The following is a 223,330-nucleotide window of genomic DNA, read 5'->3' on the forward strand; positions in this document are numbered from 1 at the left end:
AGGACGTTCTCCTTCGGGTGGTGGCCCATGAGGTCGAAGCGGAAGCCGTCGACCTTGTACTCCTTGGCCCAGGTGACGATCGAGTCCACGACGAGCCTGCCCATCATGGCGTTCTCGGGCGCGGTGTTGGCGCAGCAGGTGGAGGTGGTGACGGCGCCGTCGGCGTCGAGCCGCTGGTAGTAGCCGGGCACGATCCGGTCGAGGACGGACTTGTCGGACTGTCCGGCGGCGACGGTGTGGTTGTAGACGACGTCCATGACGGTGCGCAGTCCGTCGCCGTTGAGGGCCTGGACCATCCGCCGGAACTCGACGGTGCGGCGGGTGCCCTCGGGGTCGGTGGCGTAGGAGCCCTCGGGGACGGTGTAGTGCAGCGGGTCGTAGCCCCAGTTGAAGCCGTCCTTCGCCGCGGCGGCGGCGACGCAGGCCTGCTGCTCCTCGGAGTCGGGGGCGTACGCCTTCAGGTCGCAGGCCGGGGCGGTCTGGTCGCCCTTCTTCTCGGGGATGGTGCCGATGTCGAAGGCCGGGAGGAGGTGGACGTAGGAGGTGCCGGAGTCCGCGAGGTCGCGCAGGTGCTTCGAGCCCTTGCTGTCCTTGTCGGTGAAGGCCAGGTAGGTGCCCCGGTGGTCCGCGCGGGCCGTGGGGTCGGCGATCGAGAAGTCCCGGATGTGGAGTTCCTGGATCTGGGCGTCCCGCAGCGGTACGGCGGCGGGCTTCTTCAGCGTCTTCCAGCCGGTGGGGGCGAGCTTCGGGTCGGTGAGGTCGACGGCGAGGCTGCGGGCGGAGTCGGTGGTGAGGGCGGTGGAGTAGGGGTCGGTGACCTTGTTGGTGACGAGCTTCTGGACGGTGGGGGCCCAGACCTCCACCGCGTAGCGGTACGGCTTGCCGGTCCAGGACTTCGGGCCGGTGGCGGACCAGACGCCGGTGGTGTCGTCGCGGCGCATGGCGACGGTCCGGCCGTCGAGTTCGAGGTCGACGGACCGGGCGGTGGGGGCCCAGACGGAGAGGGTGACGCCGTGGCGGCCGAAGACCGGGCCGAGGGCGGTCTTCGCGGCCTTCTTCGCGTACAGGTCGTCGAGGACTCCGGCGGTCTGGACGCCGGTGGCGGCGAGCAGGGCGCCGTTGGCGGCGCGCTGGGTGGCGATCAGCTGGCCGCGCAGGGACTCGCGGGTCCGGTCGGCGTCGCGCGGGTCGACGGTGAAGGCCGGGTAGTCCTTGAGGTGCGGGTACTTCGCCTTCTGGGCGTCGGTGAGCGTCGCCCGGTCGAGCCGGAGCCACTGGCCCTCGGTGTTCAGGGCGCCGCCGGTGACGGCGATCCCGCCGTCCTTCGCGTACACCAGCTGCTGGCTGGTGGCGTCGGTGGCCTTCACCTTCCAGACGACGGTGTTCCGGTCGATCCACTGGGCCGAGGCCTTGGTGAGGTCGAGGTCGGGGGTGCCGCCGACGGTCGGCAGGAGGTACTTGGGCTTCCCGCCGAGCAGCCAGACCTCGTGGCCGTAGGTGGCGAGGTCGAGGGACTGGTCGGTGGGCAGGTCCTTCTGGTCGCCCTTGTGGAGGATGTACGAGAGGGAGGTCGCACCCTCGGCGAGCGGCACCTCGTAGACGGCGCCGTACGCGTCGACGCGGACGGGCATCAGGGGCTTGGACCAGTCGGTGGGCTGGGCGGCGCCGGTCCAGGTGTGCAGGCCCCAGCCGTCGTAGTCGCCGTCGGCGCGCTGGTAGTGCAGGACGGCCTTGGTCTTGTCCGGGGTGACGGGGGCGGGATTGGTGTCGGACTGGCCGTCCTGGCCCTGGGTGATCCAGACCTCGCCGGTGCGGCCGAGGTCGACGGTCCTCTGCGGGCCGTCGGCGGCGCCGTCCTTCTCGACGGTGTACGGGATCGTGGCGGCGCCCTCGGGGACCTCTACCCAGGCGAAGGCGCCGTGGGCGTCGCGGCCGGTGAACGCGGCCTCCTGGCCGGCGGCCTTCAGCTTCCAGCCGTCGTAGTTCCCGTCCGCGCGCCGGTAGTGGACGATCGCGTGGGTGCGCTCGACGGCGACCGGCTTCTCGGGGGCCGGGGGCGCGCCCGCCGTGGTGGCGGCGGTGGCGCTCGCGGTGCGGCCGGAGCCGTCGACGGCGACGGCCTTGTAGCGCAGGGGGGTGCCGGCGGGGGCGGTGACGTGCTGGGTGACCTTGTAGGGGGCGTGGTCGGCGGTGCCGAGGGTCTGCCAGCGGCCGTTGCCGACCTGGGCGGCGAAGACGACCCGGTTGAGGCCGCCGCCGGTGACGTCGGCGGAGAGCTCGACGGTGCCGGTGGCTCCGGCGGCGGGGGCCCTGAGGTGCACGGAGGGCTTCACGGCCGGGGCCGGGAGGGCCCGGTCGGCCTTGAGGACCAGGGAGGAGAGGGCCGGGACGGTGACGGTGACCTCGCCGCCCTCCGCCGCGACGGCGCCCCGGCCGCCGTACAGGGTGTGGAAGGCCGCCGAGTCGACGGGGATGGTGACGGTCTTGTCGGCGGTGGAGCCGTTGCTGGCGACGAGGTACTCGGTGCGCGCCTTCGCGTCCGTGCGGGAGAAGGCGTAGACGGAGCCCTCGGCGTACCGCTCCTGCTGGATCCCGTCGCGCAGGGCCGGGTGTTCGCGGGTGAGCTTCGAGAGGGCGGCGACGGAGCGGTAGACCGGGTGGCCGGTGTCGTACGCGTCGGTGGCGTGGGTGCGGTCGGTGCCGAGCTGGTCGTCGTCCAGGTAGTCGGCGGCCTTCGAGGCGAAGAGGGGCTGGCGGGCGTCCTTGTCGCCGCCGGCGCCGGTGAAGCCCTGCTCGTCGCCGGAGTAGATCACCGGGTTGCCCCGGGAGAGGAACATCAGCTCGTTGGCGAGCCGGGCCCTCTTGAGGAGTTCGGCGTCGGTGGCGTTCGGGTTGTCCTGCTTGAGGAAGGTGCCGATGCGGCCCATGTCGTGGTTGCCGAGGAAGGTCACCTGCTCGTAGGCGTTGGCCTTGTCGGTGGTGTACCGGTAGTCCTCGGCGAAGACCTTGGCGAGGCGGTCGGCCCCGGCGCCCTGGGAGGCGAAGGCGCGGGCCGCGTCCTGGAAGGGGAAGTCGAGGGTGGCGTCGAGCCGGCCCCGGGTGACGTAGGGGGCGGTGACGGCCGTGTCGGCGGAGTACACCTCGCCGAACATGAAGAAGTCCTCGCGTCCGCGCTTCTTCGCGTAGGCGTCGAGGGCGGTGGCCCACTGGGTCCAGAAGTCCAGGTCGACGTGTTTGACGGTGTCGATGCGGAAGCCGTCGATCTTGAAGTCGCGGACCCACTTCTCGTAGATCCGCTTCATGCCCTCGACGACCTCGGGCCGCTCGGTCCAGAGGTCGTCCAGGCCGACGAAGTCGCCGTACTCGGCGGACTCGCCGACCCAGGTGGAGTCGCCCCGGTTGTGGTACATCGTGGGGTCGTTGAGCCAGGACGGGACCTTGACGCCCTTCTCCGCCACCGGGGTGTAGGGGAAGGAGTCCGCGTCCACCCGGCCGACGGCGTTCCGGTCGTCGAAGGGGCGGCCGTCCTCGTCGAGGTAGGGGTAGGCGCCCTTGGGGCGGTAGCCGTACTTCTTCTCGGCGTAGTCGACGGTGTCGGCGGTGTGGTTGGTGATGACGTCGAAGAAGACCTTCATGCCCTTGGCGTGGGCGGCGGCGATCAGCCGCTCCAGGTCGGCGTTGGTGCCGAAGTGGGGGTCGACCTGGGTGAAGTCGGTGATCCAGTAGCCGTGGTAGCCGGCGGAGGCGTTCTCGCCCTCGCCCTGCACGGGCCGGTTCTTGAAGATCGGCGCCATCCAGATGGCGGTGGTGCCGAGGCCCTTGATGTAGTCGAGCCGCTGGGTCAGGCCCTTGAGGTCGCCGCCCTGGTAGAAGCCCTTGTCGGCGGGGTCGAAGCCGGTGCGGGTGCGGCTGCCGGTGAGGCCGCCGCGGTCGTTGGACGGGTCGCCGTTGGCGAAGCGGTCGGGCAGGACGAAGTAGAACTGCTCGCGGGTGAGGTCCTGGCGGGCGGGCTCGGCCGCGAGCGCCCGGTCGGACGGCGGGGCCGGGGGCTTCGGCGCGGCGGTCGCGGGCACGGCGGGCACGAGGGCCGCGCACAGGGCGGCGGCCAGTGCGACCGCCGTTCTCTTGCGTATCACGGGGAGTCTCCCTGGAGGTACGGGAAGAGGGGGCCGCCCCGGACGGGGCGGCCCTTGCGGTGCGGGATCAGCGGGTGGAGTACGGCTGGTGGGGGGTCAGCCGTGTTTCAGCTGCGGTTCAGCTGCGGAACGTGTCGTTCAGGACGAGCTGCCCGGAGGCGGGGACGGTCGCGGTGCGGTCGGCGCCGGACTCCCAGGTGACGTTCCCGGCGGCGTCCTTGCGGACGTACTTGTACGCGAAGGTCGTCCCGGCGGGCAGGGAGAGCGTCAGCTTCCAGACCGGGTAGGCGGCCGGGTCGAGCTTGGGGGCCGAGGCCGGGGACCAGTTGCCGAGTGCGGCGAGGTTCCCGGTGACGTGGATGTTCTGGCCGACGACGGTGGTCGCGGTGGCCTGGAAGGAGGTGCCGGTGGAGGCGGGCGGCGGGGTGGTGGTGCCGCAGCTCTTGGCGTTGACGTGCAGGGCGAGCGCGGTGTTGGCGCCCAGGGTGGCCGTGAACCGTCCCGAACCGTCGACCGTGACGGGGTTGTTCGACTGCACGTCGCAGTAGGTGCCGGCGGGCAGGGAGGTCTGGTAGGTGCGGGTGAGCGCCGAGGACTCGTGGTTGAGGGCCACGTACGCCTTGGAGCCGCGGCCGAACGCGATCGCGTTGTTGCCGTTGTCCCACCAGTTCGTGACGGCCTGGCCGCGCGCGGTGTTGCGGAAGGCGACCATGGAGGAGATCTCGCGCCAGGCGTGCTGGCACTTCCAGCCGTCGCTGTAACAGGCGTTCACCTGGCCGCCGTTGGGCGGGCCCGCGTCCTTGTCGGTCCACTCGTAGCCGGAGTGGACGTCCGGGGAGCCGTAGGGCCAGGCGAGCATGAAGACGGAGGCGAGGGTGTAGTTCGCGCCGTCCTTGTAGGACAGGGTGTCGCCGACGCGCTCGGTGTCGTGGTTGTCGACGAAGACGCCGGACTGGCCGGAGGGCATGTGACCCCAGGCCTCGCCGAAGTTCTTGAGGTACGCGAGCTTCTCGTTCTGCAGGACGCGCTTGAGGTCGCGGGCGTAGCGGAACTCCTGCACGTCGCCGCTGCCGAGGTACTCGCTCGGGGAGACGGCCTCGCCGGCGCCGTGGATGGCCTCGTGCTTCCAGTACGCGCCGGGGTTGGTGAGCCGCGACTTGATGTTCGCGAGGTCGGCGGCCGGCATGTGCTTGGCGGCGTCGATGCGGAAGCCGTCGACGCCGAGGGAGAGCAGGTCGTTGAGGTAGCCGGCTATCTTCCCGCGGACGTAGTCCTCGCCGGTGTCCAGGTCGGGGAGCTTGACCAGCTCGCAGTTCTGGACGTTGGCCCGGTCCTGGTAGTTCGTGATCTCGGCCCGGCAGTCGTCCATGTCGGCGCCGGAGTAGAGGCCCGGGTAGTCGTACTTGGAGAACGGGGTCCCGCCCGTTCCCGTGCCCGACCCGTTCGCCATGTGGTTGATGACGGAGTCCACGACGACCTTCACGCCCGCCGCGTGACAGGTGTCGATCATGTTCTTGAAGGCGGTGCGGTCCCCGAGGCGGCCGGCGATCTTGTAGCTGACCGGCTGGTACGAGGTCCACCACTGGCCGCCCTGCACGTGCTCCTGGGGCGGGGAGACCTGGACGTAGCCGTATCCGGCGGGTCCGAGGCGGTCGGTGCACTCCCGGGCGACCGAGGAGAACTTCCACTCGAACATCACCGCGGTGACGTCCTTCTCGCCGGGCGGTGCGGCCTGGACGGGACTGTTCCCCGTGACGGCCACAGCGGCTCCCGCCACGAGGGCGAGTGCAGCGGCCACGGTCTTTCTGGCCATGTTTCCTCCTGCTGACTTCACTGTCGCAAGAAGTTGCCGAAAAAATCAGCAACTGTTTTCAGCCGTGACCGTATGAGCGCCCCGACGCCCGGTCAACCCTCCGGACACCGCAACGCAATTTGTTACGAAAGGACTTGCGGTCCCGCGGCGTCCGAGGCGTCCCGCGCGGGCGCCTGCGCGGTCGAGCCGCGCACCACCAGCTCCGGCTGGAACACGAACTCGGTGCGCTGGACGGGGTTGCCCTCGATCTCCTCCAGGAGCGCGCCCACGGCGGCCGTCGCCATGGCCTGCACGGGCTGGCGGACGGTGGAGAGCGGCGGGCTGGTGAAGGCGATGAGGGGCGAGTCGTCGAAGCCGACGACGGAGACGTCCCCGGGCACGTCGAGGCCCCGGGCGCGGACCGCGCGGATCACGCCGAGCGCCATCAGGTCGGAGCCGCAGACGATGCCGGTGCAGCCCTCGCGGAGCAGGATGTCGGCGGCCGCGTGGCCGCCCTCGACGCCGAAGAGCGTGGGCCTGATGAACCGTTCGGCGTCCGCGCGCTCGACGCCGAGCAGCTCGTACAGCTCGGCGGTGAAGCCCTCGGCCTTGCGGCGGGAGGGGACGTAGCGGGTGGGGCCGATGGCAAGGCCGATGCGCTCGTGGCCCAGCTCGACCAGGTGCCGCACGGCCATGCGGGCGGCGGCCCGGTCGTCCGGGGAGACGAAGTTGGCGTCGACGTGCTCGTTGTAGCCGTTGATGAGGACGAACGGCACGCCCCGGGCGGCGAGCCGGGCGTAGCGGGCCGGGTCGGCGGTGGCGTCCGCGTGGAGCCCGGAGAGGAAGACGATGCCGGAGACCCCGCGCTCCACGAGCTGTTCGACCAGCTCGTCCTCGGTGGCGCCGCCGGGCATCTGGGTGCAGAGCACCGGGGTGTAGCCGTGCCCGGCGAGGACCTGCTCGACGACCTGCGCGAACGCCGGGAAGATCGGGTTGGTCAGCTCGGGCACGACGAGCCCGACGAGGCCCGCGCTGCGCCGTTTGAGGCGTACGGGGCGCTCGTAGCCGAGCACGTCGAGCGCCGCGAGCACCTTGTGCCGGGTCGCGCCGGCCACCCCCGCCTTGCCGTTGAGGACGCGGCTGACGGTGGCCTCGCTCACCCCGGACTGGGCGGCGATGTCCGCGAGCCGCGGGGCGCCCGTTCCGGCGCCCCGCGGCAGGGGGATCGTCACACCGCCCACCAGACGGTGGTGTCGGCGGGCAGCTCCACCGTGTCCGCGCCGGGGGCGACGGGCTCGTTGGAGAGGAGGAACCGGCCGGGCAGCGGGACGGAGATGGCCCGGCCGGTGGTGTTGGCGGTGCAGACGAAGCCGTCGCGGCGGAAGGCGAGGACGCCCTCGGGGGCCTCCAGCCAGGCGACGTCCTCGCCCGCGCCGAGCCCGGTCTGTGTCCGGCGCACGGCGAGCGCGCTGCGGTACAGCTCCAGGGTGGAGCCGGGGTCGCCGGTCTGCGCCTCGACGCTGAGCGCGCCCCAGGTCGCGGGCTGCGGCAGCCAGGAGCCGCCCGCGCCGAAGCCGTACGAGGTGCCCCCGGCGGTCCACGGGATCGGGACGCGGCAGCCGTCGCGGAAGCCGTCCTGGCCGCTGGCCCGCCAGAAGGACGGGTCCTGGCGGACCTCGTCGGGCAGGTCGGTGACGTCGGGCAGGCCGAGCTCCTCGCCCTGGTAGACGTAGGCCGAGCCGGGCAGGGCCAGCATCAGGAGGGTGGCGGCGCGGGCCCGGCGCAGGCCGAGTTCGCGGTCGCCGGCCTCGCGGAGCTGGGTGCCGAGGCCCGCCGGGTTGGCGAAGCGGGTGGCGTGCCGGGTGACGTCGTGGTTGGAGAGCACCCAGGTGGTGGGGGCGCCGACCGGGCGCATCGCGTCGAGCGAGGCGTCGATGACGGTGCGGAGCTCGGTGGCGTCCCAGTGGGTGCCCAGGTACTGGAAGTTGAAGGCCTGGTGCATCTCGTCGGGGCGCACGTAGTTCGCGGTGCGGTCGACGGTGGGGGTCCAGGCCTCGGCGACGAGGACGCGCTCGCCGTCGTACTCGGCGAGGACCTTGCGCCAGGAGCGGTAGATCTCGTGGACGCCGTCCTGGTCGAAGAAGGGCATGACGTCGTTGCCGAGCAGCTTCAGCTGGTCGTGGGCGCCGATGTCGGGCAGGCCCGCGGCCTTGACGAGGCCGTGGGCGACGTCGACGCGGAAGCCGTCGACGCCCATGTCGAGCCAGAAGCGCAGGATGGAGCGGAACTCGTCGCGGACGGCCGGGTGCTCCCAGTTGAAGTCGGGCTGCTCCGGGGCGAAGAGGTGCAGGTACCAGTCGCCGGGGGTGCCGTCCGGGTTCTCGGTGCGGGTCCAGGCCGGGCCGCCGAAGATGGACTCCCAGTCGTTGGGCGGCAGCGCGCCGTCCGCGCCCTTGCCGGGGCGGAAGTGGTAGCGCTCGCGCAGCGGCGAGCCGGGGCCCTCGCGCAGGGCCCGCTGGAACCACTCGTGCTGGTCGGAGGAGTGGTTGGGGACGAGGTCGACGATGATCCGCAGGCCCAGGGCGTGGGCCTCGCGGATCACCGCGTCGGCGTCGTGCAGGGAGCCGAACATCGGGTCGATGGCCCGGTAGTCGGCGACGTCGTAGCCGGCGTCGGCCTGCGGGGAGGCGTAGAACGGCGAGAGCCAGACGGCGTCGACGCCCAGGTCCTTGAGGTACGGCAGCCGGCTGCGGACGCCCTCCAGGTCACCCATGCCGTCGCCGTTTCCGTCGGCGAAGCTGCGCGGGTAGACCTGGTAGATCACGGCGTCTCTCCACCAGCCCGTGTGCGTTCCGGTGGTGGGGACGTCGGCCGGGGCGGCGAGATGCTGGGTCATGTCTTCCCTGGGAGGTAAGGAGGGGCGTGCGAAGGCGGTGGTCGGGCTCAGCCCTTGACGGCTCCGGCGGACATGCCGGTGACCAGGTGCCGCTGGGCGAAGAGGAACACCAGCGCCGCGGGGATGGCGATGAGCACGGAGGCCGCGGACATCGGGCCCCACTGGGCGCCGTACTGGTTGACGAACTTCTGCAGTCCGCCCGCGAGGGTGAGGTTCTCGTCGCCGACCATGAAGGCGGAGGCGTAGGCGACCTCGCCCCACGCGGTGATGAAGGAGTAGAACGCGGTGACGGCGATGCCCGGCTTGGCGAGCGGCAGGATCAGCCGCCAGAAGGTGCCGAAGGGGGTGAGGCCGTCGACGTAGCCGGACTCGTCTATCTCGCGCGGGATGGTGTCGAAGAAGCCCTTCATCATCCAGGCGCAGAACGGGACGGCGATGGTCAGGTACGTGATGACCAGGCCGGCCGGCTGGTTGAGCAGGCCCATCGACGACATGATGTTGTAGATCGGCACGATCAGGACGGCGACCGGGAACATCTGGGTGATGAGCAGCGTCCACATCAGGCCGCGCTTGCCGGGGAAGCGGAAGCGGCTGACGGCGTAGCCGGTGGTGGCGGAGATGAAGACGCCGACGACGGTGGTGAGTCCGGCGATGAGCAGCGAGTTGCCGAACCAGGTGAGGAACGGGGTGTCCCTCAGGAGGTTCGTGTAGTTCTCGAACGTCGTCTCTTTGAAGAAGTCCGTGGTGATGGCGTACTTCGCGGGCTTCAGCGAGGTCAGCAGCACCCAGAGGACCGGGAAGACGGCGATCACGGAGGCCGCGATCAGCGTCAGGTGCAGCGCGGCCGAGGACAGCGGCGAACGGCGTCCGCGGATCGGCGCGTTGGTCGCGGCCCGGGGGGTGGGGGTCGTGGTGGTCACCAGACTTCTCCCTGCTTGCGGAGGACTCGGCGGTAGACCGCGGCGAAGAGCATCAGGAGGATCAGGATGAGCACGCCCCAGGTCGACGACTGGGCGAAGTCGCGCGGACTGACCTCGAAGGAGAACTTGTAGGCCTGGGTGACGAGGATCTGGGTGGCCTCGCCGGGCCCGCCCCGGGTGAGCAGGAAGATCACCGGGAACATGTTGAAGGTCCAGATGGTGGAGAGCAGGATCACCGTCGTGGAGACCGAGCTGAGGCCGGGCATGGTGATGTTGCGGAACCGCTGCCAGGCGTTGGCGCCGTCCATCTCGGCGGCCTCGTACAGCTCGCCGGGGATGGACTGGAGGCCGCCGAGGAGGGCGACCATCATGAACGGGACGCCGAGCCAGACGTTGGTCGCGATGACCGAGAGCTTGGCCCAGGTGGGGTCGTTCAGCCACGGCACGGCGTCGATGCCGCCGCCCGCGAGGATCTTGTTGAGGAGGCCGTTGTCCTGGTTGTAGAGGAAGCGCCAGGCGAAGACGGAGACGAAGCCGGGCACGGCCCAGGGCAGGATGAGCAGCAGCCGGTAGAAGGAGCGGCCGGCGATCTTCCGGTTCAGGATGTTGGCGAGGGCCAGGCCGAGGGCGAAGGTCAGCGAGACGCAGGCCACCGTCCAGACCAGGGTCCAGCCGAGGGTGGAGAGGAACTGGCTGCCGGTGAGGGCGTCGGCGTAGTTGTCCAGGCCGACGAACTCGTAGGTGGCCGGGATCTCGTTGACGCCGATCGACCGCGCGACGTTGCGCTCGTTGGCGTCCGTCAGCGACAGGTAGATGCCGCGGACCAGCGGATAGCCGATGATCACGGCGATCACGACGATCACCGGGGCGACCATCGCCCAGGCGTACCAGTGGGTGGAGAGGGAGCGCTTCTCGGCTCTCCTGCGCTTGCCAGTTCCGCGGCTCCGGCCGCGGGCGACGCTGTCGCCCGCGGCCTTCGCCACCGACTGGCTGGGAGTGTCCACAGCCATCAGCCGGTCTGCCTTCCTGTTACTTCCAGTCCTTGAGGAGCTTGCGGTAGGCGTCGCCGGACGCCTTGGCTCCCGCTTCCGGGGTGGTCTGGCCGGTCAGGACCTTGGTGTACTCGGTGACGAGCGGCGCGAAGAGGCTGCCGGTCTCCGGGATCCAGGGGCGCTCGACGGCCTTCTGGACGACCGGCTTGAAGAAGGAGATCATCTCGTTGGTCGCCACGTCCGGCTTGATGTAGACGGACTCGCGGGTCGGCAGGAGGCTGAGCTCCTTCGCGATCGTGGTCTGCGTCTCGACCGAGGTCATGTACTCGGCGAAGGCGTAGGAGGCGTCCAGGTTCTTGGAGCCCGCGTAGACGGCGAGGTTGTGGCCGCCCTGCGGGGCACCCTGGCCGCCGGAGCCGGCCGGGACCGGGGCGATGCCCAGGTTGGCCTTGTCCGTGAACTCCTTGCCGGCGTAGGTGTCGGCGACGGCCCACGGGCCGTTGATCATCATGGCGACCTTGCCTTCCTTGAAGGCGGTCTGCATGTTGTTCCAGCCGTCGGTCGCGTCGGTCTTGGCCGCGCCGGAGTCCACCAGGTCCTTGACGACCTTGAAGGCCTTCACGCCGGCCGGGTTGTCGACGGTGACGGTCTTCTTCTCGGCGTCGACCAGGTCGCCGCCCTCGCCGTAGAGGAAGGAGAGGAACCAGTAGGCGTCGTCGCCGCGCAGGTAGAGGCCGGGCTTGCCGGTCTTCTGCTTGATCTTGGCGGAGGCGGTCTTCAGCTCGTCGATGGTCTTGGGGACCTCGACGCCGGCCTCCTTGAAGATCTTCTTGTTGTAGAAGATGCCCATGGAGTCGATGACCTGGGGGACGGCGTAGGTCTTGCCCTTGTACTTGGTGGAGGCGGCGGCCTGCTCCAGGAAGTCGTCGGCGTCCTTGAGGGCCGGGGTGCCGTCCAGCGGCGCCAGGTAGCCGAGGTCCGCGAACTCGGGGGTCCAGGCGACCTCGGAGCGGATGACGTCGGGCGCGCCGGAGCCGGACTGCGCGGCGTTCTTGAACTTGTTCTGCGCCTCGCCGAACGGCACGTTCACGTACTTGACGGTGACCTTGGGGTGCTTCTTCTTGAAGTCCTCGGCGGCCTTCTTGAAGACCTTGTCCTCGGAGCCGACCGTGGAGGTGTCCCACCAGGTCACGGTGCCGGAGAGCTCGCCCGAGCCCTTCGAGCCGCCGTTGTCGGAACCGCTGTCGCTCCCGCACGCCGCCAGGGTCACGCCCAGGGCCGCGACCAGCGCGGTGGCCGCTATGCCACGCCGCATGTGAACTCCTTCAACTGATCCCGGGGGGACGAGGGGCTGGAACCTTCCTCATGCGACCGCTCCCTCGCGGCGCTCCGGGTTGGCAGGAACGTAACAGGGATGAAAACGAGCCGAAAGACCTTGCGGGATTTTTCTGCAAGAGCCGGGGATCGTTACATCCGCGTGTCCCTAAGGTTGCCGACGGGTCGCTTGACAGGGCCGGGAGTGCGCCCTTTCGCACCTCGCGCGCCCGTGACGCGCCCCCGGCACGCCCCGCAAGAACTGCAAGACCTTGCAGAAGGACGCCTCCCGGCCACGGCGGACGGGGTGCGCCGGGGCGGTGGGCAATACGCCCCGTGACCGGTACAGTCCACTCCCATGACCGCGCGGCTCTCCGACATCGCAGCCCAGGCGGGGGTCAGTGAGGCCACAGTCAGCCGCGTGCTCAACGGAAAGCCCGGCGTGGCCACCGCCACCCGCGAATCCGTCCTCGCCGCGCTCGACGTGCTCGGCTACGAGCGGCCCGTGCGCCTGCGGCAGCGCAGCGCGGGACTCGTCGGCCTCATCACCCCCGAGCTGGACAACCCGATCTTCCCCGCCCTGGCGCAGGTCATCGGACAGGCCCTGACCCGGCAGGGGTACACGCCGGTCCTCGCCACCCAGACCCCCGGCGGGTCCACCGAGGACGAGCTCACCGACATGCTGGTGGAGCGCGGCGTCGCCGGCATCATCTTCGTCTCGGGGCTGCACGCCGACACCACGGCCGACATGACCCGCTACGACCAGCTGCGCGGCAAGGGCGTCCCGTACGTCCTCCTCAACGGCTTCTCGCCCAAGGTGCGGGCGCCCTTCGTGTCGCCCGACGACCGGGCGGCGATGCGGCTCGCGGTGACGCACCTGGCCGCGCTCGGGCACACCCGGATCGGGCTCGCCGTCGGGCCGAAGCGGTTCGTGCCGGTGCTGCGCAAGATAGAGGGCTTCCAGAAGGGCATGGAGGAGCGGCTCGGCCTCGCCCCGGAGGAGTCCGAGGAGCTGATCCAGCACTCCCTCTACACCCTGGAGGGCGGCCAGGCGGCGGCGGGCGCGCTGATCTCCCGGGGCTGCACGGCGGTCGTCTGCGCGAGCGACATGATGGCGCTCGGCGCGATCCGGGCGGCCCGGCAGCAGGGGCTCGACGTGCCGAGGGACGTCTCCGTCGTCGGCTTCGACGACTCCCCCCTCATAGCGTTCACCGATCCGCCGCTGACCACCATCCGGCAGCCGGTGCAGGCGATGGGGCAGGCCGCGGTCCGCGCGCTCCTCGAAGAGGTGGGGGGCACCCCGGCCCCGCACTCCGAATTCGTCTTCATGCCCGAGCTGGTGGTCCGGGGCTCGACCGCCTCCGCGCCGTCGGCCGTGAGGCCTCCTTCCTGAGGCTGACCGGGTGCGCACCGGACCCGACCTTGGGATGATCGGTCGGGGGCGGCCATCTGGCAGACTCTCTCCCCATGGGTGAAACGACCGTGAAGAGTTTGGACGACCGGACGACCCCGTCGTCACCCATCGCGGCCGGCGGCAGGTTGTCGCGGCTGCGCACGCACGTGCCCCGGCGGCCCACGATCTGGTTCGAGATCCTGCTGATCGCGGTGAGCTACTGGACGTACTCGCTCATCCGCAACGCGGTGCCGGAGCAGAAGGCCCAGGCGCTCAGGAACGCGGACTGGATCTGGCGGGCCGAGGAGTCCGTCGGGCTCGCCTTCGAGCACACCGTCAACCACGCCGTGAACTCGGTGACGTGGCTGATCGTGGCGATGAACTACTACTACGCGACGCTGCACTTCGTCGTGACCATCGGTGTGCTCGTGTGGCTGTACCGGTGGCAGCCGGGCCGTTACGCGGCGTTCCGCACGGTCCTGTTCGCCACCACCGGCGTCGCCCTGGTCGGCTACTACCTGTATCCGCTCGCGCCGCCCCGGCTGATGAACGGACAGGACTTCATCGACACGGTCCTGGTCCACCACACCTGGGGCTCGATGGCCTCGGGCAACCTCAAGCACGTGTCGAACCAGTACGCGGCGATGCCCTCGATGCACATCGGCTGGTCGCTCTGGTGCGGGATCACGATCTTCCTGCTGGCGAAGGCGCCCTGGGCGCGGATCCTGGGCCTGCTCTACCCGACGGCGACCCTCGTCGTCATCGTGGCCACCGCGAACCACTTCTGGCTGGACGCGGTCGGCGGCATGATCTGCCTGGCCTTCGGCTTCGCCGTCTCGTACTTCTGGTACGGCTCCCGGCCGCACCGGCTGCCGAAGCTGGTCGAGCCGGTGGAGCCGGCGGGCGTGGTCGCGCACGGCGGCCCGGCCCCGGAGACGGGACCGGACCGCGAGAGCGACGCGGAACGGCCGGTCGACTCCCGCCGGTAGGCGGGCCCTCCCTCAGTTCCCCCGGTACGTGATCCGGCCGCCGGCGACGGCGAGCCGGACCGGGGCATCGGCGGTCTCGTCCGCCGGGGCCTCCACCGGGTCCACGCCGAAGGCGGTGAGGTCGGCCCGGAAGCCCGGGGCGATCCGGCCCGCGACCGCCTCCTCCCCCGCAGCGAGCGCCGCGTGCGTGGTCATCCCCTCCAGGGCCATCGGGCCCGTGAGCCCGTGCCGGGCCGAGGCCGCGCCGCGCGGGGCGCGGGCGGTGGCGAGGACCTGCCGGGCGTCGTAGGGGGCGATGGGCCAGTCGGAGCCGAGCGCGAGGTGCGCCCCGGCGTCCCGCAGGTCGCGGCAGCGCCAGGCGCGCCCGGCCCGCTCCTCCCCCAGCCGTACGGACCACTCGTCGGTGTGGTCGGCGCGGGTGTACGCGGTGTGCGGGGGCTGCATCGAGGCGACGACGCCGAGCGCGGCGAAGCGCCCGAGCTGGTCGTCGGGGACGGTCTCGATGTGCTCGATCCGGTGCCGGGGGCCGCCCGCGCCGAGGCCTTCGACGGTGTCGAGGACGTGGCGGACGGCGGCGTCGCCGATGGCGTGGGTGGCGGTGCCGACCCCGGCGCGGTGCAGGTGGGCCACGGCGGCGGAGTACGCGGCCGGGTCGGGCCAGAAGGCGTCGGTGCCCCGGCCGTGGCAGTCGGCGTGCTCCAGCCAGGCGGTGCCGCCCTCGACGGTGCCGTCCATGAAGAACTTCACCCCGCCGATCCGCCACAGCCGCCCGGCCCGCTCCTGGAGCCGTACGAAGGCGTCGAGCTCCTCGGTGGTGACGCCCGGCATGCACCAGGGGGCGAGGCGCAGGCGGAGCGGCAGGTCGCCGTCCTCCTCGATCGCGGCGAGCAGGCCGGGGACGTCGTGTCCGCCGAGGTCCATGACGTGGGCGGAGGTGAGTCCGGTGGCGGCCATGCCGGTGAGCAGGGCGACGAGCCGGTCGCGCCGCTCGGCGTACGGCATGACGGGCATGACCGGGGCCACCAGGTCCATGGCGGCGTGCTCGATCAGGTGTCCGGTGGGGCGCCCGTCGGGACCGCAGACGACCTCGGCGTGCTGGGCGAAGGTCCGGGGCCCGTCGATGCCGGCGGCCCTCAGGGCGGCGGCGCTGACGAGGGCGGAGTGCCCGTCGTAGAGGCGCAGGTGGGCGGGGGCGCCGTCGAGGGCGTCCTCGATCAGGTCGTGGTGGACGGGCCGGCCGCCGAAGGCGTTGTGGTCGAGGCCGAAGCCGAGGACCCAGCCGTCGCGGCGCTCGGCAGTCTGGAGCGCGGCCCGCAGCCCTTCCAGGTCGGTGACGGCCGAGAGGTCGGTTCCGGCGGTCATCTCCAGGCCCCAGACGGGGTGGCTGTGGGAGTCGGTGAGGCCGGGGGTGAGGGTGGCGCCGGCCAGGTCGACGGTCTCGGTGCCGGGTCCGGCCCAGGCGCGGGCGTCGGCGTCGGTGCCGAGGGCGGTGATCAGTCCGTCGCGGACGGCGACAGCGGTGTGGCCGGTGGGTTCGGGGGCGCGGACGCGGGCGCCGACGAGGACGAGGTCGGGTGCGGACACGGGATTTCTCCAGGTGCGGTCTGTGCGGTCTGTGCGGAGGGTGTGGCGGGTTCGGCGGGTTCGGCGGCGAAGCGGGCGTAGACCTCGGGGCGGGTGCGGCGCAGCCGGTACGCGAGGAGGAGCCCGAGGAGGAAGACGGCGGGGGTGGCGGAGAGCAGGACCGTGTTGACGGCGGGCGAGGCCCCGGTGAAGAGGTGGACGTGCCCGACGACGAGGGCGATCGCCCCGGCGAGCAGGACGAAGGCGGTGACGGGGGCGACGACCGTGCGCAGGACGCCCTCGTCGTGCCGTATCCGGCGGAAGAAGAACGGCACGGCGAGCGCGGCGAGGAGCTGGAGGAGCATCAGGCCCAGCATCCCGGGGGTGTTCACCCAGAGCAGGAGCTGCTGGTACGGGTCGGCGCCGGCGAGCGCGAAGCCGAGGACGACGACGGCGCCGAGCACGGTCTGGGCGGCCCCGGCGACGTACGGGGAGCGGTGGCGGGGGTGGATGCGGCCGAGGGCCTCCGGCAGGACGCCCTCCTCGGCGAGGGCGAGGGTGTAGCGGTTGATGGCGTTGTGGAAGGCGAGCAGGGAGGCCAGGACGCTGGTGACGATGAGGACGTGCATCAGGTCGGCGGCCCAGGCTCCGACGTAGGTGGTGATGGCGGCGAAGAAGAGGCCGCCGGGGTCGTCGGCGGCGGCCTTGACGACCTCGTCCTCGCCGAAGGCCTGGATGACGGTCCAGACGACGAAGGCGTAGAAGAGGCCGAGGAAGGCGACCGCGATGTAGGTGGCGCGCGGGACGGTGCGGGCCGGATCCCGGGCCTCGCGCCGGTAGATGACGGTGGACTCGAAGCCGGTGAAGGCGGCGAAGGCGAAGGCCAGGACGGCGGCGGTGCCGCCGGTGAGGACGTGGGCGGGGGCGAGGCCGCCGAGGGAGAGTCCGTGGGCCCCGCCGTCGAGGAGGACGCCTGCGGCGAGGAGCACGAGGATGCCGGTCTCGGCGACGAGGAGGACGCCGAGGACCTTGGCGCCGAAGTCGATGGAGCGGTAGCCGCCGTACCAGATGAGGAGCAGGCCGGCGAGGGAGACGGGCAGCCAGGGGACGTCGTGGCCGAGGGCGGCGGCGGTGTCCGAGGTGGCGGAGCCGAGGAGCCCGTACACCCCGATCTCCATGCCGTTGTAGCCGAGCATGGCGACGAGGGCGGCGGCGATGCCGAGGGGGGTGCCGAGGCCGCGCGCGATGTACGCGTAGAAGGCGCCGGCGCTGCGGACGTGGCGGCTCATGGTGGTGAAGCCGACGGCGAAGACGGTGAGGGTGAGGCCGGCCAGGAGGTAGCCGACGGGGGCGCCGGTGCCGCCGAGCAGGATGGCGACGGGGGCGACGCCGGCCATGACGGTGAGGGGGGCGGCGGCGGAGACCACGAAGAACGAGATGTCGGCGGTGGTGAGGGTGCCGGTTCTCAGTCCCGGGGGCGCGTCGGGGGCGGGTGCGGACATGGCTGGGGAGGGCCTTCCGGTGGCGGTGGCAGGGGTGTCGGGATGTCCGGCCGGACGTAAACCTAAAGGCTTTCGGTTCGCGCAATGTAGCCTCGTCCCCGACCGTTCGGGAAGACCCGACGGGAATCCGACGGGAACCCGGACAGGAAGTGACGTCCCATGGGCCGGCCGCGCAGACCCCTCCTCGACCGGGAGCGCATCGCCACCACGGCGCTGGAAGTCGTGGACGAGAAGGGCGAGTTCAGCGTCCCGCAGATCGCGAAGCGGCTCGGGGTGCAGACGGCCTCCGTCTACCACCACGTGGACGGGCGGGACGGGATCGTGGAGCTGCTCCGCGAGCGGGTGGCCGCCGCCATCGACGGCGGGACGCTCGACCTGGAGCCCTGGGACGCGGCCCTCGTCGCCTGGGCCCGCTCCTACCGGGCCGCCTTCGCCGCCCATCCGCGTACGATCCCGCTCCTCATGACCTCGCCGGTGCGGGCCCCGAAGGTCCTCGCCCAGTACGAGAGGGCCGTCGCCCGGCTGCTCGACGCGGGGTTCGCCCTGCCGGACGTCATGCCCGTGATCATCGCCCTGGAGAACCTCGTCCTGGGCTCGGCCCTCGACCTGGCCGCCCCCGAGGCCATGTGGGAACTCGCCGACGAGACGGCCACCCCCCACCTCGCCCGCGCCCTGGCCGCGGTCCCGGAGGGCCGCGCGAACCAGGCGTTCGAGCTGGCGCTGACGGGGTATCTGGCGCACGTCCGGACGCTGCGGGGGGCGCCGTAGGGGCGGTGGGGGCCGGCCTACGGGGGGCCGTGCCGGTCCCGGGAACCTCGCCGTCTGCGGGAACGGGGCTCTCGGTATCGGCACCCGGGGCCCGTGTCAGCGCCCCGGACCCGTACCGGCGCACCCCGGACCCGCGTCAGCGCGGGCACGGGTGGGCCCGCGCACGCCGGAAGCAGGCCGCGTTCAGGGGCGGTCGTGCCCCGGAGGCGTACCCCCGGAAGGACGCCCCCGCCACCGCCGGAGGCTTCACGCTCCGTAGAACAGCTCCTCGACGACCGCGCGGGCCCGGCGGGTGATCCGCCGGTAGTCGTCGACCATCTCGCCGACGTGGCCCGACTCGTAGCCCAGGTACCTCCCGACCGCCGCGAGTTCGCGCGGCTCGGAGGGGAAGGTGTCGCCGGGGCGGCCGCGGACCAGCATCACCGCGTTGCGGACGCGGGTGGCCAGGACCCACGCCTCGTCCAGGATCTGCGCCTCCTCGGTGGGGACGAGCCCGGCCGCGTGGGCGGCGGCGAGCGCCTCGCGGGTCCGGGTCGTCCGCAGGCCCGGCTCGGCCCAGCCGTGCCGCATCTGGAGCAGCTGGACCGTCCACTCGACGTCGCTCAGACCGCCGCGCCCCAGCTTGGCGTGGAGCGTCGGGTCGGCGCCGCGCGGCAGCCGCTCGGACTCCATCCGGGCCTTGAGGCGGCGGATCTCCCGGACCGCGTCCTCCCCCAGCCCCTCGGCCGGGTACCGCAGCGGGTCGACCAGCTCGATGAACCGCTCGCCGAGGTCCCGGTCGCCCGCCATGTGTGCGGCGCGCAGCAGCGCCTGGCTCTCCCAGACGAGCGACCAGCGGCGGTAGTAGGCGGCGTACGACTTCAGGGTGCGGACCATGGGGCCGCTCTTGCCCTCCGGCCTGAGGTCCGCGTCGATGAGCAGCGGCGGGTCGGCGGTGGGCACCTGGAGGAGCCGTCGCATCTCGGTGACCACCCGGTTCGCGGCCCGGGCCGCCTCCTGCTCGTCCACGCCCTCGCGCGGCTCGTGCACGAAGAGGACGTCGGCGTCGGAGCCGTACCCCACCTCGTGGCCGCCGAAGCGGCCCATGCCGATGACCGCGAACCGGGTCGGCAGCTCCTCGCCCCACTCGGCGCGCACGGCGGCCCGCAGCGCGCCCGCGATCGTGGCCGCGTTGAGGTCGGTGACGGCCTCCCCCACCCGGTCGACCAGCGCGCCCGGGTCGGGCTCGCGGGGGCTGTCCTCGGTGCCGTACGAGCCGATGAGGTCGGCCGCGGCGGTGCGGAACAGCTCCCGGCGGCGCACCCCGCGCGCCGCCGCGACCGCCTGCTCGGCGTCGTCCGCGCGCTTGACCGCCGCCAGGACCTCCTGCTCCAGGTGGTCCCGGTCGCGCGGCTTCAGCCCCTCCGGGTCGCCGAGCAGCGCGACCGCCTCGGGGGCGCGGAGCAGCAGGTCGGGGGCGAGCCGCCCGGCGGAGAGCACCCGGGCGAGGTTCTCGGCGGCGGCCCCCTCGTCGCGCAGCAGCCGCAGGTACCAGGGGGTCTTGCCCAGGGCGTCGGAGACCTTGCGGAAGCCGAGGAGCCCGGCGTCCGGGTCGGCCGAGTCCGCGAACCAGCCGAGCAGCACGGGCAGCAGGGTCCGCTGGATGGCGGCCTTCCGGCTCACCCCGGAGGACAGCGCCTCCAGGTGGCGCAGGGCGGCGGCGGGGTCCGCGTACCCCAGTGCTTCGAGGCGCTGTCCGGCCGCCTTCGGGCTGAGCCGGGTCTCGCCGGGGGCGAGCTGGGCGACGGCGTCGAGCAGCGGGCGGTAGAAGATCTTCTCGTGCAGCCGCCGGACGACGGCCGCGTGCCGCCGCCACTCCTTGGTGAGCGCGGCGACCGGGTCGGTGCGCAGGCCGAGGGAGCGGCCGAGGCGGCGCAGGTCGGTCTCGTCCTCGGGGACGAGGTGGGTGCGGCGCAGCCGGTAGAGCTGGATGCGGTGCTCCATGGCCCGCAGGAAGCGGTACGCCTCGTCCAGCTGGGCCGCGTCGGCCCGGCCGACGTAGCCGCCGGCGGCGAGGGCCGCGAGCGCGTCGAGGGTGGCGCCGCTGTGCAGGGTGGCGTCGCTGCGGCCGTGCACCAGCTGGAGGAGCTGGACGGCGAACTCGACGTCCCTGAGGCCGCCGGGGCCGAGCTTCAGCTCGCGGTCGATCTGGGCGGCCGGGATGTTGTCGACGACCCGGCGGCGCATCCGCTGCACGTCGGGGACGAAGTTCTCGCGCTCGGCGGCCTGCCAGACGAGCGGGGAGACGGCCTCGATGTACCGGGAGCCGAGCTCCGGGTCGCCCGCGACCGCGCGCGCCTTCAGGAGCGCCTGGAACTCCCAGGTCTTGGCCCAGCGCTGGTAGTAGGCGAGGTGGGAGGAGAGGGTGCGGACGAGGGGGCCGTTGCGACCCTCGGGACGCAGGTTGGCGTCGACCGGCCAGATGGTGCCCTCGACGGTGGTCTCGGAGCAGATCCGCATCAGGTGGGAGGCGAGCCGGGTCGCGGCCTGGATCGCCTTGCCCTCGTCGGCGCCTTCGGCCGGCTCTCCGACGAAGATCACGTCGACGTCGGAGACGTAGTTCAGCTCGTGGCCGCCGCACTTGCCCATCGCGATGACCGCGAGCCGGCACTGGGCGGCGTCGGCGGGCGCGGCGGCCTCGGCGAGGGCGAGCGCGGCGCGCAGGGTCGCCGTCGCCAGGTCGGCCAGCTCGGCGGCGGCCTGGGCGACGTCGGTGGTGCCGCACACGTCACGGGCCGCTATGGCCAGCAGGCAGCGGCGGTAGGCGACCCGCAGCGAGACCGGGTCGTCGGCGTCGGCGAGCCCCCGCTCGAACTCGGCGACCCCCGGGTGCAGGTCGGCCGCCTCGTACGTGACGAGGGACTCCCAGTCGCGGGGGTGGCGGGCCAGGTGGTCGGCGAGCGCCTCGGAGGCGCCGAGCACGCCGAGGAGCCGGTCCCGGAAGGGCTTGGCGGAGAGCAGGGTGGCGGTGAAGGTCTGCCGCTCGGTCTCGGGCTGCGCCTCGACGAGCCTGACCAGGCCGCGCAGGGCGAGGTCGGGGTCGGCGGTGGCGCCGAGGGCGTCGAGGAGGACGGAGTCGCCGCGCAGCGCGGACAGCTCGGGCACGTCCAGGAGCCGCTCGGCTCCCGAGGGGTCGGTGAACCCGTGCCGCAGCAGCCGTGAGAACGTACTGCTCCTGCGTCCCGGCACCGTCATTCCGCCGCTCCCTCCGAGCACGTCCGAGCCCCGGGGCGAGCCGGGGGAACGAGCCTATCCGGCGCGGGGGGCGGGAGCGTGCGGGCCTTCGGTTCGCAGCGGATCACACGTGATGTCCCACACATTGATCGCTTTTCGGGCCCGATGAACCGTATTTCTTGAAAGTCCGTCTTGCCGACCGCGAGATCCGAACGCCTGCTCGCGGGTCGCGTCCGTACGCCTGCTCGCGGGTCACGTCCGTACGCCTGCTCGCGGGTCACGTCCGTACGCGTGCTCGCGGGTCACGTCCGTCCCATCCGCCCCACCCGACCCACCTGTCCCGCCCGACCCACCTGCCCTGCCCGTCCTCACGCCCGTCCTCTTCGAAAGCGCGCCGCCCGCCCATGTCTGTCCGCCTCCGCCGCCTCCGCCGTCCCCGCCGTTCCGACCTGCCGTCCCGTCGCGGGACCGCCGTGACCGTGGTCACCGCCGCCCTGGTGGGCGGGGCCCTCGCCGGGGTCCTCGCGGTGACGGGCACGCCGGAGGGGCCGGAGGCGCACGCGGCGACAGGCGCGAAGGCGGGGACGCCCGCGCCGGGCAGGGCGGCGGCGAAGCCCGTGCCCGCGCCGCCGGCCGCCACCTCGGTGATGCAGGTCGTCGCGCACCCGGACGACGACCTGTTCTTCATGAACCCGGACATAGCGCAGTCGCTCCACTCCGGCAGCCCCCTCACCTCCGTGTACCTCACGGCGGGCGAGTCGGACGGCGTCAACGCGCGCCCGCGCGACGCCGCCGGGACCGAGGCCGACAAGGCGGGCTACGCCGAGGCCCGGCAGAACGGCATCCGCGCCGCGTACGCCGAGATGGCGACGGGCGTCAGGACCAGCCCCTGGGACCGGGTCGCGATCCCCACGGCCGGCGGCGCGTGGGCCGAGCTGGACACCCTGCGGGCGAAGCCGCACGTCAAGCTGGTGTGGCTGCAGATACGCGAGGCCGGTTCGATCAGCGGCGACCGTCCGCACAGCCTCAACGGCCTGTGGCACGGGCGCGTGACCGAGCTCGGCTCCCAGCTGTCCGCCGGCACCCCGGCCGCCTCCGACTTCTCGTACAACAGGGACCAGGTCGTCGAGACGCTGACCGGGCTCCTGGAGCGCTTCCGGCCGACCTTCGTGCGGATGCAGGACCCGACCCCCGGCACGTACCCGGGGACGGGGGCGTACCGGGACCACCAGGACCACCTGTACGGGGCGCGGTTCGTCCAGGAGGCCCTGGCCCGGTACGCGGAGCGGCCCGGGCACCCGCACGTCGGCGTGCAGAACTACCTCGGCTATCCGACCAGCGCCCTGCCGCACACCCTCGACGCCGAGGCGGCGGGCGCGAAGCTGAAGACCCTGGAGACGTACGCCTGGCTGGACGGGGTCGCGGACTGCGGGACCCTGGCGGGCTGCGGCGACCTGAAGGTGGCCGCGCGGCCCGGCGGGCGGGGCTGGACCCAGACCGTCCGCTACGCCCGGGGCACCTCGACCTCCTGGGTGCAGCGGGACCCCGACGGCGGCCTGCGCGCCTTCTCCGTGCTCGACGGGCGCCTCGCGACCTGGCGGAAGGCGGCGGACGCCGTCGCCTGGCGGGGCCCGGAGCTGCTGCCCGGCGGCGGCCTGGACAGCGGCGTCACCTCCGTGACCCTGCCCGACGGCCGGATCGCGGTCTACGGCACCCGGACGGACCTCGCGGAGTACCGCCGGGAGGTGGTGACCACCGCGCAGACGGTGCCGGGCGGCGGCTTCGGCCCGTGGCGGTCCCTCGGCACCCCCGAGCGGGACGACGCCTCCGGCACCTCGGACATCAGCGCGCCCGCCGTGACCGTGGGCGCCGGGGGCCGGGCGACCGTGGTCCTGCGGGACAGCCGCCACCGCCTCACCGCCCGCGAGCAGCTCGCCGGCGGGGACTGGGGGCCGTGGCGGGTGCTCGGCGGCGCGGACGTGTACGGCGATCCGGTGGCGGCGACGGACGCGGCCGGGCGCGGGTACGTCTTCGCGAGCACCCCGAAGACCGTCCTGGCGTGGGCGCGGCAGCACCCCGGCGGGCCGCTGACGGGCCCGGCGCCGACCGGTCTGCCGCCGACGACGCTGGCGCTGAGCGCGACGGCGTCGCCGGCCGGCGACGGGGTGCGGCTCTGGTTCCGCAAGCCGGCCTCGGGCGACCTGCGGAGCGCCGACTTCTCCGGTACGGCCCCGGTCTCCCCGTTCACGGAGCTGCCGGGCACCGGGGTCGCGGGCTTCGGCCCGGTGAGCGGCGGCGACGGCCTCCTCGCGGTCCGCTCCCGCACCGGCTTCCTGGCGACGGCGTCGCACGGCAGGACGGGCACGGGCAAGACGGGCGCCGGGACGCGACCGGTGTGGACCCTGGACCGCTTCCTCTTCGCGGGAGCCCCGGACGCGGGCACCGACGGGGTCGCGGCGATGGGCCTGGACGGCCGGCTGCACTGGACGCCGGCGGGGCGCTGAGCGGGGGCGGGGCGCTGAGCCGGGGCCTTTTGGCCCCGGGCGTCAGGCGTCGAGAGTTCAGGCGTCGAGGAGCTCAGGTGCCCAGGAGCACGGGAAACGCCTCCATGTCGTTCTGCGTCATCACGGGAAGCTTGCGGATGTCGGCGTCCGGCACCGCGAGCCGCAGCCGGGGGAAGCGGGCGAAGAGGGCGGGGAGGGCGATCCCGGCCTCGACGCGGGAGAGGGCGGCGCCGGGGCAGATGTGCGGGCCGTGGCCGAAGGTCATGTGCCGGATCGGGGCGGCCCGGGTGACGTCGAACGCGTCGGCGTCCGGCCCGTGCTGCTCGGGGTCGCGCCCGATCGCCCGGTAGGAGATGACCACGCCCTCGCCCTCGGCGATGACGCCGTCGCCCACCTCGATGTCCTCGGTGGCGAACCGCATGAGCAGGTGGGTGGTGGGGGTGTCCCACCGCAGGGTCTCCTCGATGACGGTCTCCCAGGAGACCTCCCCGTCCAGGACCAGCTTCAGCTGGTCGGGGTGGGCGAGCAGGGCGCGCACGGCGTTGAGGATGAGCCCGATCGTGGTCTCGTGCCCGGCGGCGACCATCGCCTTGAGGTTGCCGACGACCTCCTCCTCGGTGAGCGGCTCGCCGCCCTCGTCGGCGAGGATGAGCGCCGAGGTCAGGTCGTCGGTGGGCCGCGCGGTCTTCTCGCGGACGAGTCCGGCGTAGAAGACGTCCAGGTCGGCGAGGAGGGCGAGGCGCTCGTCCTGCGGGGTGAGCATCGAGAAGAACTTCTTGTACTGCCGGGTGAGCATGGCGTTCGAGGCGGGGTCGACGCCCATCAGCATCCCGACGACCTTCATGGGCAGCGGCTGCGCGAACACGGACTTGAGGTCGACGACGGCGCCGTCCCGGCCGCCCTCCTCCAGGGCGTCGAGGAGTTCGGCGGTGAACTTCTCGATGTCGGGGCGTATCGCTTCGAGCCGGCGGGGGGTGAGCGCCTGGGAGGTCTTGGTCCGCAGCCGGCGGTGCTCGGCGCCGTCGACGGTGAACATGGACCGGCCGGCGTCGATCATCCCGATGAGCGGCCACGCGTGCGTGACCTCGCCGCTGCGCCACAGGCCCCAGGCGTCGAGGTCCTTCACGAGCCGGGGGTCGACCAGGAGCCGCCGGGCGTCGGCGTGCCGGGTGACGGCCCAGGCGGGCACTCCGAGCAGGTCGATCCGGGCCAGCGGACCGGCGTCGCACAGCCGCGCGGTCTCGCCGTCCAGGTCCTGGACCATCGGGTCGATGACGACGGTCCCGCCGTTCCGGGCGGCGGCCTGTGCTGCGGCGGCATGGGGGCAGGTCACGAGAGGTCTCCTGTCGTACGAACGGGGGTGAACCGGACGGGGAGCGAGGTGGTGCCGCGCAGGAAGGCGGAGGGCCTGCGGACGAGTTCCCCTGCGGGGACGGCGAGTTCGAGGTCGGGCAGCCGGTCGAGGAGGACCTCGATGCCGGTGCGGACGATGATCTCGGCGATCTCCTGGGCGGGGAAGGGGCAGCGGTACTCGCCGTGGCTGAAGGCCAGGTGCGCGCCGCCGCCCCCGTGGGCGCCCCGGTCCCCCTGGCGGATCAGCGGGTCGGTGTTGCCGGCGCCGAGGCCGAGCAGCAGCATGTCCCCGGCCGCGATCCGCTGCCCGCCGAGCCGGGTGTCCCGTACGGCCCAGCGTCCGGCGAGGATCTGGGTGGGGGCCTCCTCCCACAGCACCTCGGTGGCGGCCTCGGAGACGCTGCGGCGGCCGCCGGCCATCGAGTCGGCGAACTCGTCCTCGGTGAGCATCAGGCGCAGGGAGTTGCCGAGCCAGTCGGCGGTGGTGAGGTGCCCGGCGGCGGTGATGGCCATCAGGTCGAGCGCGTACTCCTCGTCGGTGAAGGCCTCGGGGAAGGCGAGCATCCGGGAGGTGACGTCGTTCCCGGGCGCGGCCCGCTTGGCGGCGACCAGGTGCGCCATGTGCTCGCCGAACCGCTGGTGGGCGCTCTGCGCACCGGGCCCGCCGTCGGCCAGGTCCTTGAGCACCTCGGCGATGTCGTCGCCCTCGTCGTCGGGGAAGCCGACGAGGCGGGCGAGGACGAGGACGGGGAGGGGCTCGCAGAAGTCGGCCACGAGGTCGGCCGTGCCCCGGCCGCACACGGCGTCGACGAGCCGGTCGGCGAGCTGCTCGCAGTGCCCGCGGATCTCGAAGGGGTCGGCGCCCTCCAGGGCGGGGACCACCATGCGGACGTGCCGCCGGTGCTCCTCCCCCGCGGTGAAGTAGATGGAGGGCAGGGGCTGTCCGACCATCGGGAGCAGCGGCCAGTCGGCGGGGATGTGCGGCCACTGGTTCCACAGGCTCACGTCGCGCGGGAACAGTTCGCCGTCGCTGGTGACCCGGTGGAGCTCGCGGTACCCGATGACGAGCCAGGCGGGCACCCCGCCCGGCAGTTCGACGGGGACGACGGGCCCGTGGTCGCGGCGCATGGCCCGGTAGAGGGCCTGGGGGTCGACCTGGAAGCCGGGTCCGTCGAGGGGGACGGCGGGGGCCGTGCCCGCGTGCGCGGGGCACCCGGGGGGCGGCTGCTCTGAAGGGGGGCGCGTCATGAGTCCTGAACTCCCGACTCCTGTGGCGACAGCCGCACGTGTCGCGTTCATGTGATCAACGCTGGCTCACTATAGGGAGGTTGTGTGTCGCGGGAGCCCTCAATCGCGATCAATTCCGCACAGTGGACGGAAGAGAGGGGCCAGTTGACGATCAGGGGGAGATCGCGAAGGAACAAAGAAGGAACAAGGGGGAGCATTCCCGCCCTTGTGCGCGCTCCCGGCTCCGAAACCGGACGGGGGGAGGGACGATTTTCCGTCAGGTCGGTGACGCCGGGGGTAGGGCCGGCCCCGGCCCTCCGAAGCGAAACGAGGAGAACCCAAGAGCATGAACTGGACCCTGGAAGTGGTCCCGGTCCCCGTCACGGACATGGACCGGTCGAAGGAGTTCTACGGCGAGAAGTGCGGCTTCACCGTCGACCTGGACGACGAGGTGGCCCCCGGCATGAGGATCGTCCAGGTGACCCCGCCGGGCTCGCGCTGTTCGATCGCGATGCTGAGCGGGATGCCGCCGATGCCGGGCACGAAGCAGACGCCCCCGGGCGGCCTGCACGGCCTCCAGCTCTGCGTCACGGACATCGAGGCGGCGCGGAAGGAGCTGGTGGCCCGGGGCGTCGAGGTCTCCCCGGTCCTGCACGTGGGCGCGACGGGCTGGGAGGAGGGGAAGGGCGGCCCCTGGAACTCGTTCATGACGTTCGAGGACCCGGACGGCAACGGCTGGGTGGTCCAGGAGGCCCCGTCGGAGCTGACGGAACGCTGAGGGGCCGGGGAGTCCCGGAACCCCAGGCGTCTCGCAACCCAGGCCTCTCAGGGCTCCGAACGCCTCAGAACCCCGGACCTCTCAGAACTCCGGACGTCTCAGAACCCCGGACCTCTCAGAACTCCGGACGTCTCAGAACCCCACGTAGAAGTGCCGGAGCCCGTCGGCCTCCGCGACACACCGCATCCCGGCGGCCTCCATGACACGGTGCGAGGCCGGGTTGTCCAGGTCGGCGTCTCCCTTGACCCCGGCGGCGCCGGCCACCCGGGCGGTTTCGAGGAGGGCGCGCAGGGCCTCGGAGGCGTACCCCTTCCCGCGTGCGCCGGGCACGAGCCCGTACCCCACGGTCACGACGCCGACCTCGTCGGGCGGCCCGTGGAACCCGATCCCCCCGACGGCAACCCCGCTGTCGGAAAGCCGTATCTCATACGCCCGGAAGACCCCGGGATCCCCGCGCTCGGCAACGCCCCGCAGAAACCCACTACACCCCCGGACGTCCCCGTCCTGCGGATACCCCTCGGCCCAGAGGTCCCCGTCGAGGGGCGTCCGCGCGACGATCCGCTCGGCGGCGTCGGCGGTCAACGGGCGCAGGAGGAGCCGCGCGGTGGCGACGAAAGGGATCTTCACCCCGGCAGTGTGAACGCCCACCGTGCGCCGGGCAACGGATTTCAGCAGGCCAGAAGCCGCACCACACCGACCCAGACGTCCCCGCCCGTCGCCTGATGGGCCCCGACCCGCCACCGGCCCGCCGGCAGGTCGACGTCGGCCTGCTCCGGCATTCCCGTGCCGCCGGGGTACGGCGTCCCGAGGTCGGCCCCGGCGTCGCCGGATTCCATGAGCACGGCGCCCCCGCCCGTCTCCCAGACGCCGCACTCCTCCCAAGGAGTACGGGGGTCGTCCAACAAAGCCTCGGCAGCAGCGACCAACTCCTCCTCGCAATCGGCCCCGAGCCACCGCACGAAGGCCCGCCGCCCGGCCAGGTACCGGGTCGTCGCGGGCTCGTCGCCGAGCACGAGGACGTTCCCCCCGATCACCCCGGCGAGCCCCTCCACCGCACAGGCCCGGTCGTAGTCGTCCGGCACCTCACCACCCCCGACGAGCACCCCGCCCTCCGTACACCCACTCCACTCCCGAAGCCCGGACGACGGAACGACGACGAGCGGCCCGCCCATGGACTGCACCCAGTTCTCCACCCACCGAGCATGTCACCGGACTCGCCCCCGGCCCGCACTGACGGACCACCACCGCTTCTACGAAACGAACCGCCGCCCGTCATGAGCGCGCACCCAGGGCCCGCCCCCACCCACGGCATCGAGAAGCCGCACGGCATACACCTCGGCCATCCGCTCCCTGACCTCGGCCGGGGTGAGCCAGCCGACGGCACTGGCCTCGTCGGAGATCCGCGCGTCCCCGCCCACGGGCCGACACCGGAACACGAGGGCGACGATCCCCCGGGCCATGTTCTTGTAGACCCCGGTGAGCCGCTCGACCTCGACCCGAACCCCGGTCTCCTCGAACACCTCCCGCACGACCCCCGCCTGCGGGGTCTCGTCGGTCTCAAGGACTCCCCCGGGCAACTCCCACGTACCGTTGTCGGCCCGCCGGATCGCCAACAGCCGCCCGTCCTCCCGCACGACGGCACCGGCGACGGACACGGAGTGCAGGGGTGACGTTGACCGGGCTCCGGGGGCGCTGTTACTCATGTGCAGGAGCTTAGGAGGGTGGAAAGAACCGTGCGAACCCCCGCAGGAACCGACCGGTCCGTACCTCGGTACGTGCAGATCGCGGACGAGATCGTCCAGCAGATCCGCGCCGGAGTGCTCAAGCCCGGCGACATGGTCCCGAGCGAGTCCGAACTGATCGAGCGGTACGGGGTGGCGGGCGGGACGATCCGCAAGGCGATGGTGGAGGTACGCGCGAGCGGCCTCGTGGACACCCGCCATGGCAAGGGCTCGTTCGTGAAGGACCGTCCACCGGTACGGCTCCGCTCCTCGGACCGCTTCCGCGCCTCCCATCGCCGTGACGGCAGGGCGGCGTACCTGGCCGAGTCCGAGCAGTCGGGCGCGACGGCCAAGGTGAGCGTGGTGTACGTCGGCCCCACGGAGGCGCCGGCCGAGATCGCCGACCGCCTGGGCGTCGCACCGGGGACGCGGGTCCTGGCGCGCCGCCGTCTGTACTTCCGCAATGGAGTCCCGGTGGAGACGGCGACGTCCTACCTGCCATGGCCCGTCGCCAAGGACATCCCGGAACTCTTCGCGGAGAACCCCGGCCCCGGCGGCATCTACGCCCGCTTGGAGGACGCGGGCCACCGCTTCGAGGAGTTCGAGGAGACCCTGCGGGCCCGCCTGGCGACCAAGGCGGAGGCGACCGAACTGGCCCTCAACCCGGGTGCACCCGTGATCCACCTGCTCAGGAGCGCGATCGCAAGCGACGGCCGGGTGGTCGAGGTCTGCGACACGCTCATGGCGGCGGACCAGTTCGTCCTCAGCTACCGCATCACGGCAGCCGACTGACCGCCCCTCAACTCCCCTCACTCGACAGCGCATTCACCCGCACGATGGATTGACTCCTATAGAGGAGTCAAGGCAGGCTCCACTCCACCAACTCCTATACATAAGCAGAGGAGCTGGGTCCCTACGAAGGAGCCCACGTGCCACATCGACACCTGCCCCGAACAGACCTCCCACCCGGCCCCGTACGCATGACCCTCCGCGTCTCCCGAGACTCCGGCGAGACCTGGGGCCCGATCACCGCCATCACCGAAGACGCCCCCCTCACGCCGATCTCGAACCCGATCCAGTACCCGCCCTGCGAGTGCCCCCGCTGCCGAGAGGAAGGCACAGGATGAAGCCGCGCTGCACCGCCTCCACTTCCCTCACCCTCCAGTTACGCGCCACGATCGGCCACCACCTCGGGGACCCCACCCCGGACCTCGTCGCCCACTGCTCCCTGGACGAGCACACCGAGGACCACCACTTCGCGGCCTTCGACGTCCTGGATCAAAGCCCGACCCTCTGGATCAGATGGCACGACACCGAAGCCACCCTCACCGAACTCCCTGACTGCCCCTACCGAGGCCCAAGACCGGACCCGGAAGCCTGCGCCCTCTTCGCCAGCCATCCAGGCCCTCACGCCTGGAGCCTTCAGCTGCCCTCCAGGGCCAGAGAGGGAAGCGTCTCCCTCTAAGGCCCGGGCACGGGAAGCGGGGAGGGAAGGCCAGTACGGCACCCAGTTCATCGGGCACAAGAATTCATGACTCCATCGAGTCAACGCCCCTGAGAACAAAGCCCAAGACGGGGCAGACACGGCGCTATCGGCAAGGCCTGCGCTTCGCCACCCTTCGCTACCCTCCGCCGCACTTCTGCGCTACCCCAAGAACGCTTTGACCTGCGAAAACGTTAATGATCTCAATGGATTCACCAAGCGTCGCCAGGTCTCGCAAGACTTTCGCGCCACCCCTCTGACCTGCAGAAACACCTTTCCCTGACCTAGGCTGCAGGCTGGACGGTTGTACTATCGGAATGAGTCAGCGCCAAGGTAGATATCCCTACCGTTCGGCAGCGGTAGCGCCACGCCTTGGGCGGATCAAAGACTCCCGCGCGAACCACGAAGGCCTGACTCCGGTGCCATCCGGAGCCAGGCCTCGCGTGCGGGGCAATGTGAGCCCGGCCGACTACGACACGGCCGGGCTCACTCATGCCCGTCCATACCGGCCGGGGACCACGCCACTAACTCAGTGCGTGAACCGCTCAATACACCCCGCGATGGCAGTAACCGCACCGAGAGCCACAACTGCCAACTCGACCCAGTCCCTTCGTCGGCGTTGGCCACGCTTCCTCTGTTTGGTTCGCACCATCGTTCCGGCTCCTGTCTCTTGTCACTCCCGACCAGGCCGGAACACTGACCAGGCCGGATCCCGGCTCAAGACGAGCGGGACGTCTGGGCACGACAGAGCTGAACTCCTGGCAACCTACCGCGCACGCCAAAGCGGGTGGCACGTGCACGGCTAATCGCCATGATTCGCCAGGCCTAGCCACATGAAGAGCCACCAAAGGCGCAAGCCCTCAGCCAAGGCCATGACGAGCCCAAAGAATGTGACCACTCAGGATGAAACTGGCCTCTGACCTGCGGGTTCATGCCACCAGAAGGACACGCATTCAAGCAGGCAGGCCGACCCGGCTCAGCCGATCTCCAGCACCACGGAGGGAAGTTTCCCCTCCAGAACCCGGGCGCGGGGCAAGGAGAGGCCGAAGTGGCGTTCGACGACGTGGAGTGAGGTGCGGTGGGCGTCCCCGGGAGGGAGGTTCTCGTCGGGCAGGCCGGCGGCCGTGAGCAGACGCTCGAGCTGCGGGGCCACCTCGGGGTCCCCGCCCACGCCGGCGGAGCCCCACGAGTGGTCCAGGTGCAGGTTGAAGTCGCACAGGAGTCGCTCGTCGTGGAAGTAGTGGAACCACGGCGGCACCGGCTTGCCGTTCTCCTCCTCGAACTCCAGGTGGAAGACGTGGGCGCCGTCGCGCGAGACGGGTGCGAGGCTCCCGAACTCGTCCTGCCAGCCGCCGTACAGGACGACGAAGACCCATTCGCCGTCCCGGCCGAAACGCAGGGCCGCCTCCGTGGGGTAGTCCCCGTACTCATCCTCCAGCACCTCGATCAGGTCCTCGCCGGTCAGCTCGCCCAGCGACCGCGGCACGCGTCGGCCCCCGTACATCGCCGCCCCCGCGAGCCGGGACACCAGTTCCTCCTCGTCCAGGCCACGCGTCAGCAGCACGCAGTAGCCGCCGTAGGCGATCGATTGAGGAGTGGCGAGCCAGGTCATTCCGTCGGTTATGCCGTCATTGTGGCCCGGTCCGAGCGGGGCCGGGCCCGCAGGGCGGGGAGCAGGGCGTGGTCTTCGGGGCGGGCCAGGCCCTCGCCCGGGGCGAGGAGCGAAAGGAGCTGGACCGGGCGGCCGGTCGTGGCCGCGGCCTCCAGTTTGTGGTGCCCGTCGAGGAGGAAGTGGGTCAGGCCCCAGTGCCGGTAGTGGTCGTGCCCGAAGCCGATGGCGGGTTCGCACACGTCGAGCGTGGAGACCGCCACGGCCGTCGGGACCGTCCCCCGTCCCATGAGTTCGGCGTACTCCTCCACCCGCCGCCTCTCGTTCAACGTCGGGGGAACCATGGGCACGACGAACTCGTAGAGGTGCGCGGCCGCGTCGACCTCCGTCTCGAAGGTCCGGTAGTACGGCGTGTGCGGGTACTCGGGGAGCCCCCAGAACTGGTTGAGGCCCCAGGTGTCCACCTGCTCGCCGCTGAAGTAGTCGCCGTCCTTGCCGGGGACGACGAGCCGGGGCTCCACGCGGAGCAGCATCGGAAGGTACTCGCCTTCCGGCAGCAGCGCGCCGAACGTGTCCAGGACACCGCCCTCGTCCGGATCGGCCAGCGTCCCGGTGAGCAGTTCCCGCACGCTCTCCAGGGATAGCTTCTCCTGGGCGGTGACCAGCCGGCGGAACAGCAGCGGACACGTCCCGCACCAGAAGCTGAGCTCGAAGGCGGGATCCCCGTCCACCACGAGCAGCCTGCGCCCCGGCCCGCCCCCGACCTCCTGGGTCTCCACCTCGAAGCGCAGCCGCGCGTCGGAGGAGGGGACGCCCAGCCTGCGGGGTTCGCCGAATTCGATCGCCATGGCCCGAACCGTACGTCGCGTCACGACGCGGAAGCCACGTACACCGAGAGTTCCGTACGGCGGCCCGCGGTGCAGCGGGGGTCCGCCAGGGTCGGTGGCAGGTCGCGGAGGATGTCCAGGGCGATCGCGTAATCCCCGTGAGCCTCCGCGACGGGCCCGGCATCAGGCCAGACCACCACCGCGTGGGGCGCGCCCAGGCCGTGCAGGCCGCTCCAGAGCGAGTCGGCCAGGGCGTCCCACACGTGGCGGGTGGCGCTGAGCGGCGGGTCCAGGGGGAAGGTCTCCCGTACCGCGTGGAAGAACGCCTCCTTGTCGGTGCGGCCGCCGGTCGACAGCGTGAAGGCGGGCACGCCCCGGCGGGCGGCCTCCGCGAGGAGTTCCGGCACGCTCGACGCCGGGACCTCGTGGAAGCCGCCGCGGATCTCCGGCATCCCTACAGGACCGGCAGGTTCTTCCGCAGCTCGAACGCCGTGACCTCCGAGCGGTACTCCTCCCACTCCTGCTTCTTGTTGCGGAGGAAGTGACGAACCTCCCCGCTGGCGTCGGACGCCTGCTGCTGATCTAGGTTCCAGCGCTTGGGAACTGGTGACTGCTGTTGGGTGTCGGTGCCCCTGGGCCGCCCTCGGACGGCCCGACTCTCCACTCCGCGTAAGCCTCTCCACCAGCAGCACCCCCTCACCGAATAGGCATGGACCACCCTGTTGGAAGGCACTGGCTTGCCTGCGTTGGCCGATCGGCTACCACCGCTTTAGAGTTCAGTCGCTGCCCGGATCAGCAATGAAGCTGTCTGGGTAGCGAGACCGAGCGCGGCCGGGCCTGTGTACTCATGTACGCGCTCGTTGATTTCATGGATGGATGTCAGTCAACACTCAAGTATCCTAAGCGACTTGCTCGGTTAGCGACACAAGTTGACCCGCTCGCGCCGCCTGCCTGACGCCTCATCAATTAGGTCGGCTAGCGCGAATTCGGGCTAGCTTCTCGGACCACTGCCTTCCCAGGATGTCGCCATCGTGTAGTTTCCCGTCGCTGGTCGGGTAGTCGATTTTCCACCCTGCGTAGTACGAAATAATCACACTTGCACGCCCCACATCATTCACATAGAACCGTTGACTCTTCCTCTCCCGCGCTGCTTCTTGCTTGAAAAAGCTCCTCACCTGCCTCGGATTTGAAATTGAGATTGAATGATCAGGAGAGGCTAGAGGAAGTGCCCAAATGGACCACGCCGCTACCCTCTTCCCTTCCGCATGGGGGCATCCTTGCCAGTACTCAAGTAGGTACTCGATCGCTTGACTGATCTCCTCGTCAGACCAAGTGGCAAGTGAGGCAAGCCAGCAGAGAGTCCACGTTGCCATCATCCGAAAAGGTTGGGACTGAGAATGGCGTGCGAGACCCTCACGCAGCAGACTTTTTAGCGTAGAGAAATCCTGAACAGTCAGCGAGGCGTGCAAATCCAACTGAAAGAGTTTAGTGGTAGGCCTCTTCTCGCGCGACGCTTGCTGCTTCATGAAGCTGAGCGCCATAACTGCAGCAGCTCCCGTTACAGCTTCCCTCTCATCCTTTGAAGACAGAAGCTGACTCAGAGTCTCTACGATAGGGAGCTTATGCTGAGAGGTCCAAAGCGTATACGTGGCGAGCGAGCTTCCATAATGAAGTGCGCTTTCATCAAGGCGAGAATATCCTCTCCAAGCGACGCCCGGGATCTCTTCCGCGAACTTCCCTTGACAGAGATCTATAATCAGTTCATCTTCGCGAGGCCCTGATGCTTTGATTAGGCAATCAATCGACTCCTGCACAAGCCCTGGCATGATCTGCACTTCATCAATCAAGCATTGGGCCAGATTCGAGTAAACCGGAGATCCCCATGATGCCGGAAAGCGGCTAGAGTCAGGCGATTGCTGGTCCAAGTCATTCATGCATTCAATCAGACGGGTGACCACTTTCTTCGCTTCACGATGTCCTGCTAGTACCGCTGCTAGGGGTACGACCTCACTCCATGACTCGTCGTTGAGATACGGTCTGAGAATCTCAGAATAGTCGTCCGTCTTATCGCGATTTGGGTTCCAGGACTCCACGCACGCTTGCGCGGTCAGATACTCTTGAAAGGTTAGATGCTTGAACTCGTAAAGGGGCCGCAATTGGCCATCTTCCACGATGTGACCGCTCTGCACAAGCAGGCTGCTACGCTCCTCCACGCGATCAATGAGGTCAGTGGAAGAAACTCTGGCATACCCCAATACTTCTGGCATGGCGGCGCGAGCTTCGTCGAAGAGATCCTTTAGCCCTTTTGCGCTGATGGCCTGCTTCTTCTCCTTCATCATGGTGAAGGCGGCATAAGCCAGTTGGGGAATTGCCTCATCACGATCAATCGGATCGTGACCTTCTCGGTTCCAAGTCATGAGCAAGACCTCGATAGCCTTGTCATATAGAACACTCCGCTTTTGCGGAAGCTCGCCCAGCCATCGCTGAACCAGTAGTAGGGTCGTCAAAAGCAGCGGATTAATGGCGAGTTCTCGTACACGTGGCTTACTTACGATCGACTTGGCCAGCTTGTTGGCCGACTCGGTACTACCTCCCACAACTGCATGATGCCAAGTCCGGCAAAGTGTATGGATGTCAGAATTCGACAGGTCGGCAATTCGGTACAGCGAGCAGACAGTGGACATTGCACCCGAGACGACTCGGAAGCCGGCTTCCCGTGAGGTGATGACGACTCGCGTAGCCGGGTATGTACCAATGAACGTTCTAAGCTGTGCCGCAAAGGCTGCTCGATCACTGCTGTCACTGATCTCATCAAGGCCGTCCACCAGAAGAAGGGCTTTCCCACTCTTCAGTTCAGCGGTTGCTATCTGCTTAAAACTCTCAGCGAGGTCTGGCCTTTCCGCCTGCCGGGGTATTCCCTCAATGATTTCCGTAATGGGGTTACGCACACCGGAACCTAGCTGGCGACAGCGGATGAAAAGTGGGAACCAGTCCTCGGCGGGTAGCTCATCTGACACTTCGTCTCGGCGGTCGCTATATGCGTATGCAAGCGCGATTCGTTTCAGAAGTGTGGTCTTACCGCCTCCAGGGGCCGCAAGGATCGCAATATGCTTGGTAGAGCTTAGGATCTCGCTTACCTTTTTCCTGGGAGCCTCAGTGCCTGGCTGTGCGATCCTCTCTCCCTTTTCTTGGTCCACTTCCATGACTTTTTCTTGCCGAGGAATTGGATTCAAATGCAAGGGAACATAGAGGGACTCTAGGCGGATGGCCTTTGACCCCACTTCCTGATCGGCCGGCAACCCCTCCAAGGTAATGCGGCCAAATTCTCTTTCGAGGTAGGAAAGATACTCCTCTTTGGCTTCGTCATTTTTCGAAAGATCTTCGAAGTTGCGCGGCCCTACATACACAAGTCCTCGAAACAGATTCGAAGAACGCGAATCTGCATCAATGATCGTCCGCGATAGATCCTGGTGCAATCCGTGGCCGTCCGCGTGGACAAGGGTGAAGAAGGAGTACTTACCACCGACCTTAAAGAAAAAGGACCAAATCCAGCCAACCTCATGAATCAATAGGGCGGACTTTTCCGCCAACTTTGCCCCCGCAGGGAGACCTTCGCAAGTTCCTGCGACTACCGCTGCGACGCTACGATCGACAATTACACGGCCTCGAACTAGCTCATCTACTATCTTTGGGCCATCAAGTAGGGTCATACGGTGCCCCACTTCTTTCTCCTGCTCTAGCGCAGGAGAAGTAAATCCCCCCAGTGAAACGTAGTAAGCTGACGCAACCGGATCACGGGCCTTTTCGGCCTGGACAGCACCAGCGAACTTATTCAGGTCGGCTCCCCCGACTGCGCTTTTTGTTGCTTTGCATTCTGCTATCAAGGTTCGCTTTTCGGTGCGATGCTTCCCTTTGATGTCGATTTCGCGACCAGCTTTGTGTACGTTCGTTGTGAAATCTTCGTACCCCAGCGCGTGGAAAAGGTCTTGCGTGGCTCGACCGAAGAGGTCTCCTCGCTTGTTATTGTCTGACTCAAGAACAGCAATCAAGACACGATTCTTGCGGCTACCAAGCACGGTGAGGTCCTTTTCGACGTCCGGACAGGGACTGGTGAGCACAGTCTGACGCAAGGCGAGGCCAGGCGTAGCGTGAACCACAAAATTGGTGCGAGACGGACGGTGGAGCGGCTTGGGGTGGCGCTGCTTTGGCGCAAGTGATCATGGCCCCGTAAACTTGTGGCGCGTCGGGCGGTCTGTAGAACTGCCCGGTAAGGCATGACATTGGGGCCATGACCTGCGAGGCTCGCGCTAAAGTGGCTCCGTAAAGCCATGGAGTCGACCGCCCCAGCCACGGCGTACCCCTTCTCTGACGTCAAGCGGCTGCACGCTTAGAGGTTCTAACAGAAGCTGTTGCTCATGTGCCTGTCGGCTTGGTTGCTCGTTGGTCCGTTCGTGGGGAAGAGGAACTCTCGGCCGTAGGTCGTCTCGGACGAACTGTGGTCGCTGGTCGAGCCGTTGTTGCCAGTTCCGGCCCCGAAGCTGGTGGCGGGGCGGGTGCCGGACCGGCAGGCTCTGTGCGGGAACCTGTTCATGCTCCACACCGGCATCCATTCGACGACGTTGCGACGCCGGTAGACGGCTTTGTCGAACCTGCAGGGCCGTTTCCGGCCAGCGAGCTGGTCGACACGTTCGGGGATCGTGACCTTGATCCCGCGCTGACGCAGGTAGGCCCGGAAACTGCGGGCCGAGTAGCCCTTGTCCGCGACGACGTGCTCGGGCCGGGTCCGGGGTCTTCCCGGACCCGGCCCGGCCACGCGGATACAGCCGATGACGGTCTCTGCCTGGGTGCAGTCGTTGCGGTTGCCCGCGGTGACCACGAAGGCCAGAGGCCGGCCCCGCCCGTCGCAGGCAAGGTGGATTTTTCTGGTCAGCCCGCCGCGGGAGCGTCCGAGGCCGCGCTCTTCAAGCCCCCTTTGGCAGCCGCGTGCTGGTGGGCCCGCACGATCGTGGAGTCGATCGCGACCAGCTGGTCCGCCTCCGCCCGGGACTGAGCGGCGGCCGGCAGGCGGTCGAAGGTGCAGTCCGCGGTCCAGCGGGCAGATCCCTCTAGGGCAGACCGACGCGGAACTTGAATACGATGCCCTCAAGCACTTGCTGGTGATCTCGCCACCGCCCCCAGGCCCGGCCCACGGGCCGCAGCAACGGTTCAACCACCGCCAGGCGTCGTCAGAAATCTCCCCATCCCTCACGACCGAACCAACGATCCGATGATCGGAAAGACACCCCCTGGCGAAGTGCGTTCAAGCCGGGGACGCTGCGATCTCGCTGAAGGCCAGAGGACAGGGTTTCGGCCAGACTGGCGAGGTGGCCCGGTGACAGCGAGCAACGACTGGAGAGCGGGGACGAGGTCTCCCTTGCAGTGCTCAATTCCTATCGCTCGACATCGAAGAGGTCCACATGTTCCGACGAAGAATCCAGACGCCACCCCTGCTGGACCCGTGAGGCGACCACGCCCACCGCCTCATCTAATGCCCGCAGTCGCTCGGCTGTGGCCAGTTGCCTACTCCGTCCGTTCCTCTCTTCGGGGTTGCTGTGCGAGCGGGGTGGCATGGAGCCGGAAGTACCCACGACTCCATACGGCGAGAGGCCGTGGTGTTGGAGTACCGGGGCCTCGGTTCGGGCCGTCCTAACCCCGAGAGAGGAAGCACGACCCATGAGCATGATTGTTTCCACCCCTGACGGCCCGAGAACGGCCCAAGGCGAGTGAGACGAGTCAGGGCCGACGGTTCGCCACCGTCGGCCCTGAGCATCAGTTCCAGGCTCTACCTGCCCTGAACTGCGCCTACAGCACCGGCAGGTTCTTCCGCAGCTCGAAGGCCGTGACCTCGCTCCGGTACTCCTCCCACTCCTGCTTCTTGTTCCGCAGGAAGAAGTCGAAGACGTGCTCGCCCAGGGTCTCCGCCACCAGTTCGCTGCGTTCCATCAGGGAGATCGCCTCGCCGAGGTTCTGCGGGAGGGGCTCGATGCCCATCGCGCGGCGTTCCGAGTCGGAGAGGGCCCAGACGTCGTCGTCGGCGCCGGCCGGGAGTTCGTAGCCCTCCTCGATGCCCTTGAGGCCGGCGGCGAGGAGGACGGCGTACGTGAGGTAGGGGTTGGCGCCCGAGTCAATGGAGCGGACCTCGACGCGCGAGGAGCCCGTCTTGCCCGGCTTGTACATGGGGACGCGGATGAGGGCCGAGCGGTTGTTGTGGCCCCAGCAGATGTACGAAGGGGCCTCGCCGCCCGAGCCGGCCGTGCGCGTCGAGCCGCCCCAGATGCGCTTGTACGAGTTGACCCACTGGTTGGTGACGGCCGAGATCTCGCCCGCGTGCTTCAGGAGGCCCGCGATGAAGGAGCGGCCGACCTTCGAGAGCTGGTACTCGGCGCCCGACTCGTAGAAGGCGTTCCGGTCGCCCTCGAAGAGGGAGAGGTGGGTGTGCATTCCCGAGCCCGGGTACTCCGAGAACGGCTTCGGCATGAAGGTCGCCTGGACGCCCTGTTCGAGGGCGACCTGCTTCATGACCAGGCGGAAGGTCATGATGTTGTCGGCCGTGGAGAGCGCGTCGGCGTAGCGCAGGTCGATCTCCTGCTGGCCCGGCGCGCCCTCGTGGTGGGAGAACTCGACCGAGATGCCCATCGACTCCAGCATGGTGATCGCCTGGCGGCGGAAGTCCATGCCGACGTTCTGCGGGGTGTGGTCGAAGTAGCCCGAGTTGTCGGCCGGGGTGGGCCGGGAGCCGTCGAGCGGCTTGTCCTTCAGGAGGAAGAACTCGATCTCGGGGTGGGTGTAGAAGGTGAAGCCCAGGTCCGAGGTCTTGGCCAGGGCCCGCTTCAGGACGTAGCGCGGGTCCGCGAAGGACGGCGAGCCGTCCGGCATCAGGATGTCGCAGAACATCCGGGCCGTGCCCGGGGCCTCCGCGCGCCACGGCAGGATCTGGAACGTGCCCGGGTCCGGCTTGGCGATCATGTCCGACTCGTAGACCCGGGCGAAGCCCTCGATCGCGGAGCCGTCGAAGCCGATGCCCTCGTCGAAGGCCTGCTCCAGCTCGGCCGGCGCCACGGCCACCGACTTGAGGAAGCCGAGCACGTCGGTGAACCACAGGCGCACGAAGCGGATGTCGCGCTCTTCGAGCGTACGGAGCACGAATTCCTGCTGCTTGTCCATTTCCACACCCATCCTCGCTGGTCAGGCCGCCTGTCCCACCGCCTCGGGCACTCGGGGGCACCTGAGCATCCCACCACATGGTTTCGCGCACGTTGCACACCCATACTGCCTGCTCGGTTGTGACTCAGGTAACGGGGGACGGGACCTTCCCGGCCGCCGTTCCTCCTCTCCCGTCCGCCCTCCGGTACTCAGTGGTACCCCGTTCGGCCCACGGAGGGCCTCCGCCCACTACGATCTCGGCCCATGGGGGCCCCACGGCTCGTACGCCCGTCCCGGCACGCGCGTCCCATGGCACTGGTGAGTGCCGTGGCGACGCTCCTCGCCGCGCTCTTCTTCTGTCTGGGGACCGGACCGGAGGCGGGGCCGGGGTCCCATCACGGGGCGGCCCCCGAGCAGGAGGCGCGGGCGGCGGCCGCCGTCCCCGTCGAGTACGTCTGCCCGTACGACCGCGGCGGCTGCTCCCTCTTCCCCTCGCTCTCCCCCGCGGTGCTCGGCACGCCCCCGCTCGATCCCCCGCTCCAGGCGGCGGACGGGCTTCCGCGTCTCGCCCCGGTCTCCGGCGACGGGCCGGCGCGCCGCTCCGGCGTCCGGCCGCGCGCGCCGGACCTGCACGTCCTTCAGGTTCTCCGGACCTAGACGGTCCGAGGGCGGCCCGACCGCCGCCGTCACCGCACGTCCGTGCCCGAACCGAACTCCACCCCCACTTCCGAAGAAGGACGACACCACCATGGCCGCCAACCGCTCCTCCAACGCCGACCGCCGCGCCCGAATAGAGGAGATGCGCCGCGCCGAGCAGGCCCGCGAGCGCCGCAACCGTCTGATCACCATCGGCGTCTCGACCGTCGTCGTCCTCGGCCTCGTCGGCTTCGGCGGCTTCGTGCTGATGAAGAAGTCCGACGAGCAGGACAAGAAGGAGGCCGCCGCCAAGGCCCCGATCTCCGCCGAGAAGACCTGGGACCCCGCGAAGCTCGGCCGCAACCACGTCCAGACGGCCGTGAAGTACGACATGAAGCCGCCGGTCGGCGGGGACCACAACCCGGTCTGGATGAACTGCGACGGCGACGTCTACACGAAGGCGATCCCCGAGGTGAACGCCGTGCACTCGCTGGAGCACGGCGCCGTCTGGGTGACGTACAACAAGCAGGCCGCCAAGGGCGACGTGGACGCGCTGGCCAAGAAGGTCGGCAAGACCAAGTACACGCTGATGAGCCCCGTGGACGACCAGGCCGGGGCCATCATGCTGTCGGCCTGGGGCAAGCAGGTGACCGTGGACGGCGCGGACGACCCGCGCATCGACGCCTTCCTCACCAAGTACGTGCAGGGCCCGCAGACCCCGGAGCCGGGCGCGGCCTGCACGGGCGGTCTGGACGCGGAGGGCGCGGCCGGCGCCGGGATGGGCCAGTGAAGGTGAACCGCACGCAGGGGGCGGCGATCACCGCCGTCGCCCTCGCGCTGCTCTTCGCCGGGGGCGCCGTCACGGTCGCCTCCGCGGACCGCGACGAGGCGCCCGCCACGCCCGTCTCCGCTTCGGCGGACGCCGGGTTCGCCCGGGACATGGCGGTCCACCACCAGCAGGCCGTCGAGATGTCGTTCATCGTCCGGGACCGGACGAAGGACGAGGCCGTGCGCCGACTCGCGTACGACATCGCCAACACGCAGGCCAACCAGCGGGGCATGATGCTCGGCTGGCTCGACCTGTGGGGGCTGCCCAAGGTCGAGTCCGGCGTCGAGCCGATGAGCTGGATGGGCATGGGCGGCTCGGGCGACACCGGTCCGCTGGACGGGGCGCTCATGCCGGGCATGGCGACCAAGACGCAGATCGAGGAACTCCGCAAGGCCAGCGGCCGGGAGGCCGAGATCCTGTACCTGAAGCTCATGACCGAGCACCACAGGGGCGGGGTCCACATGGCCGAGGGCTGCGTGCGGAAGTGCGCGGTGGGCGCCGAGCGCGCGCTCGCCCAGGGCATGGTCGACGCGCAGAAGTCCGAGATGCTGCTGATGGCGGACATGCTGAAGGAGCGCGGGGCCTGATCCCGGGCCTGTGAGGGAAGGCGTCGGCCCCCGTGACCCGTTGCGGTCGCGGGGGCCGTGCCGTACGCCGACAAGTCGCGGGGGCCGTGTCGTGCGCCGACAATGGGTGGGCTCGGGGATTCGTACGACGTTCGACTTCGACGACGAAAGGTACGCGACCCCATGACCACGGCGAAGGACATCATGCACCCCGGGGCCCAGTGGATCCCGGCTCACGAGACGCTCGACCGCGCCGCGCAGCTGATGCGCAACCTGAACGTGGGCGCGCTGCCCATCGCCGACGAGAACGAACGTCTCTGCGGCATCCTCACGGACCGCGACATCGTCGTCGGCTGCGTGGCCATGGGCCACGACCCGTCCAAGGTGACCTGCGGCGAGATGGCCAAGGGCACTCCGCGCTGGGTCGAGTCGGACGCCGACGTGGGCGCCGTCCTGGAGGAGATGCAGAGCCACCGGATCAAGCGGCTGCCCGTCATCGAGGAGAAGCGGCTCGTCGGCATGATCAGCGAGGCGGAGCTGGCGCAGCATCTGTCGGACGAGCAGATCAAGGCGTTCTGTATGAGCGTCTACGCGTCTTCATGAGCGTCTACGCGTCGTCCTGACCGCTCCGGACGTCCAGGACCGCCCGGGCCACCGCGTCCGGGCGGTCCCGCATGACCAGATGGCCCGACGGTTCGGCCGCCTCGTAGCGGGCGCCGAGCCGCCGGGCCAGCGCGCGCTGGCGCCGTTCCCAGCGGGCGGAGCCGTCGGGGGCGGCGAGGACGGTGACGGGGAGGCCGGGCGGGAGCGGGCGGTCCTCCCGCAGGGCGAGCAGCTCGGCGGCGACGGCCCCGTAGTGGGCGTTCTCCAGGAGGGTGCCGCGCAGCACGCGCGAGGTGCGGTAGACGCGGCGGACGAGGGCGGGGTCGGTACGGGCGGGGGCGGAGGCAGGGCCGGTACGGGCGGGGCCGAGGTCGGTACGGGCGGGGCCGGGGCCGGGGTCGGCGTCCGGGGTGCCTCTCCGTACCGTTCCCGCCCGGACCGTGAGGTTCCGGACCGTCGGGCCGAGGGCCGCCGGGAGGCCGGCGGCGCAGAGGACGGCGCCGAGGAGGCGGGCGGGCGCGGTGGTGCGGGACGGCCGGGGGTCCTCCTCCACCGAGGAGTCGACGAGGACCAGGCCGGCGGTACGGGCCGGGTGCAGCCGGGCGAAGGCCTCCGCGTGGAACCCGGCGATCGAGTGCCCGACGACGGTGGCGGGTCCCCGGTGGCCGAGCGCGTCGAGGACGGCCGCGATCCGGTCCGCCTCGCCCGCCGCCGTCGGCGGGACGGCCGCCGGGGCGGAGAGGCCGTGGCCGGGGCGGTCGAAGCGGACGACCGTGCGGTACGGGACGAGGTGCGGGACGACCGGGTCCCAGTCGAACCAGCTCATGCCGAGGCCGGCGCTCAGGACGCAGACGGGTCCCGAGCCCTCGGCCACCACGTGGTGGGGGACGCCCCCGATCCGTACGAAGGTCACCGCCGTCCCTCCCGGCCGTCCGTGGCGAGGGAGTGCGCGAGGACGGCGAGCCACGCGGCCACCAGGAGGACCTGGAGCCGCTGTCCCGCGCCGAGCGCCCAGACGCCCTTCCCGGCCTCGAAGGCGGCGACGGCGGCGAGGGTCCAGGCGGTGGCGGCGAACTCCAGGGCGACCAGGGCCGGTCCGGTACGGGCGAGGGGACTGCGGCGGTCGTGCCGGCGGGCGGCGACGGTCAGGGCGACCAGGGCCGCGAGCGCGCCCGTCATCGCCAGGCTCGAACTGACGGCGTGGGCCGCGTGGGTGGCGGGGACGAGTCCGGCGGTCTCGCGCGCCGCGCACACGGGGTCGACGGTCGGGGCGCAGCTGAGCGGCAGCCGGGAGTCGGCGACGGTGGCGGCCCCGAAGACGGCGAGGGCGATCCAGCCGCCGACGGCCCAGGAGTCGCGCCCGGTCGTACGGCTCGTACGGCCGCCGGGCCGCCTCCTCCACGTCCCCGCCAGGCCCGTCAGGGCTCCCGCGAGGACCAGGAGGCCGGCCGTGAGGTCGGTGGCGCGGAAGAGGCCGCCGAGGGGCTGGTCGGCGGCGGCCAGTTCGGAGACGTACGTCCGGACCGGGTCGAGACCGGTCCGGACGAGGACTTCGAGGACCCAGGCGGTGTACGCGAGCGCACCGAGGGCCAACAGGGCAGCGGCCGTTCGCGCGACACTCCTGGACATATGGGTTCGAACGCGGGGGCGGGGGCGGAGGTTCCCGGGGAGGGGCCGAACGGGCGGCGCGGGGGTGGGCGTGCGGCAGGCGTACCGCGATGCGGGGCGGGGGTGGGTCACGAACGCGCATCGCCCATGAAATGCCTGGCCAGGGCGAGTGCGGCCGGTCTAACGTCAGGGCTTCGGATCAGCTCGGAGGACCTCGTATGACCATGCCCGCGCACACCCCCGGCCCGCCCGCCTGGGAGCCGCCGCCGTTCCAGGCGCCGCCGCCCCGGAGTTCCGGGCTCGGAGTCGCCGCCCTCGTCGTCGGCATCGTGGGTCTGGTCTTCGGGATCGTCCCGTTCCTCTTCTGGCTCGGCGGGATCCTGGGGATCCTGGCCCTCGTCCTCGGCGTCGTCGGCCACGGGCGTGCCCGGCGCGGCGAGACGAACGACCGGGGGCAGGCGATCGCGGGCATCGTCCTCGGCTCCGTGACGATCGTCGTCGCGCTCGCCTGGCTGGTCGTCTTCGTCGTGGCGTTCGCGGCCGACCGAGCGGACGACGGGACGCACGGGCGGGGGTCGACGTCCTCCGTCGCGCCCGCCCCGGCGCCGGAGAGCACGCGGGAGAGCGTGCCGGAGCCCACCGAGACCGGTCCGGCGGTGCTGGCGTTCGGGAAGACCCACACGTACGACGACGGGGTGAAGGTCACCGTCTCCGAGCCCCTCCCCTACCGGCCCGACCGGTTCGCCGCCGGGTACGAGAAGGGCGACACCGCCGTCCGGGTGACCGTGACGATCGTCAACGGCAGCAAGAAGGTCATCGACGTCACCACGGCCCTGCCGGACGCGAGCGACGCGGAGGGGGCTGCGGCGGGGGCGATCTTCGACGGCAGCCGGGCGACCGAGATGTTCCAGGGCAAGGTGCTCCCGGGCAAGCAGACCAAGGGCGGCTTCGCCTTCTCGCTGCCGGCCGGCGCGGACGGGGAGATGCAGGTGGAACTGGCCCCGCAGCTCCTGGAGTACGAGCCGGTGATCTGGACCGGGCCCGTGAAGCACACCGGCTGACGCGGGGGCGTGCGGCTCCGGCAAGGGCCGTTCCGTTCCCGGAATCCCGTACCCCACGACATAGCGTCGGTCTGACGATTACACTGGCCGTGTGCCTCAACTACGCCTCGCCCTGAATCAGATCGACTCGACCGTCGGAGACATCGCCGGGAACGCCGAGGCGATCGTGCACTGGACCCGGCACGCCGCCGGGCAGGGCGCGCATCTCGTCGCGTTCCCCGAGATGGCGCTGACCGGATACCCCGTCGAGGACCTCGCGCTGCGCTCCTCCTTCGTGGAGGCGTCCCGGACGGCCCTGCGCGGGCTCGCCCGGCGCCTCGCGGAGGAGGGGTTCGGGGAGGTGCCGGTGGTCGTCGGCTACCTGGACCGCTCGGAGCGGGCGGAGCCCCGGCTCGGCCGGCCGGCCGGGTCGCCGGAGAACGCCGCCGCCGTGCTGTACGGCGGCGAGGTGGCGCTGCGGTTCGCCAAGCACCACCTGCCCAACTACGGCGTGTTCGACGAGTACCGCTACTTCGTACGGGGCGACACGCTGCCCGTCGTCCGGGTCCACGGGATCGACGTGGCCCTGGCGATCTGCGAGGACCTCTGGCAGGACGGCGGCCGGGTCCCGGCGGCGCGCGCCGCGCGGGCCGGGCTGCTCCTGTCGGTGAACGCCTCGCCGTACGAGCGGAACAAGGACGACACGCGCCTCGAACTGGTCCGGGCGCGGGCCCGGGAGGCCGGGTGCGTCACCGCGTACCTGGCGACGACCGGCGGCCAGGACGAGCTGGTCTTCGACGGCGACTCGATCGTGGTGGACGCGGAGGGCGAAGTCGTCGCGCGGGCCCCGCAGTTCGTCGAGGGCAGCGTGATCCTGGACCTGGAGCTGCCCGCGTACGACCCGGACGCCCCGGAGGGGCCGGTCGGGGAGGACGGGCTGCGGGTCGACCGGGTGGTGCTCTCGGAGAAGCCGCTGCCGGCGTACGAGCCGGAGCTGACGGGGGGTTACGCGCACCGGCTCGACGACGACGAGGAGGTGTACTCGGCGCTCGTCATCGGCCTGCGCGCCTACCTCGCGAAGAACGGTTTCCGCTCGGTCCTGGTCGGCCTGTCCGGCGGCATCGACTCCTCGCTCGTCGCGTCGATCGCCTGCGACGCGCTCGGCGCGGAAAACGTGTACGGGGTGTCGATGCCGTCCAAGTACTCCTCGGAGCACTCGCGCGGCGACGCGGCCGAGCTGGCCCGCAGGACCGGGCTGAACTACCGCACGGTGTCGATCGAGCCGATGTTCGACGCGTACACGGGGGCGCTCGGCCTCACCGGGCTCGCGGAGGAGAACCTCCAGGCCCGGCTGCGCGGCACGACCCTGATGGCGCTCTCCAACCAGGAGGGGCACCTGGTGCTCGCGCCGGGCAACAAGTCCGAGCTGGCGGTGGGCTACTCGACGCTGTACGGCGACGCGGTCGGCGCGTTCGGGCCGATCAAGGACGTGTACAAGTCGGACGTCTTCCGGCTGGCGCGCTGGCGGAACCGGGCGGCCGAGGAGCGCGGCCAGACCCCGCCGATCCCGGAGAACTCGATCTCGAAGCCGCCCAGCGCCGAGCTGCGCCCGGGACAGGTCGACACGGACTCGCTGCCGGACTACGAGGTCCTGGACGGCATCCTCGCCCTGTACGTGGACCGGGACCGGGGGCGGGACGAGATCGTGGCCGCCGGCTACGACGAGGAGCTGGTGACGCGGACGCTGCGGATGGTGGACACGGCGGAGTACAAGCGGCGCCAGTACCCGCCGGGCACCAAGATCTCGGCGAAGGGCTTCGGCAAGGACCGGCGCCTGCCGATCACGAACCGCTGGCGGGAGAGCCCGGCCGGCTGACCTCGGCCCCGACCTCTTCGGCGGCCGTGAGGGGGCTTCCCGCGACCACGCGGGAGGCCCCCTCCGGCGTGCGCCGGTCCAGCAGGCCCGCCACCGTCGCGATCGTCAGGCCGACGGCGGTGAGGACCGCGCCGACCAGGGTCGGGGAGGCCCAGCCCCAGCCGGCGGCGACGGCCGTGCCGCCCGCCCAGGCGCCGCCCGCGTTGGTGAGGTTGAAGGCGGAGTGGTTGGAGGCGGAGGCGAGCGTGGGGGCGTCCTTGGCCTTGTTCATGACCAGCATCTGGAGCGGGGTGGTGGTCATGAAGCCGACCGCGCCGAGGACGACGACCGTGACCAGGGCCAGCCAGGGCACGTGGACGGTGAAGCGGAAGGCGACCAGGGCGAGGAGGAGGGCGGCGAGCGAGCCGTACAGGGTGGGGCGCAGGGCGCGGTCGGTCAGCGGTCCGGCGGCGAGCGCGCCGCCGGTCATGCCGAGGCCGAAGAGGGCGAGGACGAGCGTGACGGTGGAGTCGCCGAAGCCCATCACCTCGGTGGTCATCGAGGCCAGGTACGAGTAGACGGCGAAGACGCCCGCGAAGCCGAAGACGGCGGTGAGCAGGCCGAGCAGCACCTGCGGGCGGCCGAGGGCGCGCACCTCGCGGCCCAGGCCCCGGTGTCCGTCGGCGGGGATCGGCGGGACCAGGCGGGCGAGCGCGGCCATGGCGAGCAGGCCGATCGCGGAGACCACGAGGAAGGTGGCCCGCCAGCCGAGGTGCTGGCCGAGGAGGGTCGCGGCCGGGACGCCGAGGATGTTGGCGACGGTGAGGCCGAGGAACATGGTGGCCACCGCCCGCGCCTGCCGGCCCTCGCGGACGAGCCGGGCGGCGACGACCGCGCCGAGGCCGAAGAACGCGCCGTGCGGGAGGCCGGCGAGGACCCGGCCCGCGACGAGCCAGCCGAAGCCGGGGGCGAGCGCGGAGGCGAGGTTGCCGACCGTGAAGAGGGCCATGAGCAGCAGGAGCATCCGCTTGCGCGGGATGCGGGAGCCGAGGGCGGTGAGCAGCGGGGCGCCGACGACGACCCCGATCGCGTACGCCGAGACGAGGTGTCCGGCGGTGGGGACGGAGGTGCCGAGGTCCTCGGCGACCTGGGGCAGGAGGCCCATCATCACGAATTCGGTGGTGCCGATGCCGAAGGCGGAGACGGCCAGGGCGAACAACGCCAGGGGCATGGAGGAGGGGCCTTCCGGAAGCGGGGGGGTCGGGGAGGGTCAGGGACGGGAACGCGGATTAGTTCTTCGCCTGAACAAATTGTCTCAGGCGACGTGTTCCCGGTGGCTTCCGGAGGGTGAAGAGGAGGTTTCGGGGCGGAACGACAGCGTCAGAGCTTCACGCGGGCCGCGACCGGGAGGTGGTCGCTCCGCGTGGCGGGCAGCGTCCAGGAGGAGACCGGCTCGACGTTCTTCACCATGATCTGGTCGATGCGGGCCATCGGGAACGAGGCCGGCCAGCTGAACCCGAAGCCGTCGCCCGCCGCGCCCTGGGTGGAGCGCAGCTGCGAGGTGACGGCGTTGAGGGCGCGGTCGTTCATGGTGCCGTTGAGGTCGCCGAGGAGGACGATCCGCTCGTGCGGGTCGCGGGAGATGGCCTCGCCGAGCGCGTCGGCGCTGTTGTCGCGCTGGTTGGCGGTGAAGCCGGCGTTCATCCGGACCCGTACGGAGGGCAGGTGGGCGACGTACACGGCCACCTCGCCCTGAGGGGTCACGACGGAGGCGCGCATGGCGCGGGTCCAGCCCATGTGGATGTCGACGGGCTGCGCGGCGCGCAGCGGCAGCTTGCTCCAGAGGCCGACGGTGCCCTGGACGGAGTGGTACGGGTAGGCCTCGGCGAGGCCCTTCTCGTAGACCGGGACCATGTCGCCCTTGAGCTCCTCCAGGGCGAGCACGTCGACGCCGGAGGCGGCGAGCTGCCGGGCGGCGCCCTCGGGGTCGGGGTTCTCGGCGTTCACGTTGTGGGTGGCGACGGTCAGGTCGCCGCCGGCGGCCGACTTGTCGGCGACGAGCCCGCCGAAGAGGTTGAGCCACACCACGGCCGGAAGCAGCAGGGCGATCAGCGCGGTGGCCGACCGGCGCAGCAGCGCGAGGACGAGCAGGAGCGGCACGAAGAGGCCGAACCAGGGCAGGAAGGTCTCGGTGAGGCTGCCCAGGTTGCCGATCCGGTTGGGGACGTCGGCGTGGAAGACCATCAGGAGGGTGAGCGCGACGGCCGCCAGGGCGATCAGGATGCCCCGGCGCCAGATCCCCCGGTCGCGGCGGAGCCGGTCGAGGGCGGTCCGGAACCGGGAACGGGGACTCTCGCCGTTCGCGTCGCCGTACCCGGTCCCCGTCGTGTCCACCCGCGTCATCGCTGCCCTCACTGCCTTGCCGCCGTGCCGTCTCGCCTGTCTGCCGTGCCCCGACCTCGACACTAGGCGATGAGGGGACGGCCGTACTCCCCCAGGGACGACACGGCACGCGTGGCGGGTTCCTGCGGGAGCGCGGGGGCGGGGCGGCTGTGACAGAACGCTCACATTCGCACCGGTCCGCGCCCCCTGTCAGGTACGGGGGCGCAGGCCCTCCAGGACGGTGTCGACGACCCGCTCGGCGAGGCCGGGCTCCAGGGTGGAGCCGGGGCGGACGACGGTGCGCAGCAGCAGGGGGCCGGTGAGGAGGTCGTTGACGAACTCGACGTCGAGGTCGTCGCGGAACTCGCCCCGCTCCATGCCGCGCCGCACGGCGTCCAGGCCGAGGCGGCGGCGCGGTTCGATGACGGTGAGCTGGTAGGCGTCCCACAGCTTGGGATAGAGCTGCATCTGCGAGAAGACGGTGTGGAGCAGGGCGGAGGACCGCTTGGCGAGGCCGCGCTGCCGCAGGGACTCCAGGAGGGCCACGAGGTCGTCCCGGGCCGAGGTGCCGGGCAGCACCGGGTCCGGGGGCTCCAGGGAGCGCAGGAGGTCGACGAAGAGGTCCTCCTTGCCGGACCAGCGGCGGTAGATGGTGGCCTTGCCGACCCCGGCGGTACGGGCGATCCGCTCGACGGACAGCTCGGTCAGCGGCACCCCCTCGTCCAGGAGCCCCCCGACCGCCTCGAAGATCGCCTGCTCGACGGCCTCGGACCGGGGCCGGCCCCGGCGGCGTGCCGCCGCCCCGGGGCCGGGGGGCGGTGCCGTCCCGGGGCCGGGGGGCGGCGGGGAGCAGGGGCCGGGAGGCGGCGTCGTCCCGGCGTCCGGTCCCCCGCCGGGGCCGGTCCCTTCGGCGTCGGGGGCCGGGGTCTCGCCGTTCTGGAGCGACACGTGCGTTCCGCCTCTCGTCCGGGGCTGCGGGCTACCGTCGGGCCGATTCTCCCGTCCCGGCGGCGGATGCCGGTACCGAGGCCCCCGGGCGGGCGGCGGGGACGCCGGAGCCTCGCGCACCGGCTCCCGGCGCGCCCGCGTCCGGGGCCTGCGCGTCCGGCGCGTCCGGGGCCGCCGGAGCGCGGCCCGGCAGGAACGCGGCGACGACCACCGCGCCGACCAGGGCGATCGCGGCCGAGGCGATCGCCGTGACGTGCATGGCGTCCAGGAAGGCCTGGTGGGCGGGGGCCACCAGGTCCCGGCCCGCCGGGCCGAGCTTCTCGGCGACGGCGAGGGTCGCCTCGACGGACTCGCCCGCCGTGGCCCGCAGCGCCGCCGGGACCCCGCCCAGGTGCCCCTCGATCTCGCCCCGGTAGACGGAGGAGAGGACCGAGCCGAGGACGGCCACGCCGAGCGCGCCGCCGACCTGCCGGAAGGTGTTGTTGATCGCCGAGCCGGAGCCCGCCTTCTCGCGGGGCAGCGCCTGCATGATCGCGACCGTGACCGGCGGCATGATGTGCGCCATGCCCGCGCCCTGGAGGAAGAAGACGACTTCGAGGACCCAGACCGGGGTCGAGGCGTCGAAGAGGGCGAAGGCGGCGAGGCCGAGGGCGACGAGCAGCATTCCGGCGGCGCACACGACCCGGGCGCCGAGGCGCTCGACGACGAGCCGGGCCCGGGGCGCGAACGCCATCTGCGCGACGGCCAGCGGCAGCAGGAGCAGCCCGGACTGGAGGGCGCTGTAGCCGCGCACGCTCTGGAGGTAGAAGGCCGAGAAGAAGGTCACGCCCATGAGGGCGAAGAAGACGAGCGCGATCGCGGCGACGGCGGCCGAGAACGCGGGCTTGCGGAAGTACGCCATGTCGATGGCCGGGTGGTCGCTGCGCCGCTCGTGCAGGACGAAGCCGACGAGGACCGCGAGGCCGCCGAGGACCGGGGCGAGGACGGTGACGTCGGTGAAGTCCGCCAGCTCGCCGCCCCGGATGATCCCGTACACGAGGAGGACGAGGCCGACGACGGAGAGCAGCACGCCGGGCACGTCGACGCGGCCGGGCCTGGGGTCCCGGGAGTCGGGCACGAGCCGGACCATCAGGGCCAGGGCGAGGAGCACGACGGGCACGTTGACGAGGAAGATCGATCCCCACCAGAAGTGTTCGAGCAGGAGGCCGCCGGTGATGGGGCCGATCGCGATGGCGAGGCCGACGCCGCCGGCCCAGATGCCGATGGCCTTGGGCTGCTCGTCGCGCTCGAAGACGTTCATGAGGACGGCGAGGGTCGCGGGCATCACGAAGGCGGCGCCGAGGCCCATGACGGCCCGGAAGGCGATCAGCTCGCCCGGGGAGCCGGAGAACGCGGCGAGGGCGGAGCCGATGCCGAAGACGGTGATGCCGAAGAGCAGCACCTTCTTGCGGCCGAGGCGGTCGCCGAGCAGGCCGGAGGTGAAGAGGAGCCCGGCGAAGACGAGCGTGTAGGAGTTGATGGCCCACTCCAGCTCGCTCTGGGTGGCGCCGAGGCCGGTGGGGGCGGGGGCGGCGATCGTCCTGACGGCCACGTTCAGGATCGAGTTGTCGAGGACGACGATCAGCAGGCTGAGCATGAGGACGCCGAGGATCGCCCAGCGGCGCCGGTGGACGGCCTCGGGGACGCGGGGCCCGGCGGGGGCGGAGGATGCGGGGGACGGCTGTGACATGCCGACCAGCGTAGGACCATTTCGATACGAGACCGTCTCGTATCGGAAAAGCTGGACGAGTCTTTACGTTGCTCTCGACGCGCCGCCCACGTTGCCCCCGACGCGCCGCCCACGTTGCCCCCGACGCGCCCCCTCCTCCTCCGGCCGCCTCCTCCCCCCTCCTCCTCCGGGCTTCACACATTGCGGCGGTGTGAACAGCGCCACTCCGGCCCACTTTCCCGTCCGCCCGCCGAAGTGCCACCATGGATGTGGTCCGGGGACGCCGTGAGGGCGCCTCGAGATGACAACAAGGAGCCGTTCACCATGACGCTTCAGGCTGCCCAGAAGCCGCCCGCCGCCGGTGGCGACAGCACCAAGTCGCTCTACGGGGGCACGGGCACCCGCCGCATCACCGTCCACGACATCGCCGCCGCCAAGGCCCGCGGCGAGAAGTGGCCCATGCTCACCGCCTACGACGCGATGACCGCCTCCGTCTTCGACGAGGCCGGGATCCCGGTCATCCTCGTCGGCGACTCGATGGGCAACTGTCACCTCGGCTACGACACCACCGTGCCCGTCACGATGGACGAGATGACCCTGCTCTCCGCCGCCGTCGTCCGGGGCACCAGGCGGGCCCTCGTCGTCGGCGACCTCCCCTTCGGCTCGTACCAGGAGGGGCCCGTCCAGGCCCTGCGCAACGCCACCCGGCTCGTCAAGGACGCCGGCGTCGGCGCGATCAAGCTGGAGGGCGGCGAGCGCTCGCTGCCGCAGACCGAGCTGCTCGTCCAGGCCGGCATCCCCGTCATGTCCCACCTGGGCCTGACCCCGCAGTCCGTGAACACCATGGGCTACCGGGTGCAGGGCCGCTCCGACGAGGCCGCCCACCGGCTGCTCCGCGACGCCAAGTCCGCGCAGGACGCGGGCGCGTTCGCGGTCGTCCTGGAGCTCGTACCGGCCGAGCTGGCCGCCGAGGTCACCCGCTCGCTGCACATCCCGACCATCGGCATCGGCGCCGGCGCCGGGACCGACGCCCAGGTCCTCGTCTGGACCGACATGGCCGGTCTGACCGGCGGCAAGGTGCCGCGCTTCACCAAGCAGTACGCCAACCTCCGCGAGACGCTCGGCGACGCCGCGCGCGCCTTCGCCGAGGACGTCTCCGGCGGGGCGTTCCCCGCCGAGGAGCACACCTTCCACTGATCCCGGAAGATCCCGGAAGGCCCCTCGCAGAGGGCCCCGAGAAGCCACTGCGGCACCTCCGACAGCCCGCCGACATCCCCCATCGGCGGGCTGTCGGCCGTCTGTCGGGGCGTTGTCGGTGGCGCCTGGTCTAGTAGGGGCCATGACGCGATCACACACCAACGCCGTCGAGGTACGGGGCCTCGTGAAGCACTTCGGCGAGACGAAGGCCCTCGACGGGGTCGACCTGGATGTCCGGGAGGGCACGGTCCTCGGGGTCCTCGGGCCCAACGGCGCCGGGAAGACCACCCTCGTCCGCTGTCTCTCCACCCTCATCGTCCCGGACGCCGGGACCGCCACCGTCGCCGGTTACGACGTGGTGCGCCAGCCCCGGCAGCTGCGCCGCACCATCGGCCTCACCGGCCAGTACGCCTCGGTCGACGAGAAGCTGTCCGGCTGGGAGAACCTCTACATGATCGGGCGGCTGCTCGACCTCTCCCGCAAGGACTCCCGGGCCCGCGCCGACGAGCTCCTGGAGCGCTTCTCGCTCACCGAGGCCGCCAAGCGGCCCGCGATGAACTACTCGGGCGGGATGCGGCGGCGGCTCGACCTGGCCGCCTCGATGATCGGGAACCCGGCCGTCCTCTACCTGGACGAGCCGACGACCGGCCTCGACCCCCGCACCCGCAACGAGGTCTGGGACGAGGTCAAGCGGATGGTCGCCGAGGGCGCCACCGTCCTGCTCACCACCCAGTACATGGAGGAGGCGGAGCAGCTCGCGAGCGAGCTGACCGTCATCGACCGCGGCAAGGTCATCGCCAACGGCAAGGTCGACGACCTCAAGGCCCGGGTCGGCGGCCGCACCCTGAAGGTCCGCCCGGCGGACCCGGCCGACCTGACCGCGATGGCCGCCGCGCTGCGCGAGACCGGTCTCGACGGGGTCGCCGGCGCGACCGTCGTCCCCGACGAGGGCGCGCTGTACGTGCCGATCCTCGCCGACGAGCAGCTGACCGCCGTCGTGGGCCTGCTCGGCGCGCGCGGCTTCGGCATCGCCCACATCGGCACCCACCTGCCCAGCCTGGACGAGGTGTTCCTGGCGATCACCGGCCAGAAGACGACCGTGTCCGACGCGCTTCCCGAGGAGGTCGCCGCATGAGCACCGCCACCACGACCACACCGCTCTCCAAGACCCCCGTCGGCGCCCCGGACCCGGGCGCGGGCCCGGCGCGGGCGCTGCCCGGCGAGGGCCGGATCGGCCTGCGGGCCAATCTGCGCCACATCGGCGCCCTGGCCCGGCGCAACGCCCTCCAGATCAAGCAGGACCCGGAGTCGATGTTCGACGCCGTCCTGATGCCGATCATCTTCATCCTGCTGTTCGTGTACGTCTTCGGCGGCGCGATCGCGGGCAAGGGCAACAACGACGCGTACGTGAACTACGTGACGCCCGGCCTGATGGCGATGATGGGCATGAACATCGCCATGGCCGTCGGCACCGGGATGAACGAGGACTTCAAGAAGGGGGTCATGGACCGGTTCCGGACGATGCCGATCGCCCGGTCCTCCGTCCTGATCGCCAAGATCGTCGTCGAGGTCGGCCGGATGCTGATCGCCACCGCGATCCTGCTCGGCATGGGCTTCCTGCTCGGCATGGAGATCAAGACCTCGGTCCTCGACCTCTTCGCCGCGATCGGCCTGTCGATGGTCTTCGGCGCCTCGCTGATGTGGATCTTCATCCTGCTCGGCCTCACCATGAAGACGAGCCAGGCCGTCCAGGGCGTCGCGATGCTGGTCCTGATGCCGCTCCAGTTCGGCTCCTCGATCTTCGCCCCGCCGACCTCGATGCCGGGCTGGCTGGAGACCTTCACCGACTACAACCCGCTCTCCAACCTCGCCGACGCCGCGCGGAACCTCGTCAACGGCGGTCCGGTCGCCCACTCGGTGTGGATGACCCTCGGCTGGTCGGTGCTGATCACGGTCGTCACGGCGCCGATCGCGGTCGCCAAGTTCCGCAAGAAGACCTGAGTCGCGAACACCCCCGGGGGGGTTCAGGACTCGGCGCGCTCTCTGATCGCGTCGGCGGCGCGACCGAGCAGGGCGGCGGCCTCTTCGAAGGAGAGGCCGTCGCCCTCGGCGCGTGCCGCCCCGAACTCCGCGTCGCCGAGGACGGACCGGGCGAGTTCGGTCGCCCGCTCCAGTTGCTCCCGCTCGGTCGGCGGCGGCAGGTGCTCCGGCGGGAGCAGGCCGTCCCTGGCCCCGAGCAGCACCGCGCCGGTCCGCGCCTCCGGTCCGCCGAGTCCGGCCAGGGCCCAGGCGGCGACGATCAGGTGCATGGCCGGCATCTGCGGGCCGATCATCATGGACAGCGGGCCGAGAGAGCTCTCGTACGCTTCCCTGGCGAGGGCGAGTCCGGAGCCGTACCTGCCGTCCAGGACGTCCAGCCAGCCGAGGACGCCGAGGGTGAAGCCCCTGAAGAGGGCGAGGGTGTCCGAGTCGAACTCCCCGAGGAGCGCGTGGAGGTGCTCGCGGGCCTCGTCGGTGCGTCCCGCGCGGCCGAGTGCCACGCCGAGGAACATGCGGGCGCCGACGCGGGGTTCGTGGCCCAGGCCGTGGTCGTCGGCCAGGATCTCGCGCAGGATCGCCTCGCCCTCGGCGGGCCGTCCCGACTCGACGAGCGTGCCGGCGTACCGGGCCCGCAGGAGCAGCACTTGCGCCTGGGCGCCGATCCGTTCGGCGTGGCCGATGGCGGCGGTGAAGTCCGCGGCGGCCGCCTCGAAGTCGAGGAGCCGTTCCTCGGCTTCCGCGCGGGAGGAGAGCGCCTCGGCCGCGCCCCAGGCGTCGCCGAACCGCTCGAAGATCCCCAGGCTCTCGTCGGCGTCGGCGATCGCCTCGGCGGCCCGGTCGCTCCGGTTGGCGAGCATGTTGGCGCGCAGCTGGAGGGTGTTGGCGAGGTCCCAGTCGTAGCCGTAGCGGCGGCAGGCGTCGACGGTGGTGTCGAGCCGCTCGCCGAGCCGGCCGGCCTCTCCGATGAGGAGGACCGCGAAGACGGCGAAGGCGCCGGGCAGCCGGCAGGACTGGGGCAGGCCGGGGTCGTACCCGGCGGTCATCTCGCGCAGCCGCCGGACGCCCTCGGGTGTGGTCCAGCGGCCGGTCTCGTGGCTCATGTTGATGAGTTCGACGAGCCGCACCCCGCGCCGGGCCTCCTGGCGCTGCGCCTCGGAGAGCGGCGGCGGCGCGGCCGTGCACGGCTCGTGGAGCGGTACGACGGGGGCGGCGGGCGGCGCGAACGGGTCGGGTCCGAGGGCGGCGACGGCCTCGGACCAGTACAGGGCGTCGGTGCGCAGGTCGCGCATCTGCCAGTACCAGATCAGGCAGTGGACGAGGACGAGCGCCTCGTCCTCGTCGCGGGCGTCGACGGCCCGGCGCAGGGCGGTGCGGAGGTTGCCGTACTCGGTCCCGAAGCGGGCGATGGCGGCGAGCTGCCCCGACCCGCGCAGCTCCGGATCCGTCCGCCGGGCCAGCTCCCGGTAGTACACCAGGTGCCGCCGCTCCACCTCCGCCCGCTCCCCCGCCTCCGCAAGCCGCTCCCGCGCGTACTCCGCCACCGTCTCAAGCAGCCGGTACCGCATCCCGTCCTCCACCGGACCCGCCACCACCAGCGACTTGTCCACCAGCGCGCCCAACACGTCCAGCACGTCCAAACCCGCCCCGTCGTCCGCGCACACCGCCTCCGCCGCCGCCAGACCACACCCACCCGCGAACACCGAAAGCCGCCGCAGCACCACCCGCTCCGGCCCCTCAAGCAACTCCCACGACCAGTCCACCACCGCCCGCAACGTCTGCTGACGCGGCAACACCGTCCGCGCCCCCGCCGTCAACAACCGGAAACGATCATCCAGCCGCTCCGCGATCTGCCCCACCGACAACATCCGCAACCGCGCCGCCGCCAGCTCGATCGCCAACGGCAACCCGTCCAGACGACGACACACCTCCTCCGCCGCCCCCAGGTCCTCCTCCACCGAGAACCCCGGCCGCGCCGCCGCACCCCGCTCCCCCAGCAACCGCAACGCCACCCCCACCGGCAACGGACCCACCGGCCGCACCACCTCCCCCGGCACCCCCAACGGCTCCCGACTCGTCGCCAGGACCCGTAGCTCGGGGCAGCGGGCGAGGAGGGCCTCGGCCAGTTCGGCGGCGGCGTCGATCACGTGCTCACAGTTGTCGAGGACCAGCAGCATCCGGCGCCCGCCGCAGTGCTCCACGATCCGGGCGAGGAGGTCGCTCCCGGCCCGCAGCTCCCCGGCTCCCGCGCCGCGCAGGACGGTCTCGCGGGCGCCGACGGCCGCGAGGACGGCCTCGGGCACGGCCTCCGGATCGGTGACGGGGGCGAGCTCCGCGACCCAGACGCCGTCGGGCCAGGCGTCCGCCCCGCGCTCGGCGGCCTCCTGGGAGAGGCGGGTCTTCCCGGCGCCGCCGGGGCCGAGCAGGGTGACGAGCCGGGCCGCCCGCAGGTCCTCCCGGAGGGCGGCGATCTCCTCGTCGCGGCCGACGAAGCTGGTGAGCCGCGCGCGCAGGTTCCCCGGGACGGGGGCGGGCCGGGGTGCCGCCGCGGCCGTCTCCGCCGTCTCCGCCGTCTTCCCGGCGAGCAGGTCCGCGTGGAGGGCGCGCAGGGCCGGGGACGGGTCGGTGCCGAGGCGTTCGGCGAGGGCGCGGCGGACCGTCTCGTACGCGGCGAGCGCCTCGGCCGCCCGGCCCGTGTCGCGCAGGGCGCGGATCCGCATGGCCTGGAGGGGTTCGTCCAGCGGGTGGGCCTCGCAGAGGGCGGTCAGTTCGGGGAGGGCGGCGGAGGCCTCGCCGAGGGCGAGGGCGGCGTCGAGCCGGGCGCGGCGGGCGTCGAGGCGGCGGGCCTCCCGGCGGGCGGCCTCGGCGGCCCGGTCCGGGAGGTCGGCGAGGGCGGGGCCGCGCCAGAGCCCGAGGGCCTCGTCCAGCAGGACGGCGGCACGCCCCGCGTCCCCGGCGGCGAGGGCGGCGGCCCCTTCGGCGGCGAGCCGCTCGAAGCGGTACAGGTCGACGTCCTCGGGGCGGGCGTCGAGCCGGTAGCCGCCCTCGGCGGAGACCACCCGCTCCCGGCCGAGGGCCCGGCGCAGCCGCCCGACCAGGGCCTGGAGCGCGGCGACCGCGTCGGCGGGCGGCTCGTCGCCGTACCAGACCTCGTCCACGAGCTCCCGTACGGGCACGGGGCGGCCCGCCCGCAGGACGAGGGCGGTGAGCAGCGCGCGGACCCGGGGGCCGCCGACGGCCACGTCGGTGCCGTCGGGCGCGTGGACGAGGGTGGGGCCGAGAACGGAGTAGCGCACGGGCCCATTCTCCGCGAGCGCCCGACCCCCGCTCCCGGCGGGGAGCCGTCCGGGCCGGGGCCTGCCGGTTCTCCACCCGGAGCCGGAGCCGGGGGACGTACCGGAACCGGACCGGGCCCCGGTACGTTTCCCGCACACCAGCCTTCCCCGTCCCCTGGGAGCCCCCGCGATGACCACGGCCACCACCCGGAGCCACGAACGGCGGATCAGCCCCGTCTTCCTGGCGATCCTCGCCGTCATGGCCGTCACCGGCTGGGCGGTGTGGACGGACTTCGCCGCCCTGCCCGGACTCGCGGTCTTCCTCTTCGTGACCTCGGCGTGGGTGGTGTCGCTCTGTCTGCACGAGTACGCGCACGCCCGGACCGCCCTGCACGGCGGGGACATCACGGTGGGCGCGAAGGGCTATCTGACCCTGAACCCGCTGAAGTACACGCACGCGGTGCTGAGCATCGTGCTCCCGGTGCTCTTCGTGATCATGGGCGGGATCGGTCTGCCGGGCGGCGCGGTCTTCATCGAGCAGGGGCGGATCAAGGGCCGCTGGAAGCACAGCCTGATCTCGGCGGCGGGTCCGCTGGCGAACGTGCTCTTCGCGCTCGTGTGCACGGCCCCGTTCTGGCTGGACGCGCTGGACGGCGTGCCGCCGGCCTTCCGGTACGCGCTCGCGTTCCTGGCGTTCCTCCAGGTGACGGCGGCGCTCCTGAACATGCTGCCGGTGCCGGGGCTCGACGGTTACGGGGTGGTGGAGCCCTGGCTGTCGTACAAGGTGAAGCGGCAGATCGAGCCGTACGCGCCGTACGGCTTCTTCGTGGTGATCGCGCTGCTGTTCGTCCCGGCGGTCAACGGCGCCTTCTTCGACGCGATCGACGCGCTCATGCGGACCCTCGGGGTGCCGGAGCTGAGCCGGTACTGCGGTTCGCAGCTGTTCCGGTTCTGGCAGGGGACCCCGGAGTTCTGCGAGGTCTAGGGCCTGCTCAGCCCTGGGCGGCGGCGGCCTTCTCGACCCTGGCACGGCGGAGGTAGTACCAGGCCATGTTGGAGGAGAGGCCGGCCAGGAGGACCCAGACGATGCCGAGGAAGCTGCCCTGGACGAAGGAGACGACGGCCGCGGCGACGGCCAGGGCGCAGACCACGAGGGCATAGAGGGCGAGGCGGGGCATGGGGGTCGGCTCCTGTCCGGTACGGATGGGTCTCGGTGCCCGTCCAGTGTCCCCCATGCCCGGAAGCGTCCGTTCTCCGGCTCGCCCCTCCGGCCCGGACGTCCTCAGACGCCGGTGATCCGGAGGCCCGCGTGGGCCTTGTAGCGGCGGTTGACCGAGATCAGGTTGGCGACGAGCGACTCGACCTGGTGGGCGTTGCGCAGCCGGCCGGCGAAGACGCCCTTCATGCCGGCGACGCGGCCGGCGAGGGCCTGGACGATCTCCACGTCGGCGCGCTCCTCGCCGAGGACCATCACGTCGATGTCGATCTCGTCGACGGAGGCGTCCTGGAGGAGGACGGCGGAGAGGTGGTGGAAGGCGGCGGTGACCCGGGAGTCCGGGAGGAGCGCGGCGGCCTGCTCGGCTGCGGAGCCCTCCTCGGGCTTGAGGGCGTAGGCGCCCTTCTTGTCGAAGCCGAGCGGGTTGACGCAGTCCACGACGAGCTTGCCGGCCAGTTCCTCGCGCAGCGACTCCAGCGTCTTGGCGTGGCCGTCCCAGGGCACGGCGACGATCACGACGTCGCTGCGGCGGGCGGTCTCGGCGTTGTCGGCGCCCTCGACGCCGTGGCCGAGCTCCGCGGCCGCCTCCCGGGCGCGGTCGGCGGCGCGGGAGCCGATGATCACCTTCTGTCCGGCCAGGGCGAACCGGTAGGCGAGGCCCCGGCCCTGCTCGCCGGTGCCGCCGAGGACGCCGACGACGAGCCCGGAGACGTCGGGGAGGTCCCACGGGTCCTTGGGGGCCTTGGCGGCCTCGGCGGTGGGGTCCTGGGGTGCGCTGGAGGAAGTCATGGCCCCGACATTACCGACCGGTCGGACCGCCGGGGCGCTCCTCGTACGGGTGATCCTTCCGCGTTCGGCCGCGCGCGGGCCCGGCGTCGTACAGGATGCGTCCGCATGGATGCCGTACGGGTCGCGTTGCTGCGGGAAGTGCTTGCCGGGACGGAGTGGCCGGGGGCGGCCCGCCGGTTCGCGAAGACGCTCCGGGGGTCGGTGGTCCCGCACGGGGGCGGGCTGCTCCTGGTGGGCACGGAGGAGTACGAGCCCTGGCACCTGGCGGCGCACCTGGTCGACGAGGCCGCCTGGTCGGGGCTGCCCGAGCTGGCTCCGACGCTGGTGCGGCACCGGGTGCGGGCGGGGGACCCGGCACACCTGGCGGTGGGTCTGGGCCGCCTGGAGGCGGCGGGGCGGGGGGCGACGCTCCTGATGGTGGCGCCGGAGCGGCCGGAGGCGGGGCTGCTCCAGCGGGTGCACGACGCCCGGCGGGCGGGGGCGACGGTGCTGACGCTCGACGGGGGCGACCCGGAGGTGCGGGGGCTCGCGCACGAGGCGCTCGCGGTGACGGAGGGGTCGGGGGTGGACCTGGACACGGTGCAGCACCTGGTGAGCGCGGCGGCCGGGGAGAACAGCCTGCCGTCACCGCGCGGGACCCACCGCTTCCGGGACCGCCTCTCGTCCCTCGCGGACCGGCTGACGGCTCCGCCGCCGAAGCGCTGGTAGGGGGCGCGCCCGGCCCGGTGGTGCGGCTCACCGATAATCAGGTTGCCTTCAGCACCTTTCGGACGGAGCATGTCCCCTCGTGTCCCCCGCGCTCTCCAAGCTCGCCGCCGTTCTGCCCGATCTGGCGCCCTGGCGCGCCTCCCGCGACTTCCGGCTCCTGTGGGTGCAGGGGCTCGTGACGTTCTTCAGCAGCGCGATGGCGATGATCGCGCTGCCGCTCCAGATCAAGGAGCTGACGAACTCGCCGCTCGCGGTCGGGGCGATGGGCGCGGTCGAGCTGGTGCCGCTCGTGGTCTTCGGCCTGTACGGCGGGGCGCTCGCGGACGCGGTCGACCGGCGGCGGGTGATCCTGTGGACCGAGGCGGGCCTCGGCGCGCTCGCCGTGGTCCTGCTGGTCAACGCGGTGCTGCCGGAGCCGATGCTCTGGCCGCTGTACGTGGTGGCGGCCTGCGTCTCGGCGCTCGCGGGGCTCCAGCGGCCCGCGCTCGACTCGCTGTTCGCCCGGATCGTGCCGCACGAGCACCAGACGGCGGCGGCCGCGCTGAACTCGCTGCGCTGGCAGATGGGCGCCATCGCGGGCCCCTCGATCGCGGGTCTGGTCGTGGCGTTCGCCGGGCACGCGCCCGCGTACGCGGTGACGGCCTGCGGCTTCGCGGTCTCGGTCCTGATGTGCCGGCGCCTCTCGCCCGCGCCGCCCGCGCACGACGCGGAGAAGCCGTCGCTGCGGGGCATCGCGGAGGGCGCGCGGTACGCCTGGTCGCGGCCGGTGCTGCTCGGCACGTACGCGGTGGACCTGGCGGCGATGTTCTTCGCCTTCCCGAACACGATCTTCCCGTTCCTCGCGGACGAGCTGGACGCGGACTGGTCCCTCGGCCTGATGTACGCGGCGGGCTCGGTGGGCTCGCTGGTCCTCGGTCTGACCAGCGGCTGGACCTCGAAGGTGCGGCGGCACGGGCTGCTCGTGGCCGGGGGCGCGACGGCCTGGGGCCTGGCGATCGCGGCGGCCGGCTGGTTCGGGAACGTGTGGCTGGTGCTGCTCTGCCTGGCCTTCGCGGGCGCGGGCGACATGCTGAGCGGTCTGGGCCGCTCGACCATCTGGAACCAGACGATCCCGGAGGAGCTGCGCGGCCGGCTCGCCGGCATCGAGGTGCTCTCGTACAGCGTCGGCCCGCAGCTGGGCCAGGTGCGGGCGGGCGTGATGGCGGGCTGGACCGGCACCCGGACGGCGATCTGGACGGGCGGCGTGGCCTGCGTGGCCTCGGTGGGCCTGCTCTGCCTGGCGCTGCCGAAGCTCCTGACGTACGACTCCGAGACCGACGCGGACTCGCTGCGGCGCCGGGCGCAGCAGGAGGCGGCCGGGAAGGCCCGCGCGGAGGCCGCCGACACCGCCTGAGCGGCACCGGCGGCCCGCGCCCGTCCGGGGTCACCCGCCGCGGGGCCCGGTCATTCGGGGGACTCGTCCTTCTTCCCGCCGGCGTCGTGCCAGCGCGGGTCGGTCTCCCACTCCAGGTTCCGCTCGCGGGCGGTCTCCATGGCGTGGGAGGCCTCCTCACGGGTGGTGTACGGGCCGAAACGGTTCTTCGAGGGGCATTCGGGGCCCTCCTCGACCTTCTTGTGCTCCAGGCAGTAGTACCACTCGCCCGGTTTGCCCGCGGTGCGCTTCTTGAACAGGGCCATCGTCGGCTCCTTCCTCCGAGGATCATGGTGCCCCAGACCCGGTCGTTACACTCGCTGGCATGTCTGGCCAGTCGCTTCTCGTACCGGGGGAGCTCTCCCCCCACCGCTCCGTTCCGGGTTCCATCCGCCGCCCCGAGTACGTCGGGAAGCCCGCACCGACCCCGTACACCGGGCCCGAGGTGCAGGATTCCGACACGATCGAGCGGATGCGGATCGCCGGCCGCATCGCCGCGCGGGCGATGGAGGAGGCCGCCAAGCACATCGCCCCCGGCGTCACCACCGACGAGCTCGACCGGGTCGCGCACGAGTTCATGTGCGACCACGGCGCCTACCCCTCCACCCTCGGCTACCGCGGCTTCCCGAAGTCGCTGTGCGCCTCGGTCAACGAGGTCATCTGTCACGGCATTCCGGACTCCACGGTGCTGCGGGACGGCGACATCGTGAACCTGGACGTCACGGCGTACATCAACGGCGTCCACGGCGACAACAACGCCACCTACCTCTGCGGCGACGTCGACGAGGAGTCCCGGCTGCTCGTGGAGCGGACCCGGGAGGCCCTGAACCGGGCGATCAAGGCGGTGAAGCCGGGCCGCCGGATCAACATCGTCGGGCGGGTCATCGAGTCGTACGCCAAGCGGTTCGGCTACGGGGTCGTGCGCGACTTCACCGGGCACGGCATCAACTCGTCCTTCCACTCCGGCCTGATCGTGCCGCACTACGACTCCCCGCACCACACCACCGAGATCAAGACCGGCATGACCTTCACCATCGAGCCGATGCTGACGCTCGGGACCCACGACTACGACATGTGGGACGACGGCTGGACCGTGGTGACCAAGGACCGCAAGCGGACGGCCCAGTTCGAGCACACCCTCGTCGTGACGGAGACCGGGGCGGAGATCCTGACCCTGCCCTGACGTTGCCCCGCCCCGGGAAGTGGGTAGCTTTTTTACCGACAGGACGTCGGGAACCAGTTGACTTAGGTAAGCCTAACTTGGCAGGATCGTCACTGGTTCCCGTCCCATCGGTCCCGGAGGCACGCCTTGGACACGCCCTTCTCGACGCTCATCCGCACGGCATCGCACGAGCAGCACACCGAAGCGGAGACGTCGTCCTTCATGGGTGACCTCCTGGGCGGGCGCCTCGGCGTCGACGCCTACGCGCGCTACACCGAGCAGCTCTGGTTCGTCTACCGGGCCCTGGAGGAGGGCGCGGAGGCCCTGCGCGAGGACCCGGTCGCCGGGCCGTTCATACAGCCCGAGCTGTTCCGCACGGCCGCCCTGGAGCAGGACCTCGCCCATCTGCGCGGCCCGGACTGGCGGGACGGCCTCTCGCCGCTCCCGGCCACGGTGGCGTACGCCGAGCGGGTCGCCGAGTGCGCCCGCGACTGGCCCGCCGGCTACGTGGCCCACCACTACACGCGCTACCTGGGCGACCTGTCGGGCGGCCAGATCATCCGCGACAAGGCGGAGCGCACCTGGGGCTTCGCGCGCAAGGGCGACGGCGTCCGCTTCTACGTCTTCAAGGAGATCTCCAACCCGGCCGCGTTCAAGCGGGAGTACCGGGAGCTGCTCGACGGGGTGAACGCCGACGACCTGGAGAAGCAGCGGATCGTCGACGAGTGCAAGCGCGCCTTCGCCTTCAACAGCGCGGTCTTCCACCAGCTCGGGAGCGAGTTTCCGCTGAGCGCGTGACGTGCGGGCGCGTGGGGAGGGTCAGCGCGTGAGCGTGCCCTCCAGGCGGACGCGTCCGCCGAGTTCCACGATGCCGTCGGGGCCGGGGGCGGTGAGCAGCTGCGAACCCCGGCCCTGCGTGATGTTCAGGGCCCGCCCCAGCTCCGCCGTGAGCAGCAGCGCCGCCGCGCCGGTCGCCTCGTCCTCGTCGATGCCGTCGCCGCGCCCCGGGAAGGCCCGCGCCCTGATCCGCCCGGCGGCCTCCTCCTCCCAGGCCCAGGCGTAGATCCACTCCCCCGGCTCGGGCACCTCCAGGGCCTCCACCTCGGCGGCGGAGCCGTACCGGCGCAGGGTGCGGGGCGGGGCCCACTCCGCGCGCGCCTCGATCCAGGTGAACTCCCCGTCGCCGCGCACCCAGACCTCTCCGGCCGGCGGGTGGACGACCTCCAGGTCGAGCAGCCAGGCCGCGCCGACGAGCGGGTGCCCGGCGAAGGGCAGGCGCAGGCCGGGCGTGTAGATGTCCACGAGCCCGCGCTCCGGGTCGTCCACGAACACCGTCTCGCTGAAGCCGAGCTCCTTGGCGAGCGCCTGGCGCGAGGCCTCGTCGGGGTGGGTACGGGCGTCCCGTACGACCCCGAGCGGGTTGCCGTACCGGCCGTCGCCCGCACAGAAGACCCGCAGGACGTCGATGTCAGTGGCGGTCGTGTTCATGGCGGAATTCAACCACTCGTCCGCAAGGGGGCGGGGCCGCACCCGGATTCCGGGTGCGGCCCCGCCTGGTGGGAGGTGGCGGATCAGGAGGCCGTGCCGCGGCGCCGGGCCGCGACGACGACGGCCGCGCCGGTCGCGACGGCCAGGGCGGAGGCCCCGGCGAGGAGGCCGGTGGGGACGTCCGAACCGGTGGAGGCGAGGGAGCCGGAGCCGCCGACCGTGCCGGCCCCTCCGGCGGTCCCGCCGCCGGCCGTGCCGCCGCCGACGCTGCCGCCACCGCCGACCGTGCCACCGCCGCCGACGGTGCCGCCGCCCGTGGTGGACGAGCCGCCGTCACCGCCGGTGGAGCCGGTCGAGCCGGTGCCGCCGGAGCCGGAGGTGCCGCCGGTGGCCGGGGGCAGCGTGGCGTTCTGGTCGAGCGAGAACGAGACGGTCACCGGGTCCATCGCGGTGCCCGCCGGGTAGCCGCCCTGGCCGCCGGGGGCGGAGAAGCTGGCGGAGCCCGCCTCGGTCAGCTTCGCCGGGACGTCCGCGAGAGTGACGACCCCGCCCTTCGCCGCCCAGTCGGCCTTCGACAGGTCCAGGTCGACGAGGTCGACGTCGTCCTTGGTGCCGGTGGCGGAGGTGACGTCGGCGGTCAGGGTGCCGGTGGTGCCGGCGGCCTTCACCTTGAGGTCGGAGACGGTCCACTGGATGCCGTGCGCCTCGCAGACGAAGGCGAGCCTGCCGGAGAAGGCCGCCTCGGCCTTGCGGGCCTCGGCGTCGAGGTCGGCCTTGACGAAGCCGAAGTCGTAGGCCGCGCCGTTCTTCTTCGCGCCGTCGGTGGCGGTGACGGTGCCGCCGCAGATCTCACCGACGTACCGCTGCCAGCTCTCCTTCACGCCCCAGGTGAGCTTGCCGTTGACGACCTTGCCGGGACCTGCGGTCGGCGGCGCCGTGGTGGTGTCGGTCGGCGCGGGGCTGGTGGGCTCGGTGGTCGTCGGCGCGGGGCTGGTGGGCTCGGTGGTCGTCGGGGCCGGGCTGGTCGGCTCGGTCGTCGTCGGGGCCGGGCTGGTGGGCTCGGTGGTCGTCGGCGCGGGGCTGGTGGGCTCCGTCGTCGTCGGCGCCGGGCTGGTCGGCTCGGTGGTCGTCGGCGCCGGGGTCGTGGGCTCGGTCGTCGTGGTCGTCGGCTCCGGGGTGGTCGGCTCCGTCGTGGGCCCCGTCGGCGTCGGGGTCGGGGTCGTCGGCTCCGTCGTGGGCGGAGTCGTCGGCCTGGCGCCCGCCTTCACCGTGAGGGTGGCCGCGTCGAGCGCGTCGCCCTCCTTGTAGAAGCCCGCGAACGCCTCCGCGCCGTCCTTCGTCAGCTTCGCCGGGATGTCCTTGAAGACCATGGCGCCGCCGGCGCCCTGGCCCGGCCGGATGCCGGTCATGTCGAGGGCGGCGAAGGGGATGTCGGAGCGGGTGCTGAAGGTGCCGTCCTTCTCCTTGGTGACGACGTCGGCGGTGATCTCGCCGGTCGGCGCGGCCGAGCCCGTCGTCGACAGCCGGACGTCCGAGATGCGGATGTCGAGGGCGCCCTGGTGGGCCTCGAAGTGGACGCCGCCCTTGAAGGCGGTGGCGGTGCCGTGGCTCTTCGTGTCGTACGTGCCGACGCCGTCGACGAACGTGAACACGCCGTTGTTCGCGGCCTGCCGGGCGCCGTCCTCGACCGTGATCTTCCCGTGCGCGAAGGGCTGCGCCAGGTACGAGCGGAAGGACTGCTTGATGCCCCAGTCCAGGGTGCCGTCGATCAGCGGCAGCGGCGGCGGCGCGTCCTCGGCCGCGGCGGGCAGGGCGAGGGCGACGGCGCCCGTCCCCAGGGCGGCGGCCGTGGCGACGGCGGCGGCCAGGGTGACGGAACGGCGCATGGATGTGGCCATGACGAATTCTCCTAGGGGTGCGCGGGCACGGGGGTGCGCGCGGAAGGGGGCCGCGCGGGGGATGCGCGGCGGCGTTTCGGGAGCGCCGGGACGGCGGCGCGGGGCGGTGGTTCAGGAGGTGGGGGCGTCCGTGCGGCGGCGGCGTACGACGGCGAGGACCGCGAGCGCGGCGACCACGAGGACGCCCGCGCCGATCGCGAGGTACGTGCCGGTGGAGGGGCCGGAGGACGAGGCGGCGGCGGTGGCCGGGGCGGTCGTGGCCGGCTTCGCCGGTGCGGTGGTGGCGGGGGCCGTGGCCGGCGGGGTGGCCGCCGCGTTGCTGCCGAGGTCAGGGAGCGCGGGCAGCTTCGCCTTCTCGTCGACGGTGACGGCGAGCGAGACGGGGTCCATCGCGGTCCCGGCCCTGTACATCCCGCCGAAGGCCTTGGCGCCGCCCTCGGTGAGGGTGGCGGGGGCCTCGGTGACGGTGGCGAGGCCGTCCTGCGGGACGAGGCGCGGGGCGGCGAAGGTCACCAGCGGGACCGCCTTCTCGGTCCTGCCGGAGGTGGTGACGTCGGCGCCGAGGGTGCCCTTGCCGTCCTTCACGCGGACGGTCACCTTGCCGAGGGCGAGGTCGAGGTGGGTGCCGGTGAAGCGGACGCTGCCCGCGAAGGCGGCGTCGAGGACGCCGGTCTCCGGGTCGTACGTGCCCTTGCCGCCGGTGAAGCGGAAGAGCGCGCCGCCGTCCTGGGCGCCGTCGGCGAGGGTCCACTTGCCCTGTGCGATGGAGCCGGTGACGTACTCGCGGAAGGTGCGGCGGACGCCCCAGTCGACGGCGGCGGCCCGGAAGGATCCGGCGGCCTGCCCCGGCTTCCCGGAGGGCTGCGGGGACTTCGGGGGAGCCGATGAGGGCGCGGCGGAGGTGGGCGCGGTGGTCGGCGTGGTGGTCGGCGTCTTCCGCTGCGGCGCGCTGACGTCGACGGAGAGGGAGACGGGGTCGAGCCGGGTGCCGGCCGGGTAGTAGCCGGCGAAGGCGGTGGCGCCCTGCGCGGTGAGGGTGGCGGGGACGCCGGCGAGGGCGACGGGGCTGCCGCCGCCGCGCATGTCGATGCCGCCGAGGTGCAGGGTCGCGAGCGGCACCTGCGAGGAGACGTTCGTGCGGCCGCTGCCCTTGGCCTTGCTCGCCATGTCGGCGTAGAGGGTGCCCTGTCCGCCCTGGATGCGGATCCGGGGGCGGCTGATGGTGAGGTCCAGCTCGTTGGTGCCGTCCGCCTTGCGGTGGCCGGTGAAGCGGACGCCGCCGGAGAAGGCGGCTTCGAAGGCGCCGGTCTCCGGGTCGTACGAGCCGCGCGCGGAGTGGAAGCGGAACTGGCTGCCGCCGACCGTGGCGGCTCCGCCGGTGAGGCTCCAACTTCCTTGCGCGATGGGCCCGGTGACGTAGCTCTGGAAGGAGGACTTGATGCCCCAGTCGAGCCGCCCGCCCTGCACCGTGCGGCTCTCCGCGTAGGCGGTGGAGGCCGGTATCAGGGCGGCGAGCAGCGCCGCGAACAGGGTCACGGCGAGCGCGCGGGCGGGTCTGGACAGCAGCATGGAACCCCTCCGAGGGCTAGCAACGTAGGTAAGGCTAACCTAAGGTATGTCGAGCTCCGGACGGAATCCCCCCTGCCCCCGGGGACCCCGGGACCACGACCCGGCAGCACGAGCAGGACAAGCGGAACGACGACAGGACGGTGTCCGGTGCGCAGAACTCGCCTCGCGGGAGCACTGACGGCAGTGCTCACCCTCGCCCTCGTGGCGACCGGCTGCGGAAGCGGGAACGGAGGGGGCGGCGGCGCCCCCGCCGCGAAGCCGGCGGCCGCCCCCGACCGGGTCGAGCCGCTCGCCGCCCCGGCCGCGCCCCGCCTGCCCGTCACGGTCGACTCGGCCGACGGCCGGAAGGTCGCCGTCACCTCCACCGAGCGGATCGTCCCGCTCAGCGGCTCCCTCAGCGAGATCGTCTTCACCCTCGGCCTCGGCGACCGGGTCGTCGCCCGGGACATCACCGCCACCTTCGAACAGGCGGAGAAGCTCCCGGTGGTGACCCGCGCCCACGACGTCTCCGCCGAGAGCGTCCTCTCCCTGAAGCCCACCCTCGTCATCGCCGAGGGCACCACGGGCCCGGCCGAGGCGATCGAGCAGATCCGCGACGCGGGCGTCCCCCTCGTCGTCGTGAAGCCGGCCAAGTCCCTCGCCGACGTCGGCACCCGCATCGACGCGGTCGCCGCCGCCCTCGGCGTGCCCGACTCAGGCACCGCCCTGCGCACCCGCACCCAGGAGCGGATCGACGCCGTGCGGAAGGGGATCCCGGCCCGTCAGGAGAAGCCCCGGGTGGCCTTCCTCTACGTGCGCGGCTCGGCCGCCGTCTATCTGCTCGGCGGCGCCGAGTCCGGCGCCTCCTCCCTGCTCGAAGCGGCCGGCGCGGTCGACGCGGGCAAGGAGTCGGGCCTGGTCAAGGACTTCACCCCGATCACCAGCGAGGCCCTGGCGAAGGCCGCGCCCGACGCGATCCTCGTCATGAGCAAGGGCCTGGAGTCGGTCGGCGGCGTCGACGGCCTGGTGAAGGTCCCCGGCGTCGCCGAGACCCCGGCCGGCGCCGACCGCCGGGTGGTCACCGTCGACGACGGCGTCCTCCTCAACTACGGGCCGCGCACCGACCTGGTGCTCCGCTCCCTGGTCGACCAGCTGTACGGGAAGAAGAAGTGACCGCGCTCCAGGAGACCCCCGCGGTGTCCAAGCCGTCCGGCACGACCCCGGCCGCGCGGCCCGCCCGGCGCGGCCGGGCCACCGTCCTCACCCTCTCCCTGGTCGGCGCCCTGCTGCTCCTCGCGCTCCTGTCCGCCGGGATCGGGGCGTACGAGATCCCGCTCGGGGACGTCCTCGCCTCCCTCCAGCACCGGGCCGGGCTCGGCGGGCACGCGCTCGACCGCACGGCCGAGAGCGTGCTGTGGAACATCCGGCTGCCCCGGGTCGTCCTCGCCGTCCTCGTCGGCGCCTCCCTGGGCTGCGCGGGCGCCCTGATGCAGGGCGTGTTCGGCAATCCGCTCGCCGAGCCCGGCGTCATCGGCATCTCCTCGGGCGCGGCCGTCGGCGCGGTCGGCGCCATCGCGCTCGGCCTCTCCCTCTTCGGCAACTGGACGGTGACGGTCTGCGCGTTCGCCGGCGGCCTGGTGACGGTGCTGGTCGTGTACGCCATGTCCCGGTCGGGCGGGCGTACGGAAGTGGTGACGCTGATCCTCACCGGCATCGCGGTCACCGCGTTCGCGGGCGCGCTCATCGGCCTCTTCATCTTCTTCGCCGACAACGCGCAGATCAGCCAGATCACGTTCTGGCAGCTCGGCTCGCTCGCGCAGGCCACCTGGCCGAAGGTCCTGGCCGTCCTGCCGTGCGCGCTGGTCGGCCTGCTCGTCGCCCCCTTCTACGCCCGCCGACTGGACCTGCTCGCGCTCGGCGAGCGGCCCGCGCGCCATCTGGGCGTGGACGTGGAGCGGATGCGGATCGCCCTGATCCTGGTGGTGGCGCTGCTCACGGCGGCGGCGGTCGCGGTGTCCGGCATCGTCACCTTCGTCGGCCTGGTGATCCCGCACGTCCTGCGCATGGTGAACGGGCCGGGGCACCGCTTCCTGGTCCCCGGCAGCGCGCTGGGCGGCGCGGTCGCCCTCACGGCCGGCGACCTGGCGGCCCGGACGATCGCGGCCCCGGCCGAACTCCCCCTGGGCGTCCTCACCGCCCTCATCGGCAGCCCCTTCTTCTTCTGGCTGCTGCGCAGGACCCGTCGCAAGCAAGGTGGTTGGGCATGACGTCCGTACTGTTCCGGGGGCTCCTCCCGCACCGGCACCCGCGCGAGCTGCCCGTCCCCGCCGCGCCCGGCACCCTGGTCGCCGAGGCCGCCGGGGTGCGGATCGAGCGGGGCCGGCGGGCCGTGCTCGACGGCGTCGGGATCGGGGTGCGGGCCGGGGAGGTCCTCGCCCTGGTGGGCCCGAACGGCGCCGGGAAGTCGACGCTGCTCGCCGCCCTCGCCGCCGATCTCGCCCCGAGCGCCGGGGAGATACGGATCGGGGGACGGCCGGCGGCCGACTGGACGGCCGGCGAGCTGGCCCTGCGCCGCTCCGTACTGCCGCAGGACGCCACGCTGTCCTTCCCGTTCCCCGTCGCCGAGGTCGTACGGATGGGCAGGGCGCCCTGGGCCGGGACCGTCCGGGAGGACGAGGACGAGGAGGCGGTCGCGGAGGCGATGGCGGCCACCGAGACCGGGGAGTTCGCCGGCCGCCCGTTCTCCGCGCTGTCCGGCGGCGAGCGGGCCCGGGTGGCCCTCGCCCGCGTCCTGGCCCAGCGGACCGGCCTCCTGCTGCTCGACGAGCCGACGGCCGCCCTGGACCTGCGCCACCAGGAACTGGTCCTGCGGGTCTGCCGGGAGCGGGCGGCCGCCGGGGTCGCCGTGGTGGTGGTCCTGCACGACCTGGGGCTCGCCGCCGCCCACGCCGACCGGGTCGGGGTGCTGCACGACGGCCGGATCGCGGTGGAGGGTCCTCCCTCGGAGGTGCTCGGCGAGGAGCTCCTGAGCCGGGTGTACCGGCAGCCGGTGGAGGTGTTCCCGCACCCCCGGACCGGGGTCCCCCTCGTCGTCCCCGTACGGCGTTCGGAGACGGGCGGATCCCTTCCTTGACCCGCCCTTGACCGGTCCGTGAACCGTCCCTGGAACCGCCGTGACCCGGCCGTGTCCGGTGCGCCGGAGATGAGAGCCGGATCACCGGCCGGGCCGTTCTGACCGAGGTAAGCCTGGGCTAAGTTGGCTCCGCCCCGGTCCCGTTCCGCGTCGTTTCTGGAGTGCCCATGCGAGCCGTCCGCCTCTCCGCCGTCACCGCCGCAGCGACCGCGGCGGCCCTGGCCGCCGTCACCGGATGCGCCGAGAAGGGCGGCGACGACGCCAAGGACGGCGCGGTCACCGTCGTCGCCAAGGATGACTCCTGCACGGTGTCGACGACGGAGTTCCCGGCCGGGCACGTGCGGCTGAACATCGAGAACCGGGGCTCCAAGGTCACCGAGGTCTACGTCCTGTACCCGGACGACCGGATCGTCACCGAGCGCGAGAACATCGGCCCCGGCACCCGGGCCTCGCTCACCGCCGAGATCAAGGCCGGCGACTACGCGATCGCCTGCAAGCCCGGCATGACGGGCGCCGGCATCCGGCAGGCGGTCAGGGTCACCGGCGAGGGCGCCACCGGCACGAAGCGCTCCCCCGAGATGGACGCCGCCGTCTCCGCCTACCGCCAGTACGTCCAGGCGCAGGCCGAGCAGACCCTCCCCAAGGCGAAGGTCTTCACCGACGCCGTCCGCGCCGGGGACGTCGAGGGCGCCAAGAAGGCGTACGCCCCCTCCCGCATCGGCTGGGAGCGCACCGAGCCGGTCGCGGAGTCCTTCGGCGACATCGACCCCAAGGTGGACGTCCGCGAGGACGGCCTGGAGGAGGGCCAGGACCCGGTGAAGGACTGGACCGGCTGGCACCGCCTGGAGAAGGCGCTCTGGCAGGACGGGAAGATCACCGCCCGGGAGAAGCAGCTCGCGGACGCCCTGGACGAGGACCTCGCGGACTGGGTGAAGCGGGTCGGCCGGGCCGAGATCACCCCGACCTCCATGGCCAACGGCGCCAAGGAGCTCCTGGACGAGGTCGCCACCGGCAAGGTCACCGGCGAGGAGGAGCGCTACTCCCACACCGACCTGGTCGACTTCAAGGCGAACGTCGAGGGCGCGCAGAAGTCCTTCGACCTGCTGAAGCCGGTCGCCGCCAAGAACGACCCGGAGCTGGTCGCCCGGCTCGACGAGCGGTTCGCCGCCCTGAACGCGCTGCTCGACAAGTACCGCCGGGACAAGGGCGGTTACGAGTTCACCCCGTACGACAAGGTCGGCAAGGAGCAGCGCAAGGAGCTGTCGGACGGCGTCAACGCGCTGGCCGAGCCGCTCTCGAAGCTCGCCGCCGCCGTCGTCAAGTAGCCGGGGGTCCCGCATGAGTGAGGCCACCTCTCCCTCCCGGCGCGCGGTCATCGGCTGGGGCGGCGCCGGGCTCGCGCTCGGCGCCGCCGCGGCCGGCGGGGCCGCCGCCCTGACCCGGGGCGGCGCGGACCCGGCCGCCGGGGCGGGCGGGGCCGTGCCCTTCCACGGCCCGCACCAGGCCGGCATCGCCACCCCCGTGCAGGACCGGCTGCACTTCGCCGCCTTCGACGTGACCACGAAGGACCGCGCGGAGCTGGTGCGGCTGTTGAAGGACTGGACGCGGGCCGCCGAGCGGCTGACGGCCGGCGCCGAGGTCGGCGCGGGGGCGTACGGCGGGCTGCCCGAGGCCCCGCCGGACGACACCGGCGAGGCCCTCGGCCTCAAGCCCTCCCGGCTCACCCTCACGATCGGCTTCGGGCCCTCGCTCTTCGACGGGCGCTTCGGTCTGGAGGGCCGGAGGCCCGGCGCCCTGGTCGACCTGCCCCGCTTCCCCGGCGACGACCTGGACCCGGCGCGCAGTGGCGGCGACCTGTGCGTCCAGGCCTGCGCCGACGACCCGCAGGTCGCCGTGCACGCGATCCGCAACCTGGCCAGGATCGGCTTCGGCGGGGTCGCCGTGCGCTGGTCCCAGCTGGGCTTCGGCAAGACGTCCTCGACGACCCCGGACGCGCAGACCCCGCGCAACCTCTTCGGCTTCAAGGACGGCACCCGCAACGTCGCGGGCACCGACACCGCCCGGCTCGATGCGCACGTGTGGGTCTCCGGGAAGGACGCGGAGGGTCCGGCGGCCTGGATGGACGGCGGCTCCTACCTGGTCGCCCGGCGCATCCGCATGAACGTCGAGACCTGGGACCGCACCTCCCTCGCCGAGCAGGAGGACGTCTTCGGCCGCGACAAGCGCGAGGGCGCCCCGGTCGGGAGGGCGAAGGAGCACGACGAACCGTTCCTGAAGGCGATGAAGCCGGACTCCCACGTCCGGCTCGCCCACCCGGACACCAACCGGGGCGCGACGATGCTGCGCCGGGGATATTCGTTCACCGACGGCACGGACGGCCTCGGGCGGCTGGAGGCGGGGCTGTTCTTTCTCGCGTACCAGAGCGACGTCCGCACCGGCTTCGTGCCGGTGCAGACCTCGCTGGCCCGCGCCGACGCGCTCAACGAGTACGTCCGGCACGTGGGTTCGGCGGTCTTCGCGATCCCGCCGGGCGTCCGCGACCGCGACGACTGGTGGGGCCGTGCCCTGTTCACGTGACACCCGGAGGGGAAAGCCGTGTTCGGCAACTATCTGATCGGCCTGCGCGAGGGCCTCGAAGCCAGTCTGATCGTCTGCGTCCTCGTCGCGTACCTGGTGAAGACCGGGCGCCGGGACGCGCTGCGGCCGGTGTGGGCCGGCGTCGGCGTGGCCGTCGGGGTGTCCCTCGCCTTCGGCGCCGTCCTGGAGTTCGGCTCCCGGGAGCTGACCTTCGAGGCGCAGGAGCTGCTCGGCGGCTCGCTGTCGATCGTCGCGGTGGTCCTGGTGACCTGGATGGTCTTCTGGATGCGGCGGACGGCCCGGCACCTGAAGGACGAGCTGCACGGGAAGCTGGACGCGGCGCTCGTCATGGGCACGGGCGCGCTGGTCGTCACCGCCTTCCTCGCAGTGGGCCGCGAGGGCCTGGAGACGGCGCTGTTCGTGTGGGCGTCGGTACGGGCCTCGTCGGACGGCACGGCCGCCCCGCTCGCCGGGGTCCTCCTCGGCCTGCTCACGGCGGTCCTCCTGGGGTGGCTGTTCTACCGGGGCGCGGTGCGGATCGATCTGGCGAGGTTCTTCACCTGGACCGGCGGGATGCTGGTCGTGGTGGCGGCGGGCGTCCTCGCGTACGGCGTGCACGACCTCCAGGAGGCGCGCTTCCTCGGCGGCCTCGCGGACAAGGCCTTCGACGTCTCGGCGGCGGTGCCGCCGGACAGCTGGTACGGCACGCTCCTCAAGGGCGTCTTCAACTTCCAGCCGAACCCGACGGTCCTTCAGGTCACGGTGTGGGCGCTGTATCTGGTCCCGACGCTCGCCCTGTTCCTGGCCCCGATAGGGTCGGGTCCGTCCGCGCGGGTGAAGAAGCAGAAGGCGACCGATGAGCAGGCTGAGGGTGGGGCGAGCGCCGGGACGACCGCGTGAGCGGTGGCCGGCGCGACCGGTGAGACTGCTCGCGGCGACGGCGGCCGCGACCGCCCTGGCGCTGACGGCGGGCGGCTGCGTGACGGTGCACGGCGAGCTGGCGATCGTGTCCCCGGTGACGGAGGCCGAGGCGGCGGAGGTCCTGGCGGACTTCACGAGCGCCTTCAACCGCGCCGACAAGGCGTACGACCCGGCCCTCGACGCGGACCGGGTCACCGGGCCGCTCGGGGAGATCAACCAGGCGGGGCTGCGCGCCCGCGCGGTCACCAGCCCCGGCGGCAACGCGAAGCACAAGCCGCTGGAGCTGACGGACGCGCGCTTCCTGCTGCCCCGCAAGGCGGGCTGGCCGCGCTGGTTCGTCGCGGACACCGACTCCAACCGGGACGTCGACCGGGGCCCGGGGGACCAGCGCTGGCTGCTGGTCTTCGTGTGCAACGGTCCCCAGGAGCGCTGGGAGGCCGCCTATCTGAGCATCCTCGACGCGGACGAGCTGCCCGCGTTCGCCGAGGAGGAGGGGCACGCGGTGCCGGTCGACGCGGACGACGACGCGCTGGCGGTCGCGCCCGGGAAGCTCGGCGCGGAGTACGTCGCGTACCTGCGGGACGGGAAGCCGGGGCCGTTCGCGGCCGGACCGCACACCAGCGAGTGGCGGGCGCAGCGGGAGAAGGCCGCGAAGCGGCCGGGGCTCGCCACCCAGTACGTGGACCGGGTCGCCGACCGGGGGGACTTCGCGCCGCTGGGGCTGCGGACCCGGGACGGGGGCGCGCTCGTCTTCTTCGCGACCCGGTACTTCGAGCGGCAGACGGCGGCGCCGGGCTACCGGCCCAAGGTGCCCCGGGACGTGAAGGCGCTGATGACCGGCGAGGTCACGAACACGGTCACCCGGGAGTGGGTGTCCAGCCAGTCCGTCCTGGTGAAGCCGGCGGGCACGACCCGGGACGGGGTCGCGATCGCGGGCCGGCTCCAGGGCGTGGTGGGCGCGGTGGGCTCGTAACGCTCCGGAGCGCTTGGTCTCCGGCCCGTCTCGTCGGGTTCAGCGAGTGAGCGGCCAGGCGATCTCGTGGGCCGCGTGCTCGCCGTCGCCGGCCGCGCCGCGCTCGGCCGCGTGGCGGGCGCAGGCGTCCTGGAGGGTCTCCAGGAGGTTCAGCGGGTCGGGCAGCGGGTGCTCGGGGCCCCGGATCCAGGAGACGACCGGATGGGCGTCCTCGTCGCCGGGGAGCCGGGCCGGGGGGACGAGGACGTAGCTGCCGCGGCAGTGCCAGCGGAGCCCCGGGTGCTCGTCCATGGTCTCGGGGTGGCAGTCGAGCTCACAGGGCCACCACTCGTCCTCGTCCTCGGGGGTGCCCCGGGTGGCGGTGAAGAAGAGCATCCGTCCGCCGTCGGGGCCCTCGGCCGGGGACTCGGCGAGCGGGCCGACCTCGACGCCCTCGGCGAGGAGGCGCTCCAGGGCGGCGCGGCCGGCGGCCAGCGGCACGTCGAGGACGTCGTGGACCATGCCGGTGGCGGTGACGAAGTTCGCCCGGGGCTCGTTGCGGACCCAGCGCTCGATCTGGCCCCGGTCGGTGGTCGACTGGGTCTGCCAGGCGAAGGAGACGGGGTGCCGGGCGGGGGTGGGACAGCCGATCCGCTCGCAGGAACAGCTGTAGCCGACGGGGTACGCGGCGGGGGCCAGGGGCAGCCCGGCGGCGGCGACGGCCAGGAGCAGCTTCTCGCGGTCGTTCCCGTCCTCGGCCGCGTCGCGTTTGGGACGCCTGCGCAGCCACTGCGCGAGTCTGCTCTCCGTGCCGCGGTAGCGGCCGATGCCGTCGCCCATCTATCCCCTCACAACCTCGCGCTCGCCCGTTCGGCTCTGCCCATGGTCCCACCATCCTGCGCCCCGGGTGACCGGAGTACGGAACCGGGGTGGCCGCCGGGCCCTCAGGATCTTGGGGCGAGGCCCCGCAGGACGTGGTCGACCAGGGAGTCCGCGTAGGCGTGGGTGAGCGGCAGGGTGCGGTGGATCCACCGGTGGTGGAGCGGGCCGACCAGGAGTTCGACGGCGAGGCGGGGGTCGGTGCCGGGGTCGACGTCACCGGCCTCCCGGGCCGCCTCGATGCGGCGGACGTAGTACTGGAGCTGGGGTTCGAGCAGCGCCTCGGTGAAGCGGGCGCCGAGGCCGGGGTCGACGATCCCCTCGGCGGCGAGGGCGCGGGTGGGGCCGTCGAAGACGGGGTCGTTCAGCTCGTCGACGGTGGCGCGCAGGACGTGCTTCAGGTCGGCGGCGAGGTCGCCGGTGTCGGGGATCTCACTTCCGCCGTCGCCGTCCAGGGCCTCGTGGGCGCGGACCTGGAGGTCGAGGAAGGCGTCGAGGAGGACGGCCGCCTTGGAGGGCCACCAGCGGTAGATGGTCTGTTTGCCGACGCCGGCGCGGGCGGCGATGCCCTCGATGGTGGTCTTCGCGTAGCCGCTCTCGGAGACGAGGGCGAGGGCGGCGTCGAAGATGGCGCGGCGGGAGCGCTCGCTGCGGCGGGAGGCGTCGGGGGCGGCCTTGGGCGCGGGTGCGGCCTCGGGCGCGGGGGTGGACGCGGGTGGGGGCGTGGGCTCGGGCATGGGGCCAATCTAGCAGCAGACGAGACGTTACGTCTCGTCGTGGCGGATGGTCATCGAACCACCCGAACGGTCCACTGCGCGGAGCGCCCCGAGGGCGGACCATGGGTCCACCGCATCGCGGCCTTTCCGCCCGTCCGCCCGTGAGGAGCCCTTCTTGCGCACCACTCCGCGCTCGCCCTCGCCCCGCCGTTACCTGATGTGCCCACCCGCGCACTTCACGGTGACGTACTCCATCAACCCCTGGATGGATCCCACCAAACCGGTCGACCCCCGGCTCGCCCTCGCCCAATGGGAGGACCTGCGGGACCGCTACCGCGCGCTCGGCCACACCGTGGAGGTCCTGGAGCCGGACCCGGCGCTCCCGGACATGGTCTTCGCGGCGAACGGCGCGACCGTCGTCGGGGGCCGGGCCCTCGGCGCGCGGTTCGCCTATCCGGAGCGGGCGGCCGAGGCCGACGCGCACCTGGACTGGTTCCGCCGCCACGGCTGGGCGGAGGAGGACCTGCGGGTCCCGCAGCACGTGAACGAGGGCGAGGGCGACTTCGCCGTCACCGCCTCCTGGATCCTCGCCGGGCGCGGCTTCCGCGCCAGTCCGCTCTCGCACGGCGAGGCGCAGGAGTTCTTCGGGCGGCCGGTGATCGGCCTGGACCTGGTGGACCCGCGCTACTACCACCTGGACACGGCGCTGTGCGTCCTGGACGACGCCGGCGACGAGGTCATGTACTACCCGGCCGCCTTCTCCCCCGGCAGCCGGGCGGTGCTGGCCCGACTCTTCCCGGACGCCCTGATCGCGACGGAGGAGGACGCGGCGGCCTTCGGGCTCAACGCCGTGAGCGACGGGCGGAACGTCCTGCTGCCGCAGGCGGCGGTGGGCCTCTTCGAGCCGCTGCGCGAGCGGGGCTTCGAGCCGGTCGGCATGGACCTGAGCGAGCTGCTCAAGGGCGGCGGCAGCGTGAAGTGCTGCACGCAGGAGCTGCGGCCGTAGCGCCCGCGTGAAGCGCGCCGCCGCCCTCGCGGGGGCGGCGGCGCGCCGGGCCCCCTAGGGTCCGTCCGGTACGAAGGCGCCCGCCGCGGCGGCGGCCAGGGTCGCCGTGACGGCCCGTTCCGCGTCGGCGGGGGTCAGCTCCTCGTGGGTGACGGCGAACCGGTAGTAGAGCGGGGCCGAGACCGCGCGGAGCAGTTCGAGCGGGTCGGTGCCGGGCGGGAGCTCGCCCCGGGCCTCGGCCCGCACCGCCACCGGGGCCCATTCGGCGAGGCGGGTGCGGTAGAAGCCGCCCAGGGCGCGGGCGCACTCCTCGTCGCAGGCGGCCGCGGCGACGACGGCCCGGAAGACGGGGCCCATCCGGGGATCGGTGAGGGTCTCCAGGACCAGCGCGGCGTTGGCCCGCAGGTCGCCCGCGAGGCCGCCGGTGTCGGCGGCGGGCAGCGACTGCTCGGCCATGTCGTCCAGGAGGTCGGCGACCAGGGCGGCCGGGGAGCCCCAGCGGCGGTAGACGGTGGTCTTGCCGACGCCCGCGCCCGCGGCGATCCGGTCCATGTTCAGCGCGTGGAAGCCGGAGGCCGCCAGGGCCTCCTGCGTGGCGTCGAGCACGGCCCGGCGGACCTTGGCGGTACGCCCACCGGGCCGCCGGGCACCAGGCGCGGGCACCGCGGCTCCTTCCGGGACTGCCGGAGCTTCCGGGGCTTCCGGTACTTCCGGAGCCCCCGACCCTCCACCCAAACGGGAATCCTGTTCCATTAACGCTCCTCACCCTGCTACCGTCTGGACCATCTTAACGGAACTCATGTCCCTTTAAGGGGTCCCAGCATGACTGCCCTCGACACCCCGCCCGTCCCGGCCGCGTCCCAGGCCGCCCAGGCCACCGCCGCCCCCCGCATGGACGGGCGGATGCGGCTCGTCCTCGTCGTCCTCCTCGTCGCCCAGTTCATGCTGGCCGTCGACTTCTCGATCCTGAACGTCGCCCTGCCGGTCATCGGGGAGGGACTCGGCTTCTCGCTCGGCGGCCTCCAGTGGATCGCCACCGGCTTCGCCCTCGCCGCCGCCGGCTTCACCCTCCTCTTCGGGCGGATCGCCGACCTCCTCGGCCGCCGCCGGATCTTCCTCGGCGGCATGGCCGTCCTCGGCGCCGCCTCGCTCGCCGGAGGCCTTGCCACCACCCCCGAGCTGCTCATGGCCGCCCGCGTCGCCCAGGGCCTCGCCACCGCCGCCGTCACCCCCGCCGGGCTCTCGCTGCTGACCTCCGCCTTCCCCGAGGGACCCCTGCGGGAGAAGGCCCTCGGCCTCAACGGCGCCCTGATGTCCGCCGGGTTCACCACCGGGGCCGTCCTCGGCGGCGTCCTCACCGACCTGCTCTCCTGGCGCTGGGCGTTCTTCGTCAACGTGCCGGTCGCCCTCGCCGTCCTGCTCGTGGCCCCCGCCGTCGTCCGGGAGAGCCGCCCGGCCGTGCGGCCCCGCCTCGACGTGCCCGGCGCGGTCACCGTCACCGGCGGCCTCCTCGCCCTGGTCTACGGGCTGACCGCCGCCGGCGAGCACGGCTGGACCGACCCCGGCGTCCTGGTCGCCCTGGTCACGGCCGCCGCCCTGCTCACCGCCTTCCCGTTCGTCGAGCGGCGCTCCGCCGCGCCCCTCGTCCCGCTCCGGGTCCTGAAGCGCCGCACGGTCGTCCTGGGCAACCTCGCGGGGCTCGTCGCCTTCGCCACCGAGACCTCGCTGGTCTTCCTGATGACGCTGCACCTCCAGGACGTCCTGGGCTTCTCGCCGCTCGCCGCCGGACTGTCCTTCGGCGTCCTGGGCGCCGGCACGGTCCTCGGCGGGCTGCTCGCCCCGCGCTTCATCGGCCGCTTCTCGCCCCGCACCGCCCTGATCGCGGGCGGCATCCTCCAGGCCGTCGCCACCCTCTCCCTGGTCGGCCTCGGCGACGGGCGGAGCACGTACGGGCTGCTGCTCGCCGCCACCTTCGCGGGCGGCGTCGGCAACATGCTGGCCATCGTCGGCTTCATGGTGACGGCCACCTCCGGGCTGCCCGACGCCGAGCAGGGCATGGCCACCGGCATCGCCACCATGACCCAGCAGGTCGGCATCACCCTGGGCACCCCGGTCATGAGCGCCGTGGTGGTCACCGCCGCCACGCTCCCCGACGGCATCGGCCGCGCGGTCCTCGTCAACGCGGCCGCGGTCCTCTTCGCCGTCCTCGCCCCGGCCCTCCTCCTGCGCCGGAGCCGCCGCGGCGCGCCTCAGACGGAGGCGGCGGGGGCACGGAAGTAGTGCCCCGCCTCCAGGTCCTCCAGGAGCCCCGGCCGTACGGGCCGCCATCCCGTGAGCTCGCGAGTCAGCGCGCCGGAGGCCGGCTGGTCGGCGGCGAGCACGGCGACCAGCCACCCGAAGTGGCCGGCGGCCTCCTCGGGCGGCACGGGGGCGGTGGGCAGGCCGAGGCGGCGCCCGACGACCTCGGCGATGTCCCGCAGGGCGACGCCCTCCTCGGCGACGGCGTGCAGCGTCGAACCGGCCGGGGCCGTCTCCAGGGCGATCCGGAACACGCGGGCGGAGTCGTCGCGGTGGACGGCGGGCCAGCGGTTGGTCCCGTCGCCGTAGTAGCCGGCGACGCCCTGCTCGCGGGCGGTCCGGACCAGGGTCGCGACGAAGCCCCGGTCCCCCTCGCCGTGGTTGGTGCGCGGCAGGCGCACGACCGAGGAGCGCACCCCGCGGTCCGCGAGCCCGAGCACGTACTCCCCGGTGGCCATCCGGGCCACCGCGCCGGCGGCGGCGGGCGGGACGGCGTCCACTGGGGGCACGTCGTGCCCGTCGCGCTCCGTGGCCGTCCGGCCCTCCTCCACGGGCGTGCCGGAGGCGAGGACGAACGGCTTGCCGGTGCCGGTCAGCGCCTCCGCCATCGCCTCGACGGCACGGCGGTCCGCCTCGGCGGCGGCCCTCATGTCCCCCCGGGCGAAGGCGGTCTCGTGGTCGAACGCCAGGTGGATCACGCCGTCGGAGGCGGCGGACGCCTCGCGCAGGACGTCGAGGTCGTCGAGGGAGCCGCGGACCGCCTCGGCCCCGGCGGCGGCGAGCGCGGCGGCCGAGGCGTCGGAGCGGGCGAGCCCGACGACCCGGTGCCCCGCGTCGACGAGGTCGGGGACGAGGGCGGAACCGATCCACCCGGTCGCGCCGGTGACGAGAACACGCATGGGAAAGACCTCCTTGTGCGAGCCGCTGCCGGGGGGCCGGCGGACGCGGCACCACGGAACCGATGACAGCCGCTGACATCGAAGCTAGCACGCGATGACAGCGACTGTCGTCGCGTACTATCGGGGCATGGGGAGATGGGAGCCGAACGCGCGCGGCCGGCTGGAGCAGGCGGCACTGGAGCTGTACGGCGAGTACGGGTTCGACGCGACCACCGCGAAACAGATAGCCGAGCGGGCCGGGCTGACGGAACGGACCTTCTTCCGGCACTTCGCCGACAAGCGCGAGGTGCTCTTCCCGCACGGGAACCCGCTCCTGGAGCGGGTGGTCGGCGCGCTCGCCGACGTCCCGCCGGACACGGCGCCGATCGACGCCGTGTCCGCCGCCCTCCAGGCGGCCTCGGAGCTCTTCCGGGAGCGGAGGGACCTGGCCCGGCGGCGTCAGGCCGTCATCGCGGCCCACGCCGAGCTACGGGAGCGCGAGCTGGTCAAGCTGGCCGCCCTGGCGGCGACCCTCGCCGGAGCGCTGCGGGAGCGGGGCGTGCCGGAACCGGCCGCCCGCCTCGCCGCCGAGGTGGGCATGGCCGCCTTCGGGGTCGCCTTCGACCGCTGGATCACGGACCCGGAGGGCCTGGACCCGGCCCGCCTCGTCCGGGACGCCTTCACGGAACTGAAGGCGGTGGCCTCGGGCGGGGGGCTGTGACTCCGGCCGGGTCTCAGCGGGTGTCGTCCGCCCCCTCCGGCGGCCACGGGTCGCCCCACTCCGCGTCACGGGCCTGCTTGTAGAGGGGCCCGTGGCGCTTGGTGACGGTGTCGCGGGAGAGGCCCTCGGCGTCGCAGAGCTCGAACTGGACCAGGCCCTTGCGGATCTGCGGCCTGCGGACGATCCGGGCGGCCGCCGGGGCCACCGGGAACCGGACGGCGGCCACGTACGCGTACTTCTCGTCCTCGTACGGCAGCGAACCGCCCTTCACCTTCCGGTGCAGCGAGGACCGGCTGACCCGGGCCGCGAAGTGGCACCAGTCCGTGCCGGGCACGATCGGGCAGGCCCCGCTGTGCGGGCAGGGCGCGGCGACGGTGAACCCGGCGCCGACGAGCAGGGCGCGGGCCGCGATGATCCGCTCGTAGCCGTCGGGGGTGCCCGGCTCGACCACCACGACGGCCCGTGCCGCGCGGGCCGCCTCGGTGACGAGCGAGGTCCGGTCGGCCTCCGTCAGCTCCTTGAGGACGTACGAGACGGTGACCAGGTCCGTGTCGGCGAGGCGCAGCGCGCCGCCGATCCGCTCGCGCCGCCACTCCGCGTCGAGGACGCCGCCGGCCAGCTCGCGGCCGAGCGCGAGGGCGGGCTCGGCCCAGTCGAGGACGGTGGTGCGGGGCGGCCGTCCGCCCCAGGCCTCCGCGACGGCCCAGCTCGCCGCGCCCGTGCCGCCGCCGACGTCGGTGTGGGTGCGCGGCTCCCAGTCGGGCGCGGCGTCCCGCAGGGCGCCCAGGGCGCCCCGTACCGCCTCGAAGGTCGCCGGCATCCGGTACGCGGCGTACGCGGTGACGTCGGAGCGGTCGCGGAGGACGGGGGCGTCGGTCGGGGTGGTGCCCCGGTAATGGGCGATCAGCCGCTCGACGGCCCGGGCGGCCCGCTGGGGCGGCAGGCCGTCGAGGAGCCCGGCGAGGGCGGCGCGCAGGGTGTCGGCGGAGGGGGCGGAGGCGTTCACCACGGCAGTCTAGGCGGCCGGGCCCGGCGCCTTCCCCGCCTGCGCGGCGCCCGCTCCGGGGGCCGTCCGCCACGGGCGGCACAGGCCCAGGAAGCAGGCCAGGGCGAGGACGGCGCAGGTGAGCTGGACGACGGCCATCGGGACGGCCGTGTGCTCGCCCGCGATGCCGACGAGCGGGGAGGCGACGGCGCCGACGAGGAAGGAGGTGGTGCCGAGGAGGGCGGAGGCGGACCCGGCGGCGTGCGGGGTGCGCATCAGGGCCTGGGCGTTGGTGTTCGGCATCGCGAGGCCCATCGCGGACATCAGGACGAAGAGTCCGGCGGCCACGGGCACGAGCCCGGCCTTCCCGAAGACCCCGCTGGTCATGAGGAGCAGCGCGAGGGCGGCGAGGAGGATGACCGCGAGGCCCCAGCCGAGCACCTTGTCGAGGCTGACGCGGCCGACGAGGAGCTTGCCGTTGATCTGGCCGACGGCGACGAGGCCGATGGAGTTGAGGCCGAAGAGCAGGCTGAAGGTCTGCGGCGAGGCGCCGTAGATCTCCTGGACGACGAACGGCGACGCCGAGATGTAGGCGAAGAGGACGGCGAAGGCGAGGCCGCCGGTCAGCATGTAGCCGGTGAAGACCCGGTCCGCGAGGAGCCCCCGCATGGTGCGCAGGGCCTGGCCGACCCCGCCCTCGTGGCGGCGCTCGGGCGGCAGCGTCTCGTCGAGGAAGCGGTGGACGACGAGGGTGAGCAGGACGCCGACGCCGGTGAGGACGTGGAAGACGCCCCGCCAGTCGGTGATCCGCAGGATCTGTCCGCCGATGAGGGGGGCGACGATCGGGGCGACGCCGGAGATCAGCATCAGGGTGGAGAAGAAGCGGGCCATCTCGACGCCGTCGTAGAGGTCGCGGACGACGGCGCGGGCGATGACGATGCCGGCGGCGCCCGCGAGGCCCTGGAGCAGCCGGAAGCCGATGAGGGTCTCGGCGGTGGGCGCGAGGGCGCAGACGGCGGTGGCGAGGACGTACACGATCATGCCGGCGAGCAGCGGGCGGCGGCGGCCCCACTTGTCGCTCATGGGGCCGACGACGAGCTGGCCGAGGGCCATGCCGGCGAGGCAGGCGGTGAGGGTGAGCTGGATGGTGGCGGCGGGCGCGCCCAGCGCGCCGGTGACCTCCGGCAGGGCCGGGAGGTACATGTCCATGGAGAGCGGGGGAAGGGCCGTGAGGCCGCCCAGGACGAGGGTGACGAGCAGCCCGGTCCGCCGGGCGGCGGCGACGCCGGGGGCGGCGGGCGCGGGGGCGGCGGGGTCGGCGGTCGCGGCGGGGACCCCGGCGGCGGCGAGGGCACCGGGCGCGTCGGGAGCGACGGGCCCGGTTTCTTCTATGTTCCCTTGTGTTGTTTTCTGACCGCTCTCCGGCATCGACCGCTCCATTTCGTTGAAACCTTGCCTATGCTCTCAGCTCGACCGGCATGGTCGAGACCTCTGCGAGACGGGTGGGGAACATGGGTGGGACGGTGCGCTGGGGAATCCTGGCGACGGGCGGCATCGCGGAGCGGTTCACCACCGACCTGCTGACGCTCGACGACGCCGAGGTGGTGGCGGTGGCCTCCCGCAGCGAGGCGCCCGCGAAGGCCTTCGCGGAGCGGTTCGGGATACCGAGGGCGTACGGGGAGTGGGCCGGGCTCTTCGCCGACGAGGACGTCGACGTGGTGTACGTGGCGACCCCGCACCACGCGCACCGGACGGCGGCCGGCCTCGCCCTGGAGGCGGGCAAGGCGGTGCTCTGCGAGAAGGCCCTCACGCTCAACGCCCGGGAGGCGGCGGAGCTGGTCGCCCTCGCCCGGGACCGCGGCCTCTTCCTGATGGAGGCCATGTGGATGTACTGCAACCCGCTGATCCGGCGGATCGCGGAGCTGGTGCGCGACGGGGCGGTCGGCGAGGTCCGCACGGTCCAGGCGGACTTCGGGCTCGCGGGCCCGTTCGGGGCGGACCACCGGCTGCGGGACCCGAAGACGGGCGGCGGGGCGCTGCTCGACCTGGGGGTGTACCCGGTGTCGTTCGCGCAGCTGCTGCTCGGCGAGCCGGACTCGGTGCAGGCGCACGCGCTGCTCTCGCCGGAGGGCGTCGACCTGAACACGGCGATGCTGCTCGGCTGGTCCGGCACGGGCGCGTCGGCCCTGCTGTCCTGCTCGATCGCCGCGGACACCCCCCTGACGGCCTCGGTGACGGGCTCCCTCGGCCGGATCGACGTGCCGCGCGGCTTCTTCTTCCCCGAGCGGTTCACCCTGCACCGGAACGGCGCCGAGCCGGAGGAGTTCGTCGCGGAGGCCGATCCGCACTCCTTCCGGCACGAGGCCGCCGAGGTGATGCGCTGTCTGCGGGCGGGCGAGCGGGAGTCCCCGCTGGTGCCGCTGGACGGCTCGCTCGCGGTGATGCGGACGCTCGACGCGGTACGGGACCGCGTCGGCGTCCGCTACCCCGGGGAATGACCGGAGGGCGAGGGGTCAGGCCGGGGTGAGCCCCGGGTTCCCCGCCTCGGTGACGAAGGAGGCGGCGGTGGTGACGGGGGCGCCCGGGGTCGTCACGTACGGGACCGTACGGAAGTCGGCGCGGGCGCTCTCGCGGCCGAGCAAGACCTTCGCGTAGCCCCGCCGCCCGTTGAAGAACCGCAGGTGCGGGTTGGCCTGCGTGAGCCTGTCGTAGTTCGAGGGGCGGTCGGCGCCGTCCTTGCCGCTGGTGATCGAGGTGGTGACGATCTCGGTGCCGACGGTCCGGGAGGACGGGTCGCGGAAGTCGGCCTTGAGGTCGAGGCCGTAGGAGACGTGGACGTCGCCGGTGAGCACCATCAGGTTCTCGACGCCGGCGGCCTCCGCGCCCGCCAGGATCCGCTGCCGGGAGGCCGGGTAGCCGTCCCAGGAGTCCATGGAGAGCTTGAAGTCGGCGGTGGCGCGGTCGCGGCGCTCGGCGAAGACGACCTGCTGGGGCAGGACGTTCCAGCGGGCCCGGGAGCGGCGCCAGCCGTCGAGCAGCCAGCGCTCCTGGGTGGCGCCGGTCAGGGTGCGCGAGGGGTCCTCGGACTCGGGCCCGGGGACCTGCCAGCCGTCGCCGTACGCCTGGTCGGAGCGGTACTGGCGGGTGTCGAGGATGTCGAACTGCGCGAGGCGCCCGAAGCTCAGCCGCCGGTACAGCCGCATGTCCGGGCCGTCGGGGAGCTGGGGGCGGCGCAGCGGCTGGTGCTCCCAGTAGGCGCGGTAGGCGGCGGCGCGGCGGAGCAGGAACTCCTCCGGCGGGACGGTGTTCTCGGGGGTGTCGCCCGCGTAGTTGTTCTCGGTCTCGTGGTCGTCCCAGGTGACGACGAAGGGATGGGCGGCGTGCGCGGCCCGCAGGTCGGGGTCGGTCTTGTAGAGGGCGTAGCGGAGCCGGTAGTCCTCCAGGGTGAGCGTCTCGCGGTTGAAGACGGCCGGCAGGACGCGGTCGGTGTAGGAGCGGGCGCCGCCGGTGGCGTCGACGGCGTACTCGTAGAGGTAGTCGCCGAGGTGGAAGACGACGTCCACGTCCTCCTCGGCGAGGTGGCGGTAGGCGGTGAAGTAGCCGTCGTGGTACGCCTGGCAGGAGACGGCGGCGAGCGAGAGCGCCGTGGTACGGGCGTCGGGGGCCGGGGCGGTGCGGGTGCGGCCGACCGGGCTGGTCCAGGCGCCGACGCGGAAGCGGTAGAAGTAGGCGCGGCCGGGCGCGAGGTGCTCGATCTCGACGTGGACGGTGTGCCGGAACTCGGGGTGGGCGGTGGCGGCCCCGCGCCGCACGACGCGCCGGAAGCGCTCGTCGTGGGCGAGCTCCCACTGGACGGGGACCCGCCGGTCGGGCAGCCCGCCGCCGGGCTCGAAGGGACGGGGCGCGAGCCGGGTCCAGAGCAGGACCGAGCCGGGCAACGGGTCGCCGGAGGCGACGCCCAGGGTGAACGGGTCCTCGGTGACGCGCCGGGCGTCGAGTTCGGCGGCGGCCGCGGCGCCGGCGGCGGGCAGCTGGGTGGCGAAGGCGAGCGCGGCGGCGGCGCCGGTGACGGTGAGGAACCGCCGCCGCCCGAAGTGCCGTGCGGCGTCCCGGAGTTCCTGATGATGCTCATGCGTCCGACTCATGTGCCCCTCCCCTGACGAATGCGATGCGCTCGTCATTCGAGGGGGCCGGGGCGACCACGCGTTGTCGGGTACAGGACATCCACGTGTCGGACGGATGAGTTCACGGTGCATGCGTCTCGCGTACGCTGCGCGCCCATGAGCATCGCAGTGGTGACGGGAGCGGGTTCGGGCATCGGCCGGAGCGTGGCCCTGGCCCTGGCGGCGGCGGGCTGGTCGGTGGCGCTCGCGGGCCGCCGGGCGGAGGCCCTGGAGGAGACGGCGGCACTCGCCCCGGACGGGGACTTCCTGTGCGCCCCGACGGACGTGACGTCGGAGACGGAGGTCGCGGCCCTCTTCTCGTCGGTACGGGACCGCTACGGGCGCGTGGACCTGCTCTTCAACAACGCGGGGACGTTCGCGGGCGGCGGGACCCCGGTCGAGGACCTGGACCCGGCGACCTGGCGGGCGGTCGTCGACGTCAACCTGACGGGCGCGTTCCTGTGCGCGCAGGCGGCCTTCCGGGCCATGAAGGAGCAGGAGCCGCAGGGCGGCCGGATCATCAACAACGGCTCGATCTCGGCCCACGTGCCGCGCCCGCACTCGATCGCGTACACGGCGACGAAGCACGCGATGACGGGCCTGACGAAGTCCCTGTCCCTGGACGGGCGTCCGTACCGGATCGCCTGCGGCCAGCTCGACATCGGCAACGCGGCGACCGACATGACGGCCCGGATGCAGGCCGGCATCCTCCAGGCGGACGGCCGGCTGGCGCCGGAGCCGGTGATGGACGCGGCCGACGTGGCGGCGACGGTGGTGCACATGGCGGGGCTGCCGCTGGAGGCGAACGTGCAGTTCGCGACCGTGATGGCGACGGCGATGCCGTACGTCGGCCGGGGCTGAGACCCCGGCCGGCGCGCGGTACCGCGCCGCGCCCCGGGGCCTGTCCGGCGGATCAGGACCGGGCGGGACGCGGCGTCCGGCGAGGTGCCGTGCCGGGCGCCGCGGCCCCGGCCGTGATCCGCCGGACGGGCCCTACGCCTGCCCGGTCTCGAACCGGGCGATCTTCCCGTCCTCGACGGTGAACCGCCAGCGGGTCCGCATCTCGCCCCAGGTGTCGTTGCGGTAGCGGGCGACGAGGTCGCGCCCGTCGGCCTTCTGGGACTCGATCTCCATGTGGCCGCGCGAGGAGAAGACCTCCTTCTCGGTCCAGGCGTCGAGGTCCCGGTCGGTACCGTCGTCGGACATGGTGGCACCGGGCGCGAGGGCCGCCCGGAAGGCCTCCTGGTCGTTGGCGTTGAGGGCCGCGACGAAGGCGCGCACGGCCGGGTCGGAGAGCTGCTCCACGGGAATGGTCATGCCCTACCCGTACACCTCCCGCCCCGCCCTCCCCCCGGAACCGGGCCGCACGCCCCGGCGTGTCAGCGCCCGGGCTGGGCCACCTGGGCGAGCAGGGCGCGGCTCTCCTCGGCGGTCAGGGCGCGCTCCAGGACCAGTTCGCCGGTCATGCCGGGGAAGAACCGGCCGGCGGGCCAGCTCCGCTCGTACGGGGGCGGGTCGAGGACCACGAGGCGCACGCCGTCCACGACGGGGACGTCGGCGGGGTTCCCCTCGTTCCAGATCCACTCGCCGTCCGCGCCGACCAGGTTGAAGGAGCCGGTGGTGGGCGTCTGGCCGGGCAGGTCCCGGCACATCGCGACGGCCTCGGGCGAGGGCGCCGTGCCCGGCAGGTGCCCGCCGCCGATCAGGGCGTCGGCGAGGAGGGTGTGGAGCTGGAAGTTGTCGCCGATGCCGGAGGCGCGCAGGGCGAACCCGGCGCCGGTGGCGCGGTCGATCGCGACGAACGGCTCGTCGTCGAGGACGGCGAGGGCGTAGACGAGGCACTGGAACGGTTCGCCCGACAGCCCGGCGGTGCGCGTCACGGCGTCCCGCAGCCCGGCCCTGCCGGGGACGGTCCGGCGTACGGCCGGGGAGTTGAGCATCGCCACGCACGCCCTCTCGAAGTGCGGGAGCGACTGCCAGGCCATCACCGGTCCGAAGCCGAACCGCTTGAAGTCGGCGTCCTCCAGGCCCTCGCCCTCGTGGGACGGCAGCTCGCCGCGGCCGGCCTCCTTCCAGGCGGCGCAGAAGCCGGCCGCCCGCTCGAACGCGCCCCGGGCACCCTCGAAGACGGCGGGCGCGCAGGCCAACGGATCGGCTCCCCGCTCGACGCAGGCGCCGATCAGGACGGCGATCGTGCCGCGGGGGCCGGGCGGGACCTCGTCGAGGAAGGCGGCGAGGCGCGGCCCCGCCTCGTGCAGCTCCGCGTCCCCGGCCCCGCCCGCCGCGGCCAGCAACCGCTCGAAGGCGTCCTCGGCGGCGTCCGGGTCCTGGGCCCGTACGGCCGTCTCGAAGGCCGCCACGGCAGCCGGGAATCGCTTGCGTCCGAATATCACCCGCGCACCCTAACCGAATATCCGTTCGAGCCCCGGTCAGGGCCTCACCGCCGCCCCGCGACACCCGGAAAGCCACGGTGGGCACCACCGCCCCCGGCGCGCGCTCGTCCACGGAGAGCGCGAGGCGGAGAAACGGTCCGGCCCGGCGGCTCGTGCCGCCGGGCCGGACCGACCTGTCGGTGGGGCGGCACGTCGCCGCGCCCCTCCGTCACTGGGGCGGCGTGTCCTGATCACGGCCCATCTGCCGCTTGAGCCTGTCCTGGGCCGTGTCGACCTGGCCGCTGTACTTGCCCTGAGTCTTCTCGTCGACGAAGTCCCCTGCCTTGTCGACGCCCTTCCCGGCCTGGTCCTCGTGGCCCTTGAACGCCTGCTTGAGCTTGTCCAGCATCGACATCGCGGTACTCCTCGAAGTCTGTCCGTCAACGGGCACCTCCAAGGGTCCCCCCTCACCGCCCCGGCCGCATCCGCGCGACCCGCAACTCCAAGAAGAAGGGCCCTGACCTGTGGTTTCACGGTCAAGGGCCCTGAGGGGCAGACGAGTCGGGCTGTACGCCGGGTTCTGTCCCCCGGGACCTCGCGGTCGTCGGGGTGACGGCCATCCATCTAGGGCCGGCGTTGCCGCCGGCCTCGTGCGGTCTACCCGCGGACTCGGGCGAGCAGCCCTCGAACATCCGCGCAGGGACACCGGAGCGTCCCCTCTTGACCTTGCTCCGAGTGGGGTTTACCTAGCCGCCTGAGTCGCCTCAGGCGCTGGTGGTCTCTTACACCACCGTTTCACCCTTACCGAGGACCGAGGTCCCCGGCGGTCTGTTTTCTGTGGCACTGTCCCGCGGGTCACCCCGGGTGGCCGTTAGCCACCACCCTGCTCTGTGGAGCCCGGACGTTCCTCGGGGAGGTCCGAAGACCCCCACGCGGCCGCCCGCCCGGCTCGTCTGCCGTGCCGACCATGCTACCCGCCGCACCGACCCGTGCTTGACCTTGCCGCAGCGTCAGGGTTTCTACTGGGCCCCATGCGTATCGGCGAGATCGCCGCCCTGGTCGGGGTCACCCCCCGGGCCGTGCGGCACTACCACCAGTCCGGGCTGCTGCCCGAGCCCGCGCGGCGGGCCAACGGGTACCGGGAGTACGGCGTCCGGGACGCCGTCCTGCTCGCCCGGATCCGGCGGCTCACCGAGCTGGGGCTCGGCCTCGACGAGGTGCGGGACGTGCTCGCGGGCGACGAGGGGCGGGGCCTCGTGGAGGTCCTGGAGGAGCTGGCCGACGACCTCGCCCGGCAGGAGGCCGTCCTGCGGGAGCGGCGCGAGCGCCTCGCCGTGCTCCTGGACGACGCCCGCGCCGGGCGGCTGCCCGCCGACGGGCCGGTCTCGCCGGAGTTCGCCGACCTGCTCGCCGGTCTGGGCGAGCTGCCCGCCTCCCCCATGGCCGTGAAGGACCGGCAGGTCCTCGCCCTGCTCGACGCCGTCGTCCCGGAGGAGGACCGGGCGCGCCTGATGGAGACCCTGCGCGGCACGGCCCCGTACGCGCACGAGGTGTACGGGCTCTTCGACGCCCTGGAGGACGCCGGGCCGGACGATCCCCGCGTGGGCGAGGCCGCCCGGGTGCTCGCGGACCGCCTGCCGGACATGCCGGGGGTCGAGCTGCCGGAGCGGAGCGCGGACGGGCGCGCCTCCGGCGCCCTCCTCGCCGACGCCGTCTTCGCGGACCTCTCCCCCGCCCAGGAGGCGGCCGTGCGCCTCGCGGTGCGGCTCGTCGGGGAGCGGCGGGAGGGGCGTGAGGGGTCTCGCGATCTCACGACAGGGGGAGCCCCGTGATGTCCGTGAGCCCGCTTCGGGACTGGCGGGAGGCAACCCCGTGATCTCCGTGCGCCCCCTCCGGCTCCTCGCCTACGCCGTGCTCCCCCTCGAAGTCGTCCTCGTCGGCTGCCTCGTCGGCGGCGTACGGATACCCGCTGCCGTCCTCGGCGTCGCCGAGGTCCTCGTGGCGGGGCTCCTCCTCGTCGAAGGGCTCGTCTACCTGCGGCTGCGGCGACGGGGGCTGTCGCGGCGGGACGCCGTGGCGGAGCTGGTGCCCGAGCCCGTGCTGCGGCTCGTCGGGCACGAGCTGCGGCTCCTCGCGAGCCTGGGGCGGTGGGTCGCGCGCAAGCCGCACGGGACCGCCGGAGCGGACGGGGTCTTCCCGCACGCCCGCGACCAGGCGGCGCTGATGTACGGCTTCGCGTTCGTGTGCGCGGTCGAGACGGTCGGCATGTCGTTCCTGCTCGCCCGCTGGCCCGTCGTCCACGGGATCGTCCTCGTCCTGGACGTCTACACCGCGCTCTTCGTCCTCGGTCTGCACGCCGCCTCCGCGACCCGCCCGCACGTCCTCGCCGGGGACGTCCTGCGGCTGCGGCAGGCCGCCCACGTCGACCTGCGGATCCCGCTCGACCGGATCGCGTCCGTACGGCGGGAGTCGCTGTTCTCGCACGAGAAGGCGGACGGCGAGCTGAACCTCGCCGTCGGCGCGCAGACCTCCGTCACCGTCGAGCTGACCGCACCGGTCGACGCGCCCCGGCTGCTCGGCGCGCCCCGGCCCGTACGGGTCGTCAGGGTCCACGCCGACGACCCGCAGGCCCTGTACAGGGCGGTGGACGAGGCGCTCACGCGGGCGCGAACAGCACCTTCGCCCGACCCGGGTCCGCCTCCGCGAGTCTGACCCGCAGCCACTCCCCCAGCGGCAGCGCGGACTCGCCGCCCGCGATCCGGGCGACCACCGCCGGGTCCTCCAGGTGGACGGTGCCGGTGGACGGCTCGCGCTCCTTGACGTCGATCACGTACGCGTCGAAGAGCTCCCCGATCCGGTCCTTCAGGAGCGCCGCCTCGACGATGTCGACGCTCTCGCGCTCGACGGCGTTGGCCCGGCGCGAACCCGCGGCCATCTCGTCGGGGAGCGCGGGCAGCGCGGCCCGCACCCACTCGGGCGGCTCGTCCCCGGCCACCGCCGCCACGCACAGCTCGCTCGCGTACCGGTCGACGAGACGGCGCAGCGGGGCGGTGCAGTGGGTGTACTCGTCGGCGACGGCGGCGTGCACGGCCGGGACGGGGACGTGGCCGTCGGTGAAGACGGTGTACCCGGCGCCGCGCAGGAGGGTGGTGCACTCCTGGAGGAAGGCGGCGTGGCGCGGGTTCGAGGGGTCGGCGGAGCGGACGACGTCGGCGTACGGGACGTGGTGCGGCCAGTCGACGCCGAGGGCCTGCGCGGAGCGGCGCAGCCGGGCGACGGCGCCGTCGGGCGCGGTGGGGAGGGTGCGCAGGATGCCGGTGCCGGCGGCGGTCATCAGGTCGGCGGCGGCCATGCCGGTGAGCAGGGAGATCTGCGCGTTCCAGCTCTCGGAGGGGAACGGGGCCCGGTAGACCAGGTCGTAGCCGTGGTCCTTCTCCACGATCTCCTGCTCGGGGACGTCGAGGGAGATCCCGCCGCGCTCGCTCTCGATGGCCTCGCGCAGGCGCCCGATCTCGCGGAGCAGGGCGACGGGCTCCTCGGCGGTGCCGGAGTCGATCTGCCGCTGCACGCCCGCGTAGTCGAGCTTGGCGCGGCTGCGGACGAGGGCGCGGCGGACGTCGGTGGCGACCCTGCGCCCCTCGGCGTCGAGGTCGATCCGCCACAGCACGGCGGGCCGGACCTCGCCGGGGAGGAGGCTGGCTGCGCCCTCGGAGAGGACGGCCGGGTGGAGGGGGACCTTGCCGTCGGGGAAGTAGAGGGTGAGGACCCGCCGGTGGGCCTCGGCGTCGAGCGCGGAGCCGGGTGCGACGAAGGCGGCGACGTCGGCGATGGCGTAGTGGACGCGGTAGCCGCCGTCGGCCCTGCGGGCCAGGTGGAGGGCCTGGTCGAGGTCGGTGGAGGAGGGCGGGTCGACGGTGACGAACGGCAGGTCGGTGGCGTCGTGCGCGGGGAGCCGGGGCGCCTTCGCGGCGGCCTCGGCCTCGGCGAGCACGGCGGGCGGGAAGTCCCCGGGGATCGCGAGCTCGGTCCGGAGTGCGCGCAGGGCGGCCCGCAGGGGAGCCTCGGCTGCGCCGGTCACGTGAAGGGGGCGGCGGGGCATGGACCGAGCGTAGGGGGCGGGGGCGGGTCCGTCATTTCGGCGGTGGGGGCGGGGGCGGCGGGGGCTTCGGCGGGGCGGTGCTCCCGGGCCGGCGTTTCCGGCTTCGGCGGCCCGGACCGGCGTTTCCGGCTCGGCGGCCCGGGCCGGCGGGGTGGCGCCGCTTTGTAGGCTGGGCGGCCGGGGCCGCACCCCCACCCCCGTCCGTACGAAGGAGAACCACCGTGCTCGTGCTGTTGCCGCCCTCCGAAGGCAAGGCTCCGTCGGGGAGCGGGGCGCCCCTCAAGCCGGAATCGCTGTCCCTGCCGGGGCTCGCGGAGGCGCGGGCGGCGGTCCTGGACGAGCTGGTCGAGCTGTGCGCCGCCGACGAGGAGAAGGCGCGCGAGGTGCTCGGCCTGAGCGAGGGGCTGCGCGGCGAGGTCGCGAAGAACGCCGAGCTGCGGACGGCCGGGGCGCGCCCGGCCGGGGAGGTCTACACGGGCGTCCTGTACGACGCGCTCGGCCTGGCGACCCTGGACGCGGCGGCCCGGGAGCGGGCCGGGGACGCGCTCCTGGTCTTCTCCGGCCTGTGGGGCGCGGTGAAGGTGACCGACCGCATCCCGTCGTACCGCTGCTCGATGGGGGTCAAGCTGCCGGGCCTCGGCGCGCTCGGCGCGTACTGGCGGGGCGCGATGGCCTCCGTCCTGCCCGAGGTGGCCGGGGACGGGCTCGTCCTGGACCTGCGCTCGTCGGCGTACGCGACGGCGTGGCGGCCGAAGGGCGCGGTGGCGGCGCGGACGGCGACGGTACGGGTGCTGCACGCGCCGACCCGGAAGGTGGTCAGCCACTTCAACAAGGCGACGAAGGGCCGGATCGTACGGAGCCTGCTGGAGGCGGGCGCGGACCCGGCCACTCCGGCGGAGCTGGTGGAGGCGCTGCGGGACCTGCGGTACGTGGTGGAGGAGGGCGGGAAGGCGGGGGCGCTCGACGTCCTGGTGGACGAGATCCACTGAGGTCTTGTTGCGTCCTACGCAACGCTCGTTGCGACCGGCGCTCACCCTCGACAGGATGAGGCCATGACGAGCGTGTTCGACCTTGCCCCGGAAGCCCCCGTCGTCCCCGTGGTGGTGATCGAGGACGCCGCCGACGCGGTTCCGCTGGCCCGCGCCCTGGTGGCCGGCGGGCTGCCGCTGATCGAGGTCACGCTGCGGACCCCGGCCGCGCTCGACGCCGTGCGGGCGATCGCGGACGGGGTGCCGGAGGCGGTCGTCGGCGCCGGGACCGTCGTCTCGGCGGCCGGAGTCGCGGACGCGGTCGGCGCCGGGGCCCGGTTCCTGGTCAGTCCCGGCTGGACCGAGCGGCTCCTCGGCGCGATGCGGGAGTCGGGCGTGCCCTTCCTGCCGGGGGTCTCGACGGTCTCGGAGGTCGTGGCGCTGCTCGAACGGGGCGTGGACGCCATGAAGTTCTTCCCGGCGGAGGCGGCGGGCGGCGTCCCGTACCTGAAGTCCCTCGCGGGCCCGCTCCCGCAGGCCCGCTTCTGCCCGACCGGCGGCGTCTCCGCCACGTCCGCCCCCGCCTACCTCGCCCTGCCGAACGTCGGCTGCGTCGGCGGCACGTGGATGCTGCCGCCCGACGCCCTCGCGTCCCGCGACTGGGCCCGCGTCGAGTCCCTCGCGCGCGAGGCGTCGGCCCTGCGGGTGCCGATCAGCGGCCGGTGAGCTCCACCGTGAGGTGGTCGGCCACCGGCCGGTAGCCGAGCCGCCGGTACAGGGCGTTGCTCGTGGGGTTGGCCAGGTCCGCGAAGAGCAGGACCTGCGCGGCCCCGGCGGCCCGGGCGGCGCGCGTGGCGGCGGTGGTGGCCCCGGCGGCGCATCCGCGTCCGCGCGCGGCGGGCGGGGTGTAGACGAGGTGGACGCGGGACTGGCCCTCGGCCACGGGTGAGAAGCACGCCATGGAGACGGGCCGCCCGCCGTCGTCTTCCCAGAGGAGCAGCCGACCGCCGGAGATCCGTTCCGTGACGGGCCCGGTGTAGTCCTCGTCCGGCTCCTCGCCGATGTCCCGGACGAACTCCCGTGCCCAGGCGGCGGCGAGCGGGATGTCGGCGGCGGTGGCGACGCGGGCGCGCCCGGCGGGGGCCGGGTCCGGCGGGGTGAGCGTCCCGAGCCGGAAGAGCCGCGTCCGGACGGTGGCGGTCCAGGGGCGGCCGGTGGCCTCCGCGAACGCCTCGACGGCCGCCGCCTCGCCCCGTACGACCGTCGCCCCTCCGTCCCCGAAGAGGTCCGGCTCCCCGAGGAGGTCCCGTGGGGAGGCGAGCGCGCGGGCCGCCTCCGGCGTGACCGCCCCGAAGACCGGCTCCCCCGGCACGGCCACCACGAGCACCCCGGTGACCCGCCCGTCGGGCTCGGTCCACCAGCCGAGCCGCCCGGCGGTGTCCACGAGCGTGAGCACGCCGGTGTTGCGGGCGGGCTCGGCGGCCGGCAGGGCGCCCGCGGCCGCGCGGAAGACGTCCGGGTCCTCGGTGAAGTGCCACGTCATGGACGGTGATGGTGGTATGGGGACGGGGCCCCGCGCCACCCGTTTCCCGAGCTCCCTAGCGGAGGTGCGAGGTGTCGTTGAGGAGGCGTACGGAGGCGTTGCCGTCCGCGTAGTAGGCGACGGCCGAGATCGAGGCGGCCGACAGCTCCATGCGGAAAAGGGACTCCGGCGGGGCGCCGAGGGCGAGCCGGACCAGGGTCTTGATGGGCGTGACGTGGGTGACGAGGAGGACGGTGCGGCCCGCGTGGGCGGCGGTCAGCCGGTCCCGGGTCGCGGCGACGCGCCGGGCGACGGTCGCGAAGCTCTCGCCGCCGCCGGTCGGCGCGGCCTTCGGGGAGGCCAGCCAGGCGTCGAGGTCCTCGGGGTACCGCTCGCGGACCTCGCCGAAGGTCAGTCCCTCCCAGGCGCCGAAGTCGGTCTCCCGCAGGCCCTGTTCGATCCGCACGTCGAGCCCGAGGCGGGCGGCGACGGCGGCGGCGGTCTGGCGGCAGCGGGTCAGGGGCGAGCTGACGATCTCCTGGATCGTGCCCCGGGCGGCGAGCGCGGCGGCCACGGCCTCGGCCTGCCGCAGCCCGGCCGCCGACAGCTCGGGATCGCTCCCCCCGCTCCCGGAGAACCGCTTCTCGGGCGTGAGCGCGGTCTCCCCGTGCCGCAGCAGCACGAAGGTGGCGGGCGCGCCCATGTCGGGCCCGGACCAGCCCTGCGGGGCGGTGCCCTGCGGCTGTACGGGGGCGGGTGCGTCGGCCCGCGTGGCGCCGGTGGTGGCGGTGCCGCTGGCGGTGGCGGTGGTCCCGGGCTCGTGGTCCGTCGACGCCAGGACGCCCGCCTCCGCCTCGAAGTCGCCCGAGGCGACCGGGGTGGAGGAGGTCGCGGTGGCGTCCTCGGCGGCGAACAGGCCGTCGTCCGTGCCGCCGTCCGTGGTGGGCCAGGCACCCGCGCCTGCGCCCGTACGGGCGTCGGAGGTCCTGGCGCTCGGGGAGCCGGAAGGCCCGGCGGGGGTCCCGGTGCTCGGCGTCCCGGCGGTTCCGGCGGTCGGCGTCCCGGCGGTTCCGGAAAGCGCCGCCCTCGCCCGTGCCGCTCCCGCCCGGGCGTCGCCCGGCGGGCCCGACGGGAGCGGGGCGGCGGCGTTGCGGGCGGCCGAGGCGTCCAGGGACGCCGTGGAGCCGGACGGCTCCCACTGGCGGCCGAGCCGCCCCGCGTCCATCGCCTCGTTCGCGAGCCGGTCCGCGTGCTTGTTCCGTTCGCGCGGGATCCACTCGTAGCGGACGCGGCCCGCCGGGAAGACCCGCCCGGCCTCGGCCGCGAGCGGCTTCATGTCCGGGTGCTTGATCTTCCAGCGGCCGGACATCTGCTCGACGACCAGCTTGGAGTCCATGCGGACGTGGACGGTGGCGTCCGGGAAGAGCTCCCGGGCCGTCTTGAGGCCCGCGACCAGGCCCTTGTACTCGGCGACGTTGTTCGTCGCCACACCGATGTACTCGGCGGCCTCGGCGAGCGTCTCGCCCGTCACCGCGTCCAGGACCACCGCCCCGTACCCGGCGGGCCCCGGGTTGCCCCGGGAACCCCCGTCCGCCTCGACGACGAGCTCGCGCGCGGAGGTCATTACAGGCCGGACTCCGAGGTGCGGACGAGGATCCGGCGGCAGTTCTCGCACCGGACGACCGCGTCCCGGGCGGCGGCGCGGACCTCGTTGAGCTCGGTGATGTTGAGCTCGATGTGGCAGCCCTCACACTTGCGCTGGTAGAGCCGGGCCGCGCCCACGCCGCCCTGCTGCTCGCGCAGCTTCTCGTACAGCTTGAGCAGGTCGGCCGGGACGGAGCCCGCGACGAGCTCGCGCTCCTTGGCGACGGAGGCGGCCTCGGCGTCCAGCTCGGCCTGGGCGGCGTCGCGGCGGGCGGTGGCGTCGTCGGTCTTGGCCTGGACGGCGGAGACCCGCTCGGTCAGCTCGGTCAGGCGCTCCTGGACCGACTCGCGGCGCTCCATGACCTCCAGGACGATCTCCTCCAGGTCGCCCTGGCGCTTGGCGAGGGAGACGATCTCGCGCTGGAGGTTCTCCAGGTCCTTCGGGGAGGAGACGGCGCCGGAGTCGAGGCGCTGCTGGTCGCGCGCGGCGCGCTGGCGGACCTGGTCGACGTCCTGCTCGGCCTTGGTCTGCTCGCGGCCGCAGTCGCTCTCCTCGGTCTGCGCGGCGACGAGCAGGTCGCGCAGCTGGGTGAGGTCCTTGGTGAGCGCCTCGATCTCGGCGTGCTCGGGCAGCGAGCGGCGCTTGTGGGCGAGCTGCTGGAGGCGTACGTCCAGGGCCTGGACGTCGAGGAGGCGGATCTGGTCGGCGGGCGCGGCGTTCAGTTGGGGGCTCCAGGAGAAGAGGTGTGGTGGGAGGACCAGGGGTCGGTGACCGTCTTCGAGACGTGGACGCGGAGGTCCCAGCCGTGACGGTCGGAGATCGCGTCGAGCTGCGCGGCGGCCTGCTCGCACCAGGGCCATTCGGTGGCCCAGTGGGCGGCGTCGACCAGGCCCAGCGGGGTGCGCTGGGTGGCCTCGGACACGGGGTGGTGGCGCAGGTCGGAGGTGAGGAAGGCGTCGACGCCGGCGGCGCGCACGGCGTCGAAGAGGCTGTCTCCCGAGCCGCCGCTGACGGCGACCCGGCGCACGGTCATGGCGGGGTCGCCGGCGACCCGGATGCCCTGCGCGGTGGCGGGCAGCCGCGCGGCGGCGCGGGCGGCGAACTCCGCGAGGGTCTCGGGGCGGTCGAGCTCGCAGATCCGGCCGAGTCCGTTCTCGGGGACGAGCGGGCCGGTGACGCGCAGGTCGAGGGCGCCGGCGAGGGCGTCGGAGACGCCGGGGTCGGCGGTGTCGGCGTTGGTGTGCGCGACGTGGAGGGCGATGTCGTTCTTGATGAGGTCGTGCACGACGCGACCCTTGAAGTGGCCGGCCGCGACCGTCGTCGTACCGCGCAGGTAGAGCGGGTGGTGGGTGACGATCAGGTCGGCGCCGAGGGAGACGGCCTCGTCGACGATCTCCTGGACGGGGTCGACGGCGAAGAGGACGCGGCCGACCCGGGCGTCGGGGTCGCCGCAGACGGTGCCGACGGCGTCCCACTGCTCGGCCCGGTCGGGCGGCCAGAGGGCGTCGAGTTCGGCGATGACTTCAGACAGACGGGGCACGGGGGAAAGGCTACCTGTCCCGCGTGCTCCGCCGTCCTGGCCTGTGGACAACCCCGCTCGGGCCCCGTCTCCCCTGTGGACAGTCCCGCTCGGACCCCGCCCCCTGTGGACAGTCCCGGTGGACGGTTCCCGGTGGACGGTCCCGCCCTTGGTGGCACCCCCGCCGCCGGAGCCCCCGACTCCACTTAGGCTCCCCTTACCCGGGGTCACCGCCGGTCACTCCAGCACAACCGCCCTCCCCCGCTCAGCAGAAACGCCGGACGGCCACCCTTATGTGTGAAGTGAGCGGGCTCGTGTTGTTCGGCTGGAAGTGCGAAAACTAGCTTCGTCGCCGGAGGTGACGAGTCGATGACAGCGTGTGCCATCGAGACGACGGCCGAGGACGACGACCGCGAGGGGAAGCACGGCGGGAGCACCGGCCGGCCGACGGGGTTCACGACCACGGCGAACGGCGCGTACGCGGCCGGGCTCGCGGGCGCCGGTGACGCCCTGTACGTGGAGAGGTGGACCCTCGACGGCCCGGAGCCGTACGCCGTGCCGCTCCCGCTCGACCAGCCGGAGGAGCCGCACACCCAGCTGCTCCCCCTCGCGGACGGCCGGGTCCTCGTCTGCCGCCGCGTGGACGGGCGGCGGCGCTCCTTCTCGCTGCTCTACCCCACCGGCCCGGCCACCGGGGAGCTCCGGCTCGGCTCGGTGGACGCGCCCGGCTCCGAGGACCTCGTGCTGCTCCCGCCCTCGCCGGACGGCATCTGCGCGTACGCGCTGTGCGTCGGCCCCGACACCACGACGCTGTGGCTGGTGGCGGGCGGGGCCTTCGGTCCCGAGCGGGTGGCGGAGGTCCGGGGCCGCTGCTCGGGCGGCGTGTGGCTCGACCGCACGGGCCGGATGCTCGCCCTGGACCGGCGGCTCGGCGACGGGCCGGTGAAGGCGGTCGCCGTCGACCTGGAGCGGGGCGGGGAGGTGACGCCGCTGCTCCAGATCACCGAGGAGAGCGACGACCGGCTGCTGCTCGCGGACCCGGACAGCGGGCTGCTCCTGATCCGTTCCGACGCGCCGTCGCCGGGCCACGACCGCCTCGGCTGGGGCGTCCTCGGGAGCCTGCTCCCGGTGCGCTTCCCCGACTGCCTGCGGCTGGACGACGCGGCGGTGACGCCGTTCGCCGTGCAGCCGGGACAGGTGCTCATGCCGGAGAGCTGCGCGGTGGCGCTGCGGATCGACGCGGCGGCCGGGAGCTGGGTGGGGACCTGGCGGCCCTCGTCGCGCCGGATGGACCAGCTGGCGGCCCCGCAGGGGTGGCTGGCGGGCACGGGCCTGTGGACGCCGGAGGGCGTGCTGCGGCTGCCGTACGCGACGCCCGGAACGCCGTGCGGGCTCGCGTCCCTGGAGCCGCCGCCCGAGCCGGATCCCGCGCCGGAGCCGGTGACGGTTCCGGAGGGGCCCCGGGTGTGCCGTCCCGTACCGCTCCAGCAGGCTCCCCTCACGGACGGGCGGCCCGCTGACTAGACTTCCGGGCCGCACGGAAAGATCGATTTCTACGGGGTGAGTCACGGCATGTCGGAAGCAAGCACGGAGGGTACGGAGTCGCACGGCTCCGGGCGGCATCGTGGTGAGGCCTCGCCGGCGGAGGACTCCTCGTCCTCCCCGCACGGCCGCCACCGCCGCGAACCCGACGCGCAGTGACCGGTGCCCGGTCGGCCGGGCGCGCGGAGTGATCCGGAGGGCCCCGGGGGAAACCCCGGGGCCCTCCGGCGTTCCCGGCCGCCCTACGCGTGCTCCACGAACGTGTCGGCGAGGACGGGGGCGTCGTCGCGCTCCACCGCCGTGACCGCGGCCTGGACGCCGCCCTCCACGGTCCACATCCGGATGCGCAGGGTCTCGCCGGGGAAGACGATCCCGGCGAAGCGGGTGCGGTACGCGCGGACGCGGGCGACGTCCCCGTCGAGCAGGGTGTCCACGACGGCCTTGAGGGTCATCCCGTAGGTGCAGAGGCCGTGCAGGATGGGCCGGTCGAAACCGGCGAGGGCCGCGAACTCCGGGTCGGCGTGCAGCGGGTTCCAGTCGCCGGAGAGGCGGTAGAGCAGGGCCTGTTCCTCGCGGACGGGCCGCTCCACGGTCCGGTCGGGCGCGCGGTCGGGCGGGGCGAGCCGGTCGGAGGGGCCGCGGTCGCCGCCCCAGCCGCCCTCGCCGCGCACGAAGATCTGGGCGTCGCTCGTCCACAGCGGCCCGTCGGCGTCGGCGGTCTCGGAGCGCAGGACGAGGACGGCGGCCTTGCCCTTGTCGTGGACGGCGGCGACGCGGGAGGTGGAGACGGCGCGCCCGCCGGTGGGGAGGGGGCGGTGGAGGGTGATCGACTGGGCGCCGTGCAGGACGGCCATGAGGTCGACGTCGACGCCGGGGGCGGAGAGGCCGTCCACGATCCCCATGCCGCCGCCCGCGACGGTGGCGAAGCTGGGCAGGACGTGGAGCCGGGACTCCAGGGTGTAGCGGAGTTCGGCGGGGTCGGTGGCGGGCGTGCCCGCGCCGAGGCCGAGGTGGTAGAGCTGGACGTCCTTGTGGTCCCAGGCGATCTCGGTGCTGCGGGGTTCGGCGGCGACGGCCTTGGCTGCGTCGATGGGCATCGGGCTGCTGCTCCTCACGCGGTCGCCCGGAGCGCGGCGGCCCCGAAGCGCGGTCGTCCCGGAGCACGGTCGCTCTGGAACGTGTTCCAGTTCGGTGGCCCTCTTGTATAGCCGAGGCGACCGGGCTTGGGAACCCTCGCCGACGGCACGTCAGGACCCCTAGGGGACCGACCCCCAGGACATTTGTCACCGTCGGACGCGTACATAACGGCCTACCGGGACTCCCCTCACTCTCCGTAACGTCGTGGTCATGAAGCAGCGGGAGCAGGAGAAGAGGAATCCGGACGGCGGGGACGCGATCGTCTTCCGGGGAGTGACCAGGGCGTACGGGGCCGTCCGCGCCGCCGACGGGCTGGACCTGAGGGTCCGCCGGGGCGAGACCGTGGCCCTGCTCGGGCGCAACGGCGCGGGGAAGTCCACCGCCATCGGCCTGCTCCTCGGCCTCGACGAGCCCGACGGCGGCCGGGTCGAGCTCTTCGGCGGGCCCCCGGGCCGTGCCGTCGCGGCCGGACGGGTCGGGGCGATGCTCCAGGAGGGCCGGCCGGTCTCCCGGGTGACGGTCCGTGAGCTGGTCGGCTTCGTCGCCCGCACCTATCCGGCTCCGATGCCGGTCGCGGAGGCCCTGGCGCTCGCCGGTCTGACCGCGCTGGCGGGCCGCCGCGTGGACCGGCTCTCCGGCGGGCAGGTCCAGCGGGTCCGGTTCGCCGTGGCCCTCGCCGGGAACCCGGAGCTGATCGTCCTGGACGAGCCGACGGCCGCCCTCGACGTCGAGGCCCGGCAGGAGTTCTGGGACGCGATGCGCGGCTACGCCCGCCGGGGCAACACCGTCCTGTTCTCCACCCACTACCTGGAGGAGGCCGACGCGTACGCGGACCGGATCGTCGTCCTCGACTCCGGCCGGATCGCCGCCGACGGCACGAGCGCCCAGCTCAAGCGGGCGGCCGGCGGCAGCCTGGTCTCCTTCGACCTGGGCGGCGGCCCGGCGGGCCCGCTCGACTCGCTGCCCGGCGTGACCTCGTACGAGATACGGGGCGACCGCGCCCGGCTCCGCACCACCGACTCGGACGCGACGGTCCGGGCCCTGGCGGAGCGGGACGCGATCCGGGGCCTGGAGGTCGCCCAGGCCTCCCTGAACGACACCTTCCTCGCCCTCACCCGGAGGCCGCCCACAGCCGCCGGGCCCGTGACCGCACCCCTGGAGACGACCCGATGATCACCGCGTACGTACGCCTCGAAGTGCGCCGCACCCTGCGCGACACCGGATTCGCGATCTCGACGGTCGGCATCCCGGTGATGATGTACCTCCTCTTCACCAACCTCGTCGCTGACGACGGCGCGTACCGGACGGCCGCGATGGTCGGCATGGCGGCGTACGGGGCGCTGGGCGCCGCGCTCTCGCTCGGGACCGGGGTCGCCGAGGACAAGTCCACCGGCTGGCTGCGGCAGTTGAGGATCACCCCGATGACGCCCCGGCAGGTGGTGACGGGCCGGGCCCTGACCGGTTCGGTGGTCGTCCTGCCCGCCATAGCGGGGGTCCTGCTCGCGGGCGGCCTGGCCAACGGGGTGCGGATGGCGGCCTGGCAGTGGGCGGCGGTCGCCGTCACGCTGTGGCTCGGCTCGCTCCCCTTCACCCTGCTCGGGATGGGGAACGGCTACCGGCTGACGGCCCAGACCACCGGCGCCGTCAACGTCGCCTGCAACCTGGGGCTCGCGGTCGCGGGCGGCCTGTGGTTCCCGGTCGCGCTCTTCCCCGACTGGCTGAGGACGCTCTCCGGGTACACCCCGACGAACCGCTTCGCGGAGCTGGGCGTGGCGGTGACGGACGGGCGGGCCCCGGGGGCGGTGGCCCTGGTGGTGCTCGCCGGATGGGCGGCGCTGTTCGGCGCGTACGCGGCGGTCTCGTACCGTCGTTCGGCACGGACCGCGTGACGGGCGCGGAGGCACGAGAGGACACGGGACGGTCATGGAGTTCTGGCGGCGGCGGAGGGAGAGGCTGCGCGAGCGGGGGCCGAGCGGGCTCAGTCTGCTCCCCTGGCTGCTCATGGGCCTGGGCGCGCTCTCGCACCTCCTCGGGGGCGAGGCCCCGAACCCGTGGATCGGCGGCCTGGGCCTGCTCGCCTTCAACACCCTGTACATCGCGATCGTCCTGCGCGCCTTCGACCCGCGCGCCCGGGAGACGCCGCTGACCCGGTGGCTCCTCGGCGGGCTCGCGGCGCTCACCTTCGGGCTCGCGATCGGCTACGGCCGGGAGTGGCTGCTGCTCTTCCCGCTCCTGGGCCTGGCGGTCGGGGCGGTGGTGCGGCGCGGAAGGATGCTGTTCCGCGTCACCCTCCCGCTGGTCGCCGGGGCGGGGGCGGTGACGTTCTGGCGGGACGGCTGGGACTCGTTCGGGGTGGTGTACGGGACGTTCGTCTCGGTGATGGTGACGGCGGCGATCCTCGCCCTGAACGACACGGTCCGGCAGTTGCGGGAGACCCGGGAGGAGTTGGCGCGGACGGCGGTGGAGAAGGAGCGGCTGCGGTTCTCGCGCGACCTCCACGACCTCCTGGGCCACACGCTCTCGGTGGTCGTGGTGAAGTCGGAGGCCGCCCGGCGGCTCGCCCCGCACGACCTGGACGCGGCCCTGGCGCAGGTCGCGGACATCGAGTCGGTGGGCCGGCAGGCGCTGACCGAGATCCGGGAGGCGGTGACCGGCTACCGGGAGGGCAGTCTGGCGGCCGAGCTGGACCGGGCGCGCGACGCGCTCTCCTCGGCGGGCGTCGAGCCGGTCGTGCGCCGCTCGGGCCCGCTCCTGGAGCCGGCGGCGGAGGCGCTGTTCGGCTGGGTGGTGCGGGAGTCCGTGACGAACGCGGTGCGGCACAGCGGGGCGTCGCGCTGCGTCGTGGAGATATCCGGTACGGACGGCCGGGCCCGTCTGACGGTCACCGACGACGGGCGGGGCGGCGGGCCGGGCGGCGGCCGCGGTCCGGGGGCCGCCGCGCCGGTCGCGGACGGCCCCGGCAGCGGACTGCGCGGCCTGCGCGAGCGGCTGGCGGCGGCGGGCGGCACCCTGGAGGCTGGGCCGGCCCCGGGCGGCGGGTTCCGGGTCGTCGCGGAACTTCCCGTGGAACCCGCCGCGCCGGGGACGGACGCCGGGGACGTACGGACCGACCGCTGCTGACGAACCGGGCGGTCCGGTCAGCCGATCAGTCGGGTCCGGTCCGCCGGGCGGCCGGGTCCGGTGCGCCGGGCGGCCGGGTCCGGTGCGCCGGGCGGGGCGGGCGGGCCGGTCAGCCGACGATGGCGACGGGGGCGTCCCAGGCGTTGCGGTCGACGTTGATGGTGTGACCGCCGCGGGTCTCCTTGCTGTTGGCCTTGTACTGGTGGCCGCGGCTGTGGTTCGTGTACAGCTTCGGGTCCCAGGGCCAGTCCTTGGTGGTGGTCTCCTGGCCGTTCCACAGGGCGTACCAGAGGTTGCCCGGCAGGTCCGTGCGGTTCTTGGCGGTGGCGATGGCCTTGGCGCTGGAGCTGCTGAAGCCGTAGAGCCCGGCGCGGTAGGTCTTGGCGCGCAGGGTCTTGGTGAAGGAGCGCACATAGGTGAGGGTGGCGTCGTTGCACGCCTTGTCGGCGATGTCGTACGACTCCATGTTGAGGTAGATCGGGCTGCCGGCCTTCATGCCGAGCGCCGCGGCCCTGGCGACCGCGTCGTTGGCGTTGGCGGCCCCGACCGAGGCGGCGTTGGCCGCGGTGAACCGCTCCTTGTTCAGGCTCTTCTGGCAGGGCGGCTGGGCGCCGACGTACAGGGGGATGACCCGCCAGCCGAGCTTGTCGACCGACTTCACCCAGGGCTTGGTGAGGTTGGGCTGGGCGCAGCCGCGGTTCTTGCCGCCGATGTAGACGGCGACGCCGCCGTAGTAGGCGTCCTTCTTCCAGGCCGTCATCGCGGCGAGCGAGGGGGCCGTGCAGGCGTCGAACGCCCGGCCGGTGTAGGTCTTCTGCGCGGGCCACGCGGGGGCGGCCATCGAGGTCTGGGCCGCGATCCCGGCACCGGCGACGACGGTGACGCCGGTCGCCGCCAGGGCGATGTAGCGGCCTTTTCTGGACAGCCGGTGCTTCGGCATTTCCCCACCCCATACGTATGCGTTCCACGGTTTCCGGCCCCGTCCCCCCGGGGCGCGCCCACCCTATCCCGGGGCTCCGCGCGGCCTACCCTGGTGCCCGTGACCGAGATGCCGAGGGACCACCGCCCGGGAAAGTCCGTGAGAGTCCTGCTCGCCGAGGACCAGGGGATGATGCGCGGGGCGCTGGCCCTGCTGCTCGGCATGGAGCCGGACATCGAGGTGGTCGCGCAGGTCGGGCGCGGGGACGAGATCGTGGACGCGGCGCTCGTGGCGCGGCCGGACGTGGCACTGCTCGACATCGAGCTGCCGGGGCGTTCGGGCCTGGACGCGGCGGCGGACCTGAGGGACGAGGTGCCGGACTGCCGGGTGCTCATCCTGACGACGTTCGGCCGGCCGGGGTACCTGCGGCGGGCGATGGAGGCGGGGGCGGCCGGGTTCCTGGTGAAGGACGGGCCCGTGGAGGAGCTGGCCGAGGCGGTCCGCAAGGCCCTGCGGGGCGAGACGGTCGTCGACCCGGCACTCGCGGCGGCGGCCCTCGGCGCGGGCCCGAACCCCCTGACGGCCCGCGAGCGGGACGCGCTTGCGGCCTCGGTGGACGGCGCGACGGTCGCGGACATCGCGGCGGCCCTGCACCTCTCGGAGTCCACGGTCCGCAACTACCTGTCGTCCGCGATCGGCAAGACGGGCACCCGCAACCGCATGGAGGCGGTGAGGGCGGCCCGGCAGCAGGGCTGGCTCTGAGCCCGCCGGGGCGTACGAGCGGCGGTGGCCCCGCGCGGAGCACGTACGAGATCGGCGGGCAGCGGCTCCACGCAGAGCACGTACGAGACCGCTGACCGGTGGCCCCGCGCGGAGCACGTACGGGACCGGTGGTCACCGGCCCGCGCGGACATACGTACAAGACCGGCGGGCGGTGGTCCGCGCATCCTGCCCGCATGAGCGAACTCACGGGTGAACACGACACGGGGCGTACCCAAGGACCGCGCGCCCACGGACTGCACGTGGTCCACGACGGCCCCCGGCAGGCGCCCCCACTGCTGCTGATCCACGGATCGGGGGCCTCGGGCGCCCTGTGGGGCCCCCTGGTCCCCGCGCTCGCCCGCCGCCACCACGTGATCCGGGCCGACCTCCCCGGCTGCGGCCAGTCCCCGCCCGTGCCGTCGTACGACGTGCCCGCGCAGGCGGACCGGGTGGCGGCGGTGCTCGACGGCCTCGGGCTGCGCGCCGTCGCCGTGGCCGGGCACTCCAGCGGCGGTTACGTCGCCACCGCGCTCGCCGAACGGCGCCCCGACCTGGTGGGATCGCTCGCGCTGATCAGTTCGGGCCCGGCTCCCGACGCGCTGCTCCCGCAGCCGCTCTTCCTGCGGGCCCTGCTGGCCCCGCCCCTCGGCCCGCTCCTGTGGGCGATGCGTTCGGACGCGGTGATCCGCAAGGGGGTCGGCGCGACGGCCGTCCGCCCGGTGGAGATCCCGGACGCCATGGTCGCCGACCTGCGGCACGGCACGTACCGCACGACCAGGGCGGTGCTGCGGTGCAACACCGCCTACATCGCCGAACGGAGCGTGCCCGAGCGCCTCGCCGCCCTCGGGGTGCCGCTGCTGGTGGTCTTCGGCGGCGCCGACCCCCGCTGGGAGCCGTCGTCGGCGCACCGGTACGGGGCGGTGCCGGGCGCGCGGGTCGAGACGCTGCCGGGCGTCGGGCACATGGCCATGCTCGAAGAACCCGCCGCGACCGCCGCGCTGCTGCTGGGCTTCACGGCGCCGGGCGACGACGTCCCGCCCGTACGGCCCTAGGCTGGTCCCATGCGGCCGACGGAAGCACCGCTCGACTGGACACGCGTGGACGTCGTGGTCCCGCGCGCCCCGCTCCGGACGCCGGGGATCGGCATGGCCGGCTTCCGGCAGGGCGTCTCCGCGCCCGTGGACATCGCGATGGTCGCGCACCCCGCCGTCACCCTGCTCGTCGACCTGAGCGGGGAGGGCGGGCTCGTCCACCGCGCGGGGGACCGGCACGGGCGCGGCAGCGTCGTCGCCGGGCTCCTCCCCGGTGACTTCCGGGCGGGCGGCCGGGCCGGCTAGTGCCTCCAGATCCGGCTGGAACCGGTCGTGGCGGCTTCGGTGTTCGGGGCGTCGGCCGGAGCGGACGGGGCGGTGGTGTCCCTCGCCGACGTCTGGGGCCGTGACGCCGAGCGGTTCGAGGAGGGGCTGCGGGCCGCCGGGTCGTGGGACGAACGGTTCGCGCTGGCGGCGGACGTCCTCGGCCGGCGGCTCGGTGCCGGTCCCCGGGTCGATCCGGAGGTCGCCCACGCCTGGCGGCGGACGTTCGGCCGCCGGGGGCGGGTGCGGGTCGACGGCCTCGCGGACGAGGTCGGCTGGAGCCGCAAGCGCCTGTCGGCCCGCTTCGGCGCCCAGCTCGGGGTGACGCCCAAGCGGGCCGCCCGGCTGGTGCGGTTCGACAGCGCGGCCCGTCTCCTCGCGGCGGGGCACGCCTCCGCCGAGGTCGCCGCCGGGAGCGGTTACGCCGACCAGTCCCACCTCCACCGCGAGGTACGGGAGTTCACCGGTCTCACGCCCTCGGCGGTGGCCGCCGCGCCGTGGCTCGCGATCGACGACGTCGCCTGGCCGGCGTCGTCGCCCGCCCGGCGCCCGGCGGACCGCGCCTGATCCACAGAAGCCGCCCCCTAGGGGTGCTCGGCGTCCCGGCGCCCGGACCTCGGCAGCCACAGCAGCATCAGGAGGGTCGCGCCGAGCAGGATCGACGCCGAGACGCGGAAGGCGGCCGCGTAGCCGGAGGTGAGGGCTGCCGGGTCGGGGGTGCCGTGGAGCGGGCCCGTGACGGCGGCGGCGACGGTGGAGAGGGTCGCGAGGCCGAGGGCGCCGCCCATCGTGCGGGAGGTGTTGACGAGGCCCGAGACGAGACCGGCCTCGCCGGGGGCGGCGCTGGAGGTGGCGAGGGTGGCCAGCGGGGTGGTGGCCAGGCCGATGCCGCCCATCATGAGGATGCCGGGGCCCAGGATCGTCGTCAGGAAGGTGCCGTCGACGCTCATCGTGGACTGCCAGGCGAAGCCGGAGGCGGCGACGAGGGCGCCGATGACGGCGAGGGTGCGGGCGCCGAGGGCGGGCATCAGGCGGGGCGCGAGCTTGGAGCCCAGGACGACGGCGAGGGAGCTGGGGACGAGCGCGAGACCGGCCTGGAGCGGGGTGTAGCCGAGGACGTTCTGCGCGTACACCGTCATGAAGAACCACATGCCGAAGGAGCTCGAACCGAACAGCAGGATCGCGGTGTTGGCCGCCGACACGGTCCGGGTGCGGAAGATCTTCAGCGGCATCAGCGGGGCCGCCGTGCGGGCCTCGACCGCGACGAACGCGACGAGCAGGACGAGCGCGCCGAGGAGCGTCAGGAGGGTCTTCGGGTCGCCCCAGCCCGCCTCCTCGGTCTGGACGATGCCGTACGCGAGGGTGGCGAGCCCGCCGGTGACGAGGATCGCGCCCGGCAGGTCGAGGCGGCGGCCGGTGCCGGGGCGGCTCTCGCGGAGCCAGAGGAGCGCTCCGGCGAGGACGAGGACGCCGATGGGGACGTTGATGAGGAGGACCCAGCGCCAGGACAGCAGGTCGACGAGGAGCCCGCCGACGAAGCCGCCCGCCGCGCCGCCGGCCGCGCCGACCGCCGTCCAGGTGCCGATGGCCCGGCTCCGGGCGGGCCCGGGGGCGACCGCGCCGGTGACCAGGGTCAGGGTGGCGGGCGACAGGACGGCCGCGCCGAGCCCCTGCACGGCGCGCCCGGCGACGAGCTGCCAGCCCTCCTGCGCGAGCCCGCCCGCGACGGAGCCGACGGTGAAGACCACGAGCCCGAGCAGGAACATCGCCTTGCGCCCGTAGAGGTCGGCGGCCCGCCCGCCGAGCAGCATGAACCCGGCGAAGGCGATCGAGTACGCGTTGAGGACCCACTGCAGACCGAGCCCCGACAGCCCGAGGTCGGCCCGCAACGACGGCAGCGCCACGTTCACCACGGACACGTCGAGCACCACGAGGAACTGCCCCGCACAGGCGACCAGAACGACCGCCCAGGCCCGGGGCGCGGGTGCGGGAGGGGCGGGGGACGTGCTGGTGACGGCGTCGGTCTGCGGCATGACGGTCATGGTCGCAGACGCCCTCGACCCCGTACATACGCCGATGCGCGCCGGCGCCGGAGGCCGGTAGAGTGCGGATCTTCGGCCGGCGGAAGCCGTCCGGAGTACCCGCGAGGCGGTTCCGACACCGATGAACGACGACGCTTCCGCACGCCCCCGGCTCGATCGCGCCCTGGACGGCCTGGCCGTCGTCTTCCGGGGTGCGACCGCCCGGAGCGACGAGGTCCAGTGCGCATGTCACTGGGGCAGCGCGGAGGAGCTCGCACTGCTGAAGGTCCCGGACGTCGTGCTCGACCCCGACCTCCTGCACCGCACGTGGGGGTCTCTCACCTGGCGGGACCACGGCGCGGTGCTGCGCCGCGTACTGCCCCAGTTCGCCGGGGAGCTGGTCACCGGCCGGGGGCGGTCCAGGTTCCGTATGTACGAGGTGGGGCAGGCGTTCGCCCGGAGCGAGTGGTGGCGGTGGCCCGAGCGACAGGCCGGGGCGGTACGGGAGTTCCTGCACGCCTGGTGGGCCGACACCCTCACCGATCCGGACCCCGCCGTTCCCGCGCACGAGCTTCTCGAACTGTGCGCGGAGGCGTCCGGCACGCTCGGTCCGTGGCTCGCGGTCTGGGAGGCGCTCGACGAGGACGTGGCCGACCGGCACCTGGCCGAGGCGACCGACCGCTGGCAGTACGACCTGTTGGGCGACGAACTGCCCTGGTACGTCCGGGAGGAGGAGCACGAGGAGTCCTTCCGGACCGGGCTCGTCGCCTGGCTCGTCCGCCACGCCCCCACCCGGCTCGGCCCCCGGGGCGTCCACGAGGACCTGCTCCACCGGGTCAGGCTCATGGGCCTGGCCGGCCCCGCCCGCTGGGAGGACCCGCACTGGCCCGGCCACCGCTACTGAGCCGGTCCGCCGCGCCCCGGGCGCCCGGCCCCCCTCTTGTGGCAGCATCGTCGCGGGGACCGGGCCGTACGGGGGAGGGAACATGGGCGCGAGCTGGTCGGCACTCTTGATCGCGGTGGTCGGCGTGGCGGGAACGCTGGGAGCCGCGCTCCTGACGCAGGTCCGCGCGGACCGCACCAAGCGCATGGAGCTGCGGGCCGCCGCCGACCAGCGGCGCGAGGAACGCGACCACGCCGAGGAACTGCTCCGGGCGGAGCGGGCCCTGCAGGGGCAGCGCGAGAGCCTGGAGCGCCGACGCGCCTGCTACATCACGCTGAACACCGCCGCGCGCCAGTACCTGACGGAGATGACCAACCACCTCCACGCGCTGGCGCGCGGCGAGGGCGTCGCCGCGTCCCTGGAGAACCTGGAGGCGGCCAGGGTGGCCTACCGGGAGAGCTACGCGGAGTCCCAGATGATCGTCCCCGACGTCGTCTCGCGCCCCTCCGGCGCGGCCAAGACGCGCTTGAACGCGGCCTACGGAAAGCTCAGGAAGTACGCGGCCGACCCCGCCGCCCACGCGGCCGAACTGGGGACGATGGAGGCCGAACTCCACCAGGACGTCTGGCCCTACGTGGGGGCGATGAAGAAGGCGATGCGCGCCGACCTGGGCGTCGAGGACTGAGCGGGCCGCCCGTTGTCAGTGCCGCCTGCCACGATCACCGGGAACTCGGAGACGCGGACGACGGCAGAGAGCGAGCACGCCATGGGCACCTGGGACATCGGCCCCTTCGACAACGACACCGCCGCCGACTTCTCCTACCGGGTGGACGGGGCCCCGGCGGAGAAGAAGGCGGAGGTGCTGCGCGGGACCTTCCGCGAGGTGACCGGCACCGGCGGTGAGTACCTGGACGCGGACCTGGCGGTGGAGGCGATCGCCTCGGCGGCCCTGCTCGCGGCGCAGTGCCCCGGCGGGGAGCCGGTCACCACCTCGTACGGCCCGAAGGAGCCGCTGCCCGTCCTCCCGGCCGCCCTCCGCCCGGAGGCCGTGGCGGCTCTCGACCGCGTCCTCACCGAGCCGTCCGAACTGCTGGAGCTGTGGGAGGAGTCGGACGGGGAGGAGTGGAAGGCGGGGGTGCGGGGGTTGCGGGCGGTGCTGGCGGGGGCGTGAGGGCGGCTCAGTGGTGCCGGAGCAGTTCGACCCCTTCGGAAACGTGTTCCGCCCCGTAGCCGAAGTGCTCGCACAGGACCAGGTGGCGTGTGTAGCGCTCCTCGGTGAGGTGGACCCGCCGCGTACCGAGCAGGCGCAGGAGCAGCCGGTAGCCGAGGTCGGGGTCGACCCGTGAGACCACCTCCTCCACCGCCGCCGGCGCGGCCGTGGCGTCCGGTGCGCCGGTGAGCAGTGCGGCCGCGTCCCGTACTTCGCGCAGCACCGCGTCCCGCTGGACGGTGTCGGCCGGCGGCATGGTGTGCCGGTGGTCGGGAGCGACCTCGGCCAGGTGCGCGCGGCACGCGTCGGCGATCGTCCGGAGCCATTCCCGGGGACCGAGACGGAGGTACGCGATGTCGTGGCCCCCTCCGGTGGCCCCGCGCCACAGGGCGGCGACCGCGTCGTCGGACAGCGGTGACTCCAGGAGGCGGAGGACGTCCACCAGCAGGACCGCGGCCGCGGACCCGGGGGTCTGGGCCGTTTCGTCGGCGGCCACCGCCCCGCGCAGGCAGTCGTCGGCGGTGGTTCCCGACCCGTCCCAGGGAAACCACGAGGTGAGCGCGGACAGGCCGAAGTCACCCTCGAACAGGAGGTCGTCGTCCTCTCGGTGTCGTGCCATGGCCGGTCTCGGCTCCTCGGTCCGTCGGAATGGGGGGAAGAAGTGGGCCCGCCCGTCGTGAGGACGGGCGGGCCCACCGGGGAGTGACGCGCGAGCGGTACGACTGCCCGCCCTCCCGGCCCGCCTGTGCCCGGGGACCGTCACAGAACCCTCCTCAGCCGTCGAGCGCGGCCCGCAGCCCCCGTCCCGTCATCTCGACGACGGCGGCCGTCTCGCGCAGGCCGTCCGGGAGGGTCGCGCGCTGGGTCTCGTCGCGTACGAGGGCGCCGTCCGGGAGGAGGACGGCGGCTTCGAGGCGGTGGGCGAGTTCGGCGACGACGTTCAGGACGTCGCCGGGTGGGAAGCGGTGCACGCTGATGCCGTCGGTGGTGACGTGCAGCTCCGCCTCGCCGCCGTCGGCCGTCCGGATCACCACCTCGGTGGCGTCCGGGGACGCGGCGACGACGTGCGGCGCCAGCACGGCCCGTACCACCCGGTCGTCCAGCACCTGCGGTTCGCCGCCGGCGAACCTGTGGAGGGAAAGTCCGTATCCCATCGCCCGGGAGCCCTCAGCCTCGGCCGAGGGCGCGGCGCAGGCGTCCCCGGGGCGGGGGTTCGGCGGGCGGGGGCTCGTGGGCGTGTTCCAGTACGGCGGCGGAGACGCGGACGTGGGTGGTCGTCGTGGCGGGGCGTCCGGTGGACTCGTCCCAGTGGGAACGGACGATCTCCACCAGCCAGTTCGTCTCCGAGACGCGGAAGACCCGGCGGCCCGTGGCCCCGGGGTCGTCGGAGTCGCCGCCGGAGGCGCCGCAGGTGCGGGCCAGTTCGGCCGCCCGCGCCAGGGCCCGGTCGCGGTCGCCGTCGACCGGGACCGTGCGGACCAGCTCCCATTCGCGGTGGGTCCAGGTCGTCGTCTCGACCAGGATCCACCAGCTCCCGACGTCGCCCACGCCGCCTCCCCCTCGTCGCGGCCGAGCCTAATCGACGGCCCCCGGGAACCCGAAGGCCCAAGCCGCCGACCGGAGTTCGTTACGCTCCCGGCATGGCGAGCATCCGAGGGGCCGGACCGTGGCGCGCGTCCGTCGTGGACCACCGGCAGGCGGAAGGCCCGCCCCCGTACGAGCGGGCCCGGCCCGCCGGAGCGCCCCTCGCCCGCCGGGGCGACCTCGCCGTCCACGGCTCCCCCGGATCGGTCGCCCTCCGCGACGCCGACGGGCGGACCCGCTGGACCCACTCCTTCGCCGGGCGCCCCAACGCCGCCCACCTCTCCGGCGACCGCCTCCTCGTCACGACCGACTCCCTGGAGTACACCCCGTGGGGCCTCCTCGGTCCCGCGCTCCTCCTCGACCTCGCCGACGGCCGCCTCGTCGCCGAACTCCGCGGCGAGCGCGCCGCCGCGCGGGGCGGCGGAGGGTTCGTCCTCGGCCTGGAGGGTTACGGGGAGTTCGTGACGCGCGCGTACGACCGCGAGGGCGCCGAGACCGACCACTGGCCCTCGTACGGGCACTACGTCGTCGGCACCGGGCTGCGCGTGGTCGAGGCCGACCGCCGGCTGCCGACCCGGGGCCGGGTCGTCCGGCTCCTCCCCGGCGGCACCGTCGTCCCCGGTCCCGCCCTGAGCGACCCCCAGCCCCCGAAGCCGGTCGTCCTCCCCGACGGAACGATCCTCCTCCTCGACGGGCCCGCCGTCCTCGCCGTCGGACGGGACCTCGACACGTACGTCCTCGCCGACCTCGGCCCCGCCGCCGGTCCGCGCACCGCCCCGACCGTACGGGCCCTGCGCCGCGACGGCGACGGCCTCGTGGCCGTGGTCGCGGAACAGCACGCCGCCGAACCGACCCGCTACACCGTCGACACCTGGACCCTCACCCTGCGCGGCGGCGCCTGACCGCGAGCACGACACTCGCCACGGTCGCGCCGACGGCGATCACCGCGAGGACGAGCAGCCCCGGGTTCACCCACCACGGCACGATCTCCGTCCCCCGGCACACCAGGCTGACGGGGAGCGCGCTGCTGCGGTCCGGGTAGACCTTCACCCCCGCCTTGAACCAACAGGCGTCCTCGGGGAAGAGGAACGGCATGTACGAGAGCCCGTACACGTGCAGCGCCCCGCCCGCGAGGTAGGCGAGCACCGCGAGGTACGCCGCCTTCTTGGCCGGTGCCGATGTACGAAGGGGCTTGGGCAGCCCGCCGCCCTGCCGGGCCCGGACCAGGCCCGCATACGTGATCCCCGCCCAGGTCGGCAGGACCAGGGCGAGGATCACCATTCCTATGAGGGTCGCCACCGTCAGCGGCCGACGCGCCCCTCGGCCGCGGCCGTCACGAAGGCCGTGAAGGCGGCCGACGACGCGAGGAAGGCGGGGCCTTCGGGGTTCTTGGAGTCCCGCACGGCGACGTGGGCGGCGAGGTCGGCGACCTCGATGCAGTTGCCGCCGGTGTCGCTGCTGTAAGAGGACTTACGCCAGGCGGCGTTGCCGAGCGGAGCGCACTCGATGCAGTTGCCGCCGGTGTCGCCGCTGTACGAGGACTTACGCCAGTGCGCGCCCGTCAGGTTCTGGTTGCTCCCCATATTGCTCCTCCATGACGCGGGCGATCAGTGCGGCCGAGTCTTCCACCGAGAGGGCGGCCGCTTGCAGGTGATCGTAACGGAGCGAGCCTTGCCTGAACGCGGCCTGATCGGCGGTCATATGCCCCTGGACGAAGTCCTCGGTGTAGACGATGTCGGGGTCGTCGTCAAAGCGCAGCAGGTTGAACTCACCCAGCAGGCCGGCGTGTGCCCCGGCCGCGAACGGCAGGATCTGGATCTTGACCCAGTCGTGCTCCTGCATCCGCAACAGGTGGGCGAGTTGTTCTCGCATGACCTGCTTGCCGCCGACCTCCTGACGCAGCACCGCCTCGGTCAGGACGACCCACATCAGGGGCGGGGTCTCCCTCTCCAGGATCCGCTGCCGATCGATGCGGGCAGCGACCTTGGCGTCGAGATCGCCTTCCGTCCGGACACCGAGCACGGCGCGGGCGTACGCCTCCGTCTGGAGCAGACCGACGACCAGTTGGGGCTGGAACGAGGAGATGTACGTCGCCCGCGCCTCCATGTCCGCGTACGGCTGGAACCAGGTCGGCAGCTGGCACCGCAGTACAAGGCCCACCAACCGCGAAAACGTCCCGCCCGTCATCAACGCGGCATCAAGTTGTTCCGAGAACCGCCTCGTCGGGACCTTCTTCGCCGTCTCTATCTGACCGATCAGCGAGCCCGTGCAGTAGACGATGTCACCGAGCTGAGACTGGTTCAGCTTGGCCAGCTCCCTCAGACGGCGTAATTCCGCTCCGTAGTAGTCCAGCGGCGAAGCGCTGGGATCGAGGCTGCGGACGTTGACCACGACGAGGTCACCCCCAGATCGACGCGACGAGGCGTTGTGTTCACGCCGTAGCCGAGCGTAACGAGAAGCGTCCACTCTGGTGGCATGAATCAGGCAACAGACCTCTACCCTGCGGAACTTGCGTCGAGTTACCGCATGGGCTTCACCGTGGGTGAGCACTCGGCCGGTCACATGCGCCGCATCCTGCACATGTTCCTCACGCGGTGGGAACTCGTCCGCTTGTCCGACCCCGCGTCCCTCGCGCTCACCGAGCTGGTCGCGAACGTCGTCCGGCACGTGCCGGGCCGCAGGTGTGCGGTGCTGATCCTGCGCGAGCCGCACGGGCTGCGGGTGGAGGTGGCGGACGGGGCGCCCGGGACCGTGGTCGCGAAGGCGGGCGGGCCGCTGGACGAGGGCGGGCGGGGGCTCGTGCTCGTGGAGGCCGTGACGGACCGGTGGGGGGTCGAGGAGCGGGCCGGCGGGAAGACGGTGTGGTTCGAGTGCGACGCGTAGGGCACGATGGGCGCCCGTACCGCCGTACTCGCCAGTAGGAGCCACCATGTCCGAGCCCAGCCCCGAGATCCTCGCCGCCTTCGAGGCCGCGAAGGGATTCATGCCCGCCGGGGAGGGGCTCGCGCTGTACGGGGCGGCCGCCGAGGCCGCGAAGCTGGGGCTCCCGCTCCTGGAGGTCGGGACGTACTGCGGGCGGTCCACGATCCTGCTCGCGGACGCGGCCCGGCAGGCGGGGACGGTCGCGGTCACCGTGGACCACCACCGGGGCAGCGAGGAGCAGCAGCCCGGGTGGGAGTACCACGACCCGACCGTGGTGGACCCCGAGGTGGGGCTCATGGACACGCTGCCGACCTTCCGGCGGACCCTGCGCAAGGCGGGCCTGGAGGAGCACGTGATCGCGGTCGTCGGACGCTCGCCGCAGGTCGCGAAGGTGTGGGCCGGGCAGCTCGGGTTCGTGTTCATCGACGGCGGGCACACCGACGAGCACGCCGTGAACGACTACGAGGGCTGGGCCCCCAAGGTCGCCCCCGGCGGCCTGCTCGTCATCCACGACGTCTTCCCGGATCCGGAGGACGGCGGCCAGGCCCCGTACCGGATCTACCTCCGCGCCCTGGAGTCGGGCGACTTCGAGGAGGTCTCGGTCACCGATTCGCTGCGGGTGCTGCGCCGCCGCTGAGCCGGAACGGGCGGTGGCCGCCCCCTCGTCCGAGGAGAGCGGCCACCGATCGGGGCGTCGGGTCAGAACCCCGACGTCACGTACAGGCAGTTCGTGTAGCTGTAGCCCGGTTCGATCTTCGCCTTGCTCGTCTTGGTGTCCCCGGCCGACGACGTGCCGGTGCCGGCCCGCTTCTGGAGGAAGTGGTAGTTGCCGGCGGGCAGCAGCAGGGTGGCCTTCGGATACTTGGAGGACGGGCCGGTGCACGCCTTGATCTTCTTGGAGCCCTCGAAGATCGGGTTCGGGTACTTGGTGCAGGTCGCGCACGCGTTGAGCGTGATCCGGCCCGTGGTCGGGCCGGTGTAGAGCAGTTCGACCGAGCCGGGGCCGTCGTTGCTGACCACCATGACCATCCGGGAGCCGCCGGGGGCCTTCGCCGGGGGCAGGGCCTTGCCGGCCTCGGCCTCCTCGTCCGCGATCTCGGCGGCGATGGCGATCGAGCGCGCGTGCGCGGCCTTCGGGCTGCTCGGGTGGTCCTTGGCGAACTGCGTCATGGTCGTGACCGCGTCGTCGAAGTCCTTGCTCCTGAACTGCGAGGTCCCGCAGGCGAAGTCGCCCTTTTCGATGGCCGTCGAGGTCTCCCGCGCGGCGCCGTCGAAGTCGGCGCCCGGCAGGGCGCCCACGGTGGTGCGGATCGTGCGCAGCTCCACCACGGCCTCGCAGGGGGTGGCGCCGTCGACGGCGGTGGACCGCGTCTTGACCGCCGCCCGGACGGCCGGCTCGACGCGGGTCGCGTGGTCCGACTCCGGGAAGGTGTCGAGGAGCGCGTTCAGGCTCTTCTCGGCGGGCGGGTCGGCCGCCTGCACGCCGAGCGCGGCCGTCCCGCACTCGTAGAGCGACTCGGCCAGCGGCTCGTCCGTCTTGGCCGGGCGGGTGCCGAGGAGGTCCTTGTCGACCGCGCCGGACAGGCCCCTCAGGTGCGTGAGCGGCGCGACCGCCTTGCAGTAGTCCTTCTTCGCGTACGGGGCGGAGAGCTGCTCGTAGTACGCGTCGAGGCGCGCGGGGACCAGCTTCCCGGCCCGCGACCCGGCGTGCTTCGTGCCGAGGTCCTGATAGGTGGCGAGCGCCAGGCGGTAGAGGGGTTCGGCCCGCTCGAAGAGGAGCCCCTGGCCGGACTTCACCCGCTCGTCGGCGGTGGTGAGGCGGGCGAGCAGGGCCTGCTCCTTCGCCTCGTCGCGGGCCGCCCCGTACGCGAGGGAGCCCCCGGCGGGCACGGCGAGCAGCACCAGGGCCAGCGGCAGCGCCAGGCGCCGGAAGGCGGCGCCGATCCGGAGGGTGGCGCGCAGGCCGCGCCGGAAGCCGTCGGCGGCGGCCGCGAGCAGGAAGACGCCGTATCCGACGAGGACGCCGACGGGCACCCCGTCGACGTCGGCGGGCAGCGCGACCACGAGCAGGGCGGCGGTGGCGAGCCAGCAGAGCACGGCGCCGATCCAGTTGCGCAGGAGCACGTACCCCAGGCCGAGGCCGGAGAGGTTGAGCAGGCCGATCGCGGCGGCCTGCGCCGGGTTCGCGGGGCCGGGCGGCTGCGCGGGGGGCTGCGCCCCGTGTCCGGGCGGCGGGCCGTAGCCGGGAGGTCCGTACCCCGGCGGCGGGCCGTAGCCGGGGGCGGTCGCGGGGCCGGACCGCGGGTAGCCGTAGCTGTAGTCGGGCGCGGCGGCGCCCGCCCCGACGGGCACCGCGCCGGAGGACTCGCCGGGCGGCTGTCCCGTGGGCTGCCCGGACGCCTGCGGCGGCGGGCCGAAGGCGAGCGTGGGCGTGGCGGGCGGCCGCTCCGGCGGGGGCGGGGCCGCCGGGGTCCCCGAGGCCGCCGCCGGGCGCACCGGGGCCCAGGGCGGCGTCTCCGGGGCCACGCGCGGGTCCGGAGGCGCCGGGTTCCGCCCTTGGCCCTGCTGCGGGCTCTGGTTCTGGTTCTGGTTCTGGTTCGAAGCGTCCTCGCCCGGGATTCTGTCGGCCGGCTCGGGACGTGCGTCGTTCGGTTCTTCCCCCACCACGGTCCCCCTCGTGGGTCCATGCGCGGTGACACCCCACCGTCGCCTCTTGTGGCTACCCTTCACCGTCCCCGCACACGCGTCCACCGTTCTCCGGAGGCGGTGACCAACCTGCGACGTACCCGTGCGGGATTTCGCTGTGCGCAAGGCCTAAAGTCGCGGGGTGCCGAACGACCACGGGAAGACCGCCCGCCGTACCCTCGCCCTCGTCCTCGCCACCACGGGCTGCTGCGCCGCGCTCGCCGGGTGCGGGGCCGCCCCGGACCCGGCCGCCCCGCCGTCCGGGAAGGGCCCGGAGCGGTCGGCGGCCCCGAGCAGCCCGCAGCCGAGCCGTACGCCCTCCTCCGCCCCCACCTCCGAGGCCCCGGAAGGCCGTTCCCTCGCCGGGCGGACCGTCGTCGTCGACCCCGGCCACAACCCCGGCAACTTCCGGCACTCCGAGGAGATCAACCAGAAGGTCAATATCGGGACGAACCGCAAGGAGTGCGACACCACGGGCACGTCGACGAACGACGGGTACACCGAGGCCTCCTTCACCCTCGACGTCTCCCACCGGCTGCGGGACCTGCTCACCGCGCGGGGCGCGAAGGTGGTGTTCACCCACGACGCCGACCGTCCCTGGGGGCCGTGCATCGATGAACGGGCCCGGATCGGCAACGAGGCCCGCGCCGACGCCGTCGTCTCCGTCCACGCGGACGGTTCGGCCGCCGGACACCGCGGATTCCATGTGATCCTCCCCGCACGCGTGCGGGAGGGCGCCGCCGACACCGCGGAGATCGTCGGACCCTCCCGTGAACTGGGCGAACGGATCGCGGACCGGTTCGCCCGCGCCACCGGCACCGCGCCCTCCAACTACCTGGGAAACGGTACGGGGTTGGACGTACGGGACGATCTCGGCGGACTCAATCTCTCAACCGTCCCCAAGGTCTTCGTCGAATGCGGCAATATGCGTGATCCGAAGGACGCGCAGCTGCTCGCGTCGGCGGCGTGGCGGCAGAAGGCGGCGCAGGGGATCGCGGACGGCATCGCCACCTACCTCAGGGGGTAGAACCGGCGGGCGATAGATTCTCCGTACGATGGGGCCGCCCCCCTGCCAGGACTTGAGCGCCACCCCGACGCGACGACGACCGACGCGACGACGACCCGACGAAGGACTTCTCACGTGAATATCCGCTCCCTCACCCGAGGCGATGGCGTGCTGATCGGTGCAGCGGTGGTGCTGTTCATCGCCTCGTTCCTCGGCATCTCCGGCTGCGAGGGCCCCGCCTCGTTCTGCGACCAGTACAGCGCGCCGAACTCGTGGGAGGCGTCGCCGCTCGGCTGGGGCTCCTTCTTCCTCGGCATCGCCGGCGCCGGTCTCGTCATCGCCTCCCGCGCCCTGCCGCAGCAGCGCAAGGTGGCCGGTCTGGAGCTCGGCCAGGTCGGCGCCGCGTTCACCATCGCCTCCGCGTGGACCCTGCTCATGTGGATCTTCGAGGCGACCAACGCCGGTGCCGGTCTGATCCTCGGCCTGATCGCCTCCCTGGTCCTCGCCGCCGCCGCGGTCGCCGGTCCGCTGGTCCCGGCCCTCAAGGCCCCGCTGGTGGGCGCGCCGCGTCCGCAGGCCCCGCAGCCGTACGGCGTGCAGCCGGGCCAGCCCGGCCCGCAGGGCGTCCCCGGCGGCTACGGCTACCCGGGTGCGCAGCAGCAGCCGTACGGGGGCGCGCACGACGCCTCGCACGGCGGCGGTCACCCCTTCGGCGCGCAGGCGCCCGCCCCGCAGCCGCAGGCCCCGAAGCAGCCCGAGCCGCAGCAGGCCCCGGCGCAGCCGGCCTCGGACTTCGCCCCGTTCTGGTTCGCGGTCCCGGTCGCCCGTCCGCTGTACGCGGAGGACGGCGGACAGGCCCCGATCGCCGAGCTGGCGCCGGGCACCTGGTACCTGGCGGTCGAGCAGCGCGGTCAGGCCCTGGTGGCCCAGACGCAGGACGGGCGCCGCGGTGTCCTCCAGGACACCACCGGCATCCAGCGCGGCTGACGCTTCCGCACCCGCTCGCGCGCGGCCCCCGTCCGGACCCCGGGTCCGGACGGGGGCCGTCGTCGTTCCCCGGCCGTCATCCTCCGAGCTGGGACGTGCTGGGCACTTGTTCCTTGACCTCCGCCCCGGCGCTCTTCCCCGCCTCCTTGACGCTGTTGATCACGCTCTCGAAGGCGCCGACGTCCCCCTCGCCGACCTCGCCCCTGCGGAACTTCGTGCCGAGGTCCTTGAGCGAGTCGATCCCGGCGGTGAGCGGCGCGACCGCCTTGGAGAGCAGCGGGTCGCCCTTGGCGTTGTCCGCCGCCGCCTTGAGCCGGTTGTAGGCGAACGCGCCCGCGAGGCCGGCCTTCACCAGGGCGAAGGTGCGCCCGTCCGCGCCCTTCTTGAACGTGCCCGCCCGGTACGGCTTCACGATCCACTGGTACGTGGCGCCCGCGGCGAGACCGGCGTTGGCCACGAACCGGGTCTTGGCCAGCTTCTGCCGCTCGGCGCTGCCCGACGGGGCCGGGGACGCCGACGGGTTCGCGGAGGCGCTCGCGCTCCCCGCGTCGTCGTCCCCGCCGCAGGCGGCGGTGGTCAGGAGCAGGGCGCAGCACAGCGGCAGCGCCACGGCTCCGCGCGTAAGGGTTCCGGGCACGGCGGGACCTCCCTGGGGGCTGTGGCGCCAGCCTCGCCCCCGGGCCGTACGGGCGCCACCGGAGCGGCTCCGTACGGGTAGCGGCCCGCCGGGGGGGGTCAGTCCTCGCAGCAGTCCGGCGCGAGGCCGACCGGGAGGCGTTCGCCGCCGAAGACGGCGACCGTGGCCTCCTCGCCGCCGAGCGCGGCCACCGCGAGCAGCAGGGACCCGGCGGTCCAGCTGGTCTGCTCCTCGGGCCACATCGCCTTGTCGGCCTCCGTGTCGCCCTCGAAGACGTACCCCGTCCAGTACATGCCGTTCGCGGCCCGCAGGTGCTGGATGTCCTGGAGGATCGTCAGGGCCCGGTCGGACTCCCCCACCGCCCAGAGGGCGAGGGCGAGTTCGCAGCTCTCGCCGCCGGTGACCCACGGGTTGGGGACGACGCAGCGCACGCCGAGGCCGGGCACGACGAACGCGTCCCAGGACGCGTCGATCCGGGCCCGCGCCTCCTCTCCGGTGACCGCGCCGCCGAGGACCGGGTAGTACCAGTCCATCGAGTAGCGGGACTTGTCCAGGAAGCGCTCGGGGTGGCGGCGGATCGCGTGGCCGAGGGCCCCGGCCGCCAGCTCCCAGTCCGGCTGCGGCTCCTCGCGGGCCTCGGCGATGGCGAGGGCGCAGCGCAGGGCCTGGTGGATCGAGGAGCTGCCGGTGAGGAGGGCGTCGGCGACGGGCTCGCCGGACGGCTCCCGCTTCCAGCCGATCTGGCCGCCGGGCCGCTGGAGTCCGAGGACGAACTCCACGGCCGCGTAGACGACGGGCCACATCCGGTCGAGGAAGGCGTCGTCGCCGGTGGACAGGTGGTGGTGCCAGACGCCGACCGCCACGTACGCGACGAAGTTGGACTCCCGGCTCCGGTCGGTGACCCGCTCCGGGTCGCCGTCGTGGTAGGCCGCGTACCAGGAGCCGTCGCCGTTCTGGTGACGGGCGAGCCACTCGTAGGCGCGGGCGGCGGCGGCGTGCTCGCCGGCCGCGTCCAGGGCCATGGCGGCCTCGACGTGGTCCCAGGGGTCGAGGTGGTGGCCGCGGAACCAGGGGATGGCGCCGTCCTCGCGCTGGACGGCGAGTATCCCGGCGACGGTCTCGGCGGCCTGCTCGGCGGTGAGCACCCCGGGCAGGACGAGGTGCTCGGCGATCCGCTCGGGGCTCGTCACTCGGCATCGGCCTTCGGGAGGTGCGGCTTGGTCGCGTACGCCACGAAGCTCTTGCCGACGACCGGGTTGAGCAGCTGCTCGGCGACCCGGGTCAGGGCGGGCTTCTTCATGATGTCCCAGACCAGGAGCTTGTGGTACGCCCGGACCGGCAGCGCCTTGTCGTTGTCGACGCCGAAGGCGCACTTGAGCCACCAGTACGGCGAGTGCAGCGCGTGCGCGTGGTGGGTGCCGTACGGCCGGAGACCGGCCTGCCGGATCTTGCCGAGGAGCTCGTCGGCCTTGTAGATGCGGATGTGGCCGCCCTCGACCTCGTGGTACTCGTCGGAGAGCGCCCAGCAGACCTTCTCGGGGCCGTAGCGGGGGACGGTGACGGCGATCCGGCCGCCCGGCTTGAGGACGCGGACCATCTCGGCGAGGACGCCCTTGTCGTCCGGGATGTGCTCCATCACCTCGGAGATGATGACGACGTCGAAGGACTCGTCGGGGAAGGGCAGGTTGAGGGCGTCGCCCTCCATCGCGGTGGCGGTCGCCCCGGCGGGGGCCTCCCCCGCCTCCTCCATGGCCGCGAACCACTTGGCGACCTCGCGGATCTCCTCGGCGTTCCGGTCGAGGGCCACCACCCGGGCGCCGCGCCGGTAGCACTCGAAGGCGTGCCGGCCCGCACCGCAGCCCAGGTCGAGCACGCGGTCGCCGGGGGCGAGCGGGAAGCGGGTGAAGTCGACGGTCAGCACGAGGGCCTGCCTTCGCGGTCGGGACGGGGGCGGTGCGGGTGGAGGTCGTTCGGTCGGTGCGGGCGCGCGGTGGTCACCGGCGGGTGCGTGGGGAGGCGGCGCCCCGGCGGGCGATCGCCTCGCGGTAGAGCTCGGCGGTGCCCCGGGCCGCGCGGGCCCAGGTGAAGCGGTCCAGGACCCGCTCCCGTCCGGCGGCGCCGAGCCGGGCGCGCAGCTCCGGGTCGCCGAGGACCCGGCCGAGGGCGGCGGCGAGCGCGCCCGCGTCGCCGGGCGGCACCGCGAGGCAGGTCTCGCCGTCGGGGCCCGCGACCTCGGGGATCGCGCCGCCGGTGGTGGCGACGAGCGGGGTGCCGGTGGCCATGGCCTCGGCGGCGGGCAGCGAGAAGCCCTCGTACAGCGAGGGGACGCAGGAGACCTGGGCGGAGCGGACGAGGTCGACGAGCTCGGCGTCGCTGATGCCCTTGACGAACTCGACGGCGCCTTCGAGGCCGTACCGCTCGATGGCCCGGGCGACCGGGCCGTCCTCGGCGCGCTTGCCGACGACGACGAGGTGCGCGTCGGGGTTCTCGGTGCGGAGCTTGGCGAGCGCCTCGATCAGGTGGACCAGGCCCTTGAGGGGGACGTCGGCGCTGGAGGTGGTGACGATCCGGCCGGGGACCTCGGCGACCGAGGGGTCCGGGGACCAGAGGGCGGTGTCGGCGCCGATGTGGACGACCCGGATGCGGTCCTCGCGTACGCCGAGGTGCTCGACGATCTCCTGGCGGGAGGTGCCGGAGACGGTGAGCACGGACGGCAGGCGGCGGGCGACCCGCTTCTGCATGGTGGTGAAGGCGTACCAGCGGCGGACCGAGAGGCGGCGCTTCCAGCCGTCGGCGGCGTCGAGTTCGAGGCCCCGGTCGACGGTGATGGGGTGGTGGATCGTGGTGACCAGGGGCGCGCCGAGCGCGCGGGGGCCGCCGAGGAGTCCGTACCCGAGGGTCTGGTTGTCGTGGACGACGTCGAAGTCGCCGCGGCGGGCGGCGAGCATCCGCCGGGCCCGCAGGGAGAAGGTGAGCGGCTCGGGGAAGCCGCCGGTCCACATGGTGGCGACTTCCAGGGCGTCGATCCAGTCGCGGTACTCGTCGCGCTTCGGGGTCCGGAAGGGGTCCGGGGAGCGATAGAGGTCGAGGCTGGCGATCTCGGTGAGCGGCACGCCCTCGTCGAGGGTCGGATACGGCTGGGAGCCGATGACCTCGACGGTGTGGCCGAGGCGGGCGAGCTCGCGGGAGAGGTGCCGGACGTAGACGCCCTGGCCTCCGCAGAAGGGGTTCCCCTTGTACGTGAGGAGAGCGATCCGCAACGGACGGTCACCGGGGTCGGTGACGGCCTGTCGGGGGCCTGCCTCTACGGCCTCGGCGGTCATGCGCGGCCCCCTTCGAGCGTGCGTTTCGCCGGAGCGTAACCGCTGGCGTTAATCTAGAACAAGTTACAGACTCGGCCGTCGTCAGGTCGTCCGGGAAGGACAGAATCTACCGGCAGGTAGCGCCGCGGTGAGATCCGGAGCGGGTGATTCGCGCCACGGCGACGACGCCGCCATACTGTCGCTCCCCACCGCACGGAACGGGACTCCATGACCGCAGACAACAGGGCGGAGCACGGCACCGCCGCGCCCCTCACGGAGCGCCAGGAGGCGCGGCGGCGGCGCATCCTGGACGCCAGCGCGCGGCTCGCGTCGCGGGGCGGGTTCGACGCCGTGCAGATGCGGGAGGTGGCCGAGGAGGCGGGCGTCGCGCTGGGCACGCTGTACCGCTACTTCCCGTCGAAGGTCCACCTGCTCGTCGCGGTGATGCAGGACCAGCTGCGGCACCTGCACACCACCCTGCGCAAGCGGCCCCCGGCGGGCGCGGATCCGGCGGAGCGGGTCGCGGAGACCCTGATGCGGGCCTTCCGGGCGCTCCAGCGGGAGCCGCAGCTGGCCGACGCGATGGTGCGGGCGCTGATCTTCGCGGACCGGGGGGCGAGCGCCGAGGTGGACGAGGTCTCCCGGCTGACGACCGCGATCATCCTGGACGCGATGGGCGCCGGGCACCCGACGCCCGCCCAGCTCTCGGTGGTCCGGGTCATCGAACACACCTGGCACTCGGCGCTGATCACGTGGCTGTCGGGGCGGTCCTCGATCGCCCAGGTGAAGATCGACATCGAGACGGTGTGCCGGCTGATCGGGACGGGGGCGGGGGCGGGGGCCGGCTGATCGGGACGGGTGCGGGGGCGGCTGCCGGCTGATCGGGATGGGTGCGGGGGCGGCTGCCGGCTGATCGGGATGGGTGCGACTGCCGGCTGAGGGGCGGGGCTCCGGGTCCGATCCGGGTCTGAGGGGCGGGCCCTCGGGCCGGGGCTCCTGGACCGGCTTCCCGGGCCGGGGCTCCGGGGCGGGACTCCCTGCCGGGCCGAGGTTCCCGGGCAGGCCCCGTGGGCCGGGTCCCTTCCGGACCGGGCTTCCAGGGCGGGGTTCTCTGCCGGGCCGAGGTCCTCGGGCCGGGCTTCCGGGCCGGGGCCCTGCCGGGCCGGGGCTCCCTGTCGGGTCGGGCTTCCGGGCCAGCCTCACAGGCCGGGGCCCTTCCCGGGCCGGGGCTCCGGGGCGGGACGCCCTGCCGGGCCGAGGTCCTCGGGCCGGGCTTCCGGGCCGGGGCCCTGCCGGGCCGGGGCTCCCTGTCGGGTCGGGCTTCCGGGCCAGCCTCACAGGCCGGGGCCCTTCCCGGGCCGGGGCTCCGGGGCGGGACGCCCTGCCGGGCTGAGGTTCCCGGGCAGGCCCCGTGGGCCGGGTCCCTTCCGGACCGGGCTTCCAGGGCGGGGTTCTCTGCCGGGCCGAGGTCCTCGGGCCGGGCTTCCGGGCCGGGGCCCTGCCGGGCCGGGGCTCCCTGTCGGGTCGGGCTTCCGGGCCAGCCTCACAGGCCGGGGCCCTTCCCGGGCCGGGGCTCCGGGGCGGGACGCCCTGCCGGGCCGAGGTCCTCGGGCCGGGCTTCCGGGCCGGGGCCCTTCCCGGGCCGGGGCTCCGGGGCGGGACGCCCCGCCGCGCCGAGGTTCCCGGGCAGGCCCCGTGGGCCGGGTCCCTTCCGGGCCGGGCTTCCGGGCCGGGGCTGCTGGGTCGGCCTCGCGGGTCGGGGCTGCTTCCCGGGCCGGGCCTCCGGGGGCGCCCCGCGCGCGTGGCGGGGGCGCGCCCGGTGCCGGGTCAGGACTTGGCGTTCTTCTCGTTGTCGGCCTTGATGGCCGCCTCGCACTCGGGACCGGCGTCGGTGGCGACGAACATCACCAGCTTCAGCGGACCGGCGGAGTGGTTGCTGGCCTGGAGCTGCCAGGTGCCGTTGGCCAGGGACTTGACCTCCGAGCCGTTCTGCTCGAAGGTCCGCGTCTCCTTCCAGCCGCCGCCCGTCAGGGTCCCGACCGTGTCCGCGAAGGACTTCTTCGGGTCCGCGGCCTTCGCGCCGTCGGCCGTCCAGGTGACCATGCACTCCTTGAGCCCGTCCGGCACCGCCTCGCCGGAGGAGTCCTGCGTGAAGCCGGCCCCCGTCGCCGCGTCGCCGATCGCCTTGCTCACGGCCGCCGCGTCCAGCTTCGCGCCGTCCTTCGCGCCGTCCGCGCCGCCGGACCCCGAACCGCCCGAGGCGGCCGAACCCGCCGAGGACGAGCCGCCCTTGTCCGTACCGCCCCCGCCGCCGCAACCGGCGACCAACAGCACCGCACCGGCGGCCGCGGCCACCCACTTCGCCTTGCGCACAACACTCCCCGTGTCCACGCACGGAGGCCCGTCGCCCCCGTGACCGAGGGCATAGTTTTGCACGCGGGAACGACAACTCCCGCCATCCGAAGGGCCGTACGACCGGTGCGGCGGGGCCGGGCCGGACCGGCGGCGGGCCCGGTGGTGTGAGCCGCCTCGCACCACCGTGAGCAGCGCGTACGGGCCGGTACAGTAAGCGGGTCGTCATCATGCCCGTACGGGGGAAACCGGTGGAAATCCGGTACCGACCCTTCCCTGAGCCGTGCAACCGTCCTCCTTCGCGAAGGCGGCACGTCGGAATGCCCCGGACGGGACGTGACCGCCGGCACCGTCGAGGAACACGGAGCCGGAGCCCGGTGCCCTGAGGCGTGCCGTGCCCGGCCGCAGGAGAGGGCCCCATGAACACCGTCCGCCGCGCCGCCGCCGCGCTCGCCGCCGCCGTCGCCGTACTCGGCACCGGAGCAGCCGGGCAGGCCTCCGCCGCCCCCTCCCCGACCCTCTCCACCGGGAAGCTCCCGGCCGGTCTCTACGGCACGAAGGACCCGACCTACGACGGCGTCTGGCGCCAGTCGCTCTCCTTCCTCGCCCAGCGCGCCACCGGCTACCAGCCCGCCGACCAGGCCGTGGAGTGGCTCCTCGGCCAGCAGTGCGACGACGGCGCCTTCCCCTCCTACCGCGCGGACGCCACGAAGCCCTGCGACGCGAAGACGATGCGGGACACCAACGCCACCGCCGCCGCCGTCCAGGCGCTCGCCGCCGTGCGCCGCCAGAGCGCCGCACCCGAGAAGGCCGACCAGGCCGTCAAGGCCGGCACCGACTGGCTGAAGTCCGTACAGAACAAGGACGGCGGCTGGGGCTACAGCGCGGGCGGCGCCAGCGACGCCAACTCCACCTCCGTCGTCGTCGGCGCGCTCGCCGCGACCGGCACCCGCCCCACCGCGTTCACCTCCGCCGAGGGCCGCACCCCCTACGACGCGCTCCTCGCCTTCGCGCTGCCCTGCACCGACAAGGAGGGCCCCGGTGCCTTCGCGTACCAGCCCGACAAGGCCGGGAAGCTGTTCGCCAACGCCGACGCGACCGCCGCCGCCACCCTCGCCGGGCTCGGCAAGAGCATGGTCGCCACCAAGGCCTCCCCCGACCAGGCGCCCGCCTGCACGGACCTGTCGAAGCCGACCCCCGAGCGGGCCGCCCTGAACGGCGCCTCGTACCTGGCGAAGACCCTCGCGAAGACCCACCACCTCGTCCAGCCGCCGATGCCGGGCGCCACCGACACCACCGAGCAGCCCGACTTCGGCAACACCGCCGACGCCGTCGTCGCGCTCTCCGCCGCCGGCGCCTCCAAGCAGGCCCTCCCCGCCCTGGAGTGGCTGGAGAAGAACTCCGGCTCCTGGGCGAAGGAGAGCGGCCCGGCCGCCTACGCCCAGCTGATCCTGGCCGCCCGCGCGACGGAGACCGACCCCCGGAAGTTCGGCTCGGTCGACCTGGTCGAGCAGCTCAACGCCGCGGGTCCCGCGCCCAAGAGCCCCGACACCTCCGCCTCCTCCACCACCGGCGACGACGAGGACTCCGGCTTCGACGTCTGGTGGATCATCGGCATCGGCACGGTCGTCGGCGTCGGCATCGGCTTCCTCGTGAGCGGCCGCAAGAAGTGACCGCCACCGCCGTCAGGACCACCACCAGGGTCGCGGGCGCCGCGGCCGGGGCGCTGCTGACCCTCGCCGGGGTCGCGGCCGCCCCGGCGCACGCCGCCGGCTACCGCTACTGGTCGTACTGGGAGAGCGACGGCGGCACCCCCTGGGCCTACGCCACCCAGGGCCCGGCGACCGCCCGGCCCGCCGACGGCGACGCGGTCGGCTTCCGCTTCGCGGTCAGCGCGGAGGCCGACGACACCGCCAAACCCACCGCCGCCCCGGACTTCGCCCGGATCTGCGCGGACGTGGCGGCGAAGGACGGCACGAAGCGGATCGCGGTCGTCATCGACTTCGGCGGCCCGGCCGACGCCCCGCCCGGCGAGACCCCGCCCGCGAAGCGGGTCACGACCGGCTGCGCGCAGGTCCGCCCCGACGCGACCGGCGCGGAGGCGCTCGCCGCCGTGGCGAAGCCGCTGCGGTACGGCAGCGGGGCCATGCTGTGCGGGATCGCGGGCTACCCGGCGCGGGGCTGCGGCGAGGAGGTCGGCGAGGAGCCGACGGCCGCGGCGTCGCCCACCGCCTCGGAGAAGCGGGGCGACGGCGGCGGCCCGTCCGTCGGCGTGCTCGCCGGCGGGGCGGCCGTCCTGGCGCTCGGCGGGGCGGCGATCTGGAAGGCCCGCCACCGCGGATGAGCACCGCCCCCGCTCACCGTGCCTTCCGCGGCGCGCTCACGGCTCCCGTCGCGACCCGGGCCAACGCCCTGCACGCGGGGGCCTGGTGGCTGTGGGCGCTCGGCCTGGCCGTCGCCGCCTCCCGGACCACCAACCCGCTGCTGCTCGGCCTGATCGTCGGCGTCGCCGGGTACGTCGTCGCGGCCCGCCGCACGGACGCGCCCTGGGCCCGCTCGTACGGCGCGTTCGTGAAGCTGGGCCTGTTCGTGGTGGCCCTCCGCGTCGTCTTCTCGCTCCTCCTGGGCTCCCCGATCCCGGGCACGCACCTCCTCTTCACCCTGCCCGAGGTGCCGCTGCCCGAGTGGGCGCAGGGGGTACGGATCGGGGGCCGCGTGACGGCCGAACAACTCCTCTTCGCGGTGTACGACGGCGCCAAGCTGGCGACCCTGCTGATCTGCGTGGGCGCCGCGAACGCGCTCGCCAACCCGGCCCGGCTGCTCAAGTCGCTGCCGGGGGCGCTCTACGAGGCGGGGGTCGCCGTCGTCGTGGCGATGACCTTCGCGCCGAACATGGTCGCCGACGTGGTCCGGCTGCGGACCGCCCGCCGGCTGCGGGGCCGCCCCACCGGCGGGGTCCGGGCGGTCCTCCAGATCGGCCTGCCGGTCCTGGAGGGCGCCCTCGAACGCTCCGTCGCGGTGGCGGCGTCGATGGACGCGCGCGGTTACGGGCGGACGGCCCGCGTCCCGGCGTCCGTGCGCCGCACCACGAACGTCCTGACCCTCGGCGGGCTCCTCGGCATCTGCGCCGGCTCGTACGGGCTGCTCGCGGCGCAGGGCGCGGGGTACGGGCTGCCGCTGCTCGGCGCCGGGCTGCTCGCCGCCGTCGCCGGGCTCCGGCTCGGCGGGCGCCGGACCGTACGGACCCGGTACCGGCCCGACCGCTGGGGCGCCCGGTCCTGGCTGGTGGCGGGGTCCGGGGTGGCGGTCGCGGTCCTGATGATCCGGGCGAACGCGTACGCCCCGGAGGCCCTGCACCCGGGGGTGGTCCCCCTGACGGCCCCGGAGCTGCCGCTGCTGCCCGCGCTGTCGATCCTGGTGGGCCTGGTGCCGGCGTTCGTGGCCCCCGTACCCGAGGAGAACCCGTGATCCGCTTCGAGAACGTCTCGGTGAGGTACGAGGAGGACGCCGAGCCGACCCTCCGGAACCTCGACCTCACGATCCCGGAGGGCGAGCTGGTCCTCCTGGTGGGCCCGTCGGGCGTGGGCAAGTCGACCCTCCTCAACGCGGTCTCCGGTCTGGTCCCCCACTTCACGGGCGGCACGCTGACCGGCCGGGTGACGGTCGACGGCCGCGACACCCGCACGCATCCGCCGCGCGAGCTGGCGGACGTGGTGGGCACGGTCGGGCAGGACCCGTCGGCCCACTTCGTCACCGACACCGTCGAGGACGAGCTCGCGTACGGGATGGAGTCCCTGGGGCTCGCGCCCGGCGTCATGCGGCGCCGCGTCGAGGAGACCCTCGACCTCCTCGGCCTCGCCGAACTCCGCGACCGGCCGATCGCGACGCTCTCCGGCGGGCAGCGCCAGCGGGTCGCGATCGGCTCCGTCCTCACCCCCCATCCCAAGGTCCTCGTCCTCGACGAGCCGACCTCCGCGCTCGACCCCTCGGCGGCGGAGGACGTCCTCGCGGTCCTCCAGCGCCTGGTCCACGACCTCGGCACGACGGTCCTCCTCGCCGAACACCGCCTCGAACGCGTCGTCCAGTACGCCGACCAGGTCCTCCTCCTCCCGGACGCGGTCCTGGGCCCCCCGTCCACCGTCATGTCCGTCTCCCCGATCCACCCCCCGGTCGTCACCCTGGGCCGCCTGGCGGGCTGGACCCCCCTCCCCCTGACGGTCCGCGACGCGAGGCGGAGGGCGGGGGCCCTGAAGCAGCGCCTGGAGCCCTTGATCGACGCGGGTATCCCTGCGGGGCCCCTCCCCCACCCCGCCCCTCCCCGAAACCGGGGCTCCGCCCCGGACCCCGGTCCTCAAACGCCGGACGGGCTGGATACGCACGCCAAGGGCGATGCCCACATTCCGGCCCCGCCGTCGCTTGAGGCGCGGGGGTCCGGGGGCGGAGCCCCCGGTTTCGGGAAGTGGGGGTCCCCCCACGCCCTCGGGCGTAGGGGGAGGGGTGGGGGCTTCTCCCTCTTCTCGCGGCGGCGGCGACGGCGGCCGCAGGACGAGCAGCCGCACCCCACCACCCCCCTCGTCCTCACCACCTCCCTCCACATCCGCCGCGCCCGCGTAGAGGCCCTCCGCAAGATCGACCTCCGCGTCGACCCGGGCGAGACCGTCGCCCTCATGGGACGGAACGGCGCCGGGAAGTCGACCCTGCTCTCCGCGCTGGTCGGCATGATCGCCCCCACCTCCGGCACCGTCCGGGTCGCGGGCCGGGAGCCCCACGCCACCGACCCCCGGGAGCTGATCCGGCAGGTCGGCCTGGTGCCGCAGGAGCCGAGGGACCTGCTGTACGCGGACACCGTCGGCGCCGAGTGCGCGGCGGCCGACGCGGACGCGGGCGCGCCGGACGGCACCTGCCGGGCCCTAATGTCCGAGCTGCTGCCGGGCATCGCGGACGACACGCACCCCCGGGACCTCTCCGAGGGCCAGCGCCTCGCCCTCGCCCTGGCCGTCGTCCTGACCGGCCGCCCCCCGCTGCTGCTCCTGGACGAGCCGACCCGGGGCCTGGACTACGCGGCGAAGGCCCGTCTGGTCGGGCACCTGCGGAGCCTCGCGGCGGACGGGCACGCGATCGTGCTCGCCACGCACGACGTGGAGCTGGCGGCCGAGCTGGCCCACCGGGTGGTGATCCTCGCGGACGGCGAGGTGGTCGCGGACGACCCGACGGCCGAGGTCGTGGTCTCCTCGCCCGCGTTCTCGCCGCAGGTGGCCAAGATCCTGGCCCCGCAGCCGTGGCTCACGGCCGAGCAGGTGGAGCGGGCCCTGGAGGAGGCGCGGTGAGCGCCCTCCGCCTCGGCCCCCGCTCGATCGCCGCCCTCGTCCTCGTCTCCCTGATCGGGATCGGCGCCTTCTGCTGGCCCCTGTTCGCGGACGCCGGCTCGGCGGTGACGTCGCACGCCGGTGACGCTCCGTGGCTGTTCGCCGCGCTGCTGCCGCTGCTCGTCGCGGTGGTGGTGGCGACGATCGCGGACTCCGGCATGGACGCGAAGGCGGTCGCGATGCTGGGGGTGCTCGCCGCCGTGGGCGCGGCGCTGCGCCCGCTGGGCGCGGGGACGGCCGGTCTGGAGCCGATGTTCTTCCTGATGGTGCTGAGCGGCCGGGTCCTGGGCCCGGGCTTCGGCTTCGTGCTCGGCGCGGTGACGATGTTCGCGTCCGCCCTGCTCACGGGCGGTGTGGGCCCCTGGATGCCGTTCCAGATGCTGGCGATGGGCTGGTTCACGATGGGCGCGGGGCTGCTGCCGGGGCAGCGGACGCTGCGGGGCCGGGCCGAGCTCGTGATGCTCTCCGCGTACGGCTTCGCGGCGGCGTTCGCGTACGGAACGATCATGAACCTCCAGGGCTGGGTCCTGCTCCAGGGCCTGAGCAGCGGGATCTCCTTCCAGCCGGGCGCCCCGCTGCACGAGAACCTGGTCCGCTTCCTCGCCTACGTCACCGCCACCTCCCTCGGCTGGGACCTCGGCCGGGCCGTGCTTACCGTCGTCCTCACGCTCACGGTCGGCGGCACGCTCCTGAGGGCGCTGCGGCGGGCGACGCGGCGGGCGAACTTCGAGGCCCAGGTCACATTCGAGGGCCCGGAAGGGGCCCCCGCGAGTGAGGCACCCCACAGGACCTAGGTCACGTACGAACCGGAATAGTAGACGTACGGAACCGCCCAAAGGCTCCCTCACACCCTCATAACCTGCGGAAACGGGTCCCGCCCCGCCCCTGGGACGTTCCTCCCGGGTCCGAACCTTCCTCGTACAGGGGGTCGTTGCATCGGCGTTCCGGCCCTGCTTCTCTGGTGGACGTCGCCAGGCAGCCGGTGCTCACCGCAGCGCCTCAGGCAGACCGGTTCCCCCCAGTTCCCGGGTCCCCCGGGCCCTGGTTCCGGCTTGCCGAAAACGCCCGGCACGACCTCTGTCCCCGAAGTTAGGTAGAAACCTTGATCCGCTCGCTCACCACTCGTGTCGCCGCCCGCAAGAAGACCTTCGCCGCCTCCGCAGCCGTGCTGCTGGGCGCGTCGGGTGCGGTGCTCGGCACGACGGGCACGGCCTCGGCCGCCAGCCCGCAGGATGTCGCGCGACAGATCGTTCCCGCCTCGCAGTACGCGTCCTTCAGCAAGATCGTGTCCCACGAGTCCGGCTGGAACCACAAGGCCACCAACTCCTCCAGCGGCGCCTACGGCCTGGTCCAGGCCCTGCCGGCCTCGAAGATGTCCTCGGCCGGTTCCGACTGGAAGACGAACCCCGCCACCCAGATCAAGTGGGGTCTCAACTACATGAACGAGCGCTACGGCTCCCCGAACGCCGCCTGGGCGTTCTGGCAGGCCAACGGCTGGTACTAAGAGTCCCGCCACCGCACAGCGCACACGCGAGGCCCCGCCCTCCTCACGGAGGGGCGGGGCCTGCGGCGTTCCCGGATGAGTCCGGCGTCCGGCCCCGCCCGCACGAGGCCCTCCTGACCGAGCTGCGCAAGGCAGGCAGGTCCGCCGGACACGGACGACGCCGCGATCAACGGCTCGCACACCAGGGCTTTGAAGAAAGGGGGGCTCACACCGGCCCCTCGCCGGCCGGCCGAGAGCGACCGGGCAACGGCAACAGACACCACCTGATCGCCGACCGGCACGGCACCCCTCTCACCATCAGCCCGACCGGTGGAAACAGGCATGACGTCACCCAGTCGACGCCCCTGCCGGACGCCTTCCCCCGGCATCCGGTGAGCCTGCGGAAGACCGGGACACCGGCCGGGCCGGCTGTCCGCCGACCGCGGCTACGGCTACGGCTGCGGCTAGTACCGGCACTTTCTCCGGGCCCGCGGCACCACACCAAAGACCGCTCGTCGAGGTGTCCCGCACGGCTCGGGGCCGGGCAAGACACCTGGGCCGTGGAGCGGACCTCCGCTTCCCCGACGAGCTGGTGCACGGTAGATGCAGTCACCCATGACGTACTGGCCCGCTGGTTCGACGTGGACCGTTCCACCCTCACGCGGGCCATCGGCGGGGACGGCCCTCGACTGCCTGGACGAGTGGGCGATCGGCCGTGCTGAGTTTCCCTTCATGTGGTGGGGCTGTGGCGGATCAGGACTCCTCCCAGCGCGTCAGCTGTCGCGCGCGCTTCGGCGGGGTCGCAGAACTGGATGGTCCAGTTCGCGGCCGTGACGACGGCGGCGGGTGTGTGGTCGTTGCTGAGAAGGAGCCGGATGTAGTCGTCACGGGCCGCAGCGCCGTCGTGCAGCGTCAGGAGGGCGTGGCGGTTCGCCCAGGACGCGTCACAGGACTTCTTCTCCGAGGCTCGTGTTCCGCATAGCAGTTCCCCTGTCGACCGCCGTTCTCGGTCCGTGCAGGAACCTGCCTTGTCCAAGGCGTCGGCCAGCGCGTCCGCGGACCGGTATGCGGGGGTGCTGGGGATGTCGGGCAGTGGGTAGGGGGGAGGGAGGACGACGGCGCCGACCGCCTCGGCGATCTTGATCGAGTAGGCGGGGACACCATTGGGCAGGACGCGGATGAACCAGTTGCCTGCCGCGACGATGGTGGTGCCGCTGTTGCGCCATGCGGCGATGGAGTCGCCGACCTCGTCCCGGCTGAATTCCTTGGAGTTCAGGACCTGGATCCGGTTCTCCACCGCCGTCCCGGAGACACGGGCCTCGCAGTCCAGGGCGCCGGTCCTGCGCCGCAGTACTTTGCAGGGCACGCCCGCGCGTTCCAGTGCGGCCACGACCTCGTCGGGTGTCGTGTACTGCGGCGCTGCGGGAACGTTGGCCGGCATGGGGTCGAGAGGTTTCCCGCCGCGCGGCTCGAACCGGTCGCACCCGGTGAGCGCGGCCAGCGCGAAGAGCGCGGTCAGGATGGACGCGGTCCTCTTCATGAGATCAGCGGGCTCCTGGCGGTGCGGGAGAAGGTCCGGGGCTGGGTGAGGGCGTTCCGGGCTCCGGTTCACCGGTCCCGGTGCCGGTGGTCTGGCCCGCGCGGTACAGGGGATCGAGGGATACGTGATGCCCGGCGGGCGTCTGGGCCTCCAGCTGCCGGATGGCTTGGGCTTGTTCCTCGTCGCTGAGGGCGTCCCAGGCCATCGCGTCGTCGAGATGCGGCTCGATCCTGTCCCAGTTCCGTCCCCGCGTTTTGATGTCGCCGCCGCGCTGGTCGGATTCGTCACCGTACTGCTCGTTCTTCTCGCGCACGTCCGGGGTGTCGGCGGCGTAGAGCGTGAACAGCTGTTTGTCCGTGCGGGCACCGTACGGCTGATCGCGGAGATCAGCCAGGTGGTGGGCGCTCAGCCGTACGTCCAGGTCCGGATTGTGTTCGATGAGCGCCGCAAGTTCGACGTCGCTCAGGTCTGCCAGGTACCTACCGTCCTCCAGCCGGAACGCCTCACGGTTCTTCTCCACGACCGCCCTGGCGGTATCGGTCTTCATGTGGGTGATGCCCAGGGACTTGTCCGGCTTCGGACCGAGGGTGAGACTCCAGTCGAAGAAGCGGCCGAACTCGGTCAGCGGCCCGCGAAGGCTCGGGTTGTGGTTCTGGTACCACTGCTGTTCCTGCCAGAGGATGGCCAGGAGCAGTTTCCGGCTGATACCTGTTTCGGCGGAGGCCAGGTTCACGGCGGTGAGGACGTTCGGCGGGACGTTGACGGGGTGCAGACCGTCCAGTCCGCCGGACAGTCGCAGGGCGATGCCCAGCGGACTGTTCTTGTCGAGTGCCTTCTTGGCGAGGTTCGGATCGCTGATGTCGGTCAGCGCTTCGACGGTGCGCAGGGAACGAGCCGCGTCGGTATCGGCCAGGCTCGCCTTGGCGAGGGCATCGGAGATGATCCCGTGAGCATGGGTGATCTTTTCGGCGCCTTCGCCGTCCGGCGCTTCGGCGGTGGGTCTGGCGAAATCGACCCGACCGCTGTCGTCCACCTTGAGTCCGTTGCGGTGCGCGTAGTCGAGTGCGCTGTGCAGATCGCGCTGGGCGGACGCGATGCCGCTCGCGAGATCGTCGTACGTCCGCGCCATCGCCCGCAGAGCGACGGCGGCTGCCTCGTAGTCACCCGCGTGTTTGACGAACGCGGCCCGGGCCGCACGCCCGGCATCGCCCGCCCAGCACTGGCGGAGGGTCGCGGCGATCTCATCACGCACGTACGCGGCCAGCGCTTCACACTGCTTGGCGGCGCCGACGGCGTCGTCCGCGGCATCCCGCCACTGCTGGGGCCGCGCCTTGTCGAGTTCGGGTACGGAGACCATCAGGCATCCTCCAGCCAGTCACCGGAAGCCCTGAGCTGTGCCGCGATGGATATGTCATCGCTGATCTGCTGGTCCATGCCCTTGGTGAGCGCGTCGGCGGCATCCTCGACCAGGTCGCTGAGCTTGTGGAGGCGCTTCTGCCAGGCGCTCACGCAGTCGTCGCTCGCGGTTCCCGCGTCCCAGCCCGCATGGGTTTTGCCGACGGCCGCCGCGTCATCGAGCTTGGCCTTCTTACGGGCTTCGCCGTTCGCGGTCCGTAGTCCCGGGGTTTTGGCGCGTATGGGCGCGTCACGCAGACCGAGGTCCGCGTTTCCCGGTCCCGGAGCCGGCCCCCCGCTGCCCTTTGTTGAAGCGAGCTCCATGCTCGTGGCACGCCTGCGGAGCGCGTCTGCTTTGAGCTGGCTCCACTCCTCTTCGAACGTCGACATGCATCCCCCTTTGCACGCGCGCCGTGGTCAACGGCGTGCGCCGATTCTATAAGCGGCTTATCGACGGTGATCTGTGACTGCGGCTTGATCTCGCCAGTCCCGCAGCCACCGCCAGGCCGTCACTCCGCGGCGGGCGGGACGGCAGCAGCGGGGCGACGTGTTCCCACAGGCCATCGGGCGCAAGATCATCCGATACCCGCACCACTCTGCCGTCACCGAGACCTGACGGCCGCGCTCTCATGCCGAACTCATTCGGAAACGATCAGTAAGAGTCCCGCCACCACAAAGCGCACACGCGAGGCCCCCGAGGAACCGGATCTTCCCCCCGGACGTCTGAGCTGCCATGCGGGGGACACACGGCATCCTGATCAGAAGAATCCTGACGGCCTTCGTCGCGCTGCTCGCGCTCCAGGCCGGCTCGCTCGTCGCACCGGCGTACGCCTGCGGCTGCGGCGCGATGGTCCCGGACGCGTCGCGGCGGATCGGTGTCGACCGCGAGGAGTCGGCCGTCCGCTGGGACGGGCGCACCGAGACGATCGTGATGCGCTTCCGCGTGCACGGGGACGCGGAGCGGGCGGCCTGGATCATGCCGGTGCCGAGCCGGGCCGACGTCTCCCTCGGCGACCCGGAGCTGTTCGACGAGATCGACCGGCTCTCCGCGCCCGAGCGGCGCGACCGCTTCTACTTCTGGCCGCGCGAGGACGACTGGCCGTTCGACACCGGTTACGGGGACGGGGCCGGGGCGGCGCCCGGCGCGGGCACGGGCGTCGGCGTCGTCGGACGCGAGCGGCTCGGCCCCTTCGACGTGGCCCGGCTGACCGCCACCGACCCGGACGCGCTCGGCGACTGGCTGCGTACGAACGGCTTCGACCTGCCCGACCGGCTGACCGGCGCGCTCCGGCCGTACGTCGAGCGGAAGTGGGAGTACGTCGCGGTCCGCCTCGCGCCCGAGAAGGAGGGCGCCGTCCTCCGGGGCGAGCTGACCCCGCTGCGGATCGCCTTCGCCTCGACCGAGCTGGTCTATCCGATGCGGTTGTCGCGGCTCGCGCGGACCCCCCAGACCCTCGGCCTGGCCGTCCTCTCCGACCACCGGATGGAGCCCCGCTCCGCCATCGGCGGCGACCGGCCCGAGGTGACCTTCGCGGGGCGGATCGAGCGGCCCGAAGGCGCGGTGGCCGCGCTCGCGGGCGACCGGCCGGTGCATCTGACGGTCCTGGAGCAGGAGTTCCCGCACCCGGGGCGGATCGACGACGACCACCACCTGCGGCGGGTCGCGGACACCCCGTACCGCGAAGTGATCTACACCGACCGGCTGCTGACCGTCGCCGGGGGGGTCCCCGTCTGGCTCCTGACGGTGGGCGGCGGGGCGCTGCTCGCGGCGGTGGCGACGCTCCTGGCCGTACGGGCGTCACGACGCCGCCGGACCCCCGCGGCAGGTGTACGTTCGACCGCATGACCACCTCGCAATGGACCGACGTCGACGCCTACTTCACCGAACTGCTGGCCCCGGACGACGAGGCGCTGTCCGCCGCGCTGACCGCCTCGACGGCGGCCGGACTGCCGGAGATCGCCGTCGCCCCCAACCAGGGCAAGCTGCTCCACCTCCTCGCCCGGGTGCAGGGCGCGCGGAACATCCTGGAGATCGGCACCCTCGGCGGCTACAGCACGATCTGGCTGGCCCGCGCGCTGCCCGCCGACGGGCGCCTGGTCACCCTGGAGTACGACCCGGCGCACGCGGACGTCGCCCGCTCCAACATCGCCCGCGCCGGCCTCGACGAGGTCGTCGAGGTCCGCACGGGCGCGGCCCTGGACAGCCTGCCGAAGCTGGAGGCGGAGGGCGTCGGCCCCTTCGACTTCGTCTTCATCGACGCGGACAAGGTCAACAACCCGCGGTACGTGGAGTGGGCCCTGAAGCTCTCCCGGCCGGGCACGGTGATCGTCGTCGACAACGTGGTGCGGGGCGGCAAGGTCGCCACCGACCACCCGGACGACCCGGCCGTCACCGGCACCCGCGAGATGTTCGACCTGGTCGCCCGTGAACCGCGCCTGGACGCGACGGCGTTCCAGACGGTCGGCACGAAGGGCTATGACGGCCTGCTGGTCGCCCGCGTGGTGTCCTAGCCCCCGGTGGACGGCGCGCTCCGCCGCCACCCCGTGAAGAGCGGCAGCTCCCCTTCGGCGTCGAGGACGACGACGCCGAAGGGCCGGTCGAAGGCGATCCGCTCCACCCTCTCGTGACGGGGCGGGGCCGCGCTCCGGGCCATCCTGACCTGGGTGACGGCCGCCGCCTCGACGCCCTCCTCGGCGACCTCGACCAGCGCCTCCTGCACGACTTCGTCGACGTAGAGGTCCTCCGGGGAGAGCCCGGAGAAGTCGGCCCCGGGACGCAGGGCCAGATCGAGCCCGAGCGCCGCCAGGTGCGCGTTGGCCTCGGTCCTCGTACGGAGGGTGAAGCGCGGCAGGAGGAGGTCGACCGCATCGGCGCCGAGCGGCTCCCGGTCCCCGGCCCAGGCGGCGGGCAGCACTTCGCCGGGCCCGGCCCCCTCCGCACCGAGCACGAACCGCACCCGGGCGGCCCGCTCCCCCGCGCAGGCCGGCTCCACGACGGTGACCCCGTCCACGGACCAGACCGAGGCGGACGGAATCCGCCGTCGCATGGTCGGTACGGACCGGGTGACGCCGTCCCCGTCGGTGAAGGGCTCGTCACGGGTGAGGCTCCGGGGGAAGGCGACGGCCCAAGACGCCCTCAGAGCAAGGGCGTTGAGCAGAACCAGCGCCTCGGAGCCGTCGAGCCCGAGCGGCAGCCCGTCGATCCGCCCGCCGGTGGCCTCCCGCACCCACGCGTCGAGCTCCTCCTGCGCGCCCCCGCCCAACTCCCCGAACCGCACGCCGGGCAGCCCCCGCCGGAACTCCTCGCGCACCGCCACCCGGGCCCACACCCCCGTGGCCACCGCGAGCCCGTCCGTCCCCGCGAGCCGCCGCCCGACCCCGGCCACGGCCCCGGCGGCCGCCTCCCCCTCGACCCCGAGCAGCCCCCGCAGCTCCTCGGCGGTCCGCCCCCGCGCCCCGACCGCCACGGCCCCGAGCGCCAGCCACAGCCCGACCGGCGAGACGACGAAGTCCCCGTCCCCGATCCGGGCCGGCCAGCGCGCGGCCAGGGTCCGTACCGTGTCCGCCCGGAGAACGGGGGGAGTGCGGGTCATATCCTGCCTCCATGAGCATCGTGAAGATCAACGTCCTGACCGTGCCGGCCGAGCAGCGCGAGGTCCTGGAGCAGCGGTTCGCCTCGCGGGCCGGGGCCGTGGAGGGGTCCGACGGGTTCGAGTGGTTCGAGCTGCTGCGCCCCCTGGAGGGCACCGACCAGTACCTGGTGTACACCCGCTGGCGCAGCGAGGAGGACTTCCAGAACTGGATGAACGGTTCCATGCGGGCCGCCCACCAGGGCGGCGGCGAGGGCGGCGAGCGGCCGAAGCCCGCCGCGTCCGGGTCGACCCTGTGGTCGTTCGAGGTCGTCCAGCAGGCCTCCCCCAAGAGCTGAGGCCCCGAGGGCCGAGACCCGGAGAAACCCGGGTGCGGCGGCGGTCGCGCGCGTCCCACAATGGCGCGCGTGACCTGGACCTTCTCCCCCGAGCGCGTCGACACCCCCGACGCCACCGCCCTGCGCCGCGACTACTACGACGAGGTCGCGAGCCGGTACTGGAAGCGGCCCGCGACGGCGGCCGAGATCGACGAGGGGCTGACGGACGACGGGGCCGGACTGCTCGCCCCGCCGACCGGGGACTTCCGGGTCGCCCGGTTCGGGGGCGAACCGGCCGGGTGCGGCGGGGTGCTCCTCCTCGAAGGGGACCGGGCCGAGCTGACCCGGATCTATCTGCGGCCCGCGTTCCGGGGCCGGGGCGGCGCCGGTCTCCTCCTGGACGCCCTGGAGGACGCGGCCCGCGCGCTCGGCGCCCGCCGGATGGTCCTCAACACGCGCCTGGACCTGATCGAGGCGCGGACCGTGTACGTCCGGCACGGGTACGCGGAGACACCGGCGTACTGCACGGGCCCGTACATGGACGTCTGGTACGGCAAGGAGCTGCTTCCGGCCGGGGCGGCGTGAAGGGCGGGGGCCCGGCCGTCATGGCGGGAAAGGTGGGAGGCGTGGGCGGGAATCCGCTCGTCGCAGCGGTGCTGAGCGGGGACGGGTGCGACGTCAGGAACCTGTTGGAGGACGGCGCGGACCCCGAGTCCGCCGACGAGCGGGGGACGTCCGTGCTCTGTCTGGCCGTCGCGGGGTTCAAGTCGCTGGTCGCCGGGCAGCTGAAGTACGCCGGTGCGGACGCGCTCCGCAGGCTGGACGACGGGAGCACCCCGCTGCTGCGGGCCGTCGACAGCGGCTCCGTCGGTCTCGTCCTCAGCCTGCTCGACGTGTCCCTGCTCGACGGGGCCGCCCGCGCCGAACTGCTGGCCCGTGCCCGGGAGTGGCACGAGAGGGGTCCGGTCGCCGTGCTGCGGGAGCGGACCGGCTCTCCCGGTCCGGTGGAGACCGTCCGGGTCCGGGACGGGGAGTGGTTCACCGAGTACCACGAGATCCGGCTCGGCGGGACGACCGTCCGCGACGGCCACACGGGGGTCCTCACCCTCTTGGAGAAGCACTTCGGGCTGCGCCCGGGCTTCGACGAGCTGGCCGCACGCGCGTGCGCGCTCGACCACCCCGACGGCGAGTACGCCTCCTGGTGGGAGATCACCTCCACCCTCGCCGAGCGGCAGGACGAGCGGACGTGGGAGGCCGCGGCGGCACTGCGGGCCCATCCCGATCCCCTGTACCGGCGCTTCGGCGCGGACGTCGTGGGTTTCCTCGACACCTGGGACCAGGAGTCCGACGACCCGACCCCTTTCGGGCGGCGCAATCTGGAGTTCTTCCTCGACTGGGCGGCGGAGGAGGAGCACCCGGAGGTCCTGGCGGAGGTCCTGGCCTGTCTGGGCGACCACGAGGACCCGAGGATCGAGCCCCTGGGACTCTCCCACCTCGCGCACCCCGACCCGCGGGTGCGCCGCGCGGTGCCCAAGCTCCTGGAGCGCCGGGCTCCGGGCGACCGGGGCGAGTGGGCTCACGCCACTCCCGAGGGGCTGGACGCCATGCTCGTCCTGGCCCGGGACCCCGACTCCGCCGTCCGCGGGCTCGTCGCGCACGACCTCGCGACGGGCGGCGATTCCGCGCCCGCCGTCGGGGACGCACTGGCCGGGCTCGTCGGTGACGAGGAGCAGACGACCCGTATCTGGGCGGTCTTCGGGCTGGCCGTGCGGGACGATCCGCGCTGTGTCGACGGCGCCGCCCGCGTGGGGCCCGTCGCCGAGTACGCCGCCTGGTCGTGGATCCTCGAGGCACCCGACCGGTACGAGCAGCGCAGGAGGGAACGGGCGGCGGCAGCGGCCGGGTGACGGGCGGCCACCGCGTCACGCGTTCACGCGTGGTGGTCGCGGGGCGGTTCCGACGTCCGGGGGCGTTCCGCGTCCGAGCCGCTGAGTTCGGCCGTCAGTTCCTCCACGAGTTTCACCAGGTCGGTGGGCCGTTCGGGTCCCCACCAGTCGCCGAGGAGTTCGGCGAGCGAGTCCTCCCGCGCCTTGGCGAGCCGGGTGGAGACCCGTACGCCCTCCTCGGTGAGGATCAGCTGGAGGCCCTCGCGGGTGACCAGGTGCCGTTCCTCCACCTGGCGGGAGGCCTCGGTGATCGCCCGCAGGGGTACGGGGGTGGTCTCGGCGAGCCGGGCGGGCTCGACGGTGCCGTGCCGGCGGATGCGGAGCAGCAGCCAGCTCGCGGCGGGCAGCAGGTCGAGCCCGGCGCGCTCGGTGATCTTCACGTAGACAGCCTTGCGGCCCTCGCGGGAGCCGAGGACGGACAGCGCGCGGGCGCACTCGTCGTACGAGGAGCGCTCGACCGGGTTGGAGGCCAGGGTCTGCGTGGTGTCGGGCGCGGTGACCGAGGTGCGGAGCCGGTCCTCCTTGAGGAACCAGGCGACGACGAAGGCGACGAGGACGACGGGCGACGCGTACAGGAAGACGTCGGTGATGGACGTGGCGTACGCGTGGAGCACGGAGGGGCGCAGTTCGGGCGGGAGCTGGGCGACGGCGCGCGGGTCGGCGGCGACCCGGTCGGGCCCGGTGCCGGGCGGGAGGGGTCCGGCGGCGGCGAAGACGTCCTCCAGTTTGGAGGTGAGCCGGTTGGTGAAGATCGTGCCGAAGACGGCGACGCCGAAGGACGCGCCGATGGAGCGGAAGAAGGTGGCTCCGGAGGTGGCGACGCCGAGGTCCTCGTAGGAGACGGCGTTCTGCACGACCAGGACGAGGACCTGCATGACCAGGCCGAGTCCGGCGCCGAAGACGAAGAAGTACGCGCTCATCTCCCAGGTGGAGCTGGTCTCCGTGAGCCGGTGGAGGAGGAGCAGGCCGATGGCGGTGAGGGCCGTTCCGGCGATGGGGAAGACCTTCCAGCGGCCGGTGCGGCTGACGACCTGGCCGGAGGCGGTCGAGGTGAGCAGCAGGCCGAGGACCATGGGCAGCATGTGGACGCCGGACATGGTCGGGGTGACGCCCTGCACCACCTGGAGGAAGGTCGGCAGGTAGGTCATCGCGCCGAACATCGCGAAGCCGACGACGAAGCTGATGACCGAGACGAGGGTGAAGGTCCGGATCCGGAAGAGCTTGAGCGGCAGCACGGGCTCGGCCGCCCGCCGCTCCACCCGCACGAACCAGACGAGGAGTACGGCTCCGAGGACGGCGAGGCCGATGATCTGCGGCGAGCCCCAGGCCCAGGTGGTGCCGCCGAGGGAGGCGACGAGGACCAGGCAGGTGGCGACCGAGGCGATGAGGAAGGTGCCGAGGTAGTCGATGGTGTGCCGCGTGGAGCGGACCGGGATGTGGAGCACGGCGGCGATCACGAAGAGGGCGACGATCCCGATCGGCAGGTTGATGTAGAAGACCCAGCGCCAGGAGAGGTGCTCGGTGAAGAGGCCGCCGAGGAGGGGGCCGAGGACGCTGGTGGCGCCGAAGACGGCGCCGAAGAGGCCCTGGTACTTGCCGCGCTCCCGGGGCGGGACGAGGTCGCCGACGATCGCCATGGACAGGACCATGAGCCCGCCGCCGCCGAGGCCCTGGACCGCGCGGAAGGCGATGAGCTGCGGCATGTTCTGGGCGATGCCGCAGAGGGCGGAGCCGATGAGGAAGATGACGATGGCCGACTGGAAGAGCTTCTTGCGCCCGTACTGGTCGCCGAGCTTGCCCCAGAGGGGGGTGGCGGCGGTGGACGCCAGCATGTAGGCGGTGACCACCCAGGAGAGGTGCTCCATGCCGCCGAGCTCGCTGACGATGGTCGGCAGGGCGGTGGAGACGATGGTCTGGTCGAGCGCGGCGAGCAGCATCCCGAGCAGCAGCGCGCCGATCGCGACGAGGACGGTGCTGTGGCGCTGCCCGTCCCCGGGCGCGGGGGCGCCGCCGGGCGGGGACGGGCGGAGGTCCTGGGCCATGGGCGTCTCCTCGGCGGGTCGGGGGCCTGTCGGGCGGCTCTTCTCCTGGGACGGCTTCTCCATCCTGATCCGAATGTCCGGTTATGGCCTGCGGAAGGGCACGCCTGTTCCCCCGCCGGGAGGGGGTGGGCTGCATAATCGCTCGCAGTTGTATCGGGGAGGGGACCCATCATGACCGGACACGTCTGTCCTGAATGCGGTGTACACAGACCTGGCTGCGCCTGCGCCCGGGCGGAACTGGCGGCGGCCGAGGACTTCGACCCGCTGCGGATCCGGCCGTACGTGACGCTGGACGCGCCGGAGGACGCGGAGGTGCCGGAGGGCACGGGGGCGGGAACTTACGGCGCGGGGGCGGGGGCGGGGGCGTACGGCGCAGGGACGGGGGCTTACGGCTCGGGAGCGGGGGCTCACGGCTCGGAGGCGGGGGCGTACGGCGCGGGGGGCGCCGACGCTGATCCGCCGACCGCCCGGCTGGCGGCGGTCCGCCCGGAGGAGCACCCCGGAGGCCACTCGGGAGGCCACCCGTACGGGTCCGGCGCCGAAGGCGACCCCTCCGAGACGATGCCGCTGCTGCTGCGCGGGGCCGGCGAGGTGCCGCCCCCGCCCGGTGGGGGCCGGTCGCGGGGCCGCAGGCGCGGCGCGGCGATCGCGGTGGTGGCCGCCGTCGCCGTGGCGGGCACGGCGGCCCTGGCGGCGGCCGCCCTCGGCGGCGGGAGCGGGACGGACGACCGGGCGGCCGTGCCCGAGGTGACGACCAGCGCGTCCCTGAACCTGTCCGTCTCCGAGGAGCCGTCCCCCTCTTCTTCCGGGAGCCCGGAGCCGACGTCGTCGTCCCCGACCCCGCACCGGACGTCCGCGTCGCCCTCGGCGCCCCCGTCCGCCACGGCCAGTCCCTCCGCCTCGGCCTCCGGGACCACCGCGAGCCCCGGCGCGTCGACCGGTCCGGCCGCCCCGCCCTCCGTCACGGCCTCGGCGTCGCCGACGACCGCGCCGTCGGCGACGAGCGCGGCGCCCCCACTGGCCCCGGAGGAGACGGAGGAGCCCGAGCAGGAGGTCGCCACCCTCAGCCACGGCGACCGGGGGCCCGAGGTGGAGGACCTCCAGCGGCGGCTGCGGGCCGCCTGGGTCTACTTCGGCCCCGTCGACGGCCACTACGGCAACAGGGTCCGGGAGGCCGTGGAGGAGTTCCAGCGCTGGCGTTCGATCCAGGGCGATCCGCTGGGCGTGTACGGGCCGAGCACGCGCGCGGTGCTGGAGCGGGAGCAGCCGGGGCACTGAACCGAGCGGAAGGGAAAGCCCGGGCGGCGGTCCCAGAGAAAGCCGGGCGGCGGCGGTCCCAGGATGCGGACTGGGAGCGGGCCGGTTGGCCAAGACCGCCCCCGGTTTTGTATCGTGGAAAAACAAAGTGGCCCCGCCCGCACTCCCTGACCGGTGGGCGGGTCCGCCTTGTTCTCCGCACCACCCCTTCTGGAGACCCGATGCCTGCCACCACCCCGGCAACGCTCACCGCCCGCGCCCTCCTCCTCGACATGGACGGCACCCTCGTCAACTCGGACGCCGTCGTCGAACGCTGCTGGCGCCGCTGGGCCGAGCGGCAGGGTCTCGACGGGGACGCCGTGATCCAGGTGGTCCACGGCCGCCAGGGGTACGCGACGATGGCCGTGCTCCTCCCGGACCGCCCGATGGAGCAGAACCACGCCGACAACCGGGTCATGCTCGCCGAGGAGACCGCCGACCTCGACGGGGTCGTGCCCGTCTCCGGCGCCCCCGCCTTCATGGCCGCGATCGCGGACCTGCCGCACGCCCTGGTGACCTCGGCGGACGAGGCCCTCGCCCAGGCGCGCATGGGGGCGGCCGCGCTGCGCGTGCCGGAGGCCCGGGTCACGGCGGAGAGCGTCGGGGCGAGCAAGCCGGATCCGGAGGGCTTCCTGAAGGGCGCGGCCGCGCTGGGGTTCTCCCCGGCGGACTGCGTGGTCTTCGAGGACTCCGAGGCCGGCATCCAGGCGGGCCGCGCGGCCGGGATGCGCGTCGTGGGCGTGGGCCCGCGCGCGGCGGCCTTCGCGCCGGACGCGTACGTGCCCGACCTCACCCACCTGCGGATCGAGGCGGCACCGAACGGCACGATCACCCTGACGACCGTGCCGTAACCCCCTCCCCCACAGCCCCGCTCGCGCGCGGCCGGACGACACTCCGGCCGCGCGCGAGCGCGTTCGGGAGCGGGGCGGGGCGGGGATACGGGGGCGGAGCGCGGACACCCTGAGGTACGAGTCCGAAGCGCGGACACCCTGAGACGCGGGGCCGAAGCGCGGGCGCACCGAAGTACGGCCCCGGGGAACGGACACCCCGAGGCGTACGGGTCCGGAGCGCGGGCGCTTCGGGGGGCGGACCCGGAGCGCGGGCGCCCCGAAGCACAGCTTCCAGCGCGGACGCCCTGAAGTACGGGTCCCGGGCGCGGGCACCTTGAAGCGCAGACCCGGAGCGCGGCCCCCGCAGCACAGGCACCCTGACGCACAGCCCCACAGCCCCACAGCGCGGACGCCCTGAATCGCAGGCTCAGAGCCCGCCCCCGCCGCGCGGGCTCCGGGACACGACCCCCGAACCGCCCCCTCCCGTCTCCCCCGCGCACGCAGCGCCCCGTACCCCCCGGGCGCTCCGCCCCCCAACCCCCGACCGCCGAGCGGAATCTGGCGCTCCGTCAGTACGCGCACACCCCTTGATGTGACGTGCTCATGTCGTCACCCTGTTACCTGGCGCACCCCGTACGGAAACCTGGCGCCGCCACGATGACCGGGCCGCCGCCCGGCGTCCCACGGGGACGGCCGCCAAGGCCCCCCACGTCAAGGGAGTTCACATGACCGTCCGCAACGTCTACGCGCGTCGACTCGCCGTGCTCGCCACCTCGGCCGCCCTCACCGTCACCGGCCTCCTCGCCACCGCGCCCGCCGCCCAGGCCGCCATGCCCACCCCGGTCAGCGCCGCGACCGCGCGCACCTACCTGGCCGCCCTCACGGTGAAGGCGGAAGGTTCCACCTCGGGTTACAGCCGGGACCTCTTCCCGCACTGGATCACCCAGTCCGGCGCCTGCAACACGCGCGAGACCGTGCTCAAGCGGGACGGCAAGAACGTCGTCACGAACTCCAGCTGTGCCGCCACCAGCGGCAGCTGGTACTCCGAGTACGACGGCGCCACCTGGACCGCCGCCTCGGACGTCGACATCGACCACATGGTCCCGCTCGCCGAGGCCTGGCGCTCCGGCGCCAACTCCTGGACCACCGCCCAGCGCCAGTCCTTCGCCAACGACCTGACCCGGCCGCAGCTCATAGCCGTCACGGACAACGTCAACCAGGCCAAGGGCGACCTCGACCCGGCGAAGTGGATGCCCTCGCGGACGGCCTACCGCTGCACGTACGTCAGGGCCTGGGTGCACGTGAAGTACCACTGGAACCTCAGCGTCGACTCCGCCGAGAAGAGCGCCCTGCAGTCCGCCCTCAACGGCTGCTGACACCGCCCCACTTGAAGAAACGTCACGGCGGGATTGCCGGGAAGTGAACACGTCCGCACACTTCCCGGTGGTCCGATGTTGAACTTGCAAGTACTAGTGAGGCAACCCTAACCTACGGTCTCATCGGTTCCGTCCCCCACCTCGTCCGCCGACGGACGAGGCCAGACCGAAGGAGTCCACCCCATGAGCACCACCAGCAATCCCGGCAACCCAGCCAAGACCGGAGAGACGGCCGCCACGAGCACCGGCACCGGCACCGGCACCGAGGGGACGGCCGGCCTCGTGGCCCGTCTGAACCAGGCCCAGCCGTACGCGCTCGGTCTCTTCCGGATAGTCGTCGGCCTGCTCTTCGCCTGCCACGGCGCCGCCTCGCTCTTCGGCGTCCTCGGCGGGGCCCACGGCGGCGGCACGGTCGAGACGGGCACCTGGCCCGGCTGGTACGCGGCGGTGATCCAGCTCGTCGCGGGCGGTCTGGTCCTGCTCGGCCTCGGCACCCGCAGCGCCGCCTTCCTCGCCTCGGGCTCGATGGCGTACGCGTACTTCAAGGTCCACCAGCCGGAGGCCCTCTTCCCGCTGCAGAACGGCGGCGAGCCCTCGGCCCTGTTCTGCTGGGTCTTCCTGCTGCTCGTCTTCACCGGCCCGGGCGCGCTGGCCCTGGACCGGCTCTTCGGAGCCGGGGCCCGGAACGGCGCGGCCGTGACGGCGCGGGAGAAGAAGACCGAGGAGCGCGAGGAGCAGGCCACGCCGGTCACGGCCTGAGCCCCCGGCCGAAGAGACGTACAGGATCGGGAGACTCCACAAGTCTCGGTGTCCTACCGGAAAGGACCGGTTTCCACAGCACGGATTCCGGCCTTTCCCGCACAGGGCGCGCGTCCGGTGCCGACCCCCGTACCGGACGGTTCCCTTCAGGTTCCCGCACGTTCCCGCACGTCCGAACACCGGCGCCGGACGGCCCCTCCGGGCGCCGGGGCCGGGCCGGGCACCCACCCGGCGGCGGGACCCCGATCCCGCGTAGGCTCTGGCCCTGTGAATCTGCTCGACAGCCTGGGCTCGCTGCGGTCGCTCACCGCCGGTCCATGGATCTACCCGGTGGTGGCGACGTCGATCCTGCTCGACGTCTTCCTGCCCGTGCTGCCGAGCGGTTTCCTGGTGATCACCGCGGCCACGGCGGCGACCGCCGCGACGGCCACCGCGTCCTCCCCGGACGTGCCGTCGCTCCTCCCCCTGCTCCTCTGCGCGGCCACGGCCTCGGTGCTCGGCGACTTCCTCGCGTACCGCCTGGCGCGCCGGGGCGGGGCCAGGCTGGACCGGGCGATAGCGCGCTCACGGCGCCTCACGGTGGCGCAGGAACGTCTCGGCACCGCGCTCGCCCGGGGCGGCGGACTGCTCGTGGTCCTCGCGCGCTTCGCCCCGGCGGGCCGCTCGGTGGTCTCGCTGGGCGCGGGCGCGGCGAAGCGGCGGAGCAAGGAGTTCCTGCCGTGGTCGGCACTCGCGGGCGTCGTCTGGGCGTCGTACAGCGTGGGGCTCGGCTGGCTGGGCGGTCAGTGGCTGGGCGCGACCTGGTTCAGCGCGGGGGTGTCGGCCCTCGCGCTCTTCCTGGCGGGCGGCCTCGCCGCGTACCTCATCCGGCGTCCGGCCGCGGCTCCGGCGCCCGCTTCCTGACCACGGGCGCGGACGCGGACGCGGTGCGCGGGTGGTCCCCGCCCGGATGCGTCCCGCGCGGGTGCGCCCCGCGCACCTCCAGGCCGTCGAGGAGTCTCGCGGTGGCCCCGGCGATCTCGTCCACGGCCCGCTCGAAGACCTCGCGGTTGTGGGCGGCGGGGGCGCGGAAGCCGGAGATCTTGCGGACGTACTGGAGGGCGGCGGCCCGGATGTCGTCCTCGGTCGCCTCCTCGGGGAGCACGGGCGGGCGGAGCGTCTTGATGCTGCGGCACATGCCTCCAGTGTGGCGCGCCCCACTGACAACCGCGCCGGCCCCGGGCCCTCGCCGCGCGCCCCTACGCCCCTACGTTCCGACGCCGCCGAGCCCGCGTCTGCTCCGTGCGTTGATCTCGGCCGTACGGGCCCGCAGCTCGTGCAGGGGCGTGGCGAGCTGGATGTCGACGGGCTCGGCGTCCCACTCGGTGCCGCCGTGGACGGCGCGGATGCGGAAGCGCCCGGAGACGCCGCCCACATAGAAACCGACCCGCCCGGTGGCGGTGTCACGGACGAGGTCACCGACCTCGGGCAGTGGCTGCACGCGTCCCCTCCGTCCCGGAACCTGAAGCATGGGGACACTCAGGGAAGCGCGGCGACCCGCCCCTGTCAACGTATCTCTAGAGATGTCCCCCGATGGATGGATCGACCGGTCGGGACGGCGTACACGTGTGCTTCCGCGTCGAGGGGTGCGCCGTAGGGTGTCCCGCAGATGAAGGGAGTGGTCCACCCGTGACTGACCAGGACAGCGCTCGACGGCCCAAGTACCAGCGGATCGCGGACGAGTTGAGGGCCGCGATCCGTTCGGGCGCCTTCGCGCCGGGCGACCGGCTCCCCGGCGAGAACGACCTCATGACGACCTACGAGGTGGCCCGGATGACGGCCCGGCAGGCCCTCTCGGTCCTGCGGTCCGAGGGGCTCGCGGAGGCGCGCAAGGGCGCCGGGGTCTTCGTCCGCGTCTTCCGTCCGCTGCGCCGCCGGGGCATCCCGCGCCTGGCGGGCGACCACTGGGGCGCCGGCCGCTCGGTCTGGTCGGCGGACGTGGAGGACCGGGACCTGGTGGTCGACCGGATCGAGGTGGGCGAGGCGGAGGCCGGCGCCCGGGTCGCGGAGGCGCTGAACCTGCCGCCGGGCGCGCCCGTCTGCGTCCGGAGCCGCCGGTTCGTCCTGGACGACCGGCCGGTGCTGCTCTCCGTCTCGTACCTCTCCGCCGAGCTGGTGCGCGGGACGCCGATCGCCGAACGGGACACGGGGCCGGGCGGCACGTACGCGCGCCTGGCGGAGCTGGGCCGGCGGCCGGTGCGCTTCCGGGAGGAGATCCGCTGCCGGATGCCGACGGCGGACGAGTCGGAGCGGCTGGCCCTGGAGCTCGGGACGCCGGTGGTCCTGATCGACCGTACGGCCTTCACGGAGGCGGGGGTGGCGGTGGAGCTGAACGAGATGACGCTGGACTCGTCCTCGTACGTCCTGGAGTACGACTTCGGCGCCTAGGGCCTGTCCGGCGGGCGGCCCGCGTCACGCGCCCGGCCGCGCGGGCGCCTCGATCCAGGCGTCCCGGTCCGCGCCGGGGACGAACCGCAGCCCGGGGTCGGCGTGGGCGATCTCCCCGGGGTACGCGGCGGCGGCGCGGGCGACGGCCTCGCCCGGCTCCGTACCCGGTCCGACGTGGGTGAGGACGAGGCGGCGGGCCCGGGCATCGGCGGCGCTCCGCCCGGCCTGCGCGGCCGCGTGGTGCCCCGGTCCCTCGCCGTCGGCCTCGCAGAGGAACAGGTCGCAGTCGCGGGCGAGTTCGACGAGGGCGGGGCAGGGCTCGCAGTCCCCGGAGTAGACGAGCGAGCGCCCCCGACCGTCCTCGACGCGCAGGGCGAAGGCGGGCGGGCCGCCGTGCTCGACGGCCCGGGAGCGGAGGGTGAGCCCGCCGATCCGGGCGACGTGCCCGTCGTACAGCTCCTCGACGGCGAAGGCCTTCTCGACGGGGCTGCGGACGGGCCCGTTGGTGAGGAAGCCGGCGAGGCGGTCGGCGGTGCCGGGCGGGCCGAGGAGCGGGAGGGGCAGGGGGAGGTCGAGCCCGGCGTACAGCAACGCGTAGTACGCGGTGAGGAGATCGGCGCTGTGGTCGGCGTGCAGGTGGGAGAGCCACACGGCGTCGAGGTCGCCGAGTGCGGTGTACCGCTGGAGCTCCGCGAGGGTGCCGGTCCCGGCGTCGACCCACACCCGCGCGCCGCCGCCCTCGACGAGGAAGCCGGAACAGGCGTTGCCCGGGCGGGGGTAGGGGGTGGCGGATCCGAGGACGGTGCACCGCAGGACGTCGCTGACCATGCGCCGACCCTAGAACAGCCGTACCCCTCCTGCCTCCGCTTTCCCGCAAGTTGTGCAGAGGAGGTGAAGGAGGTGCGTATCCTGTGTGCGCGCCGGGCCTCCATCGTCGGGGGTCCGGCAGAAATCGAGGGACATCCATGCTTCGTGCACGCACGCTCGCGGCCCTGACCGCGGCCGCCGCCTCCGGCGTCCTCCTGCTGCCCGCGCAGGCCCAGGCCGCCGGTTCGGTCCACCTGTACAAGATCTGGTACGACAGCCCCGGCACGGACAACCGGTCCACCGCCAGCCTCAACGGCGAGTACGTGCAGATACGCAACACGACCGGCGCGGCGGTCAACCTGCGGGGCTGGACGCTCACGGACGCGGCCAACCACAAGTACACCTTCGGGAACTTCACCCTGGGCAAGGGCAAGATCGTGACGGTCCGTACGGGCCGCGGCACGAACACCGCCGCGAACGTGTACCAGAACCGCGGGGCGTACGTCTGGAACAACGACCGGGACACGGCGACGCTGCGCAAGTCGAACGGCGCGAGCGTCGACACCTGCGCGTACAACTCGACGCGGGTGGACTACAAGTGGTGCTGAGGCGCCACCGCGCCTGAGGGTGCGGGCTCCGGAACCGCTCGGAGCCCGCGCCTACGGCTCTCCCTCCCCGGGTACGTCCCCGCCCCGGGCCCGCTCCACCTTCACGCTCTCGGCCCGAACGCTCTCGGCCCTGACGCTCTCCACGAGCACGCTCTCGGTGCGGGCGGCGGGAACCCCGGCCCGCACGTCGGAGTTGACCTGCCCGCCGAGCGTCATGACGTTCAGGGTGGCCGCGTTCTCGTTGGCGATGGCCTTCTCGACCCGGGCGACCAGCACGGAGAACGCCTCCCGCTTCGACAGGCCGCGATAGGGCCCCACCTTCGTCTCGAAGTAGACGCGCTCGTGCCCGAGGAGCTGCTCGGTCGAGCGGTAGTTCTTCCACTGCTCGCGGTACCGGTAGACGCTCTCCAGCGACACCGCGGCGACGACGACCACGCTCAGGACCGTGGCCGTGACCCGGGCGAAGCTCAGGTCCAGGTTCACGAACACCGGCACGAACGCCCCGCCGACGACGGACACGGTCCGCATCCGCAGGTGCATCGCCTTCATCCGGGTCGCCTTGGCGTCGTACCAGCCCTGGTACTGCTCGACCCGCGTCTCGATGTACCGCTGCGGCGTCATCTCGCCGCCCTGCGCGCCCTGTTCGGGCGCGTCCCCCACCTCAGCCATGCGGGGAGTAGACCCGCGCCCCGTCGCGTCCGTCAACTCCGCCCCGTTCCCTCCGGGCCCCGCCACGGGGTACGTTCCCCAAAACCCAACGCTTCTGCCCTCAGGGGCACTTCAGGGAGGCCCCGATGACACGCACCCCCACCGCCACGGCCCTCGGTTTCCTCGCCGCCGCGCTGGTGGCCCTGGCGGCCCTGGCGGGCCACGCCGCGACCGGTGCCACCACGGCCAGCGAGCGGGAGAGGGGCACGGTCAAGACGACGGCCAAGACGACGGTCGTGGCGTCGGCGGGCGACAAGAAGGTGGAAGTGATCAAGGCCTGACCGCAGACGCTCCCTCCCGAACACGAAAGGCCCCGGACCGATCACGGTCCGGGGCTTTCCCATGCCGGTCGAACCCGATCTTTAGGATGGACAGCCCACAAGAAGGGACATGACCACGTATGCGCCCCCAGCGATTCAGCGACTTCGTCGTCGACATCGTGAAGAACAGCCCGACCGCCGACGGCGTGCGAACCCTCGCCGAGTCCGGCGACACCAAGCACCCCTTCGGCGTGGTCGTCACGGTGGGCACGACCGAGACCCGGTGGCAGTTCACCGGCCAGCTGCCCGAGGGCGCCAAACACGAGGGCTTCCTCGACGAACCGGTCACGGGCGCCCCGGTCCCCGCCGGTGAGCCGCCCCGGAAGACGGACTCCCCCGAGGCCTGGCTCGCCGCCGCCCTCGCCCAGGCCGCCTCCCCGGAGATCTCCTCCGTCGAACGCTGGTCCACCCAACCGGAAGCGGCCTCCCAGCAGGGCCTGACCCTCACCTTCCACAACGGCGCCCGCATCTTCGCCAGGGCCTTCTGACCTTCCCGGGCCGAACGACTACAGTCGGGCCCCCGCCCGTTCCCGAAGCCTGGAAGCACCATGCCGACCGGACAGCACCGCCCCTCCCTTCGCCCGCGACCTGGGAGGACCTCGCCGACCTCCAGGCGCTCGCGCGCCGCACGATCGACGCCTGCTACCGCGGGTTCCCGGGCGACGAGGCGGTCGACCGGTTCATCGGCAGCGGCGCCTCGGACGCGCACGTGAGGACGCACCTGGAGCAGGGCGAAGTGCACTGCCTCACCCAGGACAACCGGATCGTCGGCTTCTCCGTCCTCGACGGGCCCACGGTCGACCTGATGATGATCGACCCGGACCACCACCGCCGGGGACTGGGCCGCGCCCTACTGCGGCACGCGGAGGAGACCCTCCTCGCCCGGCACTCGACCGTCCGGCTGGAAACCTTCCCGGAGAACACGAGGGCCGTGGCATTCTACGAGGCCTGCGGCTGGACCTCCGGAGGCCGGCTGGAGGACGAGGGCCCCACCAAGGCCGAGTACACCAAGAGCCGCACGCCCGGCTGAGCGCCCGGACCGGGACGGGCAGTCGTACGGTGCCGGGGTGATCGACTCCGATGGTGCTCGGCCGGGTGCGGAGACGGGCTGTCGTTCGGGAAATGCTCCGCAGCCCGACCATGCGGAGCGGACGACTCATTCATAGACAGTGGCGGCCTGCAACGCTCGGGCCACGAAGGTCCAGTCCCCGCCTTCGGGAAGCTCCTTCCCGGAGTTCCGGTACCAGCCCGGCGAGTCCTGCATCCATGCCGCCAGAGCCTCAAGGAAACCACCGAGGGTCTGATTCTCCCATTCATGCCCATTGCGGAGAAAGTCCTGATGCAGCTCTCGCACGAAGGAGACCAGTTCGTCGCGGCTACGGACCTCGCCGTCGGGAGTCAGTGACATGCGGTGAAAGTACCTTGCGACTCGGGCTCGGAACTCATGGCGATCAGCAGGAGCATCCGTCGGCCTCTGCCGGGACGCCCGACCCTGTGACACCCGACCAGCACGCACTTCGCAGGCTCGTACAGGCCACGGTCGGCGAGGGCCGATCCCGGCTCGCGCACGTCACGAAGAACCGTGCGGGGCTGCTGTCACCCACCGTCTTTGATGTCGGATTCGGATGCCGCCCGGCGCCGGTCCGCGAACGGCCGCCGATAGTCCGAAGCGTTCCCGACCGGGGGATAGTCCCTGCCGAACATCACGTAGACGGGGTGCTCGGGGTAACCGGCTTCCATCCTCACGGAGATATCCACGTCGTGGTTGGCGAACCGGTGCAGGTACTGGACGAACAGCTCCAGCTCCTCGTCGGACAGCCGCTCGTCAAACCGCTCGTTGTGCATGCCACCCCCACTACCGACTGATCGAGGGGTCGGACGATACCCGAGCCGAAACACACGAGCGGCTCGTGGGCGCCACCGCTACCGTGCGGGCATGACGCGCAGACGAAAGCACTGGCAGGACGGATTCGGGACACCGAAGACGTTCGTTCTGTACCGCACGCCTGACGTGTGGCGCTTTGCCATGTACTTCTCCGGCGCCATCGTCGACGGTTACCTCGCCCAGCCCAGCGCCGACAGCGAACCCGGCGAGGCCCAGTCAGCCGCACAGGGCAAGGCCGAGGACCTGGCCGGCCGACCGCTGACGATCTCCTGGGAGTCAAGTGACGAACCAGGCTGGTGGACGGGAACCATTACGACCGAACCCTTGGGCCTGACGCCAAGCTCTGCCGCCGGTTGACGAGGGACCCCGCAGAGGGCCGTCCACCAACTGATCCCGCCCAGCTGAACCCTTCTCCCCTCGTGGCGGTATACGGCATGCTGAATCCATGTCCGTTGCCGCCACACGCACCCACTCCCAGACCCACCAGGCAGGCCGCCATCTCGCGGTCGCCGAGGCGCTCTTGCGAGGCATACCAGCCAAGCTCAAGGGAGCCCAGACGTACATCGAGGTCGGCGGGCACGATGCACAGGTGATGGTGGCGGCCAAGGGCGCCTGGATGATCGCGGACATCGACAAGTTCACGGCTCTGACCTGCGGCCGAGTCATCCTCGTCCACGTCGGGACGGACGGTCACCAGTTCTACATCGCGGAGGGCGACAAGCTCCGCGCCAAGGTACGTACCCGGCACACGCAATTCCTAGAGCAGGTCGGCGGCGTACGCCCCCGTAACCCTGACTCGAAGAACACCGTCATAAAGCCTGATCATGTCGCTGGCTGGCGTGACCAGTGGCAGCTTCTGACCTGAGAAACCACCCCCAGGTGATGGCGGCTCTCCACCGTAGTCGTCCCGGTCCATTCTTCTGAGCTCTCAAGCCAGATCTACCCCGTCCTGATGGATACCGTGATCGACCGTCCCTGTTGATGTCAGATGTAGATGTCAAAGGCCCCCAGCCATGATCGGCTGGGGGCCTTTTCCCTGGTGGGCGCGGACGGTTTCGAACCGCCGACATCTGCTTTGTAAGAGCAGCGCTCTACCCCTGAGCTACGCACCCGTGGAAGAGGCAACAGCCTACATGGCCCGTGGGTGGGTGCCGCAAACCGATGCGGCCCAGAGGGCGGGGGGATAGCCCCACCCCCGGGACGGTGGGTCGCCGGATCGTGACCGGGGGTGTGCGGGGCGTAGCTTCGGGGAGTCGTCGTGTTTCTTCTGGGGGTTGGTCGTGGGTCGTCGGGGTCGGGTGCTGGTCGCTTCCTGTGGGGTTCTCGTGGGGCTGCTCGGGGTCGGGGGGTGCGGGAGCGCCGACGTCGAGGGGGCGCCCGTGGAGAAGAGGAGCTTCGCCCTGGAGGGGGGCGCGCTCACCGTCGACTCCGACAACTCGCGGCTGGTGATCACGCCCGCCGACGTCGACGAGGTGCGGGTCGAGCGGCAGGTCGACGGGTGGGTGTTCATGGGTTCCGGGCCCGAGGCCGACTGGAAGCTGGTCGACGGGCGGCTGACGCTGCGGGTCGAGTGCGACGCGGTCGCCTCGAACTGCGCGGCCGTGCACCGGGTCCAGGTCCCCCGGAAGGTCGCCGTCACCGTCGAGAGCGACAACGGGGACGTGACGGCCGAGGGGCTCGCCACGCCCCTGAAGGTGCGGACCGACAACGGCGACGTACGGGTGCGGAAGGCCTCCGCCGCGCTCGACCTCGGCAGCGACAACGGGCAGGTCGTCGTCGACGCCGGCACCACGTCGACCGACCTGACCGTACGGACCGACAACGGGGACGTCCGGCTCGCCCTCGGAGTCGTACCCCGGAACGTCGACGTCGCCACCGACAACGGGGGCGTCACGGTGGAGGTGCCGCGGGCCGAGTACGCCGTCGCCGGGAGCAGCGGGAACGGGGACGTGCGTCTCGACGTGCCCCGGAACGACGGGAGCGGCAACGGGATGCGCGTGCGCAGCGAGAACGGCGACGTCACCGTCCGCACGGCGAACTGACCGGCCCGTGTGTGCGTCCTTACCTGGTGGGAGAATGGACCCGGACCGGGCACGGCGGACACAGCACGGGAGAGGTACGTGGCGGCGAGCGATACGAGGAGCGCGTCGGCGCCCAGGATTCCTTCCGCGTTCCGGCTGGCGCTCCTGCTGCCGCTGGTGGCGGGGGCGGTGCTGCCGGGAGCCTTCGCCGGGGGCGGCACCCGCCGCTGGTTCGGGGGCCGGGGCGAGGGCCAGCGGGCCGAGGCGCAGGCCGCCAAGGACGCCGCCGCCGCCGCGTTCTACGAGCTCGACACCGCCCAGCGCGGGCTGCGCATCTCGATAGAGACCATCACCGCCGTCGACGGCTCCCCCGAGGCGCGCGACGCCGTGGAGGGCTTCGAGGCCCTCGGGCGCCGCATCGACCAGGTCAGCCACGTGTACATCACCGCCGTCGACGCCCACGACCTCGACCGCGACGAGCTGGACGCCGCCACCGCCTCCCGGGCCCGCGCCGAACTCACCGGCGCCAAGGAGCAGCTGGACCGGGTCAAGGGCGAGCTCGACCGCTTCGAGGCGGGGCTCGCCCCGCTCCTCGGACGCGCCGAGACCCAGCTGGCCCGGCTCGCGCCCGCCGTCGAGCGCGCCCGGCAGGCCCTGCGCGGCGCGAGCGACGCCCTCGACGCCGTACGGGAGAGCGGGCTGCGCGCCGACGACCTCGCGCTGCGGCTCGCCCGGCTCGGTCCCGAGCTGACCCGGCTCAACGAGGGCGCGGGCCGGCACGGCGTCCCCGAGACCCTCCAGCGGGCCGACCGGGTGCTGCGGGACGCCGAGGCCGTACGGGCCGAGGCCGAGCGGCTGCCCGAGCGCGCCGCCGAGATCGACCGGCGCCTCGTCTCCCTCCGTACCCGCACCGAGGCGCTGACCACCCGCACCGAGGGCGTCGAGCCCGTCCTCTCCGAGCTGCGGCGGCGCTTCTCCGCCGCCTGCTGGCAGGACCTCCAGCACGTGCCCGAGCAGGCCGCGACGAGCCTTGCGCAGGCCGGGGAGCGGCTCGCCGAGGCCGGGGCGGCGCGGGCCGAGCAGCGCTGGCCCGACGCGACCTCGCTGCTCTCCACCGTCCGCGCCCTCCTCGACTCGACCGACGAGGCCGTCTCGGCCGCCGGTGACCGGCTGCGCCGGCTGGAGGCCGTCGCGAAGGACCCGAACGCCGAGGTCGACCGCGCCCGGTTCGCCGTACGGGACGCCCAGCGGCTCGCCATGGACGGGCGGACCACCCCCGACCCCCGGCACGCCGCACCCCTCGACCAGGCGGTCGCGCGCATCGACCGGGCCGTCGCCTCGCTGGAGGGCCGCCATCCCGACTACTGGCACTTCCTGACCGAGCTGGAGGACGTCCGTGCCGCCGCCGCCCGGGTCGTCGGGCAGATCCGGGAGGAGCGGGGAGGCGGCGCCGGTCACTGACCGGTCGGGCGGGCACTCACCGGTGGCTGGTCACTCACCGCCCGACCGGTCGCTCACCGGTCGGGCCGCCCGATTCCGCGGGGCAGCCTCTAACCTGTCCCCATGCCTCGTTACGAATACCGCTGCCGCACCTGTGGTGACACCTTCGAGCTCAGCCGGCCGATGGCCGAGTCCTCCGCTCCGGCCGCCTGCCCCGCCGGGCACGACGACACCGTGAAGCTGCTCTCGGCCGTGGCCGTCGGCGGAAGCGGCACCGCCGCCCCCGCGCAGGGCGGCGGGGGCGGCGGTGGCGGTTGCTGCGGTGGGGGCTGCTGCGGCTGAACCCGCGGCCGGGCGTCAGCCCGCTGCCGCAGCCCTGAAGCGGCGCAGGATCTCCTCCCCCGCCGCGACCCCGCGTTCCGCGAGGACGTCGAGGTGGGGGGCGGTCCAGTCGCTGTCGGCCAGTTCGCCGTGGCCCGGGCGCCAGGCCCGGTCCGCGGCGAGCAGCAGGTCGGCGTCGAGCAGGGAGTCCCCGGCGGCCAGGGTGAGCGCGGCGCCGGTGCGGCGGGCGAGCTCGCGGACGGCCGCGCTCTTGGTGAGCGGCTTCGGCACCGCGTACACCTTGCGGCCCTGGAGGGAGACGGTCCAGCCGCGCTCCCCCGCCCAGTGGCCGAAGAGCTCCAGCCAGCCCTCGGGGAGCAGGTCCCGCTCGATGACCAGGTAGGTGAACAGGTCCTCGGCGACCCGGTGCTTGCGCACCCAGGTCTGGTCCGTGGTGGCCGAGAGGTACGCGCGGACCTCGGCGAGCGGGGCGCACTCGCCGGCCAGCCGGTCGAGGACGGAGGCGTGCCAGTCCCGGTCGGAGACGCCGTCGACGAGGATGTGCCCGCCGTTGGCGCAGATCGCGTACTTCGGCGCGGTGCCGGGGAGCTGGATGCGCTGGTACTGCTTGCGCGTCCGCGTCGTGGTGGGGACGAAGACGGTCTCGTCGGCCAGTCGCGCCAGGAGGGCGGCCGCGTCCTCGGTCATGTAGGAGAGCGGCTTCGACTCGTGGACCTCGACGCAGAGCAGCCGGGGCGCGAGCGCGTCCGGCATTCCGAGGGCGAGGGCCGCGGACGAGTAGATCAGGGTGCGGTCGAGGTCGCTCGCGACCAGGACCGGCGCCGAGGTCCGGACCGGGGCGGGATCCTGGGCCTGGGCCTGGGCCTGGATCTGGGCCTGTGTCTGTGCCTGGGCCCGGGGGGACGCGGGTGCCGGGGCCGGGGTCGTGCCCGTCGTCGTACTCACTGCGACGCCACCGCCTTGCCGTCGGCGCCCGTCGCGCCCCTGGTGTACTTGGGGTGGATCAGGCCCACGCAGCTGTACGGGAGGTCGTCGACCTCCTCGACCGGGACGCCGCGCTGTTCGGCGAGCAGGCGCACGTGCGCGAGGTCCGCGTCGGCGCCGCGCTTGGCGAGGATCTTCCAGGGGACGCGGCGGAGCAGGACGCGGGTGGTCTCGCCGACGCCCGGCTTGACCAGGTTGACGTCGTGGATGCCGTACTCCTCGCTGATCCGCTCCACGGCCGCCCAGCCCTCCCAGGTGGGGGCGCGGTCGGCGGTCAGGAGTTCCTTGACGTCCGTGTCGACGGTCGCGGCGACCTCGTCGAAGCGGGCGGCGACGGCGTCCAGGAAGGCGCCGGAGACGTCGGATCCGGCCAGCTCGCGGTAGAACTTGGCGCCGTGGAAGTCGTCCGGTCCGACCAGGTCGGGGCGGAGCACGGTGCGGGAGATCAGGCCGGAGACCGTGGAGTTGAGGCAGGCGGAGGGGATGAGGAAGTCCTCGCGCGTGCCGTAGGTGCGGACGCAGGAGCCGGGGTCCGCGAGGACCGCGATGTCCGGGTCGAACCCGTCGAAGTCCTTGAGCGCCTCGGCGAGTTCGCGGGTGATGGCGCCCTTGCCGGTCCAGCCGTCGACGAAGACGACGTCGGCGGGGTCGTGGTGGGCGGCGAGCCAGCGCAGCGCGTTGGCGTCGATGCCCCGGCCGCGCACGATCGAGACGGCGTAGTGCGGGAGGTCGAGGCCGTGGCGGGCCTGCGCCCAGCGGCGCATGAGGACGCCGACGGGGGTGCCCGCGCGGGCGAGCGAGACGAGGACGGGGGTGCCGGGGCGCTCGGCGAGGACGGTCTCGGTGACGGTGCCGACCGCGCGGGCGATCCGGGCGGCGGAGCTCTCCAGGGCGGCGTGGAAGAGCTCCTGGTAGCGCTCGCTGGGCTGGTACTCGACGGGCAGCGACTCCGCGTAGTGGGCGCCGCCGCTCTGGATGGCCTCCTCGCGCTCCTCGGTGGGGGCTTCGAGTTCGACGTCCGAGAGGTCCTGGAGCAGCCAGCCGACCTCTTCGGGCGCGTAGGAGGAGAAGGCGGGGCCGCGGAGGGGCTCGGGCAGCATGGAGCTCCTTTCGGGAGCTTCGGTGAGGGTGTCGTCGGCGGTGTCTTCGTTGGCTCCGCTGTTCTCGACGGTTCGCGCGGTCCCGGCGGTTCCGGGCACGTACGAGGGGATCACCGCGAGCACCACGTGCGGCACGTGTTCCGCGAGCCGGGCCAGGAGGCCGTCCGGGGCGTGCAGGGCCGGGGTGTCGGCGGTGGAGTCGACGACGAGGACGACGGCGTCGAAGCCGCCGCCGGCCACGTTGTAGGCGTAGCGCTCGCCGGGGCCGTCGGCCGGGTGGTCGTGGGCGGGGAAGACGAGCCGGGTGCGGATCGCGTAGCCGGGGTCGTCGACGGCCAGGACCGGCGAGCGGGTGGTGGTGGAGTACCGCACGTCGTGCCCGGCCTCCTCCAGGGCGGTGCCGAGGCGCAGCGGCGCGTACATCAGCTCTTCGCAACCGAGGACGAGGACGCGGGGGGCTCCGGTGCCGGTTCCCGGGGCCCGGGAGGCCTCCAGCGCCTCCGTCACTCCCGTCGCCAGGGACGGCAGGGTCTTCTCCAGGCGGTCGCGGTGGGCCGGGGTGAAGCCGTGGCGGCCGCCGTCGGGGAGGTCCCGGGGCCAGTCGAGGGCGGCCCGTACGACGCCGGGCGCCGGGGGCGCGGTCTTCGGTTCCGGGGCCGTCTCGTACTCCGCCACCAGCGCCCGGCCCTTCTCCAGGACCCCGTCCGGGAGGCGTACGGTGCCGGCGGCGCGGGCGATCAGGTCTATGCGGGCGCCTATCTTCTCCGCGAAGGCGTCCAGGCGGCCGAGGTCGGCGGGCGAGCGCATGTCGACGAGGGCGACGACGACGTACCGCTCGCGCGGGTAGCGCTCGTGCAGGTCCCCGATCGTGTTGAGGACGGTGTTGCCGGTGGAGAACTCGTCGTCGACCAGGACCAGGGGTCCGTCGCCCGCGAGCAGCCCGGGGTCCTCGGGGAGCAGCAGGTGGGAGGTGGCGTGGGAGTGGGACTCCTCGAAGCCTCCCGCGCGGGCGACGCCGGGCACCGGGCGGCGGGTGGAGTGGAGGTACGGGGCGAGGGCGAGGCCGTCGGCGACGGCGTGGCCCAGGGCGGTGGCGGTCTCCGCGTAGCCGAGGACGACGGCGCGGGCGGCCTCCTCGTCGCCGAGGAGCGCCCGCACCCGCCGGCCGAGGTCGAGGCCGGCGCCGTACACCACCGAGGGGCGCTGCGGCACGTGCTTGCCGAGCACGCCGGAGACGAGCAGGTGCGCGCGCTTGGGGTTGCGGCGCAGTGCGAGGCCCAACAGGTCGGGCAGCTCCTCGTCGCCGATCAGTTCGACGCCCAGTCGCTCCGCGACCCACGTTCCGGTCCACACCACGTCGTCGACGTCCCTTCGTCAGCCGGTCAGTCCGGCGGTGAGCAGCTCCACGAAGCCGACGTCCTCCTTGGCGACGCCGAAGACCTCGGCGCGCAGCAGGATGCGTTCGGCCCACGCGCGGTGCGGCTTCACTTCGTTCATCTTGTTCGTGTACGCGGAGCGGAGCACCCCGCCGCCGCCCCGCTCGGGCCGCAGGATGTCCTGGGCGTCGCTCCACTCCTCGTGGCTGACCACGGAGAGGGCGTGCACCGGCACCACGTGGGTGGGGTGGATGCAGGTCTTGCCGAGCAGGCCGTTGGTCCGGTCGAGTTCGATCTCGCGCAGCAGGCCGTCGAGGTCGTGCTCGATGAGGGCGGTGCGCAGGTCCTCGGCGCTGCCCTCCAGGAAGGGGCTGCGGCGCAGCTGGGGCTTGAACATGCGCTCGCCGGGCCGGAAGTACTCCCAGACGGGTCCGGTGATGGTGAAGCCGGTGCCGTCGGCGCGGCCGAGGACGTTGACGACGTCGGAGATGACGTGGGCGACGACCTTGACGTCGTACGCGGTCATCTCGGGCGAGCGGCGGAGCCCGTAGGCGGAGCAGAAGTCGGTGACGCCGAGGCGCAGGGCGAGGACGTGGTCGCGGTACTCGCCGGTGAGCGCGGCGATGCCGGCGAGGGTCTCGACCCGGGTCTCCAGGTGGAGGAGCTCGGGGGACTCCAGGACGGGCATGGCGAAGAGGCGCCTGCCGCTCGTCCGCTCGGCCTCGACGAGCGCTTCGAGGAAGGCGCGGCCGCGCTTCTCGGTGAATTTGGGCAATACGAATCCGGACAGCAGACGAATCGTTTCACCGAGACGACTCGTGAGGTCGGTGATCTGACCGGGTTCCCGCACCCGGATGAAGAGCAGGGGCACGTCCGTGCCGCCGGCGGCGAGGTCCGCGAACTCCCGGACGAGGTTGTCCTCGCCGGCCTCGACGTCGGCGTCCCCGATGGAGTCCTCCAGGCAGAGCACCATGGAGACCACGCCGCGGGCGGCCTGCTTGCGCACGGCGTCGGCGAGCCGCGGCCGGGTGGCGGGGCTGTAGAGCGTGGCGCCCAGGGCCGTGGCGAGCGTGTGCGCGGGCGAGTCGGCCGTGAACTCGGCCGGCTCCCGGTGGAACAGCCCGGCCCGCTTCGCGGACGGGATGTGCCCGAAATGACGCATATGAATATCCCGTCTGCCTCTCTGTGTCCCGGCGACACGTGGCCGGTAATAGTACGTAGACGCGAGTGTCCTCGGTTCCCCCAGCGTATGAAATTCAGGTAACCCGTCCGCGTCCGTCGGTCTCGTCCCGGTCTCGGTACCGCCCCCGCGTTGTCCGCGGGTCGGCCGGGAGGGCAGGATTGCGGTCATGACGCACGCGATGCTGAAGGGCTCCAACGTCCCTCTCGACACCGCGGCCGTACGGGCCGTGCTCCGCTGGACCCCGGGCCCCGGGGTCCCCGACGTGGACGCCTCGGCCCTGCTGCTCGGGCCCTCCGGGCGCGTGCGGTCCGACGAGGACTTCGTCTTCTACAACCAGCCGCGCCACCCCTCGGGGCTGGTGCGGCGGCTGCCGAAGAAGCGGGACGCCGGGGGCCTGACGGACACCGTCGAGGCCGACCTCGGCGGTCTCGACGCCTCGGTCGACCGGGTGGTGGTCGCGGCCTCCTCCGACGGAGGCACCTTCCGCTCGGTCTCCGACCTGCGGATCCTGCTGTACGACGCCGCCGGGCCGGAGCGCGAGCCGCTGGCCCTGTTCGAGGTGACGGCGGAGACCGGCGAGGAGACGGCGGTCATCTGCGGCGAGCTGTACCGGCGCGGGGACGGCTGGAAGTTCCGCGCGGTGGGGCAGGGCTATCCGACGGGCCTCGTCGGCCTCGCCACCGACTTCGGCATCTCGGTCGACGAGGACGCCCAGGAAGGCGCCCAGGAGGGCCACGACGGCCTTCCCGGAGGCCCCGGGTCCGCGACGGCCCCGGAGGGCTCCCCGGCCCACGGCACGGCCGCGGCCGACCCCGACGCGACCGTGCTCCACCCTCCCGTGCCGCCGCAGCCCGCGGTGCCGCCGCGGCCGGACCGGGCGCCCGCCTACGGCTACCCCCAGCAGCCCGCGAACGGCCCGGCCCCCGCGTACGGCTATCCGCAGCCGGTGGGCGCCCCGGAGCAGAACCCGGCCCCGGACTTCCGGATGCCTCCGATGGGTCCCCAGTTCGTCAGGTCCTGAGCGCACCGGCCGGGCCGCCGGCTACGTCTTGGTCTTGTAGCCGCGGCCCCACTGGAGCCCCCAGCCGTACAGCCGGTCCAGCTCCGCCTGGAAGCCGTACACGAACCGCACCTCGCGCCGGACCGTCAGGTCGCCTTTGACGTTCTCCAGGGAGAAGACCGCGCAGGAGCGGGCCTGCGGGGCGCGCTCGTCGAGTTCGATCTCGATCCGGGGGCCGTTGCTCGGGTAGAGCGTGACCTTGGCGTGGGTGCGGTCGAAGGCCGGCGTCTGGTCGTAGATGTAGACGAAGAACAGCAGCCGCTTGATCGCGTCGCGCTGGTCCAGATTGACGAAGATCGTCTCCCCGGAGGAGCCGCCGAAGCGGTCGTCCCCGCTCAGCTTCACGTACGGCGCCGCGTTCAGGTCGCCGAAGAAGTTGCCCAGCGGCTGCACCACGCCCTTGGAGCCGTCGGCGAGCTCGTAGAGGCAGCCCAGGTCGAGGTCGACGTTGACCATGCCCTGGGTGTGGGCCTGGACGACCTCCGGCTTGAAGAGCTGGGAGGGGTTGCGCAGCAGCCGGCCGCTCTGGCGGGAGCGGCCCTCGATGTCGGAGGTCCGCATCCGCCAGGAGAGGTTCACCCGCAGGTTGCCGGTGGCGGCCCCCTGTTTGCTGAGCGAGACGGACGGGCGTCGTTTCGTCAGGTCGATCGCGTTCGACACGGCGTTGCCCGAGTCGAACTGCGCCGTCCTCCCCGCGAACAGGTTGTCCCAGAAGGCCATGCCGCCCCCACCCCCACCGCTCGTCTGCGTCCGCACATGCCCGCGGGGCGGCCGGGTGCTCCGGCCGCCCCGCAGTGAAGCGTTCCTCATTGTCGGGGGTGTCACACCCCCGACGTCACCTCTGTCTTGTCTCCCGAGGAGCCGCCCTCGGCCGCCGCGAGCGCCCTGTTTCGGCGGACGGACGACCAGAAGGACAGCGCGATCAGGACGACGCCGATGGAGCCGGTGATGAGCTCGCTGATCTCGTGCTGGATGGTGACGAGCAGGATGAAGGCGAGCGCGCCGATCGCGTAGTGCGCGCCGTGCTCCAGGTAGACGTAGTCGTCCAGGGTGCCCTCGCGGACGAGGTAGACCGTGAGCGAACGGACGTACATGGCGCCGATGCCGAGGCCGAGCGCCATCCAGAAGATGTGGTTGGTGATGGCGAAGGCGCCGATGACGCCGTCGAAGGAGAACGAGGCGTCGAGCACTTCCAGGTACAGGAACAGGAAGAACGCGGCCTTTCCGGCGAGGCCGACCGCCGAGACGGGCTTGCCCGCGGCCTTGGCCTTCTCCTCCTCCTCGTGCTCGCGCTCCTCCTCTTCCTCCAGCTTGTTCTCGAAGAAGCCCGAGAGGCCGCCGACGATGAGGTAGGTGATCAGACCGGCGACGCCGGAGAGCAGCACGGTCGTGGACTTGTCCACGTGGCCGACGCTGGTGTGCGCGTGCGTCGCGAAGGTCATCGCGGTGACGAGCAGGACGATCAGCGCGACGCAGACCGACAGCATGTCGACCTTGCCGAGCTTGGCCAGCGGGCGCTCCAGCCAGGCGAGCCACTTGTGGTCCCGGTCCTCGAAGATGAAGTCGAGGAAGATCATCAACAGGAACATGCCGCCGAAGGCGGCGATCGCCGGGTGGGCGTCCGTGACCAGGGCCTCGTACCGCTCGGGCTCGTCCAGGGCGAGCTGGACGGCCTCGATCGGGCCGACCTTGGCGCTGATGGCGACGATCGCGACGGGGAAGACCAGCCGCATGCCGAAGACCGCGATCAGGATGCCGATGGTGAGGAAGATCTTCTGCCAGAAGGCGTTCATCTTCTTCAGGATTCCGGCGTTGACGACCGCGTTGTCGAAGGACAGCGAGATCTCGAGGATCGACAGGATCAGAACGACCCCGAACGCCTCCCACCCCCACTGCCAAGCGGCGAAGGCCAGGCCGAGCGCCGTGATGGCGAACGACCAGCCGAAGGTTTTCAGAACCACTGTCTACCCCATCGTGAAATTACATGGCTTTACGAAACGTTGACCCCGAAGTCTAGAGCGATGCCCCGCAGCCCGGACGCGTACCCCTGACCGACCGCCCTGAACTTCCATTCGCCGTTGTAGCGGTAGAGCTCGCCGAAGATCATCGCGGTTTCGGTGGAGGCGTCCTCGGAGAGGTCGTAGCGGGCGAGTTCCTGACCGTCCGTCTGGTTGACGACCCGGATGAAGGCATTGCTGACCTGGCCGAAGCTCTGGCCGCGGTTGTCGGCGTCGTGGATCGAGACCGGGAAGACGATCTTGTCGCAGTGGGCCGGCACCTTGCCGAGGTCCACGATCAGGGACTCGTCGTCCCCGTCGCCCTCGCCGGTGAGGTTGTCACCGGTGTGCTCGACGGAGCCCTCGGGGCTGCGGAGCTGGTTGTAGAAGACGAAGTACTCGTCCCCGAGCACCCGGCCGGCCTGGCAGAGCAGGGCGCTGGCGTCGAGGTCGAAGGGGGCTCCGGTGGTGGAGCGCGCGTCCCAGCCGAGCCCGACGAGGACCTGGGTGAGGTTGGGTGCGGCCTTGGAGAGGGAGACGTTGCCTCCCTTGGCGAGCGTGACGCCCATGATTCTGTTCCTCCCCGGTGGATGATGAGGCACGTCCGGCGCCGCACTTCCGAGTGCGGCGCCGGACGGTTCGTGCGGTTCGGCTCAGACGTTGACGCCGAAGTCCTGCGCGATGCCGCGCAGGCCCGAGGCGTAGCCCTGGCCGACGGCGCGGAACTTCCACTCCGCGCCGTGGCGGTACAGCTCGCCGAAGACCATGGCGGTCTCGGTCGAGGCGTCCTCGGAGAGGTCGTACCGGGCGATCTCGGCGCCTCCGGCCTGGTTCACGACGCGGATGAACGCGTTGCGCACCTGGCCGAAGGACTGCTGGCGGTTCTCGGCGTCGTAGATCGAGACCGGGAAGACGATCTTGGCCACGTCGGCCGGCACGCCCGCCAGGTTGACCTTGACCTGCTCGTCGTCGCCCTCGCCCTCGCCGGTGAGGTTGTCACCGGTGTGCTCGACGGAGCCGTCGGCGCTCTTCAGGTTGTTGAAGAAGACGAAGTCCTGGTCGTTGCGGACCTTGCCCTCCTCGCTCACCAGGATGGCGCTGGCGTCGAGGTCGAAGTCCGTACCGGTGGTGGTGCGGACGTCCCAGCCCAGACCGACGGTCACGGCGGTGAGGCCAGGGGCCTCCTTGGTCAGCGAGACGTTGCCGCCCTTGCTGAGGCTGACTCCCACGAGTCCCTCCATAGGTTTCCAGGGGCAGCGCCCCCAGTCGTGCGTTGGCATCGGATCAACGTCTGGATCCTAGTGACGGGTTCCCGGTCGAAACAGTCGATTCGCCCGGTGAATCCGGGGGTGTCGGCCCCGGGGCCTCCCGGAACCCCCTCAGAGGGCCTCCAGCGCCTTCACGTAGGCGGCGGTGTCGCGGGCGTCCGGCAGGGCGTTGACGACGCTCCAGCGGACGGTCCCCGCCTTGTCGACGACGAAGGTGCCGCGCACCGCGCAGCCCTTCTCCTCGTCGAAGACGCCGTAGGCCCGGGAGACCTCGCCGTGCGGCCAGAAGTCGGAGAGCAGCGGGAACTCCAGGTCCTCTTGGTCGCCGAAGACGCGCAGGGTGGGGACGGAGTCGGCGGAGACGGCGAGGAGCTGGGTGTCGTCGTTGACGAACGCCGGGAGGTGGGCGCGGAGCTCGCGCAGCTCGCCGGTGCAGACGCCGGTGAAGGCGAAGGGGTAGAAGAACAGCAGGACGTTCTTCTCGCCGCGGAAGCCGGCGAGCCGGACGGTGCGCCCGTGGTTGTCCTTGAGCTCGAAATCCGGGGCCTCGGTGCCGACCTCGATCGCCATCGCGTGCGCGTCCCTCTCGACGGGGCCCGGCCCCGGGCCGACGGAACCCGGGCCCTGGGCCGAAACGGTGAAACCCACCCTACGCCCGTGCGCGAAGGCCCCCGCCGGACCGGGTCCGGCGGGGGCCTCCACGTACGGGGTGGTTCAGCGCTTCGGGGTCGCCAGGCGGGTGCCCGCCCAGTCCTTGGCGACGACGATGCTCTTGGTCTGGGAGAGACCAGCGGTCTGCGCGGCATCGTTGATGTCGCTCGGCTCGATGTAGCCGTCGCGGCCGGTCTTCGGCGTCAGCAGCCAGATCACGCCGCCGTCCTCCAGAAGACTGATGGCGTCCACCAGTGCGTCGGTGAGATCACCGTCCTCGTCGCGGAACCACAGGACGACGCCGTCGGCGACGTCGTCGTAGTCCTCGTCCACGAGCTCGGCCCCGATGATGGACTCGATGCCTTCACGGAGATCCTGGTCGACGTCTTCGTCGTAGCCGATCTCCTGGACCACCTGTCCGGGCTCGAACCCCAGCCTGGATGCCGGGTTGGTCCGCTCCTCCGCGTGGTCCGCGGTCGCGCTCACGGCTTGCCTCCTGCTCATTCGGAAAATGCTGTGGGCCGCGCGTGTGCGCGCGGCGCTGGCCGTAGTCCACACGTGCCGGGGCGGATCGCGCAAGTACCCGGCCCCGGAGACCGCCGAAACGGTGACGTTTGGGGCCGTCTCGCCGCAACTTCCGGCACTGTCGGACCCCCTCCGCGATCGGGTGCGAGTGATTCGTCCGCTTTCGACGACGTCTGACTCTTCAGTCTGCCGAACGGCCGGACGAAACGCATGTGCGGGTTGGGCGTAAGGTTGCGATTTGACCACACCTGGCACCTGGAGGACGCCCCGGGGGTTACCCCTCGGTAAAGATGACGTCCGGTGTCGGCGGGGTACACGATGGAGATCCCGACCACACCGTGGCCCCGTGACCACCCCGAACAGCGAAGGAAGAGCGTGGCTCCCGGATCCGATCGCAACCCGATCATCATTGGCGGCCTTCCCAGCCAGGTCCCGGACTTCGATCCGGAAGAGACCCAGGAATGGCTCGACTCCCTCGACGCGGCCGTCGACGAGCGGGGCCGGGAACGGGCCCGCTACCTCATGCTCCGCCTGATCGAGCGCGCCCGCGAGAAGCGCGTGGCCGTGCCCGAGATGCGCAGCTCGGACTACGTCAACACCATCGCCACCAGGGACGAGCCCTTCTTCCCGGGGAACGAGGAGATCGAGCGCAAGGTCCTCAACGCCACCCGGTGGAACGCGGCCGTGATGGTCTCGCGCGCCCAGCGCCCGGGCATCGGCGTCGGCGGCCACATCGCGACCTTCGCCTCCTCGGCCTCCCTCTACGACGTCGGCTTCAACCACTTCTTCCGCGGCAAGGACGAGGGCGACGGCGGCGACCAGATCTTCTTCCAGGGCCACGCCTCCCCCGGCATCTACGCCCGCGCGTATCTGCTGGACCGGCTGAACGAGGCCCAGCTCGACGGCTTCCGCCAGGAGAAGTCGAAGTTCCCCAACGGTCTCTCCTCCTACCCGCACCCGCGGCTGATGCCGGACTTCTGGGAGTTCCCGACGGTGTCGATGGGCCTCGGCCCGCTCGGCGCGATCTATCAGGCCCGGATGAACCGCTACATGGAGGCGCGCGGCATCGCCGACACCTCCAAGTCGCACGTCTGGGCGTTCCTCGGCGACGGCGAGATGGACGAGGTTGAGTCCCTCGGCCAGCTGTCCATCGCGGCCCGCGAGGGCCTGGACAACCTCACCTTCGTCGTCAACTGCAACCTCCAGCGGCTCGACGGCCCGGTGCGCGGCAACGGCAAGATCATCCAGGAGCTGGAGTCGATCTTCCGGGGCAACGGCTGGAACGTCATCAAGCTGATCTGGGACCGCTCCTGGGACCCGCTGCTCGCGCAGGACCGGGACGGCGTCCTGGTGAACAAGCTGAACACCACCCCGGACGGCCAGTTCCAGACGTACGCCACGGAGACCGGCGGCTACATCCGGGACCACTTCTTCGGCGACGACCACCGGCTGCGGGCCATGGTCGAGGGCATGTCGGACCAGCAGGTCCTGCACCTGGGCCGCGGCGGCCACGACCACCGGAAGATCTACGCGGCCTACGCGGCGGCGAAGGCCCACGCCGGCCAGCCGACCGTGATCCTCGCGCAGACCGTCAAGGGCTGGACGCTCGGCCCGAACTTCGAGGGCCGCAACGCGACCCACCAGATGAAGAAGCTGACGGTCGACGACCTCAAGCGCTTCCGCGACCGGCTGCACATCCCGGTCACGGACAAGCAGCTGGAGGAGGGCCTGCCCCCGTACTACCACCCGGGCCGGGACTCCGAGGAGATCCAGTACATGCACGACCGCCGCAAGGCGCTCGGCGGGTACGTGCCGACCCGGGTCGTGCGGGCGCGGCCGCTGGAGCTGCCCGACGACAAGGCCTACGCGGCGGCCAAGAAGGGCTCGGGCCAGCAGTCGATCGCCACCACCATGGCCTTCGTCCGCATCCTGAAGGACCTCATGCGGGACAAGGAGATCGGCAAGCGCTTCGTGCTGATCGCCCCCGACGAGTACCGCACCTTCGGCATGGACGCGTTCTTCCCGAGCGCCAAGATCTACAACCCGCTGGGCCAGCAGTACGAGGCGGTGGACCGCGAACTCCTCCTCGCCTACAAGGAGTCGCCGACCGGCCAGATGCTGCACGACGGCATCTCCGAGGCCGGCTGCACGGCCTCGCTGATCGCCGCCGGCTCCGCGTACGCCACGCACGGCGAGCCGCTGATCCCGGTGTACGTCTTCTACTCGATGTTCGGCTTCCAGCGGACCGGCGACCAGTTCTGGCAGATGGCCGACCAGCTGGCGCGCGGCTTCGTCCTCGGCGCCACCGCCGGCCGCACGACGCTGACCGGCGAGGGTCTCCAGCACGCGGACGGACACTCCCACCTCCTCGCTTCCACGAACCCCTCCTGCATCGCCTACGACCCGGCGTTCGGCTTCGAGATCGCGCACATCGTCAAGGACGGCCTGCGCCGGATGTACGGCCCCGAGGCCGAGGACGTCTTCTACTACCTGACCGTCTACAACGAGCCGATCCAGCACCCGGCCGAGCCGGAGGGCGTGGACGTGGAGGGCATCCTCCAGGGCATCCACCGCCTCAAGCCGGCCGAGTCGGGCACGATCCCCGCACAGATCCTGGCCTCCGGCGTCGGCGTGCCGTGGGCGATCGAGGCGCAGCGGATCCTCGCCGAGGAGTGGAACGTGCGGGCCGACGTCTGGTCCGCCACCTCCTGGACCGAGCTGCGCCGCGAGGCCGTGGCCGTCGAGGAGCACAACCTGCTCCACCCGGACGAGGAGCAGCGCGTCCCGTACGTGACGCGCAAGCTCCAGGGCTCCGAGGGCCCGTTCGTGGCGGTCTCGGACTGGATGCGGGCGGTGCCGGACCAGATCTCCCGCTGGGTCCCCGGCACGTACACCTCGCTGGGCGCGGACGGCTTCGGCTTCGCGGACACGCGCGGCGCGGCCCGTCGCTACTTCCACATCGACGCCCAGTCGATCGTCCTCGCCGTGCTGACCGAGCTGGCCCGCGAGGGCAAGGTCGAGCGGTCGGTCCTGAAGCAGGCCGTGGACCGCTACCAGCTGCTCGACGTGGCGGCGGCGGACCCGGGCGCGGCGGGCGGCGACGCGTGAGCCGTACCCCGTAGGGCGTGTGAGCCCGTACCCCGTGAGGGGAGCCGAGGGCCGTACCCCGTGAGGGGAGTCGAGGGGCGGTGGGACCGGTGGTTCCGCCGCCCCTCGGCGTTTCCCGGGGCCCGCTCCTACCGCTCCCAGATCTTGAACGCTCTGATCTCGTGGGGCGACTGCGGCACCCAGGTCCCCTTCCCCGGGTAGGTGTCGAACTCGCCCGTCTCCGCGCACTCGGCGGACTGGTAGGTGGTGACCGGCCGCCCGGTGCGGTTCGCGAGGGACTGGGCCGAGGTGCCGGCCGGCAGGGCGACGCAGCTGTCGACGTCGGTCGTGGCCAGCTCGTGGGTCTGGACCCTGCCCTTGAAGTCGGGCTTGGACCAGAGGCAGAGCCGGCCGGGACCGCAGGGGCCGAGCTTCGTCCTCGGGGCGGCGGCCCCGGCCGTGGGCCCGGCGGCGGCCTTGCCGGTCGGTCCGCCGGTCGGTCCGCCGGTCGGTCCGCCGGTCGGTCCGCCGGTCGGTCCGCCGGTCGCCGTGGCGGTCGCCGCGCCCGGCAGGGCGGTGAGGAGCAGGACCGCCAGGACGGCGGTCGTCAGCAGTCGCTTCGTACGCAGGTCACTCAAGGTTCTCAACCCCCGGTTTCGTCACTCTCTGTCACGAGAACCCTGCCGGAGGTCACCGCCTGTTGAGAAGGGGGCCAAAGCTTCTTCACCCGAACGGGCGACGGCCCCTGCCGGACCGAGTCCGGCAGGGGCCGTACGAAAGACACGCGCGAGAAGAGAACCCGCAGGTCAGATGTGGGCGCCGCCCATGCCCGCCTCGGCGTTCTCACCGCGCTTGGTCAGCAGGGCGACGACCGCCGCGACGACCGCGACGACACCGGCGACGGTGAAGGCCAGGCCCATGCCGTCCAGGAAGGTGTCGTGGATGACGCCGGTGATCGTCTGGACGAGGTCCGGGGTCATCCCCGGCGCCTTGGCCAGCTCCGGCGGGACCATGCCGAACTCGGCGGCCTGCTCCAGCTGCGGGTTGGGCGGGGCCGGGATGCCGGCCGCCTTCCAGTTCTCCTCGAAGACGGCCGACACCTTGGAGGACATGACGGCGCCGAGGACCGCCGTGCCGAGCGCGCCGCCGACCTGCATGGCGGCCTGCTGCAGACCGCCGGCCACGCCGGAGAGCTCCAGCGGCGCGTTGCCGACGATGACCTCGGTGGCGCCGACCATGACCGGGGCGAGGCCCAGGCCGAGGAGGGCGAACCAGAGGGACATGGCGAGGGTGCCGGTGCCGGCGGAGAGCGTGATCATGCCGAACATCGCGACGGCCGTGCAGACCATGCCGCCGACGAGCGGCACGCGCGGGCCGAACTTGGTGATCAGCGCGCCGGCCAGCGGCGAGGAGACGATCATCATCGCGGTCAGCGGCAGCAGGTGCAGACCGCTGTCGACCGGGCTGAGCCCCTGCACGCCCTGGAGGTAGAAGGTCACGAAGAACAGGCCGCCCATGAAGGCGAAGGCCATCAGGACCATCAGGACCACGCCGGCCGAGAGCGGCACGGAGCGGAACATGCCCAGCGGGACGAGCGGCTCCTTGACCTTGGTCTCCCAGACGGCGAAGAGCACGAAGAGGAGCACCGCGCCGAGCAGGCAGGCCCACGTCTTGCCGCCGCCCCAGCCCCAGGACTCGCCGGCCTTGATGAGGCCCCAGACCAGGGTGCCCATGGCGCCGGAGAGCAGCAGGATGCCGAGGACGTCGAAGGAGCGCGGCGCGTTCTCCGCCCGGTGGTCCTTGAGGATCACCAGGCCGAGGACGAGCGCGAGGACGCCGACCGGCACGTTGATGAAGAAGACGGACTGCCAGCTGACGTGCTCGACGAGCAGGCCGCCGACGATCGGGCCGCCGGCCGTCGAGGCGCCGATGACCATGCCCCAGATGCCGATGGCCATGTTCAGCTTCTCGGCGGGGAAGGTGGCGCGCAGCAGGCCGAGGGCGGCCGGCATCAGCAGGGCGCCGAAGAGGCCCTGGAGGATGCGGAAGGCGATCACGGCCCCGATGGAGTCGGAGAGGCCGATCGCGCCGGAGGCGGCGGCGAAGCCCGCGATGCCGATGATGAAGGTCTGGCGGTGGCCGAAGCGGTCACCGAGCTTGCCGGCGGTGATCAGGGCGACGGCGAGCGCGAGCAGGTAGCCGTTGGTGATCCACTGGACCTGGGCGAGCGTGGCGTCGAGGTCGGCCTTGATGGCGGGGTTGGCGATCGCGACGATCGTGCCGTCGAGCGCGACCATCATCACGCCCACGGCCACGGCGAACAGGGTCAGCCAGGGATGGCCGCGCAGTCCCTTCGCCGGACCCGGTACGGGTCCCGGGGTGCCCCCCTGGCCCTGCGGGGCCTTTTCCACGGTGGTCTGACTAGTCATACCCGGAGGCTAGTGACAGTCGCTGACAATTGACAAAGCGATTCACGCGTCGGTAACTGTCACGTAGCTCACAGGTACCCTGAGCTGGACCAAATGGAGTGAAAACTCCCGTAAAACGCCCGAAGAGAAAACGGCTGAGAAGAGGACTCCGAGGTGACCCTGCCCGGTCTGCGCGAGCGGAAGAAGCAGCGGACGCGTGACGCGCTGATCCGGGTGGCCCTGGAGCTCTTCACCGCCCAGGGGTACGAGCGGACCACGGTCGACGAGATCGTCGAGGCCGTCGAGGTCTCCCAGCGCACCTTCTTCCGGTACTTCTCCTCCAAGGAGGAGGTCGCCTTCGCCGTCCAGCAGATGGTGGAGGAGCGCTTCGTCCGCTCCCTCGGGCAGCGGCCCCCGGCCGAGGGGCCCCTGGACGCGCTGCGCAACGCCGTCCTCTCCTCCTGGGACACGATCGGCGAGGCCATCACCGAGGTCGTCCCGGTCGGCCTTTACCTGCGCACCTTCCAGCTGATCGAGTCGACGCCCGCGCTGCTCGCCGTGCATCTGCGCCGCTCCACCGAGATGGAGGAGACGATCGCCCGGATCATCGCCGAGCGCGAGGGCGTCGACGTGGACGAGGACCCGCGGCCCCGGATCGCGGTGGCCGCGTTCAGCGGGGTGATGCGGGTGACCGGGCAGATGTGGGGCCGGGGCACGGACCAGAGCCTGGAGGCCATCCGCGCGCTCACCGAGGACTACCTCGACCACCTCGGCCCGGCCCTGGCCCCGCACTGGCGGGGCGGGGGCGGGGGCGCGGCCTAGGGGACGGGGCGCCCTCGGGGTCCCGGGTCTCCCGTGGCCTCCGGGCCCCTGCCGGGATCGCCTGCCAGGCCCTCCGGAACCGCCCCCGGTCCCCTGCCGGGACCGCCCACGGAAGCCCGCCCACAAGCCTCGTCCCTGCGGCCTCGGGGCCCGGAACCTCTCGTCGGGTCCACCCCCGGGATCCCATCCCCCGTGGTCACCGGAGCCGCCTCCGGGCTACCCGCCGGGTCGCCCCCGGGCCCCGGAACCTCCAGCCGGAGCTGCGTCCCAGGGGCCCGCCGGGACCTCCCCTCGTCTCCCGTCGAACCCCCCGCACCGCGCATCACGCGAAGGCGTGACCTGCGTCCCACCTGGTACGGAACCCGGGCCACCGCCCCGTAGGGTGGCGGCCCGTGACCCCTGTCGACGGCGCGTCCGCGCCCCTCGCCGCGCGTGCGCTGCTCGCGCTCGTCGTCGTGCTCGTGCTCCTGGCGACCACCGGGTGGACCACGGTCCGGCACCAGCCTCCGCCGGGGCCCTCGCGGGAGGCCGCGCTCGCGGCCTGGGCGGGCGAGCGCGTCGGCGGCCGGCCGCTGCCCGGACCGGCGGCCCCGCCCCGTACCGTCGCGGCGTTCTTCGCCGGGATCGGCCCGGCGGACGGGGCGCGGCTCGCCGCCCGGCACCCGTTCGTCGTCGGGAACCTCAACGGCGCCCCGGTCGCCCTCCGCTACCGCGCCAACCGGATCACGCTCACCCGCGCGTACGACGCCGAGCGCGGCCGGGTCCACGACCCCCGGCTCTCCCCCGAGGGCCGCCACGAGGCGCAGCGCCGGATCGACCGCTTCGCCTCGCTGCTGCGGCCGGGCCGCCGGATCCTCGCGTTCGACCCGACGGGGACGGGGCGGGCCGCCGAGGTCCTCGGGGACCTGGAGCGGGCCCGGCGCGTCTCGGTGGTCGTGCCCGGCGTCGACACCAACCTCCTCACCTTCCAGCGGACCCACGGCCGCTACGGGGCTCCCGCCGGCATGGCGCGGGCCCTCTACGACGCCGAGCGGCGGGCCGCGCCCGGCGCCCGGGTCGCGGTGATCGCCTGGGCCGACTACACCGCGCCCGCCGGGATCGGCATCGACGCGCTGACCGGCCGGCTCGCCGAATCCGGCGCCGCACGGCTCGTCGGACTGGCCGAATCGCTCCCCGGCGACTCCCGGGTGGCGCTCTTCTGCCACAGCTACGGCTCCGTGCTCTGCGGGGTCGCCGCGCCCCGGCTGCCCGCCCGCGTGACGGACGTGGCCGTCTCCGGAAGCCCCGGGATGCGGGTGGAACGGGCCGCCGACCTCGCCACCCCGGCCCGGATCTGGGCGATGCGGGACGCGGACGACTGGATCGCCGACGTGCCGCACCTGGAGGTGGGCGGGCTCGGGCACGGAGCGGACCCGGTGGCGCCCGAGTTCGGCGCGCGGCTGCTCTCGGCGGGCGGGGCCGCCGGGCACAGCGGCTATTTCGCGCCGGGCACGGTGAGCCTCGGCAACTTCGCCGCGATAGGCGTCGGGGCCTACCCGCGGCTGGTCTGCGCACGTGCCGACAGCGCTTGCCACGACGGAATATCCGGCGCGGAAGGGTCACGACGCGCGTAGATCCCATGATTTCAGGACCTTTCACAGGGGCGACGCCGGAGCGGGCGCCGCTTACGATGAGGCGTATGGGTGATGTGCTGGCCGGAATTCATGCCGCCTGGGAGTTCGAGAGCGACGCCCTCGTCATCCGCTTCGAACGGGGGATCCGCGCGCCGAAGCTGTTCCAGGTGCTGCGCGAACGCCGCGTACCGTACGAAGCGCTGGCGTCCGTGACGCTCACGCCCGGGAAACGGAACACCGTCGTGCTCCACGCCGTGCCGAGACCGGGCGCCGATCCGCTGATGGAGGCGGCCGCGGGGCAGCTCAAGGAGAGCTCCGATCCGTACCGGCTCGTGCTCCCGGCGGACCGGGAGACGCTCGCCGAGTACTACCGGGACGAACTGCGGGCGCTCCTGCCGCCGGAGCCGGGGGCCGCGGGGGCCGCCGGACACGGCGGGGGCGCCCTGTACGACGGCCTCGACGACCTGGACGACCTCGACGGACCCGGCCTGACGAACGGACCCGGCCTGACGGACGGGTTCGACGGTCCTGAGGAGGCGTACGGGGCCGGCGGGATCGTGACGCCCGCCGAGCGGTTCCTCGTGGCACCGCCCGCGGGGCCGCTGTCCTTCAAGGCGTACGACGGGAAGGCGTCCTTCGACGGCCGGGCGGAGGTCTCGTTCCGCTGGTTCTGGACGGGGGCCTCCTCGGAGAAGTGGAAGGCGGGCGACCAGACCTTCTCGGTACGGGACCTGTGCGGGATCGAGTGGCGCTCGCCCGACGTCTTCGACGGGCACCTGCGGCTGGTGCTCCGGGACGGCGGGCCCCGGCCGACCCAGCCCGACCACGACCCCGCGTCCGTCGTCTTCGGCCTCGGGTACGGGCTCGTCCACGAGTCCCTCCCCTTCGCCGCCGCCGTCCTCGCGGCGATCCGGGCCTCGGACCGGGCCCCCGTGCCCGTCGGGTCCCGTACCCCCGGCGCGGTGGCCGAAAGGATTCGCCACCTGGGCGAGCTGCACCGGGCGGGGCTGGTGACGGACGAGGAGTTCTCCGCGAAGAAGGCGGAGCTGCTCGCGGAGCTCTGAGCCCCGGGCCCTGAGCCTCCAGCCCCTGAGCCTCCGGGCCCTGCTCATCTGGCCCCTGGGACTCCGGATCCGAGCCCCTGGTCCCCGGGCCCCGGCTTCCCGGCTCCGAGCCCAGGGTCTTGAGCCCCCGGCCCCCGAGCCTCCGGGTCCCGAGACGCAGGTCCTGAGCCCCCGGCTCGGAGCCCTGAACCCCGAGCCCGGGCCCGAGCGCCATCAAAGAACCCCGGCGTCATACCCCGGTATCAGGCCGCGTCCCGGTCCCCGGTATGACGCCGGGGACCGGGGCCGCTGCCTACCCTGGGCGGGCCATGACCACCGCACCGCGGCCCGAGCCGCCCACCCCGCCCCGGCCCGACGAGCGGCCGTCCACGGCCCGGCCGTCCCCCGGCCCCCGGTCCGCCCCCGCCGGGACCCGGGCCCGGCGGGCGGTCGTCCGGGCGCGCGGGACGTTCCAGGGGTTCGGGGCCGCGCTCACCACCCCGACCACCCCCGGGGCGCCCCTCCTCGCCGACGCCTCCTCCCGCTGGGTGCGGCTGCTGCCGTACGTCGTCGCGCTCGCCTTCACCGCCTCGCTGCTCCCCACCACCGTCCTCCTGCTCACCGACGACTACGGCCTCAACGGCGCCCTCGCCGGAGCGGTCGGCACCGCGCAGACCGCGCCGCTGCTGCTCGCCGTCACCCGTCCCCTCCAGGCCTGGTGGGTGATCTTCGCCGCCGACGTGATCGGCGCGCTCCTGCTGCTCGCAGCCGACGGCACCCGTGCCCACCTGTGGCCCTGGCCCCCGCCGCTCGTCGTCGGCTACTGCGCGCTGATGCTCGCGCTCGGCCTGCGCGAGTCCCGCCGGGCGCTGTTCGGCGTCTGGCTGGCGACGGGCGCCGCCGGATACGTCCTGGAGGCGTTCCGGCCCGCCGGGTACACCAGCGTCCACACCCTGCTGTTCGTCCTGAGCGGGGTGCTGCTCCTGCTCACCTCGGCGGTACGCGCGCGGGGCGACGCCCAGCGGCGGCTCGCGGAGCAGGAGACCATCAGTGAGGCCGAGCGGTCCCGCCGCACGCTCCTGGAGGAGCGGGCCAGGATCGCGCGCGAACTGCACGACGTCGTGGCCCACCACATGTCCGTGATCACCGTGCAGGCCGATTCGGCGCCGTACCGCATCCCGGAGCTTCCCGACGCGGCCCGCGAGGAGTTCGGCTCGATCGCGGCGAGCGCGCGCGAGTCCCTCGCCGAGATGCGCCGGCTGCTCTCCGTGCTGCGCAGCGACGGCGGCGGGGGCGAGCTGGCCCCGCAGCCGGGGCTCGACCGGGTCCAGCAGCTGGTGGAGGCGACCGTACGGGCCGGGGTGCCGGCCGAGCTGCGGCTCGCCGCCGATCTCGGGGACGTTCCGCAGGCCGTGGGCCTGTCCGCGTACCGGATCGTGCAGGAGGCCCTCGCGAACGTCGTGCGGCACGCGCCCGGCGCCCCGACCCGGGTCGCGGTCCGGGCGGACGGGGGGTGGCTGACGGTCCTCGTCGTCAACGGGCCCTCCCTGGAGGACGGTTCGTCCGTCGAGCGGGGCGCCCCCGGCACCGGGCACGGGCTCGTCGGGATGAGGGAGCGCGTACGGTTGACCGGCGGCTCGCTGGACACCGGGCCGCTGCCCGACGGCGGCTTCCGGGTCGCGGCCCGGCTTCCCCTGCGCACGGAGGACCCCGCGTGACCATCCGCGTCATCATCGTCGACGACCAGGCCATGGTGCGGGCCGGTTTCGCCGCGCTGCTCGCCGCACAGCCCGACATCGACGTCGTCGGGGAGGCGCCGGACGGGCGGCGGGGCGTGGAGGTGGCGCGGTCGGCGCACCCGGACGTGGTCCTCATGGACGTGCGGATGCCCGAGCTGGACGGGCTCGCGGCGGCCCGCGAGATCCTGCACCCGCCGGCCGGGGTCACGCACCGGCCGAAGGTGCTGATGCTGACCACCTTCGACGTGGACGACTACGTGTACGAGGCGCTGCGCGCGGGCGCGTCCGGCTTCCTCCTCAAGGACGCGCCGCCCGCCGACCTGATCGCGGCGGTGCGGGTGGTGGCGGCCGGCGAGGCGCTGCTCGCCCCGTCCGTGACCCGGCGCCTGATCGCGGACTTCGCCGCCTCCCGCCCGGCCCCGCGCCGGGACACCGCGGCACTGCGCCTGAACGGCCTCACCCCGCGCGAGACGGAGGTCCTGGAGCTGATCGCCCGGGGCCTGTCGAACCAGGAGATCGCGGAGAGCCTGGTTCTCGCCGAGCAGACGGTGAAGACCCACATCGGCCGGGTCCTGGCCAAGCTGGACCTGCGCGACCGGGCCCAGGCGGTCGTCTTCGCCTACGAGTCGGGGCTCGTGACGCCGGGCACCGCCTGACCCGCCGGTACGGCCCGCCCTGGGGGAAACCCCACCCCCTCCCGGGGGCCGGCCGCTCCTCCACCCCCTACCCCGGTATCAAGGGGCGGTTGGCTCCCCGGTGTGACGTGCCGTCACCCACTCCCTTCCTACCTTCCTCCCGTCGCCGGACGACCGGCGGACGAGCGAGAAGCCGGAGAGGGAGGGCGGGCCCATGCGCCGCACTGCGAGGACCCTGATCACCGTGGCCCTGGCGGCCTTCGCGGTCGCCGGAACGGCCGGCTGGGCGTCCGGGGGTGCCCAGGAGGCCGTGACCGGGGCGCCGGTCGGGACGGGGGCGTGGGTGGGTGCGGGGCTGCCGGACCCGGAGGGGATGGGGCCGGCCGGGACCGCGCGGTTCTTCGCGGGACTCGATCCCGTACAGAGGAAGAGGCTGGTGCGGGAGCACCCGGCCGTCGTCGGGAACCTCGACGGGGCTCCTCTGGAGCTGCGGTACGAGGCCAACGCCCTGACGACGGAGGGGCGGTTCGGGGAGGCGCGGGTGCTCGCGCACGATCCGCGCGGCCGGGGGCAGGTGGCGCTGGTGTACGGGGACCTGGCGCGGGCCGCGCACGTGGCGGTGATCGTGCCCGGCTCCGACGTCGACGCCGGGCACGTCCGGCCGCTCGCGGACATGGCGGCCGCGCTGCGCCGGGCGACCGGGGACCGCACGGCCGTCGTCGCCTGGGCCGGGTACACCACCCCCGTCGGCGTCGGTCTGGACGCGGCCACCGGCCGGCTCGCCGAGGCCGGGGCCGAGCGGCTCGCCCGGTTCGCGGACGGCCTCGCGGCCGTCGGGGCGGCCGAGCCCTCGGTGTTCTGCCACAGCTACGGCTCGGTGGTCTGCGGGCTCGCCGCCCACGAGCTGAAGGCGAAGGACCTGGTGGTCTTCGGCTCGCCGGGGATGCGCGCGGAGAACGTCGCCGAACTCGGCACCTCCGCGCGGGTGTGGGCGGCGAAGGACCCCACCGACTGGATCGACCGCGTCCCGAACGTCTCCTTCGCGGGCCTCGGGCACGGCGCCGACCCCACCGGGCCGTCCTTCGGGGCGCGCCGGATCCCGGCGGAGGACGCGGCCGGGCACGGCGGCTACTTCGCGGCCGGGACCTCGTCCCTGCGGGCGTTCGCCGCGATCGCCGAGGGGGACGTGCGATGAGTTCCCTCGCCCTGATGAGCCGTACGGCCCGGCGGATCGAGGCCGCCACCCCCGCCCACCGCGACCGGGCGGTCGACGGGCTGCGGGCCGTCGCCCTGCTCGCCGTGCCCACCGGTCACTGGCTGCTCGGCGGCTTCACGCTCTCCGCCGACGGCGCGCTCCACAACGCCAGCCCGCTCTCCGCCTTCCCCGGGTTCGCGCCGGTCAGCTGGGTCCTCCAGATGCTGGGGATCTTCTTCCTGGTCGGCGGCTACGCGTCCGCCCTCTCGTACCGGCGCCGGAAGGGTTCCACGCGCGCGTGGCTCGGCGGACGGCTCGCCCGGCTCGGGCGGCCGGTCCTCGGGGTCACCGCCGTGTGGGCGGTGCTCCTGCCCCTGCTGCACTTCGGGCTCGGGGTGCCCGTGGACACCCTGCGGACGGCGTCCACGCTGGTGGTCCAGCCGCTGTGGTTCGTCGGGGTCTACGCGGTGGTCACCGCCCTCACCCCGTCCTGCGTATGGGCCGCCCGCCGGCTCGGAGCGTGGGCGGCGGCCCCGCTGCTCGGCTCGGTCGCCGTCGTCGACCTCCTGCGCTACGGGCCGTACGCCGACGCCGTGCCGTCCTGGCTGAGCCTCCTGAACGTCCTGCCCGGCTGGCTCTTCGCCTATCAGCTCGGCGTCTCGTGGGGCGAGGGCCGGGTGACCCGGCGCCACGCGTGGGGCCTGCTCCTCGGCGGGGCCGCACTCTTCGCCGTCCTGCTGCTCGTCTTCGGCTACCCGGCGTCGATGGTCGGCGTCCCCGGCGAGGCCCGCACCAACTCGCACCCGCCGTCGCTGCTCGTCCTCGCCCTCGCCGCCGCGCAGAGCGGCGCCGCGATCCTGCTCCGCGACCGGCTCGGCGCGCTCCTGCGGCGGCCCGCGCTCTGGGCCCCGGTCGTGGTCGTCAACCTCTCCGCGATGACCGTCCTGTGCTGGCACCAGACGGCGATGCTCGCCGCCGCCGTCCCCGCCGCGTACGCCGGGGAGGTCGCGGGCCTGGTCGGCGCGCCCGACTCGGCGGGCTGGATCCTGGCCCGGCTCGCCTGGATGCCGGTCTTCGCCGGGCTCCTCGTCCTGATCGGGCGGTACGCGCGGGGCTTCGAGTCCCCGTGGACGGAGGCCGGGCCCGCCCGCCGCGCCCTGGCGGGACTGCTCGCGGCGGGCTTCGGGGTGTTCGCCCTGGGGCTCGGGTGAACCCTTCCGAGGGGTGCTCAGACCTCCCGGCTCACCGACGTGAAGCTCATGTCCGGGTAGCGGTCGCCCGCCACCAGGCCGGCGATCGGCTCCAGCTCCGCCAGTTCGGCGTCGGTCAGGGTGATGCGGGTGGCGGCCGCGTTCTCCAGGAGGCGGGAGCGCTTGCGGGTGCCGGGGATCGGGACGACCGTGAGGCCGTGCACGGAGGCCCGCCGCTGGACCCAGGCGAGGGCGATCTGCGCCGGGGTCGCCCCGTGGGCGGCGGCGATCTTGCGGACCGGGTCGAGCAGGGCGGCGTTCCGCTCCGCGTTCTCGCCGGTGAAGCGGGGCTGGTGCGTGCGGAAGTCGCCGTCCGGCAGGTCCTTGGCGGCGTCCGCGAACGCCCCGGTCAGGAAGCCCCGGCCGAGCGGCGAGTACGGCACGACGGTCACGCCGAGGTCGGCGGCGGCGCCGACCGCGCTGCGCTCCACGTCCCGGGAGAAGAGCGACCACTCCGACTGGAGGGCGGCGATCGGGTGCACGGCGTGCGCCTCGCGCAGTTCGGGCCCGGTGACCTCGCTCAGCCCCAGGAAGCGGACCTTGCCCTCCCGGACCAGCTCCGCCATCGCGCCGACGGACTCCGCGAACGGGACCTGCGGGTCGCGGCGGTGCATGTAGTAGAGGTCGATGGTCTCGACGCCGAGGCGGCGCAGACTGTTCTCGACGGCGCTCCTGATGTACGCGGGGTCGTTGCGGATGCCCCGGTAGGAGGGGTCGTCGGCGCGCCGCTCGATGGCGAACTTGGTGGCGAGCACGACCTCGTCGCGGTGGGCGGCGAGGAAGGGCGCGAGGAACTCCTCGTTGGCGCCGCTGCCGTAGATGTCGGCGGTGTCGATGAGGGTGACGCCGGCCTCCAGGGCCGCGTCGAGGGTGTCGCGGGCGGCGGCCTCGTCGGTCGCGCCGTAGAACTCGCTGATGCCCATGGCGCCGAAGCCCTGGACTCCGACCTCCGGGCCGTCCTGGCCCCCGAGGCGTACGGTGTCGATCCTGGTCACGCTGGTCATGAAGGCGTTCCTCCGCATACGGTCCCGTAGTGGGCGATCTTGAAGTCGAGCACGGCGAGCGTGTCCTGGAGCTCGGTGACCCGGGCGAGGACGTCCCGCCGGGTGGCCTCCAGGAGTTCACGGCGTTCCTCACGGGTGTGGTCCCCGGCCCGCACCATCTCGGCGTACCGGACCATGTCGGCGACCGGCATCCCGGTCAGCCGCAGCTTGCCGACGAAGGCCAGCCAGTCCAGGTCGCGCGGGGTGAAGCGGCGCTGCCCCGTGTGCGAACGGTCGACGTGCGGCATGAGGCCGATCCGCTCGTACCAGCGCAGGGTGTGCGCCGTGAGACCGGTCAGGGCGGCGACCTCGCTGATGGTGTAGTGCTCCCGGGTACCGCTCGTGCTCGCGATCGCGCTCATGCCCCCACGCTAAAACCCTGGAGTGCACTCCAGGCAAGTGCTCCCAGTAGGCTCGGGCCCATGGAGAGCAGCCTGCCGAGTCTGGCGTCGATCGAGAACTGGCCCGTCCCCACCGCGGCCGCCGCCGTGGTCCGCGCGGACGGCACCCTCGCCGGGGCCCACGGCCCCACCGGGCGTCGCTTCCCGCTCGCCTCGGTGACCAAGCCGCTGGCGGCGTACGCGGTGCTCGTCGCGTACGAGGAGGGGGCGGTCGACCTGGACGAGCCGGCCGGGCCCGAGGGCTCGACCGTCCGCCACCTCCTCGCCCACACCTCGGGCCTGGCCTTCGACGAGAACCGGGTCCAGGCCGCGCCGGGCACCCGCCGGATCTACTCCAACACCGGCTTCGAGGCCCTCGGCGACCACATCGCGAAGGCCACCGACATCCCCTTCGCCGAATACCTGCACCAGGCGGTCCTGGAGCCGCTCGGCATGACCTCCACGACCCTGGAGGGCTCGCCGGCCAAGGACGGCGTGTCGACCGTCGACGACCTGGTGCGGTTCGCCGCCGAGGTGCAGGCGCCCCGGCTCCTCGACGCCCGGACCGTCCTGGACGCGATGACCGTCACGTACCCGGGCCTGACCGGCATCCTGCCCGGCTACGGGCACCAGCGGCCGAACGACTGGGGGCTCGGCTTCGAGATCCGCGACGGGAAGTCCCCGCACTGGACGGGCGCCGGCTCCTCGCCGCGCACCTTCGGGCACTTCGGGCAGTCCGGCACCTTCCTGTGGATCGACCCGGACGCGCGGGCCGCGTGCGTGGCGCTCACCGACCGGCCCTTCGGGCCGTGGGCGGTCGAGGCCTGGCCGGCGTTCACGGACGCGGTCCTGGCGGACCTGCGGGCGGCATAACCGGCCCGCGGGGGCCGTTTGTCGCGGCCGACGCGGGCAAAACGGAGTCCATGAGAGGCATCGACTCCGTCATAAGAACCGTGGCCCACGTCCTCGCCGGCATCCTGGTCGTCTGGATCCTCCTGGACCTGTTCGACGCGAACCGGGCGAACACCGTCGTCGACTGGTTCCACACCGCCGCCGACTGGCTCGCCGGCTGGTCGATCGGGCTCTTCGACGTCTCCGAGCACGTCGTTCAGGTGCTGCTCGACTACGGCATCCCCGCCGTCGTCTACGTGGCGATCGCCAACCTCGTCTCCCGCCGGACGTTCGCCCGGCGGTGAGCCGTCAGTCCTCGCAGCGGGCGGCGGGCAGGGTCCCGTCGGGGCCGGTGACCGTCACCTCGGCGCGGCCCGCCGGGTGTTCCGCGTGGGCGGCCGTGCAGACGAGCTGGCGGACGGCCGCCGCAGGGAGGCCCCGGACGGGGAAGGGGGCCCGGAGCCGGAGCGCCGAGGCGGATCCGGACGGGTCCGCCTCCACGTGCGGCGCCTGGTCGACGCCCCTCGGCAGGGCGGTGGTGACGCCGGTCGCGGCCTCGTGGGGCCTCGGGCCGGCCATCAGCGCGGCGAGGGCCTTGCCGGGGGCGACCCGGCCGCCGTGCGGGGTGCCGGTGGAGGTCTCGTACCCCGGGCCGAACCCGTCGTACGGGACCCGGCCGTCCTCCGCGCCGTCCGCCGGGCGGGTGGGGGACGGGACGGCGAGCGGCCCGACGTCCCGGACCATCGGCAGCGACTGCCCGTCGGGGCCGAGGAAGTAGAGGACCATCCGGTCCTCGGGGACCGGCTGGACGACGACGGTCGCGGCCTCGCCCGCCTCGACCACGTCGGTCTCCTGTATGCCGCAGCCGGCCAGGGCGAGCAGCGCGAGCAGGGCGGCGCCGGTCCGGCGCCTCACAGCGGCGTCCGTACGGTGAACACGGCCCCGCCCTCCGGCCGGTTGGCGGCCGTGACGGTGCCGCCGTGGAGCCGTACGTTCTCCAGGGTGATCGCGAGGCCGAGGCCGCTGCCCGCCGAGCGGGTCCTGGCCCGGTCCGCCTTGTAGAAGCGGTCGAAGACGTGCGGCAGGACCTCCGGGTCGATGCCCGGGCCCCGGTCGGACACCTCCGTCACCAGCACGTCCCCCTCCGCGTACAGCCGGACCGTGACCGGCGCCTCGCCGTGCCGCAGGGCGTTGCCGACGAGGTTGGCGACGACGACGTCGAAGCGGCGCGGGTCGAGCCTGGCCCTGATCCCCTCCGTGAGCCGCGGGACGACCCGCGCCGGATCGTTCCAGCGGCGGTGCTGGAGGGTCTTGCGGACGCAGTCGGCGGCGTCGACCTCGTCCGTGTGGAGCTCGGCGGCGCGCGCGTCGAAGCGGGAGATCTCCATCAGGTCCTCGACCAGCACGGCGAGCTTCCCGGTCTCGGCGCTGATCAGGCGGACCGCGCGGGCGGTGTCGCTGTCGAGGCTCCCGGCGTCCTCGTCCAGGACCTCGGTGACGGCGAGCATCCCGGCGAGCGGGGTGCGCAGTTCGTGCGAGACGTCGGAGGCGAAGCGGCGGGCGCGGGCCTCGGCCTCGCGGAGTTCGGTGACGGAGCGTTCGAGCCGGGCGGCCGACTCGTTGAACGTGCGGGCCAGGTCGGAGAGTTCATCGCCGCCCTTGATGTGGATGCGGGTGTCGAGGCGGCCCTGTCCCATGCTGTGGGCGGCGTGCCGCAGCTCCCGCACGGGCCGCAGGACGCCCCGGGCGGCGAGGAGCGCGGGGATCAGGGCGACGGCGAGGGCGGGCAGGGCGCCGTCGCGGGCGGCGGTGACCATGGCCTCGACGTTGGCCTCCTCCTCGTTCAGCTCCATGACGGCGTAGAGGACGAGGCCGGTGGGCCGGGCGGTTCCCTCGGTGGGGTGGGACCGGAAGACGGCGGGGACGGCGATGGTCAGGTAGGGGGTGCCGCCCTTCACGACCCGCTGGAAGCCGGCGTGCGGGGAGGCGTCCCCGGCCCGGGCGCGGGCCCGCAGTTCGGGGGTGATGACGGAGGAGGCGGGCCGGTCGGTGGAGGAGACCCGGACGGTGCCGTACTCGGCGTAGACGCGCCAGGGGCGGGGTTTGCCCTGGCGGGCGATCCGGAGGAGGTCGGTCCGCAGGCTGTCGGGGTCGACGGGCAGGGTGACGTAGAGCGCGTCGACCTGCTCGCGGAAGGCGGAGACGGCGGTGTTCTGGGTCTGTTCCAGGATGGCGTTGCGGGCGGCCCGGTAGGTGAGGGCGGCGGTGGTGCCGCAGCCGACGGCGGCGACGAGCAGGAAGGCGAGGACGAGGCGGGTCCGCAGACCGAAGGGGTGGGGGCGCAGGCGCGGGGCGCGTGCCCGGCGGCGGCTTCCGGAAGGGAAGCCCGTGATCCCGCGGAGCTTCACAGCGGTCCGAAGCGGTAGCCGAAGCCTCGCAGGGTCTGGATGTAGCGGGGCTCCCCGGGGACGTCCTCGATCTTGTTGCGGAGCCGGCGGACGCAGGCGTCGACCAGCCGGGCGTCCCCGTGGTAGCTGTGCTCCCAGACGTGTTCGAGGAGCTGCTGCCGGCTGAAGACCTGCTCGGGGGCGGCGGAGAGGTGGAGCAGCAGCTTCATCTCGGAGGGGGCGAGGGCGATCCGCTCGCCCGCCTTGGCGACGGTGAGCCCGGCCCGGTCGATGGCGAGCGCCCCGTGGGACTCGACGGCGGACCGCCCGGAGCCGGGCTCCTCGATCCGCCGGAGCACGGCCCGTATCCGCGCCTCGATGACCTCGGTGCGGGCGGGTTTGACGATGTAGTCGTCGGCTCCGGCCTCCAGGCCGACGACGACGTCGAAGTCGTCGCCCCGGGCGGTCAGCATGATGATCGGCAGCTGGCTGTTCTCCCGTACCCGTCGGCAGACCTGGACGCCGTTCATGCCGGGCAGCATCAGGTCGAGCAGAAGCAGGTCCGGCCGGAAGTCGCCGAGCGCGGCGAGCCCCGCCTCGCCGGTGGGGGCGGTCCGCACCTCGTGCCCGCGCCGCCGCAGCCCGAGTTCGACGCCCTCGCGGACGGAGGGGTCGTCTTCTATCAGGAGCACGCGGGGCATCTGTGGAGTATCCCAAGGTCGTCGGAGGGGGTCACGCGCGGCGGGCGGGGGGCCGGAGCCGTCCCAACAGGTCCCGCAGTTCGGTGAGGCGCAGGGGCCGGGCCAGGACGGCGAAGACGGCCAGGATCGCGAGCGCCCCGGCGAGCCCGGCGGGGACGGCCCCGGCCGGGCCGGTCAGGTCGGTGACGAGGAGGCCGTACCCGGCGGCGGGCACGGCGGCGACGAGCAGCCGCGCGAGCCCGGCGGCGGAGCCCCCGGCATCCCCGGGCTCCCGGGTCCCCCCGCTCCCGAGCCGTCGCCGCAGCGCGTACGCCGTCACGCCCCAGCCCGCCCAGAGCGCCAGCGAGTACGCCCCCGCCATGCCCGCGACGGTCCAGCGCGCGGGGAGCAGGAGGTACGCGGCGAAGGAGAGGCCCGCGTTCAGCCCGGCGATCACCAGGTTGAGCAGGAAGGGGGTGCGGGTGTCGCGCAGGGCGTAGAAGGCGCGGGTGCACACGTACTGGCCGGAGAGGGCGATCAGGCCGGGCGCGAGGGCCATCAGGATCCAGGACATCGCGCGGATGTCGTCGTCGCCGGTCGCCCCGTACCGGAAGACCACCGTCATCAGGGGCACGGCGAGCGCGAGGAGCGCGCAGGCGGCGGGGACGACGGCGGCCGAGCTGGTCCGCAGCGCGTACGAGACGTCCCGCCGGACCCCGGCGAGGTCGCCGTCGGCCGCCGAGCCGCTCATCCGGGGCAGCAGCGCGGTCACCAGGGAGACGGTGATGATCCCGTGCGGGACGGCCCACAGCAGATAGGCGTTGTTGTATCCGGCGAGGCCCGCGCCGCCGCCGGTCGCCGAGCCGCCCGCCGAGGTGGCGATCCAGGTGGTCACCCAGTACGCGCCCTGGTTGGTGAGGACGAGCAGGACCAGCCAGCCGGCCGACCGCAGCGGGGCCGTGAGGCCGCTGCCGCGCCAGTCGAAGCGGGGCCGCCAGCGGAACCCGGCGGCGCGCAGCGGGGGGACGAGGGCGAGGGCCTGGAGCGCGATCCCGGCGGTGGTGCCCCAGCCGAGGAGCGCGGTCTCCCCGGCGCTGAGCGCGCCCCCGTCGCTCACGACCAGGAAGAGGCCGAAGACCGCCACCACGACCACGTTGTTGAGGACGGGCGTCCACATCATGGCGCCGAACCGCCCCCGGGCGTTGAGGACCTGCCCGAGGAGCGTGAAGAGCCCGAGGAAGAGGATCTGCGGGAGGCAGGTCCGGGCGAAGGCGACGGTCATGTCCCGCTGCGCGCCCGTGTAGTCGGTGTACGCGTCGACGATGACGGGCGCGGCGAGCACGGCGGCGGCGGTGAGCGCGACGAGGGCGAGCGCGCAGAGGGTGAGGAGCCGGTCGGTGTAGGCGACGCCGCCGTCCTCGTGCTCCTTGGCGGCCTTGACCAGCTCGGGGACGAAGACGGCGTTGAGGGCGCCGCCGAGGAGCAGCGTGTAGACGATCGTGGGGACGGAGTTCCCGACCGCGTAGCCGTCGGCGACGACGGCCGCGCCGAGCGCGGCGGCGACGACGGAGGCGCGGACGAAGCCGGTGGCACGGGAGACGAGCGATCCGGCGGCCATGAGGGCGCCGCTGCGCAGGACGGAGGCGGGCTTCGGCTCCGGGGCCCGCGCGGTGGGCGCGGTCGGCGCGGTGGCCGGGGTGGTGGCCGTCATCGGCGGGCCAGGTAGGCCCGGAAGGCGCGGTAGAGCGCCTGGTTGGTCGTGCCCCGCATCGGTGTCTCCCACTCCCCCAGCGTTTCGACGACCCGGCCGCCCGTGCCGAGCTTCCAGCGCAGGAGGCCGTGGGCGCGGTCGTCCGGGTCGAGGGTGGAGGGTACCCCGCGCAGGTCGTAGACGGCGGCGCCGAGGGCGTGGGCGTCGAGCATCATGCGCCACTGGAGGGCGTTGGAGGGCCGGACCTCGCGGCGGTGGTCGGCGGAGGCGCCGGTCTGGTACCAGACGCGTCCGCCCACGGCGACCATGGTGTGCGCGGCGAGGACCTCGCCCCCGTGGCGGGCCAGGTACAGCTTCATCCGGCCCGGCTCCTCGGCGTTGAGGACGGCGTACTGGCGCTCGTAGTACGCGAGGGAGCGGCCGAGCCGGAATCCGTCCCGTTCCTCCGTGACGCGGAGCAGGCGGTGGAACTCGGGCAGGTCGGCGGCGGACCCGACGGTGACCTCGACGCCGGCCTTCCGCGCCTTCCGCACGTTCCTGCGCCACTCCTGGTTGAGCCCGGCCCACAGGTCGTCGGTGGTGCGGCCGGTCAGCGGGACCTGGAAGACGTGCCGGGGCTGGGCGTCGGCGCCGTCCTCGGAGTCGCCGCCGCAGCGGTGCCATCCCCGGGCCCTGAGGCGTTCGGCGACGGCGGTCCCGAGCGGGTCGACCTCGTCGGCGAGGACGTCGGAGAGCCGCCGTCCGGGCCCGGTGGCGGCCTTGACCGTGGCGGCGTTCCAGCGGCGGTGGGCGGGGGTGGGCCCGATGCGCACGGCGAAGGCCCCGGAGGCGGTCAGGTGCGCGAGGAGCGGCCCGAGCCAGCCGTCCAGGTCGGGGTCGGCCCAGTCGGCGACGGGTCCTTCGGGGAGGTAGGCGAAGTACTTCCGGGTCCCGGGGAAGGGCCGCAGCAGCACGAGCGCGACGCCCGTCAGCCCGCCCCCCTCGGGCCCCCATCCCACCAGTTGGTGGCACCAGCCCTCCTTCACCCCGGCCCAGGCGGGCACTTGGAGGAAGCTGGGGCCGTCCGCTCCCCCACGGGTCGCGAGGAACGCCCGGTACGCCTCGGGGGTCACGGGGCCGAGCCGGAAGGGAGCGGGTCGTTCGACGGACGCGGCCGTCACGAGCAGCGCTGGCACAACGAGGGCCTCCTGGTTCCGCCCCTCGGTGGTGGGGCGCACAGCAGGCTCACAGCCGAATGCGACCGGGTCGCGCGGCGTGTGTGACCGGACGATGACCGTTCCGTCGCAGCCCATGTCACACGGCTGTTCGGAAACCTCCGCGCCGTTCCGGCCGTCCTACAGTCCGGAACAACCCACTCTTTCCCACTCGCGGAGGCCTTCCGTGCTGCCGATACGCACATCCCGTCCCACCCTCGCGGCCGTCGCCCTGGCCGTCTCGCTCACGGCCTGCTCGGCCCAGGCGGCGGACAAGAGTCCGGCGGAACGGTCCTCGGCGCCACCGGCGAAGGTGACCGTCGTGGACAAGGCTGCGGGCAAGCCGGTGACGGTGACGGCCGCGAACGGCAAGCTGGCCTCGGTGCGGATCACGGACGCGAAGGGCGGGACCCTCCCCGGCCGTACGGACGCGAGCGGCACGCGCTGGACGTCGGACCGCAAGGCGGCCCCGGGCACCTCGTACACGGCGGAGATCACCTCCAGCAACGCCGACGGCCAGGAGACAACCAGCCGCTCGTCCTTCTCGACCCCGGAGGCCGAGAAGGTCAACAAGCTGACCCTGGCGCCGGGCAAGAACACCACCGTGGGCATCGCCCACCCCCTCTCGATCGTCTTCGACCACCCGGTGACGAAGAAGGCGGACGTCGAGAAGCAGCTCAAGGTGACGACCTCGAACGACACCGAGGGCTCCTGGGGCTGGGTCAAGGACTGGTCGGGCCGCGACCGGGCCGACTGGCGGCCGAAGGAGTACTGGAAGCCCGGTACGAAGGTCACCCTCAAGGCCGACCTCAACGGCACGGACTCGGGCGGCGGCTGGTTCGTACGGGACTACGCCACGGGCTTCACGGTGGGCGACGCCCAGGTGGTGAAGGTGGACCTGGACAGCCACAAGCTGACGGTGCGGAAGAACGGCAGCACCGTCCGCACGATCCCGGTCTCCGGCGGCACGCCCGGCGGCGACAAGCGCTCCTGGCGGGGCACGGCCGTCCTGATGGCGAAGGAGGGCACCATCAACATGAACTCGGAGACCGTCGGCCTCGGCGACGCCTACGACAAGATGGTCGACTACTCGATGCGCCTGACCTGGTCAGGCATGTACGCCCACGCGGCCCCGTGGAACGCCCGCTACTTCGGCAACTCCAACCACAGCTCGGGCTGCATCGGCATGAGCGACGAGAACGCGGCCGCCCTCTACGCCCTGGTGAAGCCGGGCGACCCCTTCGAGATCAAGGGCGCCGACACCAAGGGCACGGTGGCCGAGGGCAACGGCTACGGCGCGTGGAACGTGAGCTGGGCGGACTGGAAGGCGAAGAGCGCGCTGAGCTGAGCCCGCTCCCCAACAGGCCCACCCACAAGGGTGGTTTACGCGATTCACGCCTCCGGCCCGCGACTCCCTGACTACGCTCGGCGACGCAGCGACAGGAACGCCGTAGGCCGGAGGTACTGACCGTGGTCAACATCCAGGAGCTCGACCCCAACGCTTCCCCTCTGGACTACTACGGCTGGGAACTCCGCCGCCGCAGGGAGGAACACCGACTCACGCAGCAGCAGCTCGGGGACGCCATCTTCTGCACGGGCTCCCTCGTCGGCCAGATCGAGACGGCGAGGAAGCTCCCCACCCGCGAGTTCTCGGAGCGGGTGGACGCGGCCCTCGGCACGGACGGGGCGTTCTGCCGACTGGTCGGCCTGGTGCTGCGCAGCCGACTGCCGGCGTGGTTCCAGCCGTACGCGGACCTGGAGGCGCGTGCCACGTACATCTCCGTCTTCCAGGCGCAGGTCGTGTACGGCCTGTTGCAGACGCCCGAGTACGCGCGGGCGCTGCTGGCCGTCGACTACCCGGACAAGACCGAGGAGATGGTGGCGGCCCGGCTCGAACGCCAGCGCATCCTCGCGCGCGATGAGCCACCGGCCCTGTGGGTCGTCCTGAGCGAGGCCGCACTGATGCAGGAAGTGGGCAGCCGCGAGGTCATGCGCGAGCAACTGGCCCACCTGTTGACCTTCCGCGACAACCCTTGGGTCCACATCCAGGTACTGCCGTTCTCGGCCGGTGAACACACGGCGCTCATGGGGTCGTTCAATCTCCTCAGGTTCGAGGACGACCCCGACATCTTCTACGCCGAGAGCTATGACCAGGGGCACATGACCGCCAATCCCTCCGTGATCAAGGACCGTTCGGTCGGCTACGCTCGGCTGCAAGCCACGGCCCTCTCTGTCGAGGACTCGGCGGCACTGATCGCTCGCGTGATGGAGGAACGCTATGGAGACCCGTCCTGACCTGACCGGAGCACGGTGGCGGAAGTCGTCGTACAGCGGAACCAACGGCGGTGACTGCGTCGAGGTCGCCGACGGCTTCCCCGGCGCCGTCCCGGTCCGCGACAGCAAGAACCCGGCGGGCCCGGCCCTGGTCATGGGCGCCGAGGCGTGGCAGGCGTTCGTGGAGGGGCTCCGCTAGGAGCCCCTCCACGTCACGTCATACCGGTTTCGAGCCGGTCAGTGGTCTTGCCGGGGTGTCTGGGAGCGAAAGCTGTGGCCGAGTTCGGCGCCCAGTCCGTAATAGTGGCGGAAGTTGTAGATCAGCGGGCTCCACGCGGACGGATCGATGTGCTGGGATCCGGGCACGACGACATGCGGATGGGCGTGGACCCTGAGCACGTGGGCTTCGACGATGAGGAACGCCCCGGAGGCGTCGGGTTGGACCCGGGCGGCACGTGCCTCCAACTGGATGGGGCATTCGGCGGCCCTGGGCGGCCGGATCAGCTCGGAGGGTTCAGGTCGCAGGCCGGCGGCGGCGAACTTGTCCGGCTCGAAGCGGAAGGTGCCGCGCTTGCTGACGGGTATCGGGCTGCGTCCGGTCAGCGGTGCCAGCCGCTCCACCGCCGGCCACTGGGCCGGCGCGGGGAGGTTGACCACGAGATCGGGGCGGCTGAGGAGATTGTGCGCGGTCTGTCCCTCGGGACCCAGACCGAGGACGAGGACATGGCCGAGCGCCCAGGCCGAGGACATCGGCGCCAGGTTGAAGGAGCCGTTCTCGTTCTCCGTCGAGATCAGTACGACCGGCGTTCCGAAGTACAGAACGCTCGGCTCGATGGTCAGATGGGCGGCCGATGCGTCGGGCACGGTGCCGGATGTCGCGGTGTTCATGGGAATCGACCCTAGGGCGGGGACTCTTCGGTGATCACCGAAGAATCTCCCGGTGGACGAGGGACGGCGATGCGCGACGCATGACGCGCACCCGGAGGGCCCGGCGCATCGGCCGACCCGCGAGACGGTCGGGAGCACACGCCTAACCCAGGCGCCGCATCTCCCACACCAGTACCTCCGCGTCACCGGTCGCGAGCAGGCTCAGGCCCTTCTCGTCGGTGGCGCGGGCCGCGTCGCCCGTGGCGAGTTCCTCCGTGCCGACGCGGACCGTGCCGCGTGTCACGTGGGCGTAGACGAAGTCGCCGTCCGGGAGCGGTGCGCGTTCGGCGTTCTTCAGGCGGTGGACGCGGAGGGTCGCGCCCGGGACCTCGTACGCGAGGTCCCCGTCGTGGCCCCGTACCACCTCGTACGTCGGCTTTCCGTCGAACGACGGCGGGGCGAGCCACATCTGGACGAAGACCAGGGGGGTGTCGGCGTCGTTGCGTTCGACGTGGCGGACGCCGGAAGCCGCGCTCAGGTGCTGGAGGTCGCCCGCGCGGACGACCGTCGCGCGGCCCGTCGAGTCGCGGTGGGTGAGTTCGCCCGACACGACCCAGGTGACGATCTCGGTGTGGCTGTGCGGGTGCTCGTCGAACCCGGCCCCCGGGGCGAGGCGCTCCTCGTTGCAGGCGACCAGCGAACCGAAGCGGAGGTTGTCGGGGTCGTAGTGCGGGCCGAAGGAGAAGGCGTGCCGGGTCTCGATGCCGGTCGCCGGGTCGCCCCCGGGGTACCGCTCGCCCGCGCGCTGGATGCGTATCACGTGCCCCACCGTAGCCACCCCGTCCCGCCCGCGCCGGAGGCGATCCCGCCCCGGCCCCGCACGCCGGCGTCCGGATAAGGCAGTCTTGTCCCCGTGCCTGAACCCGTGAACGCCTCCCACCCGCACTCCGCGACCCTGAAGCGCCTCGAACAGTCCTCCGGGCGGCTCGCCGCCGGCGCCATCGCGCGCATGGACGAGACGCTGCCGTGGTACCGCGCGATGCCGCCCGAGAACCGGTCGTGGATCGGTCTGGTCGCCCAGGCCGGCATCGCCGCGTTCACGGAGTGGTTCCGGCACCCGGAGACCCCGCAGGCGATCTCCACGGACGTCTTCGGCACCGCACCCCGCGAGCTGACCCGGGCGATCACCCTGCGCCAGACCGTGGAGATGGTCCGGACCACCATCGAGGTCATGGAGTCGGCGATCGAGGAGGTCGCCGCCCCGGGCGACGAGTCGGTGCTCCGCGAGGCGCTCCTCGTCTACGCCCGGGAGATCGCCTTCGCCACGGCCCAGGTGTACGCACAGGCGGCCGAGGCCCGGGGCGCGTGGGACGCGCGCCTGGAGTCACTCGTGGTGAACGCCGTGCTGTCCGGCGAGGCGGACGAGGGCGCGGTCTCGCGGGCCGCCGCACTCGGCTGGAACTCCCCGGACCACGTGTGCGTACTGCTCGGTACGGCCCCGGACGGGGACAGCGAGCTGACGGTGGAGGCCATCCGCCGGGCCGCCCGGCACGCCAAGCTCCAGGTCCTCACCGGGGTCCTCGGGAACCGGCTCGTCGTGATCGCGGGCGGCAACGACAACCCCCTCGCGGTGGCGAAGGCCCTGATCGGACCGTACGCGGCGGGTCCGGTGGTGGCCGGCCCCGTGGTCCCCGACCTGCTCGCGGCGACCCGCTCCGCGCAGGCCGCCGCGGCCGGTCTCAAGGCCTGCTCGGCCTGGCAGGACGCCCCCCGCCCGGTCCTCGCGGACGATCTCCTGCCGGAGCGCGCGATCGCCTCGGACCCGTCGGCGCGCGAGCAGTTGGTGGAGGAGATCTACAGACCGCTGGAAGAAGCCGGGTCGGCGCTTCTGGAAACTCTCAGTGTGTACCTGGAGCAGGCGAGCAGCCTGGAAGGCGCGGCGCGGATGCTCTTCGTCCACCCGAACACCGTGCGCTACCGGCTTCGACGTGTGACCGACGTCACCGGCTGGTCACCCTCCGACGTCCGTTCCGCCTTCACCCTGCGGATCGCGCTCATCCTGGGACGCTTGGCCGACGGGGATACGCAGTCCTAGACTTTTGTCGAACACCAACAATTCCCCCGACGGTTCTTCGTCCTTGTCCCCACGGGCGCTCGGAGCCGTCCCCAAGAGAGAGTGTGAGGGTGCTCGTACTCGTCGCTCCCGGCCAAGGCGCCCAGACGCCCGGCTTCCTGACCCCCTGGCTCGAACTCCCCGGCGCCGCCGACCGCGTGGCGGCCTGGTCCGACGCCATCGGGCTCGACCTCGCCCACTACGGCACGAAGGCGGACGCGGACGAGATCCGTGACACCGCCGTGGCACAGCCCCTGCTCGTCGCCGCCGGTCTGCTCTCCGCCGCCGCGCTCGGCGACGACCTGGCGCCCGGCGTGGTCGCCGGTCACAGCGTCGGCGAGTTCACCGCGGCCGCGTTCGCGGGCGTCCTCGACGACACGGCGGCGCTGCGCCTCGTGCGGACCCGCGGACTCGCGATGGCCGAGGCCGCCGCGATCACGGCGACCGGCATGTCGGCGCTGCTCGGCGGTGCCCCCGAGGTGACCGTCCCGCACCTGGAGAAGCTCGGCCTGACGGCCGCGAACGTGAACGGCGCGGGCCAGATCGTGGCCGCCGGCACCCTGGAGCAGCTGGCCGCCCTGGAGGCGGACAAGCCCGAGGGCGTCCGCCGCGTCGTGGCGCTCAAGGTCGCCGGCGCCTTCCACACGCACCACATGGCCCCGGCCGTGGCGAAGCTGGAGGAGGCGGCGGCCCTGCTGTCGCCGTCCGCCCCGACCACCCGGTACGTCTCCAACAAGGACGGCCAGGTCGTCATGGACGGCGCCGAGGTGGTGTCCCGTCTGGTCGGCCAGGTGGCGAACCCGGTCCGCTGGGACCTGTGCATGGGGACCTTCCGCGACCTGGGCGCGACGGCGCTGATCGAGGTGTGCCCCGGCGGCACCCTGACCGGCATCGCCAAGCGGGCCCTGCCGGATGTGGCCACGGTCGCCCTGAAGACTCCCGACGACCTCGACGCGGCCCGTACGCTCGTCGCCGAGCACGCGGCCGTCTGACTAGGAGTGTCGAGAAGCATGTCGAAGATCAAGCCCAGCAAGGGCGCCCCGTACGCGCGGATCCTCGGCGTGGGCGGCTACCGTCCCACCCGGGTCGTGCCGAACGAGGTGATCCTCGAGAAGATCGACTCGTCCGACGAGTGGATCCGCTCGCGCTCCGGCATCGCCACCCGTCACTGGGCCTCTCCGGAGGAGACCGTCGCCGCGATGTCGGTGGAGGCCTCCGGCAAGGCCATCGCGGACGCCGGGATCCGTCCCGAGCAGATCGGCGCCGTGGTCGTCTCCACGGTGTCGCACTTCCACCAGACCCCGGCGATCGCGACGGAGATCGCGGACCGCATCGGCGCCGGCAAGCCCGCCGCGTTCGACATCTCCGCCGGCTGCGCGGGCTTCGGCTACGGCCTGACGCTCGCCAAGGGCATGATCGTCGAGGGTTCGGCGGAGTACGTGCTCGTCATCGGCGTCGAGCGGCTCAGCGACCTGACGGACCTGGAGGACCGCGCGACGGCCTTCCTGTTCGGCGACGGCGCCGGTGCCGTGGTCGTCGGTCCGTCGGACGAGCCGCACATCGGCCCCACGGTCTGGGGTTCCGAGGGCGACAAGGCGACGACGATCAAGCAGACCGTCCCGTGGGACGCGTTCCACGGCGGCGACGTCTCGAACCTGCCGCTCAACCAGCAGGGCGAGATCAAGTTCCCCGCCATCACGCAGGAGGGTCAGGCGGTCTTCCGCTGGGCCGTCTTCGAGATGGCGAAGGTCGCCCAGCAGGCCCTGGACGCCGCCGGCATCTCGGCGGACGACCTGGACGTCTTCATCCCGCACCAGGCGAACATGCGGATCATCGACTCGATGGTGAAGACTCTGAAGCTGCCGGAGCACGTCACGGTCGCCCGTGACGTGGAGACCACCGGCAACACCTCGGCCGCCTCGATCCCGCTCGCCATGGAGCGGCTCCTGGCGACCGGGAAGGCGAAGAGCGGCGACACCGCGCTCGTCATCGGCTTCGGGGCGGGTCTCGTCTACGCCGCGACGGTCGTTACCCTCCCCTAGGCACCCGGATCTCCCGGAAGCCCCTTACCGAAGCAATCACAGAAGGAGCGCCACCATGGCCTTCACCCAGGAGCAGATCGTCGAAGGTCTCGCCGAGATCGTCAACGAGATCGCCGGCATCCCGACCGAGGACGTCCAGCTGGACAAGTCCTTCACCGACGACCTGGACGTCGACTCGCTGTCCATGGTCGAGGTCGTCGTCGCCGCCGAGGAGCGGTTCGAGGTCAAGATCCCGGACGAGGACGTCAAGAACCTCAAGACCGTGGGCGACGCCGTCGACTACATCCTGAAGAACCAGGGCTGATCCGGCCCTCGCTGTTCCGGTCAGCCACCCGGCGGTGGCGCCGCATTCCGACCATCACACACATGGAGAACGAATTCCTGTGAGCTCGACCAATCGCACCGTGGTCGTCACCGGTATCGGCGCAACCACACCGCTGGGTGGCGACTCCGCATCGACCTGGGAAGGTCTGATCGCGGGGCGCTCCGGCGTCCGTCCGCTCGAGGGCGAACGTTTCGCCGAGCTGCCCGTCAAGATCGCCGCGACGGCCGCCGTCGAACCCGGCGACGTCCTTCCCCGCCCGCTGGCCCGCAAGCTGGACCGCTCGGCGCAGTTCGCCGTGATCGCGGCCCGCGAGGCGTGGGCCGACGCGGGCTACACCGCTCCCGCCGGTGAGGACGAGAAGATCGCGCCCGAGCGGCTCGGTTCCGTCATCGCCTCCGGCATCGGCGGTGTCACCACGCTGCTCGACCAGTACGACGTGCTGAAGGAGAAGGGCGTCCGCCGCGTCTCCCCGCACACCGTCCCCATGCTCATGCCCAACAGCCCCTCGGCGAACGTGGGTCTGGAGGTGAACGCCCGGGCGGGCGTCCACACCCCGGTCTCCGCGTGCGCGTCGGGCGCCGAGGCGATCGGCTACGCCGTCGAGATGATCCGCACCGGCCGTGCGGACGTGGTCGTCGCCGGTGGCACCGAGGCGGCGATCCACCCGCTGCCGATCGCCGCCTTCGCCAACATGATGGCGATGTCCAAGAGCAACGACGAGCCCGAGAAGGCCTCGCGCCCGTACGACACCGGCCGTGACGGCTTCGTGCTCGGCGAGGGCGCGGGCGTCGTGGTCCTGGAGTCCGAGGAGCACGCGAAGGCGCGCGGCGCGCGCGTCTACTGCGAGGTCCTGGGCCAGGGCCTGTCGGCCGACAGCCACCACATCGCGCAGCCCGAGCCGACCGGCCGGGGCATCGCGGCCGCGATGCGGAACCTGCTGGACTCGACGGACCTGAAGCCGTCGGAGGTCGTCCACCTGAACGCGCACGCCACGTCGACGCCGCAGGGCGACACCGCCGAGATCAAGGCGCTGCGGAACGTCCTGGGCGACGACCTGGACCACGTCGCGATCTCCGCGACGAAGTCGATGACGGGTCACCTCCTGGGCGGCGCGGGCGGCATCGAGACCGTCGCGACGGTCCTGGCGCTGTACCACCGCCTCGCCCCGCCGACCATCAACGTCGACGAGCTGGACCCGGAGATCGACGCGGACATCGTCCGCGGCGAGGCCCGCCCCCTCCCGGAGGGCACGGTCGCCGCGATCAACAACAGCTTCGGCTTCGGCGGCCACAACGTGGTCCTGGCGTTCCGCACGGTCTGATCCGGTCGGTACGGACGCACCGGAGGCCCGCCCCCTGGCTCGGGGGGCGGGCCTCCGTCGTGTCCAGGGGCCGTCAGACGACCTGGTGGAGCCAGCGGACCGGGGCGCCCTCGCCCGCGTAGCGGAAGGGTTCCAGTTCGTCGTCCCAGGGCTTGCCGAGGAGTTTGGCGATCTCGGCCTCCAGGGGGGTCTCGCCCTGGGCGGAGCGCGCCAGGGCGGCCCGGAGGCGGTCCTCGGGGACCAGGATGTCGCCGTGCATTCCGGTGACGGCGTGGAAGATGCCCAGGTCGGGGGTGGCGCTGTAGCGCTCGCCCTCGGCGGTGGGGCAGGGCTCCGCCGTGACCTCGAAGCGGAGCATCCGCCAGCCCCGGAGGGCGGAGGCGATCCGGGAGGCCGTGCCGGTCTCGCCCTTCCAGGAGAGCTCGGCTCTCCAGGTGCCGGGGGACGCCGGCTGGCGGATCCAGTCGAGCTGGACCCTCGCACCGAGGACGCCCGCCACCGCCCATTCGACGTGCGGGCAGAGCGCGCGCGGTGCGGAGTGTACGTACAGGACTCCACGTGTCGTCACCGGGACCTCCAGTGTGGGACGAGGTTCGCCTTTCCCAGCGGCCTCAGTAAACATCATCGGGAGCTGATCTTCACAAACCCTCAAAAAGGGGACAGGTTGTGACGTGATGTAATTTACCGGAGCCGGTCGGCGAGGGCGCCTCTGGTTCGACGGGGGAAAAGCTACCGTGCCGCGCCGTCATCGGGGTGACGTACGGTCGGACCGATGACCGTGCACACGAAGCTTTCACCCGCGAGGACGCCGAAGGAGGGGCCGGGGATGCGCGGCCGACGCCGTTTCCGCACCGCCGTCGCCACCGCGACGGCGGCGCTGCTGTGCGCCGGGGCACTGGCCGGATGCTCATCCGGGACCCCGGAGAAGCCGGCTCCCGGCGGGAGTACGCCCCCACCCACGCCCACCTCCTCCTGGAACGCCTCCCCCGCCTCCCTCGCCGCCGTCGGCGACTCCATCAGCCGCGCCTTCGACGCCTGCTCGCTCCTCTCGGACTGCCCGGAGGCCTCCTGGGCGACCGGGACGGACACGGCCGTCAACAGCCTGGCGCTGCGCCTCCTGGGCCCGGAGAGGGCGGCCGGCCGCAGCTGGAACCTGGCGCGGACCGGGGCGCGGATGGCCGAGCTCCCGGAGCAGATGACCGCCGCGGCGGCCCGGAAGCCGGAGCTGGTGACGGTGATGATGGGCGCGAACGACGCCTGCCGGCCGACCCCCGCCCTGATGACCCCGGTCGCGGACTTCCGCGCCTCCTTCACGGCGGCGCTCGCCCGGCTGCGGGCGGCGGCGCCGAAGGCGCAGGTGTACGTGGCGAGCGTGCCGGACCTGAAGCACCTGTGGTCGACGGGCCGGCTCGGCGGCGCGGCCGGCGTGTGGGACCTGGGCATCTGCGGCGCGATGCTGGCGGACGCGACGAACCTCGGACCCGAGGCCGAGCGGCGGCGCACGACGGTGGCGGCGCGGGTGGACGCGTACAACGGGGTCCTGGCGGAGGTCTGCGCGAAGGACGAGCGCTGCCGGTACGACGGCGGGGCGGTCCACCGGTTCCGCTTCGACGGCGCCCAGTTGAGCCCCTGGGACTGGTTCCATCCGAGCCGGGACGGTCAGGCGCGGCTCGCGGAGCTGGCGTACCGGCGAATCACGGCGGAGTGAGGACCCCGGGGCGGATGTCAGGTTCCGCCCCGGGGCCCGGTCTCTCCACGGGGCCGCACCGGAGGGTCAGTCGATCTCCAGGACGGCCGTCAGGCGCACGTCGTCCAGGGAGTGGGCGGCCCTGACCTCGTATGCCCCGGGAACGAAGGTCCAGTCGTCCCGCTCCTCGTCCCAGATCTCGAAGGCGCGGCGGGAGAGCGCGATCACGGCCTCGACGGTCTCGCCGGGCCCCGCCCCGACACTCGCGAAGCCCGCGAGGACGCGGGCCGGGCGCTCGGCGGCGCCGGAGGAGGGGGCGGGCGCCAGATAGACCTGGACGGTCTCGCGGCCCGGCCGGTCGCCGGTGTTGGTGAGCCGGACGGTGGCCGTGTCGGGGCCCGCGACCAGGGAGTCGTACGACCAGGTGGTGTAGCCGAGGCCGTGGCCGAAGGCGTACGCGGGGGTCCGGCCGCCCCGGTCCCAGGCGCGGTAACCGATGAAGGGGCCCTCGGCGTATGCGAGTTCCCCCTCGACGGGGACGACGTCGGTGACGGGGGCGTCGGCGAGGACGGCGGGCCAGGTGGTGGGGAGGCGGCCGCCGGGCTCCTCGGCGCCGGTGAGGACGTCGGCGAGGGCGGCGCCGCCCTCCTGGCCGGGGAACCAGGCGAGCAGGACCGCCGCCACGTCCTCGCGCCAGGGCAGCTCGACCGGGGAGCCGGCGTTGACCACGACCACGGTGTTCGGGTTGGCGGCGGCGACGGCCCGTACGAGGTCGTCCTGGCGGCCGGGGAGCCGGAGGTCGGCGCGGTCGAAGCCCTCGGACTCGACGCGTTCGGTGGTGGCGACGACCACGACGGCGGTGTCGGCGGCGCGGGCGGACTCGACGGCTTCGGCGATCAGTTCGTCGGGGTCACGGCGCGGACCGAGGTGGACGAGGGAGAAGGCGACGGCCGGCAGCGGGGCCGCGAACTCCTTGTCGAGGGTGTGGAGCAGGGAGATCTCGACGGTTTCGCCCGCCGTGAGCGGGACCTCGGCGCGCACGACCGGGGAGCCGAAGAAGGCCTCGAAGGGGTCGGTCTCGGAGCCCATGGCCTGGACGCCGTCGAAGACGGTCTCGCCGTCGACGGTGAGGACGAAGGCGCCGAGGCCTCGGGTGCCGAAGGAGTGCGCGCCGGTCTCGCGCGGGGTGAAGGTGCCGACGACCTCGACGGAGGCGAGGGCCTCGTGGGTGACGCCGTCGGGCAGGTCGCCGCCGATCCACTGGACCTGGCCGCTGGGCAGGGAGCCCTCGCCGAGGAGGTTCCCGGCGGCGTCGCGGCAGCGGGCGCGGAGGGCGAAGCCCTGTCCGGCGGGGGCGGGTTCGTCGCTGGGGTCGGCGCCGACCGCGTACGTCAGGGCGCCCGCGGGCAGGGCGGCGGCGAGGCCGTCGAGCGGGGAGACGACGTGGTCGGGGAAGACCTGGGCGGAGCCGCCGCCGAGGACGCGGGCGTCGCGGGCGGCGGCGCCGGAGAGGGCGACGGTGGTGCCGGGGGCGAGGGGCAGGATCCTGCGCCCTTCCCGTACGGCGTTCCGCACCAGGACGAAGCCGCGGTGGGCGATCTCGCGGGCCAGGGCGGCGCCGTCGATCGGGGCGGGGGGTGCGGTGACGGCCGGCGGGGCGCCTTCGAGGGCGCCGACGCGGGCGGCGAGCCGCAGGACGCGGCGTACGGCGGCGTCGACGGCGGACTCGTCCGCCTCACCGGCGCGGACGGCGGCGGCCAGGGCCTCGCCGTAGACGGTGGCCGGGCCCGGCATGGCGAGGTCGAGGCCGCCCCGGAGCGCGCCGGCGGTGGAGCGGGCGGCCATCCAGTCGGAGACGTTGACGCCGTCGAAGCCCCACTCGCCGCGCAGGACCTCGTTCACCAGGTGGTGGTGTTCGGTCATGGTCACGCCGTTGACCTGGTTGTACGCGGTCATGATCCCCCAGGGGCGGGCGTTCTTGACGATGGCCTCGAAGGGGGCGAGGTAGAGCTCGCGGAGGGGCCGGGGGGCGACGCGGTTGTCGACGGTGAAGCGGTCGGTCTCGGCGTCGTTGGCGACGAAGTGCTTGACGGTGGTGCCGACCCCGCCGTCCTGGACGCCCAGGACGTAGCCGGTGCCGATCGCGCCGGTGAGGAGGGGGTCCTCGCTGTAGGCCTCGAAGTGGCGGCCGCCGAGGGGGCTGCGGTGCAGGTTGACGGTGGGGGCGAGCAGGACGTGAACGCCCTTGCGGCGGGCCTCCTGGGCGAGGAGCCGGCCGGCCCGGCGGGCGAGCGCGGGGTCCCAGGCGGCGGCGAGCGCGGTCGGGGAGGGCAGGGCGACGGAGGGGTCGTCGGCGGTCCAGCGGACGCCCCGGACGCCGACGGGGCCGTCGGACAGGACGAGGGGGTCGAGGCCGATCTCGGGCAGGGGGTGCAGGCTCCACATGTCCCGGCCGCCGAGCAGCCGGGCCTTGGCGTCCAGGTCGAGCTTGCCGAGCGCCGCCTCGACGACCGCCTCCCGGGCGGCCTCCCCCGCCGCGCCCGCGCCCGCGTCCGTACCCGTCTCCGCACCTGTGTCCGTACTCGTCTCCGCGCCCGTCTCCGCCATGGCCGTACCTCCTCGTCGACGTACCGATGGCCCCATCGTGCACCGATCTCCCTGTAGGGAGGTAGGCGATGTGACGATTCTGTTACTTGTATGAAGAGGTACGGTCCTGTCCGGACGGACTTTCGGAAGGGAGCCCCGGGGATGGTGCGGGCCAGGAGCGAGGAGCGGCGCGCGGTCATCGTGCGCGCCGCCCTCGAAGTGATCGCCGAGCGCGGCTACCGGGGCGCGACCCTCGCCGCCGTCGCCGAGCGCGTCGGGCTGACCCAGCAGGGGCTGCTGCACTACTTCCCGACCAAGGAGGCCCTGCTCGTCGCGGTCCTGGAGGAGCGGGACCACTGGGACACCAGCGGCGGCGGGGGCCGCGAGGGTTGGCGCCTCGACCTGGTCGACTCCCTCGTCGAGTACAACGCGATGCGTCCCGGGATCGTGCAGACCTTCTCCGCGCTGCTCGGCGAGAGCGTCACGGACGGGCATCCGGCGCGGGAGTTCTTCACCGAGCGGTACACCCAGGTCCGGGCGCACATGGCGGAGGTGCTACGCCTGGAGTTCGGCGAGCGGCTGCCCGGCGGCCTCACCCCGGAGCGCGCGGCGCCGCTGCTCACGGCGGTGATGGACGGCCTCCAGTACCAGTGGCTCCTGGACCCGTCGGCGGTCGACATGCCGGGCGCCTTCCGGGACTTCGTACGGCTGCTGTACGGCGGGGAGGACCCTTCCTGACCCGCTCCGGTCCCCGGGCGGGATGATGGGGTCATGATCGTCGCAGCCACCCAGTTCGCCCCGGTCGCCGGGGACATCGACGCCAACGCGCGGACCGTCGCCGGTCTGGTCCGGGAGGCCGGGGAGGCGGGGGCCCGCGTGGTCGTCTTCGCCGAGCTCTGCCTCAGCGGGTACGAGCCCTCGCTGATACGGGACTCCCCCGGCCTGGTCCTCGCCGAGGACGACCCCCGGCTCGACCCCGTCCGGGAGGCGTGCCGCGCGGTGTCGGCGGCGGCCGTGGTCAACGGGCCGGTGCGGACGGCGGACGGGCGGCCCGGCATCACCTCGCTGGTGATCGGCCCGGACGGCGGGCTCCTCGCCCGCTACGACAAGCGGCACCTGTACGGCGTCGAGCGGGAGGTGTTCGCGGCGGGCACGGAGGACGGGCGGTTCGTGCTCGACGGGGTCCGGTTCGCGACGGCCACCTGCTACGACAACCGCTTCCCGGACCTGGCCGAGCGGGCGGCGGCCGACGGCTGCGCGGTCTATCTGGCGAGTTCGGTGCTGACCGCGGGCAACGACTCGTTCACCGAGGTGTATCCGGTGCGGGCCCGGGACTTCGGCCTGTACGTGGTGCTCGGCAACGTCCTCGGGGCCAACGAGGACGGGGTGGGACAGGGCGGCGCCGGGGTCTGGGGCCCCGACGGGGAGCGGCTGGCGGACGCGGGCCCGGACCGGCCGGGCTTCGTCCTCGCGGAGGTCGGGGCGGGCTGAGGGGCCCGGAGGTCCCGGACGCGCGCGGACGCCGGGCGGCCGTTCGGGTCGGCCGCCCGGCGCGGGACCCCGTGACGGGACCCCCGGCCCGTTACGGGGCGCTCAGACCCAGCGTGTAGGCACCGGAGCCGCTGTACGCGTGGACCACGTACCGGTAGTAGCCGGCGGTGCCGTAGTAGCTGGTGTTCTCGTCGGCGGTCGCCGTGCCGCCCACGGCCACGTCGGTCCAGCCGTACCCGTTCCACTTCTGCAGGTACAGGTCGTAGTCCTGGCCGGCCGGGCCGCGCAGGCAGCCCGTGTGGGTGCCGGACGCCGCCGCGTAGTAGTACGAGCCGTCGGGCTGGACCGCGGTCTGGCCGGACGTCAGGCTGCCCTGGTAGGTGCGCTGGGAGTTGGCGCAGCCGGTGGGCGGGGTCGTCGTGCCGACCGTCAGCTGGTAGGTGACGGTGTGGGTGGTGGAGCCCGTGCCGGTGACGGTGATCGGGTACGTGCCGTTGGCGGTGCCCGCCGCGACCTGGACGGTCATCGTGGAGGAGTTGCCCGAGGTCACCGAGGTGGGGCTGAAGGAGACGGTGACGCCGCTCGGGGCGCCGCTCGCGGAGAGCTGGACGGTCTGCGCGTTGCCGCCGACGGTGCCGGTGTTCACCGTGGAGGTGACGGAGGCGCCCGGCTGGACCGAGCCCGAGGACGGGTTCAGGGCGAGCGAGAAGTCCGGGTTGGTGGAGCCGCCGCAGTCGGTCTCACCGGACTGGGCGGGGACGCCGACCGCGTTCCAGGCGGCCTTCACCGCGTTGCACTCGGCGCTGCCGTAGGTGTTCTTGGCGCTGGTCAGGGTCGCCCTGCGGGCGGCCAGGTGGTTCCAGGAGGAGGTCTTCATGAGCAGGGCGCCCATGAAGACCTTGCCGGCCTTCTGGATGCCGATGCCGGTCACGGAGGAGGGGCCGCCGGAACATATGGGGCTGTTGGGCTTGCCGCCGCCCGGGTTGGAGCCCTCGGCGAGGAGGTAGAACCAGTGGTTCTGCGGTCCGGCCGCCGCGTGCACCTCGGTGCCCGAGGTCAGCTGGGTGTAGCAGTTGGGGTCGTTGTTGATCAGCGACGGGTTGTACATGTTGCGGATCGGCTGGTTGTTGCCGGTGAAGTTGAGCTTCTCGCCGACCGTGTAGTCCGGGGTGTCGTTGGGGTTGTTGGCGTAGTGCTCGGTGAGCGCGCCGAAGATGTCGCCGGTGGACTCGTTGAGGCCGCCGTTCTCGTTGGAGGAGCCGGCGCTGCCCGGGGTCCGGTCGAAGATCTCGTGGCCGTACTCATGGGCCACGACGTCGATGCCGGTGAGCTGGTTGGTGCCGTTCCGGTTGCGGCCGTAGGTGGTCTTCGTACCGTCGTAGTACGCGTTGACCTCGCTCAGCCCGGCGCGGGCCGGGACCATGCCGCCCTGTCCGTTCTGGCCGTTGTAGCCGAACCACTCCTTGAGCATGGAGTGTTCCTTCTGCGCCGCGTACATGATGTCGACGCAGGCGGTGACCAGGTCGTTGGCGCCGTTGTTGCCCCAGGGCGGGGTGCCCGTGTAGGCGCTGCCGTTCTGGCCGCCACACTTGAAGGAGCCGCGGGTGGTGTCGGTCATGGAGTTCGCGGCGGTGTCGATGGTGACGTTGCCGTTGTGGTAGCCGCGGCCGTCGGCGTGCAGGATCTTCTCGGTCGACTGCGCGACGGCCCCCGTGCGGGCGTCGACGTGGGTGTCGAGGGAGCTGGGGGCGCCCTTCGCGGTCCGGCCGACGACCAGGGTGTGCCAGGTCAGGACGGGCTTGCCGGCCTTGAGGAGCACGGTCAGTTCGGGGGTGCTCGCGGACTCGACGGAGGCGAGCTGCTTGCGGGCGGTGGCGAGCGCCGTGCCGGCGGGGACCTTGGCGGTGGTGGTGGCGAGCCGGATCGCGGGGGCCTTGGCCCCGGTGACCTCGCGGACCGCGCCCTTGGAGTCGGTGAGGACGACCGCGTCGCCGCCGCCGGCGACCGGGAGGCCCTTGTAGGTGCGCTCGTAGGCGGCGTAGTACAGGCCGTTCGCCCAGGGGGTGACGGAGGTGCGGACGAGCTCCTCGTCGGTGCCGTGCCGCAGTTCGTCGAGGCCGCTCTCGGCGGCGGTGTCGGCGGCGGCCAGGGCGAGGGACCTGCCGTGGCCGGGCGGGACGGGCTGGGACTGCGGCCCGGACGGGGCCTGGGGGGCGGCGGTGGCGGGGCCGGCGAGGGCGGTCGCGAGGCTCGCCGAGAGCGCCAGGGCGGCCACGGCCGCCGTGAGTCTGAAGGGGTGCACGGGTGCTCCGTTCGAGGTGGGGGATCCGGGGTGGGGATTCCGGGCCGGTGATCCGGGGTGGGGATCGGGGTGGGGATCCGGAGTGGGGGTCCGGAGTGCGATCCGGAGTGGGGAAGTCGGATCGTCGCGCCGAGTATGGGCGTGGACACGACCAGTCCGGGACATCCCATGCGGCATAAGACGCGGGTTATGGTGCGGCCGCCCGGTGCTGCGTACGCTGCTGAAATGCAGCTGGAGTTGAGGCATCTGGAGGCCGTCTGCCGGATAGCGGAAGCGGGCAGTCTGGGGCGCGCGGCGGTGCGTCTCGGGGTCTCGCAGCCGGCTCTCTCGGCACAGTTGCGGCGGATCGAGCGGGTCGCGGGCGGGGAGCTGTTCCTGCGCGGTCGCAGCGGTGTGGAGCCCACGCCGCTCGGCGAGTTCGTGCTCGCCAAGGCGCGTCTGGTGCTCGGCGAGATGGACGCGCTGGCGGCCGGGGCGCGGGCCGTCGCGCCGGACGCCCCGCTGCGGCTCGGCTGCATCCTGCTCGTCCTGGTGGACCGGCTGATGGAGCGGCTCGAAGAGGTGCTCGTGGGGCGGGAGATCGCGGTCACCGTGGAGCACTCGGTGACCACGCTGACTCGGCAGCTGGGCGCGGGCCGGTACGACGCCGTGCTGTACGGGGAGGTCAACGACCACGAGGTGCCGCTGCCGGAGGGCGTGACGGCCCGGACGCTGGTCCCCAGGGAGCCGTTCTGCGTGCGTCTTTCGGCGGGGCACCCGCTGGCCGCGAAGGAGCGGATCGCGCTCGCGGAGCTGGCGGGCGAGTCCTGGATGACGCTGGTGGAGGACGACGACGGCGGCCCGGAGGCGCTGACGGCGGCGTGCGCGCGGGCCGGGTTCGCCCCGCTGCTCCGGCACCGGGTGGCCGATCGCAAGATGCACTACGACCTGATCGCGGCGGGCCGGGCGATCTCGCTGAGCCAGCCGACGGCGCCGCCGGCCGCGGGGACGGTGCTGCGGCCGCTGGAGGGCGATCCGGTGAACGGGCGGATCCGGCTGGCCTGGAACAGGGCGGCGGTGCCCGCCCGGCACGCGGAGCTGCTGTACCGGGCGGCGGCCGAGGCCTACGTGGCGAACGTGCGGACCAACGCGTTCCACCGGGAGTGGTGGGAGGCCCGGCCGGAGCTGCACCCGGTCCTGGAGGAGGCCCGGGGAGGGCCGGGCGCGTCCGACGGGCTACCGGGTTACGCGTAGGGCTACCGGGCCGCTCGTCGGACTACCGGGGCGTTTGTAGGGCTACCCGGGCGCTTGTAGGGCTACCTGGTCACTCGTAGGAGAGGTCCCCGGCCGAGTAGCGGCAGGTGGTGCCGTCGGGTCCGGCGCCGGTCCTCTTCGGCTCCTTGCCGGTGCTGTTGCCGGTGAAGCGGACGCACGGCTCGATCTTCCTCTTGGCGTCGCCGTGGACGCGTACGTTCCGCAGGGCGGCGGTGTCGCCGTAGTTGGCGTTGACGCCGACGATCGACGTGCCGGGGGCAGTGACGTCGACGTCGTTGAGGATGATCGAGCGGGGGTACTGCTTCTTGCAGTTGCCGCAGGAGCGGACGAGCTTGCCGAAGTCGGAGACCTGGAACCCGGTCACGACCAGTTTGCCCGCGCCGTTGAACTGGAAGACCTTGTCGGAGGCGCCCTTGGCGCCGCCGCCGTGGACCGCGTAGACGGACTTCGGCGAGGTGCCCTTGAAGGTGGCGGCGTCCTCGCCGACGTTCTCCCACCAGACGTTCCGGAGGGTGCAACTGCCCAGGCAGTGGACGCCGTCGGCGGCGGGGGTCCCGAGGATCACGTTCTTGAGGACCGCGCCGTCCTTCAGGACGAAGACCGGCTTCTGGTTCTCGTCCTGGCCGTCCGAGCCGAGGGCGCCGGTGCCGTGAAAGCGCTTGAGGCCGCCGTCGTACGTGCCCGAGACCTCGATGGTGGTGGCGACCGGCTTGCTGCCCGTGGCCCGGGGCCAGGCGCCCGTCGCCGCGCCCGCCGGGGCGAGCAGGGTGCTGGTGACGACGGCGGCGCCGGTGAGGCCGAGGGCGCTCAGTCCGCCGATGAGGGCGCGGCGGCGGCCGGTCCTGCGCTGGTGGCCGGTCCTACGCTGGTGGGAGGTCATCGTGCTCCTTCGTCAGTGGGGGAGGTGGTGCACCCCCTGGTCGCCGCCGGACGGAGGAAGGTTGCCGTCGTGCCGCGGGTTCTCCGGAGAAGCGTCGCCCCGGTCCTCGTCCCGGTCCTCGTCGGAGGTCTCGCCGCGCAGGTCGCGGGCCATCAGGGTGGCGCCGGCGACGGCTCCGGGCATCAGGAACACGGCGACGAAGGGCACGAGGAAGGCGAGGGTCAGCGGAACTCCGAAGCCCAGGACGGCGGTCCGGCGGCCGCGGAGCAGGCTCAGCCGCTCCTTGAACTCGACGCCCCGGCGCTGGAGGGCGACGGAGGTCAGCTCCTCGGTGAGGAAGAAGCCGGAGACGCAGAAGCCGACGACGGGGACGACGGTCTGGCCGACCACCGGGATGAAGCCGCAGGCGAAGAGCAGGATGCCGTAGAACGCGACCCGCAGCAGGATCCGCAGGCTGTCCCGGGCCGAGATCCACAGCTCGCGCCAGAGCGGGAGCCCGGACTCGGGCACCTCGCCGCCCTCGCCGCGGTCGACCGCCTCGGAGAGCGACTCGTAGAAGGGCTGGCCGACGAGGAGGGTGACGGCGGTGAAGGTGATGACGGCGAGGAAGAGGCCGAAGACGAAGACGAGGGCCGTCAGGGTGCCGCGCAGGACGTCGAGCCAGGGCGAGGTCCAGTCGTCGGCGAACGGGGTCGCCCAGGCGGCCAGGTCGTCGGCTCCGTAGCCGAGTCCGACGAGGGCGCCGACGTAGAGGACGAGGGTCACGAGCCCGGGCAACAGCCCGAATCCGAACCACCGCCCGTGCTTGGCCACCCACTTCTGGCCCTTGACCAGGTAACCGAAACCCACCCCGAGATCACGCATGGGGGTCACCCTATCGGGGGCGGTCGGGGGGCCCGGTCGCGGTGGCGGGGGCCCTGGTGCCGGGCCTTCGCTTCCGATGGCGGCGGGGTCCTCGGTGCCGGTCCCGGCGAGGAGCCCGGTTCCGGCGGGACCACGGTTCCGGTGGGGCCTCCGGTGCCGGTGGCGGCGAGGACCGCACCCCGGGCCGGCCGGGGTGCGGTCCTCGTACGACGGTGCGCGTCCGGGGTCAGACCGCGAGTTCCACCGTGATGTTGCCGCGGGTCGCCTTGGAGTACGGGCAGACCTGGTGGGCCTTCTCGATGAGGCTCTTGGCGGTCTCGGCGTCCACGTTCGGGATGGTCGCCGAGATCTTGACGATGATGCCGAAGCCGTCGTCGTTCTTGCCGATGCCGACCTCGGCGGTGACCGTCGAGCCGGAGACGTCGGCGTTCTCGTTGCGGGCGACGACCCCGAGGGCGCCCTGGAAGCAGGCGCTGTAGCCGGCCGCGAAGAGCTGCTCGGGGTTGGTGCCCTCGCCGGAGCCGCCCATGGCCTTGGGCGGGTTGACGACGACGTCGAGCCTGCCGTCGTCGGTGGCGACGCGTCCGTCACGCCCGTTCTCGGCGGTGGCGACCGCGGTGTAGAGGACGTCGGAGTGCTGGATGGACATGCTGGGTACTTCCTTCTGCGGTTCGCCGCGACTCGCGCCCACGATCGCGACGGCTGGGGGAAGCCTAGCGGGTCACACCGTGACGATCATCTTTCCGGTGTTGTCGCCGCGCAGCAGGCCGAGGAAGGCGTCCACGCCGTTCTCGATGCCCTCGGCGAAGGTCTCGCGGTGCTTGAGCTCGCCGGCGGCGAGCCAGCCGCCGACCTCCTGCACGAACTGCTCCTGGAGGTCGTAGTGGTCGCCGACGAGGACGCCCTGGAGGCGCAGCCGCTTGCCGATGATCAGCGCCATGTTGCGCGGGCCGGGGACCGGCTCGGTGTCGTTGTACTGGGCGATCATGCCGCAGATGGTGGCGCGGCCGTGCACGTTGAGCGAGGAGATCGCAGCTTCGAGGTGGTCCCCGCCGACGTTGTCGAAGTAGACGTCGATGCCGTCCGGGGCGGCCTCGCGGAGCTGGTCCCTGACCGGGCCGTTCTTGTAGTTGAAGGCGGCGTCGAAACCGAGCTCCTCGACCAGCCACTTGACCTTCTCGTCGGAGCCGGCCGAGCCGATGACCCGGGAGGCGCCCTTGAGCCGGGCCATCTGGCCGACCTGGCTGCCGACGGCGCCGGCCGCGCCGGAGACGAAGACGGCGTCGCCCTCCTTGAAGGAGGCGACCTCGAAGAGTCCGGCGTAGGCCGTGAGGCCGGTCATGCCGAGCACGCCGAGGTAGGCGGAGAGGGGGGCGAGGTCCGGGTCGACCTTGGTCGCGTGCCGGGCGGGCACGTCGGCGTACTCGCGCCAGCCCAGGCCGTGCAGGACGTGGTCGCCGACGGCGAAGCCCTCGGCGTTCGACGCGACGACCTCGCCGACCGCGCCGCCGTCCATGGGGTGGTCGAGCTTGAACGGCGGGACGTACGACTTCACGTCGTTCATCCGGCCGCGCATGTACGGGTCGACGGAGAAGTGCAGGTTGCGCACGAGGATCCGGCCCTCGGCGGGCTCGGTGACCGGGGTCTCGCGCAGGGCGAAGTCCGCGGGGACGGGCCAGCCGTGGGGACGGGCGACGAGGTGCCACTCGCGGCTGGACGCGGGAAGAGCGGACATGGGCACGGCCTCCAGAAAAGCTTCAGATCAACAAAGGTTCACTGCCTGAAACAACCATGCTCCTTGATATTTCATGTTGTCAAGTATCCGGGTAGGATGGACCCCATGGCCACCTCACGCACGGACCCCCTGACCCTCGAAGTCGTCGAGCTGATCGGCACGGTCGTGGCGCGCTACTACGAGGAGTACGAGCAGGCGGCCGCGCAGCACGCGCTGACCGGCGCCCAGGCCCGGGTCCTCGGCCTGCTCTCGCTCGAACCGCTGCCGATGCGCCGCATCGCCCAGAAGCTGAAGTGCGAGCCGTCCAACATCACCGGGATAGTCGACCGCCTGGAGGGGCGCGGCCTCGTGGAGCGGCGGCCCGCCCCGGACGACCGGCGGGTCAAGCTGGCCGTGCCCACGGAGGAGGGCCGGGCCGTCGCCCGCAGGCTGCGCGAGTCGCTCGACTTCGCGCGCGAGCCGCTCGGCGAGCTGACCGAGGTCGAGCGGGCCCTGCTGCGGGACCTGCTGAAGCGGATGCTGGGCGTGGACCCGGCGTAAGGGGCGGGCCGGGGCCCCGCGGCCGGCCTCGTTCCCGCCCTTCCGCTTCCCACACGCACCACCGGAGGCCTACACGCACCACCAGAGGAAGGGGGTGCAGGTGGGGGTCGGCTCCGGGGACGGGGTGACGCTCGGCGTGGGGGTGGTGGCCGGTGCCGTGGGCTTTCCGGGGTTCCCCGGCCTTCCCGGCTCGGAAGGTGTCGGGCCTCCCTCGGAGGGGGTCACGTCGGGCGAGCCGGAAGGAGGGGCGGGCTCCGTGGCGTCCGGCGACCGCGGCGGAGTGCCGCCGTCGCCCTGACCGGTGGCCGGGCCGGGGCCCGAGCCGGATCCACCGGAGCCGTAGCCGGGCGTGCCGCCGGAGCCGGTGCCCGTTCCCTTGCCCGCCCCCTGTCCCGTACCTCCCGTACCGACGCCCGCGCTCGATCCCGTACCGGTCCCGGCGGTGGAGTCCGCGCCGACCTGGCGGGGGCGGGTGGAGGCGGCGTCCGGCGCGTCCGTCACCGGGGCCGGGCCGGAGCCGTCCGGCGTTCCGGTGCTCTCGACGGGGTCGGGCGGCAGCGGGGTCTCGGTGACCTCCAGCTCCTGGACGGCCGTGGCGACGCCGCCCGGCGGGGCCGGCTCCAGGGCCAGCTTCGCCAGGCTCAGGGTGCCGGCCGCGAGCACCAGTCCGGCCGTCGCCAGCAGGACCGTGCGGCCCCGGCGCGTCCGCGACCGCCTCCCCCGGCGCGCGGAACGGCCCCGCGCGGCGGCGCGGGCGGCCCGGCGGCCTCCGGCGGGCGGGCGGGGCGGCTCGACGACGTCCAGTTCGTAGACGTGCTCGGGCGCGGCGGCCGGGGTCGGCCGGGGAGCGGCGGCGCGGGGGGTCTCATACCGCAGTTCCTCCACGGGGGTCCCGCACCCGGCGCAGGCGAGGGCCCCGTTGAGATGCCGCCGGCACGCGTGGCAGTAGTCCATGGGGCCCGCAGGCTATGCGGCCCGGCACGCCGTCAGATAGGCGCGTACGTGAGGATCCTGTGAGGAAACCGCAGGTCGACGGCGGTGCGTCGTGATTCTCCCGCTTCGGGAAGGATCGCCTCCGGATCCCTGCCGCGTCCCTGCCGGACCTCTTCGGACCCTCCGGAGTCGGACCGCTGCGGACGGTTCCGGAGAAGGCGGCTCACCGTGGAGGGGGCTCCCCGCCCCCCTCCCGGCTCAGCCCAGCGCGCGCCCGGGGGCGGACGGCCGGACGATGCGAAGAGGACCGCGCACCACCTCGCACGTGCCGGCACCGCACTCCGGAGGATCCGCCATGACCGTCAGCCTTGAGCAGCTGCGCCGCTGCCATGTCGCCGTCGACCTGGGTGCCTCCCGCACCCGGGTCTTCGTCAAGGGCGCCGGACTCGTCGTCGACGAGCCGAGCGTCGCCGCCGTCAACGTCCGTACCGGCGCGCTGATCGCCGTGGGCGCGCTCGCCGAGAAGATGACCGGCCGCACCCCCGACTACATCCGGGTCGTGCGCCCGGTCACGGGCGGCACGGTCGTCGACATCGAGATGGCGCAGCGGATGCTCCGTCACCTCCTGGGCGAGAAGCTGCGCCGGCAGCTGCGCCGCAAGCCCCGGCTGCGCGCCGCCGCGTGCACCCCGCACGGCAGCGACCCGCTGGCGCAGCGCGCGGCCGTGGAGACCCTGGTCGGTCTGGGGGCGCGCCGGGTCGAGCTGGTCGACACCCTGATCGCGGCGGCCGTGGGCTGCGGGCTGCCCGTCGAGCAGCCGACCGCGACCATGATCATGGTCTGCGGGGCGGCGACCACGCAGGTCGCGGTGCTCTCGCTGGGCGCGATCGTCACGGCGGAGCGGATGCCGATCGGCGGCGACGCCATCGACCACGCGATCATCCAGCACCTGCGCCACCACCACGAGCTGATGCTGCCGAGCCAGTCGGTGCGGCCGCTGCAACTGGCCCTCAGCGGCAACGGCCTGACGCCCCAGGGCCCGGCCTGGACCGAGATCCACGGCCGGGACGTCGCCACGGGCCTGGCCCGTTCGGTGACCGTCGACACGGCCGCCGTGCGGGAGGCCATCCACACCCCGCTGACGGCGGTCCTCGACGGCATCGGGAAGGTGCTGCGGGACTGCCCGCCGGACCTGGTGGCCGACCTCGCGGACCGGGGGATCATGATGGTCGGCGGCTCCGCCCGGCTGCCGGGTCTCGACCAGATGCTGCGCGAGGCGACCGGGATGCCGGTGCACATCGCCGAACGGCCGGACGTGTGCGCGGTCCTGGGCCTCGGCGCGATGCTGGAGGGCAAGGTCGAGCCGATGGTCCTGGACCCGCTGTCGGTGCGGGACCCCTTCGCCGAGGACGACGAGGAGGAGTGACCCTCCGGCGTACCCGAAACGCTCCGGCGTACCCGAAACGCCGAAAAGGCCCCGTTCATACGACAATGGGACCATGACGCTCATGGATGAGGACAGGGGCGAGGGCTCCTCCGGAGGCCCGGACGCGGAACCGCCCCGTCTTCCCCTGCTGCTCGAAGCGGTCCTCAGCGTCGGTACGGACCTCGAACTGCGCGCCACGCTCCAGCACATCGTGGACTCCGCCACCGAGCTGATCGGCGCCCGCTACGGCGCGCTCGGGGTCGTCGACCCCGAGCGCCGGCGGCTCACCGAGCTCTTCACCGCCGGCATGACGGAGGAGGAGCGGCGGCGCGTCGGCCGCCTCCCCGACGGCGTCACCGGCCTGACCGACCTCCCCGACGGCACCACCGGCCTGACGGGTCTCCTCGTCGAGGACCCCCGGCCGCTGCGGCTCGACGACCTGACGGCCGATCCGCGCTCCTCCGGCGTGCCCGAGGGGCATCCGGAGACGCACGGTTTCCTGGGCGTCCCGATCCGGGTCCACACCGAGGTCTTCGGCAACCTCTACCTCACCGAGAAGCGCGCGGGCCGCTTCACCGAGGAGGACCTCGCCCTGCTCCGGGTCCTCGCCTCGCAGGCCGGGATCGCCATCGGCAACGCCCGTCTGTACGAGACGGCCCGGCAGCGGGAGCGCTGGATCGAGGGCGCGGCCGCGGTGACCACGGCCCTGCTCACCGGCGCGTCCGCCGAGAACGCCCTGACGACCGTCGCCGAGCGGGCCCGCGTCCTGGCCGGCGCCTCGGCCGGGGTGGTCCTCCAGCCCACCGCCGAGGGCGGGATGGAGATCGTCGCCGCCTCGACGCAGGACGACCCGGGGGACCTGATCGGGACGACGATCGCGCCCGGCTCCCCCGTCCTCGTCCAGCTCCTGGGCGGGGAGCCCGTCTTCGTCGAGGACTCGGCGACCGACCCGCGGATGACCACCCACGTCCGGTCCCGTTTCGGCCCGTCGATGATGCTGCCGCTGCGGAGCGGCGGGAAGCTCATCGGCACCCTCGCCCTCCCCCGGCGGCGCGGCGGCCCGCCGTACTCGGCGGTGGACAAGCTGCTCGCCTCGCAGTTCGCCTCCCAGGCGGCGCTCGCGCTCGTCCTCGCGGACGCGCGCCACGACCGGGAGCGGCTGGCGGTGTACGAGGACCGGGACCGGATCGCCCGGGACCTGCACGACCTGGTCGTCCAGCGCCTGTTCGCCACGGAGATGATGCTGGAGTCGACCCGGCGGCGGGCGGCGGCCTCCTCCTGCTCTTCCTCCTCCTCGGACCCCTCCGAGGAGAGCGTGCTGCTGGGCCGGGCGGTGGACGAGCTGGACTCCACGATCCAGGAGGTCCGCACGGCCATCTTCGCGCTCCAGCAGCCGCCGGCGGACGCGCCGACGACCTTCCGGGGGCGGGTGCTGCGCGAGACCGGCGGAGCGGCGGTCCTGCTCGGCTTCCAGCCGTCCGTGCACTTCTCCGGCGCGGTCGACGCCCTCGTCGACGGGGAGACGGAGGGAAGGCTGCTCGGCGTCCTGCGCGGGGCGCTCGCGGCGGCGCACCGACGGTCCGGGATCGGGGCGATCACCGTCCGGGTGACGGCCGGGGACGGGGGCGTCCGGCTGCGGATCGAGGACGACGGGACCCCGCCGACCGTGGTGACCTGGCCGTGAGGCGCGTACGGGGACTTCCCCGTACGGAGCAGTCCGGCGCGCCGTGCCCCCGGCCGGGATCTTGACTGGAGGCGTGGACACCGACACCAAGCCCCCGACCGCAGCGGCCTACCGCAACCTGGTGATGGCCACCATCGGCTTCACGCTCACCTTCTGGGCGTGGAACCTGATCGCACCGCTCGCGAGCTGGTACGGCGACCGGCTCGGCCTCAGCTCCTTCCAGCAGTCGCTGCTCGTCGCGGTGCCGGTCCTGGTCGGCTCGATCGGCCGCGTCCCGGCCGGCGCGCTGACGGACCGGTACGGGGCGAAGACGATGTTCCCGCTGTTCGCGGCGCTGACGATCGTCCCCGTGCTGCTCCTGACCGTGGTCAAGGACAGCTACGGCCTGATGCTGGTCGTCGGCTTCCTCCTGGGCCTGGGCGGCACCACGTTCGCGATCGGCATCCCGCTGGTCAACTCCTGGTTCCCGCCCGCCAAGCGCGGTCTGGCGCTCGGGGTGTTCGGCATGGGCATGGGCGGCGTGGCGCTCTCCGGCTACTTCACGCCCCGGATCGCGAAGCACGGCGAGAACCTGCCGTTCCTCGTGGTGGCGATCGCGCTCGCCGTGTACGCGGTGCTCGCCTTCTTCCTCATCACCGACCGGCCCGACCGGCCCGTGCCCACCGCCTCGCTCGCGACCCGGCTGGGCTCGGCGGCGCGGCTGCGGGTGACGTGGGAGCTGTCGGCGCTGTACGCGATCGGCTTCGGCGGCATCGTCGCGTTCGGCGTGTACCTGCCGACGTACCTGAAGACCTGGTACGAGCTGGACCCGACGGACGCGGGCACCAAGGCGGCCGGTTTCGCCCTGGTCACCGTCGTCTTCCGGCCGATCGGCGGCTGGCTCTCGGACCGGTTCCACCCGGCGCTCGTGACGGCCGCCGCGCTGGGCACGGCCGCCCTGTTCGCGATCGTCCAGGCCTTCGACCCGCCGCTGTACCCGGGCGGCACGATCGCCCTCCTGGTGATGGCGGCCGGGCTCGGCACGTCGAGCGGCTCGGTCTTCGCGCTGGTCTCCCAGGTCACCCCGCAGGCCAAGGTCGGCAGCGTGACCGGCATCGTCGGCGCGATGGGCGGCCTGGGCGGCTTCCTGCCGCCGCTGGTGATGGGCGCGATCTACAGCGCCAAGGACTCGTACGCGATCGGGTTCATGCTCCTCTCCGACCTGGCGCTCGCGGGCTGTGTGTACGCGTACGGGCGGATGCGCGGGATCCGGCCGGGCGGCGAGGAGCCGGAGCCCGAGCCGGCGAGGACGGCGGCGGGCCGCTCCTGAAGCCGCCGCGAAGCGACCCCGAAGTGCTCCCGCCGCCGAAGCGCTCCCGGCGGCGGGCCGCTCCTGAGGGGCCCGGCGGCCGTCCTCCCTGGGCCCCGGCGGCCGGTCGTCCCTGAGGGGGTGTCGGGGAAACCTCTGAGACGGCGTCGGGGAAACCTCGGGGGAAGGTCGGGGCGAGCGCCCGGGAAAGCCTTCGGCGCGCGGGCAGAATTCCTCCGGTGACCCTGGCGAGACCCCTCGCCCCGACCCGAGGAGGACGACCGGTGAGCGCACTCTTTCCCGCCGTCGCTGCCCGTTCCGACCGGCCCGCGCTGCGCTGCGGCGCGGACGCGCTGACGTACGGGGAGCTGGCGCGGACCGCCGGCGCCCTGGCCGCCCGGCTCGACGGCCTGGAGCGGGTCGCCGTCTGGGCGACGCCGGACGCGCGCACGGCGGTCGCGGTGGTCGCCGCCCTCCTCGCGGGCGTCCCCGCCGTGCCGCTCAATCCGCGCACGGGCGAGCGGGAGCTGGCGCACATCCTCGGGGACAGCGCGCCCGGCGCGGTGCTCGCGGGCCCCGGGGACGCGCTGCCCGCGGGGCTCGCGGCGCTCCCCCGGATCGACGTGGAGCTCGACGCCCCGGACCCCCTCCCGGAGGGCGGGGAGAGAGAGGTCGACCCCGAGTCCCCGGCCCTGATCGTCTACACCTCCGGAACCACGGGCCCGCCGAAGGGCGTCCTGCTCTCCCGCCGGGCGGTCGCCGCCTCGCTGGACGCGCTGGCCGAGGCCTGGGCGTGGACGTCCGACGACGTCCTCGTGCACGCGCTGCCGCTGTTCCACGTGCACGGGCTCGTCCTCGGGATCCTGGGCCCGCTGCGGCGGGGCGGCGAGGTGCGGCACCTGAGCGCGTTCTCGGTGGAGGGCGTGGCGCGGGAGCTGGGCGCCGGGGGCGGCACGGTGCTGTTCGGGGTGCCGACCATGTACCACCGGCTCGCGGACGCGCTCTCCGGCGACGAGGGGCTGGTCCGGGCGCTGGCCGGGGCGCGGCTGCTCGTCTCGGGCTCGGCGGCGCTGCCGGTCCACGACCACGAGCGGATCGCGGCGGCGACGGGCCGGACGGTCGTGGAGCGGTACGGGATGACCGAGACCCTGATGAACACCAGCGTGCGGCCGGGCGGGGAGCCCCGGCCGGGGACGGTCGGGACGCCGCTGCCGGGCGTGGACCTGCGGCTCGTGGACGAGGACGGCTCGGTGCTCGGCGCGCGGGACGGGGAGACGGTCGGGGAGGTGCAGGTACGCGGTCCGAACCTGTTCTCCGGCTATCTGAACCGGCCGGAGGCGACGGCGGCGGCCTTCGACGGGGACTGGTTCCGCACCGGCGACATGGCGGTGCGGGAGACCGACGGGACGGTGCGTCTGGTGGGGCGCCGGGCGACCGACCTGATCAAGAGCGGCGGCTACAAGATCGGGGCGGGCGAGATCGAGAACGCGCTCCTGGACCATCCGGGGGTGCGGGAGGCGGCCGTCACCGGCGAGCCCGATCCGGACCTGGGCGAGCGGATCGTGGCCTGGGTGGTGCCCTCGGACGCTTCGGCGCCCCCGGAGGGGGCCGAGCTCGCGGACCACGTGGCCGGGCTGCTCGCCCCGCACAAGCGGCCCCGGACGGTGCGCTATCTGGAGGCGCTTCCCCGCAACGACATGGGGAAGATCCTGAAGAAGGCGCTGTCCGCGGCGGGGTCGGGGTGAGCGGAGGAGGGCCGGGCCCCCGCGCGGGGGCCCGGCCCGGTGTTCCGTACGGGTGCCTACTTCACGCCCACCGCCCGGATCAGCTCCTGCGTGACCGAGCCGCCCCGGTCGTCGCTCGCGCCGGCCCGCAGCGAGACGGAGCCGGCGCCGCGCGGGATCCGCAGCTCACCGGTCCAGGAGGCGGCGCGCCGGTCCTTCTTGAGGGCGACCTTCCGCCAGGTCCTCCCCTCGTCGTAGGAGACCTCCAGGGTGCCGGTGCGGAGGGTGCCGGTGCCGGTCGCGCCCTTCACGTACTCGGCGAAGATCCCGACGGGCAGCCGGGTCCCGGCGCGGACGTCGCCGTTCAGGTCGGTGTCCAGGTCGAAGCCGAGGTTGAGCATCGGCAGGTAGGTGACCCGGTCGGAAGGGGT

The 223,330-nt window shown here is 73.0% G+C and carries 209 protein-coding genes, 1 tRNA gene, 1 other RNA gene and 4 pseudogenes (2 of these 215 running past the window's edge); 108 read left to right on the top strand and 107 right to left on the bottom strand.

Features of this window, described 5'->3' with window-relative positions; translation table 11 throughout:
* The 7 genes from pulA to ACIQD7_RS13355 form a co-directional block, all read right to left on the bottom strand.
* Positions 1-4,136 carry the 5' portion of a pullulanase-type alpha-1,6-glucosidase gene (gene pulA / locus ACIQD7_RS13325; protein ID WP_402441643.1) on the bottom strand. It extends 1,156 nt beyond the left edge of the window, so 4,136 of the gene's 5,292 nt are visible here — the first part of the coding sequence; it begins with the start codon at positions 4,134-4,136; its stop codon lies off the left edge, out of view.
* A 118-nt stretch (positions 4,137-4,254) separates the two neighbouring features.
* A complete protein-coding gene (locus ACIQD7_RS13330) occupies positions 4,255-5,949 on the bottom strand; it encodes a carbohydrate-binding module family 20 domain-containing protein (protein ID WP_402441644.1) in 1,695 nt (564 codons plus the stop codon).
* A gap of 122 nt (positions 5,950-6,071) precedes the next feature.
* Entirely contained in the window at positions 6,072-7,169 is a 1,098-nt protein-coding gene (locus tag ACIQD7_RS13335; RefSeq protein WP_402441646.1) for a LacI family DNA-binding transcriptional regulator, read from the bottom strand.
* A complete protein-coding gene (locus ACIQD7_RS13340; RefSeq protein WP_402441647.1) occupies positions 7,157-8,824 on the bottom strand; it encodes a glycoside hydrolase family 13 protein in 1,668 nt (555 codons plus the stop codon). Before ACIQD7_RS13340 ends, ACIQD7_RS13335 begins: the two co-directional genes overlap by 13 nt.
* 47 nt (positions 8,825-8,871) lie before the next feature.
* Positions 8,872-9,747, bottom strand: coding sequence for a sugar ABC transporter permease (locus ACIQD7_RS13345; protein WP_202528624.1), 876 nt, complete (start codon positions 9,745-9,747; stop codon positions 8,872-8,874).
* Positions 9,741-10,754, bottom strand: coding sequence for a carbohydrate ABC transporter permease (locus ACIQD7_RS13350; protein WP_402441648.1), 1,014 nt, complete (start codon positions 10,752-10,754; stop codon positions 9,741-9,743). Before ACIQD7_RS13350 ends, ACIQD7_RS13345 begins: the two co-directional genes overlap by 7 nt.
* 19 nt (positions 10,755-10,773) lie before the next feature.
* Positions 10,774-12,051, bottom strand: a complete 1,278-nt coding sequence (locus ACIQD7_RS13355; protein ID WP_402441649.1) for an extracellular solute-binding protein — start codon at positions 12,049-12,051, stop codon at positions 10,774-10,776.
* Positions 12,052-12,408: 357 nt separating this feature from the next.
* On the opposite strand from ACIQD7_RS13355, the gene ACIQD7_RS13360 reads away from it, so the two are divergent.
* Both ACIQD7_RS13360 and ACIQD7_RS13365 read left to right on the top strand, forming a co-directional pair.
* Positions 12,409-13,443 carry a LacI family DNA-binding transcriptional regulator gene (locus ACIQD7_RS13360; protein ID WP_121829968.1) on the top strand — a complete coding sequence of 345 codons (1,035 nt, stop codon included), beginning with the start codon at positions 12,409-12,411 and terminating at the stop codon, positions 13,441-13,443.
* A gap of 74 nt (positions 13,444-13,517) precedes the next feature.
* The gene (locus ACIQD7_RS13365; RefSeq protein ID WP_121829969.1) at positions 13,518-14,432 is read left to right on the top strand and encodes a phosphatase PAP2 family protein; all 915 of its coding nucleotides are present in this window, start codon (positions 13,518-13,520) and stop codon (positions 14,430-14,432) included.
* 12 nt (positions 14,433-14,444) lie between these two features.
* Here the strand turns inward: ACIQD7_RS13365 and ACIQD7_RS13370 are convergent, their stop codons facing one another.
* A complete protein-coding gene (locus tag ACIQD7_RS13370) occupies positions 14,445-16,016 on the bottom strand; it encodes an amidohydrolase (protein ID WP_402441651.1) in 1,572 nt (523 codons plus the stop codon).
* Positions 15,926-17,497, bottom strand: coding sequence for an APC family permease (locus ACIQD7_RS13375; protein ID WP_402441652.1), 1,572 nt, complete (start codon positions 17,495-17,497; stop codon positions 15,926-15,928). Before ACIQD7_RS13375 ends, ACIQD7_RS13370 begins: the two co-directional genes overlap by 91 nt.
* 159 nt (positions 17,498-17,656) lie before the next feature.
* Between ACIQD7_RS13375 and ACIQD7_RS13380 the strand changes: the two genes are divergently transcribed.
* Complete coding sequence (locus tag ACIQD7_RS13380) at positions 17,657-18,265, top strand: TetR/AcrR family transcriptional regulator (RefSeq protein ID WP_402441653.1); 609 nt, start codon at positions 17,657-17,659, stop codon at positions 18,263-18,265.
* 246 nt (positions 18,266-18,511) lie between these two features.
* On the opposite strand, the gene ACIQD7_RS13385 is transcribed toward ACIQD7_RS13380, so the two are convergent.
* Entirely contained in the window at positions 18,512-21,499 is a 2,988-nt protein-coding gene (locus ACIQD7_RS13385; RefSeq protein WP_402441654.1) for a bifunctional [glutamine synthetase] adenylyltransferase/[glutamine synthetase]-adenylyl-L-tyrosine phosphorylase, read from the bottom strand.
* A 452-nt stretch (positions 21,500-21,951) separates the two neighbouring features.
* Between ACIQD7_RS13385 and ACIQD7_RS13390 the strand changes: the two genes are divergently transcribed.
* Positions 21,952-23,982, top strand: coding sequence for a PIG-L family deacetylase (locus ACIQD7_RS13390; protein WP_402441655.1), 2,031 nt, complete (start codon positions 21,952-21,954; stop codon positions 23,980-23,982).
* 73 nt (positions 23,983-24,055) lie between these two features.
* On the opposite strand, the gene ACIQD7_RS13395 is transcribed toward ACIQD7_RS13390, so the two are convergent.
* Together ACIQD7_RS13395 and ACIQD7_RS13400 are read right to left on the bottom strand one after the other, a co-directional pair.
* Positions 24,056-25,315 (bottom strand): cytochrome P450, encoded by a 1,260-nt coding sequence (locus tag ACIQD7_RS13395; RefSeq protein ID WP_402441656.1) that lies wholly within the window; start codon positions 25,313-25,315, stop codon positions 24,056-24,058.
* A complete protein-coding gene (locus ACIQD7_RS13400; protein ID WP_402441657.1) occupies positions 25,312-26,583 on the bottom strand; it encodes a cytochrome P450 in 1,272 nt (423 codons plus the stop codon). The genes ACIQD7_RS13395 and ACIQD7_RS13400 overlap by 4 nt, the downstream gene beginning before the upstream one ends.
* A 325-nt stretch (positions 26,584-26,908) precedes the next feature.
* Here ACIQD7_RS13400 and ACIQD7_RS13405 point away from each other — a divergent pair, with 325 nt between their 5' ends.
* Positions 26,909-27,340, top strand: coding sequence for a VOC family protein (locus ACIQD7_RS13405; protein ID WP_402441658.1), 432 nt, complete (start codon positions 26,909-26,911; stop codon positions 27,338-27,340).
* Positions 27,341-27,472: 132 nt separating this feature from the next.
* On the opposite strand, the gene ACIQD7_RS13410 is transcribed toward ACIQD7_RS13405, so the two are convergent.
* From ACIQD7_RS13410 to ACIQD7_RS13420, 3 genes are read right to left on the bottom strand one after another with little or no spacing between them, the layout of a single operon-like run.
* The gene (locus tag ACIQD7_RS13410) at positions 27,473-27,967 is read right to left on the bottom strand and encodes a GNAT family N-acetyltransferase (RefSeq protein ID WP_402441659.1); all 495 of its coding nucleotides are present in this window, start codon (positions 27,965-27,967) and stop codon (positions 27,473-27,475) included.
* Between the two features lie 41 nt (positions 27,968-28,008).
* Entirely contained in the window at positions 28,009-28,533 is a 525-nt protein-coding gene (locus ACIQD7_RS13415; RefSeq protein ID WP_402441660.1) for an Imm21 family immunity protein, read from the bottom strand.
* 57 nt (positions 28,534-28,590) lie between these two features.
* A complete protein-coding gene (locus ACIQD7_RS13420; protein WP_402441661.1) occupies positions 28,591-29,043 on the bottom strand; it encodes an NUDIX hydrolase in 453 nt (150 codons plus the stop codon).
* 30 nt (positions 29,044-29,073) lie between these two features.
* Here ACIQD7_RS13420 and ACIQD7_RS13425 point away from each other — a divergent pair, with 30 nt between their 5' ends.
* Positions 29,074-29,853 carry a GntR family transcriptional regulator gene (locus ACIQD7_RS13425; protein WP_402441662.1) on the top strand — a complete coding sequence of 260 codons (780 nt, stop codon included), beginning with the start codon at positions 29,074-29,076 and terminating at the stop codon, positions 29,851-29,853.
* 331 nt (positions 29,854-30,184) lie between these two features.
* Complete coding sequence (locus ACIQD7_RS13430; protein ID WP_402441663.1) at positions 30,185-30,526, top strand: hypothetical protein; 342 nt, start codon at positions 30,185-30,187, stop codon at positions 30,524-30,526.
* A 994-nt stretch (positions 30,527-31,520) separates the two neighbouring features.
* On the opposite strand, the gene ACIQD7_RS13435 is transcribed toward ACIQD7_RS13430, so the two are convergent.
* The 5 genes and pseudogenes from ACIQD7_RS13435 to ACIQD7_RS13455 all read right to left on the bottom strand — a co-directional run bounded on the left by ACIQD7_RS13435 (position 31,521) and on the right by ACIQD7_RS13455 (position 37,056).
* Positions 31,521-32,156 (bottom strand): DUF6461 domain-containing protein, encoded by a 636-nt coding sequence (locus tag ACIQD7_RS13435; protein WP_402441664.1) that lies wholly within the window; start codon positions 32,154-32,156, stop codon positions 31,521-31,523.
* An 8-nt stretch (positions 32,157-32,164) separates the two neighbouring features.
* On the bottom strand, positions 32,165-33,001 hold the full coding sequence (locus ACIQD7_RS13440; protein WP_402441665.1) for a hypothetical protein: 837 nt from the start codon (positions 32,999-33,001) through the stop codon (positions 32,165-32,167).
* 20 nt (positions 33,002-33,021) lie between these two features.
* On the bottom strand, positions 33,022-33,432 hold the full coding sequence (locus ACIQD7_RS13445) for a barstar family protein (RefSeq protein WP_402441666.1): 411 nt from the start codon (positions 33,430-33,432) through the stop codon (positions 33,022-33,024).
* Positions 33,433-33,434: 2 nt separating this feature from the next.
* Positions 33,435-33,521 (bottom strand): annotated as a pseudogene (locus tag ACIQD7_RS13450) (glutamine synthetase); the annotation flags it as partial.
* A 421-nt stretch (positions 33,522-33,942) separates the two neighbouring features.
* On the bottom strand, positions 33,943-37,056 hold the full coding sequence (locus ACIQD7_RS13455) for a restriction endonuclease (protein WP_402441667.1): 3,114 nt from the start codon (positions 37,054-37,056) through the stop codon (positions 33,943-33,945).
* Positions 37,057-37,473: 417 nt separating this feature from the next.
* Between ACIQD7_RS13455 and ACIQD7_RS13460 the strand changes: the two are divergent.
* A pseudogene (locus ACIQD7_RS13460) lies at positions 37,474-37,587 on the top strand (IS5/IS1182 family transposase); the annotation flags it as partial.
* Positions 37,588-37,589: 2 nt separating this feature from the next.
* Here the strand turns inward: ACIQD7_RS13460 and ACIQD7_RS13465 are convergent.
* A pseudogene (locus ACIQD7_RS13465) lies at positions 37,590-38,243 on the bottom strand (IS5 family transposase); the annotation flags it as partial.
* A 578-nt stretch (positions 38,244-38,821) separates the two neighbouring features.
* On the bottom strand, positions 38,822-40,183 hold the full coding sequence (locus ACIQD7_RS13470; protein WP_030222136.1) for a glutamine synthetase family protein: 1,362 nt from the start codon (positions 40,181-40,183) through the stop codon (positions 38,822-38,824).
* 288 nt (positions 40,184-40,471) lie between these two features.
* Between ACIQD7_RS13470 and ACIQD7_RS13475 the strand changes: the two genes are divergently transcribed.
* The 4 genes from ACIQD7_RS13475 to ACIQD7_RS13490 all read left to right on the top strand — a co-directional run bounded on the left by ACIQD7_RS13475 (position 40,472) and on the right by ACIQD7_RS13490 (position 42,796).
* On the top strand, positions 40,472-40,819 hold the full coding sequence (locus tag ACIQD7_RS13475) for a hypothetical protein (protein WP_402441668.1): 348 nt from the start codon (positions 40,472-40,474) through the stop codon (positions 40,817-40,819).
* Positions 40,820-40,910: 91 nt separating this feature from the next.
* Entirely contained in the window at positions 40,911-41,588 is a 678-nt protein-coding gene (locus tag ACIQD7_RS13480; protein ID WP_121831442.1) for a DUF3105 domain-containing protein, read from the top strand.
* A 2-nt stretch (positions 41,589-41,590) separates the two neighbouring features.
* Positions 41,591-42,214 (top strand): DUF305 domain-containing protein, encoded by a 624-nt coding sequence (locus tag ACIQD7_RS13485; RefSeq protein WP_402441669.1) that lies wholly within the window; start codon positions 41,591-41,593, stop codon positions 42,212-42,214.
* Between the two features lie 162 nt (positions 42,215-42,376).
* On the top strand, positions 42,377-42,796 hold the full coding sequence (locus ACIQD7_RS13490) for a CBS domain-containing protein (RefSeq protein WP_121831441.1): 420 nt from the start codon (positions 42,377-42,379) through the stop codon (positions 42,794-42,796).
* Positions 42,797-42,800: 4 nt separating this feature from the next.
* On the opposite strand, the gene ACIQD7_RS13495 is transcribed toward ACIQD7_RS13490, so the two are convergent.
* Together ACIQD7_RS13495 and ACIQD7_RS13500 are read right to left on the bottom strand one after the other, a co-directional pair.
* Entirely contained in the window at positions 42,801-43,709 is a 909-nt protein-coding gene (locus ACIQD7_RS13495) for an alpha/beta fold hydrolase (protein ID WP_402441670.1), read from the bottom strand.
* Positions 43,706-44,425 (bottom strand): DUF998 domain-containing protein, encoded by a 720-nt coding sequence (locus tag ACIQD7_RS13500; RefSeq protein ID WP_402441671.1) that lies wholly within the window; start codon positions 44,423-44,425, stop codon positions 43,706-43,708. The genes ACIQD7_RS13495 and ACIQD7_RS13500 overlap by 4 nt, the downstream gene beginning before the upstream one ends.
* Before the next feature lie 197 nt (positions 44,426-44,622).
* Here ACIQD7_RS13500 and ACIQD7_RS13505 point away from each other — a divergent pair, with 197 nt between their 5' ends.
* Together ACIQD7_RS13505 and ACIQD7_RS13510 are read left to right on the top strand one after the other, a co-directional pair.
* Positions 44,623-45,465 carry a DUF4190 domain-containing protein gene (locus ACIQD7_RS13505; protein WP_402441672.1) on the top strand — a complete coding sequence of 281 codons (843 nt, stop codon included), beginning with the start codon at positions 44,623-44,625 and terminating at the stop codon, positions 45,463-45,465.
* 91 nt (positions 45,466-45,556) lie between these two features.
* On the top strand, positions 45,557-47,320 hold the full coding sequence (locus ACIQD7_RS13510; RefSeq protein WP_402441673.1) for an NAD+ synthase: 1,764 nt from the start codon (positions 45,557-45,559) through the stop codon (positions 47,318-47,320).
* Here ACIQD7_RS13510 and ACIQD7_RS13515 read toward each other — a convergent pair.
* The 4 genes from ACIQD7_RS13515 to ACIQD7_RS13530 form a co-directional block, all read right to left on the bottom strand.
* Positions 47,286-48,530, bottom strand: a complete 1,245-nt coding sequence (locus tag ACIQD7_RS13515) for an MFS transporter (protein ID WP_402441674.1) — start codon at positions 48,528-48,530, stop codon at positions 47,286-47,288. The genes ACIQD7_RS13510 and ACIQD7_RS13515 overlap by 35 nt on opposite strands.
* Before the next feature lie 149 nt (positions 48,531-48,679).
* Positions 48,680-49,702 carry an endonuclease/exonuclease/phosphatase family protein gene (locus ACIQD7_RS13520; protein ID WP_402441675.1) on the bottom strand — a complete coding sequence of 341 codons (1,023 nt, stop codon included), beginning with the start codon at positions 49,700-49,702 and terminating at the stop codon, positions 48,680-48,682.
* A 189-nt stretch (positions 49,703-49,891) separates the two neighbouring features.
* Positions 49,892-50,629 carry a TetR/AcrR family transcriptional regulator gene (locus ACIQD7_RS13525; protein ID WP_402441676.1) on the bottom strand — a complete coding sequence of 246 codons (738 nt, stop codon included), beginning with the start codon at positions 50,627-50,629 and terminating at the stop codon, positions 49,892-49,894.
* 31 nt (positions 50,630-50,660) lie between these two features.
* Positions 50,661-52,358: an MFS transporter gene (locus tag ACIQD7_RS13530; protein WP_402441677.1), complete on the bottom strand. Its 1,698-nt coding sequence runs from the start codon at positions 52,356-52,358 to the stop codon at positions 50,661-50,663.
* A gap of 303 nt (positions 52,359-52,661) precedes the next feature.
* On the opposite strand from ACIQD7_RS13530, the gene panB reads away from it, so the two are divergent.
* The 3 genes from panB to ACIQD7_RS13545 all read left to right on the top strand — a co-directional run bounded on the left by panB (position 52,662) and on the right by ACIQD7_RS13545 (position 55,535).
* Complete coding sequence (panB, locus tag ACIQD7_RS13535) at positions 52,662-53,534, top strand: 3-methyl-2-oxobutanoate hydroxymethyltransferase (protein WP_402441678.1); 873 nt, start codon at positions 52,662-52,664, stop codon at positions 53,532-53,534.
* Between the two features lie 142 nt (positions 53,535-53,676).
* A complete protein-coding gene (locus ACIQD7_RS13540) occupies positions 53,677-54,669 on the top strand; it encodes an ATP-binding cassette domain-containing protein (RefSeq protein ID WP_402441679.1) in 993 nt (330 codons plus the stop codon).
* Positions 54,666-55,535: an ABC transporter permease gene (locus ACIQD7_RS13545; RefSeq protein WP_121831432.1), complete on the top strand. Its 870-nt coding sequence runs from the start codon at positions 54,666-54,668 to the stop codon at positions 55,533-55,535. The genes ACIQD7_RS13540 and ACIQD7_RS13545 overlap by 4 nt, the downstream gene beginning before the upstream one ends.
* Positions 55,536-55,558: 23 nt before the next feature.
* Here the strand turns inward: ACIQD7_RS13545 and ACIQD7_RS13550 are convergent, their stop codons facing one another.
* On the bottom strand, positions 55,559-58,867 hold the full coding sequence (locus ACIQD7_RS13550) for an AfsR/SARP family transcriptional regulator (protein ID WP_402441680.1): 3,309 nt from the start codon (positions 58,865-58,867) through the stop codon (positions 55,559-55,561).
* Positions 58,868-59,036: 169 nt separating this feature from the next.
* On the opposite strand from ACIQD7_RS13550, the gene ACIQD7_RS13555 reads away from it, so the two are divergent.
* A complete protein-coding gene (locus ACIQD7_RS13555) occupies positions 59,037-59,831 on the top strand; it encodes a site-2 protease family protein (RefSeq protein ID WP_390755345.1) in 795 nt (264 codons plus the stop codon).
* Positions 59,832-59,838: 7 nt separating this feature from the next.
* Here ACIQD7_RS13555 and ACIQD7_RS13560 read toward each other — a convergent pair whose 3' ends face one another.
* Complete coding sequence (locus ACIQD7_RS13560; protein ID WP_402441681.1) at positions 59,839-60,081, bottom strand: hypothetical protein; 243 nt, start codon at positions 60,079-60,081, stop codon at positions 59,839-59,841.
* Between the two features lie 47 nt (positions 60,082-60,128).
* Positions 60,129-60,851: an NADPH-dependent F420 reductase gene (npdG, locus tag ACIQD7_RS13565; protein WP_402441682.1), complete on the bottom strand. Its 723-nt coding sequence runs from the start codon at positions 60,849-60,851 to the stop codon at positions 60,129-60,131.
* 105 nt (positions 60,852-60,956) lie between these two features.
* Between npdG and ACIQD7_RS13570 the strand changes: the two genes are divergently transcribed.
* Positions 60,957-61,559: a hypothetical protein gene (locus ACIQD7_RS13570; protein WP_402441683.1), complete on the top strand. Its 603-nt coding sequence runs from the start codon at positions 60,957-60,959 to the stop codon at positions 61,557-61,559.
* A gap of 79 nt (positions 61,560-61,638) precedes the next feature.
* On the top strand, positions 61,639-62,952 hold the full coding sequence (locus tag ACIQD7_RS13575) for an MFS transporter (RefSeq protein WP_121832842.1): 1,314 nt from the start codon (positions 61,639-61,641) through the stop codon (positions 62,950-62,952).
* A gap of 50 nt (positions 62,953-63,002) precedes the next feature.
* Here ACIQD7_RS13575 and ACIQD7_RS13580 read toward each other — a convergent pair whose 3' ends face one another.
* Positions 63,003-63,236, bottom strand: a complete 234-nt coding sequence (locus ACIQD7_RS13580) for a hypothetical protein (protein ID WP_121832841.1) — start codon at positions 63,234-63,236, stop codon at positions 63,003-63,005.
* Between the two features lie 59 nt (positions 63,237-63,295).
* Between ACIQD7_RS13580 and map the strand changes: the two genes are divergently transcribed.
* Positions 63,296-64,153 carry a type I methionyl aminopeptidase gene (gene map / locus ACIQD7_RS13585; protein WP_402441684.1) on the top strand — a complete coding sequence of 286 codons (858 nt, stop codon included), beginning with the start codon at positions 63,296-63,298 and terminating at the stop codon, positions 64,151-64,153.
* Between the two features lie 126 nt (positions 64,154-64,279).
* Entirely contained in the window at positions 64,280-64,930 is a 651-nt protein-coding gene (locus ACIQD7_RS13590) for a heme oxygenase (biliverdin-producing) (RefSeq protein WP_402441685.1), read from the top strand.
* 21 nt (positions 64,931-64,951) lie between these two features.
* On the opposite strand, the gene ACIQD7_RS13595 is transcribed toward ACIQD7_RS13590, so the two are convergent.
* The 3 genes from ACIQD7_RS13595 to ACIQD7_RS13605 all read right to left on the bottom strand — a co-directional run bounded on the left by ACIQD7_RS13595 (position 64,952) and on the right by ACIQD7_RS13605 (position 69,087).
* Entirely contained in the window at positions 64,952-65,620 is a 669-nt protein-coding gene (locus ACIQD7_RS13595) for a PhzF family phenazine biosynthesis protein (RefSeq protein WP_402441686.1), read from the bottom strand.
* An 83-nt stretch (positions 65,621-65,703) separates the two neighbouring features.
* Entirely contained in the window at positions 65,704-67,518 is a 1,815-nt protein-coding gene (locus ACIQD7_RS13600) for an HtaA domain-containing protein (protein ID WP_402441687.1), read from the bottom strand.
* A gap of 111 nt (positions 67,519-67,629) precedes the next feature.
* The gene (locus tag ACIQD7_RS13605) at positions 67,630-69,087 is read right to left on the bottom strand and encodes an HtaA domain-containing protein (RefSeq protein ID WP_402441688.1); all 1,458 of its coding nucleotides are present in this window, start codon (positions 69,085-69,087) and stop codon (positions 67,630-67,632) included.
* A 147-nt stretch (positions 69,088-69,234) separates the two neighbouring features.
* Between ACIQD7_RS13605 and ACIQD7_RS13610 the strand changes: the two genes are divergently transcribed.
* The 7 genes from ACIQD7_RS13610 to ACIQD7_RS13640 all read left to right on the top strand — a co-directional run bounded on the left by ACIQD7_RS13610 (position 69,235) and on the right by ACIQD7_RS13640 (position 76,670).
* Positions 69,235-70,239 (top strand): hemin ABC transporter substrate-binding protein, encoded by a 1,005-nt coding sequence (locus ACIQD7_RS13610; protein ID WP_402441689.1) that lies wholly within the window; start codon positions 69,235-69,237, stop codon positions 70,237-70,239.
* Between the two features lie 23 nt (positions 70,240-70,262).
* Positions 70,263-71,333, top strand: coding sequence for a FecCD family ABC transporter permease (locus ACIQD7_RS13615; protein WP_402442340.1), 1,071 nt, complete (start codon positions 70,263-70,265; stop codon positions 71,331-71,333).
* Complete coding sequence (locus tag ACIQD7_RS13620) at positions 71,330-72,199, top strand: heme ABC transporter ATP-binding protein (protein WP_402441690.1); 870 nt, start codon at positions 71,330-71,332, stop codon at positions 72,197-72,199. The genes ACIQD7_RS13615 and ACIQD7_RS13620 overlap by 4 nt, the downstream gene beginning before the upstream one ends.
* 167 nt (positions 72,200-72,366) lie before the next feature.
* Positions 72,367-73,524, top strand: a complete 1,158-nt coding sequence (gene efeO / locus ACIQD7_RS13625) for an iron uptake system protein EfeO (protein ID WP_402441691.1) — start codon at positions 72,367-72,369, stop codon at positions 73,522-73,524.
* Positions 73,525-73,537: 13 nt separating this feature from the next.
* A complete protein-coding gene (gene efeB, locus ACIQD7_RS13630; RefSeq protein WP_402441692.1) occupies positions 73,538-74,776 on the top strand; it encodes an iron uptake transporter deferrochelatase/peroxidase subunit in 1,239 nt (412 codons plus the stop codon).
* 18 nt (positions 74,777-74,794) lie between these two features.
* Positions 74,795-75,676: an iron uptake transporter permease EfeU gene (gene efeU / locus ACIQD7_RS13635; RefSeq protein WP_399755547.1), complete on the top strand. Its 882-nt coding sequence runs from the start codon at positions 74,795-74,797 to the stop codon at positions 75,674-75,676.
* Positions 75,633-76,670: a hypothetical protein gene (locus ACIQD7_RS13640; RefSeq protein WP_402441693.1), complete on the top strand. Its 1,038-nt coding sequence runs from the start codon at positions 75,633-75,635 to the stop codon at positions 76,668-76,670. The genes efeU and ACIQD7_RS13640 overlap by 44 nt, the downstream gene beginning before the upstream one ends.
* A gap of 39 nt (positions 76,671-76,709) precedes the next feature.
* Here the strand turns inward: ACIQD7_RS13640 and ACIQD7_RS13645 are convergent, their stop codons facing one another.
* Complete coding sequence (locus ACIQD7_RS13645) at positions 76,710-77,489, bottom strand: bifunctional DNA primase/polymerase (RefSeq protein WP_402441694.1); 780 nt, start codon at positions 77,487-77,489, stop codon at positions 76,710-76,712.
* Between the two features lie 104 nt (positions 77,490-77,593).
* Positions 77,594-78,265 carry a TetR/AcrR family transcriptional regulator gene (locus tag ACIQD7_RS13650; protein ID WP_402441695.1) on the bottom strand — a complete coding sequence of 224 codons (672 nt, stop codon included), beginning with the start codon at positions 78,263-78,265 and terminating at the stop codon, positions 77,594-77,596.
* A gap of 154 nt (positions 78,266-78,419) precedes the next feature.
* Between ACIQD7_RS13650 and ddaH the strand changes: the two genes are divergently transcribed.
* The gene (ddaH, locus tag ACIQD7_RS13655; protein ID WP_373682837.1) at positions 78,420-79,250 is read left to right on the top strand and encodes a dimethylargininase; all 831 of its coding nucleotides are present in this window, start codon (positions 78,420-78,422) and stop codon (positions 79,248-79,250) included.
* A gap of 54 nt (positions 79,251-79,304) precedes the next feature.
* Here the strand turns inward: ddaH and ACIQD7_RS13660 are convergent, their stop codons facing one another.
* Entirely contained in the window at positions 79,305-79,913 is a 609-nt protein-coding gene (locus tag ACIQD7_RS13660) for a TetR/AcrR family transcriptional regulator (protein ID WP_402441696.1), read from the bottom strand.
* Between the two features lie 159 nt (positions 79,914-80,072).
* Between ACIQD7_RS13660 and ACIQD7_RS13665 the strand changes: the two genes are divergently transcribed.
* Positions 80,073-81,530: an MFS transporter gene (locus tag ACIQD7_RS13665; RefSeq protein ID WP_402441697.1), complete on the top strand. Its 1,458-nt coding sequence runs from the start codon at positions 80,073-80,075 to the stop codon at positions 81,528-81,530.
* On the opposite strand, the gene ACIQD7_RS13670 is transcribed toward ACIQD7_RS13665, so the two are convergent.
* A complete protein-coding gene (locus ACIQD7_RS13670) occupies positions 81,500-82,447 on the bottom strand; it encodes an SDR family oxidoreductase (protein WP_402441698.1) in 948 nt (315 codons plus the stop codon). The two genes, ACIQD7_RS13665 and ACIQD7_RS13670, sit on opposite strands and share 31 nt — an antisense overlap.
* 127 nt (positions 82,448-82,574) lie before the next feature.
* Here ACIQD7_RS13670 and ACIQD7_RS13675 point away from each other — a divergent pair, with 127 nt between their 5' ends.
* Complete coding sequence (locus tag ACIQD7_RS13675) at positions 82,575-83,147, top strand: TetR family transcriptional regulator (RefSeq protein WP_402441699.1); 573 nt, start codon at positions 82,575-82,577, stop codon at positions 83,145-83,147.
* A 13-nt stretch (positions 83,148-83,160) separates the two neighbouring features.
* On the opposite strand, the gene ACIQD7_RS13680 is transcribed toward ACIQD7_RS13675, so the two are convergent.
* On the bottom strand, positions 83,161-84,153 hold the full coding sequence (locus ACIQD7_RS13680; RefSeq protein ID WP_402441700.1) for a small ribosomal subunit Rsm22 family protein: 993 nt from the start codon (positions 84,151-84,153) through the stop codon (positions 83,161-83,163).
* A 9-nt stretch (positions 84,154-84,162) separates the two neighbouring features.
* Positions 84,163-85,560: a Bcr/CflA family multidrug efflux MFS transporter gene (locus tag ACIQD7_RS13685; RefSeq protein WP_402441701.1), complete on the bottom strand. Its 1,398-nt coding sequence runs from the start codon at positions 85,558-85,560 to the stop codon at positions 84,163-84,165.
* Between the two features lie 83 nt (positions 85,561-85,643).
* On the opposite strand from ACIQD7_RS13685, the gene ACIQD7_RS13690 reads away from it, so the two are divergent.
* Complete coding sequence (locus tag ACIQD7_RS13690; RefSeq protein WP_402441702.1) at positions 85,644-86,630, top strand: Gfo/Idh/MocA family protein; 987 nt, start codon at positions 85,644-85,646, stop codon at positions 86,628-86,630.
* 15 nt (positions 86,631-86,645) lie between these two features.
* On the opposite strand, the gene ACIQD7_RS13695 is transcribed toward ACIQD7_RS13690, so the two are convergent.
* Complete coding sequence (locus ACIQD7_RS13695) at positions 86,646-88,277, bottom strand: alkaline phosphatase D family protein (protein ID WP_402441703.1); 1,632 nt, start codon at positions 88,275-88,277, stop codon at positions 86,646-86,648.
* A gap of 135 nt (positions 88,278-88,412) precedes the next feature.
* On the opposite strand from ACIQD7_RS13695, the gene ACIQD7_RS13700 reads away from it, so the two are divergent.
* Entirely contained in the window at positions 88,413-89,156 is a 744-nt protein-coding gene (locus ACIQD7_RS13700) for an SDR family oxidoreductase (RefSeq protein WP_402441704.1), read from the top strand.
* A 132-nt stretch (positions 89,157-89,288) separates the two neighbouring features.
* Here the strand turns inward: ACIQD7_RS13700 and ACIQD7_RS13705 are convergent, their stop codons facing one another.
* From ACIQD7_RS13705 to rnpB, 4 genes are all read right to left on the bottom strand, one after another.
* Positions 89,289-89,612 (bottom strand): nuclear transport factor 2 family protein, encoded by a 324-nt coding sequence (locus ACIQD7_RS13705; RefSeq protein WP_351973782.1) that lies wholly within the window; start codon positions 89,610-89,612, stop codon positions 89,289-89,291.
* Between the two features lie 62 nt (positions 89,613-89,674).
* Positions 89,675-90,688: a hypothetical protein gene (locus ACIQD7_RS13710; RefSeq protein WP_402441705.1), complete on the bottom strand. Its 1,014-nt coding sequence runs from the start codon at positions 90,686-90,688 to the stop codon at positions 89,675-89,677.
* A gap of 208 nt (positions 90,689-90,896) precedes the next feature.
* Positions 90,897-91,082 (bottom strand): antitoxin, encoded by a 186-nt coding sequence (locus tag ACIQD7_RS13715; protein ID WP_121832500.1) that lies wholly within the window; start codon positions 91,080-91,082, stop codon positions 90,897-90,899.
* Between the two features lie 138 nt (positions 91,083-91,220).
* An RNA gene (gene rnpB, locus ACIQD7_RS13720) (RNase P RNA component class A) lies at positions 91,221-91,619 on the bottom strand.
* A 79-nt stretch (positions 91,620-91,698) separates the two neighbouring features.
* Here rnpB and ACIQD7_RS13725 point away from each other — a divergent pair.
* Together ACIQD7_RS13725 and ACIQD7_RS13730 are read left to right on the top strand one after the other, a co-directional pair.
* Entirely contained in the window at positions 91,699-92,499 is an 801-nt protein-coding gene (locus tag ACIQD7_RS13725; protein WP_402441706.1) for a MerR family transcriptional regulator, read from the top strand.
* A gap of 40 nt (positions 92,500-92,539) precedes the next feature.
* Positions 92,540-93,379 (top strand): hypothetical protein, encoded by an 840-nt coding sequence (locus ACIQD7_RS13730; RefSeq protein ID WP_402441707.1) that lies wholly within the window; start codon positions 92,540-92,542, stop codon positions 93,377-93,379.
* Here ACIQD7_RS13730 and ACIQD7_RS13735 read toward each other — a convergent pair.
* A complete protein-coding gene (locus ACIQD7_RS13735) occupies positions 93,324-94,766 on the bottom strand; it encodes an RNB domain-containing ribonuclease (protein WP_161373545.1) in 1,443 nt (480 codons plus the stop codon). The genes ACIQD7_RS13730 and ACIQD7_RS13735 overlap by 56 nt on opposite strands.
* Positions 94,767-94,987: 221 nt before the next feature.
* On the opposite strand from ACIQD7_RS13735, the gene yaaA reads away from it, so the two are divergent.
* A complete protein-coding gene (gene yaaA / locus ACIQD7_RS13740; protein WP_402441708.1) occupies positions 94,988-95,755 on the top strand; it encodes a peroxide stress protein YaaA in 768 nt (255 codons plus the stop codon).
* Positions 95,756-95,818: 63 nt separating this feature from the next.
* Positions 95,819-96,460 (top strand): bifunctional 4-hydroxy-2-oxoglutarate aldolase/2-dehydro-3-deoxy-phosphogluconate aldolase, encoded by a 642-nt coding sequence (gene eda / locus ACIQD7_RS13745; protein ID WP_402441709.1) that lies wholly within the window; start codon positions 95,819-95,821, stop codon positions 96,458-96,460.
* On the opposite strand, the gene ACIQD7_RS13750 is transcribed toward eda, so the two are convergent.
* From ACIQD7_RS13750 to ACIQD7_RS13765, 4 genes are read right to left on the bottom strand one after another with little or no spacing between them, the layout of a single operon-like run.
* A complete protein-coding gene (locus ACIQD7_RS13750) occupies positions 96,447-97,277 on the bottom strand; it encodes a GNAT family N-acetyltransferase (protein ID WP_402441710.1) in 831 nt (276 codons plus the stop codon). The two genes, eda and ACIQD7_RS13750, sit on opposite strands and share 14 nt — an antisense overlap.
* A gap of 55 nt (positions 97,278-97,332) precedes the next feature.
* The gene (locus tag ACIQD7_RS13755; protein WP_402441711.1) at positions 97,333-98,880 is read right to left on the bottom strand and encodes a bifunctional RNase H/acid phosphatase; all 1,548 of its coding nucleotides are present in this window, start codon (positions 98,878-98,880) and stop codon (positions 97,333-97,335) included.
* The gene (locus ACIQD7_RS13760; RefSeq protein ID WP_202527619.1) at positions 98,880-99,623 is read right to left on the bottom strand and encodes a zinc ribbon domain-containing protein; all 744 of its coding nucleotides are present in this window, start codon (positions 99,621-99,623) and stop codon (positions 98,880-98,882) included. The genes ACIQD7_RS13755 and ACIQD7_RS13760 overlap by 1 nt, the downstream gene beginning before the upstream one ends.
* On the bottom strand, positions 99,620-100,441 hold the full coding sequence (locus ACIQD7_RS13765) for a Nif3-like dinuclear metal center hexameric protein (RefSeq protein ID WP_121833673.1): 822 nt from the start codon (positions 100,439-100,441) through the stop codon (positions 99,620-99,622). Before ACIQD7_RS13765 ends, ACIQD7_RS13760 begins: the two co-directional genes overlap by 4 nt.
* Before the next feature lie 348 nt (positions 100,442-100,789).
* Between ACIQD7_RS13765 and ACIQD7_RS13770 the strand changes: the two genes are divergently transcribed.
* Positions 100,790-101,944, top strand: coding sequence for a hypothetical protein (locus ACIQD7_RS13770; RefSeq protein ID WP_402441712.1), 1,155 nt, complete (start codon positions 100,790-100,792; stop codon positions 101,942-101,944).
* Between the two features lie 260 nt (positions 101,945-102,204).
* On the opposite strand, the gene ACIQD7_RS13775 is transcribed toward ACIQD7_RS13770, so the two are convergent.
* Entirely contained in the window at positions 102,205-103,059 is an 855-nt protein-coding gene (locus tag ACIQD7_RS13775; RefSeq protein WP_402441713.1) for a MaoC/PaaZ C-terminal domain-containing protein, read from the bottom strand.
* 250 nt (positions 103,060-103,309) lie between these two features.
* On the opposite strand from ACIQD7_RS13775, the gene ACIQD7_RS13780 reads away from it, so the two are divergent.
* The 3 genes from ACIQD7_RS13780 to ACIQD7_RS13790 are packed head-to-tail and all read left to right on the top strand — an operon-like array spanning position 103,310 to position 106,219.
* Complete coding sequence (locus ACIQD7_RS13780) at positions 103,310-104,272, top strand: ATP-binding cassette domain-containing protein (protein ID WP_402441714.1); 963 nt, start codon at positions 103,310-103,312, stop codon at positions 104,270-104,272.
* Complete coding sequence (locus ACIQD7_RS13785; RefSeq protein ID WP_402441715.1) at positions 104,269-104,988, top strand: ABC transporter permease; 720 nt, start codon at positions 104,269-104,271, stop codon at positions 104,986-104,988. Before ACIQD7_RS13780 ends, ACIQD7_RS13785 begins: the two co-directional genes overlap by 4 nt.
* 34 nt (positions 104,989-105,022) lie before the next feature.
* On the top strand, positions 105,023-106,219 hold the full coding sequence (locus ACIQD7_RS13790; RefSeq protein WP_402441716.1) for a sensor histidine kinase: 1,197 nt from the start codon (positions 105,023-105,025) through the stop codon (positions 106,217-106,219).
* A 109-nt stretch (positions 106,220-106,328) separates the two neighbouring features.
* Here ACIQD7_RS13790 and ACIQD7_RS13795 read toward each other — a convergent pair whose 3' ends face one another.
* Positions 106,329-107,159 (bottom strand): glycoside hydrolase domain-containing protein, encoded by an 831-nt coding sequence (locus ACIQD7_RS13795; RefSeq protein WP_402441717.1) that lies wholly within the window; start codon positions 107,157-107,159, stop codon positions 106,329-106,331.
* 108 nt (positions 107,160-107,267) lie between these two features.
* Between ACIQD7_RS13795 and ACIQD7_RS13800 the strand changes: the two genes are divergently transcribed.
* From ACIQD7_RS13800 to ACIQD7_RS13810, 3 genes and pseudogenes are all read left to right on the top strand, one after another.
* A complete protein-coding gene (locus ACIQD7_RS13800) occupies positions 107,268-107,900 on the top strand; it encodes a response regulator transcription factor (protein WP_121833576.1) in 633 nt (210 codons plus the stop codon).
* A 194-nt stretch (positions 107,901-108,094) separates the two neighbouring features.
* Positions 108,095-108,952 (top strand): alpha/beta fold hydrolase, encoded by an 858-nt coding sequence (locus tag ACIQD7_RS13805; protein ID WP_402441718.1) that lies wholly within the window; start codon positions 108,095-108,097, stop codon positions 108,950-108,952.
* 9 nt (positions 108,953-108,961) lie between these two features.
* Positions 108,962-109,822, top strand: a pseudogene (locus ACIQD7_RS13810) (helix-turn-helix domain-containing protein).
* Between the two features lie 17 nt (positions 109,823-109,839).
* Here ACIQD7_RS13810 and ACIQD7_RS13815 read toward each other — a convergent pair.
* Positions 109,840-111,297, bottom strand: coding sequence for an MFS transporter (locus ACIQD7_RS13815; RefSeq protein ID WP_402441719.1), 1,458 nt, complete (start codon positions 111,295-111,297; stop codon positions 109,840-109,842).
* 121 nt (positions 111,298-111,418) lie between these two features.
* Between ACIQD7_RS13815 and ACIQD7_RS13820 the strand changes: the two genes are divergently transcribed.
* The 3 genes from ACIQD7_RS13820 to ACIQD7_RS13830 all read left to right on the top strand — a co-directional run bounded on the left by ACIQD7_RS13820 (position 111,419) and on the right by ACIQD7_RS13830 (position 113,330).
* Complete coding sequence (locus tag ACIQD7_RS13820; protein WP_402441720.1) at positions 111,419-112,180, top strand: hypothetical protein; 762 nt, start codon at positions 111,419-111,421, stop codon at positions 112,178-112,180.
* A gap of 82 nt (positions 112,181-112,262) precedes the next feature.
* Entirely contained in the window at positions 112,263-112,844 is a 582-nt protein-coding gene (locus tag ACIQD7_RS13825) for a hypothetical protein (RefSeq protein ID WP_402441721.1), read from the top strand.
* 81 nt (positions 112,845-112,925) lie between these two features.
* Positions 112,926-113,330: a DUF4259 domain-containing protein gene (locus tag ACIQD7_RS13830; RefSeq protein ID WP_402441722.1), complete on the top strand. Its 405-nt coding sequence runs from the start codon at positions 112,926-112,928 to the stop codon at positions 113,328-113,330.
* 7 nt (positions 113,331-113,337) lie between these two features.
* Here the strand turns inward: ACIQD7_RS13830 and ACIQD7_RS13835 are convergent, their stop codons facing one another.
* The 3 genes from ACIQD7_RS13835 to ACIQD7_RS13845 all read right to left on the bottom strand — a co-directional run bounded on the left by ACIQD7_RS13835 (position 113,338) and on the right by ACIQD7_RS13845 (position 114,917).
* Positions 113,338-113,988 (bottom strand): hypothetical protein, encoded by a 651-nt coding sequence (locus tag ACIQD7_RS13835; RefSeq protein WP_402441723.1) that lies wholly within the window; start codon positions 113,986-113,988, stop codon positions 113,338-113,340.
* A 154-nt stretch (positions 113,989-114,142) separates the two neighbouring features.
* Complete coding sequence (locus ACIQD7_RS13840; protein WP_402441724.1) at positions 114,143-114,523, bottom strand: hypothetical protein; 381 nt, start codon at positions 114,521-114,523, stop codon at positions 114,143-114,145.
* Positions 114,524-114,536: 13 nt separating this feature from the next.
* A complete protein-coding gene (locus ACIQD7_RS13845) occupies positions 114,537-114,917 on the bottom strand; it encodes a hypothetical protein (protein WP_161372273.1) in 381 nt (126 codons plus the stop codon).
* Positions 114,918-115,009: 92 nt separating this feature from the next.
* On the opposite strand from ACIQD7_RS13845, the gene ACIQD7_RS13850 reads away from it, so the two are divergent.
* On the top strand, positions 115,010-115,855 hold the full coding sequence (locus ACIQD7_RS13850) for a hypothetical protein (RefSeq protein WP_402441725.1): 846 nt from the start codon (positions 115,010-115,012) through the stop codon (positions 115,853-115,855).
* On the opposite strand, the gene ACIQD7_RS13855 is transcribed toward ACIQD7_RS13850, so the two are convergent.
* Genes ACIQD7_RS13855 through ACIQD7_RS13865 form a run of 3 tightly spaced genes read right to left on the bottom strand, consistent with a single transcriptional unit; the run spans position 115,833 to position 117,344 of the window.
* The gene (locus ACIQD7_RS13855; protein ID WP_402441726.1) at positions 115,833-116,234 is read right to left on the bottom strand and encodes a hypothetical protein; all 402 of its coding nucleotides are present in this window, start codon (positions 116,232-116,234) and stop codon (positions 115,833-115,835) included. The genes ACIQD7_RS13850 and ACIQD7_RS13855 overlap by 23 nt on opposite strands.
* A gap of 20 nt (positions 116,235-116,254) precedes the next feature.
* Positions 116,255-116,536: a DUF397 domain-containing protein gene (locus tag ACIQD7_RS13860; RefSeq protein ID WP_402441727.1), complete on the bottom strand. Its 282-nt coding sequence runs from the start codon at positions 116,534-116,536 to the stop codon at positions 116,255-116,257.
* Positions 116,496-117,344 (bottom strand): Scr1 family TA system antitoxin-like transcriptional regulator, encoded by an 849-nt coding sequence (locus tag ACIQD7_RS13865; protein ID WP_402441728.1) that lies wholly within the window; start codon positions 117,342-117,344, stop codon positions 116,496-116,498. The genes ACIQD7_RS13860 and ACIQD7_RS13865 overlap by 41 nt, the downstream gene beginning before the upstream one ends.
* Positions 117,345-117,479: 135 nt before the next feature.
* Between ACIQD7_RS13865 and ACIQD7_RS13870 the strand changes: the two genes are divergently transcribed.
* Together ACIQD7_RS13870 and ACIQD7_RS13875 are read left to right on the top strand one after the other, a co-directional pair.
* Positions 117,480-117,836: an ATP-binding protein gene (locus ACIQD7_RS13870; RefSeq protein WP_402441729.1), complete on the top strand. Its 357-nt coding sequence runs from the start codon at positions 117,480-117,482 to the stop codon at positions 117,834-117,836.
* Positions 117,837-117,882: 46 nt separating this feature from the next.
* Positions 117,883-118,512: a class I SAM-dependent methyltransferase gene (locus ACIQD7_RS13875; RefSeq protein ID WP_121833715.1), complete on the top strand. Its 630-nt coding sequence runs from the start codon at positions 117,883-117,885 to the stop codon at positions 118,510-118,512.
* A 62-nt stretch (positions 118,513-118,574) separates the two neighbouring features.
* Here ACIQD7_RS13875 and ACIQD7_RS13880 read toward each other — a convergent pair whose 3' ends face one another.
* Positions 118,575-120,401 carry a hypothetical protein gene (locus tag ACIQD7_RS13880; RefSeq protein ID WP_402441730.1) on the bottom strand — a complete coding sequence of 609 codons (1,827 nt, stop codon included), beginning with the start codon at positions 120,399-120,401 and terminating at the stop codon, positions 118,575-118,577.
* 301 nt (positions 120,402-120,702) lie between these two features.
* Between ACIQD7_RS13880 and ACIQD7_RS13885 the strand changes: the two genes are divergently transcribed.
* Both ACIQD7_RS13885 and ACIQD7_RS13890 read left to right on the top strand, forming a co-directional pair.
* Positions 120,703-121,587: an N-acetylmuramoyl-L-alanine amidase gene (locus ACIQD7_RS13885; RefSeq protein ID WP_402441731.1), complete on the top strand. Its 885-nt coding sequence runs from the start codon at positions 120,703-120,705 to the stop codon at positions 121,585-121,587.
* A 114-nt stretch (positions 121,588-121,701) separates the two neighbouring features.
* Entirely contained in the window at positions 121,702-122,553 is an 852-nt protein-coding gene (locus ACIQD7_RS13890) for a DUF5336 domain-containing protein (RefSeq protein ID WP_121833880.1), read from the top strand.
* A gap of 76 nt (positions 122,554-122,629) precedes the next feature.
* Here the strand turns inward: ACIQD7_RS13890 and ACIQD7_RS13895 are convergent, their stop codons facing one another.
* From ACIQD7_RS13895 to ACIQD7_RS13910, 4 genes are all read right to left on the bottom strand, one after another.
* Positions 122,630-123,190: a hypothetical protein gene (locus ACIQD7_RS13895; protein ID WP_402441732.1), complete on the bottom strand. Its 561-nt coding sequence runs from the start codon at positions 123,188-123,190 to the stop codon at positions 122,630-122,632.
* 98 nt (positions 123,191-123,288) lie between these two features.
* The gene (locus tag ACIQD7_RS13900; protein ID WP_402441733.1) at positions 123,289-124,380 is read right to left on the bottom strand and encodes a prenyltransferase; all 1,092 of its coding nucleotides are present in this window, start codon (positions 124,378-124,380) and stop codon (positions 123,289-123,291) included.
* Complete coding sequence (locus ACIQD7_RS13905) at positions 124,377-125,111, bottom strand: class I SAM-dependent methyltransferase (protein WP_402441734.1); 735 nt, start codon at positions 125,109-125,111, stop codon at positions 124,377-124,379. The genes ACIQD7_RS13900 and ACIQD7_RS13905 overlap by 4 nt, the downstream gene beginning before the upstream one ends.
* Before the next feature lie 73 nt (positions 125,112-125,184).
* Complete coding sequence (locus tag ACIQD7_RS13910) at positions 125,185-126,513, bottom strand: glycosyltransferase family 4 protein (protein WP_161374542.1); 1,329 nt, start codon at positions 126,511-126,513, stop codon at positions 125,185-125,187.
* A 207-nt stretch (positions 126,514-126,720) separates the two neighbouring features.
* Between ACIQD7_RS13910 and ACIQD7_RS13915 the strand changes: the two genes are divergently transcribed.
* A complete protein-coding gene (locus ACIQD7_RS13915) occupies positions 126,721-127,341 on the top strand; it encodes a TetR family transcriptional regulator (protein WP_402441735.1) in 621 nt (206 codons plus the stop codon).
* A gap of 978 nt (positions 127,342-128,319) precedes the next feature.
* Here ACIQD7_RS13915 and ACIQD7_RS13920 read toward each other — a convergent pair.
* Complete coding sequence (locus ACIQD7_RS13920) at positions 128,320-128,865, bottom strand: hypothetical protein (protein ID WP_402441736.1); 546 nt, start codon at positions 128,863-128,865, stop codon at positions 128,320-128,322.
* 398 nt (positions 128,866-129,263) lie between these two features.
* Here ACIQD7_RS13920 and ACIQD7_RS13925 point away from each other — a divergent pair, with 398 nt between their 5' ends.
* The 6 genes from ACIQD7_RS13925 (at position 129,264) to ACIQD7_RS13950 (ending at position 135,714) form a co-directional block, all read left to right on the top strand.
* Positions 129,264-130,517 (top strand): prenyltransferase/squalene oxidase repeat-containing protein, encoded by a 1,254-nt coding sequence (locus ACIQD7_RS13925; protein ID WP_402441737.1) that lies wholly within the window; start codon positions 129,264-129,266, stop codon positions 130,515-130,517.
* Entirely contained in the window at positions 130,514-131,188 is a 675-nt protein-coding gene (locus ACIQD7_RS13930; RefSeq protein ID WP_402441738.1) for an SCO2322 family protein, read from the top strand. The genes ACIQD7_RS13925 and ACIQD7_RS13930 overlap by 4 nt, the downstream gene beginning before the upstream one ends.
* Positions 131,185-132,312: an energy-coupling factor transporter transmembrane component T gene (locus ACIQD7_RS13935; protein WP_402441739.1), complete on the top strand. Its 1,128-nt coding sequence runs from the start codon at positions 131,185-131,187 to the stop codon at positions 132,310-132,312. The genes ACIQD7_RS13930 and ACIQD7_RS13935 overlap by 4 nt, the downstream gene beginning before the upstream one ends.
* Positions 132,309-134,171, top strand: coding sequence for an ABC transporter ATP-binding protein (locus ACIQD7_RS13940; protein ID WP_402441740.1), 1,863 nt, complete (start codon positions 132,309-132,311; stop codon positions 134,169-134,171). The genes ACIQD7_RS13935 and ACIQD7_RS13940 overlap by 4 nt, the downstream gene beginning before the upstream one ends.
* Positions 134,168-135,004, top strand: a complete 837-nt coding sequence (locus tag ACIQD7_RS13945) for an ECF transporter S component (protein WP_161374549.1) — start codon at positions 134,168-134,170, stop codon at positions 135,002-135,004. Before ACIQD7_RS13940 ends, ACIQD7_RS13945 begins: the two co-directional genes overlap by 4 nt.
* A gap of 308 nt (positions 135,005-135,312) precedes the next feature.
* The gene (locus ACIQD7_RS13950) at positions 135,313-135,714 is read left to right on the top strand and encodes a transglycosylase SLT domain-containing protein (protein ID WP_121832799.1); all 402 of its coding nucleotides are present in this window, start codon (positions 135,313-135,315) and stop codon (positions 135,712-135,714) included.
* A 709-nt stretch (positions 135,715-136,423) separates the two neighbouring features.
* Here ACIQD7_RS13950 and ACIQD7_RS13955 read toward each other — a convergent pair.
* Genes ACIQD7_RS13955 through ACIQD7_RS13965 form a run of 3 tightly spaced genes read right to left on the bottom strand, consistent with a single transcriptional unit; the run spans position 136,424 to position 139,018 of the window.
* Positions 136,424-137,233, bottom strand: a complete 810-nt coding sequence (locus tag ACIQD7_RS13955) for a hypothetical protein (RefSeq protein WP_402441741.1) — start codon at positions 137,231-137,233, stop codon at positions 136,424-136,426.
* A gap of 4 nt (positions 137,234-137,237) precedes the next feature.
* Positions 137,238-138,590, bottom strand: coding sequence for a hypothetical protein (locus tag ACIQD7_RS13960; RefSeq protein WP_402441742.1), 1,353 nt, complete (start codon positions 138,588-138,590; stop codon positions 137,238-137,240).
* Entirely contained in the window at positions 138,590-139,018 is a 429-nt protein-coding gene (locus tag ACIQD7_RS13965) for a hypothetical protein (protein ID WP_402441743.1), read from the bottom strand. Before ACIQD7_RS13965 ends, ACIQD7_RS13960 begins: the two co-directional genes overlap by 1 nt.
* A gap of 343 nt (positions 139,019-139,361) precedes the next feature.
* On the opposite strand from ACIQD7_RS13965, the gene ACIQD7_RS13970 reads away from it, so the two are divergent.
* Positions 139,362-140,474: a DUF2330 domain-containing protein gene (locus ACIQD7_RS13970; RefSeq protein WP_402441744.1), complete on the top strand. Its 1,113-nt coding sequence runs from the start codon at positions 139,362-139,364 to the stop codon at positions 140,472-140,474.
* A complete protein-coding gene (locus ACIQD7_RS13975; RefSeq protein WP_402441745.1) occupies positions 140,471-141,139 on the top strand; it encodes an O-methyltransferase in 669 nt (222 codons plus the stop codon). The genes ACIQD7_RS13970 and ACIQD7_RS13975 overlap by 4 nt, the downstream gene beginning before the upstream one ends.
* On the opposite strand, the gene ACIQD7_RS13980 is transcribed toward ACIQD7_RS13975, so the two are convergent.
* Positions 141,136-142,221, bottom strand: a complete 1,086-nt coding sequence (locus tag ACIQD7_RS13980; RefSeq protein WP_402441746.1) for a serpin family protein — start codon at positions 142,219-142,221, stop codon at positions 141,136-141,138. The genes ACIQD7_RS13975 and ACIQD7_RS13980 overlap by 4 nt on opposite strands.
* A gap of 11 nt (positions 142,222-142,232) precedes the next feature.
* Here ACIQD7_RS13980 and ACIQD7_RS13985 point away from each other — a divergent pair, with 11 nt between their 5' ends.
* The 3 genes from ACIQD7_RS13985 to ACIQD7_RS13995 are packed head-to-tail and all read left to right on the top strand — an operon-like array spanning position 142,233 to position 144,442.
* On the top strand, positions 142,233-142,556 hold the full coding sequence (locus ACIQD7_RS13985; protein WP_402441747.1) for an antibiotic biosynthesis monooxygenase family protein: 324 nt from the start codon (positions 142,233-142,235) through the stop codon (positions 142,554-142,556).
* Positions 142,557-142,616: 60 nt separating this feature from the next.
* Entirely contained in the window at positions 142,617-143,120 is a 504-nt protein-coding gene (locus ACIQD7_RS13990; protein ID WP_402441748.1) for a GNAT family N-acetyltransferase, read from the top strand.
* 41 nt (positions 143,121-143,161) lie between these two features.
* Positions 143,162-144,442, top strand: coding sequence for a hypothetical protein (locus tag ACIQD7_RS13995; RefSeq protein WP_402441749.1), 1,281 nt, complete (start codon positions 143,162-143,164; stop codon positions 144,440-144,442).
* Between the two features lie 23 nt (positions 144,443-144,465).
* Here the strand turns inward: ACIQD7_RS13995 and ACIQD7_RS14000 are convergent, their stop codons facing one another.
* Positions 144,466-146,523 (bottom strand): DHA2 family efflux MFS transporter permease subunit, encoded by a 2,058-nt coding sequence (locus ACIQD7_RS14000; protein ID WP_402441750.1) that lies wholly within the window; start codon positions 146,521-146,523, stop codon positions 144,466-144,468.
* A 561-nt stretch (positions 146,524-147,084) separates the two neighbouring features.
* On the opposite strand from ACIQD7_RS14000, the gene ACIQD7_RS14005 reads away from it, so the two are divergent.
* The 5 genes from ACIQD7_RS14005 to ACIQD7_RS14025 all read left to right on the top strand — a co-directional run bounded on the left by ACIQD7_RS14005 (position 147,085) and on the right by ACIQD7_RS14025 (position 151,687).
* Positions 147,085-147,801 carry a peptidoglycan-binding protein gene (locus tag ACIQD7_RS14005; RefSeq protein ID WP_402441751.1) on the top strand — a complete coding sequence of 239 codons (717 nt, stop codon included), beginning with the start codon at positions 147,085-147,087 and terminating at the stop codon, positions 147,799-147,801.
* A 200-nt stretch (positions 147,802-148,001) separates the two neighbouring features.
* Positions 148,002-148,670 (top strand): HAD-IA family hydrolase, encoded by a 669-nt coding sequence (locus ACIQD7_RS14010; protein WP_402441752.1) that lies wholly within the window; start codon positions 148,002-148,004, stop codon positions 148,668-148,670.
* Between the two features lie 704 nt (positions 148,671-149,374).
* Entirely contained in the window at positions 149,375-150,025 is a 651-nt protein-coding gene (locus ACIQD7_RS14015; protein WP_351972643.1) for an HNH endonuclease family protein, read from the top strand.
* Between the two features lie 183 nt (positions 150,026-150,208).
* Positions 150,209-150,784, top strand: a complete 576-nt coding sequence (locus ACIQD7_RS14020; RefSeq protein ID WP_402441753.1) for a DoxX family protein — start codon at positions 150,209-150,211, stop codon at positions 150,782-150,784.
* Positions 150,785-151,057: 273 nt separating this feature from the next.
* The gene (locus ACIQD7_RS14025; RefSeq protein ID WP_402442343.1) at positions 151,058-151,687 is read left to right on the top strand and encodes a DedA family protein; all 630 of its coding nucleotides are present in this window, start codon (positions 151,058-151,060) and stop codon (positions 151,685-151,687) included.
* Here ACIQD7_RS14025 and ACIQD7_RS14030 read toward each other — a convergent pair.
* Positions 151,647-151,961, bottom strand: coding sequence for a DUF2277 domain-containing protein (locus ACIQD7_RS14030; RefSeq protein WP_402441754.1), 315 nt, complete (start codon positions 151,959-151,961; stop codon positions 151,647-151,649). The two genes, ACIQD7_RS14025 and ACIQD7_RS14030, sit on opposite strands and share 41 nt — an antisense overlap.
* A gap of 69 nt (positions 151,962-152,030) precedes the next feature.
* Positions 152,031-152,264, bottom strand: a complete 234-nt coding sequence (locus ACIQD7_RS14035; protein WP_402441755.1) for a hypothetical protein — start codon at positions 152,262-152,264, stop codon at positions 152,031-152,033.
* 188 nt (positions 152,265-152,452) lie between these two features.
* Here ACIQD7_RS14035 and ACIQD7_RS14040 point away from each other — a divergent pair, with 188 nt between their 5' ends.
* Positions 152,453-153,211, top strand: a complete 759-nt coding sequence (locus tag ACIQD7_RS14040) for a GntR family transcriptional regulator (RefSeq protein ID WP_161371922.1) — start codon at positions 152,453-152,455, stop codon at positions 153,209-153,211.
* A gap of 24 nt (positions 153,212-153,235) precedes the next feature.
* On the opposite strand, the gene ACIQD7_RS14045 is transcribed toward ACIQD7_RS14040, so the two are convergent.
* Positions 153,236-154,039, bottom strand: a complete 804-nt coding sequence (locus tag ACIQD7_RS14045; RefSeq protein ID WP_402441756.1) for an MBL fold metallo-hydrolase — start codon at positions 154,037-154,039, stop codon at positions 153,236-153,238.
* Positions 154,040-154,176: 137 nt separating this feature from the next.
* Between ACIQD7_RS14045 and ACIQD7_RS14050 the strand changes: the two genes are divergently transcribed.
* Positions 154,177-154,626 carry a lamin tail domain-containing protein gene (locus ACIQD7_RS14050; RefSeq protein ID WP_402441757.1) on the top strand — a complete coding sequence of 150 codons (450 nt, stop codon included), beginning with the start codon at positions 154,177-154,179 and terminating at the stop codon, positions 154,624-154,626.
* Positions 154,627-154,677: 51 nt separating this feature from the next.
* Here the strand turns inward: ACIQD7_RS14050 and ACIQD7_RS14055 are convergent, their stop codons facing one another.
* Positions 154,678-155,295, bottom strand: coding sequence for a DUF4231 domain-containing protein (locus ACIQD7_RS14055; RefSeq protein WP_402441758.1), 618 nt, complete (start codon positions 155,293-155,295; stop codon positions 154,678-154,680).
* 125 nt (positions 155,296-155,420) lie between these two features.
* Between ACIQD7_RS14055 and ACIQD7_RS14060 the strand changes: the two genes are divergently transcribed.
* The 3 genes from ACIQD7_RS14060 to ACIQD7_RS14070 all read left to right on the top strand — a co-directional run bounded on the left by ACIQD7_RS14060 (position 155,421) and on the right by ACIQD7_RS14070 (position 156,684).
* Positions 155,421-155,615, top strand: a complete 195-nt coding sequence (locus tag ACIQD7_RS14060; protein ID WP_402441759.1) for a hypothetical protein — start codon at positions 155,421-155,423, stop codon at positions 155,613-155,615.
* Between the two features lie 119 nt (positions 155,616-155,734).
* A complete protein-coding gene (locus ACIQD7_RS14065) occupies positions 155,735-156,142 on the top strand; it encodes a hypothetical protein (RefSeq protein ID WP_402441760.1) in 408 nt (135 codons plus the stop codon).
* Positions 156,143-156,285: 143 nt separating this feature from the next.
* The gene (locus ACIQD7_RS14070; protein ID WP_402442345.1) at positions 156,286-156,684 is read left to right on the top strand and encodes a GNAT family N-acetyltransferase; all 399 of its coding nucleotides are present in this window, start codon (positions 156,286-156,288) and stop codon (positions 156,682-156,684) included.
* 126 nt (positions 156,685-156,810) lie between these two features.
* Here the strand turns inward: ACIQD7_RS14070 and ACIQD7_RS14075 are convergent, their stop codons facing one another.
* On the bottom strand, positions 156,811-157,062 hold the full coding sequence (locus ACIQD7_RS14075; RefSeq protein WP_402441761.1) for a hypothetical protein: 252 nt from the start codon (positions 157,060-157,062) through the stop codon (positions 156,811-156,813).
* Positions 157,063-157,250: 188 nt separating this feature from the next.
* Positions 157,251-157,499: a hypothetical protein gene (locus ACIQD7_RS14080; protein ID WP_402441762.1), complete on the bottom strand. Its 249-nt coding sequence runs from the start codon at positions 157,497-157,499 to the stop codon at positions 157,251-157,253.
* Positions 157,500-157,590: 91 nt separating this feature from the next.
* Between ACIQD7_RS14080 and ACIQD7_RS14085 the strand changes: the two genes are divergently transcribed.
* Together ACIQD7_RS14085 and ACIQD7_RS14090 are read left to right on the top strand one after the other, a co-directional pair.
* Positions 157,591-157,896, top strand: a complete 306-nt coding sequence (locus ACIQD7_RS14085; protein WP_402441763.1) for a hypothetical protein — start codon at positions 157,591-157,593, stop codon at positions 157,894-157,896.
* Between the two features lie 88 nt (positions 157,897-157,984).
* Positions 157,985-158,404, top strand: coding sequence for a hypothetical protein (locus tag ACIQD7_RS14090; RefSeq protein WP_402441764.1), 420 nt, complete (start codon positions 157,985-157,987; stop codon positions 158,402-158,404).
* A gap of 172 nt (positions 158,405-158,576) precedes the next feature.
* On the opposite strand, the gene ACIQD7_RS14095 is transcribed toward ACIQD7_RS14090, so the two are convergent.
* A tRNA-Val gene (locus ACIQD7_RS14095) sits at positions 158,577-158,651 on the bottom strand.
* Between the two features lie 267 nt (positions 158,652-158,918).
* Between ACIQD7_RS14095 and ACIQD7_RS14100 the strand changes: the two genes are divergently transcribed.
* The 3 genes from ACIQD7_RS14100 to ACIQD7_RS14110 all read left to right on the top strand — a co-directional run bounded on the left by ACIQD7_RS14100 (position 158,919) and on the right by ACIQD7_RS14110 (position 161,342).
* Positions 158,919-159,581 carry a DUF4097 family beta strand repeat-containing protein gene (locus ACIQD7_RS14100; RefSeq protein WP_402441765.1) on the top strand — a complete coding sequence of 221 codons (663 nt, stop codon included), beginning with the start codon at positions 158,919-158,921 and terminating at the stop codon, positions 159,579-159,581.
* Between the two features lie 78 nt (positions 159,582-159,659).
* A complete protein-coding gene (locus ACIQD7_RS14105) occupies positions 159,660-161,021 on the top strand; it encodes a hypothetical protein (RefSeq protein WP_402441766.1) in 1,362 nt (453 codons plus the stop codon).
* Positions 161,022-161,123: 102 nt separating this feature from the next.
* Entirely contained in the window at positions 161,124-161,342 is a 219-nt protein-coding gene (locus tag ACIQD7_RS14110; RefSeq protein WP_121831125.1) for a zinc ribbon domain-containing protein, read from the top strand.
* A gap of 15 nt (positions 161,343-161,357) precedes the next feature.
* Here ACIQD7_RS14110 and ACIQD7_RS14115 read toward each other — a convergent pair whose 3' ends face one another.
* The 3 genes from ACIQD7_RS14115 to ACIQD7_RS14125 all read right to left on the bottom strand — a co-directional run bounded on the left by ACIQD7_RS14115 (position 161,358) and on the right by ACIQD7_RS14125 (position 165,964).
* On the bottom strand, positions 161,358-162,212 hold the full coding sequence (locus ACIQD7_RS14115) for an HAD family hydrolase (protein ID WP_402442346.1): 855 nt from the start codon (positions 162,210-162,212) through the stop codon (positions 161,358-161,360).
* 71 nt (positions 162,213-162,283) lie between these two features.
* A complete protein-coding gene (locus tag ACIQD7_RS14120; protein ID WP_402441767.1) occupies positions 162,284-164,782 on the bottom strand; it encodes a phosphoribosyltransferase in 2,499 nt (832 codons plus the stop codon).
* 18 nt (positions 164,783-164,800) lie between these two features.
* Positions 164,801-165,964 carry an HpcH/HpaI aldolase/citrate lyase family protein gene (locus ACIQD7_RS14125; protein ID WP_402441768.1) on the bottom strand — a complete coding sequence of 388 codons (1,164 nt, stop codon included), beginning with the start codon at positions 165,962-165,964 and terminating at the stop codon, positions 164,801-164,803.
* Positions 165,965-166,151: 187 nt separating this feature from the next.
* Here ACIQD7_RS14125 and ACIQD7_RS14130 point away from each other — a divergent pair, with 187 nt between their 5' ends.
* On the top strand, positions 166,152-167,006 hold the full coding sequence (locus ACIQD7_RS14130; RefSeq protein WP_402441769.1) for a TerD family protein: 855 nt from the start codon (positions 166,152-166,154) through the stop codon (positions 167,004-167,006).
* Between the two features lie 21 nt (positions 167,007-167,027).
* Here the strand turns inward: ACIQD7_RS14130 and ACIQD7_RS14135 are convergent, their stop codons facing one another.
* From ACIQD7_RS14135 to ACIQD7_RS14160, 6 genes are all read right to left on the bottom strand, one after another.
* On the bottom strand, positions 167,028-167,765 hold the full coding sequence (locus ACIQD7_RS14135) for a Tellurium resistance (protein ID WP_121831121.1): 738 nt from the start codon (positions 167,763-167,765) through the stop codon (positions 167,028-167,030).
* A gap of 101 nt (positions 167,766-167,866) precedes the next feature.
* Positions 167,867-169,006, bottom strand: a complete 1,140-nt coding sequence (locus ACIQD7_RS14140) for a DUF475 domain-containing protein (protein WP_402441770.1) — start codon at positions 169,004-169,006, stop codon at positions 167,867-167,869.
* Between the two features lie 29 nt (positions 169,007-169,035).
* Positions 169,036-169,611 carry a TerD family protein gene (locus tag ACIQD7_RS14145; protein ID WP_121831119.1) on the bottom strand — a complete coding sequence of 192 codons (576 nt, stop codon included), beginning with the start codon at positions 169,609-169,611 and terminating at the stop codon, positions 169,036-169,038.
* Positions 169,612-169,695: 84 nt separating this feature from the next.
* Entirely contained in the window at positions 169,696-170,271 is a 576-nt protein-coding gene (locus tag ACIQD7_RS14150; RefSeq protein WP_030210761.1) for a TerD family protein, read from the bottom strand.
* 150 nt (positions 170,272-170,421) lie between these two features.
* Positions 170,422-170,880, bottom strand: coding sequence for a peroxiredoxin (locus ACIQD7_RS14155; RefSeq protein ID WP_121831118.1), 459 nt, complete (start codon positions 170,878-170,880; stop codon positions 170,422-170,424).
* A 144-nt stretch (positions 170,881-171,024) separates the two neighbouring features.
* Positions 171,025-171,447: a DUF3052 domain-containing protein gene (locus tag ACIQD7_RS14160; RefSeq protein ID WP_121831117.1), complete on the bottom strand. Its 423-nt coding sequence runs from the start codon at positions 171,445-171,447 to the stop codon at positions 171,025-171,027.
* Positions 171,448-171,861: 414 nt separating this feature from the next.
* Here ACIQD7_RS14160 and aceE point away from each other — a divergent pair, with 414 nt between their 5' ends.
* Positions 171,862-174,594, top strand: coding sequence for a pyruvate dehydrogenase (acetyl-transferring), homodimeric type (aceE, locus tag ACIQD7_RS14165; protein ID WP_121831116.1), 2,733 nt, complete (start codon positions 171,862-171,864; stop codon positions 174,592-174,594).
* Positions 174,595-174,722: 128 nt separating this feature from the next.
* On the opposite strand, the gene ACIQD7_RS14170 is transcribed toward aceE, so the two are convergent.
* Together ACIQD7_RS14170 and ACIQD7_RS14175 are read right to left on the bottom strand one after the other, a co-directional pair.
* Positions 174,723-175,202 (bottom strand): peptidase inhibitor family I36 protein, encoded by a 480-nt coding sequence (locus ACIQD7_RS14170; RefSeq protein WP_402442347.1) that lies wholly within the window; start codon positions 175,200-175,202, stop codon positions 174,723-174,725.
* 177 nt (positions 175,203-175,379) lie between these two features.
* Positions 175,380-177,002 carry a DHA2 family efflux MFS transporter permease subunit gene (locus ACIQD7_RS14175; protein ID WP_391165463.1) on the bottom strand — a complete coding sequence of 541 codons (1,623 nt, stop codon included), beginning with the start codon at positions 177,000-177,002 and terminating at the stop codon, positions 175,380-175,382.
* A gap of 153 nt (positions 177,003-177,155) precedes the next feature.
* On the opposite strand from ACIQD7_RS14175, the gene ACIQD7_RS14180 reads away from it, so the two are divergent.
* From ACIQD7_RS14180 to ACIQD7_RS14210, 7 genes are all read left to right on the top strand, one after another.
* The gene (locus ACIQD7_RS14180; RefSeq protein WP_121831114.1) at positions 177,156-177,803 is read left to right on the top strand and encodes a TetR/AcrR family transcriptional regulator; all 648 of its coding nucleotides are present in this window, start codon (positions 177,156-177,158) and stop codon (positions 177,801-177,803) included.
* A 392-nt stretch (positions 177,804-178,195) separates the two neighbouring features.
* Positions 178,196-179,416 (top strand): alpha/beta hydrolase, encoded by a 1,221-nt coding sequence (locus ACIQD7_RS14185; protein ID WP_402441771.1) that lies wholly within the window; start codon positions 178,196-178,198, stop codon positions 179,414-179,416.
* Between the two features lie 65 nt (positions 179,417-179,481).
* Positions 179,482-180,480, top strand: a complete 999-nt coding sequence (locus tag ACIQD7_RS14190; RefSeq protein WP_402441772.1) for a DUF4429 domain-containing protein — start codon at positions 179,482-179,484, stop codon at positions 180,478-180,480.
* 308 nt (positions 180,481-180,788) lie between these two features.
* Positions 180,789-182,177: a histidine kinase gene (locus ACIQD7_RS14195; RefSeq protein WP_402441773.1), complete on the top strand. Its 1,389-nt coding sequence runs from the start codon at positions 180,789-180,791 to the stop codon at positions 182,175-182,177.
* Positions 182,174-182,854, top strand: a complete 681-nt coding sequence (locus ACIQD7_RS14200) for a response regulator transcription factor (protein ID WP_121830555.1) — start codon at positions 182,174-182,176, stop codon at positions 182,852-182,854. Before ACIQD7_RS14195 ends, ACIQD7_RS14200 begins: the two co-directional genes overlap by 4 nt.
* A gap of 193 nt (positions 182,855-183,047) precedes the next feature.
* A complete protein-coding gene (locus ACIQD7_RS14205) occupies positions 183,048-184,028 on the top strand; it encodes an alpha/beta hydrolase (protein WP_402441774.1) in 981 nt (326 codons plus the stop codon).
* Complete coding sequence (locus ACIQD7_RS14210) at positions 184,025-185,239, top strand: acyltransferase (RefSeq protein WP_402441775.1); 1,215 nt, start codon at positions 184,025-184,027, stop codon at positions 185,237-185,239. Before ACIQD7_RS14205 ends, ACIQD7_RS14210 begins: the two co-directional genes overlap by 4 nt.
* A gap of 17 nt (positions 185,240-185,256) precedes the next feature.
* Here the strand turns inward: ACIQD7_RS14210 and ACIQD7_RS14215 are convergent, their stop codons facing one another.
* On the bottom strand, positions 185,257-186,282 hold the full coding sequence (locus ACIQD7_RS14215; RefSeq protein WP_402441776.1) for an aldo/keto reductase: 1,026 nt from the start codon (positions 186,280-186,282) through the stop codon (positions 185,257-185,259).
* Positions 186,279-186,683: a MerR family transcriptional regulator gene (locus ACIQD7_RS14220; protein ID WP_402441777.1), complete on the bottom strand. Its 405-nt coding sequence runs from the start codon at positions 186,681-186,683 to the stop codon at positions 186,279-186,281. Before ACIQD7_RS14220 ends, ACIQD7_RS14215 begins: the two co-directional genes overlap by 4 nt.
* Before the next feature lie 60 nt (positions 186,684-186,743).
* On the opposite strand from ACIQD7_RS14220, the gene ACIQD7_RS14225 reads away from it, so the two are divergent.
* On the top strand, positions 186,744-187,574 hold the full coding sequence (locus tag ACIQD7_RS14225) for a serine hydrolase domain-containing protein (RefSeq protein ID WP_402441778.1): 831 nt from the start codon (positions 186,744-186,746) through the stop codon (positions 187,572-187,574).
* A gap of 80 nt (positions 187,575-187,654) precedes the next feature.
* Positions 187,655-187,897, top strand: coding sequence for a hypothetical protein (locus tag ACIQD7_RS14230; protein ID WP_351971389.1), 243 nt, complete (start codon positions 187,655-187,657; stop codon positions 187,895-187,897).
* A 4-nt stretch (positions 187,898-187,901) separates the two neighbouring features.
* Here the strand turns inward: ACIQD7_RS14230 and ACIQD7_RS14235 are convergent, their stop codons facing one another.
* Genes ACIQD7_RS14235 through ACIQD7_RS14255 form a run of 5 tightly spaced genes read right to left on the bottom strand, consistent with a single transcriptional unit; the run spans position 187,902 to position 193,545 of the window.
* Positions 187,902-188,507, bottom strand: a complete 606-nt coding sequence (locus ACIQD7_RS14235) for a hypothetical protein (RefSeq protein ID WP_402441779.1) — start codon at positions 188,505-188,507, stop codon at positions 187,902-187,904.
* Positions 188,504-190,000, bottom strand: a complete 1,497-nt coding sequence (locus ACIQD7_RS14240) for an ATP-binding protein (protein WP_402441780.1) — start codon at positions 189,998-190,000, stop codon at positions 188,504-188,506. The genes ACIQD7_RS14235 and ACIQD7_RS14240 overlap by 4 nt, the downstream gene beginning before the upstream one ends.
* On the bottom strand, positions 189,997-190,680 hold the full coding sequence (locus ACIQD7_RS14245; protein ID WP_121830564.1) for a response regulator transcription factor: 684 nt from the start codon (positions 190,678-190,680) through the stop codon (positions 189,997-189,999). Before ACIQD7_RS14245 ends, ACIQD7_RS14240 begins: the two co-directional genes overlap by 4 nt.
* Before the next feature lie 31 nt (positions 190,681-190,711).
* Positions 190,712-192,370, bottom strand: coding sequence for a murein biosynthesis integral membrane protein MurJ (gene murJ, locus ACIQD7_RS14250; RefSeq protein ID WP_402441781.1), 1,659 nt, complete (start codon positions 192,368-192,370; stop codon positions 190,712-190,714).
* Positions 192,367-193,545, bottom strand: a complete 1,179-nt coding sequence (locus tag ACIQD7_RS14255) for a lipid II:glycine glycyltransferase FemX (protein WP_402441782.1) — start codon at positions 193,543-193,545, stop codon at positions 192,367-192,369. The genes murJ and ACIQD7_RS14255 overlap by 4 nt, the downstream gene beginning before the upstream one ends.
* Positions 193,546-193,750: 205 nt before the next feature.
* Here ACIQD7_RS14255 and ACIQD7_RS14260 point away from each other — a divergent pair, with 205 nt between their 5' ends.
* The 3 genes from ACIQD7_RS14260 (at position 193,751) to ACIQD7_RS14270 (ending at position 196,036) form a co-directional block, all read left to right on the top strand.
* Complete coding sequence (locus ACIQD7_RS14260) at positions 193,751-194,911, top strand: Ig-like domain-containing protein (RefSeq protein ID WP_402441783.1); 1,161 nt, start codon at positions 193,751-193,753, stop codon at positions 194,909-194,911.
* Between the two features lie 122 nt (positions 194,912-195,033).
* Entirely contained in the window at positions 195,034-195,858 is an 825-nt protein-coding gene (locus ACIQD7_RS14265) for a DUF5753 domain-containing protein (RefSeq protein WP_402441784.1), read from the top strand.
* The gene (locus tag ACIQD7_RS14270) at positions 195,842-196,036 is read left to right on the top strand and encodes a DUF397 domain-containing protein (protein ID WP_121830568.1); all 195 of its coding nucleotides are present in this window, start codon (positions 195,842-195,844) and stop codon (positions 196,034-196,036) included. Before ACIQD7_RS14265 ends, ACIQD7_RS14270 begins: the two co-directional genes overlap by 17 nt.
* A 38-nt stretch (positions 196,037-196,074) precedes the next feature.
* On the opposite strand, the gene ACIQD7_RS14275 is transcribed toward ACIQD7_RS14270, so the two are convergent.
* On the bottom strand, positions 196,075-196,725 hold the full coding sequence (locus ACIQD7_RS14275) for a flavin reductase family protein (protein ID WP_402441785.1): 651 nt from the start codon (positions 196,723-196,725) through the stop codon (positions 196,075-196,077).
* 142 nt (positions 196,726-196,867) lie between these two features.
* Entirely contained in the window at positions 196,868-197,524 is a 657-nt protein-coding gene (locus ACIQD7_RS14280; protein ID WP_402441786.1) for a pirin family protein, read from the bottom strand.
* A 93-nt stretch (positions 197,525-197,617) separates the two neighbouring features.
* Here ACIQD7_RS14280 and fasR point away from each other — a divergent pair, with 93 nt between their 5' ends.
* The 5 genes from fasR (at position 197,618) to fabF (ending at position 202,505) form a co-directional block, all read left to right on the top strand.
* The gene (fasR, locus tag ACIQD7_RS14285; protein WP_121830570.1) at positions 197,618-198,799 is read left to right on the top strand and encodes a fatty acid biosynthesis transcriptional regulator FasR; all 1,182 of its coding nucleotides are present in this window, start codon (positions 197,618-197,620) and stop codon (positions 198,797-198,799) included.
* Between the two features lie 89 nt (positions 198,800-198,888).
* Positions 198,889-199,809 (top strand): ACP S-malonyltransferase, encoded by a 921-nt coding sequence (locus tag ACIQD7_RS14290; protein WP_402441787.1) that lies wholly within the window; start codon positions 198,889-198,891, stop codon positions 199,807-199,809.
* Between the two features lie 18 nt (positions 199,810-199,827).
* On the top strand, positions 199,828-200,859 hold the full coding sequence (locus ACIQD7_RS14295) for a ketoacyl-ACP synthase III (RefSeq protein ID WP_121830572.1): 1,032 nt from the start codon (positions 199,828-199,830) through the stop codon (positions 200,857-200,859).
* A gap of 55 nt (positions 200,860-200,914) precedes the next feature.
* Entirely contained in the window at positions 200,915-201,163 is a 249-nt protein-coding gene (locus ACIQD7_RS14300) for an acyl carrier protein (RefSeq protein WP_121830573.1), read from the top strand.
* 79 nt (positions 201,164-201,242) lie between these two features.
* The gene (gene fabF, locus ACIQD7_RS14305; RefSeq protein ID WP_402441788.1) at positions 201,243-202,505 is read left to right on the top strand and encodes a beta-ketoacyl-ACP synthase II; all 1,263 of its coding nucleotides are present in this window, start codon (positions 201,243-201,245) and stop codon (positions 202,503-202,505) included.
* A gap of 73 nt (positions 202,506-202,578) precedes the next feature.
* Here fabF and ACIQD7_RS14310 read toward each other — a convergent pair whose 3' ends face one another.
* Positions 202,579-203,073 (bottom strand): DUF3145 domain-containing protein, encoded by a 495-nt coding sequence (locus tag ACIQD7_RS14310; RefSeq protein WP_351971400.1) that lies wholly within the window; start codon positions 203,071-203,073, stop codon positions 202,579-202,581.
* A gap of 258 nt (positions 203,074-203,331) precedes the next feature.
* Between ACIQD7_RS14310 and ACIQD7_RS14315 the strand changes: the two genes are divergently transcribed.
* A complete protein-coding gene (locus ACIQD7_RS14315; protein ID WP_402441789.1) occupies positions 203,332-204,213 on the top strand; it encodes an SGNH/GDSL hydrolase family protein in 882 nt (293 codons plus the stop codon).
* A gap of 66 nt (positions 204,214-204,279) precedes the next feature.
* On the opposite strand, the gene ACIQD7_RS14320 is transcribed toward ACIQD7_RS14315, so the two are convergent.
* On the bottom strand, positions 204,280-206,799 hold the full coding sequence (locus ACIQD7_RS14320; RefSeq protein ID WP_402441790.1) for a glycoside hydrolase family 3 protein: 2,520 nt from the start codon (positions 206,797-206,799) through the stop codon (positions 204,280-204,282).
* Positions 206,800-206,940: 141 nt separating this feature from the next.
* Here ACIQD7_RS14320 and ACIQD7_RS14325 point away from each other — a divergent pair, with 141 nt between their 5' ends.
* Both ACIQD7_RS14325 and ACIQD7_RS14330 read left to right on the top strand, forming a co-directional pair.
* Entirely contained in the window at positions 206,941-207,516 is a 576-nt protein-coding gene (locus ACIQD7_RS14325) for a TetR/AcrR family transcriptional regulator (protein WP_402441791.1), read from the top strand.
* A gap of 33 nt (positions 207,517-207,549) precedes the next feature.
* Positions 207,550-208,269: a carbon-nitrogen hydrolase family protein gene (locus tag ACIQD7_RS14330; protein ID WP_402441792.1), complete on the top strand. Its 720-nt coding sequence runs from the start codon at positions 207,550-207,552 to the stop codon at positions 208,267-208,269.
* A gap of 91 nt (positions 208,270-208,360) precedes the next feature.
* Here ACIQD7_RS14330 and ACIQD7_RS14335 read toward each other — a convergent pair whose 3' ends face one another.
* Positions 208,361-210,571 carry a M4 family metallopeptidase gene (locus tag ACIQD7_RS14335; RefSeq protein WP_402441793.1) on the bottom strand — a complete coding sequence of 737 codons (2,211 nt, stop codon included), beginning with the start codon at positions 210,569-210,571 and terminating at the stop codon, positions 208,361-208,363.
* Positions 210,572-210,796: 225 nt separating this feature from the next.
* Between ACIQD7_RS14335 and ACIQD7_RS14340 the strand changes: the two genes are divergently transcribed.
* On the top strand, positions 210,797-211,804 hold the full coding sequence (locus ACIQD7_RS14340; RefSeq protein ID WP_402441794.1) for a LysR family transcriptional regulator: 1,008 nt from the start codon (positions 210,797-210,799) through the stop codon (positions 211,802-211,804).
* 70 nt (positions 211,805-211,874) lie between these two features.
* On the opposite strand, the gene ACIQD7_RS14345 is transcribed toward ACIQD7_RS14340, so the two are convergent.
* The 4 genes from ACIQD7_RS14345 to ACIQD7_RS14360 form a co-directional block, all read right to left on the bottom strand.
* Complete coding sequence (locus ACIQD7_RS14345; protein ID WP_402441795.1) at positions 211,875-212,705, bottom strand: pectate lyase; 831 nt, start codon at positions 212,703-212,705, stop codon at positions 211,875-211,877.
* A gap of 12 nt (positions 212,706-212,717) precedes the next feature.
* Positions 212,718-213,569 (bottom strand): EI24 domain-containing protein, encoded by an 852-nt coding sequence (locus tag ACIQD7_RS14350; protein WP_402441796.1) that lies wholly within the window; start codon positions 213,567-213,569, stop codon positions 212,718-212,720.
* Between the two features lie 226 nt (positions 213,570-213,795).
* A complete protein-coding gene (locus ACIQD7_RS14355) occupies positions 213,796-214,218 on the bottom strand; it encodes an organic hydroperoxide resistance protein (RefSeq protein WP_121830582.1) in 423 nt (140 codons plus the stop codon).
* A gap of 72 nt (positions 214,219-214,290) precedes the next feature.
* A complete protein-coding gene (locus ACIQD7_RS14360; RefSeq protein ID WP_402441797.1) occupies positions 214,291-215,304 on the bottom strand; it encodes an NADP-dependent oxidoreductase in 1,014 nt (337 codons plus the stop codon).
* A 105-nt stretch (positions 215,305-215,409) separates the two neighbouring features.
* On the opposite strand from ACIQD7_RS14360, the gene ACIQD7_RS14365 reads away from it, so the two are divergent.
* A complete protein-coding gene (locus ACIQD7_RS14365; protein WP_402441798.1) occupies positions 215,410-215,844 on the top strand; it encodes a MarR family winged helix-turn-helix transcriptional regulator in 435 nt (144 codons plus the stop codon).
* 69 nt (positions 215,845-215,913) lie between these two features.
* Here the strand turns inward: ACIQD7_RS14365 and ACIQD7_RS14370 are convergent, their stop codons facing one another.
* Positions 215,914-216,798: a hypothetical protein gene (locus tag ACIQD7_RS14370; protein WP_402441799.1), complete on the bottom strand. Its 885-nt coding sequence runs from the start codon at positions 216,796-216,798 to the stop codon at positions 215,914-215,916.
* A gap of 334 nt (positions 216,799-217,132) precedes the next feature.
* Between ACIQD7_RS14370 and ACIQD7_RS14375 the strand changes: the two genes are divergently transcribed.
* The 4 genes from ACIQD7_RS14375 (at position 217,133) to ACIQD7_RS14390 (ending at position 222,920) form a co-directional block, all read left to right on the top strand.
* Entirely contained in the window at positions 217,133-218,203 is a 1,071-nt protein-coding gene (locus ACIQD7_RS14375) for a rod shape-determining protein (RefSeq protein WP_402441800.1), read from the top strand.
* Between the two features lie 73 nt (positions 218,204-218,276).
* Complete coding sequence (locus ACIQD7_RS14380; RefSeq protein ID WP_402441801.1) at positions 218,277-219,887, top strand: GAF domain-containing protein; 1,611 nt, start codon at positions 218,277-218,279, stop codon at positions 219,885-219,887.
* Between the two features lie 124 nt (positions 219,888-220,011).
* Positions 220,012-221,196, top strand: coding sequence for an MFS transporter (locus ACIQD7_RS14385; RefSeq protein ID WP_402442349.1), 1,185 nt, complete (start codon positions 220,012-220,014; stop codon positions 221,194-221,196).
* A gap of 263 nt (positions 221,197-221,459) precedes the next feature.
* Positions 221,460-222,920 (top strand): acyl-CoA synthetase, encoded by a 1,461-nt coding sequence (locus ACIQD7_RS14390; protein ID WP_402441802.1) that lies wholly within the window; start codon positions 221,460-221,462, stop codon positions 222,918-222,920.
* A 56-nt stretch (positions 222,921-222,976) separates the two neighbouring features.
* Here ACIQD7_RS14390 and ACIQD7_RS14395 read toward each other — a convergent pair whose 3' ends face one another.
* Positions 222,977-223,330, bottom strand: the 3' portion of a protein-coding gene (locus ACIQD7_RS14395; RefSeq protein WP_402441803.1) for a S8 family serine peptidase. It continues 3,354 nt past the right edge of the window; the window shows 354 of its 3,708 coding nt (coding positions 3,355-3,708); the start codon falls outside the window, past its right edge — the gene reads right to left on this strand; it ends in the stop codon at positions 222,977-222,979.

The sequence above is a fragment of the Streptomyces sp. NPDC093071 genome, assembly GCF_044754545.1.
Classification (GTDB): domain Bacteria; phylum Actinomycetota; class Actinomycetes; order Streptomycetales; family Streptomycetaceae; genus Streptomyces.

Excerpts from the sequence above, each read along its gene's own strand:
- ACIQD7_RS13840 (WP_402441724.1), bottom strand. The coding sequence starts at position 114,523 with ATGGGATACGGACTTTCCCTCCACAGGTTCGCCGGCGGCGAACCGCAG.
- ACIQD7_RS14190 (WP_402441772.1), top strand. The coding sequence starts at position 179,482 with ATGGGTGATGTGCTGGCCGGAATTCATGCCGCCTGGGAGTTCGAGAGC.
- ACIQD7_RS13540 (WP_402441679.1), top strand. The coding sequence starts at position 53,677 with ATGACGCGATCACACACCAACGCCGTCGAGGTACGGGGCCTCGTGAAG.
- ACIQD7_RS14355 (WP_121830582.1), bottom strand. The coding sequence starts at position 214,218 with ATGTCCATCCAGCACTCCGACGTCCTCTACACCGCGGTCGCCACCGCC.
- ACIQD7_RS13780 (WP_402441714.1), top strand. The coding sequence starts at position 103,310 with ATGAAGCAGCGGGAGCAGGAGAAGAGGAATCCGGACGGCGGGGACGCG.
- ACIQD7_RS13685 (WP_402441701.1), bottom strand. The coding sequence starts at position 85,560 with ATGCCGGAGAGCGGTCAGAAAACAACACAAGGGAACATAGAAGAAACC.
- ACIQD7_RS14055 (WP_402441758.1), bottom strand. The coding sequence starts at position 155,295 with ATGGCTGAGGTGGGGGACGCGCCCGAACAGGGCGCGCAGGGCGGCGAG.
- ACIQD7_RS13850 (WP_402441725.1), top strand. The coding sequence starts at position 115,010 with ATGGCGAGCATCCGAGGGGCCGGACCGTGGCGCGCGTCCGTCGTGGAC.
- ACIQD7_RS13800 (WP_121833576.1), top strand. The coding sequence starts at position 107,268 with ATGCCGAGGGACCACCGCCCGGGAAAGTCCGTGAGAGTCCTGCTCGCC.
- ACIQD7_RS13545 (WP_121831432.1), top strand. The coding sequence starts at position 54,666 with ATGAGCACCGCCACCACGACCACACCGCTCTCCAAGACCCCCGTCGGC.
- ACIQD7_RS13420 (WP_402441661.1), bottom strand. The coding sequence starts at position 29,043 with ATGAGTAACAGCGCCCCCGGAGCCCGGTCAACGTCACCCCTGCACTCC.
- ACIQD7_RS14075 (WP_402441761.1), bottom strand. The coding sequence starts at position 157,062 with ATGTCACTGACTCCCGACGGCGAGGTCCGTAGCCGCGACGAACTGGTC.
- ACIQD7_RS13600 (WP_402441687.1), bottom strand. The coding sequence starts at position 67,518 with ATGGCCACATCCATGCGCCGTTCCGTCACCCTGGCCGCCGCCGTCGCC.
- ACIQD7_RS14325 (WP_402441791.1), top strand. The coding sequence starts at position 206,941 with ATGGTGCGGGCCAGGAGCGAGGAGCGGCGCGCGGTCATCGTGCGCGCC.
- ACIQD7_RS13770 (WP_402441712.1), top strand. The coding sequence starts at position 100,790 with ATGACAGCGTGTGCCATCGAGACGACGGCCGAGGACGACGACCGCGAG.
- ACIQD7_RS13515 (WP_402441674.1), bottom strand. The coding sequence starts at position 48,530 with ATGCCCCTGGCGTTGTTCGCCCTGGCCGTCTCCGCCTTCGGCATCGGC.
- ACIQD7_RS13520 (WP_402441675.1), bottom strand. The coding sequence starts at position 49,702 with ATGACGCGGGTGGACACGACGGGGACCGGGTACGGCGACGCGAACGGC.
- panB (WP_402441678.1), top strand. The coding sequence starts at position 52,662 with ATGACGCTTCAGGCTGCCCAGAAGCCGCCCGCCGCCGGTGGCGACAGC.
- ACIQD7_RS13935 (WP_402441739.1), top strand. The coding sequence starts at position 131,185 with ATGAGCACCGCCCCCGCTCACCGTGCCTTCCGCGGCGCGCTCACGGCT.
- ACIQD7_RS13380 (WP_402441653.1), top strand. The coding sequence starts at position 17,657 with ATGGGCCGGCCGCGCAGACCCCTCCTCGACCGGGAGCGCATCGCCACC.
- ACIQD7_RS14015 (WP_351972643.1), top strand. The coding sequence starts at position 149,375 with ATGACCGTCCGCAACGTCTACGCGCGTCGACTCGCCGTGCTCGCCACC.
- ACIQD7_RS14275 (WP_402441785.1), bottom strand. The coding sequence starts at position 196,725 with ATGAACACCGCGACATCCGGCACCGTGCCCGACGCATCGGCCGCCCAT.
- ACIQD7_RS14010 (WP_402441752.1), top strand. The coding sequence starts at position 148,002 with ATGCCTGCCACCACCCCGGCAACGCTCACCGCCCGCGCCCTCCTCCTC.
- ACIQD7_RS14295 (WP_121830572.1), top strand. The coding sequence starts at position 199,828 with ATGTCGAAGATCAAGCCCAGCAAGGGCGCCCCGTACGCGCGGATCCTC.
- ACIQD7_RS13700 (WP_402441704.1), top strand. The coding sequence starts at position 88,413 with ATGAGCATCGCAGTGGTGACGGGAGCGGGTTCGGGCATCGGCCGGAGC.
- ACIQD7_RS14090 (WP_402441764.1), top strand. The coding sequence starts at position 157,985 with ATGTCCGTTGCCGCCACACGCACCCACTCCCAGACCCACCAGGCAGGC.
- ACIQD7_RS13970 (WP_402441744.1), top strand. The coding sequence starts at position 139,362 with ATGCGGGGGACACACGGCATCCTGATCAGAAGAATCCTGACGGCCTTC.
- ACIQD7_RS13820 (WP_402441720.1), top strand. The coding sequence starts at position 111,419 with ATGAACGACGACGCTTCCGCACGCCCCCGGCTCGATCGCGCCCTGGAC.
- ACIQD7_RS14085 (WP_402441763.1), top strand. The coding sequence starts at position 157,591 with ATGACGCGCAGACGAAAGCACTGGCAGGACGGATTCGGGACACCGAAG.
- ACIQD7_RS14195 (WP_402441773.1), top strand. The coding sequence starts at position 180,789 with ATGACCACCGCACCGCGGCCCGAGCCGCCCACCCCGCCCCGGCCCGAC.
- ACIQD7_RS13755 (WP_402441711.1), bottom strand. The coding sequence starts at position 98,880 with ATGACCTCCGCGCGCGAGCTCGTCGTCGAGGCGGACGGGGGTTCCCGG.
- ACIQD7_RS13675 (WP_402441699.1), top strand. The coding sequence starts at position 82,575 with ATGGGGAGATGGGAGCCGAACGCGCGCGGCCGGCTGGAGCAGGCGGCA.
- ACIQD7_RS13375 (WP_402441652.1), bottom strand. The coding sequence starts at position 17,497 with ATGTCCGCACCCGCCCCCGACGCGCCCCCGGGACTGAGAACCGGCACC.
- ACIQD7_RS13960 (WP_402441742.1), bottom strand. The coding sequence starts at position 138,590 with ATGGTCTCCGTACCCGAACTCGACAAGGCGCGGCCCCAGCAGTGGCGG.
- ACIQD7_RS14360 (WP_402441797.1), bottom strand. The coding sequence starts at position 215,304 with ATGTCCGCTCTTCCCGCGTCCAGCCGCGAGTGGCACCTCGTCGCCCGT.
- ACIQD7_RS13690 (WP_402441702.1), top strand. The coding sequence starts at position 85,644 with ATGGGTGGGACGGTGCGCTGGGGAATCCTGGCGACGGGCGGCATCGCG.
- ACIQD7_RS13570 (WP_402441683.1), top strand. The coding sequence starts at position 60,957 with ATGGATGCCGTACGGGTCGCGTTGCTGCGGGAAGTGCTTGCCGGGACG.
- ACIQD7_RS13825 (WP_402441721.1), top strand. The coding sequence starts at position 112,263 with ATGGGCGCGAGCTGGTCGGCACTCTTGATCGCGGTGGTCGGCGTGGCG.
- ACIQD7_RS13580 (WP_121832841.1), bottom strand. The coding sequence starts at position 63,236 with ATGGCCCTGTTCAAGAAGCGCACCGCGGGCAAACCGGGCGAGTGGTAC.
- ACIQD7_RS13870 (WP_402441729.1), top strand. The coding sequence starts at position 117,480 with ATGGGCTTCACCGTGGGTGAGCACTCGGCCGGTCACATGCGCCGCATC.
- ACIQD7_RS13925 (WP_402441737.1), top strand. The coding sequence starts at position 129,264 with ATGAACACCGTCCGCCGCGCCGCCGCCGCGCTCGCCGCCGCCGTCGCC.
- ACIQD7_RS14225 (WP_402441778.1), top strand. The coding sequence starts at position 186,744 with ATGGAGAGCAGCCTGCCGAGTCTGGCGTCGATCGAGAACTGGCCCGTC.
- murJ (WP_402441781.1), bottom strand. The coding sequence starts at position 192,370 with ATGACGGCCACCACCCCGGCCACCGCGCCGACCGCGCCCACCGCGCGG.
- ACIQD7_RS14045 (WP_402441756.1), bottom strand. The coding sequence starts at position 154,039 with ATGGTCAGCGACGTCCTGCGGTGCACCGTCCTCGGATCCGCCACCCCC.
- ACIQD7_RS14340 (WP_402441794.1), top strand. The coding sequence starts at position 210,797 with ATGCAGCTGGAGTTGAGGCATCTGGAGGCCGTCTGCCGGATAGCGGAA.
- ACIQD7_RS13735 (WP_161373545.1), bottom strand. The coding sequence starts at position 94,766 with ATGCCCCGCCGCCCCCTTCACGTGACCGGCGCAGCCGAGGCTCCCCTG.
- ACIQD7_RS13805 (WP_402441718.1), top strand. The coding sequence starts at position 108,095 with ATGAGCGAACTCACGGGTGAACACGACACGGGGCGTACCCAAGGACCG.
- ACIQD7_RS13620 (WP_402441690.1), top strand. The coding sequence starts at position 71,330 with ATGACGTCCGTACTGTTCCGGGGGCTCCTCCCGCACCGGCACCCGCGC.
- ACIQD7_RS13985 (WP_402441747.1), top strand. The coding sequence starts at position 142,233 with ATGAGCATCGTGAAGATCAACGTCCTGACCGTGCCGGCCGAGCAGCGC.
- ACIQD7_RS14350 (WP_402441796.1), bottom strand. The coding sequence starts at position 213,569 with ATGCGTGATCTCGGGGTGGGTTTCGGTTACCTGGTCAAGGGCCAGAAG.
- efeO (WP_402441691.1), top strand. The coding sequence starts at position 72,367 with ATGCGAGCCGTCCGCCTCTCCGCCGTCACCGCCGCAGCGACCGCGGCG.
- ACIQD7_RS14080 (WP_402441762.1), bottom strand. The coding sequence starts at position 157,499 with ATGCACAACGAGCGGTTTGACGAGCGGCTGTCCGACGAGGAGCTGGAG.
- ACIQD7_RS13695 (WP_402441703.1), bottom strand. The coding sequence starts at position 88,277 with ATGAGTCGGACGCATGAGCATCATCAGGAACTCCGGGACGCCGCACGG.
- ACIQD7_RS14220 (WP_402441777.1), bottom strand. The coding sequence starts at position 186,683 with ATGAGCGCGATCGCGAGCACGAGCGGTACCCGGGAGCACTACACCATC.
- ACIQD7_RS14135 (WP_121831121.1), bottom strand. The coding sequence starts at position 167,765 with ATGGCCTTCTGGGACAACCTGTTCGCGGGGAGGACGGCGCAGTTCGAC.
- ACIQD7_RS13440 (WP_402441665.1), bottom strand. The coding sequence starts at position 33,001 with ATGGCGATCGAATTCGGCGAACCCCGCAGGCTGGGCGTCCCCTCCTCC.
- ACIQD7_RS13385 (WP_402441654.1), bottom strand. The coding sequence starts at position 21,499 with ATGACGGTGCCGGGACGCAGGAGCAGTACGTTCTCACGGCTGCTGCGG.
- ACIQD7_RS13815 (WP_402441719.1), bottom strand. The coding sequence starts at position 111,297 with ATGACCGTCATGCCGCAGACCGACGCCGTCACCAGCACGTCCCCCGCC.
- ACIQD7_RS14060 (WP_402441759.1), top strand. The coding sequence starts at position 155,421 with ATGACACGCACCCCCACCGCCACGGCCCTCGGTTTCCTCGCCGCCGCG.
- map (WP_402441684.1), top strand. The coding sequence starts at position 63,296 with ATGTCTGGCCAGTCGCTTCTCGTACCGGGGGAGCTCTCCCCCCACCGC.
- ACIQD7_RS13445 (WP_402441666.1), bottom strand. The coding sequence starts at position 33,432 with ATGCCGGAGATCCGCGGCGGCTTCCACGAGGTCCCGGCGTCGAGCGTG.
- ACIQD7_RS13795 (WP_402441717.1), bottom strand. The coding sequence starts at position 107,159 with ATGCCGAAGCACCGGCTGTCCAGAAAAGGCCGCTACATCGCCCTGGCG.
- ACIQD7_RS13405 (WP_402441658.1), top strand. The coding sequence starts at position 26,909 with ATGAACTGGACCCTGGAAGTGGTCCCGGTCCCCGTCACGGACATGGAC.
- ACIQD7_RS13360 (WP_121829968.1), top strand. The coding sequence starts at position 12,409 with ATGACCGCGCGGCTCTCCGACATCGCAGCCCAGGCGGGGGTCAGTGAG.
- ACIQD7_RS14215 (WP_402441776.1), bottom strand. The coding sequence starts at position 186,282 with ATGACCAGCGTGACCAGGATCGACACCGTACGCCTCGGGGGCCAGGAC.
- ACIQD7_RS14380 (WP_402441801.1), top strand. The coding sequence starts at position 218,277 with ATGACGCTCATGGATGAGGACAGGGGCGAGGGCTCCTCCGGAGGCCCG.
- ACIQD7_RS14155 (WP_121831118.1), bottom strand. The coding sequence starts at position 170,880 with ATGGCGATCGAGGTCGGCACCGAGGCCCCGGATTTCGAGCTCAAGGAC.
- ACIQD7_RS13330 (WP_402441644.1), bottom strand. The coding sequence starts at position 5,949 with ATGGCCAGAAAGACCGTGGCCGCTGCACTCGCCCTCGTGGCGGGAGCC.
- efeB (WP_402441692.1), top strand. The coding sequence starts at position 73,538 with ATGAGTGAGGCCACCTCTCCCTCCCGGCGCGCGGTCATCGGCTGGGGC.
- ACIQD7_RS13475 (WP_402441668.1), top strand. The coding sequence starts at position 40,472 with ATGGCACTGGTGAGTGCCGTGGCGACGCTCCTCGCCGCGCTCTTCTTC.
- ACIQD7_RS14020 (WP_402441753.1), top strand. The coding sequence starts at position 150,209 with ATGAGCACCACCAGCAATCCCGGCAACCCAGCCAAGACCGGAGAGACG.
- ACIQD7_RS13860 (WP_402441727.1), bottom strand. The coding sequence starts at position 116,536 with ATGGGGAGCAACCAGAACCTGACGGGCGCGCACTGGCGTAAGTCCTCG.
- ACIQD7_RS14365 (WP_402441798.1), top strand. The coding sequence starts at position 215,410 with ATGGCCACCTCACGCACGGACCCCCTGACCCTCGAAGTCGTCGAGCTG.
- ACIQD7_RS13480 (WP_121831442.1), top strand. The coding sequence starts at position 40,911 with ATGGCCGCCAACCGCTCCTCCAACGCCGACCGCCGCGCCCGAATAGAG.
- ACIQD7_RS13670 (WP_402441698.1), bottom strand. The coding sequence starts at position 82,447 with ATGCGTGTTCTCGTCACCGGCGCGACCGGGTGGATCGGTTCCGCCCTC.
- ACIQD7_RS14245 (WP_121830564.1), bottom strand. The coding sequence starts at position 190,680 with ATGCCCCGCGTGCTCCTGATAGAAGACGACCCCTCCGTCCGCGAGGGC.
- ACIQD7_RS14370 (WP_402441799.1), bottom strand. The coding sequence starts at position 216,798 with ATGGACTACTGCCACGCGTGCCGGCGGCATCTCAACGGGGCCCTCGCC.
- ACIQD7_RS13910 (WP_161374542.1), bottom strand. The coding sequence starts at position 126,513 with ATGACCGCCGAGGCCGTAGAGGCAGGCCCCCGACAGGCCGTCACCGAC.
- ACIQD7_RS14330 (WP_402441792.1), top strand. The coding sequence starts at position 207,550 with ATGATCGTCGCAGCCACCCAGTTCGCCCCGGTCGCCGGGGACATCGAC.
- ACIQD7_RS13365 (WP_121829969.1), top strand. The coding sequence starts at position 13,518 with ATGGGTGAAACGACCGTGAAGAGTTTGGACGACCGGACGACCCCGTCG.
- ACIQD7_RS14205 (WP_402441774.1), top strand. The coding sequence starts at position 183,048 with ATGCGCCGCACTGCGAGGACCCTGATCACCGTGGCCCTGGCGGCCTTC.
- ACIQD7_RS14005 (WP_402441751.1), top strand. The coding sequence starts at position 147,085 with ATGCCGCTGCTGCTGCGCGGGGCCGGCGAGGTGCCGCCCCCGCCCGGT.
- ACIQD7_RS13965 (WP_402441743.1), bottom strand. The coding sequence starts at position 139,018 with ATGTCGACGTTCGAAGAGGAGTGGAGCCAGCTCAAAGCAGACGCGCTC.
- ACIQD7_RS13915 (WP_402441735.1), top strand. The coding sequence starts at position 126,721 with ATGACCGCAGACAACAGGGCGGAGCACGGCACCGCCGCGCCCCTCACG.
- ACIQD7_RS14270 (WP_121830568.1), top strand. The coding sequence starts at position 195,842 with ATGGAGACCCGTCCTGACCTGACCGGAGCACGGTGGCGGAAGTCGTCG.
- ACIQD7_RS13775 (WP_402441713.1), bottom strand. The coding sequence starts at position 103,059 with ATGCCCATCGACGCAGCCAAGGCCGTCGCCGCCGAACCCCGCAGCACC.
- ACIQD7_RS13605 (WP_402441688.1), bottom strand. The coding sequence starts at position 69,087 with ATGCTGCTGTCCAGACCCGCCCGCGCGCTCGCCGTGACCCTGTTCGCG.
- ACIQD7_RS14065 (WP_402441760.1), top strand. The coding sequence starts at position 155,735 with ATGCGCCCCCAGCGATTCAGCGACTTCGTCGTCGACATCGTGAAGAAC.
- ACIQD7_RS13790 (WP_402441716.1), top strand. The coding sequence starts at position 105,023 with ATGGAGTTCTGGCGGCGGCGGAGGGAGAGGCTGCGCGAGCGGGGGCCG.
- ACIQD7_RS13955 (WP_402441741.1), bottom strand. The coding sequence starts at position 137,233 with ATGAAGAGGACCGCGTCCATCCTGACCGCGCTCTTCGCGCTGGCCGCG.
- ACIQD7_RS14345 (WP_402441795.1), bottom strand. The coding sequence starts at position 212,705 with ATGACCTCCCACCAGCGTAGGACCGGCCACCAGCGCAGGACCGGCCGC.
- ACIQD7_RS13355 (WP_402441649.1), bottom strand. The coding sequence starts at position 12,051 with ATGCGGCGTGGCATAGCGGCCACCGCGCTGGTCGCGGCCCTGGGCGTG.
- ACIQD7_RS13560 (WP_402441681.1), bottom strand. The coding sequence starts at position 60,081 with ATGGGGGACACTGGACGGGCACCGAGACCCATCCGTACCGGACAGGAG.
- ACIQD7_RS13435 (WP_402441664.1), bottom strand. The coding sequence starts at position 32,156 with ATGACCTGGCTCGCCACTCCTCAATCGATCGCCTACGGCGGCTACTGC.
- ACIQD7_RS13650 (WP_402441695.1), bottom strand. The coding sequence starts at position 78,265 with ATGCCCGAGCCCACGCCCCCACCCGCGTCCACCCCCGCGCCCGAGGCC.
- ACIQD7_RS14300 (WP_121830573.1), top strand. The coding sequence starts at position 200,915 with ATGGCCTTCACCCAGGAGCAGATCGTCGAAGGTCTCGCCGAGATCGTC.
- ACIQD7_RS13505 (WP_402441672.1), top strand. The coding sequence starts at position 44,623 with ATGACCATGCCCGCGCACACCCCCGGCCCGCCCGCCTGGGAGCCGCCG.
- ACIQD7_RS14210 (WP_402441775.1), top strand. The coding sequence starts at position 184,025 with ATGAGTTCCCTCGCCCTGATGAGCCGTACGGCCCGGCGGATCGAGGCC.
- ACIQD7_RS13530 (WP_402441677.1), bottom strand. The coding sequence starts at position 52,358 with ATGTCACAGCCGTCCCCCGCATCCTCCGCCCCCGCCGGGCCCCGCGTC.
- ACIQD7_RS14320 (WP_402441790.1), bottom strand. The coding sequence starts at position 206,799 with ATGGCGGAGACGGGCGCGGAGACGAGTACGGACACAGGTGCGGAGACG.
- ACIQD7_RS13855 (WP_402441726.1), bottom strand. The coding sequence starts at position 116,234 with ATGGTGATCCTCGCCCTGGTCCTGCCGACCTGGGCGGGGATCACGTAT.
- ACIQD7_RS13980 (WP_402441746.1), bottom strand. The coding sequence starts at position 142,221 with ATGACCCGCACTCCCCCCGTTCTCCGGGCGGACACGGTACGGACCCTG.
- ACIQD7_RS13785 (WP_402441715.1), top strand. The coding sequence starts at position 104,269 with ATGATCACCGCGTACGTACGCCTCGAAGTGCGCCGCACCCTGCGCGAC.
- ACIQD7_RS13470 (WP_030222136.1), bottom strand. The coding sequence starts at position 40,183 with ATGGACAAGCAGCAGGAATTCGTGCTCCGTACGCTCGAAGAGCGCGAC.
- ACIQD7_RS13595 (WP_402441686.1), bottom strand. The coding sequence starts at position 65,620 with ATGAACACGACCGCCACTGACATCGACGTCCTGCGGGTCTTCTGTGCG.
- ACIQD7_RS13645 (WP_402441694.1), bottom strand. The coding sequence starts at position 77,489 with ATGGGCGACGGCATCGGCCGCTACCGCGGCACGGAGAGCAGACTCGCG.
- ACIQD7_RS13500 (WP_402441671.1), bottom strand. The coding sequence starts at position 44,425 with ATGTCCAGGAGTGTCGCGCGAACGGCCGCTGCCCTGTTGGCCCTCGGT.
- ACIQD7_RS14125 (WP_402441768.1), bottom strand. The coding sequence starts at position 165,964 with ATGCGTCATTTCGGGCACATCCCGTCCGCGAAGCGGGCCGGGCTGTTC.
- npdG (WP_402441682.1), bottom strand. The coding sequence starts at position 60,851 with ATGACTTCCTCCAGCGCACCCCAGGACCCCACCGCCGAGGCCGCCAAG.
- ACIQD7_RS13640 (WP_402441693.1), top strand. The coding sequence starts at position 75,633 with ATGAGCAGGCTGAGGGTGGGGCGAGCGCCGGGACGACCGCGTGAGCGG.
- ACIQD7_RS14000 (WP_402441750.1), bottom strand. The coding sequence starts at position 146,523 with ATGGCCCAGGACCTCCGCCCGTCCCCGCCCGGCGGCGCCCCCGCGCCC.
- ACIQD7_RS13835 (WP_402441723.1), bottom strand. The coding sequence starts at position 113,988 with ATGGCACGACACCGAGAGGACGACGACCTCCTGTTCGAGGGTGACTTC.
- ACIQD7_RS13990 (WP_402441748.1), top strand. The coding sequence starts at position 142,617 with ATGGCGCGCGTGACCTGGACCTTCTCCCCCGAGCGCGTCGACACCCCC.
- ACIQD7_RS14175 (WP_391165463.1), bottom strand. The coding sequence starts at position 177,002 with ATGACTAGTCAGACCACCGTGGAAAAGGCCCCGCAGGGCCAGGGGGGC.
- ACIQD7_RS13875 (WP_121833715.1), top strand. The coding sequence starts at position 117,883 with ATGTCCGAGCCCAGCCCCGAGATCCTCGCCGCCTTCGAGGCCGCGAAG.
- ACIQD7_RS13725 (WP_402441706.1), top strand. The coding sequence starts at position 91,699 with ATGCGTATCGGCGAGATCGCCGCCCTGGTCGGGGTCACCCCCCGGGCC.
- ACIQD7_RS13665 (WP_402441697.1), top strand. The coding sequence starts at position 80,073 with ATGACTGCCCTCGACACCCCGCCCGTCCCGGCCGCGTCCCAGGCCGCC.
- ACIQD7_RS14110 (WP_121831125.1), top strand. The coding sequence starts at position 161,124 with ATGCCTCGTTACGAATACCGCTGCCGCACCTGTGGTGACACCTTCGAG.
- ACIQD7_RS14130 (WP_402441769.1), top strand. The coding sequence starts at position 166,152 with ATGACGCACGCGATGCTGAAGGGCTCCAACGTCCCTCTCGACACCGCG.
- ACIQD7_RS13750 (WP_402441710.1), bottom strand. The coding sequence starts at position 97,277 with ATGACGTGGCACTTCACCGAGGACCCGGACGTCTTCCGCGCGGCCGCG.
- ACIQD7_RS13715 (WP_121832500.1), bottom strand. The coding sequence starts at position 91,082 with ATGTCGATGCTGGACAAGCTCAAGCAGGCGTTCAAGGGCCACGAGGAC.
- ACIQD7_RS13340 (WP_402441647.1), bottom strand. The coding sequence starts at position 8,824 with ATGACCCAGCATCTCGCCGCCCCGGCCGACGTCCCCACCACCGGAACG.
- ACIQD7_RS14145 (WP_121831119.1), bottom strand. The coding sequence starts at position 169,611 with ATGGGCGTCACGCTCGCCAAGGGAGGCAACGTCTCCCTCTCCAAGGCC.
- ACIQD7_RS13400 (WP_402441657.1), bottom strand. The coding sequence starts at position 26,583 with ATGACGCGCCCCCCTTCAGAGCAGCCGCCCCCCGGGTGCCCCGCGCAC.
- eda (WP_402441709.1), top strand. The coding sequence starts at position 95,819 with ATGACGAGCGTGTTCGACCTTGCCCCGGAAGCCCCCGTCGTCCCCGTG.
- ACIQD7_RS13555 (WP_390755345.1), top strand. The coding sequence starts at position 59,037 with ATGACCACGGCCACCACCCGGAGCCACGAACGGCGGATCAGCCCCGTC.
- ACIQD7_RS13705 (WP_351973782.1), bottom strand. The coding sequence starts at position 89,612 with ATGACCATTCCCGTGGAGCAGCTCTCCGACCCGGCCGTGCGCGCCTTC.
- ACIQD7_RS14315 (WP_402441789.1), top strand. The coding sequence starts at position 203,332 with ATGCGCGGCCGACGCCGTTTCCGCACCGCCGTCGCCACCGCGACGGCG.
- ACIQD7_RS14030 (WP_402441754.1), bottom strand. The coding sequence starts at position 151,961 with ATGTGCCGCAGCATCAAGACGCTCCGCCCGCCCGTGCTCCCCGAGGAG.
- ACIQD7_RS14385 (WP_402442349.1), top strand. The coding sequence starts at position 220,012 with ATGGCCACCATCGGCTTCACGCTCACCTTCTGGGCGTGGAACCTGATC.
- ACIQD7_RS13430 (WP_402441663.1), top strand. The coding sequence starts at position 30,185 with ATGAAGCCGCGCTGCACCGCCTCCACTTCCCTCACCCTCCAGTTACGC.
- ACIQD7_RS13830 (WP_402441722.1), top strand. The coding sequence starts at position 112,926 with ATGGGCACCTGGGACATCGGCCCCTTCGACAACGACACCGCCGCCGAC.
- ACIQD7_RS14050 (WP_402441757.1), top strand. The coding sequence starts at position 154,177 with ATGCTTCGTGCACGCACGCTCGCGGCCCTGACCGCGGCCGCCGCCTCC.
- ACIQD7_RS14375 (WP_402441800.1), top strand. The coding sequence starts at position 217,133 with ATGACCGTCAGCCTTGAGCAGCTGCGCCGCTGCCATGTCGCCGTCGAC.
- ACIQD7_RS13350 (WP_402441648.1), bottom strand. The coding sequence starts at position 10,754 with ATGGCTGTGGACACTCCCAGCCAGTCGGTGGCGAAGGCCGCGGGCGAC.
- ACIQD7_RS13975 (WP_402441745.1), top strand. The coding sequence starts at position 140,471 with ATGACCACCTCGCAATGGACCGACGTCGACGCCTACTTCACCGAACTG.
- ACIQD7_RS13490 (WP_121831441.1), top strand. The coding sequence starts at position 42,377 with ATGACCACGGCGAAGGACATCATGCACCCCGGGGCCCAGTGGATCCCG.